Origin of the sequence: Streptomyces sp. NRRL S-340 (assembly GCF_000720185.1) — a bacterium.
In the GTDB taxonomy this organism is placed as follows: Bacteria; Actinomycetota; Actinomycetes; order Streptomycetales; family Streptomycetaceae; genus Streptomyces.
In genome coordinates this window covers 1-228,673 of sequence record NZ_JOIY01000002.1, presented here as the reverse complement: position 1 = coordinate 228,673, position 228,673 = coordinate 1, and the positions used below count along the sequence as shown (strand labels likewise).

Below are 228,673 nucleotides of genomic sequence, written 5' to 3'. Positions count from 1 at the left end.
CCCCCGGGAGTGGAGGGGGGTGGAGGGGGGTGGGATCAGACCGGCGGGGGGACGAAGACTCCGCGGTCGGGATCGTTGAACGACTCCTTGGCGACGAGTTCGTTCATGGGGTTGGCGGTGCCCCACTGGTCGGTGACCTCGGGCCGGGAGAAGTCGTAGACGTGCGGGTGCCAGGTGTCCTCGTCCAGGCACTCCAGCTCGGTGGTGTACTCGACGGTGTTGCCGTGCGGGTCGAGGAAGTAGGTGAAGGTGTTGTCGCCCGCCATGTGCCGGCCGGGGCCCCAGATCTTCCTGAACCCGGCGCGGGTCACGCGGCCGGAGCCGCGCATGTACTCGTCGATGCCGCGCATCTCGAAGGAGACATGGTGCAGCGAGGTGTGCGGACCCTTGGCCAGCGCCATCGAGTGGTGCTGGCTGGAGATCCGCATGAAGTGCATGACCTCGCCCATGTGCGGGGAGCTGAGGGTGTCGGAGAGGCGGAAGCCGAGGTGCCGCTCGTACCACTGCCGGGTCCGGCCCAGATCGGGGGAGTTGAGCACCACATGGCTCAGCTTGACCGGGATCGACTCCCTCTCCTCGATCTTGCGGTGCCGCCGCACCCCGACGTCCGCGGAGACCTCGATGGTGCGGCCGTCGACATCGAAGAAGCGGAAGCCGTAGCCGCCGCCGGGGGTGCCCACCTTGCCCGGCTGTGAGATCAACCGGACGCCTCCGGCGAGGAGCCGCTCGGCGAGGGTGTCCACGTCGGCGGCGGACGCGGCGCCGTAGGAGACCAGGTCGAGGCGCTTCTCCTCGGCCTTGCGCAGCCGGACGACGTACTGCTCCGGGGAGCCTTCGGCGGCCAGGAAGGAGATCCCGGAGTCCTCGGCGACCTTGGTCAGGCCCCAGACGCCCGCGTAGAAGTCGAGCTGCTTGTCGTAATCGGGCACGGCGAGATCGACGTGCCGCAGATGGGTGAGAAGACGCATGGGGTCATTCCTTGCAGAGGAGGGCGGAGGCGTTGCCGCCGCGTACGGCGTGGAAGTCGGCGTCGGGCAGACCGGCGGCGCGCAGCGCGCCGACGGGGTCCTCGGTGCCCATGTCGAAGGGGAAGTCGGAGCCGAGCAGCACCCGGCCCGCGCCCGCTGCCCGTACCAGCTCCCGCAGCGCGTGCGGGTCGTGGACGAGGGAGTCGAAGTACAGCCGCTCCAGATAGCTGCCGGGCGGGTGCGCGCAGCCGGCGCCCGCGTCGGGCCGGACGGACCAGGCGTGGTCGCAGCGGCCGATGTGGGTGGGCAGGTAGCCGCCCCCGTGCGCGGCGATCAGGGTCAGGTCCGGGTGCCGGTCCAGGACGCCGGAGAAGATCAGGTGGGAGAGGGCGACGGCGTTCTCCACCGGCTGGCCGACGGTGTTGGACAGGTACCAGCGGTCCAGCCGTTCGTCGAGCGTGCAGCCGAAGGGGTGCAGGAAGACGATCGCCCCGGTCTCCTCGGCCCGGGTCCAGAAGGGCTCGTAGGCCGGGTCGGAGAGTTCTCGCCCCGGTGCGTGGCTGGAGATCTCGACGCCCAGCAGGCCCTGGCCCAGCGCGTGATCGAGGGCGCGCACCGTGTGATCAGGATGCTGCAACGGCACCAGGCCGAGGCCCCGCAGCCGGCCGGGTGCGGCCGAACAGTGCGCGGCGGTCGCCTCGTTGGCGAGCCGGTACACCTTCTCCGCCGTCCCCTCGCCTGCCCAGTAGTGGTAGTGCGAGGGGGAGGGGCTGACCAGTTGCACGTCCACGCCCTGGGCGTCCATCGCGGCCAGCCGCACGGCGGGGTCGGTCAGTCGGGGAAGGCGTTCGCGCACCATGGGCCCGCTGACGGCCAGGGCCGCGGGACCGTTGCGCCGGGCGTCCAGTGCCTTCGCCTGCGCCAGCCCCGGCAGACCGGACACCAGGGCCTCCACCTCGGGCAGCAGCACATGGGCGTGGACGTCCACGGTGGGGGCCGTGCTCACGGCAGTTCCCGCAGCATCGTCATCATGCGGCCCATCAGGCCGGGCACGTCCGCGTCCCGGACGCCGTCCAACTGCCACTGCCCGATCTGCACGGACGCCTCCACGACCGGACGGACGCGGGCCACGCGCCGCTCGTAGTACGCCCGGAAGAGGGCGTCGTCCCAGGTGTCCGAGGCGGTCAGCAGGCGGGCGAGGACAAGTGCGTCCTCCAGGGACAGGGCCGCGCCCTGTGCCAGTGTGGGCGGGCAGCAGTGCGCGGCGTCGCCGATCAGCACGACCCGGCCGCGGTGCCAGGACCCCTCGACCAGCAGCCGGTCGAACCAGGTGTAGTTGACCTTCGCCGGGTCGGTGATGTGCTCGGTGATCTCCGGCCAGTGGCCCCCGTAGGCGCCGGCGAGGCGGCGCATCTCCTCGGCGTACGTCTTCGGCGGGATGGACGCACGGTCGCGGTTGGCCTCGACGACGTAGGCGTACAGGGTGGTGTCGCTGGTGGGGCAGTACCCGGCGATGTAGGCCGGGCCGCCGTAGGCGAGGTCGGTGCGGACCACGCCGGTCGGACGCGGGGCGGAGGCACGCCAGATGGCCATGCCGGTCGGCTCCGGCTTGTCGCCGATGCCGATCGCCGCCCGGGTCGAGGACCCGAGGCCGTCGGCGGCGATGACCAGGTCGTACCGGCCCTCGCTGCCGTCGGAGAACCGTATGGAGACCCCGTCCGCGTCCTGGCCGAGGATCTCGGCGGTCGTGCCGAGCCGCACGGTGGCGCCGCTGCCCCGTACGGCGTCGATCAGGATCTGCTGGAGCCTCGGGCGCTGCATGCCGACGGTGGCGGGCAGATCGTCGCCGCCGGTGCGCAGGTCCCGCGCGACGTGCAGGACGGTGCCGTCGGGGGCGGTGATGCCGACGGAGCCGAAACCGAAGCCGGACGCCTTCACCTGTTCCCAGACGCCGAGTTCGCGCAGGACACGCAGGGCGTTGCCCTGGAGGGTGATGCCGGAGCCGGCGGTGGCGTTCCAGTCGTCCTTCGCCTCGATCAGGTCCACCGTGAGGCCGGCGCGGCGCAGCAGGACCGTCGCGGCGTTGCCTGCGGCGCCACCACCGATCACCAGGACCGTGCGGGCTGTGCTCATGTGGGAACTCCTCTGTTCCGTGCGTTACTTGACGGCGATCGGGTTGACGGGGGAGCCGACCGCGCCGGTGATGCGGAGGGGCGCGGCGGTCAGCCAGAACTCGTACGTGCCGTCGCGGACACAGTCCTCGGCGAGCGCCTCCAGGTCCCACATCTCGCCGATCAGCAGCCCGATGTTCGGGATGGCGACCTGGTGCAGCGGCTGGAAGGCGTGCTCGAACTCGTTCGGGCGGACCTCGAAGCCCCAGGTGTCCGTGGCGATCGCGGCGATCTCGGTCGAGTGCAGCCAGCCGGCCGTGGTGAACGACAGACCGGGCGCCGGGCCGCCGGCGTAGTCCCCCCAGCCCTCGCGGCGTGCACGGGCCAGCTGCCCGGTGCGCACCAGCACGATGTCACCCCGGCCGACGGCCACCGCGTGCGCCTCGGCCGTCGCCGTCAGATGCTCCTCGGTGATCGCGAAACCGTCCGGCAGCTCCCCGTCGTCGCCGGCCACGCGGCCCACGTCCAGCAGCACACCCCGGCCCGCGACGTACGGCGCCATGTGCTCGATGCCGGTGACGAGGTCGCCGTCGGAGGTGACGACCCTCTCGGCGTCCCGCCCGTTCCACGCCTTGCCGTGGTCGAAGATGTGGCCGAGCCCGTCCCACTGGGTCGAGCACTGCAGCGGCATCGCGATCACGTCGTCCGCGCCGCCGAGGCCGTGCGGGAAGCCCTGGACGCCGAGGGCGGCGTCGGTGCCGGTGTCCAGCATCGTGTGCACCGGGTTGGTGCGCCGCCGCCAGCCCTTCTGCGGGCCGTTCATGTCGAACGCCTGGGACAGCGAGAAGCTGACGCCCCGCCGCACCAGGGCCGCGCCCGCGCGGCGCTTGTCCGCGCTCAGGAAGTTGAGGGTGCCGAGCCGGTCGTCCTCGCCCCAGCGGCCCCAGTTGGAGCACGCCTTGGCGGCCTCGGCGATCGCGCCCTCGGGGTCGTGGCGGTTCACGCGGCGCCCTCCGCGACACAACGGGTGCGCTGGATTCCGAGTCCGCTGACCGTGCCCTCCATGACATCGCCGTCGCGCAGCAGCCGGCCCCAGTGCATGCCGTTGCCGGCCGGGCTGCCGGTGAGCACCAGATCGCCGGGGAGCAGACGGGCGGTCCGCGAGGCGTACGCCACCATGCGCGCCACCTTGAAGATCATGTCCTTGGTGGACTCGTCCTGCATGGTCTCGCCGTTGAGCTTGAGCCGGACGCGGAGGTCGTCGGGGTCCGCGACCGACTCGGACGGGACGATCCAGGGGCCGAGCGGGGTGAACCCGGGCGCGTTCTTGCTGCGCAGCCAGTCGGTGCCGATCTGCGGCATGTCCCGGCGGAAGACGGTGGCCCGGTCGGTCAGGTCGTTGGCGATGGTGTAGCCGGCGATGTACTCCGGCGCTTCCTCCACCGGCACACGGTGGGCCGGTCTGCCGATGACGGCCGCCAGCTCCAGTTCCCAGTCGGGCTGTTCGGCCCAGGCCGGCAGGACGACGTCGTCGTACGGACCGGTGATCGCGCTCGGCAGGCCGATGAAGACGTACGGCAGGTCCTCCGCCGCCCGCCGGTCCATGAGCGCCGCCGCCTCCGCGCGCCGCTCGTCCTCCGGCCGCTCGTCACCGGGCGCACGGTGGGCGACGTGCAGATCGACCACGTGCTGCCGGTAGTTCGCGCCCGACTGGAACACCTGCCGGGGCGTCACAGGCGCGTGCACGCGCAGGTCCGCGACGGCCGTGCGAGCGAGTCCGGTGCCGGCCGCGAGTGCGCGCAGCCGCGGCAGGGCCGTCTCCCAGCGGTCCAGGACGTCCAGGGCGGTCAGCCGTTCGTCGCCGAAGGCGTCCCGCAGATCGAGGGCCTGGCCGTCGGGGGTGACGAGGGCGGGGAACTCGGGCCCGTCCGGGGCCGAGAGGGTGGCGAGGGCGAACGGCCCGGCGAAGAGCGCGGACGAGGGTTCGGGTTTCACGGACGTGTCCTCCTGATTGCGGTGGGACTAATCTGGACCCCCACCGGCGATCAGGGAAATAGATTCTGTGGATGGCTGGCATCCATGGCATCAATCGTCCCCGCTCATCGCTCCACCGCAAGGGACCGATCCGTGAACCTGGCCCGCCTCGATCTCAACCTCGTCGTCGCCCTGCGCGCCCTGCTGGAAGAGCGCAACGTCACCCGGGCCGGGCAGCGCGTCGGTCTCAGCCAGCCCGCCATGAGCGCGGCCCTCGCCCGCCTGCGCCGCCACTTCGACGACGACCTGCTCGCCCGCGTCGGCGGCCACTACGAGCTGACCGCACTCGGACAGGTCCTCCTGGACCGCACCTCCACCGCCTACGACGTGCTGGAACGCCTCTTCTCCAGCCAGGCCGACTTCGACCCGGCCCGGGAGAGCCGCGAGTTCAGGCTGGTGGCCTCCGACTACGCCGTCGCCGTCTTCGGTACCGAACTCGCCCGGGTGGTGCACGAGGAGGCTCCCGGCATCCGGCTCCGCTTCACCCAGACCCCGCCGACCGTCGTGGACGGCACGGCGACCCTGCTGAGCGCCACGGACGGCCTGCTCATGCCGCACGGCGTGATCAGCGGTTTCCCCGCCACCGACCTCTACGACGACCGCTGGGTGGTCCTCGTGTCGCGGGACCACCCCGGTGCCGGGGACCGGCTCACCCGGCGTGACCTGGCCCGGCTGCCGTGGGTGACCTACCAGCGCACCTACGACGCCCCCGCCGTACGGCAGTTGGGCATGCTCGGCATCGAGCCGCGCGTCGAGGTCTCCGTCGACAACTTCCAGCTCCTGCCCCTGATGATCGCCGGCACCCGGCGCATCGGCCTGATCCAGGCGCGGCTGGCACGCGTGCTGGCGCCCGTCGCCGCCGTCCGGGTGGTGGAGCCGCCCTACGAGGCCGTGCCGCTGCGCGAAGCCCTGTGGTGGCACCCGGTCCACACCCATGACGCGGCCCACATCTGGCTGCGCGAGACGGCGGCACGGGTCGGGGCCGGACTGCCCCGCGGGGACGGGGACCGTGGGTGAGGCAGGTGGAGGCGCGGGCCCGGTGCGACCACCGCCCTCGGCGGCGGCAGCGGCACCGTCGGCCCGTCAGGCGCCCTCCGCGGAAACCGGCCCGGGATACGGCGCCGCGTCCCCCGAGTCCGCCGGTGTCCGGTTGTCGCCCATCCGCGGTAAATGCCTGGACTGAGGGTCTTCCCCGGCGGGACACTGCCGACTTCCGAACCTCCGGGAGTGTGATGGGGAACACAGAAGAGCGAGGACCGGCTCCGGGCAGGAGTGCCGTCCTGCTGGCGGCGCGGTACTACGGCCGGGAACTGCTGCGACTGCACCGGCCGGCCCTGCCCGCGCTGCTGCTGCCGGCCGCGGGCAACATCGGCATCCGTTACGTCGCCCCCCTGCTGATCGCCAAACTGGCAGGACAGGCCGCCGGCCACAGCGGTCTCACGCTCGCCTCGGCGCTGCCGTACGTGCTGGGCTTCGGTGTGACGCTGCTGCTCGCCGAGGCGGTGTGGCGGGTCGGCCAGCACTGCCTGAACCGGGTGGACGCCCTCGGCTCGGAACACCTGTACGTCAGGGGCATGGACGAACTCCTCGCCCAGGACGCGGCGTTCTTCCACGACAACTTCGCCGGCTCCCTGACCAAGCGGGTGCTGAGCTTCGGCAGACGCTTCGAGGACTTCGTCGACACGGTGACGTACCGGGTCGTGGGCAGCCTCGTCCCCCTGGTGTTCGGTGCCGTGGTGCTGTGGAGCTACGAACCGATGCTCGTCGTCGGTCTCCTGGTGATGATCGCGCTGACCGTGGTGGCCGCGGCACCCCTGATCCGTCGCCGGCAAAGGCTCGTCGACGAGCGCGAGGCGGCGATCGCCCGGGTCTCCGGCCACGTCGCCGACAGCCTCATGAACATGGAGACCGTCCGGGCGTTCGCGGCCGAGCGGCGGGAGGCCGCGGAACACCGCGCCCGGGTCGCGGAGTCCCGGCGGCTGACGCTGAGGTCGTGGGACTACGGCAATCTGCGCGTGGACGTCCTGATCGCCCCCATGTCCGTGCTGACCAACGTGCTGGGACTGCTGGTCGCGGTCGCCTTAGGCGGTCCGGGCCAGGGAGTGGAGGAGGTCGTCGTCGCGTTCACCTACTACTCCAACGCGACCCAGATCATGTTCGAGTTCAACCAGATCTACCGGCGCCTGGAAAGCTCGATGACCGAGGCCGCGCAGTTCACCGAGCTGCTGCTGGACCCGCCCACCGTGCTCGACCCGACGGAACCCGAACCGCTCGCGCGGCGGGACACCGGCATCCGCTTCGAGGCGGTCACCTTCGCCCACGCGGGTGCCGAGCCGATCTTCCGGGGACTGACCCTGGAGGTGCCCGCAGGCGCACGGATCGGTCTGGTCGGCAGGTCCGGCGGCGGCAAGACCACGCTCACCCGGCTCCTGCTGCGGATGTCCGACATCGACGGCGGACGCATCCTGATCGGCGGTCAGGACATCAGCCGGCTGCGCCAGAGCGACCTGCGCTCACTGATCGCCTACGTCCCGCAGGAACCCGCCCTGTTCCACCGCAGCCTGCGGGACAACATCGCCTTCGCCCGGCCCGGCGCCACCGACGAGGAGATCCACGCGGCGGCCGAGGCCGCGCACGTCACGGAGTTCGCCTGCGGGCTCCCCGACGGCTTCGCCACCATGGTGGGGGAGCGGGGGGTGAAACTCTCGGGCGGCCAGCGCCAGCGTGTCGCCCTCGCCCGGGCCATCCTGCGAGACGCCCCGGTCCTGCTGCTCGACGAGGCGACCAGCGCGCTGGACTCGGAGAGCGAACTCCTCGTCCAGGACGCCCTGTGGCGGCTGATGGACGGGCGTACGGCCCTCGTGGTCGCCCACCGTCTGAGCACCGTCGCCGGCATGGACCGTCTCGTCGTCCTCGACCGGGGCGACGTCGTCGAGCAGGGCACCCACGAGCAACTGCTGGCGGCGGACGGGGCCTACGCCGGACTCTGGCAGCACCAGTCGGGCGGCTTCCTCGGCGAGAGCGCCGGGCCGGCCCTCGAAAGCCCGGCCCCGGGAGCGGGCCCCGGTGTGCTGCCGGGACCGGCCGACCCGGCACCGGACGGGGGCCGCGGAACGCCGTCACCCGCGCGCACGGGCACCGGGCCCGCCTGAGCGCACCGGTTCCCGGACGCTCCGGAGGGCGGGCGCCGTCGTCGTCCTGGTGGCCCTCGTCGTCCGGGCCGTCCTGGAACCCAGCCGGCCCGGGGGCGGCGAGGGGCGGCGGCTGACGCGCCGCCCCGGCCGCTCCCGGGGCCGTGTCTCAGGCGTCGATGATGACGGGGATGATGAGGGGCTTGCGGCGGTAGGTGCGGAACGCCCAGTTCGCCACGGCGCGGGCGATGAGCTGTTCGAGCTGTCGGGCGTCCCCGACGCCCTCCTCGGCCGCGGTGGCCAGGGTCTTCTCGATGACCGGGACGACCGGCTCGAAGGTGGCCTCGTCGTGGACGAAACCGCGGGCCAGGAAGTCGGGGGCCTCGGCGAGGGCACCGGTGTCCGCGTCGACGATCGCCACCACCGTGACCACGCCCTCGGCGGCGAGGGTGAGGCGGTCCTTGAGGGAGGCCTCGGTGGCGCCGCCGACCTCCATGCCGTCCACGTAGACGTTGCCGGCCGGGACCTTGCCGGTGATGGACGCGCGTCCGTCGACGAGGTCGACGACGACGCCGTCCTCGGCGATCACGACCCGGTCCGGGTCGACGCCGGTACGGATGGCGAGGTCGCCGTTGGCCCGCAGGTGGCGCCATTCGCCGTGCACGGGCATGACGTTGCGCGGCTTGACGATGTTGTAGCAGTAGACGAGTTCGCCGGCGCTGGCGTGCCCGGAGACGTGCACCTTGGCGTTGCCCTTGTGGACCACGTGGGCGCCCCACCGGGTGAGTCCGTTGATCACCCGGTAGATGGCGTTCTCGTTGCCGGGGATGAGGGAGCTGGCGAGCAGGACGGTGTCGCCCTTGCCGATGCGGATCATGTGGTCGCGGTTGGCCATCCGGGACAGCGCGGCCATCGGTTCGCCCTGGGAGCCGGTGCACACCAGGGTGACCTTGTGGTCCGGGAGCTTCTCCAGCTCCTTGGTGCTCACCACCAGACCGGAGGGGACCTTCAGGTAGCCCAGTTCACGGGCGATGCCCATGTTGCGGACCATCGACCGGCCGACGAAGGCGACCTTGCGGCCGTGCTGGTGGGCGGCGTCCAGGACCTGCTGGATGCGGTGGACGTGGCTGGCGAAGCTGGACACGATGACCCGGCGCGGCGCGGTGCGCATCACCTGCTCGATCGCCGGGTTCAGCTCACGCTCGGACGTGGTGAAGCCGGGCACTTCGGCGTTGGTGGAGTCGGTCAGGAACAGGTCCACGCCCTCCTCGCCGAGGCGGGCGAAGGCGCGCAGGTCGGTGATGCGGTCGTCCAGAGGGAACTGGTCCATCTTGAAGTCGCCGGTGTGCAGCACCGTCCCGGCGCCGGTCCGGATCGCGACCGCGAGGCTGTCGGGGATGGAGTGGTTGACCGCCACGAACTCGCAGTCGAAGGGCCCGAAGCCGCGCCGGTCGCCCTCCCGCACCCGCACCGGGCGCGGTCGGATGCCGTGTTCCTTGAGCTTGGCCTCCAGGAACGCCAGGGTCAGCTTGGAGCCGACGACCGGGATGTCGGACCGCTCCCGCAGCAGGTAGGGCACGCCGCCGATGTGGTCCTCGTGACCGTGGGTGAGCACCACGGCGACGACATCGTCCAGCCGGTCCCGGATGGAGGTGAAGTCCGGCAGGATGACGTCCACACCGGGCTGGGTCTCCTCGGGGAACAGCACGCCGCAGTCCACGATGAGCAGCTTGCCCGCGTACTCGAAGACGGTCATGTTGCGGCCGATCTCACCGAGGCCGCCCAGGGCGATGACCCTCAGCCCTCCGTCGGGAAGGGGCGGGGCGGCTTTGAGGTCGGGGTGGGGATGACTCATACCCTGACGGTACCCGCAGAGGGGGGCGGGGTGATCCATCGCCTGTGTGATCCGCTGTCCGCGTGGTCTCTTTTCCGGGGTGCCGCCTCCTTCGCGGACCACGCTCCCCGGCAACGGGGGGTGCCGCGTCCGCCGGCCCCCGGCTCCGGGACCGTCCGGGTACGGCGGCCCCGGTCGCCTTCGTCCGCGCGGTGCCCGGCGAGGGGCGCCCTGGCCGGCCCGGCGGCACGCCGGACACCGGCGCCGGTCTGGTTTACTCTCCCGATGAGCTCACGCACGTCCCCGGTCAGCCCGCCGGTCACTATACGCAGGGCCGTCGCGGGGGACGCCAGACGGCTCACGCGCATCGTGCGCGGCTCGGGTGCCTACCGGGGTGAGTACGCGGCGGCAGTCGCGGGCTACCGGGTGGGCCCCGACTACATCGAGGCCCACCGGGCCTTCGCAGCGGTCGGCGCCGACGGGCCCGGAGGCCGGGTCCTCGGGTTCTACTCGCTCGTCCTCGCTCCGCCGGAACTCGATCTGCTCTTCGTCGCCGACGACGCGCAAGGACGGGGAATCGGGCGACTGCTCGTCGCGCACATGCAGGGCGAGGCCCGTGCCGCCGGGATCGACCGGGTCAAGGTCGTGTCCCACCTGCCCGCCGCGGACTTCTACCACCGCGTCGGCGCCGTGCGGACCGGGACCGCGCTCGCGAACCCGCCCGCCGTGCCCTGGGACCGTCCCGAATTCGAGTTCCGCATCCCTCCGCGATGAACGACGACCGTCCGTGACGGGTGCCGCCGGGGCGGTGTCCGGGGGTCAGTCCGCCCGCCCCGGCCCCGGGATCCCGGGGCGGTCACGACGGCGGGCAGCCGTTCGGCCTCGCGGATGAGGCCGGCCGAGGGTCCTGAGCGGACGAGGCGCCGGTCCCTCCTCGCCGATCCTGGTGAGGCGCGGTCGCTGCCGGGCGCTCAGGGCGGCGGCGCCGAGGGCCTGCACGGCCTCCCAGGCGCCGGCGGCGTCCTCTCCGGTCTCGGCGGCGCGGAGGGCGGCCTCGGCGAGCCGGCCGAGGCCGACGGCGCCGGTGACGGCGAGCAGGGCGAGGACCGCGGCGGGAGCCTTCTCGGGGGCGGTGAGGAGTTGTGCCAGGCGGGGGACCAGGGGCCGGGCGGACGCATCGAGGAGGGCCGCCGCACCCCCCAGCGCACGCACCGCCGGCGTACGGGGAGGCCCCGCCCCGCTCTCGGCCAGGGGCGCCTTCCTCGTGACGGGGGGCGCGGTGTGCGCCCTCCCGGCCGCGGCGCCGGTACACCGGCGGGCCGGCCCGCGGCCGGAGGATGTGAACCGCCCGGACCGCGCAGCGCACCCCTTCATCGGCCCTGTGACCAGCAGATCCACCGACCTATTACAATCTTCAATATCCAAGGTGAAAGGGGCGGACGTGTCCGCACAAGAGGCGGCGTTCGGGACCCTGCTGCGAAAGATGCGTCAGACCAAGTCGCTGACCATCGAAGCGCTGGCGGAGGCCTCCGGCGTCAGTGTGCGCGGCATCGGGGACCTGGAACGCGGACGGCGGGCCGCGCCGCAACGGCGGACGGTGGCCGCGCTCGCGGACGGACTCGGCCTCCACGACATCGAGCGGGAACGGCTGCTGGCCGCAGCCCGTAACGGACGTGCTCCCGGGTACAGCCCCGTCGGTGTCCGTTCCTTCCCGCGCGGCATCGACGACTTCGTCGGCCGCGCCGGCGAACTGGCACGCCTGGAGGCACTCGCCGGACCGGCCGAGGACCAGGGCGCCGCGGACCGCGACGCCGGCCGGGGAGCCGGGGCCGCGCACACCCGGTCCGTCGTCGTCGCCGTCCACGGGGCGCCCGGCACGGGCAAGACGACCCTCGCCCTGCGCGCCGCCCGCCGGCTGGCCGACCGGTTCCCAGACGGTCAGCTCATGGTGGACCTGCGGGGGACCGACGACACCCCGCCCGCCCCCTCCGAGCTGATGCTCCAGGTGCTCAAGGCGCTCGGGGTGCCCGACCGGGACCTGGCCAAGGCCGGCCCCCAGGCCCACCCCGCCGTCTACCGGCAGGTCCTCGCCGACCGCCGCTGCCTGCTCGTCCTCGACAACGCCCGCGACGAGGCGCAGGTACGCCCCCTGCTGCCGGGCTCCGGCGGGACACTGGTCCTGGTGACCAGCCGCCGCATGCTCACCGGTCTGGACGACGTGGTCCGGCTGCCGCTCGGGACGCTCGAGCCCGCCGAGTCGGCCGCCTTCCTGACCGCGCTCGTCGGCGCCGAGCGGGCGAGCGCCGAACCGGACGCCCTGGCAGAGGTCGCCCGGCTCTGCGAACACCTGCCGCTGGCCCTTCGGGTGGCGGGCAACTGGCTGGCGACACGCACCGGTTGGAGCGTACGCCGGCTCGCGGACCGGCTGGCGCGCGAGGAGCGGCGGCTGGACGCGCTGGCCGCGGGGGACGTACGGGTGGCGAGCGCCTTCGACCTGTCGTACCGGCAGCTCACCCCCGCCGCCGCCCGGCTGTTCCGGCGCCTGTCCCTGGTCCCCGGCCCGGACGTCGGCGCCGCCGGCGCCGCCCGGCTCACCGGCCAGGACCTCTACGACACCGAGGACACCCTGGAGGAACTGGTCGAGGCGGGCCTCCTCGGCATCACCGGGCACCGCTACCGGCTCCACGACCTGCTCTGCCTGTACGGCCGCGACCGCCTCACCGCGGAGGAGAGCCCCGAGGACGCCGAGCGGGCCCGCCGGGCGATGTTCCGCTGGCTGCTGGAGACGGCCGTCGTCGCCGGCCGGTGGTACGAACCCGACCACGGCGCCCCGCCTCCCACCTGGCGGGGCACGGTGGACCTGTCCAGCGCCGACAAGGCCCGCGAGTGGCTCCAGGCCGAAGCGCCGAACTGGCTGGCGGCCCTGCGCGCGGCGGCGCAGGACGGCGACCACGCCACCGTCGTCGAGGTGGCCGAGTCCCTGCACTGGTTCTCCGACCAGTGGATCTTCTGGGGGCACTGGCCGGAGGTCTACGGGACCGCCGTGCGCTCCGCCGAGGCGCTCGGTGACCCCCTCGTCGAAGCGACCCAGCTCAACTACTACGCCTGGGCCCTCCTGCTGTGCGAGGGCAGACCCGCGGACAGCCTCCGGTACTGCGCCCGCGCGCTGGACGCGGCCCGGCGGGCCGGTGACCCCGCCCAGCAGGCATGGGCCCACCAGTACGCCGGCTGGGCCCACCGCCTCATGGGCGAGAACGACAAGGTCGCCGGGCACAACGCCCGGGCCGTCGCCCACTTCGACGCCGCCGGGGACGTGCACGGCATGCTCCAGGCCCTGCTCGGCCGTGCGTCGGTACTGCGGGCGACCGAGCGCCACGAGGAGGCGATCAAGGCCAGCCGGCAGGTCCTGGCCCGGCTGGACGCGGCCGGCGAGCGCGTCGAACCCCACATCGCCGCCTTCGCACGCGTCAACGCGCTGGCCGGGCTGGGCATCAGTCACAGCCGCCTGGGGCGCTGGGACGAAGCGGTGGAGAACCTGCGGGAATCGGTCGAACTCTGTCACGCGGACGGCAACACCGCCCTGGAGAGCCGCTACCTCGTCATGCTCGGCGACGCCCTCCTCGCCGCAGGCAGGACCGCCGAGGCGCACGAGGCTTTCGAGCGGTGCGTCGCGCTCGGCGCGGGCGCCGACCCGGAGCGGGTCGCCGTGGCCCGCTCCCGGCTCGCCGACCCCGACCTGTGGCACCCCATCTGAACCGACTCCGGCACACGCCCCGGACGACCGCACACCCCGGTGCCCGCCGGGACATCGCTCCCCGGGGAGACGCGGTCCTCACGATACGTGTGCCGCGGCGACCGTTTCCTTCCGTGCGCGCACAGCGCTGTTCCCTGCGCGCACGGACGCGCACCGGCACGGCGGGAACGGGGTGTGCCCTTGTGTCCGGTGCCGCGTTTTCTGCCTGGAGAGTGCCTGGTCAGGGGCCTGCCGGGCTGGTTGATTTCTCCTGTCGGAGAAAAAAAGAGGAGGAGAACCAGGTGGAGCTTGCCCCGTCGACGGACGCGGTGCCCGGCCGGGACCGGCTCGACCGCTGGCGGGCCGCGCTGGGCTCGGCCCTGCTCCCCGTGGCCGTGACACCCCGCGGCAGCCGCCCCCTCACCGGCCGGATCACCAGCGGCCGCCTCGGCCGCCTGCGCTTTTGCACCCTGGAGTCCGACGCCCAGCGGATCAGCCGGACGGCGGCGCACCAGCGGACGGCGGACGAGGCCACCGTGGGGGTCCTCGTCCTGACCGCGGGTACGGCGACCCTGCTCCAGGACGGCCGGCACGCCGTCGCGGGCGCCGGGGACCTCCTGGTCCACGACACCTCACGGCCGTACACCCTGGACTTCCCCGCGCGGTTCGCCTGCCACATCCTCCACCTGCCCCGCCGGGAACTGAACGTCTCGGACGGGGAACTGCGCGGGCTCGCGGTGACGGCCGTCGCGCCCACCGACGGGATCGGTGCCGTCCTCAGCCCCTTCCTCACCCGGCTGCTCGGCTCGGCCCACTCCTACGCACCGGCCGTCGGGGCGCGGCTCGCGGCCACCGTCGTGGACCTCTTCGGCACCCTCGCCGCCGAACGCCGCCCCTTCGGCGGCGCCGGAACCGGACGCGAGGAGCTGGTGCTGCGCATCCGCCACCACATCGACCGTCATCTGGAGGATCCCGGTCTGACGCCGGAGACCGTGGCCGCCGCCCACCACATCTCCGTGCGGTACCTGCACCGGCTGTTCGAGGACGAGAGGGTCACCGTGGCCCGGCTCATCCAGCGGCGCCGGTTGCAGGAGTGCGCGCGCGAACTGGCACGCGGCGGGCGGGCCGCGCCCGCCGTCGCCGCGGTCGCGCACCGCTGGGGTTTCGTGAACCCCGCCCACTTCAGCCGGGTCTTCCGCGGGATGTACGGGCACACGCCCAGCGAATGGCGCCGGCTCGCGACCTCGGGCACGCCCCCGCAGGACCCGTACGGCCGGGACGGCGACCAGGCCCGGGAAGCCGCGGCCGAACGGCTGCCGCACCCCGCCGAGCTGGTGCCGCACCCCGAGCTGGTGCCGCACCCCGAGGGAGTTCCGTACGCCGAGCGGGCACCGTACGCCGAGGGAGTGCCGCGCCCCGAGCGGGCGCCGCGCGCCGAGCGGGTGCCGCGCGCCGACGTGGGGCCGCGTGCCCGGCGGACGGTCCAGGGCGGCGACGGCCGGGGGGCTTCCCGTGCGGCCTGAATCCGTCACCGTGCGGCCTGAACCCGGCCCAGGGGCGTCCGAGCCCGTCACCGTTCGGCCCGAGTCCGTCGCCACGCCGCCCCGACCCGTCGCCGTAGGGCCCGAACCGGTCACCGTGCCGCCTGAGTCCCTCACCCCACCGTCCCGCCCCTTCACGGCAGGGCGGCCCGGGCCCGTCGCCGTGCCGCCCGGGCAGGTCGCCGTACGTCCCGAGCCCGCCGGGACCGGCCCCGCGCCCCGACGCGGCCCCGCGCCGTCCTCGCGGGGATCCGGCGCATCCGGCGAGCAGGGCACGCACGGCGAGCCCGACGCACCCGGCGAGCGCGGAGCACGCGGCGAGCGCGATGCCGCCGGCCCGCCCGGAGGCTCGGGTCCCCGGGAGGACCGCGTCGCGCTCGCCGGCCGTGGTCCGGAGCAGGAGCTGCTGCGCCGGGTGCTGCGCGAGGCACGGTCGGGGAGCGGGGGCACGGGGACCCTGCTGCAGGGCGAGGCCGGGATCGGCAAGACGGCCCTGCTGGACTGGGCGCACGCCGAAGCACGCGCCCTGGGGTTCACCGTGCTGCGCGCGGTGGGCTCCGAGGCCGAGGCCGGGGTGACGTTCGGCGCGCTGCACCAGTTGCTCTGGCCCCTCACGGACCGTATGCGGGCGCTGCCGGAACCGCAGCGCCGGGCGCTGGCCTTCGCCCTCGGCGAGGGCGCGGAACCGGCGCGGGGCGGTTTCCTGGTGGGCGCCGCGGTACTGGCCCTGCTCGCCGGGGAGGCGCGCATGCGCCCCGTCCTGGTCCTCGTGGACGACCTGCAGTGGGTGGACTCCTCCAGCGCGGCCGTCTTCGCCTTCCTGCAGCGCAGGACCGGTGAGGTGCCGCTGGCCTTCGTCGGCGCCGGCCGCCCCGAGGGGCCGGCGGCCGAGGGCAGGCCCGGCACGGTGGTCGGTCTGACCGCGCTGGGCGGCGAGGACGCCCGCACGCTGCTGCGGGCCCGGCACCCGCACCTGTCGGTCACCACGGCCGACCGCATCCTGCGGGAAGCGGCGGGCAACCCGCTGGCCCTGGTCGAGCTGCCCGTGCACCTCCATCCCGACCAGGCACGCGGCGTGATGCCCCTGCCGAGGCGGTTCCCGCTCGGCGGGCGGCTGGAGCGGCTGTTCGCACCCCGGCTGGACCGCTTGTCCGGCGAGGCCGCCCGCGTACTGCTGCACGCCGCTCTCGGCGGCACGGCGGCGATGTGGGCGATACCGGCCTGGCCGGCCGGGCTCGCCCCGGACCGGGCCGACGAGGTGCTCGACGAGATCGAGTCGAGCGGCCTGGCACGCCTGGAGCCGGACGGCCGGCTCACCTTCCGGCACCCGCTGGTGCGCGGTGCCGTCGTCGCCCGCGCCTCGGGCCCGCAACGGCGGGCCGCGCACCGCGCGCTCGCCGCCGCGCTGCCCTACGACGACCCCCGCCGGCTGGGGCACGAGGCCGACGCCACCCTGCTGCCCGACGACGACCTGGCCGGACGGCTCCAGGAGGCCGGCCGCCGCCTGGCGCTGCGCGGCGGCGACGCCGAAGGCGCGCTGCTGCTGCACCGCGCGGCCGTCCTGAGCACCGACGCCCAGGCCCGCGCCCGCCGCCTGACCTGGGCGGCGGCCATGGCGGCCCGCGGCGGGCGGCTCCCGTACGCCGCCAAGCTCGTGGAGGAGCTGCGCCGCGCGCCGGTACCCGCCGACAGCGCGCCGCTGCACGCCTACGCCGTCGTCTACGTCGACCAGAGCCACCACGTCGACTTCGCGTCGTCGTTCACCCTGCTTCCGCAGGCGCTCGACGCCCTGGCCCGGACGGGAGCCGGGGCCGGCCCCTTCGACGACCTCGCCGAACAGGTCTACTTCAAACTGCTGCTGGCGTCCGTCTACACCGGCGACCCCCGCGGCTGGGCCGTGCTGCGTGCCCACCGGCACCAGGTCTCGCCGCTGGCCGACCTGTGCCGCCGGGCCTGGTCCGACCCCGCCCGCACCGCCCACGGCGCGGGCGCCGAACTGCGCGCCACGGCCCGCACCATGAGCCAGGAGCAGCAGGCCGGAGCCGCCTGGCTGCTGCTGTGGACCGCCACCGCCCTCGACATGGCCGACGCGTCCCTGTGGCGCCGGTTCCTGGGCCAGCACGCCTACGCCACCCAGGGCAGCATCGCCAAGGCCGGCGTCCACCAGGACTACCTGCGGGGCGAGTGGGACCGGGCCGAGGTGTGCCTGCGCGAGGCCGAGGCGGCCGACGCCCTCGGGTACCACTGCAACGCCCTGCTCTTCCGCAACCACTACGCCAGTTTCCTGGCCGGCCGTGGCGACGAGGAGGGGCTGCTCGCGGTGGAGGAAGCCATCCGGCCGCCGGCCGCCCGGGCGCGTATGACGTTCGTGGAGGACCACCTCACGCACCTGCGCGCCCTGGCCGCCCTCGCGCACGGCCGGGACGAGGAGGCGTACTCCGCCCTGGCCGCTCTGACCCCGCCCGGCGTGCTGCCGGCCGCCCTGCCCTGGTTCCACCTGCCGTTCTTCGACTTCGTGGAGGCGGCCCTGCGCACCGGGCGGACGGCCGAGGCGCGGGCGCACGTGGCGGCGGGCGGCGCGGCACGGATGGAGGACATCTCCCCGCACCACGCGTTCCTGCTGGCCGCCGCCCGCGCCCTCGCCGCCGCCGACGAGGACGCCGACGCGCTCTACGAGGCCGCCTACGCCGTACCGGGTGCCGAGCAGTGGGCCTTCGAACTGGCCAGGCTGCGGCTGGCGCACGGCGCGTGGCTGCGCGACCGCAGGCGCCCGCGCGCGGGGGAGGTGCTGGAACAGGCGCTGGACACCTTCCGCGCGCTGGGCGCCCGGCCCTGGGCCGAGCGGACCGAACGGGAACTGCGGGCCGCCCGCACCCGGACCGAGGGCCCGGCCTCGCTCACCGCGCAGGAGCTGCGGATCGCCCGGCTCGCCGCGGACGGGCTGACCAACAAGGAGATCGGCACCCGGCTGGGCCTGTCCCCGCGGACCGTCGGCGGCCACCTGGCGAAGACCTTCCCCAAACTCGGCATCGCCTCGCGTGCCGCGCTCGCCCGGGCCCTGGAGGGGACGGGCGCGTGAACGCGCGCGGGGCGCACAGCCCGCGCTGACCGACGGGGGCGGCGCCGGTGAGGGGTGCGTCCGCGGGTCGGGACGGCTTCGCACGCTTCCGCGGCCAGGTCTTGTGTACGGGGGCGGCGCCGGTGAGTGGTGTGTCTGTGGTGGGGACGGCTTCGCAGCTCTTGCGTACCGGGACGGGACCGTCGAGTCGCGCCTGCGCTCCGGGGCCCGAGGGCCCCACCGGTCCCCTCGCGTCCCTCACCCTCCGGCGCACGGCGGCACACCCGGCGCGGTGATCGACCGAGCCTCCCCCACTCCTCGCGGGTCAAATGACCTACCGCCCTCGCGGCGCCGGCGCACAGGCTGGAGAGACGCACATGCACACGTGTCCGTCCCGCCGCCGGGACCGGGCCGAGAGGGGGAGTCACCATGCACGACGAGGTCAGTACGGCATCCGTGCCGCCGGCCGACCGTGCCGGACACTGGGAGAGCGCGGTCCGCCGCCGGCTGGCCCCCGTCGACGTGACGCCACGACAGGGGCCCGCGGGCTTCCGCGGCACGCTCACCACCGGCGACGTGGGCTGGCTGCGGCTGCTGTCGATGCGGGCCGCGCCGCTGCGGCTGAGCCGTACCGCCCGGCTGGTGTCGGCCGCCCGGGACGACCGGCTGGTCCTGCTCCTCCAGGAGGAGGGCACCGCCGCCGTACGGCAGGACGGACGTGAGGCGGTCGTCGGCGCCGGACAACTGGCACTCCTGGACCTGCGCCGGCCCTTCTGCCTCGACCAGCACACGCCGTTCCACCTGTACGCGCTGCGGATCCCCGAGCACGCCCTGGGTCCCTCCGCGGCACGCGCCCGGCAGGTCACGGGCCGAGCCATCCCCGCGACCGAGGGCGTGGCGGCGCTGCTGCAGCCCTTCGCCGCGGAGCTGGCCTCCGGCGCGGCGGCGTTCGCGGGCCACGTCAGGGACCGGCTCGCCGGCAGTCTCACGGACCTGCTGGCCACCCTCGTCGACGAGCAGGCCCGCCGGCCGGGCGGGGCGGCGCCGGTCACCCCCCGCGCGCGGACCGTCGGCGACATCCGCGCCCACATCGACGCCCATCTGCGCGATCCGAAGCTCTCCCCGGCGCTCGTCGCCAAGGCCCACGGCATCTCGCTGCGCTACCTGCACGTGCTGTTCGAGAGCGAGGACACCACCGTGCACCGGCTCATCCAGCGCAGGCGGATCGAGGAGTGCGCCCGCGAGCTGCTGCGTCCCGGAAACGAGGGCCGCACCCTCGCCGCCGTGGCCCGCGGCTGGGGATTTCGCAACGCGGCGCACTTCAGCCGCGCCTTCAAGTCCGTCCACGGCTGCTCGCCCAGCCGGTGGCGGGCGTCCGCCCCTCCGTCCGGTGCCCGCCCGGGGCCCACCAGGTGAGACGGCAACTGTGGTGCCCGATCCACAACTGCTAGGTTCATGCCGTTTCCGAAGCGGTGACATCCGGCCATGACAGGCGCGCCGGGCGGGTCGCCGGAGGTGGAGATGGACAAGGGCATGTTCGGCGGGCTGCTGCGCGAGGCACGGCAGCGATCCCTGCTCACCCTGGAGAGCCTCGCCGAGGCCTCCGGAGTCAGCGTCCGCGCGATCAGCGACATGGAGCGCGGACGGAGCCTGCCGCGCCAGGCCACCCTGGGCGATCTGCTGGACGCCCTGGAGCTGGAGGAGGACGAGCGGCGCCGTCTGGTGCGCGCGTCCGCCCGGCGCACCCGGCGGGTCCCGCGGCAACTGCCGCCGGACCTCACGGCCTTCCGCGGGCGCGCTCAGGCGCTGGCGGCCGTCCACGGGCTCACCGCGCGGGTGGCCGGACAGGGCGGCCACGTCGTCATCTCCGCGATCGGCGGCATGGCCGGAGTCGGCAAGACGGCGCTGGCCGTGCACTGGGCGCACCAGGTGGCGGACCGCTTCCCCGACGGCCAGCTGTACGTGAACCTGCGTGGTTTCGAGGCCGAGGCCCGCCCCCTGGACCCCGGGGAGGCGCTCGGCGGGTTCCTGCGGGCGCTGGAGGTGCCCAGCGGCGACATCCCGGCCGGCGTGCAGGAGCGCAGCGCCCTGTTCCGGGAACGGAGCGCGTCGCGGCGGTTGATCGTCGTCCTGGACAACGCGCGGGACGCCGACCAGGTCAGGCCGCTGCTGCCGGCCGCCCCGGGCTGCCTGACGATCATCACCTCCCGCAACCGGCTGTCCGGCCTCGCGGCGACGGAGGGGGCCTCGCTGGTCAGCCTGGACGTGTGGAGCCGTGAGGAGGCCATCGCGGCGCTCGCCGCCCGGATCGGAGAGGAGCGGTGCGCGGCGGAGCCGGCGGCCGCCGCCGAACTGGTCGCACTGTGCGGCTGCCTGCCGCTGGCGGTCGCCGTCGTCGGGGCGCAGCTGAACGCGGCGCCCGCGATGCCGCTGCGGACAGGCGTGCGGGAGCTGAGCGAGACGCGTTGGCGGCTGGACGCGCTGTCGGCCGCCGACGGGCGGGTCGACGTACGCGCCGTCTTCTCGTGGTCCTACCGGGCGCTCACACCCGCGACGGCACGCTTCTTCCGGTACCTCGCCGTCCACCCCGGTCCGGCGGTGTCCGCCGAGGCCGCCGCCTCGCTCGGTGGTGTCGAGACGGTCCAGGCCCGCCGTCATCTGCGCGAACTGACCGCGGCCAGCCTCCTCACCCGGGACACGGAGGGCCGCTACGTCCTGCACGACCTGGTACGGGCCTACGGCGCCGAACTCCTCGAACAGGAGAAGGAGGACCGTCTCGGAGCCGAGATGCGCCTGCTGGACTACCTGCGCCACAACGCCCGCGCCGCCAACCGGTTCGTCTGGCGCTTCCCGTCCGTCCCGGCCGGCGACCCGGCGCCCGGCGTGGCACGGGTCACGATCGACGACCGCGAGGAAGCACTGGAGTGGTACCGCCAGGAGGAGGCCACCGCCGCCGCCGCGCTGCGCACCCTGCACGACGCGCGGCTGCTGCGCCACCGCATCGACCTCACGCTGGAATGGGTGGCCTACAACTCGGTCACCGGGCGCTGGGCCGAGGAGATCTCCGCCTCGCGCATCGGGCTCGACGCGGCCCTCGCCCTCGACGACCCGGTGGCCGTCGCGCGGACCGCCGCCCACCTGTCGCGGGCGCTCGTCGAGACGGGGGGCATCGACGAGGCCGACGACCTGCTCGGCCTGATCATGCGCCAGATGCACCGGCTGCCCCCGCAGGAGCAGCTCCAGGCGGAGCGGCACGCCAGCCGGATCCGTCATCACCAGCAACGCCACGCGGAGGGGCTGCGGCACGCGCGCAACAGCCTGGCGCTCGCCCGGGCCCTCGCCGAGCCGTACGAGATCGCGCGGGCCCTCGCCATCGTCGCCTACTTCCTCTCCGTCCACGGTGACCCGAAGGAAGCCGTCGCCACCTGCGAGGAGGTGATCCCCCTGCTGCGCGAGACGGGGAACCGCCACGACGAGGCGGCGACCCGCAGGCACATGGGCTACGCCTGGCAGCGCGCGGGCGACCTCACCGCCGCGGTCGAGCACTACCGCGCGGCGCTGCGGCTCTACCAGGAGGTCCTGGACGACTACAACGTGGCCGACGTACTCGACCACCTCGCGGCCGCCCAGCTGGAACAGGGTGACACCGATCAGGCCCGGGTCAACTGGACCCGGTCGGCCGACCTGTTCGACGCCCTGCGCGTCGCCCGCGCCGGACAGATCCGGGCCAGGGCGGAAGCCCTGCCCCGGCCGGAAACCCGGCCGGCGGGGTGAGGGCGCCCGCGGCGCACGGCCTGCGGCCGGTACCGCGCCGCCCGGCCCCCACCAACTGCCGCGCGGTACCGCCGTGCTGCGCCACCCGGTCTCCGGTGGCCGCGGCGCGATGCGGTAAGGCACCGCACCGCGCCGCCCGGCGTCCTCCGGCCGGGGCCGGCACCGCGCCGCCGAGCCCCCTGTGACCCTGGCCGGCACCGCCCAGTAGAGTGCGCCCCTGCCCCCCGAGTGCGCCCCGGCGAAGCATCCCCGCACGCCGAAGTGCCCGCGTCCGCCGCCCGACCCCGAGGTACCAGCACGTGAAGCCCGCCCGACCAGGACGACCGACCCCCGCCGCCGGCCGCGAAGGCACCCAGGGCGCCGTGCCCCTGGGTGTCGTGCCGGGGCTGCCGGACGAGGCGTACGAGCACGACGGACAGCTCACCAAGCGGCACGTCCGGGCCGCCACCCTCGCCGCGCTCGCCCCCCGCCCCGGCGAACTGCTGTGGGACGTCGGCGGCGGATCGGGCTCCATCGCCGTCGAATGGCTGCGCGCCCACCCCGCCTGCCGGGCGGTCACCGTCGAACGGGACCCGGTGCGGGCCGCGCGCATCACCCGCAACGCCGAACGGCTCGCAGTGCCCCGCCTGCGCGTGGTCACCGGGACGGCCCCCCGGGCACTGGCCGAACTGCCGCCCCCCGACGCGGTGTTCGTCGGCGGCGGACTCACCGCCCCCGGCCTCCTCGACGCCTGCTGGACGGCGCTGCCCGTCGGCGGACGGCTGGTCGCCAACACGGTGACCCTGGAGTCCGAGGCGCTGCTCGCCGACGCCTACCGGCGCCACGGCGGCGAGCTGGTGCGGCTCGCGGTGGCGCACGCCGTGCCGGTGGGCGGCTTCACCGGGTGGCGGCAGGCGATGCCGGTGACCCAGTGGGCCGTGCGCAAGACCGTCGAAGAACCCACAGGAGCAGACAGATGACCGTGTACTTCATCGGCGCGGGCCCCGGCGCCGCGGACCTCATCACGGTGCGCGGCGCCCGCACCCTCGCCGCCTGCCGGGTCTGCCTGTACGCGGGCAGCCTCGTCCCCCGCGAACTCCTCGCCGAATGCCCGCCGGGAGCCCGTCTGGTCGACACCGCGCAGCTCGACCTGGACCGGATCACCGCCGAGCTGGTGCGCGCCCACGAGGAGGGCCACGACGTGGCCCGGCTGCACTCCGGCGACCCGTCCGTCTTCAGCGCCGTCGCCGAGCAGATGCGGCGGCTCGACGCGGCCGGGGTGCCCTACGAGATCGTCCCCGGCGTGCCCGCCTTCGCCGCCGCCGCGGCCGCCCTGAAGCGGGAACTGACCGTGCCGACCGTCGGCCAGACCGTCATCCTGACCCGGATCGCCCAGCGCGCCACCCCCATGCCGCCGGGGGAGGACCTGGCCACACTGGGCCGCAGCGGCGCCCTCATCGTGCTGCACCTGGCCACCCGGTACGTCGACCGTGTCGTGAGCGAACTGCTCCCGCACTACGGCGCCGACTGCCCCGCCGCGGTCGTCGCCTACGCCTCACGCCCCGACGAACTGGTCCTGCGGGGCACCCTCGACGACATCGCCCAGCAGGTGAAGGCCGCCGGGGTGCTGCGCACCGCCGTGATCATCGTGGGCCGCACACTGGGCGCGGAGCAGTTCGGCGACAGCCACCTGTACTCGCCCGAGCGGGAGCGGCACGTGTGCTGACCGGGCCCCGCGGTGGACCTCACGCCCCGTTTGTTAGGCTCCCCTTGCCTCCCGCGGGGGAAGTCCGGTGAGAGTCCGGCGCTGACCCGCAACGGTGTGCGCGAGGGCCTGACGGCCCCTCGCGCGAGCCCGATCGCCCGTGGGTGGTGCGACCCGTTGACTGCTCGCCGCGGACTGCGAGAGGGGACCGCGCGGCCCCGGCGGGCCGTACGGGCTGATCTCCTGCTTCCCGTCCGGCAGGCGGCCCAGCCGAAGGACGGCCCCCTCGTGCGCCGAAGGACGACCCCCAGCCGGACACCCCTGCCCCCGCTCGCCGCCGGCCTGGGACTGCTGCTCCTCGTCTCGCTCCTGTGCGGGGTCGGGCTCGGCGCCGCCCCCGTCGCCTGGCCGGACGTCCTCCGCCACCTGGGGGCAGGGCTCACCGGCGGCACCGTGACCGCCCGCGACGCCGCCGCGTACACCATCGTCTGGGAGATCCGCCTGCCGCGGGTCGCGCTCGGCGCCGTCGTCGGAGCCGGGCTCGCGACCGTCGGCGTCGCCGTCCAGGCCATGGTGCGCAACGCGCTGGCCGACCCGTTCGTCCTGGGCATCTCCTCGGGAGCGGCGGTCGGCGCCAACGCCGTCATCCTCATGGGGGCGTTCGCCGGTCTCGGCGTGTGGGCGCTGTCGGTGTCCGCGTTCACCTCGGGCCTGGCGGCCATGGTCCTCGTCTACGCCGTCGCCCGCTCGCCGCGCGGCCTGTCCCCGCTGCGGCTCGTCCTGACCGGAACCGCCCTGGCGTACGGTTTCGAGGCGCTCACCACCGTCATGGTGTTCGGCGCGGCCCGGGGCGAGGCGGCCCGGTCGGCGATGATGTGGCTGCTGGGCAGCCTGGGCGGCGCGACCTGGGCCCAGGTGCCGCTCGCCGCGGGCACCGTGGCGGCCGGCTGGGTGTGGCTGCGCCGGCGCGCCGAGGCGCTCAACGCCCTGGCCATGGGCGACGAGACCGCCGCGGCGCTCGGGGTGCCGCCCGCCCGGCTGCGCCGGGAGGTCTTCGTCGTCACCGCGGCAGTCACCGGGACCGTGGTCGCCGTCAGCGGCGCCATCGGGTTCGTCGGCCTGATGGTGCCGCACGTCGTGCGGATGGCGGTCGGTGCCGACCACCGCAGGGTCCTCGCCGTGGCACCGCTCGCCGGGGCCGTCCTGCTGGTCTGGGCCGACGTGGTGTCCCGGCTGCTGCTCGCCCCCGCCGAACTGCCCATCGGGGTCGTCACGGCGGTGGTCGGCGTGCCCGTGTTCCTGCTGTTGATGCGGCGCGGCGGCTACGCGTTCGCAGGCCGCTGAGATGCGCGTCGACATCGAGGACGTGACGGTCGAGGCGGCCGGCCGCAGACTGGTCGAGGACGTCCGGCTCACCGTGGAGCCGGGGGCGTTCGTCGGACTCGTCGGCCCCAACGGCAGCGGCAAGTCGACCCTGCTGCGCTGCGTCTACCGGGCGCTGCGCCCGGCCGCGGGCACGGTCCGGCTCGACGGCGAGGACCTGCACGCCAGGGACGCGCGCGGCGCCGCACGGGTGCTGGCCGCCCTGCCGCAGGAGTCGTCGGCCGGGTTCGACTACACGGTGGCCGAGACCGTCGCCATGGGCCGCACACCGCACCGCGGCCGGACGGCCGCCGCGGACCGGGAGATCTGCGAACGGGCCATGGCGCGCACCGGCGTCGCCCACCTCGCCGACCGCGGCCTGCTCACCCTGTCCGGCGGCGAGAAGCAGCGGGTCCTCATGGCCCGCGCCCTCGCCCAGCAGCCCCGGGTGCTGGTCCTGGACGAGCCCACCAACCACCTCGACATCGCCCACCAGCTGGACGTGCTGGCCCTGGTCCGCGACAGCGGCCCGACCGTGCTGGCCGCGCTGCACGACCTCAACCTCGCCGCCGCCCACTGCGACCTGCTCTACGTGATCCACGCCGGGCGGATCGCGGCCTGCGGGCCGCCGCACGACGTCCTGCGCCCGGAGCTGCTCGCCGAGGTGTTCGGGGTGCGCGCCCACCGGGTGCGGCACCCGGAGACCGGCGCGGTCCGGCTGCTGTTCGACCTGCTCCCGCCCACCACGTAAGGACACGCCCCCATGCGCCTCGCGCCCGCCGCCGCCCTCTGCCTGGCCGCCGCGCTGACCGCCGCCCTCACCGGTTGCGGAGCCCGCGTCGAGCCGGCCGGCGACGCCGCCTCCGCCACCGAGGTCACCCTCACCAACTGCGGCCGGAAGGTCACCTACGACAAGGTCCCCGAGCGCGTCGTCACCAACGACGTCGGCATCACCGAGCTGATGTTCGCCCTCGGCCTGGAGGACCGCATGGCGGGCTACGCCATGCCCGACGACAAGGGCGACCTGACCGGCGTGCCGTGGAAGGACGCCTACCGCAAGGTGAGACGGCTCTCCAAGGACCAGCTCACCCGGGAGAACGTCCTCGACGCCCGCGCCGACCTCGTCCTCGCCGGCTGGGGCTACGGCTTCCGCGAGGACGGCGGCCTCACCCCCGACGCGCTCGAGAAGCTGGGGATTTCCTCGTACGTCCTGACCGAGTCCTGCCGCAACGGCCGCACCACGACCTCCCGCGGCATCATGCCACCGCTCGACGCCCTGTACGCCGACCTCACCAACCTCGGCCGCCTCTTCGGCGTCGAGGAGCGCGCGGCGAAGCTGATCGCCGGCTTCCGCGAACAGGTCGCCGGCGTCCGGGCACGGGCCCCCAGGGGCGCCGGCCGCCCCAGGGTGTTCCTCTACGACAGCGGCCGGGACCAGCCCTTCACCTCCGGCCGCTACGCCGCGCCGCAGCAGATCATCACCGAGGCGGGCGGCGTCAACGTGATGGAGGACGCCGCGGACTCCTGGACCACGGTCGGCTGGGAGAGCGTCGTCGCACGCGATCCCGACGTCATCGTCGTCTGCGACTACGGCGACGTCGGCGCCGAGCAGAAGAAGCGGTTCCTGCTCTCCTACGCCCCGCTGCGTGACGTCTCCGCCGTGAGGCACCGCAGGATCTTCGTCCTCGACTACGCCGACCTGGTGGAGAGCCCGCGCAACCCGGCGGCGATCGCCCGGCTCGGTGCCTATCTGCGGACGGTGGCGGGGAAGCGGTGAGACGGCGGGGCGGTCACGGCGCGCCGCCACCGGGCCACCGGACGGCGGGGCGGTCCCGCCGTGGGGCACCGCGGCGGGACCGCCGGACGCGGGCACGGCTCCACCGGAGCGTGCCGGCGGTTCACCGGGAGGCGCCGCCGGGGCCGCCGACCGCGCTGCGGCCCACGATCCCGCCCGCCCGGTCGATGCAGATGACGTCGACCGCGACCGGCGCCCCGCGCAGCACGGCCAGCGCCTCGTCGCGGGCCGCCCCGGCGACGAGGTCGCCGAGCGGAACCCCGCGCGCCAGGCACGACTGGAGCGCGGCCAGACCGGTGTTGGCCGCCGCGACCTCCGCCGCCAGTGCCTCGTCGGCGCCGCCGCGCCGGGCCAGGGCGGCCAGGAACCCCTTGTCCACCTGGGACCGCGCGGAATGCAGGTCGAGATGGCCGGCCGCCAGTTTGGACAGTTTGGCGAAGCCGCCGCAGACGGTGAGCCGGGGGACCGGGTGACGGCGTACGTACTTGAGCACCGCGCCCGCGAAGTCGCCCATGTCGAGGAGTGCGTCCTCGGGGAGGCGGTACTCTGCGACGACCGTGTTCTCCGAGGTCGATCCGGTGCACCCGGCGACGTGCTCGCGCCCCGCCGCCCGCGCCACGTCCACACCCCGGCGGATGGAGTCGATCCAGGCCGAGCACGAGTACGGCACGACGATGCCCGTCGTGCCGAGGACGGACAGACCGCCGATGATGCCGAGCCGCGGGTTCCACGTGGAGCGGGCGATCTCCTCGCCGTCGTCCACGGAGACGGTGATCTCGACGTCCCCGCCGCCCCCGTGCCGGGCGGCGACCTCGGCGACATGATCACGCATCATCCGGCGCGGGACGGGATTGACGGCGGGCTCACCCACCGGCAGCGGCAGGCCGGGCCGGGTGACGGTGCCGACCCCGGGGCCGGCCCTGAACACCACCCCCGAACCGGCGGGCAGCGTCCGGACCGTGGCACGCACCAGCGCCCCGTGCGTGACGTCCGGATCGTCCCCGGCGTCCTTGACCACCCCCGCCATGGCGTACGCGCCGGTCAGCTCCTCCACCGCCAGCGCGAACGACGGCGTCTGCCCCTTGGGCAGGGTGACGGTCACCGGATCGGGGAACTCGCCGGTCAGCAGCGCGGTGTACGCGGCGGTCGTGGCCGCCGTCGCACAGGCACCCGTGGTCCAGCCGGGGCGCAGCCCGCTGTGCTCCAGCTGCCCGCGCCGTCCGCCCTTGACGGCCGGCGCCGGTGCGCCGCCCTGCGCCGGCGGCACCTCCCGGCCGTCCGTGTCCGCGGTGCTCCCGCCGCTCGCCCTGCCCACGTCGTCTTCCTCACTGCTCACTGCTACTCATGAACGGACCGGATCCCATGCACGTCCTGATCCTCGGCGGCACCACCGAGGCCCGCCGGCTCGCGGAACTGCTCCACGGCACGCCCGGAGTGAGAGCGACCAGCTCCCTCGCCGGACGGGTCGCCGGACCCCGGCTGCCGCCGGGGGAGGTCCGCGTCGGCGGCTTCGGCGGGACGGAGGGACTGACGGCGTGGCTGCGCGAGCACGCGGTCGACGCGCTCATCGACGCCACCCACCCCTTCGCCGGGACGATCAGTTTCCACGCGGCCAGGGCCGCGGCCACCGCCCATGTTCCCCTGCTCGCCCTGCGCCGCCCCGGCTGGGTCCCCGTCCCGGGCGACCGGTGGCACGAGGCGGCCTCGCTGGAGGAGGCGGCCCGGCTGCTGCCGGGGCTCGGGCGGCGGGTCTTCCTCACCACCGGGCGGACCGGTCTGGCCGCCTTCGCCGGCCTGGACGGCCTGTGGTTCCTCGTACGGTCCGTCGACGCGCCCGAGCCGCCGCACCCGGCGGCCATGGAGGTGCTGCTCGACCGTGGTCCCTTCGGCCTGGACGGGGAACGCGAACTGCTGCGCCGCCACCGGATCGACGTCGTCGTCACCAAGGACAGCGGGGGAGCGGCCACCGCGCCCAAGCTGACGGCGGCCCGGGAGGCCGGACTGCCGGTGGTCATGGTCCGGCGCCCGCCCGTGCCCGAGGGCGTCCCGTCCGTGGCCACCCCGCAGGAGGCGGCCCACTGGCTCGCCGGGCGGCTTCCCGGCCGGCCCGCGCCCGGGTCCACCGGCTGAACCCGCCGCCTCCGGCACGGACGCGGGGCCGTGGGGCCGTGGGCGGGACCCCGTCCCGCCCACGGCGTGCGCCGCCCGGCCCCGAGCCCCGTTCACGCCTCCGGGTACCGGCGGGGTGTCCAGACGATCTCCTGGCCGTCGCCGCGCCGGACCACCTGGGTCTGGGACGAGCCGACCAGCAGGATCGTGCGCATGTCGACCTCGGCCGGGTCCAGGCCGGCGAGCCGCACGATCCGCACCCGCTCGCCGGGGCCGCCCACGTCCCGTGCCACCACCACGGGCGTGTCCGGGGCCCGGTGCTCCAGCAGCACGTCCCGGGCCTTGGCCACCTGCCAGGTGCGGCTGCGCGAGCCCGGGTTGTACAGGGCCAGCACCAGGTCCGCCGAGGCCGCCGCGCGCAGCCGTGCCGCGATGACCTCCCAGGGCTTGAGCCGGTCGGAGAGGGAGAGCGTGGCGTAGTCGTGGCCGAGAGGGGCGCCGGCCCGGGCGGCGGCGGCGTTGGCGGCGGTCACGCCCGGCAGCACCCGCACCGCCACATCGGCGTAAGCGGGCTGCGAGGCGGCCTCCAGGACGGCGGTGGCCATCGCGAAGACCCCGGGGTCGCCGCCGGACACGACGGCCACCCGGCGACCGCGCCGGGCCAGTTGCAGGGCGAACTCCGCGCGCTCGGCCTCCACCCGGTTGTCCGAACCGTGCCGGAGCTGACCGGGGCGCACCGGCACCCGGTCCAGGTAGGTGGTGTAGCCGACCAGGTCGTCGGCCGCGGCCAGCGCGCCCCGCGTCTCGGGGGTCAGCCACTGCGGACCGGCCGGACCCGTGCCGACCACGACGACCTCGCCCCGCTCCCGCGCCGGGCGTCCGGCGTCGACGCGGCTGGGCAGCACGGCCACCGAGAAGTACGGCACGGACCCGGCGTCCACGTCCGCCAGCGCGCCGACCCGCTCCCCGGGCATCGTGGCCCGCTCGACGTACCGGGCCTCCGCCAGCCGGCCCGAAGCCTCCAGGGCGCCGCGCACCTTGGGGAACGTACGGCCCAGCTTCATGACGACCGCCGAGTCCGTCGCCGCCAGCCGCGCCGTCAGTTCTTCCTCGGGCAGGGTGCCGGGAAGGACGGTCAGCACCTCCTCGCCCTCGACGAGCGGGGCGCCCAGGCGGGCCGCGGCGGCCGACACGGACGTGACCCCGGGGATCACCTCCGTCTCGTAGCGGTCGGCGAGCCGCTTGTGCAGGTGCATGTAGGAGCCGTAGAAGAGCGGGTCGCCCTCGGCGAGGACGGCGACGCTGCGGCCGGCGTCGAGATGCGCGGCCAGCCGCGCCGACGCCTGCTCGTAGAACTCCTCCAGAGCACCCCGGTACCCGCCGGGGTGGTCGGTGGTCTCCGTGGTGACCGGGTAGACCAGCGCCTCCTCGACGTGGTCGGCGCGGATGTGCCGGGCCGCGATCGAGCGGGCGATGGACCGCCCGTGGCGTGCGCTGTGGTACGCGACCACGTCCGCCCCGGCGATGACCTCCACCGCCCGGAGGGTCATCAGGGACGGGTCACCGGGGCCGAGCCCCACGCCGTACAGCCGCCCGCTCATTCCGCCTCACTCGCGATCGCGTTGAGCGCGGCGGCGGCCAGGGCGCTGCCGCCCCGCCGTCCGCGCACCACCAGGTGCTCCAGCCCCGACGGGTGAGCGGCCAGCGCGTCCTTGGACTCGGCGGCCCCCACGAACCCGACGGGCACACCGAGGACGGCGGCGGGCCGGCCCGCGCCCTCCTCGATCATCTCCAGGAGACGGAACAGGGCGGTGGGCGCGTTGCCGACGGCGACCACGGAACCCTCCAGCCGGTCCCGCCACAGCTCCATGGCGGCGGCGCTGCGCGTGGTGCCCAGCTTCGCCGCCAGAGCGGGGACGGCCGGGTCGGAGAGGGTGCACAGCACCTCGTTGCCGGCGGGCAGCCGCTTGCGGGTGACACCGCTGGCCACCATCTGCACGTCGCACAGGACGGGCGCCCCGCCCCGCAGGGCCTCGCGCGCACGGGCCACCACGGCGGGCGTGTACACGAGGTCGCGGACGAGGTCGACCATCCCGCAGGCGTGGATCATCCGGACCGCCACCTGGCTGACGTCGGCGGGCAGACCCGCGAGGTCCGCCTCCGCGCGGATGGTGGCGAAGGACTGGCGGTAGATCGCCGCGCCGTCCTTCTCGTAGTCGTAGGGCGTCACGGTGTTCTCGCTGCTCTCGGGGGTCGTACGGATCATGAGGTGAACGCCGCCAGGGCGGCGGTGAGTCGGGAGGGGTCGTCGAGGAGGACGGTACGGGCGTGCGGCGACGGTGAGGAGGAGACGAGCGAGAGCCGGTAGCCGCCGCCCCCGGCCGCGACCAGGTCGACGTGGTCGCCGGCGGGCCGTCCGCAACGGCGGTCGCAGCCGGACCAGTACAGGGGCAGGCCGCGCGGGCCGAGCGCGCCGAGGGCGGCGGTCGCGTCCGCCCGCACGTCGGCGTGCGACTTGGCGCAGCCGGGCCGCCCGACGCAGGCGCCCACCCGGGGCCAGGCCGAACCGGGGCCGGTGACCAGTCCGGTGGCGGCGAGCGCGTCCCGTGCCGCGTGCCGCGCCGCGTCCTGCGGTACGGGGACGACGACCCCGCGCCACGGCGTCAGGCGCAGTTCCCCGCCGGTGCGGGCGGCCGTCCGGGTCAGCTCGCGCCACTGCGGCGGCGTCAGCCGGCCGAGCGGGACGTGCACCGACAGGGCGCGGCCGACGGGCCCGGGCGGCGGACCCGCGCTGTGCCCGGTCGTGCGCGGCTGCGGCGCGCACGCCAGGCCCTCGGCGGCCAGACGGGCGGCGACCAGACGCAGCAGGGAGCCGGCGGGCAGCGGCACGTCACTCACCCGCCAGGCCCGCGTGCCCTGCTCCCGCGCCGCCGCCACGACCGTCTCGGCGGCCGCCACCATCGCCCGGGGCACGTCCCCGGCGGACAGGCCCAGCGCCTCGCCCGCCGTTCCGAGGGCGAGCTGCGCGCCCTCGCCGGCCAGGGCCCGTACCGTCACGTCGGCGCCGAGCGAGGCCACGTCGCCGCGGCCGTCGTCGAGGGCGAACAGGAACCGCCCCGACAGCGCCCGCGCCGGCTCACTGGCACACAGCAGCGCGTCGAGGCCGGACAGCCACGGGCGCACGTCCCGCAGGCCGTTCGCGTCCAGACCGGACAGCGGGGAGGCGACGACGTTGCGCACCCGCTCGTGGCCGCGCGAGGGGAGCAGGCCCGCCTCGTCCAGCAGTCCGGCCAGGGCCGGGCCGTCCTCCTCGCGTAGGGCACGCAGTTGCACGTTGCCGCGTGAGGTCAGGTGGAGGTCGCCGTCGCCCAGGCGGCCCGCCGCCTCGGCCAGCGCGTCGGCCTGCCGCACGCTCAGCACACCGCCGGGGATCCGCACACGGGCCACCGCGCCGTCGTCCGCCGCGTGCAGCCGCAGCGTTCCCGGGCACGCGTCGTCACGGTCCCGCCCGGCCGGTGCGGGCCGGGACGGCGGGGGGAGGGCAGCCGAGGACATGGCGGCGAGCATACCTACCATCACATCGCACACATGTCCTGCCCTGCTGCGACGGCCCCTACTATGCTTCTCGGCGGATCATCCGGTCCGTCACCGCCACGACGGCGACAGGGGAGGAAGCCCGGTGCGAATCCGGCGCGGTCCCGCCACTGTGAGCCCGGTTCCCGAAGGAACCGGGTGAGTCAGGAACTCCCTTTCTCCGGCTCTCGGCCCGGCCGAGCAGCGGAGACCCCCATCTGGACACCACCCGGGGCGTGGACACCCCGAGGAAGGCAGGACGCCGTATGTCGCACCCAGCCGGAGACCGGCCGCCGTCCCCGCGGATCCTGCTCCTGTCGACCTCCGACACCGACCTGCTCAGCGCGCGGGCCGCGGGAGGCCCCGTCACGTACCGCTTCGCCAACCCGTCCCGCCTGGCCCTGGCCGACCTCCCGGCCCTCATGGCGCAGGCCGACCTCTTCGTCGTACGCCTGCTCGGCGGCGTCCGCGCCTGGCAGGAGGGCCTGGACCTGCTGCTCGCCGACGGGCGCCCGGTCGTCGTCCTCACCGGCGAACAGGCGCCCGACGCCCAGCTGATGGCCGCCTCCAACGTCCCCGTCGGCATCGCCGCCGAGGCCCACGCCTACCTCGCCCACGGCGGCCCCGCCAACCTGGAGCACCTCGCCCGCTTCCTCTCCGACACCGTCCTGCTCACCGGTCACGGGTTCGACGCGCCCGCGCCCGCCCCGACCTGGGGACCGCTGCCCCGTGAGAGCAGTCCGCCCGCGGACGGCCCCACCGTCGCCGTGCTCTACTACCGCGCCCACCACATGAGCGGCAACACCGCGTTCGTGCACGCGCTGTGCGACGCCGTCGAACAGGCGGGCGGGCGGCCCCTGCCGCTGTACGTCGCCTCCCTGCGCGCCCCGGAACCGGAACTGATCGAGGAACTGCGCGCCGCCGACGCCGTCGTCACCACCGTGCTGGCCGCCGGCGGCACCAGGCCCGCCACCGCCTCCGCGGGCGGCGACGACGAGTCCTGGGACGCGGGCGCGCCCGCCGCCCTGGACGTACCGGTCCTGCAGGCCCTGTGCCTGACCGGCGCACGTTCCGCCTGGGAGGAGAACGACGAGGGCGTCTCCCCGCTGGACGCGGCCGGCCAGATCGCCGTCCCCGAGTTCGACGGCCGGCTGATCACCGTCCCCTTCTCCTTCAAGGAGATCGACGCCGACGGCCTGCCCTCCTACGTCGCCGATCCCGAGCGCGCCGCCCGCGTCGCCGGGATCGCCGTACGCCACGCCCGGCTGCGTCACATCCCGCCCGCCGGCAAGCGCCTCGCCCTGGTCCTGTCCGCCTACCCCACCAAGCACTCCCGCATCGGCAACGCGGTCGGCCTGGACACCCCCGCCAGCGCGGTGGCCCTCCTGCGCCGCCTGCGCGCGGACGGCTACGACCTCGGGGACGGCGACGTCCCCGGGCTGGCCTCCGGCGACGGCGACGAACTGATCCGCGCGCTCATCGAGGCGGGCGGCCACGACCAGGACTGGCTCACCGAGGAACAACTGGCCCGCAACCCGGTGCGCATCCCGGCCGCCGACTACCGCCGCTGGTACGCCACCCTCCCCGGCGAACTGCGCACCGCCGTGGAGGAGCACTGGGGCCCGGCACCCGGCGAGATGTTCGTCGACCGCAGCCGCAACCCCGAGGGCGACATCGTCCTCGCGGCCCTGCGCTTCGGCAACGTGCTGATCCTCATCCAGCCGCCGCGCGGCTTCGGCGAGAACCCCGTCGCCATCTACCACGACCCGGACCTGCCGCCCTCCCACCACTACCTCGCCGCCTACCGCTGGATCGCCGCCGCCCGGGACGAGGGCGGCTTCGGCGCCGACGCGATGATCCACCTCGGCAAGCACGGCAACCTGGAGTGGCTGCCCGGCAAGAACGCCGGACTGTCGGCGTCCTGCGGACCCGACGCGGCCCTCGGCGACCTCCCCCTCATCTATCCCTTCCTGGTCAACGACCCCGGCGAGGGCACCCAGGCCAAGCGCCGCGCCCACGCCACCCTCGTCGACCACCTGGTCCCGCCGATGGCCCGCGCCGACTCCTACGGCGACATCGCCCGCCTGGAACAACTCCTCGACGAACACGCCCAGATCGCCGCCATGGACCCGGCCAAACTCCCGGCGATCCGCGCCCAGATCTGGACGCTCATCCAGGCCGCCCGGCTCGACCACGACCTCGGCCTCCAGGACCGCCCGGACGACGACGGCTTCGACGACTTCCTGCTGCACGTCGACGGCTGGCTCTGCGAGGTCAAGGACGCCCAGATCCGCGACGGCCTGCACGTGCTGGGCGCGGCCCCGCAGGGCGCCCAGCGGGTCGACCTCGTCCTCGCCGTGCTGCGCGCCCGGCAGATCTGGGGCGGCACCACCAGTCTGCCCGGACTGCGCGAGGCCCTGGGCCTGGACGAGTCCGCTCCCACCCGCACGGGCGCGGACGCGGCGGAGGAACAGGCCCGCGCCCTGGTCCAGGCGATGGAGGACGCCGGCTGGGACCCCTCGGCCGTCCCCGCCTCCCATGGCGAACAGGTCCGGGCCGTCCTGGAGTTCGCCGCCCGCGAGGTCGTGCCCCGCCTCGCCGGGACCACCGCCGAGATCGACCACGTCCTGCACGCGCTGGCCGGCGGCGCCGTCCCGGCGGGCCCCTCCGGGTCCCCGCTGCGCGGTCTGGTCAACGTCCTGCCGACCGGCCGCAACTTCTACTCCGTCGACCCGAGGGCCATCCCCTCCCGCCTCGCCTGGGAGACCGGCCAGGCCCTCGCCGACTCCCTCCTGGAGCGCTACCGCACCGACAACGGCGAGTGGCCCGCCTCGGTCGGACTGTCCCTGTGGGGCACCAGCGCCATGCGCACCGCGGGCGACGACGTGGCCGAGGCGCTGGCCCTGCTGGGCGTCCGGCCGGTCTGGGACGACGCCTCCCGCCGCGTCACGGGGCTGGAACCCGTCCCAGCCGAGGAACTGGGCCGTCCCCGCATCGACGTCACCCTGCGCATCTCGGGCTTCTTCCGCGACGCCTTCCCGCACACCGTCGCCCTCCTCGACGACGCCGTACGGCTGGCCGCGAGCCTGGACGAACCGGAGGGGACCAACCACGTCCGGGCGCACGTCCAGGCCGACCTGGCGGCCCACGGCGACGAACGCCGCGCCACCACCCGCATCTTCGGCTCCCGGCCCGGCACCTACGGAGCCGGCCTGCTCCAGCTCATCGACTCACGCGACTGGCGCACGGACGCCGACCTGGCCGAGGTCTACACGGTCTGGGGCGGCTACGCCTACGGCCGAGGCCTGGAGGGCCGCCCGGCCCGCGAGGAGATGGAGACGGCCTACCGGCGCATCACGGTGGCGGCGAAGAACACCGACACCCGTGAGCACGACATCGCCGACTCCGACGACTACTTCCAGTACCACGGCGGCATGGTCGCCGCCGTCCGCGCCCTGCGCGGCACCGCCCCCGAGGCGTACATCGGCGACTCCACCCGCCCCGAGACGGTCCGCACCCGCACCCTGACCGAGGAGACCTCCCGGGTCTTCCGGGCCCGCGTCGTCAACCCCAAGTGGATCGAGGCGATGCGCCGCCACGGCTACAAGGGCGCCTTCGAACTCGCCGCCACGGTGGACTACCTGTTCGGCTACGACGCCACGACCGGCGTGATCGCCGACTGGATGTACGACCGGCTCACCGAGGCGTACGTCCTGGACCCGGTCAACCGCGAGTTCCTGAGCCAGGCCAACCCCTGGGCGCTGCACGGCATCGCCGAACGGCTGCTGGAGGCCGAGTCACGGGGGATGTGGGCGAAGCCCGACCCGGCCGTGCTGGAGCAGCTGCGGCAGGTGTACCTGGAGACGGAGGGACACCTGGAGGGCGAGGACTGACCCCGGCCCGCGACTGCGGTGGGGCGGCCCGATGGCGTGCCCCCGCCCCACCGCGCTCGGGTCCGCGCCGGTGACCGTGCTCCTCCGGGGCCCGGCACGCACCCCCGGGTGCCCGGCCTGGTCGAGGACCGCTCCGGATGTCCCCCGGGGCCACCGGGCCCACGGAACCGACGATCGCCGTCGGCAGGCCGTACGGCATGATCTGTGCGGTGAAAGTGCAGTGGGACCGGGGGAGTTGAGCGAATTGCGTGATCACGTGCCGTTGCCCGCCGGGCTGTCGCTGCGCACCTGGGTGCCCTCCGACGCCCGGGCCGTGCTGCGGGCGTTCGGGGAACCCCTGATGGAGCGGCAGTGCGACGCACCGGTCGCCACGCTCGCGGACGCCGAGCGGTGGATCGAACGGCGGCGCGGCCAGTGGCGCGCTCGGACCGCCTACGCCTTCGCCGTGACCGACGGCGCCGACCGGGCGCTGGGCGGTGTGGCGGTCGGGCGTCCGGACCCGGTCACGGCACCGGGTGGATCTCCTACTGGACCACCTGCGCGGCCCGCGGCCGGGGCGTGGCGACCCACGGCTGCCGGGGGCTCGCACAGTGGTGCTTCGCCGAACTCGGCCTGTTCCGCCTGGAACTGGGGCACCGCACCGACAACCCCGCCTCCTGCCGGGTGGCGTGCGCGGCGGGGTTCACCGCCGAGGGCCTGCAACGGCAGAAACTCGCCTGGGACGGCGTCCGGTACGACGTCGAGACGCACGCCCGGCTCGCGACCGACCCGTACCCGGCGTAGCCGCGAACGGCTCAGCCCGCGCCCGGCGCGGTGGGAGCCCTGCGCCGGAGCGCCCCGGGCACGTGGGCGGGCGGGATGGGGAGGAGCGAGGGCACAGGACGTGGACGGTGCGGCGCCCGGCATGCTCGTGTGAGCCCTGTACGCGCCCCCCGTCCGCGCGGCAAGAATGCGCCGTGCCGGACGGGCGGACGACCGAGGGCCCGGCCGCCCGGCACCCCACTTCCAGGAAGGCAGGTCGGCCGCGGTGCTCTTGCGTCTGCCCACATCCGTGTCCCAAGCGCGGCACTGCGTGGCCGAGGGGGCCGTCCCGGTAGGCGGGGCGACCTTGGTGTGGGCCACCTGGCAACGGGACGGGTTCCCCGAACAGGCCATGTCCCTGCGGGAGTTGCCCGAGGCCAACGTCATCGGCCCGGAGGCACTGGGTGCCGCGGTGGTGCTGCACCGGATCGACGAACGGGTCCCGCAGGTGCTGCGCCGGGCCGCAGCCGGCGTCGGCACCGGGGCCGTGCGCCGCACGGCCACCGTCGGCGGCAACCTCGTGGGCAGTTCGCTGCGCTGCCTGCTGCCCGCCGCCCTCGTCCTGCGGGCCCGTGCCACGGTGCTGGACGCGGAAGGCGTCCGGGAGGCCGGCCTGGCCGAGGTCACGGCCAAGGGGCCCCTCCTCCTCAGCCTCCACTGGCGTACCCCGCTCGCCGGCGCGTACCGCAAACTGCCGGGCGAGGCGGGCGGCCCGCCGCCCCTGGTCGTCGCGTCGGCCCTGCACGCCGAGGCGGGGGGAGGCCGCAGCCTTCACGTCGCCGTCCGCGACGGCTACGACGTACGCGACGACAGCGTCGTGTGCGACGGCGGCGCCGCACCCGCGCTCGACGCCCTGCGGACGACCGCCGCCTTCGGGGACCTGCCCGCCGCCGCCTGGGAGGCGGTCCGCGGCCAGACCACGGACCTCCTCGCCGCAGCCGAGGGCGCGTGACCGGAGGGGCCGACGGGCGCTGTGTGACTGACGGCCGGTGTGACCGACGGGGTGTGCCCCCGGATCCGCACCGGCCGCGCGCCCCCGCGTCCGGCGGCACCCCGCCGCCGGACGCGGGGGCGCGGGGCGCTACCGTCCCGGGGGACCTGTACCGACTCGTCCCCCGGTGGGCGAAGGAGACCGATACGCATGACGGCGGACGCGATGACCGGCATGTCGCTGCCGGCGGGGCACCTGGCGGAGCCGACGGTGGGCGGACTGCTCACCTCGTGGCAGCCGGACGTGCCCGCCCTGGTCCTGGTGGCCGTCCTCGGCGGGCTCTACGGGTGGGGCGTGCTGCGGCTGCGCCGGCGGGGCGGGTCCTGGCCGGTGGCCCGGCTCGCCGCGTTCGTGCTGCTGGGGCTCGGCTCGCTGGTGGTGGCGACGATGTCGGCGCTGGCCGTCTACGACCACGTCCTGTTCTGGCCGGCCGCCGTGCAGAACGTCCTGCTGGACCTGCTCGCGCCGCTCGGTCTCGCCCTCGGTGACCCGCTGCGGCTCGCCGTCGAGGCACTGCCCGAGCCGCGGGCGGCCCGGGTCCGGCGGGCCGTCACCGGCCGGGTCGTGCGCGTGCTGACCTTTCCGCTGGTCAGCACGGCGCTGGTGCTCACCACCGAACTGGTCGTCTACTTCACGCCGTACTTCGCCACCGCACTGCGGGTGGGCTGGCTGCACCAGCTGATGTACCTGCACCTGCTGGCGGCCGGGTGCCTGTTCGTCGTCCCGGTGCTGACCCGGGAGCAGACCCTGCCCGCCTGGTGCACGCACCCGGTCCGTGCCGCGCTCGTCTTCCTGGACGGCCTCGTCGACGCGGTGCCGGGCGTCGTGGTCATGACCCACGGCACGCTGATCGCCGGCGCCTGGTACCTCCACCACGCTCCCGCCTGGGCCCCCGACGTCCGCCACGACCAGCAGGTCGGCGGCGGGGCCATGCTCAGCATCGCGGAACTGGTCGCGCTGCCCTTCCTGCTGGCCGTCCTCGCGCAGTGGGCCCGCGCCGAACGCATCCAGAACGCGGCCCTCGACCGGCGCCTGGACCAGGAGCGGGGCACGGCGGTCGCGACGGCGGGCGTCTCGGCAGCCGGCTCGGCGGACGGTGCCCCGGCACCGCGACCGGCCGCACCGCCCGCGCCCGAGCGGGTGCGCCCCTGGTGGGAGACCGAGCACAACGAGGTGGCCGACCGGATCCGCCGCCAGCACGGCGACCGCTGAGCCGGTACGGCTCCCTCCGCGACGCCGCCGCGGCCGTGAACGACGGACCGCGCGGTCGCCGACCGCCGCGGCGCCGCCGTACGACCCGACCACCGCGGTGACCCCGCTCACGAACCCCTGAAGCTGCCGGATCCCGCGGCGGGGGGCGCCGCGCGCCGAGGGCGGTGAGGGCGCTGAGCGCGGTGCACGAGGGGGGCGACGATCTCCACCTCCGTCCCGGCGGCACCCCTCTCGGCGTCCGCTTCCCCCTCTCGGCGTCCGTCCCCCCTCTCGACGTGCGCCTCTCCTCCCCGTCCGTCCCCCCTCTCGGCGTCCGTCCCCCCTCTCGGTGTGCGCCTCCTCCTCCCGGTCCGTCCCCCGCCTCTCCTCGTCCGTCGCCCGCACAGGCCGTCGTCCTCGTGCCGTTCCCGCCTCGCGCCGTTCCCGCCCCGCCCCTCACCCGATCGGCCCAGCGTCGGCCGGTCGGCCGCGTCGCCGGTGTGCCCGGCTCGCCGGACCGGTGCGGTGGCGCAGCGCGCCGGGCCGGCGCGCGGCGCCGGGTGCGTGCCGGGGGGCGTGCGCCTTGCCCGCGCAGGGCCGTGAAGGCGTCCGGCGGCCCCGGTCCGGCGCGCGCCGGAAAAAGCACCCTTGCACACTGCAAGGGCGGGTACCCGGGGGAGCGTCGGCGGCACGGGCCCGCCACCCCGGCAGCGCCGGCGACCGGCCACGGAGCCGGCAGGCCCGGGTCGCCGGTACGCCCCCGCACGGTCCAGGAAGGCGGTTGCCGCTGATGAGTCGTACACCCCCGCTCGACGCCCCCGCGGTGGACGTCACCGCCCTGGAGGCGGCGCTGCGCGAGTCCGTGGACGCCGAGGTCCGGTTCGACGCCGGGAGCAGAGGCGCGTACGTCACGGACGGCTCCAACTACCGCCAGGTGCCGCTCGGCGTGGTCGTGCCCCGCACCGTGGAGGCGGGCGCGGAGGCGGTCGCGGTGTGCGCCCGGTTCGGCGCCCCGGTCCTCTCCCGCGGCGGCGGCACCAGCCTGGCCGGGCAGTCCACGAACACCGCCGTCGTCATCGACTGGACCAAGTACTGCCACGCGCTGATCTCCGTCGACCCCGACGCCCGCACCTGCGTGGTCGAACCCGGCATCGTCCTGGACGAGCTGAACCGGCGCCTTTCCGACCACCGTCTCCAGTTCGGCCCCAAGCCCTCCACCCACAGCCACTGCGCGCTCGGCGGCATGATCGGCAACAACTCGTGCGGCGCGTCCGCGCAGGCGTACGGGAAGACCGTCGACAACGTGCGCCGGCTGGAGATCCTCACCTACGACGGCCTGCGGACGTGGGTGGGTCCCACCTCCGAGGCCGAGCGGGCGCGGATCGCCGCCGAGGGCGGCCGCAAGGCCGAGATCTACGCCGGCCTCGACCGCATCGCCACCGAGTACCTGGCCGACATCCGGCGCGGCTACCCGAAGATCCCGCGCCGGGTCTCCGGCTACAACCTCGACTCGCTGCTGCCCGAGAACGGCTTCGACGTCGCCCGCGCGCTGGTGGGCAGCGAGGGCACCCTGGTGACGGTCCTGCGGGCCGAACTGGAACTCGTGCCGGTGCCGCCGTACCAGTCGATCCTGGTCCTCGGCTACGAGGACATCTGCCAGGCCGGGGACGACGTCTCCCGGGTGCTCGAACACTGCTCGCCCAGCCAGCTGGAGGCACTGGACGGACGGATGGCGCAGCTGATGCGCGAGGAGGGCGCCTACCTCGACTCCCTGCGCGTCCTGCCGAAGGGCGACAGCTGGCTGCTGGTGCAGTTCGGCGGGGACAGCCAGGAGGCCGTCGACGAGCAGGCGCACGCCCTGCTGCGCGCCCTCGGCCGCAGCGAGAAGGACCCGGACGTGGCCTTCTCCGACGATCCGGAGCGCGAGCAGGAGATGCTCAAGGCCCGCGAGGCGGGGCTCGGCGTGACCGCGCGGCCCCCGGACGACCGGGAGACCTGGGAGGGCTGGGAGGACTCCGCCGTGCCGCCCGAGCGCCTCGGCGACTACCTGCGCGACCTGAAGAAGCTGTTCGAGGAGTTCGACTACGACCACCCCTCGCTGTACGGGCACTTCGGGCAGGGCTGTGTGCACACCCGGATCCCCTTCGGGCTGAAGACGGCCGAGGGCGTCGCCGACTTCCGGCGCTTCCTGGAGCGCGCCGCCGACCTCGTCTCCTCCTACGGCGGCTCGCTGTCGGGCGAGCACGGCGACGGCCAGTCCCGGGGCGAGCTGCTGGTACGGATGTTCGGGCCGCGCCTGGTGACCGCGTTCGGCGAGCTGAAGAGGCTGTTCGACCCGGGCAACCGGATGAACCCGGGCAAGATCGTCGACCCGAACCCGGTCGACGGCCAGCTCCGCCTCGGCGCCGACTGGCGGCCCGCCACACCCGAGACGCACTTCGGGTACCCGGAGGACGACCACTCCTTCACCCGCGCGGTGATGCGCTGCGTCGGCATCGGCAACTGCCGCAGCCACGAGGGCGGCGTGATGTGCCCCTCCTACCGCGCCACCTGGGAGGAGGAGCACTCCACCCGGGGCCGGGCCCGGCTGCTGTTCGAGATGCTCGACGGCCACGCGGACTCCACGGTCACCGACGGCTGGCGCTCCACCGAGGTCAAGGACGCGCTCGACCTCTGCCTGGCCTGCAAGGGCTGCAAGTCGGACTGCCCGGTCAACGTCGACATGGCCACCTACAAGGCCGAGTTCCTCTCGCACCACTACGAGGGCAGGCTGCGCCCGCCCGCCCACTACTCCATGGGCTGGCTGCCGCTGTGGGCCCGCCTCTCCCGCCTCGCCCCCTCCCTGGTCAACACCCTCCTGCACGCCCCCGGCCTGTCCCGGGCGGGCAAGGCGCTGGCCGGGGTGGCCGAGGAGCGGCAGGCCCCCGTGTTCGCCCGGCAGTCCTTCCTCGAGTGGTGGCGGGACCAGGACGCCGAGGAACCCGACCCCGCCGACCCGCGGACCGTCGTGCTGTGGCCCGACACCTTCAGCACCTACTTCCACCCCTCCATCGCGATCTCGGCCGTACGGGTCCTGCGCGACGCGGGCTTCGAGGTCGCCGTCCCCACCGAACCGGTGTGCTGCGGCCTGACCTGGATCTCCACCGGGCAGCTCGACACCGCCAAGAAGGTGCTGCGCCGCTCCCTCGACGTGCTGCGCCCCTACCTGGACGCGAGCACGCCGATCATCGGCCTGGAACCCTCCTGCACGGCCGTCTTCCGCTCCGACGCGACCGAGCTGATGCCCGCCGACCTGGACGTCAAGCGGCTCGCCGGGCAGGTGCGCACCTTCGCCGAGCATCTGGTGCACCACGCGCCCGACGGCTGGCAGCCGCCGAAGCTGGCCCGGCAGGCCACCGTGCAGACCCACTGCCACCAGCACGCGATCATGAAGTTCGACGCGGACCGGGAACTGATGCGCCGCGCCCACCTCGACGCCGACGTCCTGGACGAGGGCTGCTGCGGCCTGGCCGGCAACTTCGGTTTCGAACGCGGCCACCACGAGGTCTCCATGGCCGTCGCGGAACAGGGCGTCCTGCCCGCCGTCCGCGGGGCCGCCCCCGACAGCCTGGTCCTCGCCGACGGCTTCAGCTGCCGCACCCAGATCGAACAGGGCGGCACCGGCCGCCGCGCCCTGCACCTGGCCGAGGTGCTTGCCCTCGGCCTGGACGGGAACCTGCCCCAGGAGCAGCCCGAACGGCTGGCCACCCGGCCCGCCGAACCGTCCCGCGCGGCCCGGTGGGCGGCCACCGCGGGCGCCGCGGCGCTGACCGCGGCGGCCGTCACCGCGGCCGGCCGGACAGCCGTCCGCTCCCTGCGCCGCCCCTGACCGGGCGCGCCCTGACCGAGCCCTGAGAACGCACTCTCCGGAAAGGTTTTCCGCACATGTCGAAGAAAGTCTCCGACCACCTCCTCGAGCGTCTGCGCGACTGGGGTGTGGAGTATGTCTTCGCCTACCCCGGCGACGGCATCAACGGGCTGCTCGCCGCCTGGGGCCGGGCCGACGACAACCCCCGGTTCATCCAGGCCCGGCACGAGGAGATGGCCGCGTTCGAGGCCGTCGGCTACGCCAAGTTCTCCGGCAAGGTCGGCGTGTGCGCGGCCACCTCCGGCCCCGGCGCCATCCACCTGCTCAACGGCCTCTACGACGCCAAGCTCGACCACGTCCCGGTCGTCGCGATCGTCGGCCAGACCAACCGCAGCGCCATGGGCGGCTCCTACCAGCAGGAGGTCGACCTGCTGAGCCTGTACAAGGACGTCGCCTCCGACTTCTGCGAGATGGTCACCGTCCCCGAGCAGCTGCCCAACGTGCTGGACCGGGCGATGCGCACCGCCATGGCCCGCCGCTCGGTGTGCGCCGTGATCATCCCCGCCGACGTGCAGGAACTCGACTACTCGCCGCCCGAGCACGCCTTCAAGATGGTCCCCTCCAGCCTCGGCATGCCGCACTACGCGCCGGTCCCCTCCGACGAGGACCTCACCCGCGCGGCCGAGGTGATCAACGCGGGCGAGAAGGTCGCGATCCTCGTCGGGCAGGGCGCGCGCGGAGCCCGGCAGGAGGTCATGGCGGTGGCCGACCGGCTCAACGCCGGCGTCGCCAAGGCGCTGCTCGGCAAGGACGTGCTGGACGACGAGCTGCCCTACGTCACCGGGTCGATCGGCCTGCTCGGCACCAGGCCGTCGTACGAGATGATGGAGAACTGCGACACGCTGCTCGTCATCGGCTCCTCCTTCCCGTACACCCAGTTCATGCCGGAGTTCGGGCAGGCGCGGGCCGTGCAGATCGACATCGACCCGCACATGGTCGGCCTGCGCTACCCGTTCGAGGTGAACCTCGTGGGCGACGCCCGCGAGACGCTGACCCGGCTGCTGCCGCTGCTCAAGACGAACAAGAACAAGAGCTGGCGCAAGACCATCGAGAAGGACGTCGCGCGGTGGTGGGAGGTGATGCAGCGGCGGGCCGCCGTCGACGCCGAACCCATCAACCCCGAGTACGTCGCGCACGCCCTGAGCGACCTCCTGCCCGACGACGTCATCCTCGCCTCCGACTCCGGCTCCGCCGCCAACTGGTACGCCCGCCACCTCAAGCTGCGCGGCGCCATGCGCGGCTCGCTCTCCGGCACGCTCGCCACGATGGGCCCCGGAGTGCCGTACGTCATCGGCGCCAAGTTCGCGCACGGCGACCGCCCGGCGATCGCCCTGGTCGGCGACGGTGCCATGCAGATGAACGGCATGGCCGAGCTGATCACCATCGCCAAGTACTGGCAGGAGTGGCAGGACCCGCGCCTGATCATCGCCGTCCTCAACAACCAGGACCTCAACCAGGTCACCTGGGAGATGCGCGCCATGGCCGGCGCCCCCCAGTTCCTGCCCTCCCAGTCGATCCCCGACGTCGCCTACGCCGACTTCGCCCGCTCACTGGGCCTGAACGGCATGCGCATCGAGGAACCGGACGGCGTCCGCGGCGCCTGGGAGACGGCGCTCAGCAGCGACAAGCCCTGCGTGCTGGACTTCGTCACCGACCCGGCCGTGCCGCCCATCCCGCCGCACGCCACCCTCGACCAGATCGAGGCCGCCGCGACCTCCGTCCTCAAGGGCGACAGCGACCGCGCCGGCATGGTCCGCCAGGGCTTCAAGGCCAAGGTGCAGGAGTTCCTGCCCGGCGGCCGGCACCGCTCGGACCGGCCGGGCGCCGAGGAGGGCCGGTGAGGCAGGGTCCGGTGACGGCGGGGGCGGGCGCCGCGGTGCCCGCCCCCGCCGCACAGCCCTCCGCGACACACGGTGAGGCCCCGCGGACATGAGCACCACATCCTTCCCCCCGCACGCGCTGCACGACTACGCGCTGCTCGCCGACGGCGAGCGCGGCGCCCTCATCGGCCAGGACGGCGCGGTCAACTGGCTGTGCGCGCCCACCTGGCACGACGACGCCGTCTTCGCCTCCCTCATCGGCGGCCGGGGCGTCTACGCCGTCACCCCGCGCGGCCGGTACGTCCCCGGCGGCTACTACGAGGAGGGCACCCTGATCCGGCGCAGCCGCTGGATCACCACCGACGGGGTGATCGAGTGCCGCGAGGCGCTCGCCTTCCCCGGCGAGCGGGACCGCCTCGTCCTGCTGCGCCGCCTGATGGCCGTCGACGGCACCGCGCACGTGCGCGTCGTCCTGGACGCGCACGCCGACTACGGCCGCGCCCCGTCCGCCGTCCCGCACCGGGACGACGACGGCGTCTGGCACGTCAACTCCGGCCGCCACCGGCTGCGCTGGCAGGGCGCCCCGGCGGCGACCGTCCGCGCCGAGGGCCTGACCGCCGACCTGGTCCTGGCACCCGGCGAGCACCACGACCTGGTCCTCGAGTGCTCCGACGCGCCGCTGCCCCGCACCCCGCCCCGGGCCGGCCACGCCTGGGCCGCCACCGAACAGGCCTGGCGGGGCAGCGTGCCCGCCCTGGACCGGACCGTCGCCCCGGGCGACGCCCGCCGCGCCTACGCCGTGCTGCGCGGGCTGACCACGCACGGCGGCGGCATGGTCGCCGCGGCCACCACCAGCCTGCCCGAACGCGCCGAGGCGGGCCGCAACTACGACTACCGGTACGTGTGGATCCGCGACCAGAGCCTGGCCGGGCAGGCGGCTGCCGCCGCGGACGCCCCCGAACTCCTGGACGCCGCCGTCCGCTTCGTGCGCGAACGGCTGCTGGACGACGGCCCCGGCCTCGCCCCCGCCTACACCGTGCACGGCCGGCCGGTCCCCGGCCAGCGCGAGCTGGACCTGCCCGGCTACCCCGGCGGCTCCAGCCGGATCGGCAACCACGTCGAGAAGCAGTTCCAGCTCGACTGCTTCGGCGAGGCGCTGCTGCTGTTCGCCGCCGCCGAACGCGCCGGCCGCCTCGACACCGACGGACAGCGGGCCGCCGAGGTCGCGGTCCGGGCGATCGCCGAACGCTGGCGGGAACCCGACGCCGGCATCTGGGAACTGGACCCCGAGCACTGGACCCACAGCCGGCTCACCTGCGTCGCCGGACTGCGCGCCCTGGCCGCGGCGGCACCGCGCACCGCGGCAACCGGCACCTGCGACCGGCTCGCCGACACCCTGCTCGCCCACACCGCCGCCACCAGCGTGCACCCCGACGGCCACTGGCAGCGCACCCCCGACGACCCCAAGGCCGACGCCGCGCTGCTGCTGCCCCCGCTGCGCGGCGCCCTGCCCGCCGACGACCCCCGCACCCGCGCCACCCTCGCCGCCTGCCGCGACCAGCTCGCCCAGGACCACTACATGTACCGCTTCCGGCACGACGACCGGCCCCTGGAGGAGGCCGAGGGAGCCTTCCTGCTGTGCGGGTTCGCCATGGCGCTCGCCGAGCACCAGCAGGGCAACGAGACCGACGCCTACCGCTGGTTCGAACGCAACCGCGGCGCCTGCGGATCGTCGGGACTGTACGCGGAGGAGTTCGACGTCGCCCAGCGGCAGCTGCGCGGCAATCTCCCCCAGGCCTTCGTCCACGCCCTGCTGCTGGAGGCCGCCGCCCGCCTCCCCAAGGAACCGAGTTCACCGGCACACACCGCCGGGTAAGGAGCCCACCCATGCCCCAGACCGTCGTCATCACCGGTGCCAGCGCCGGCATCGGCCGCGCCACCGCCCGCCTGTACGGCAGGCGCGGTGCCAACGTCGTGCTGCTGGCCCGCGGCCGGGCCGGCCTGGACGCCGCCGCCCAGGAGATCGAGGCGCTCGGCGGCCGGCCCCTCGTCCAGGTCACCGACACCTCCGACGCCGGGCAGGTCGAAGCCGCCGCCGACGCCGCCGAGGAGGCCTTCGGCCCCATCGACGTATGGATCAACTGCGCGTTCAGCAGCGTCTTCGCCCCGTTCGACGAGATCACCGCCGAGGAGTACGAGCGGGTGACCCGGGTGACGTACCTGGGCTTCGTCAACGGCACCCGGGCCGCGCTGAAACGGATGCTGCCCCGCGACCGCGGCACCATCGTGCAGGTCGGCTCCGCGCTCGGGGAGCGGGCCATCCCGCTGCAGTCGGCGTACTGCGGCGCCAAACACGCCATCAACGGCTTCACCTCCTCGCTGCGCACCGAACTCCTGCACCGCGGCAGCAAGGTCCGGGTGACCGTCGCCCAGATGCCGGCCGTCAACACCCCGCAGTTCTCCTGGGTCCGCTCCCGGCTGCCCAAGCACCCCATGCCGGTGCCGCCGATCTACCAGCCGGAGGTCGCCGCCCGCGGGGTCGTGCACGCCGCCGACCACCCCGGCCGCAAGCAGTACTACATCGGCGCCAGCACCGTGGCGACCGTCTGGGCCAACCGGCTCGCCCCCGCCCTCCTCGACCGCTACCTGGCCCGCACCGGCTTCGACTCCCAGCAGACCGACCAGGTGCCGCCGACCGGCGAGAGCAACCTCTTCGAACCGCTGGACCGGCCCGGGGGCGACGACCGCGGCGCCCACGGCGCCTTCGACGACTCGGCGCACAGCCGCTCCCTGGAAGCCGCCCTGGCCCGCCACCCCGCCGCCGTCGCCTCCGTGATCGCCGTCGGCGCCGTCGGTGCCGTGGCCGCGAGGGCGGCGCTGGGCAGGGGCGCCCGCTCCGCCGCCGCGTGAGGAGACCGCGATGACCCTGACCGAACGCCCGCACCGCCTCCTCGACGAGGCGACCGACATCGTGGCCATCGTGGGCGGGGTGACCCGCGACCGGGCCCGTGCCGTGCTGCACGCGATGGCAGCGCACACCCGCATCAAGGAGCAGCACGTGGCCGAACTCGTCGTCGAATGGGCGACGTCGGGACGGCTGCCGGCCGACCTGCTGCGCGAGCTGAGACACCAGCTCGACACCGGGCGCGGCGCCCCGGCCCCCGGAGCGGCCCGCTGACAGGAGGGCGGGGCGCGAGGGGACGGGACCTTGGGGCAATCCCTGCCGGGCGCCGTTGTCCTCTGCAATGATGCTCCGCGCCTGATCGTTTCCGCCCGTCCGGGCGGAGCGGCGGAAGGGGGACACCATGGCACAGCGTGACACCGACCGGGGACGGGCCCGATCCGGTGGCCGCTTCGGGCAGGCCGCGCTCGACCGTGAGGCCGAGGAGCTGAGCGTGGCCGTGATGGCCGCGTCCCGGCTGTTCGTGGCGATCTCCGCCCGCGCCCTGGCGTCCACCGCGGACTCGCTGACCCTGCCCCAGCTGCGGGCGCTGGTGGTGCTGGACACCTGCGGACCGGTCAAGCTGGTCGTGCTCGCCGCCACCCTCGGCGTCAACCCGTCCACCGCGCTGCGCATGGTGGAACGCCTGGAGGCGCTCGACCTCGTCGACCGCAGGACCAACCCGGCCAACCGGCGCGAGGTCGTGCTGAGCCTGACCGGCGGCGGCCACGAACTGGTCACCCGGGTCCTCGCCCAGCGCCGCGCCGAGATCCGCCGCCTGGTGCAGCGGCTGCCCGCCCAGGAACGCGCCGCGCTGATCCCCGCCCTGCACGCCCTGACGGCGGCGGCGGGGGAGACGGCGGTGGACGCCAAGGACGACGCGCGCAGGGACCGCGGCATCGTGGACGACACCCTGGACCCGGCCGCCCCGCCGGACACGTGAGCCCGGCTCACCGACGCGGACGTCCCGCGCTCCCGGCCGAGCCAGTCCCCTCCCGCGACCGCACGGCAACCGCCGCCGCTGCCGTGGAGTCCGGTCACCCGGTACCCGGCGCTACCCCCGGACGGGTCACCACAACGAGCCGACCCGGTGGAGCACCCGCTGCAATGGACGGGTGACCGCGCCCCCGGACGACTGCCTCGCGCGCAACGAATGGATCTGCGGTGCCTACCTGAGCACCCGGCGGCACGTGCTGCTCGACGCCGTGCTCCAGCACCTGCGCCTGACCGCCCTGGCCGTGCTCGTCGGGCTCGTCGTCGCTCTCCCGCTGGCCGTGCTCGCCCGCCGCCTGCGCTGGACGGCGGCCCCCGTGCTGGCCCTGACCACCGTCCTCTACACCATCCCCTCACTGGCCATGTTCTCCCTGCTCCTGCCCCTGTACGGCCTGTCGGCCGCCCTCGTCGTCGCGGGCCTGGCGCTGTACTCGCTCACCGTGCTCGTCCGCAACCTCCTCGCCGGACTGCGCGCGGTGCCCGAGGAGATCCGGCAGGCGGCCCGCGGCATGGGGTACGGTCCCGTCCGGCTGCTGCTCGCCGTCGAACTGCCGCTCGCCCTGCCCGCCGCGATGGCCGGGCTGCGCATCGCCACCGTGTCGGCGGTCTCCCTGGTCACCGTGGGCGCGATCGTCGGCTTCGGCGGCCTCGGCAACCTCATCTACGCCGGCATGAACACCTACTTCAGGGCCCAGGTGCTCACCGCCTCCGTGCTGTGCGTGGTGATCGCCGTCGCCGCCGACCTGCTCCTGCTCGGCGTCCAGCGGGCAATCACCCCCTGGACCCGGGCGGCGCGCCCGTGACCCGCGCGGCGGGGGAGGGGGCACCGCCCCCATGAGCACCCTCACCGACGCCTGGAGATGGCTCACCGACCCCGCGCACTGGACGGGCGAGGACGGCATCGCGCACCGCCTGCTCCAGCACCTGCTGCTCACCGTCGTCTGTCTGGCCGTCAGCTGCCTGATCGCCCTGCCGGTCGCGCTCGTCCTCGGCCACCTCGGCAAGGGCGGCGCCCTCGCCGTCAACATCTCCAACGCCGGCCGCGCCGTGCCCACCTTCGCCGTCCTCGTCCTGCTGCTGCTCACCCCGGTCGGCCGGTGGGGCGAGGGACCCACGGTCGTGGCCCTCGTCCTGTTCGCGGTGCCACCGCTGCTGACCAATGCCTACGTCGGCATGCGGGAGGTGGACCGCGACGTCGTGCGGGCGGCGCGCGGCATGGGGATGACCGGCGGCCAGACCCTGCTGCGCGTCGAACTGCCCCTGGCGCTCCCGATGGTCCTGAACGGGGTGCGCATCGCCGCCGTGCAACTCGTCGCCACGGCCACCATCGCCGCCCTGGCCGGCGGCGGCGGCCTCGGCCGGATCATCACGGCCGGCTTCAACCTGGCCGACACACCGCAGGTGGTGGCGGGCGCCGCCCTCGTCGCCGCGTTCGCCCTGGCCGTCGAGGCCGCCTTCGAGGCCGCCGGGCGGCTGGCTCCCCGACGCGGCCGGGGCGGCACCCGGTGACAGCCCCCGCCGTACGCCCGTCGGCCCTGCTGCTCCTGCTGCTCCTGCTCGGCCCGCTCGCCGCCTGCGCCACCGGCCCGTCCCTGGAGGACCGCGGCCGGGTCACCGCACCGCCCGGCGACAGCAGGCACCTGACCGTCGGGTCCGCCGGCTTCACCGAGAGCGACCTGCTCGCGCAGATGTACGCCCTGCTCCTGGACCAGGCCGGGTACACGACGTCCCTGATCACCGTCGCCAACCGCGAGCTGTACGAACCATCCCTGGAGTCCGGCCGGATCGACGTCGTCCCCGAGTACGCGGCCACCTTCGCGGACTGGCTGAACGCCAGGACCCACGGCGCCGACGCGCCCCCGGCCGGCTCGCCCGACCTCGCCGCCACCATGAAGGCCCTGCGCGCGCTGGCCGCCCCCCGCGGCCTGGCCGTCCTCGGCCCCGGCCGGGCCGTCGACCAGAACGCCTTCGCGGTGAGCCGCGCCTACGCCCGCGCGCACGGCCTGAAGACCCTCGGCGACCTCGGCGCCTCGGGCCTGAAGGTGCGGCTCGCCGCGGGCGACGAGTGCGTGCGGCGGCCGTACTGCGCACCGGGCCTGAAGAAGACGTACGGCATCGACGTCACCGGCGTCGACCCCAAGGGCGTCGGCACCGTCCCCGCGAAACAGGCGGTGGCGAGCGGACGCGACCAACTGGTGCTGACCACGACCACGGACGCCACCCTGGACGCCTTCGGTCTCGTCCTCCTCGCCGACGACAAGCACCTGCAGAACGCCGACTACGTCGTCCCCGTCGTGAACCGCGCCCGCGCCGGGGGCCGGGCGGTGACCGAGGTGCTCGGCAGGCTCAACGCCGTCCTCACCACCGCCGACCTCGCCGCGCTGAACCAGCGGGTCGACGGCTGGCGCCGCCTGTCCTCCGACGTGGCCCGCGCCTACCTGAAGGAGAAGGGCCTGCTGAAGTGACCCGCGCGGACGTCTTCGACGCGCCCGGCGTGACCGGTGCGCGCAGCCGCCCCGGCTCGCCGCCCGGCGCGCGGGTCAGGCGTCCGCCACCGAGTCGAAGCCGACCTGCCCGCGCGGCACCCCGCGCGCGTCCGCGTCCACCGAACGGCGCAGCGCCTCGTGCAGCTTCGCCGGAGTCAGCACGCCGAGGAAACGCGCACCGTCCAGCACGGCGACCCAGCCCGCGTCGTGCTGGAGCATCACCCCGAAGGCCTGTTTCAGCGGGGCGCCCACCGGCACCCACGCGTTCATCCGGTGCGCCAGGTCACCGACCGCGCCGCCCGCGCCCAGCGCCTCCAGACCCACCCAGCCGTGCAGGTCTCCGAAGGTGTCGAGGACCACCGCCCAGCGGGCGCCCGCGGCCCGCAGCCGCCCGGCCGCGCGCTCGGCCGGCTCGTCGAGCCGGGCGATCGGCGGCTGCTCCAGATCGCCTTGTTCGACCGCCGTCACCGACATCCTCTTCAGACCGCGGTCGGCGCCCACGAACGAGGCGACGTACCCGTTCGCCGGAGTGCCCAGCACCGCGGCGGGCGTGTCGAACTGCTCGATGCGCCCCTGCCCGTACACGGCAATGCGGTCGCCGAGCCGCACCGCCTCCTCGATGTCGTGCGTGACCAGGAGCACCGTCTTGCGCACCGCGGCCTGCATGCGCAGGAACTCGTCCTGCAACTGCTCGCGCACCACCGGGTCCACCGCCCCGAACGGCTCGTCCATCAGCAGCACCGGCGGGTCCGCGGCCAGCGCCCGCGCCACCCCGACCCGCTGGCGCTGCCCGCCCGAGAGCTGCTCCGGGTAGCGCGGCCCGTACGTAGCCGGGTCCAGTCCCACCAGCTCCAGCAGCTCGGCGGCCCGCGCCCGCGCCCTCGCCCGCTTCCAGCCCAGCAGCGCGGGCACGGTCGCGGTGTTGTCGAGGACCGTGCGGTGCGGGAAGAGACCGACCTGCTGGATGACGTAGCCGATCCGGCGGCGCAGCCGTACCGGGTCGACGGCGGCGACGTCCTCGCCGTCCACGAGGACGCGGCCCGAGGTCGGTTCGACGAGCCGGTTGACCATCATCATGGTGGTGGTCTTGCCGCACCCGGACGGCCCGACCAGGGTGACGAGTTCGCCCTCGGCCACCTCCAGGTCGAGGCCGTCCACGGCCGTGGTCCCGTCCGGGTACCGCTTGGTGACCTGCTCGAACCGGATCATGCTTTCACGCTAGCCGCGTCCTTCACTCGCTGCTCACCAGTACCACCTCCAGGGTGCGCGGTCCGTGCACCCCCTCCACCCGGTCCAGCTCGATGTCGCTGGTCGCGGAGGGACCGGAGATCCAGGTCAGCGGGCGCCGCGGATCCAGGCGGGCCAGGGCCTCGGGCACCGAGGAGACCACCTGGCCCGGAACGCGGACGACGCAGACGTGGTGGTCGGGGACGAGTGTGATCCGGCGGCGGCCCTGGTCGGCAGAGCCGTCCAGGACGATGGTGCCGGTCTCCGCGACGGCGACCGCGCAGCCGGTGACCACACTGTCCACGCGGTCCAGCTCGTGCGGCGAGCTGTCCGGCCGGTCCTCGACCCGACTCACCCGTGCCTGCGCCGTCCACGACTCCTCCAGGCCGGGCGGCACCAGGACGGTCGCCGAGCCCCGCTCGGCGAGCAGCCGGGCGATCAGGGCCGGCAGCCCGGCCGCGTCGGTGCGGTGCACCAGCGCCCGGTAGTCGGCCAGGTTCGCGGCCAGCAGCTCGACCGTCGCCGGGACGTCCAGGTCGCCGTGCCGGCGCAGATAGTCCCGGACGACCGCCTGCTCGTAGGGCGTGTCGTCGGGCGCTACGTCCGCCAGCGCGCGCCGCACCCGGCCCAGGATCCGTTCCCTGCTGCTCACTTCGTGCCCTCCTCGCCGCCGTGCGTACGCTGCCACCAGTCCCGGAACGGCTCCGCGGGCAGCGCCGGCAGGTCCCGGGTCCCCGTCCAGGCCCGGCCCGGACCGGGCAGGGTGCGGGGGTGGAGACGCCGGGTGCGCGACGCCAGCCGCTGGCCGCCGCGCAGCAGGGCCGGGTGGGTGAGGGCGAGGCGGGCCGCGCGCATCGCCGCCCGCTCGGCCCGGTGTCCCCGGGCGGGTCTGAGCACCACCTTGTTGCCCTCGCGGGTCGCCCCGCCGCCCTGTGCGACCCGTTCCCGCAGGTGCACCAGGACCTCGGGGATGTCGATGGCGACCGGGCACACCTCGTAACAGGCGCCGCACAGCGAGGACGCGTACGGCAGGGAGGCGTCGATCGCGCTGCCGGTGCCGCGCAGCTGCGGGCTGAGGATGGCGCCGATCGGTCCCGGGTAGACCGAGCCGTACGCGTGCCCGCCGGCCCGCTCGTAGACCGGGCACACGTTCAGGCAGGCCGAGCAGCGGATGCAGCGCAGGGCCTGCCGGCCGACCTCGTCGGCGAGGGTGTCGGTGCGCCCGTTGTCGAGCAGCACGAGGTGGAAGGTGCTCGGGCCGTCCCCGTCGGTGGTGCCGGTCCAGGTGGACGTGTACGGGTTCATCCGCTCGGCGGTGGAGGAGCGGGGCAGGGTCTGCAGGAAGACCTCCAGGTCCTGCCAGGTCGGCACGATCTTCTCGATGCCGACGACCGAGATCAGCGTCTCGGGCAGCGTCAGGCACATGCGTCCGTTGCCCTCGGACTCCACGACCACCAGCGTGCCGGTCTCGGCCACCACGAAGTTGGCGCCGGAGATGCCGACCTTGGCGCGCAGGAACTTCTCCCGCAGGTGCAGCCGGGCCGCCTCGGCGAGTTCGGCCGGCGTGTCGGTCAGGCCCTCGGGGGCCGGGCGTCCCCACTCCTTCATCTCGGAGCGGAAGATGTCGCGGATCTCCCCGCGGTTGCGGTGGATCGCGGGCACCAGGATGTGGGACGGCCGGTCCTTGCCCAACTGCACGATCAGCTCGGCGAGATCGGTCTCGTAGGCGCGGATGCCCTCCGCCTCCAGCGCCTCGTTGAGCCCGATCTCCTGGGTGGCCATCGACTTGACCTTGACGACCTCGCTCTCGCCGGTCGCCCGGACCAGGCCGGCGACGATCCGGTTCGCCTCGGCCGCGTCGACCGCCCAGTGGACGGTGCCGCCGGCCGCGGTGACCGCCTCCTCCACCTGTACCAGGTAGCGGTCCAGGTGGCGCAGCGTGTGGTCCTTGATGCGCCGTCCCGCCTCGCGCAGCCGCGCCCAGTCGGAGACCTCGGCCACCGCCTTGGCCCGCTTGGCGCGGATGGTGTGCGTGGCGTGGCGCAGGTTGCCGCGCAGCGTCGCGTCGCGCACGGCCTCGTGCGCGGCCGCCGGGAACGCCGGCATGCCGACGAACGTACCGCTCATGCCAGGGGCTCCTCTTCCGTGCTCGCCAGGATCTCCGCGATGTGCACCGGCCGCATCCGGCTGCGCAGCCGGGTCATCGTCCCGCCGATGTGCATCAGACAGGAGTTGTCGGCCGCGCACAGCACCTCGGCGCCGGTCGACTCGGCGCCGCGCACCTTGTCGGCGCCCATCGCCGCGGAGACGTCGGAGTTCTTCACCGCGAAGGTGCCGCCGAAGCCGCAGCACTCCTCGGCACCGGGCAGCTCCACCAGCTCCAGCCCCTTCACGGCCTCCAGCAGCCGCCGGGGACGGTCACCCAGACCCAGCGCGCGCAGCCCGTGGCAGGTCGGGTGGTAGGTGACCGTGTGCGGGTAGTACGCCCCCACGTCCGTCACGCCCAGCACGTCGACCAGGAACTCGGTCAGCTCGTACGTCTTGGGCACCACGGGTGCCAGCGCCCGGGCCAGCGAGTCCCCCCGCCCCTCCGCCCGCGCCCGTTCGCCCATGCGCGGATACAGCTCGCGCACCATCGCCCCGCAGGACCCGGACGGTGTGACGATCGCGTCGTAGTCCCGGAAGACATCGGAGAACTGCCGGGCCAGCGGCTCCGCCTCGTGCCGGTACCCGGTGTTGTAGTGGGCCTGCCCGCAACACGTCTGCCCCAGCGGGAAGTCCACCCGGACGCCCAGTCTGGTCAGCAGTTTCACCACCGCGCGGCCGGTGTCCGGATAGAGCGTGTCATTGACGCAGGTCAGGAACAGGGCGACACGCATCGCGGCTCCTTGTCGTCGGTCATCGGACGGGTGAAGCGTAGTCAGGCGGGCAGCGGGGCGGGAGACCCGGGACCGCTCCGGGCGTGGCGGTGCGGGCGCCCCGCTCCCGGCGGCGCGGCGGGCTGCCCCGCTCCCGGCCCGGCCCTGGCCGGGTGACCTCACGGTGCGGTGCCGAGCCGGGCCCCGGCCGCCCGCCACGCCGCCGCGTCGCCGCGCGGCTCGTACCGCGTCAGCGACCGGGTGCGGGCCAGCAGGCGCCGCATCCCCGCCCGGTCACCGACGAGCCCGTGCGCCCGGGCCTGCACCAGCACGTTGCCGAAGGCGGCGGCTTCGGTGGGCCCGGCCACCACCGGCAGCCCGCACGCGTCGGCGGTCAGCTGGCACAGCAGCGCGTTGCGGGTGCCGCCGCCGACGATGTGCACCACGTCGACGGCACGGCCGGCCAGGCGCTGCGCCTGCTCGACCGCCCCGCGGTGGGCGAGCGCGAGGGAGTCGAGGATGCACCGGGTGGTCTCGGCGGGCGTGCCGGGCACCGGCTGCCCCGACGCCCGGCACGCCTCGGCGATCCGCTCCGGCATCCGCCCGGGCGCCAGGAACGCCGCGTCCCCCGCGTCCACCACCGACCGCAGCCCGGGCACGCCCGCCGCCTGCCGCAGCAGCCCGCCCAGATCCGGCTCGCCCCAGGCCCGCACGCACTCCTGGAGCAGCCACAGGCCCATGATGTTGCGCAGATAGCGGACGGTGCCGTCGAGCCCGAGTTCGTTGGTGAAGTTCGCGGCGCGGCTCTCCTCGGTGAGGACCGGCGCGTCCAGCTCCAGACCCGCCAGCGACCAGGTTCCCGTGCAGATGTACGCGAACCGTTCGCCGGTGGCGGGCACCGCGGCCACCGCCGACGCCGTGTCGTGCGAGGCGACCGTGGTGACCGGCACCGGGCCGGTGAGCCCGGTCTCCTCCAGCACCCCGGGCCGCAGCAGCCCCGCCGGATCGCCCGGCAGGCGCAACGGCGCGAACAGGCCCAGGTCGATGCCGAGCCGGCCGGCGACCTCGTGCGACCACCGCCGGGTGCGCGGGTCGACGAGCTGCGTGGTGGAGGCGTTGGTCAGCTCGGTGCCCTCCTCACCCGTCAGCCAGTACGTCAGCAGGTCGGGGACGAGCAGCAGCCGCCGGGCCGCCGCCGCTCGCGCGCTCGAACGGGCCGCCGCCAACTGGTAGACGGTGTTGAACGGGGCGTACTGGATCCCGGTCGCCGCGTACAGCTCGGCGGCCGGCAGCGTCTCCCACACCCTCCGCGCGACACCCTCGGTGCGCGCGTCGCGGTAGTGCACCGGATTGCCGAGCAGCGCGCCGTCGGCGTCCAGCAGCCCGTAGTCCACGGCCCAGCTGTCGATGCCGACGGAATCCACCGCGCCGGCCGCCCGCAGCCCGTCCAGCACGCCCGCGTACAGGCCGAGCACGTCCCAGTGCAGGCCTTCGGGCAGCCGCACCGGCCGGTTGGGGAACCGGTGCGCCTCGGTCAGCTCCAGCATGTCCGGGCCGACGCGGCCGAGCATGACGCGCCCGCTGGACGCGCCGAGGTCGACCGCGGCGTACGTCCGCGTGTCCGTGCTCACCGCAGGAAGGCGGCGGCTACGCCGGCGTCGACCGGGACGTGCAGCCCGGTGGTGTGGGTGAGTTCGCCGCCGGTCAGCGCGAAGACCGCGTTCGCCACGTGCTCGGGCAGCACCTCGCGCTTGAGCAGGGTGCGCTGGGCGTAGAACTCGCCGAGCCTGTCCTCCGGGACTCCGTAGACGGCGGCGCGCCGGGCGCCCCAGCCGCCCGCGAAGATGCCGGAGCCGCGGACGACGCCGTCGGGGTTGACCCCGTTGACGCGGATGCCGTGCTCGCCCAGTTCGGCGGCGAGCAGACGGACCTGGTGGGCCTGGTCGGCCTTGGTGGCGGAGTAGGCGATGTTGTTGGGCCCGGCGAAGACCGCGTTCTTGGAGGCGATGTAGACGATGTCGCCGCCCAGCCGCTGCGCGATCATCACCCGGGCCGCCTCGCGGGAGACGAGGAAGGAGCCGCGCGCCATGATGTCGTGCTGGAGGTCCCAGTCCGCGGCGGAGGTCTCCAGCAGCGGCTTGGAGACCGAGATGCCGGCGTTGTTGACCACGAGGTCGACACCGCCGAAGGCGAGGACGGCGGCCCGGAAGGCGGCGGTGATCTGTGCCTCGTCGGTGACGTCGACGGTGACCGCGACGGCCCTGTCGTCGCCGCCCAGCTCCCCGGCGACGGTGGCGGCGTTCTCGGCGTTCAGGTCGGCGACGACGACGCAGGCGCCCTCGGCGGCGAGCCGGTGGGCGACGGCCCGGCCGATCCCGCTGCCCGCGCCGGTGACGAACGCGACGCGGGCGGCCAGGGCCTTCGGCTGCGGCATCCGCCGGAGCTTGGCCTCCTCCAGCGCCCAGTACTCGATGCGGAACTTCTCCGCTTCCTCGATCGGGGCGTAGGCGGAGACGGCCTCGGCACCGCGCATCACGTTGATCGCGTTGACGTAGAACTCGCCGGCCACGCGGGCGGTCTGCTTGTCCTTGCCGAAGGAGAACATGCCTACGCCCGGGACCAGGACGATCGCCGGGTCGGCGCCGCGCATGGCGGGGGAGCCGGGTCCGGCGTGGCGCTCGTAGTAGGCGGCGTACTCCTCCCGGTAGGCGGTGTGCAGTTGCGTCAGCCGGGCGACCGCCTCGTCGAGGGGGGCGGTGGCGGGCAGGTCGAGGACCAGCGGACGCACCTTGGTGCGCAGGAAGTGGTCCGGGCAGGAGGTGCCGAGCGCGGCGAGCCTGGGGTGCTCGGCGCGGGCGAGGAAGTCGAGTACGGCGTCGCAGTCGGTGAAGTGCCCGACCTGCGGCCGGTCCTGCGAGGCGAGGGCGCGCACGTGCGGTGCGAGGGCGGCGGCGCGTTCGTGGCGCTCCGCCCGCGGCAGCGCCTGGTGGCCCGCGGTCACCGGCCCGAACGGCTCGGGCCGGCCGCGCTCGTCCAGGAAGGCCTGGGCGGTGCGGATGATGTACAGGGAGTTCCGCTCGCACTCCTCGGAGGTGTCGCCCCAGGCGGTGATGCCGTGCCCGCCGAGGATGCAGCCGACGGCCTGCGGGTTGGCCGCCCTGACGGCGGCGATGTCCAGTCCCAGCTGGAACCCGGGCCGCCGCCAGGGCACCCACACCACGCGGTCGCCGAAGCACTCGGCGGTCAGTTCCTCCCCGTCGGCGGCGCAGGCCAGCGCGATGCCGGAGTCGGGATGCAGGTGGTCCACGTGCGGCGCGTCGACCAGTGCGTGCATCGCGGTGTCGATGGAGGGGGCGGCGCCGCCCTTGCCGTGCAGGCAGTAGTCGAACGCGGCGACCATCTCGTCCTCGCGCTCGACGCCCGGGTAGACGCCGGTGAGCGCCCGCAGCCGGTCCAGCCGGAGCACGGCGAGCCCGCCCTCGGTGAGGGTGCCGAGGTCACCGCCGGACCCCTTCACCCACATCAGCTCCACGTCACCCCCGGTCACCGGGTCGGTGGCGGTGCCCTTCGCGGACGCGTTGCCGCCGGCGTAGTTGGTGTTGCGGGGATCGGCGCCCAGCCGGTGGGAACGGTCGAGGAGGGCGGCGGCTTCGGGGTGGACTGCCATGTCATCGGTCCTTTCGAACGGGGGGAGTGAAGCGCCCCGGAAAGGGGCGCGGGGGACTGCGCGGTCAGCCACGAGCGACCCGCGCCCGGCAGCCGGCCGGAACCCGGCGCCCGCCGCACCGCGACCCGGCCCGCACGGCAGTGCTCACGCACCCCACCCCGCCTGCTGCCCGCCCACCCGTTCGGCGGCGATCTTCTCCGCCCATCCGGACCGCCGGTAGGCGTCCAGCGGCTCGGGATCCAGTCCCATCTCCTCGCGCACGTCACGGAGCAGGGGCCGCACATCGGTGTTGTACGCGTCCATGAGGACGGCGTTGGCCTCCAGCACGTCCCCCGCGGCCTGGGCGGCGGACAGGGCCGCACGGTCGACCAGGAGCGCCTTCGCCGTGGCCTCCTGGACGTTCATCACGGACCGGATGATCGCCGGGATCTTCGCCTCGATGTTGTGGCACTGGTCGAGCATGAAGGCGACCCCGGGCACCAGCCCGCCGCCGCGGACGACCTCGTACATGATCCGAAAGAGCTGGAAGGGGTCGGCGGCGCCGGCCATGAGGTCGTCGTCGGCGTAGAAGCGCGAGTTGAAGTCGAACCCGCCGAGCCTGCCCTCGCGCAGCAGCGTCGCCACGATGAACTCGATGTTGGTGCCCGGCGCGTGGTGCCCGGTGTCGACGACGACCTGAGCCCTGGGCCCGAGCTTGAGGCAGTGGGCGTAGGCGGTGCCCCAGTCAGGGACGTCGGTGCTGTAGAAGGCGGGCTCGAAGAGCTTGTACTCCAGCAGCATCCGCTGGTCCTCGCCGAGCCGTTCGTAGACCTCGGCGAGTCCCTCGGCGAGCCGGTCCTGCCGGCCGCGGATGTCGTCCTGGCCCGGGTAGTTGGTGCCGTCGGCGAACCACAGCTTGAGGTCGCGCGACCCGGTCGCGTCCATGATGCCGACGCACTCCAGCAGGTGGCCGACGGCCTTGCGGCGCACCGCCGCGTCCGGGTGGCAGATGCTGCCCAGCCGGTAGTCGTCGTCCTGGAAGGTGTTGGAGTTCACCGCGCCCAGCCGCACACCGCGCTGCTCGGCGTGCGCGGCGAGCGCCGCGTAGTCCTCGACCCGGTCCCAGGGGATGTGCAGGGCCACGGACGGGGCGACGCCGGTGAACTCGTGCACCTTTGCCGCGTCGTCGAGTTTCTCGAACGGGTCGCGCGGCACGCCGGCTTGGGCGAACACCTTGAAGCGCGTCCCCGAGTTCCCGTACGCCCACGACGGTGTCTCGACGGCCTGGGTCTTGAGCGCGGCCTTCACCGCGGCGAGCTCGGTCACTTCAGGGCTCCTGTGACGTCGGTCGGAAAGTCTCCTGGACGACTTCCGTGTGAAACGATTCAGAACGGGAAGCTAGGGGCCTCCGGCGGAGGTGTCAACCCTCCCCGCGCGGGCCGTTGACCGTGATGCTGCCGTGACCTTCAGGCGTCGGGAGATTTTCGACCCCTACCCATTGACGTGACGTGGGCTACATGCCTAACGTCCCGGCAACCCAGTTGAAACCTTTCACGGCGTGATGCGGCTCTTCGGCCCGCGCCGTCGAGGAGCCCCCAATGACCCACCCGTCCCACACGGGTCCGGCCCCGGTGCTGGCGCTGAAGGACGTCTCGAAGTCCTTCGGCGCGGTGCGCGCACTCAGGAACGTGTCCCTGCAACTGTTCCCCGGGGAGGTGCACGCCCTCGCCGGGGAGAACGGTGCCGGCAAGTCGACCCTCATCAAGACCCTCGCCGGGGTGCACCGGCCGGACGCCGGCCAGGTGCTGCTCGACGGCGCGCCCGTCACCTTCCAGGGCCCCGGCGACGCCCGTGACGCCGGCATCGCCGTCATCTACCAGGAACCGACCCTCTTCCCCGACCTGTCGATCGCCGAGAACATCTTCATGGGCCGCCGGCCCCGGCGCTCGCTGGGCCGCATCGACCACAAGGCCACCCGCGCGGCCACCGCCGCCCTGATGCGCCGCCTGGGCGTCGACCTCGACCCCGACCGCCCCGCCCGCGGCCTGTCCATCGCCGACCAGCAGATCGTCGAGATCGCCAAGGCGCTCTCCTTCGACGCCCGCGTCCTGATCATGGACGAGCCGACCGCCGCGCTGACCGGCAGCGAGGTCGCCCGCCTCTTCGGCGTCGTGCGCACCCTGCGCGACCAGGGCGCCGCCGTCCTGTTCATCTCGCACCGCCTGGAGGAGATCTTCGAGATCTGCCGAAGGGTGACCACCCTGCGCGACGGCGCCTGGGTCGCCAGTGAACCGCTGACGGGCATGAGCGAGGACGACCTGGTGCGCCGCATGGTCGGCCGCGACCTCGACGAGCTGTACCCCAAGCAGGACGTCACCCCGGGCGAGGTCGCCCTCAGCGTGCGCCGGCTCACCCGCGAGGGCGTCTTCACCGACATCTCCTTCGAGGTGCGGCGCGGCGAGATCGTCGGGCTCGCCGGACTGGTCGGCGCCGGCCGCACCGAGGTCGCCCGCGCCGTGTTCGGCGTCGACCGCTGGGACGCGGGCGAGGTCGAGGTCGACGGCCGCGCCCTCACCAACGGCGCTCCCTCCACAGCGATGGCCGCCGGACTCGCCCTCGTCCCCGAGGACCGGCGTGCGCAGGGCCTCGTGATGGACATGTCCATCGAACGCAACATCGGCCTGACCGGACTGCGCACCACCGCCAGGGCCGGTCTGGTGGACCGCGGCGCCGAGCGCAGCCGCTCCCTGGACTGGGCGGTCCGCCTCCAGGTCAAGTACGCCCGGATCGCCGACGCCGTCTCCACCCTCTCCGGCGGCAACCAGCAGAAGGTCGTGCTGGCCAAGTGGCTCGCCACCGACCCCAAGGTGCTCATCGTCGACGAACCCACCCGGGGCATCGACGTCGGCACCAAGGCCGAGGTGCACCGGCTGCTGAGCCGGCTGGCCGCCGACGGCGTCGCCGTGCTGATGATCTCCTCCGACCTGCCCGAGATCCTCGGCATGGCCGACCGCGTGCTCGTGATGCACGAGGGCCGGCTGACCGCCGAGATCCCCCGCTCCGACGCCACCGAGGAAACCGTGATGGCCGCAGCCACGGGGAGGGCCGCGTGACCGTGACCGCTCCCGAGCCCGCCCCCACCGCCGAGGCGGCCAGGTCCGGCGGCACCCGCCTGGCCGACCGCGTGTTCAAGATGCGCGAACTCGCCATCCTGGCCGTCTTCCTGGTGATGATCGCCGTCACCCAGGCCGGCAACAGCGAGTTCCTCTCCCAGCAGGGCATCAAGGACCTGCTGCTCAACGCGACCATCCTGGTGCTGGTCGCCACCGGCCAGTCGCTGGTCGTCATCACCCGCAACGTCGACCTGTCGGTCGGCTCCACGCTCGGCATCACCGCGTTCGCCGCCGGCACGTACCTGCACGGCGGCGGGAACCCGCTGGTGGCCGTCGTCCTCGCGGTGCTCCTCGGCGTGGGCTGCGGTCTGCTCAACGGCCTGCTCGTCAGCCTGGGCCAGGTGCCCGCCCTCGTCGTCACCCTCGGGATGCTGTACATCATCCGCGGTGCCGACTCCATCTGGGTGGGCTCCCGCCAGATCACCGCGGCCGACCTGCCCGGCGGCTTCGTCGACTTCGGCTCGGGCGGTGTGTGGGCGGTCCCCTACCTCGCGCTGATCGCCCTGGTTCTCCTGGCCGGCACCGCCTACTACCTCAAGCACTTCGGCAGCGGCCGCGAGCTGTACGCGCTCGGCTCCAACCCGGAGGCGGCACGGCTGGCCGGCATTCCGGTGCGCAGGCGGATCCTGGCCGCCTACACCTTCTGCGGCGCTCTCGCCGGCCTGGCGGGCGCCCTGTACCTCGCCCGGTTCGGCAACGTCGACTCCGGCACCGGCAACGGCTACGAACTCACCGTCGTCAGCGCGGTCGTGGTCGGCGGCGTCGTCTTCACCGGCGGATCGGGCAGCGTCTACGGCGCGGCCCTCGGCGCCCTGCTGCTGACCTCCGTCAACAGCGTGCTGCCCGCCCTCGGCGTCAGCTCCGTGTGGGTGCTCGCGATCAACGGCATCCTGCTCCTGCTCGCCATCGCGGTCGACCGGATCGTCGCGCTGCGCGTGGCCTCGGCCCTGAAGAAGAGGAACGCCCGCCATGGCTGACTTCTCCGCGTCCTCACTGACCCGTGCCGTGCGCTGGGACACCGTCGTCGGCGCCCTGCTCGTCGTGGTCCTGCTGTTCTCCTTCGGCTTCGTCGACGGCTTCGGCAACGCCCTCAACCTGTCCTTCCTCATCGGCAACACCCTGCCGATCGCGCTGATCGCGCTGCCGATGACCCTGCTGGTCGTCTCCGGCGAGATCGACCTGTCGGTCGCCTCCACCGCCGGTCTGTCCGGCGCGGTGATGGGCGCCCTGTGGAACCAGGGCCTGCCGATCGAGACGATCATCCCGCTGTGCCTGGTGCTCGGCGCGGTGTGCGGCCTGGTCAACGGCCTGCTGGTGACCCGGCTCGGGCTGCCCTCCCTCGCCGTGACCATCGGCACGCTGGCCGCCTACCGGGGCATCGCGCAGATCGTGCTCGGCTCCGACGCGGTCACCGACTTCCCCTCGCAGTACCTGGACTTCGCGGCCGGACGCCTGGGCGGCAGCTTCCTCCCGCAGGCCTTCCTGCCCTTCCTCGTCCTGCTGGCCGTCGCCGTCCTCACCCTGCACGCGACCCCGTTCGGCCGGTCGCTGTTCGCCATCGGCGCCGGCGAGGAGGCCGCCCGGTTCGCCGGCATCCGGGTCAAGCGGCACAGGCTGATCCTGTTCACCGCCACCGGTCTCATGTCCGCCCTGACCGGCGTCTTCTGGGCCTTGCACTACGCCAGCGCCCGCTACGACAACGCCACCGGTCTCGAACTCTCCGTCGTCGCCGCCGTGCTGCTCGGCGGCATCGACTTCGACGGCGGCAAGGGCACCCTCGGCGGCGCCGTCGCCGGTGTCTTCCTGCTCGGCGCGCTGCAGAACGTGATGAGCCTGCTGAACGTCTCCGCCCAGTCCCAGATCGTCGTCACCGGCGTCCTGCTGGTCGTCTCCGTGCTCGGCCCCCGGGTCGCCCGCCAGATCGCCCTCGCCCGAGCCGGGCGCCGTGCGGCGGAGCCGGGACCGCAGGCGCCCACCGCGGCCCCGTGACCGGCGCCACCACGACCTCGTCGAGCCCGTCCTCCCGTACCCGTAAGGAACCCTCATGCGCAGAGCCTCGATCCGCCGCACCGGCGCCGCCCTGGCCGCCGTCACCTCGCTCGCCCTCGCCCTGACCGCCTGCGGCGGCACCACCAAGAACGACGTGGGCAAGGACAGCGGCGCGGCAGCCGCCCCGGCCGGCAAGGCGGACCCGAACGCCGCCACCAAGAAGGGCCTGACCGTCGGCTTCCTGCCCAAGCAGGTCAACAACCCCTACTTCACCACCGCCGACGACGGCGGCAGGAAGGCCCTGGAGGAACTGGGCGAGAAGTACAAGGAGGTGGGCCCCTCCAGCGCCACCGACACCTCCGGCCAGGTCTCCTACGTCAACACCCTCACGCAGCAGCAGGTCGACGCGATGGCCGTGTCCGCCCAGGACCCCGGCGCCCTGTGCACCGCGCTCAAGCAGGCCATGAGCAACAAGATCAAGGTCGTCACCTACGACTCGGACACCAGGCCCGAGTGCCGCAACGCCTTCATCTCCCAGGCATCCGCCGACGACCTCGGCCGCACCGAGGTCCAGCTGCTCGCCCGGCAGATCGGCTACAAGGGCCGGATCGCGGTCCTGTCCGCCGCCCAGACCGCCACGAACCAGAACGCCTGGATCGACATCATGAAGGAGGAGCTGAAGGACCCCAAGTACAAGGACATCGAGCTGGTCAAGACCGCCTACGGCAACGACGACGCCCAGGCCTCCTTCCAGCAGACCCAGGGACTGCTCCAGGAGTACCCGGACCTGAAGGGGATCATCTCCCCGACCACCGTCGGCATCAAGGCCGCCGCCCAGTACCTGTCCGGCTCCAAGTACAAGGGCAAGGTCAAGCTGACCGGCCTCGGCACACCGGACGACATGCGCAAGTACGTCAAGAACGGCACCGTCGAGGCCTTCGAGCTGTGGGACCCGGCAAAGCTGGGCGAGCTGGCCGCGCGCACCGCCGTCGCCCTGGCCTCCGGGCAGATCACCGGCAAGGAGGGCGAGACCTTCAAGGCCGGCGGCATGGGCTCGTACACCATCGGCAAGGACGGCGTGATCAACCTCGGCAAGCCGACCGTCTTCGACGCCAAGAACATCGACCAGTACGACTTCTGACCCCCGGGCGGTACTTCATGCAGCGCGTCTGTTTCCTCCTCGAGGTCCGCGAGGACCGGATCGCCGAGTACCGCGCCCGCCACGCGGCCGTGTGGCCCGAGATGCGCGACGCGCTCTCGGCCACCGGCTGGCACAACTACTCGCTCTTCCTGCGCGAGGACGGCCTCCTCGTCGGCTACCTGGAGACCGAGGACTTCGAGGCGGCCAGGGCCGCCATGGAGGCCACCGACGTCAACACCCGCTGGCAGGCCGAGATGGCGCCGTTCTTCGTCTCCCCGGACGGCACCCGGCCCGACGAGGCCATGAAGCCCCTCACCGAGGTCTTCCACCTCGCCTGACCCCCGGAGCAGCGCATGAAACCACCGGTCACCCCACGCGGCCGCAGCCGGCTGCACGCTCCGTTCACCCGGCGCGAGGACGCCGGGGCACCGGCCGGAACCACCGGCGGCCCCCGCCGGGCCGCCGTCACCCGCCCCGGCCCGGCCCTCGGCCCGCTGGGAACCGACCGCTCCCTGACGAACCGGGAGAGCCGGTGGACCGGCTGCGCCGGGCTCGCGCACGCCGTCGTCCACCACGTCCCCGGCCGCCCCGGGCCCTGCCCCGCCCACTGGGCGGACGCCTGCCGCACCGCGCGCGGCCGCGCCGTCCACCACCGGCAGGGGCCCGGCGGCAGCACGCCGCCGTCGCCGCACGTCGCCGGCTTCGCGCTGCCCGCCTGATCCGCTCGGGCGCGCGGGGATGACGGTAACCTGATGGCCCGCCCGCCGCCCACATCCCTCATGGAGGTCCCGCTCCGATGTCCCAGTCGGTGGGTATCAAGGACGTCGCCCGTGCCGCCGGTGTCTCCGTGGGCACCGTCTCGAACGTCATCAACCGCCCCGAGACCGTCGCCACCGAGACCCGCGCCCGGGTGCTCTCGGCCATCGACCGGCTCGGCTACGTCCGCAGCGAGTCCGCGCGCCAACTGCGCGCGGGCCGCAGCCGGATCATGGGCCTGCTCGTGCTCGACATGGGCAACCCGTTCTTCGTCGACGTCGCCCGCGGCGCGGAGAGGGCCGCCCGCGACGCCGGGCTGGGCGTGATGGTCTGCAACAGCGCCCAGAGCATCGGCGAGGAGGCCGAGTACCTGGCGCTCTTCGCCGAACAGCGGGTCCGCGGCGTGCTGCTCACCCCCACCGACGCCACCGGCCGCAACATCGCGGCCTTCCGCCGCCACAACATCCCCTTCGTACTGGTCGACCGGGTCGCCGAGGGAGCCACCGAGTGCTCGGTCTCCGTCGACGACGTGACGGGCGGCGCCCTGGCCGTACGGCACCTCGTGGACGCCGGACACCGCTCCATCGCCTACGTCAGCGGGCCGCCCGGCCTCAACCAGGTCCGCGACCGCCGCACCGGCGCCCTGAACGCGCTCGCGGAGGCGGGACTCGGCCCCGGCGTGCTGCGCGAACTGCCCACCGAGCGCCTCGACGTCGCCGCCGGCCGGGACGCCGGCGCCCGGCTGCTCGGCCTCGCCGACCGGCCCACCGCCGTGTTCTGCGCCAACGACCTGCTCGCCCTGGGCGTCCTGCAGGCCATGTACGCGGCCGGCGTGGGCGTCCCCGACGACCTCGCCATCGTCGGCTACGACGACATCGAGTTCGCCGCCGCCGCGGCCGTCCCGCTCACCTCGGTCCGCCAGCCCGCCGTCACCCTGGGGGCCCTGGCGGCCGGGCTGCTGCTGGAGGAGACGGAGACCCGGGGCGGCCCCGAGGCGCACGAGCACCGGCGGGTGGTGCTCCAGCCCGAACTGGTGGTCCGCAGCTCCACCCTCCCCGGTCGCTGACCGGCCGTTCAGCACGTTTCCCCCTCCCACCGGCCCGGGGGCGCGGCGGCATGTGCTCCACTGGGACGCGGCCGTAGCACCTCCGTCCTGGGAGAACCGTTGACCGTCAGCTACCACCAGCCCGGCGTCGTCCTCACCGACCGCTTCTTCACCGTGCCGCTCGACCACGACGACCCGGCGGGGGAGACGATCCAGCTCTACGCGCGTGCGGTGGCCGCCCGCGACAAGGCCGACCGCGACCTGCCGTGGCTGCTCTACCTCCAGGGCGGCCCCGGCTTCGGGGCGAACCGGTTCATCGGCAGGCAGGCCTGGCTCGGCCGGGCCCTTCAGGAGTACCGCGTCCTCCTCCTCGACCAGCGCGGCACCGGCCGCTCCACCCCCGCCAACCGCCAGACCCTCCCGCTGCGCGGCGGCCCGGCGGCACAGGCCGACTACCTCACCCGCTTCCGCGCCGACTCCATCGTCCGCGACTGCGAGGCGATCCGCCCAGAGGTCACCGGCGGCGCACCCTGGACCGTCCTGGGCCAGAGCTTCGGCGGCTTCTGCACCGTCCACTACCTCTCCACCCACCCCGAAGGCCTCGACACCGCCCTGATCACCGGCGGCCTGCCCGCCCTGGACGCACACGCCGACGACGTCTACCGCGCCGCCTACCCGCGCATGGAGCGCAAGGTCGCCGCGCACTACGCCCGCTACCCGCAGGACGTCGCCCGCGCCCGCGAGATCGCCGAGCACCTCCTCACCCACGACGTGGTGCTCCCCGGCGGACACCGGCTGACCGCCGAGGCCTTCCAGTCCCTGGGCATCATGCTCGGCGGCGCGGACGGCAGCCACCGCCTCCACTTCCTCCTGGAGCAGGCGTTCGTACCCACCCCTGGCGGACCGGCCCTCTCCGACGCCTTCCAGGAGGAGGTCCGCGGCGCGCTGTCCTACGCCGCCCACCCGCTCTACGCCCTCGTCCACGAGGCCATCTACGCCCAGGACAGCCGGCCCACCGCCTGGTCGGCCGAGCGGGTGCGCGCCGAGTTCCCCCAGTTCGACGCGGCCAAGGCGCTCGCCGGGGACGGGCCGCTGCTGTTCACCGGCGAGACCGTGCACCCCTGGACGTTCGACTGCGACCCCGCGCTGCGCCCGCTGCGCGAGTGCGCCGACCTGCTCGCCGCCCGCACCGACTGGCGGCCCCTGTACGACCCGGCCCGGCTCGCCGCCAACGAGGTCCCGGTCGCCGCCGCCGTCTACCACGACGACATGTACGTCGACACCGGCCATGCCCTGGCCACCGCCCGCGCCGTGCGCGGCCTGCGCACCTGGGTCACCGACGAGTTCGAGCACGACGGGGTGCGGGCCGGCGGCCCCCGCGTCCTCGACCGGCTCCTCGCCCTCGCCCGCGACGACGCCTGACACCGGCCCGCCCCCGGGCGGGCCGGTGCCGCGAGGGGAACGCCGGGCGGAACGGGGTGCCGCGACGGGAACGCCGGGTGCCGAGGGGGCCGGCCGGCCCGGACCCCTCGGCACTGCGGGTCAGGGCTTGACGAGGACTTTGAGTGCCTTGCGGTCGGCCATGTCCTGGTAGCCGGCCGGGACGCCGTCGAGGCCGGTCGTGGCGTCGAAGACCCTCCCGGGCCGGATCGTGCCGTCGAGGATGTCGGGCATGAGTTCCTCCATGTAGGCGCGCACGGGCGCGGGGCCTCCGGCGAGGCGGACGTTGTGGCGGAAGAGGCTGCCGAAGCCGACGGGCGCGTCCTCGTACTGGGGGACGCCGACGCGGCTGATCACGCCGCCGGGGCGGACGACACCGAGAGACTGCTCGTAGGCGGGCATGTTGCCGACGCATTCGAGGACCACGTGCGTGCCGTGCCCGCCGGTCAGCTCGCGGACGGTCTCGATGCCTTCCTCGCCGCGGGCGGAGACCACGTCGGTGGCGCCGAACTCGCGGCCGAGGTCGGTGCGCGCCTGGTGGCGGCCCATGAGGATGATCTGCTCCGCCCCGAGCCGCTTGGCGGAGAGGACCGCGAGCAGGCCGACGGCGCCGTCGCCGATCACGGTGACGCGGGTGCGCTCGTCGACACCGCCCGCCACGGCGGCGTGGTGGCCGGTGCCGAAGACGTCCGAGAGGGTCAGCAGGGACGGGATGAGGGCGGAGTCCGCCGCGACGGGCAGCTTGACCAGGGTGCCGTCGGCCAGCGGGACGCGGACGGCCTCGGCCTGGCCGCCTTCTTCCGGCTCGCCGTCCCAGAAGCCGGCCTGCGGATGGGAGCAGGAGGTGTGCAGGCCCTCGCGGCAGAACTCGCAGGTGTTGTCGGAGATCGCGAACGGGGCGACGACGAGGTCGCCGCGCTCGACGGTGGTGACCTCCGATCCGGTGTCCTCGACGATGCCGATGAACTCGTGGCCCATGCGGGCCGGGCCGTCCTCGGGCTTCATCGAGCCGTAGGGCCACAGGTCGCTGCCGCAGATGCACGACGCGGTGATGCGGACCAGGGCGTCGGTGGGCAGCCTGACGGCGGAGTCGGGGACGTTCTCGACGCGGACGTCGCCGGCGCCGTACATGAGGGTTGCGCGCATGAGGTGCTCTCCAGTGCGGTCAATCGTGTGTTTCGAAGGTGCCGGCCTGCGGTTCATGTGTTCCGAAGGCGCCGGCCGGTGGTTCATGGGCGAGTGCGCGCCCCGGCCGTTCTCAACCCTGACGGGCACGGTCGGCGGGCGCACCCGGAAGCTCCCCCGAGCCGGACGCCGTGCCGCGGCGGCGGTCGAGGGCGAGGACGGTGGCGGGGATCAGGGTCAGGGCGGCGACGGCGGTGCCGACGACGGCGGGACCGGTGGGGCCCAGGCCGGAGCCGAGGGCCCGGCCCGCGATCCCGGAGCCGGCCGCGGTGCCGAGGTTGAACGCCGAGACGGTCAGGGCGGAGGCCAGGGTGGGCGCCCTGCCGGCGTACCGGACGGCCAGGGCCATCAGGACCGGGTTGGCGCCCAGGCCGAAGAAGCCGAGCAGGGCGACCAGGACGACCGTGACGGGGGCGGAGCCGGCCAGCAGGACGATCGCGAGCAGCAGGAGGGTGGCGCCCGCGGCGGCGGTGACGGTCACGGTGTGGGGGCGGCGGTCGCCCAGACGGCCGCCGGTGACCGAACCGACCAGGGCGCCGAGGCCGAAGCCCACCAGGACCAGCGGAACGAGACCGGCGGCCAGACCGGTGCGGACGGTCAGCAGCGGCGCGATGTAGGAGTACGCGGCCAGGACGCCTCCCGTGGTGGTGGCGCAGGCCGCCAGGACCAGCCACAGACGGCCGGAGCGCAGCGCGGTCAGCTCGGAGCGGACCGGTCCCCGCCGCTGGGCCGGGCCCTGGTGCGGGACGGTGCGGGCGATCAGCGGGACGGCCGCGGCGGCCAGGACCGCCAGGGCCCAGAACGGTCCGCGCCAGCCCGTCAGCCGGCCGGCGAACGCGCCCAGCGGTACACCGACGACGTTCGCGAGCATGGCGCCGGCCCCGACGAGACCGAGGGCACGGGCGCGTGCCCCCGGGCCCGCGGCCCGGGTGGCCGCCACGTTGGCCACGGCCCAGAAGGCACCGGTGGCGATCGCGGTCAGGAAGCGGGCCGCGAGCAGCAGGGTGAAACCGGAGCCGACGGCGACGGCGACGTGACCCGCGGCGAACACGCCCAGGGCGAGCATCAGGGTCAGTCGTGGGGGCAGCCGCAGCGTGAGCAGCGCCGTCAACGGCGCGCCGACGATCATCCCGAGGGCGAACACGGTGATCAGAAGACCGGTCCGGGCGACGCCGGCCCGCAGGTCTCCCGCCATCTCGGGCAGCAGGCCGGCCACGACGAACTCGGTGGTGCCCATCAGGAACGTGCCCAGCGCGAGCACGTGCACGACGAGCGGAAGCCGGGTGCGCGCTGCCTGCTGAGGCCGGCCGGCCCGTGCTTCGGCGGGGGCGTGGAGGGTTCCTCCTCGCGTACTCAAGGTTCATCTCCGTGGGGGGGGGATCGGGATACGTGTCCCAGGAGACCCGCTTCGGCGCAGGCGGAGAAGGTCGTGTCCATGGGGGGTACAGGCTCGACCTCCCTCGGCGCCGCCCGCTGGCTACCGTGGAGTGCATGGACGACCGAAGCGATCACCGTGCGGAGATCCGGGACTTCCTCGTCGGCCGGCGCGCGAGGATCACCCCGGAACAGGCGGGACTGCCCACCAGCGGCCGCCGCCGGGTCCCGGGGCTGCGGCGTGAGGAGGTCGCCGTGCTGGCCGGGGTGAGCACCGAGTGGTACACGCGGCTGGAGAAGGGCCACATCAGCGGAGTCTCCGAGGACGTGCTGGCCGCGGTCGCCCAGGCCCTGCACCTGGACGAGGACGAACGCACCTACCTGTTCGACCTGGCCCGCGCCGCCCGCCCCGCACGCCGCACGCCGTCCCGCCGCAGGGACGTCGAGGTCCCGCCCCGCACCCAGTGGCTGCTGGACACCATCGCGATGTCCGCCGCCTTCGTACGCAACGGCCGCCTGGACGTCGTCGCCACCAACCCGCTGGCCCGGGCCCTGCACGCGCCGATGTTCGACAGCCCCGCCACCGACGGGCGCGGCCGCGCCAACTTCGCCCGCTACCACTTCCTCGACGCCGGCTCACGGGACTTCTTCGCCGACTGGGAGAGCGGCGCGGCCGCCACCGTCGCGCTGCTGCGTGCCGAGGCCGGGCGCGAACCGCACGACCGGGCCCTGCGCGAGCTGATCGGGGAGCTGTCCACGCTCAGCCCCGACTTCCGCACCCTGTGGGCCGCGCACGACGTCCGCATCCGCCACGAGGGCACCAAGCGGCTGCGGCACCCCGAGGCCGGCCTCCTGGAGCTGACCTACCAGTCCCTGGACCTGCCCGTCTCCCACCGGGCCGTGCACGACCTGAGTCTCTACACCGCCGAACCCGGCAGCACCTCCGAAGAACGCCTCGGACTCCTCGCCTCCCTCGCGGCCACCGCCGCCCGGCCGGCGGAGTCCGGCCGGCTTCGCTGAGCAGCCGTCCACGGGCGCCCGCGACCCGGCCCGCGTCCGCCCCGGGCCGGTCCGCACCGACCGCCGTAATTCACTTGCCCCGGCCCCGGGCGGACGCTGCACTGTGGGCAGACACCGCACGTCGTGGCGTCGGCGACCCGGGGAGGCAGCGGCAACGATGGACATCCGTCCCACGACCGACAAGGATCTCGGTGTCTTCGTCGACACCGTCCACGCCGCGTTCGGGCGCTTCCCCGAAACCCCCGTCGAGGGCGGCGGACTGTGGTGGTCGGCGCTGGAGCCGGACCGCTGCCTGCTCGCGCTGACGGCGGACGGGCGGCCCGTCGGCACCGCCGCCGCGCACTCCTTCGAGCTGACCCTGCCCGGTGGGGCCCTCGTCCCGGCCGCCGGCGTGACCGCCGTCGGTGTCCTGCCTTCGCACCGGCGCCAGGGCGTGCTCAGCGCGCTGATGCGGCATCAGCTCGCCGAGCTGCGGGCCCGCGGGGAGTTCCTTTCCGTGCTGCTCGCCTCCGAGGCACCGATCTACGGCAGGTTCGGCTACGGACCGGCGACCTACACGGCGCGGCTGACGGTGCCGCGCCACGGGGCCGCCCTCGCCGTCCCCCGGGCGCGCGCGGTGGCCGGCGCACCACCGGCCGGCCCGGACCACGGCTCGGTCGAGATCCTGCGGCGCGCCGAGTGCGGAGCGATCCTGGAGGAGGTCTACGACCGCTACCGCCGCGCCCAGCCCGGCGCGCTGTCCCGGCCGCACCGCTGGTGGGTCCTGCGCGCGGGGCAGCCCCCGGTCTCGCCGGCGCCGCGCCACGTCGCCGTCCACCGGGACGCGGGCGGCGTCCCGGACGGGTACGCCAGCTACTCGGTCGAGTCCGGCACCCTGACGGTCGACGAGACCATCGCCGCCGACGACGCCGTCTTCACGTCCCTGGCCCGGTTCGCACTCGGACACGACCTGGTCTCCCAGGTCGTGTTCAGGCACGTCCCGCCCGGTCACCCGCTGCGCTGGCGGTTCGCGGACTTCCGCGCCGGCGAGGTGAGCGGCGACACCGACTGGCTCTGGGTGCGGCTGCTGGACGTGCCGCGCGCGCTGACCGCGCGCGGCTGGTTCACGGACGGCGAACTCGTCCTCGGCCTCCACGACCCGTTCCTCGGCGAACACGACCGCTACCTGCTGACCGTCCGGGACGGCAGGGCCGACTGCGTCCCGACGGACCGCGAGCCCGACCTGTCCCTGGACATCGGCGACCTGGGCGCCGTCTACCTCGGCGGCACGGCCCCGAGCACGCTCGTGCGTGCCGGACACGTCCGGGCCCACCACCCGGGCGCGGCCACCCTCGCCGACGCCCTCTTCCGCGCCGAGCGCGCCCCGCACTGCCTGCACTGGTTCTGACCGCGCTCGCGGACTCCGGACGGTCCCGCCCGCCGGACGGGCCCCGCCAGGCCCGCGTTTTCCTGACCGCGAGCGCGGAGACGTCGGCCGGCCCGGTCGGCGGGGAACCTGCGGTGACCTCCGAACCGTCCGGCCGGTGACGCCCTCCTCGGCCTAGGATGATCGACCGGAGGCCGCGGGACACCGCGCCGACGGACAGGGCGCAGGGGCGAGCCGGCCGCGGACAGGACGTCCGGGCCCGGGACGCGCGACGGGGAACGGGAATGGGACATGGTTGACGGCACGACCGGCACGACCGGCGCGACCGGCACGGCGGCCGGTGAGGAAGCCCTGGCGCGGCGGTTCGAGGAGCACCGGGGCCGGCTGCGCGCGGTCGCCTACCGGATGCTCGGCTCGCTGGCGGAGGCCGAGGACGCCGTCCAGGAGACCTGGCTCAAGCTCACCCGCACCGACACCGCCGGCATCGGGAACCTGGCGGCCTGGCTGACCACGGTGACCGGCCGGGTCTGCCTGGACCTGCTGCGCACGCGCGGCGCGCGGCGCGAGGAACCCATCGACGAGACGTTCGTCCCCGACCCGCTCGTGCGGCCCCTGACGACGGCCGACCCGGAACAGGAGGCGCTGCGGGGCGACTCGGTGGGGCTCGCCCTGCTCGTCGTGCTGGAGACCCTGGAGCCCGACGAGCGGCTCGCGTTCGTGCTGCACGACCTGTTCGCCGTGCCGTTCGACGACATCGCGCCGGTGGTGGACCGCACCGCGGCCGCGACCAGGCAGCTGGCCAGCCGGGCCCGCCGCCGGGTCCAGGGCGCCACCCCCTCCGCGGAGACCGACCTCAAACGGCAGCGAGAGGTGCTGGAGGCGTTCCTCGCCGCCTCGCGCGGCGGTGACTTCGAGGCACTGGTCGCCGTGCTGCACCCCGATGCGGTGCTGCGCGTCGACGCCGGCGCCCTGGTCCGCGGCGCCGCCGGGTCCAAGGTGGTCCACGGCGCGCGCACGGTGGCGGCGCAGGCGCTCACCTTCTCCCGCTACGCGCCGACCGCGCGCCTGGTGCTGGTCAACGGCGCGGTCGGGCTGGCCAACACCCCCGAGGACGGCCCGCACTCGGTCATGGGTGTCACCGTCGCGGAGGGCCGGATCACCCACCTCTACATCCTGTCCGACCCCGGCCGGCTGGCACACCTCGGTCTGCGCGAGGCCATGGCGGACTGAACTGGGGCCGCCGCAAACCCGGTTGCGCGGCCGGGGCGGCGCTGACATGGTCATCGCCATGCCTGTCTTCCCGGCCCACGACGGAACCCGCCTCGCCTGCCACGAGAGCGGTGAGGGCGCGCCGTTGATCTGCCTGCCCGGCGGGCCGATGCGCGCCTCGGCCTACCTCGGGGACCTCGGCGGGCTGTCCGCCCACCGCCGGCTGGTCCGCCTCGACCTGCGCGGCACCGGCGCCTCGCAGCCGCCCCGGGACCCGGCGACGTACCGCTGCGACCGGCTCGTCGGCGACATCGAGGCGCTGCGCGAGCACCTGGGCCTGGAGCGGGTGGACCTGCTCGCGCACTGCGCGGGCGCGAACCTGGCGGCGCTCTACGCGAGCCGCTTCCCCGAGCGGGTGGGACGGCTCGCGCTGATCACACCGAGCGTCGTGGCGGTCGGCATCACCGTCACGGCGGACGTCCGGCTCGCGACCGCACGCCTGCGCGCGGACGAACCGTGGTACCCGCAGGCGTACGCCGCCCTGGAGGACGTCGTGGCGGGCCGTGCCACGGACGTGCGCTGGGAGGCGATCGCCCCCTTCCTGCACGGCCGCTGGGACGACGCCGCGCGGGCGCTGGAGGCCGCGGACGCCGAGGAGAAGAACCCCGAGGCCGCCGCGGTGTACGGGGCCGAGGGCGCGTACGGCACGGAGGCCACCCGGGCGGCGCTCGGCCGGCTGTCCGCACCCGTGCTGGTGCTCGCGGGCGAGTGCGACCTGAACTCACCGCCGCCCGCGATGGCGGAGTACGCCGGGCTGTTCCCGCACGGCGACCTCGCCGTCCTGCCGGGCGCGGGGCACTTCCCGTGGCTCGACGACCCGGCCCGGTTCGTGGCGGCCACCGCCGGGTTCCTGCGCTGACCCGGCGGTCCGGGGCCTGCCGCGCGGGTCGGTAGGGTGGGGACATGCCAGATCAGACAGCCGAACGGCGCGAGCCGAACGCGCGGCCCGGACTGCGCGGTGACTGCGCGAACTGCTTCGGGCTGTGCTGCGTCGCCCTGCCCTTCACGGCCTCCGCGGACTTCGCGCGTGACAAGCCCGCGGGCAGGCCGTGCCCGAACCTGCGCGAGGACCACCGCTGCGGCATCCACGCCCGGCTGCGGGACGAGGGCTACTCCGGCTGCACGGTCTACGACTGCTTCGGCGCGGGTCAGAAGGTCTCCCAGGTCACCTTCGGCGGCCGCGACTGGCGTGGCGCGGACGCCGGCGCGCTGCGGCAGATGTCCGACGTGTTCCCGGTCGTACGGCAGCTGCACGAACTGCTCTGGTACCTGACCGAGGCGCTCACCCTGCCCGCCGCCCGGCCCGTCCACGCCGATGTGCGCCGGGCTCTGGAGCGGACCGAGCAGCTCACCCTGCTGTCGCCCGAGGGCCTGGCCGAGCTGGACGTCGCCGCCCACCGGCAGGAGGTCAACGTGCTGCTGCTGCGCACCAGCGAACTGGTCCGGGTCGCGGTGCGCGGCAGCAAGAAGGACCGGCGGGGCGCGGACCTGATGGGTGCCCGGCTCAGGGGCGCCGACCTGCGCGGGGCCAGCTTGCGCGGTGCCTACCTGATCGCGGCCGACCTCACCGGCGCGGACCTGCGCGGCGCCGATCTGATCGGGGCCGACCTGCGGGACGCCGACCTCACGGACGCCGACCTGACGGGCGCGTTCTTCCTGACCCAGCCGCAGGTCGCAGCGGCCCGGGGAAGCGCGGGCACCCGGCTGCCCGGGTCAGTCACCCGCCCCGCGCACTGGGCAGCGCGGGGCTGAGCCGCCCTCGTCGGGCACCGGCACGGTCCCGGTCCGGGCGGGCGCCGTGCGCCGCTCCAGGCGCAGTCGCAGCCCCTGCGGCATGAGGGTGAGCCGTTCGGTCACCTTCAGCCGGTGGTCGGGCCGCGCCCGCAGGTCGTAGCGGCGCAGCAGCAGACCGAGGACCAAGGTCGCCTCGTGCAGGGCGAACTGGCGGCCGATGCACGCCCGCGCTCCGGTGCCGAACGGTTTGAAGACGTGCGGCGGACGGCTCCGTACGGCTGCCGCGTCGAACCGGTCCGGGTCGAACCGCTCCGCGTCCGCGCCCCACACCTCGGGGTCGCGGTGCAGCATCGGTGTCAGCACCAGCGTCCACGCCCCCTGCCGCATGGGGTGTTCCCCGGCGAGCACCGTGTCCCGCAGGGCCTCGCGGGCGAAGGCGGGCGCGGTCGGCCACAGCCGCAGCGACTCGTCCAGCACCCGGCGCACGTACCGCAGCTTGGCGACCTGCTCGTAGCCGGGTGCCGCCGCCTCGCCCCACACCCGGTCCACCTCGGCCCGGGCGCGGGCGGCGACCTCGGGGTGCCGGGCCAGGTAGTACAGCGCGAAGGACAGCGCGCCCGAGGTGGTCTCGTGACCCGCGACCAGGAAGGTGATCACCTGGCGGCGTACGTTCTGGGCCGACAGGTGTTCGCCGGTCGCGGGGTGGGCGGTCTCCAGCATCCGGTCGAGCAGGTCCCCGCTCCCGGCGGCGCCGCCCGAGCGCCGGGCGCGCACGAGGTCGTCGACGGTGCGGTTGAGGTAGGCGATGTCGGCCGCGTTGCGGCGGGTCGCGCCGCGCAGCAGGTAGGGGGCGAGCGGGGCCGGGACGGTGTTGAGGCGCTGCGCGTAGGAGAGCGTGCCGACCATGGCGGTGACGAACGGGTGCGGGCGCGGGCGTTCGAAGGAACCGAAGTCGTGGCCGAAGCCGGTGCGGGCGATCGTCTCCAGGGTCAGCTTGGTCATGTCACCGGGCACGTCCACGGTGCGGCCCGCGGCCTCGGCGCGGTCCCAGTGGTCGGTGAGCCGCCCGGCCACGTCCAGCATCATCAGGTGGTAGCCCGCCATCGCCTCGCGGCTGAAGCCGGGGGCCAGGACGTCGTGCGCCAGCTGCCAGTTCGGCTCGTGGTTGTAAGCGGTGAACAGCCCGTCCCCGGCGACCGGCCGCAGGTTGGCCACGCCCAGGCCGACATGTTTGGCGAAGCGGGACTCGTCGGCGAGGTCGGCGACCAGGCGCGCGCCCCAGACGAAGACGAACTCCCTGCCGAACACCTTGCGGCGGAAGATCGGACCGAGCGAGCGGGCGGAGCGCATCGAGTCCTGCACCGGGGTGCTCCGGTCGACGCCCAGGACATCGCCGAGGAAGGGGACCCGGCGCGGTGGGTGGGGCAGCCGGTGCAGCTCGGGCCAGCCCAGCTCCGCGCTGCGGAATCCTTTCGGCAGTCCGGTTCCGGTCGTTGTCTCCGTCATGCCGCGCGCTCCCGGGTCTCCCTGGGTCCACCGGACCGCCGAGCGGGCGCCGTACCGGTCCGGCGGCACGTGTTGGATGTGGGTTCAATAGCGGTTCCAGTCTGGTCCCGTTGTTGAACCGGCGTCAAGTAGAGTGCGGGGATGGCCGCGAACCAGGGGCAGCAGCGCACGCGCCGCCGGCTCAGCACCGGGGAACGCAGGGAACAACTGCTCTCCGTCGGGGCCCGGCTGTTCTCGGAGAGCCCCTACGACGACGTGTGGATCGAGCAGGTGGCCGAGATCGCCGGCGTCTCGCGCGGACTGCTGTACCACTACTTCCCGACCAAACGGGACTTCTTCGCGGCGGTCGTGGAGCGCGAGAGCGCCCGCATGCTGCGGATGACCGCGGCCGTCCCCGGGGTGCCGCTGCGCGAGCAGCTCACGGCCGGCCTGGACGCCTATCTGGAGTACGTCAGCGCCCACGCGCACGGCTACCGGGCCTTCCACCGCGCCGACGCGGCGGGCGACCAGGCCGTGCGCCGGGTCTACCGGCGGGCCCTGGCCGCGCAGGAGCGGCAGATCCTGGCGGCGCTCGACGCCGACCCCGAGTTCGGACCGCTCGCCCGCCGCGCCGACGTGCGGCTCGCGGTCCGGGGCTGGCTGGCCTTCACCACCGCCGTCTGCCTGGAGTGGCTGCGCGGTTCCGAGCTGACACGCGCGCAGGTGCGGGAGCTGTGCGCGCGGGCGCTGCTGGGTGTCCTGACGCCGTAGGTTCCGGCTGTGGGTGGCCCCAGGGGCCGGCGGTGGTCCGCGCCCCTCGTGGCCTCCCGCGTGCCTCCGTACGCTCCCCGCGGGCTCCCGGCCCGCCGCCCGGCCCGGTTGGCGTGCGCTCCGGTCTCCGGTAAGTTAGGCAAGCCTTACCTAATGGACTGGCGAGGAGGTTCCTGATGGGCGGCGGTCACACATGGACGGCGGTGCCCGGGGCGGCGCAGCGGGCGCGGACGGTGCTGGCGCTCGCCTGGTCCTGCGCGGCGACCGCGCAGGGCGGCCGGGAGGAGTTCACCGGCGCGCACACCGTGACCGCGGACGGCCGGGTGCTCCTGCGGCCGCCCGCGGACAGCGCGCACGCCGCCGCCCTGTGCGCACCGCGCGGGGAACTGCCCGCCGTGCTGGAGTTCGCCGACCCCGCGCCCGTCCCCGTGCGCGACCGGATCCGCGCCCGGCTGTGGCTCGCCGGACGCCTCACCCGCACCGGCGGCCACCTGGAGTTCCGGCCGGGGCGCGTGGTGCTGCGCCAGGCGTCGGGCTCCGTCGTCGTCGACCCGGACGAGTTCGCCGCCGCCGTGCCCGACCCGCTGGCCCCCGCCGAGGCCCGCCTGCTCACCCACCTCGCCGACGCCCACCCCGACGCGGTGCAACGGCTCACCCGGCTGGTCGCATCCGACGCCCTGCACGGCGCGGTGCGGGTCCGGCCGCTCGCCGTGGACCGGCACGGCCTCACCCTGCGCATCGAACGGGCGTGGGCCCACGGCGACGTACGGCTGCCCTTCCACACGCCCGCCGACGACGTCACCCAGCTCTCCGAACGCATGCGCGCACTGCTCGCCCAGGCGAACGCCGCCTCCTGCCCCCGCGCCCTACAGCGGCAGCGCGCAGACGGCGACGGGTGACGCGAACGGCTCACCCGCCCGGCGGAGCGCGCCACTCGCCCGGTCCACGTGGAAGACGCTGACCGTGCCCGACTTCTGGTTCGCGGCGAACAGCAGCCGCCCGTCGGGGGAGAGGGCGATCTGGCGCGGGAAGTCACCCGCTACCGGCACCGTGTCCAGCAGCCGCAGCCGGGCGCCGTCCGCCTCCACGGCGTACCGGGCGAGAGTGTTGTCACCCCGGTTGGCGAGGTAGGCGAACCGGCCGTCCGCCGTGACCGCGAACTGCGCCGGATAGTTCGTGCCCGCCCCCGAGCCGGTGGGCTGCTCCTTCCCGACGGTCAGCCGGCCGGTCGGCGGGTCGTAGGCGCAGACCGCCACGCTGTCGTCGACCTCGTTGGCCAGGTAGGCGTACCGGCCGCCCGGGTGGAAGGCCAGGTGGCGCGGCCCGGCGCCGGGCCGGGTACGGGCCCGGGAGACCTCGGTGAGCCTGCCCGCCCGTGGGTCCAGGCGATAGGTGTACACCGTGTCCGTACCGAGGTCGACGGCGAGCACATGGCCGCCGTCCGGGCTGGTGACGACCTGGTGCGCGTGCGGTCCCTGCTGCCCGGGTCCGGGCGGCGGACTGGTGTGCGTCACCAGGTCGGTGCGCTCGCCGAGCGCGCCCGAGGCGTCGATCGGGTGCACGGCCACGCTGCCGGACTGGTAGTTGGCGCTCAGCAGCCAGCGCCCTGACGGGTGCACGGACAGATGGCAGGGGCCTGCCCCGCCGGTGTCGCGGGAGCCGAGCGGTCGGCGGTCGGCGAGCCGCACGGCGCTCACCCGGCCCTCCTGGCGCTCCTCGACCGCGTACAGGGTGCGGCCGTCGGGGTGCACGGCCAGGTACGAGGGGTCCGCCACGCCGGTCAGCGTGCCCCGGCCCGCCACGGCGCCCGAGACCGGGTCGTACACCGCGAGGCCGATGCCCGTGCCGCCGCCCTCGGCGGAGGTGTACGTGCCGAGGTAGAGCGGCCGGGGCCGGGACGACGCGCCCGCGCCCTCCCGGCCGCCCGCGGCCGCCACCGGCGCGGGCGGTCCCGACGAAGCGGAAGCCGGAGGGGGTGACGGCAGGGAGGCGGGGGCCGGGACGGCCGCCACCGCGGCGGCTCCCGTGACGGCCCCGACGAACCGCCGCCTGCTCCACCTGCCGCCCGGTGCGCCGCCCGAAGCTCGCCCACCACTGTCCATGCCGGCACCCCAGATCGTCGTCGGGTCCGATTCGGTCGTCACGACGGTCCGATTCGGTCGTCACGATCACCTTGGCCCGGACCGCCCGCGGCGGGCAAGAGGGGGCGACGGCCGGTGCGCCTGCCGCCACGGCCGTCCGCCGTCGGGCGCGGTGCCCTCACAGAGAATGCCGTGCGGCGTCCTCGTGGTTGCGGCGGCTGCGCACCGGGGCCCCCAGCCGGTCGCCGATCCGGGTCAGGCGCGACCGGCGTTCGCGCTGCGCGCGCGTGTGCCGGTCCAGCTCCTCCAGGAGCCGCTTGGAGCGGTGCTCGGTGTCCATCTCGTCGATGATGCGGTCGACCTCGGTGAGCACCGCGCCCTGCAGCTGCCAGTGGCCCGCGTCCCGCTGCACCTCCGCCAGCAACTGCTGCGCCAGCTTGTCGCGGGTGGCCGAGGCCTGCCGCAGCTCGGCCGCCAGCCGGGACTCGGCCGACTCGGCGCTCACACTGACGTCGGTGGTCACCAGCACCGCGTAACTGACCACCGCGTCGGAGATCTCGCACAGCAACTGCTGCACCAGCGCTCCCGTCTGCGGTGAGAACAGCGGCTCCGGCTCCCGCGCCTTGGTCAGATCGGTGAAGGTGCGCGCCAGCACCCGCAGGACCACCGTGCAGATCTCCAGCGTGTCCAGACCGGTGCGCAGCACCACCCGGTGCAGCAGGCCCTCGCGGACGCGCGGGTTCAGCCGCAGGCTGTCCTCGGCCTGTCGCAGGGCCGCGTCCACGTCCGTGATGTCGTGGTCCAGCCGGCGCGCCTCGTGCAGCCGGGCCGCGGCGCGCTCCACCGGCGTGCCGTCGGCCACCTCCTCGCCCATGTGCAGCATCAGCTGCCGCATCCGGCGCGCCAGCCCCTCGATCGACTCGCCCGCGTGCTCGGTCCACACCGGGGGCGCGAGCAGCAGGTTGCAGCCCATGCCGACCACGGCGCCGATCAGGGTCTCCACGATCCGCGCCCAGGCGGTGCTGCCGACGGTGGTGACGCCGAGGACCAGCATCGCGCTGATCGCCACCTCGGCCACGAACTCGTCGACCCGCACCAGGTGGCCCACGCCGAGACCGGCCAGGATCACCAGGGCCAGACTCCACCAGGTCAGCCCCACCAGCAGGGAGAAGAGGATGGCGACGACCACGCCCGCCACCACCGCGTTCACCCGGCGCACGCTGGTCTTCAGCGTCGCGAACAGGGTCACCTGGACGACCAGCAGGGCCGTCAGGGGAGCGGTGAGCGGGGCGGGCTCCGGGCTCAGCCACTTCGCGATCACATACGCGATCGTCGCCGCGACCGTCGAACGCAGCGCCTGGACGACCACCGGGTCCCGGTGCCGCTTGACCAGCCGGACAAGGGACGACATCGACTCACTTACCTCGTGCATCCCTTGCGCTCTTCCCCGTTCACACGTGCATCGAACCCGGTCACGTCCGGTCGAAATAGCTCCGGACCGGTCACGCGCGAGCCGTGCGGGGCGTCGGCGTCGGGTGTCAGGCGTACAGCTTGTCCAGGAACGCGGTCAGGTTGGCGGTCGTCCGGGCGATCTGCTCCTGGAGGGTCAGGCTCTCCTCGAAGCGGGTCCCGGACGCGGGGACCTTCTTGCCGCGCACGTACAGGGAGCAGGCCAGGTCGGTGCACATGTACAGACCGACGGAGTTGCCCTCGCGTCCGGCCGTGCCCGTCTTGCGGGCCGTCATCAGGGAGACCCCGCCGCCGGGGTGCGTGGTCAGACACAGCGAGCACATGCTGCGGTGCAGGAAGCCGCGCTGGGAGGAGGGGAAGCGCAGGGCTATGCCCACCGGCCGGCCCTCCCGCTCGGTGACCAGATAGCTGCGGTCGGGCGCGCCGGGGTCGCGCCAGCCCAGGAAGTCGAGATCGCCCCAGGGGCGCTCCGTGAGGTCGCGGGGGACGGCCAGGCGCTTGGCCTCGCCCTTCGAGCAGTTCACGAAGGAGGCGCGGATCTCCTGTTCGGACAGTGGTCTCATGAAAGGCTCCGGGTGGATCACGGCGACCAGGACCCCGGGGGCCCGGTTGCCTAAAAGTGTTAGTTTCATGGCTAGGGTAAGCAGGTTCCGGGAGGGGATCCAATGGATTTCGGCGACGTACGGTCACCGCGGGCCAGGGCGGCGCTCGCCCACGTGACGGCACGCTCCAGGGGACCGGCCCTCGACGCAGGCCTGCGCATCACCCTCAACTTCCATCCCGACCGGCTCTGCGGGGGAGTGCCCGTCCTGCGGGCCCTGGCCCGTGACGGCGCGTACCACTCCCAGTTCGTCACCGGCACCAGCAACGGCGGACTCACCGCCCACCCCGGCGGCGACCGCTGGCGCTGGGAGAGCCGCATCTTCGGCGGCGCCTACGACGACGCCCCCGCGGCCGACCGGCCCGTCTACGGCGCGCTGGACTTCCGCCGGCAGGTGGTGGGCGCCGCCCCGAGATTCGGTTCCGCGCACTTCCGGCTCACGGCGGCCGCCCTCGCCCGCGCCACGTTCTGCTACCCCGACAGCGCGGCCGGGCCCACCGACTTCGGCACCGCCTCCGCCATGGCGCTGATCGCCCTCGCCGAGGCCGACGAGCGCGACGCGCTCGACGACTACATCGAGGCCCAGGTGCACGGCGGCGTCGACCTCGCCCGGGACGTCGAGGCGCTGGTCCTGGACGCGAGCCACCGCGGCACGCCCGTCGAGGCCGACGCCCGGGAGCTGCCGTGCCGCCTGGAGTGGCACCCGGGCTACCGTCTCACCGTCGGCGAACTGCGCCGCCACGGCGACTTCCGGGGCGAGGAGTACACCGCGCTGGGGGCGCGCCTCGCGCAGGACGGGCTCCTGGACCCGCGGATCATCGGCGACGCGGCCCGCACCGGCCGCCACGGGACGCAGGACCTGAAGATGGTGTGGCACGTCCTCGCCCGCCACGGAGCCCCCGAGGGCGCGGGGACGGCACGCGTCCCGCGCGGCCCCCGCTCGGGGGCAGCGTCCGGCGTCCCGGCCCCGGCGGTGCCCGGTCCGGCCCTGCCCGGTCCCGCCGCACCGGGCCCCGCCGCGGCCGGTCCCACCGCTCCCGAGCTGTCCACGCCTTAATTTATTGCCTGACCTAAGTGGGTGCGGAAGTCGCGCCCGGACGGGCGGCAGAGGTATGTTGCAGGTCGGACAGGGCGGGGCGGATCGCCGGGTGTCGGACGAGGGAGCCACATGGCGGGGCGGAACGGGCGCACGGTGCGCGATCTCAGGCGGGCCAACCGCACGGCCGTGCTGCAGCGGCTGTACTTCGACGGCCCCCTCAGCCGCTTCGAACTCGGTCCGGCGACCGGCCTCAGCTCGGGCTCGGTCAGCAACGTCGTCGCCGACCTGGTCGCCGACGGCCTGGTGGAGGAGGCCGGCAGCGTCGACTCCGACGGCGGCCGCCCGCGCACCCTGCTGCGGGTGGTCCCGGGCAGCGGGCACATGATCGGTGTGGACGTCGGCGAGACCCGCGTCCGCGTCGAACTGTTCGACCTGACCCTGACCGAACTGGCCCGCACCGAGCGGCCGCTCGCCGCCCAGCGCTACGACGTCGAGGTGATCACCGGTCACATCCGGGACGGCGTCGCGGAGGTCCTGGAGGCGACCGGACTCCTCCCGGAACGCCTTCTCGGCGTCGGTATCGGCGTCCCCGGCATCGTCGAGCACACCCCGGACCGCGGCGCCGTCGTGCACGGCCAGACCATCGGCTGGGACGCGGTGCCCCTGGAGACGCTGCTGCGCACCGCCTGCGGACTGCCCGACAGCGTGCCCTGCCTCATCGACAACGGCGCCAAGACCCTGGGGCAGGCCGAGATGTGGTTCGGCGCCGGGCGCGGCGCGGGCAACGCGGTCGTGGTGCTCTTCGGTTCCGGCGTCGGCGCCTGCCTGGTCACACCCGAGGTGGAGCGGGGACGCGCCGTCGAATGGGGGCACCTGACGGTACGCGTACGGGGGCGCCGCTGCCGGTGCGGCGCGCTCGGCTGCCTGGAGGCGTACGCGGGCGCGGAGTCGCTGCTGGCCCGCTGGCGCGAGGAGGGCGGGCAGCCGCCGCGCGGCACCGACGAGGAGACCGCGCTGACCGCGATGCTGGCCGCCGCCTACCCCGCGGACGGCGCCGCCGCCGACCCGGTCGCGCTCGCCGTCCTGGAGGAGACCGCCGAGTACCTCGGCGCGGGCCTGTCCGACCTCATCAACCTCTTCCAGCCGGAGCGCATCCTCATCGGCGGCTGGGCGGGCCTCCAGCTCGGCGCCCGCTTCCTGCCCGCCGTGCGCCGCCACGCCACGGCGTACGCGCTGCGTCACCCGGCCGAGAAGGTGACCGTCGAACTGGGCCGCCTCGGCCCCGACGCGGTCACCGTCGGCGCCGCGATCCTGCCGCTCGCCGGCTTCTTCGCCCGCGGTGGCCGCCGTGCCGAACCGGTGCCCGAGGCACGGCCCCCGGCCTGGCAGGCGGCCCTGGAGGAGCGCAGGTCCTAGCGGCCCGGGGGGAGGGGCGCAGGTCCCGCCGGCCCTGGAGGAGCGCGGGTCGTGGCGGGAGGGGCGGCCCGGCGGCCGTCGTCGCGGGCGCCGCACTGCACCCGGGCGGGATCGGGGGCCGGTCGGCTCACCGGGTCACGGCTTGCGGGCCACGCCGCCGTAGATGTCCGTCGGCTCCGGCGTGCTGCCGGGCTCCGGGCGCCACAGCGGGCAGGAGACGATGCCCGGCTCCAGCAGTTCCAGGCCCTCGTAGTACGCGGCCAACTGCTCCGGGCTGCGCAGCACGTACGGGACCGCGCCGGTGTCGTCGTAGCCCTGCTGGGCCTCCTTGAGCGCCTGGTCGGTGTCGGTGCTGTCGTAGTGGACGAAGCAGCTGCCGGAGGGCAGGGCGGCCTGGAGGCGGCGGACGATCGACTTCGCCTCCTCGTGGTCCTGGACGTGGCCCAGGATGCCCATGAGCATGAGGGCGACCGGCCGGCCGAAGTCCAGGGTCCTCGCGGCCCGTTCGAGGATCCGCTCGGGCTCGTGCAGGTCGGCGTCGATGTACTCGGTGACGCCCTCGGGGGTGCTGGTGAGCAGCGCCTGGGCGTGGCGGAGCACCAGCGGATCGTTGTCGACGTAGACGATGCGCGCCTCGGGGGCGATGCGCTGGGCGACCTGGTGGGTGTTGTCGTAGGTGGGCAGTCCGGTGCCGATGTCGAGGAACTGGCGGATGCCGAGTCCGGCCGTCACGTGGGTCACGGCGCGGATCAGGTACTGGCGGGAGGCGCGCGCCATCGTCTCGATGGTGGGCGCGTGCTCCCGGTAGGCGTCGCCCGCGATCCGGTCCACCTCGTAGTTGTCCTTCCCGCCCATCCAGTAGTTCCAGATGCGGGCCGAGTGGGGCACCGAGGTGTCGATCTTCGACAACGCGTCCTGGTCGGGGGTGGGCCGGCCGTCCGTCATAGAGGTCTCCTGCCGTGCGTCGCGCGGGGGGTTCAAAATACCGCCGACTTCCGTGCGCGCGCCCGCAGTTCGCGCCGTGCGACGGGCGCGGGCACGGCACCGGGCGCCGGTGCGCACGCGGGGCGTCCCGGGGCCGGGCCGCGCGCAGGCGCCCCGTGCGGCACATCACGCAGACGGGACCGCCCGCACGGCGGGAGGCGGCGTGCGGGCGGTCCCGGGGGTCGGGCCGGTCTGCGGCCCGGGTCCGGTCCGGCCGGGACCCGGACCGCCGCGGCCCGGGTCCGGTGGCGCCGGCCGGCGTGCCGGGGCGGTGCGGTGCGGACCGAGACCCGGTCAGTCGACCAGGAAGTCCGCCAGGCCGGCCTTGGCACCCTGGAGGAAGGTGAGCATCTCCTCCCGGGTGTAGATCAGCGCGGGCCCCCCGGGGTCGGTGGACTGGCGCACGGCGACCCGGCCGTCGGGCAGGCGTTTGGCCTCGACGCAGGAGCCGCCGTTGGTGCCGCTCCAGGGCTTGTGCCAGCCCTCGGTGCCCAATTCGCCCGCGGGCATGCCGTTGCGGACCGGTCCCTCGGGCGCCGGGCCTTCGGGGTTCCGTGACGCGGTGGGTGCCATGGGATCACAACTCCTTACGCAGTTCGGCCAAGATCTCCTCGGTCCGTGCGACCGGCTCCGCCTGGACCGCCATCCGGTCCAGTACTTCGAGATACGCGCCGACGTCCGGCCGCCGGTCGTAGTAGACGGAGCCCGTGAGGTTCTCGGCGTAGACGATGTCGGGCAGTTCGGAGAAACCGAAGCGGAAGTGGTGGAAGGGACCGTAGGCGCCCGGGTGGGCCCCCACGGAGTAACGCATGATCTGGATACTCACCTTGGGCCTGCGCACGGCCTCCAGCAGCCGGTCCACCTGGGCGCGCATCACCTCGGCGCCGCCGACGGGACGGCGCAGCACGGTCTCGTCCAGGATGGCCCACACGGCCGGGGCGTCCGGCTTGGCGAGCAGGTCCTGCCGTCTCAGGCGCAGGTCCACGCGGCGGGCGAGTTCCTCCTCGGACTCGTTGGGGAAACCGACGCGCAGCAGCGCGACGGCGTAGTCGAACGTCTGCAACAGGCCCGGAACGTAGTGCGGTTCGTACAGGCGGATGACGCTGGCCTCGCTCTCCAGGCTCACGTAGGCCTTGAACCACTCGGGCAGCACGTCGCGGTACGTGTACCACCATCCGGGCTGGTTGGCCTCCCGGGCCATGGCGGCGAAGTCGTCGATCTCCGGGGCCGGGACGCCGTAGGTGCGCAGCAACTCCTTGACGTACGGGATGCGGAGGCCGACCTCGGCCTTCTCCATGCGGCGGACGGTCAGCGGGGTCACCTCGATGGCCCGCGCGGCGTCCTCGAAGGACACCCCGGCCCGCTCCCGTAACTGCCGCAGGCGCTTGCCGAGAACCATCCGCAGGACAGTGGGTGCGCTGCCGCCGGAGCGGTTCTCACTCACCTCTGACCTCCCGGAGCGGCTGTCACAGCGTGCAGTGTGCCACGCTCCGGGCGACCCCGACAGGGTGATGCCGAGCTGGCTGAAATTATCAGAACGCAGGTTGCGAGCCGAGTGTGTGCCACATCATAGTGATCCGGGAAGCCCTCATCCGGAAGGCCTTCATCACGGCCAACTCCGGGCGCGGGCATGGGAACTGATGTTCCGACAGGTGCGGTACGGCTCTGCGGCCGTACGGGACTGCGAGGCGAGAGCTGGATGACCACCGTGACCGACGGACAGTCGGAGAGCCGCGACAGAACCTCGGTCGGGGCGGGTGGTGCGCACCGGCCCGGCCGCGGCGACGGCCATTGCCTGACACCGTGTCAGGAGCGGCGATGACCGGCTCCCGGGTCCCGCAGCGGGCTCCTTCGTCCGCCCCGGCACGCCACGAGGAGGACGCCGCGGCGTCCCTGGGCGAGGACGTCCCGCCGGGCGGCCCGCCCGGGCACGGCGGTGAGCCGGCCCGCCTGTGCTCCACGGTGCCCGCCGACCCCTCCTGGGCCTCGGCTGTCCGGCGCATGGTGACCCAGCACCTCGCCCGGCTGCGGCTGTCGGCCGACCAGTGCGACAGCGCGGTCCTGGCCACGGACGAGCTGTTCGCCAATGCCGTCCGGCACGCGAGCCGCGGCCCGCGCGACACCGTCACCCTCACCGTCGAGCGCACCGCGCGCACCCTGCGGGTGACGGTGGCCGACCGTTCGCCGCTGCTGCCCAGGCGCCGGGCGGCGGACGCCGCCGCCGAGTCGGGCCGCGGACTGGCCATCGTGGCCGCGCTCGCCGACGACTGGGGCCTCGCGCCGCCCGAACCCGGCACCCCCGGCAAGAGAGTCTGGTTCACCCTGAGCCTGCGAGGTGCCGCGTCATGACGGACAGCCCCCTGCGCACCGCGGGAGTGGACACCGTGGCCCGTCCCGGTCCGGCCCCCGGCGATCCGGGGAACGCCGGCGGCCCGGCGGCCGGTGAGCGGTGCCCGGGCCCGGCGGGTGACGCGTCGGCCGGCACGGCGTACGGCACGCAGCGCAACGCCCCGGGGGGCGAGGGGCTGCGGCAGGCGCTGACGGCCCTGTACGCCAGGCGCGCGGCCTCGGCGCGCGCCGTCCCGGCCGCCGGGCGTGGCCCCGGGACGGGCGACGCGCCCGCGGAGCGGCCGGAGCACGGCCGCACCGACCGCCGGCGGACCGGCAACGGGCAGGCGGAACACGGGACGCCGGCCGCCCGCACCGGAGGCGGGACACCGGACGGACACCTGTGGCGGGCCCTGTCGGCGATGTACGCGGCCGGCGGCGTCCCGGCCGGCACCGCCGAGAACGCCTCGCTGGCGGACGAACTGCTGCGCCGGGCCGACCAGGACCGCAGGCTGACCCGGGAGGCGGGCGCCGCGCCCACGCCGGAACGCCGGCACAAGGTCGCCCGCTGCCACCGCGACAACGCCGACGCGCTGGAGGAGATCGTGCGCCGCCACGGCTGGCCGGCCGCCGACACCGTGGGCATGCGGGCGTCGACCGCCGCGCTGATGATCCTGCTGCACGCTCCCGGGCTGGACCTGCGGCTGCGCTGCCGGGACCTGATCGCCCAGGCCACGGCGGACGGCCGCTGCCCGGCCGTCCACTTCGCCTACATCGCCGACCACTGCGCCGTCGATCTGGGCGAACCCCAGTTCTACGGAACCCGGATCGACCCCGCGACGCTGCGCCCGTATCCCGTCCGCCTGCCCGGGAGCCTCGACGAGCGCCGCCAGGACGTGGGGCTCGGCCCGATGGAGGAACAGATGAGGGCGCTGCGGCTGCCCGGCTGAGGGACCTGGGCACCGAAGGTTTCGCAGGTCACCGGGGAGGTACCCGCGCGTCGGCCGCACGCCGTGCGGCCGGCCGCAGTGCCACGCGCCGACCCGCGAAGGAGTACATCGTGACCGGACACCGCTCGCCCGTTCCGCGGGACATGCCGGACCAGCAGGCGGACGTGGACGAGGACCCCTGGGAGACGGCGCGGTCCTCCGCGTCCGAACCGGCCCGCGAGGAGCGGCCCGCCCACGGGACCGCCCGCGACGACGTCCCGGGCGCCGACGAGGAACACCCCGCACCGGACGAACCGTCCGCCTGACGCCCTCCGCCGGCCCCGCCTTCCACGGGCGCCTGTCCTACCCCGGTCGGTACCCCGTCGTCCCGGGGCGGGGCGAGCGCGACCCTCGGGGAGAGCCGATGAGCCGGCGGGCCGGTGGCTGACGAGCGGGCGGGTGCCCCCTCGCCGTCCCGCGCCCGCGCGGGTGCCCACCCACGCCTGCGCCCGCCCGCCGGACTCGCACCGCGCCCGCCCCGTTCACCCCGGCCCGGCGACCGGCTCATCCCACCTTGCGGCCGCGCAGCGGCTCCGTGTCCGCGCCCTCGCCGCGCCGCAGGCCCCGCAGGAACTCCTCCATGACCTCGGTCGCCGTGTGCTGCGGGCGCCAGCCGAGTTCCGTGCGGGCCCGGGTGCAGTCCATCAGGGGCAGCCGCAGCACCGCGTCGAACAGGTGCGGGGAGGCCGGCAGCAGATGCAGGCCCCAGGCCGCCGCGATCGCGGAGCGCGCGGCGGTGCGCGGCAGCCGCAGGGGCCGGGTGCCGAGCAGCTCGCCGAGCACCCGCGCGTCCAGCGGCGGGTCGGCGGCCAGATTGAAGGCACCGCGCACCTCGTGGCGCAGCGCCAGCAGGTAGGCGCGGGCGGCGTCGTCCGTGTGCAGGACCTGGGCGCGCAGGCCGGGGATGTCGGGCAGGAACGGCAGCAGCTCGGGCCGCGCCATCGGCCCCGGAAGGAACCGGCCGCCGAAGATGCGCCGCTGCTCGCTCGCGGACTCGGCCTTGAAGAGGAAGCCCGGCCGCATCCGGACCACCCGGACGCCGGGGTGGTCCCGTTCGAACGTGTCCAGGGCCCGTTCCAGGTACGCCTTCTCCCGGGTGTACGCGGCGTCCGGCCAGCCGTGGGTCGGCCACGACTCGTCGACGGCGCGGTCCTTGGGCCCCGGTGAGTACGCCCCGACCGAGGAGGCGTGCACCAGCACCGGTACCTCGGCGGCGGCCACGGCCTCCTGGACACGGATGCCGCCGAGGACGTTCGTGCGCCAGGTCGTCGCCGGATCGTGCGTCGGCTGGAACGCCCACGCCAGGTGCACCACCGCGTCCGCGCCCTCGAACTGCGCGGCCAGGGGCGCCTGCTCCGAGGCGATGTCGACCCGCGCCCACTCCGTCCTGGGCGGCGACCACCGCGGGATCCGGCGGGCCAGGCCCCGTACCGAGGCCACCTCCGGATCCTCGGAGAGCAGACGGACGACGCTCGTCCCGACATTGCCGGTGGCGCCCGTGACGACGATCCTGCTGCCCGACACGCTGCTCACGTTCGGCTCCTTCCGGGGACGGTCGAGTGCGGGGCCCGAGTACCCGCTCCCCGCGGGTCGACCCGGCATGACCCCGCGGGTAATCGACCCGGCCAGGGCGCGCCGCGACGATGGGGAACGACATCACCGCACGACGTCACCGAACGCCACCACCCGCCCCCGCAACCGCTTCTCCGGGAGGTCCGCCATGCCGTACTTCACCAGCCCCGCCGACGGCACCCGCCTGCACTTCGTCGACTACGGGCCGGCCGACGGCCCCGTGGCCGTCTTCGTGAACGGCGCCTATTTCGGCACCGGGATGTGGGAGTTCCAGATGCTGCCGCTGGCGCGCCGGGGCGTGCGCTGCGTCGGCCTGGACCGGCGCGGCCACGGCCGCTCGGACGACGTCTGGGGCGGGTTCGACCTGGACACCCTCGCCGACGATCTGCACGGCCTGCTCGACCGTCTGGACCTGCGGGCGGCGACGCTCGTCGGGCACTCCCTGGGCAGCGCGGAGATCGTGCGCTGCCTGACGCGGCACGGCACCGATCGGGTCGCCCGGGCCGCCTTCGTCGCCGGCATCGCACCGGGCGTCGTCCGCTCGGCCGGTCACCCCGACGGCTGGGACCCGGAGGTCATGCGGGCCTCCCACGAGGTCTTCCGCAGGGACCGGGCGGCGTTCTACGAGGAGGGGGCGGCCCCCTACTTCGCCCTCGGCCGGCCCGGCAACGAGGTGTCGCCGCAGTACGTCCGCCACGTCGTCGACCAGGCCCTGGTGTGCACGGCCCACGCGGCGGACGCCGTCAACGAGCTGGTCGCCACGGTGGACGTCGCCGCGGAGACGGCGAGGCTCGACCTGCCGGTCCTCGTCGTGCACGGCAGTCAGGACACGTCCGCCCCGCTCTCCGCCACGGGCCGCCGGACCGCCGCCCTGGTGACCGGCAGCACCCTGAAGGTGTACGACGGCGGCGGCCACGGCCTGTACGTCACGCACGCCGACCGCCTCACCGAGGACCTGTACTCCTTCATGACCGGTACGACGGGTACGACCGGCAGGACGGACGGGACGGAGACGGCCACCGGCGCGGAGACGGCGAGCACGACGGACCCGGCGAGTGCGACGGACCCGGCGAAGACCGGGGCAGTCGCGGTGGGCGTGGCGGGCGCTCCCCGGACGGCCTGACGGCGCCGGCCGGACGGTGACGGCCCGGCGGTGACGGCCCGGCGGTGGCCCGCCGGGCCGCCGTCACGGCGCGTGCGCGCTCAGGAGCGTCCGGCGAACGCGTCGACCCCCGTCAGCCGGGCCGACAGCGCCCACAGACGGGCCGCCTGCTCCGGGTCGGTCGCCCAGGGCTTGACGCCGCTGGGGTGGGCCCCCTCGTCCGGGACCGGCTCGGCGATGTCGCAGTCCTCCAGGTAGACGCCGCCGAGGCCGTCCAGCTGGGGGGAGGCCGCCGCCCAGACCTGGGTGGCCGCGCCCTGCTGGGGACTCTTGAAGCCCTCCGGGTTCAGCGGGACGCCCCGCTCGTCCACCCAGCCGCGCTCGAACATCTCCTGGTGGGACAGATGGCGCTGCAAGGGGGTGATGATGGCGCCGGGGTGCAGGGCGAAGGCGCGGACACCGGCGTCCCGGGCGAGCCGGTCGAGGTGGACGGCGAACAGGACGTTCGCGGTCTTGGCCTGGCCGTAGGCCATCCACTTGTCGTAGCCGCCGCGCCAGTGGACGTCGTCCCAGCGGATCCCGGAGAAGTGGTGGCCGCGGGAGGAGACCGAGACGACACGGCCGCCGCCCGCCTCGATCGCCGGCCACAGACGGTTGACCAGGGCGAAGTGACCGAGGTGGTTCGTCGCGAACTGGGCCTCCCAGCCGGGCCCGACCCGGGTCTCGGGGCACGCCATGATCCCGGCGCTGTCGATGACGAGGTCGACCGCGCGGCCGGAGGCCAGGAACCGCTCGGCGAACGCGCGGACACTGTCCAGGTCGCCCAGGTCGAGGGTGTCCGTCTCGGCACCCTCGATCCCGTGCAGCGCCTCCTGCGCGGCGGTGGGACGGCGGGCGGGGACGAGAACGCGGGCGCCCGCCTTCGTCAGTGCCCGGGTGGTCTCCAGACCGATGCCGGAGTAGCCGCCGGTGACGAGCGCCAGCTTGCCGGTGAGGTCGATGCCGCGCAGGACGTCGTCGGCGGTGCTGGCCGCCCCGAAGCCGGAGCCGATCTTGTGCTGTGGCGTAGTGCTCATGCGCGGAACGCTACGGATTGGAGTGCTCTCGAAGTCAAGGGCGCACCCGGCGAGCCGCGGCCGGCGGGGGCGGGCAGGGGAAAGCCCCGGCCGGACGGGGGAATCACGGCCGGGGCGGACCTGGTGTGGGCACGCATGGCGGTCGCCTCTCGGCGAGACGCTCCACAGGGCTTCAGCCGAACGATCGTCCCTGTGGGCAATAGGTGAGGCCCGGGGACACTGTCCCATCCGCACCCACGTGGGGTTCAACGGCGCAGGGGCGCCCGGTGTTCCTGGCTCTGCCGCATTTTGGGGTGATCCGGCTCACTCCGCGGCGGTACGCGACGCCGGGCCGGACAACGGTCCCGGTGCCGGGCCCGTTGCCGGGTCGGATGCCGGGCGCGATGCCCGCTCGGGTGCCGAGCCCGGTCCCGGGTCCGCCGGAGACGCGTCCCGCGCCGACGCGGGTTCCGCCTCCGCGTCCCGCGCCGGCCCGGCTTCCCCCTCCCGGCCCCGCGCCCGGCCGGGTGCCGCGCCGGACGCGGCGCCCGGGACGGTCTCCGCCCACAGGCTCTCCGCCTGCAGCAGCAGCGACCCCAGCACCGTGACCGGGGCCGCCGCCCGGCCCGCGTGCTCCCGCAGCCCGTCCTGCAGCCGCCGGTGCAGCTCCCCCCGCTTCGCCTCCGGCTCCCCGCCGCCGCTCTCGTCGGCGGTGTCCGCGCCGAGCAGCCGGCCGCTCTCCGCGTGACACGCCCGCGCGATCAGTTCCAGCAGGTCGGCGTAGGTCCGCAGCACCGCCGAATCCGGCCGCTCCGGAGCGCGGTCCTGGTCGGCCGCGACCGCGAGCGTACGGGTGAGCGCCCGTACGTGCCCGGTGACCCGGCTCCAGCGCTCGTCCTCCGTCTCGGGCGGCACGGGCGACGGCGGCCGGCGCAGCGCACGCAGCGGACCGGCGGTCAGGCGCAGGCTCTCCCGGCTCCAGCGCCGGGCCGAGTGCAGCGTCTCCAGGCGGCGTTCGAGCCGGGCCGAGCCACGGGACCACTCGGCCGCCGTCCCGCCGTCCCAGTCACCGCCGCGCAGACCGCCCGCGACCGCGCACAGCACGTCGCCCGCCTCCCGCGCGACCGCCGCGAGGTTCTCCCGCACGTCCCGCAGGTGGATGGGCGGCAGGACGAAGGCGTTGACGGCCAGGCCGATCACCGCGCCGAGCGCCGTCTGCCACAGCCGGTGCCCCACCGAGGCGACGGAGACACTGCCCGTCGCCAGGGTGAACACGGCGGTGGTGGCACCGTAGATCCCCTGGTCGCCGAAGCGTGACCAGTTGGCCAGCAGCATCAGCACCGGCAGCGACAGCGCGAGCGCGGACAGGGTGCCACCGGTGACCGCCTGCGCGCCCGAGGCGAGCAGGGTCCCCGCGCCGATCGCCGCGCACTGCTGCCCCGCCCGCAGCAGCGAGCTGTACACCGTGGCCTGCACCATGACCAGCGCCACCCACGGTGCCATCAGGGCCATCGGGTCGCCCAGCCAGACCTTGGCCACCACCCAGGCCAGCAGCGCCGCCGCGGCGGCCTTGAGCGACTGCACGACCAGGTCGCGTTCCCGGCCGGGGCCGCGCACCACGGCCCGCAGGGAGCGGCCGACGCGGCGCGCCTCCTCGCCGACGGCGCGGCAGCAGCGGGCGCCGAGCCGCCCGCCGGGGGCACGGGCCGCGCGCCGCGCGCCGCGGCGCGGGGAGTGGCGGTCCGGCGGGGGAGTGGGTGCTGGGTTTTCCGGTACGCCCGTCATCGTGCCCGGGTATCCGCGCGGCGCGGTGTCTCATGCGGGGCGTGCGTCACATTCCCGGGCGGCGGCCCGCCGTGCCGTCGGGGCACGTCAGGCCAGCGGGCTGTCGGCGAGGGAGGCGAGCAGGTGCGCGGGGTCGTCGTAGACGGCCTGCGCACCGGCCTGCTCCAGATCGGCGCGCGGGATGCCGCCGCACAGCACGCCCACGCAGCGCACCCCGGCCCGGCTGCCGGCCCGCATGTCCCAGACGGTGTCGCCCACGAACACCGCGCGCTCCGCGGGCACACCGGCGAGTTCCAGGGCGTGCTGCACCGGTTCGGGCGCCGGTTTGCCCGCCTCGACGTCGTCGGCGCTCGCGGTGGCCGTGATGGCCTCGTCCGCGTCGATCGCCCGGCGCAGCGCGCCCAGTTCCGCACCGCTCGCCGAGGTGGCGAGGACCACCGTCCAGCCGGCCTTGTGCAGGTGGCGCAGGAGCCGGCCGGCGTCCTCGAGGGCCGGCAGCCGGTCGAAGTACTGGGCGTAGAGCGTGCTGTGGGCGTCGCTCAGGGCCGCGTCCTGCTCCTCGTCGCGGTCGTCGCCGAGCAGATGGGCGATCAGGTCGGTGGAGCCCAGGCCGACGGAGCGGTGGATGGCGTGCATGGGGACCCGGTGGCCCGCCTGCCGGAACGCCTCCCACCAGGTGGTGACGTGGAGGTGGTTGGTGTCGACGAGCGTTCCGTCGACATCGAAGACGGCGGCACGGTCCATCCGGTGTGTTCCCTTCTGGTGGAGAGGTCTCCTGGGAGATCTCCCGAGAGTCGGTGGTGCCGGCGGAGCCCGCGGGTCGGCGGGCCGGCGGCACCGGTGCGGGTACCACGTCAGCCGTCCCTCACTCCGGTCGGCGTCCGCCGCTCCCGGGCCCAGGCCAGCAGCTCGTCCAGGGACCAGGTGGTCACCACGCGTCCGGGCGGCACCCCGCACTCCTCGGCCCGCGCGCAGCCGTGGATCTGCCAGTCCAGTTGTCCGGGCGCGTGCGCGTCGGTGTCGACGGAGAACAGCGTTCCCGCCTCCACCGCGCGGCGCAGCAGCCGGCGTGGCGGGTCCAGCCGCTCCGGGCGGCTGTTGATCTCCACGGCGGTGCCGGTCTCGGCGCACGCGGCGAACACCTCGTCCGCGTCGAACTCCGACTCGGGCCGCCCCCGCCCCGTCACCAGCCGTCCGGTGCAGTGCCCCAGGACGTCGGAGTGCGGGTCGCGTACGGCGGCCACCATGCGGCGGGTCATCGCACGGGCGTCCATCCGTAGCTTGGAGTGCACCGAGACGACCACCACGTCCAGCCGTTCGAGCAGTTCCGGTTCCTGGTCGAGGGAGCCGTCGTCGAGGATGTCGCACTCGATGCCGGTGAGCAGCCGGAAGGGCGCCCAGGTCTCGTTCAGCCGGGCCACCACGTCGAGCTGCTCGCGCAGCCGGTCGGGCGACAGCCCGCGGGCCACCGTCAGCCGCGGCGAGTGGTCGGTCAGCACCGCCCACTCGTGTCCGAGGGCCGCGGCGGCCCGGCCCATCTCCTCGATGGGGCTGCCCCCGTCGGACCAGTCGGAGTGCAGGTGGCAGTCGCCCCGCAGCAGTGCCCGCAGCCGTTCGCCGCCCTCCGTGAGCGGCCGGTCCGCCTCGCCCTCCAGTTTCCGCAGATAGCCGGGCACCTCCCCGGTCAGCGCTTCGCGCACCACCTGGGCGGTCTTCGGGCCGACCCCCTTGAGCGACTCCAGCGACCCGTCCGAGGCCCGCCGCGCCACCTCCCCGGCGGGCAGCGAGGCCACCACCCGCGACGCCGTGCGGAAAGCGCGCACGCGGTAGGTCGGCTCCCGGGACCGCTCCAGCAGGAAGGCGATCCGGTCCAGCGCCTCGACGGGGTCCATCGCCACCTCCACCCCCAGGGTTGCCCGCCCCGGCCGCACCCGCACCCGCACCGGCACCGGCGGCCCCCTCCCGTTTGCCCCGGACGTCCCCGGGTACTGCGATGCCCCGTCCGCACGACGATCCCGTGCACGACGAAACCGCCCGTACGGCGTCCGGGTCCGTACGGCGATCCCGTACCGCAGGAGGTCTCATGTCCGCAGCTTCGTCGCAGGCCGCCCGGGTGGCCGTCGTCACCGGCGCCGACTCCGGCATCGGCCGCGCCACCGCCGTCCGTCTGGCCGAGGCGGGGCTGGACATCGGCATCACCTGGCACAGCGACGAGAAGGGGGCCGAGGAGACCGCCGAGGAGGTCCGCGCGCACGGGCGCCGGGCCGCCGTGGCCCGGATGGACCTCACCCGGCTGCCCGCCGCCGCGGACGCCCTGGACGAACTCGCCGGCGCGCTCGGCGACCGGATCGACGTACTGGTCAACAACGCGGGCACCGGCACCGCCACGCCCTTCGTCGACCTGCGTCTGGAGGACGTGCGCGAGGTGCTGGACGTGGACCTCGTCGGCCCGTTCCTGTGCGGGCAGAAGGCGGCCCGGCGGATGATCCGGCAGGGCGACGGCGGCCGCATCGTCAACGTGACCTCGGTGCACGAGCACCAGCCCCGGGTGGGCGCCGCCCCGTACTGCGCGGCCAAGGGCGGCCTCGGACTGCTCACCCAGGTGATGGCCCTGGAACTGGCCGAGCACGGCATCACCGTGAACGCGGTGGCGCCCGGTGAGATCGCCACGCCCATGACCGGCCAGGAGGACACGGACGTACGGACCGAGCACCGCCCGGGCGTGCCGCTCGGCCGCCCGGGCGACGCCCGTGAGGTCGCCGCCGTGATCGCGTTCCTCGCCGGTCCCGACGCCTCCTACGTCACCGGGGCGTCCTGGAGCGTGGACGGCGGGATGCTGCGCATGGGCCCGATGGCCGGCTCCCACCTGACCGGCGACGACTGGCGGCGCCCCTGAGACGGCCCGGGGCCGCCGCCGGCACCCGGCACGGCCCGGGCTCCGCCCGCACCCGGCACGATCTACGCTTGAAGACATGACCGAGAGCGCGAGTCCCTACATCTCCCGACCGCGGATCATGGTGCTCGGAGTCCAGCGGGCCGACCCGCCGTTCCGCATCATGGAGATCGACGGCGAGGTGATCGGCGAGGCGAAGAGCGTCACCGACGTCCTCCAGGCCGCGGCCGCGTTCGGCATCACCGTCCACGACCTGGACGACCCGGACGTGGTCCGCTGGGTGGGCGGCGACAAGTTCACCTGGCACTGACGAGGCCGCCCGGCGCCGGCCGCGCGCCTCCCGCCGCCCACCGCGTCCGGCCGCGCCGGACTCAGCCCACCGTCCACTTCTGGTTGGCGCCGCCCGTGCAGGTCCAGATCTGCAGGCGGGTGCCGTCGGCGGAGGAGTTGTTCGTGACGTCGAGGCACTTGTCGGCCTGCGGGTTGACGATGTCGTGGGCCGCCGAGACCGCCCACTTCTGGTTCGGGCCGCCGGTGCAGTCCCACAGCTGGACGGTGGCGCCGTCCGCGGTGCCGTTGCCCGTGACGTCGAGGCACTTGCCGAGGGCGCGCAGGCTGCCGTCGGAGCCCACCGTCCACTGCTGGGCGGCGGTGCCGTTGCAGCCGTAGAGCTGGACCGGGGTGCCGTTGGCGGAGTTGGCCCCGGCGACGTCCACGCACTTGCCGGCGAGCCCGCGGATGGCGCCGCCGGCGGACGTGCCGCCCGTGGTGACCGAGACGGAGTCCACGACGAGTTGCTGCGGGAAGCCGGTGGAGCCGTCCGGGTCGCCCGGCCAGTAGCCGCCCACCGCCAGGTTCAGGATGAGGAAGAACGGCTTGTCGAACACCCAGGTCTTCCCGCCCAGGTCGGCGGGTGTGCGCCGCTGGTAGACGGTGCCGTCGACCGACCAGGTGATCGAGCCGGGCGCCCAGTCCACGGCGAAGGTGTGGAAGGCGTCGGCGAAGGCCTGGCCGCCCGGCAGGGTGTAGGCGGCGCCTATGCCGCCCGAACCGGAGTAGCCGGGGCCGTGGATGGTCCCGTGCACGGTCGAGGGCTCGTACCCGACGTTCTCCATGACGTCGATCTCGCCCGAGTCCGGCCAGTTCACCGGGGTGCCGAGCATCCAGAACGCCGGCCACATGCCCTGCCCGCGCGGAATCTTCATCCGCGCCTCGACGTGCCCGTACTGCGCGGTGAACTTCCCCGAGGTGTTCAGCCGTGCCGAGGTGTACTGGCACGTTCCGTACCAGCACTGGTAGTTGGCCGGGTTCTCGCGCCGGGCGGTGATGACCAGGTGGCCCTGGCCGTCCAGGGCGGCGTTGCGCGTACCCGCCGTGTAGTACTGCCGTTCGTGGTTGTTGACGTTGTCACCGGTCTCCGTCTGCCACTTGGCGGGGTCGACGGCGGCGCCCGCGGGTCCGTCGAAGGTGTCGGAGAACGCGGTCACGGCGGCGGTCGAGGCGGCGGTGGCGGCCCCGGAGCGGGCCGAGGCGCCCGCCGCCTGCGCCCGCGCGGGGCCGACGGCGGCGGCGCCGGCGAGCACGGTGGACAGGGCGGCGAGGAGGCATCTGCGGAGCAGGCGTGGGGAGGTCACGGAACTCCCTTCCGTGCGGCGGCCCGTGCGCGGGCGCGCGGCAGTCGTGGGGGGACAAGGAGAGGGGGTGCCCCTTGATTCAAGTGGTGAATTAAGGGGGCGTCAATACTCCGTGCCGGAGTGGTCGGTACCTGGGGCGGAGCCCGCGCCGGGTCCTGCTGGCACCCGCACCCCGTCTCAGCCGTGTCGCGTGCCACCCGTGTCGCGTGTCACCCGTGTCGCCTGCGCGCGTGCACGGCCCGGCCCATGCGCCGCCCGAGCAGGAGGTGACCGGCCAGCGCACCGGTCGTGTTGAGGATGACGTCGTCGATGTCGAACGCCCGCCCGGTGATCAGCGCCCCCTGCGCGAACTCCACCAGGAGCATGACGAGCGCGGTGAGCAGCAGCACGCGCAACAGCCCGCGCGCCCGCGGCGCGACCACCGGTACCAGCACGCCGAACGGCACCCCGAGCAGCAGGTTCCCGCCGATCTGCTGGACCGCGTCCCGCAGCCCCGGCTCGTTCAGGTAGGCCCGCAGCGACCGGCCCGGGTGCAGGTTCGTGTGCACGAAGGACACCGACGAGGGCGACGGCTGGAGCGTCAGCCGGGCCAGGACCACGGCGAACGCCACCATGAACACGAAGGCGCACGCCATCGCGGGAAGGCGCAGCGGCCACGGCAGGGGCCTGCGGCCGTGCGGCTCGTCCCGCGCGTCCTGCGCCTTCGCGCTCTGAGCCTCCCCGCCTCGCGCGGCGGGCCGGGACCCGGCCGAGCGGGAACGGAACACGGTGAGCGGGTGGAAGGCGATCCTGCTCATGTCATCCTCCGTACGCCAAGTCGGCCTGCTGCTGGGCCGGTTACCCGCGAACGGCCCCGGGATGCAGGACCGGGCGGGCCGGCCGGGCCACCGGTTTCCGTTGCTGCTGTCGGGGCATCCGGGCACCGGACCCGCGCGCCGCCGCGCGCCCCGCGGCCGGGGCGGTGCTTGGATGCCGGGGAAACGGCGTCAGGGAACGTGACAGCACAGCGCAACAGCGCACGGCAAGGCAGAGCACGGCAAGGCAGCACACGGCAGCGGAACCAGCCCGGGGAGGTGCCGGTTGAACCCGCGTACGACACTCCTCGCGGTGGGCGAGGTGCTGGCCTGGTGGGCCGCGCTCGTCGTGCTGTGGCTCATGCTCATCAGCACCGTCTACACCCTGGAGTGGGTGGTCGGCGCCTGCGCCGCGGGCGTCGGCGCGCTGGTCGCACGGGCCGGACGGCGGGCGGTGAGCCGCAGGTGAACGGCTGGCTCGTCGCGGCGGCGGCCGTCCTGGCCGTCGGCCTCGGCACGACCCTGTGGGGCGTCGCCACCGGCCCGCTGGGACGCCGCGTCGTCGCGCAGAACCTCTCCACCGCCCTGGTCTGTCCCGGCCTGCTCCTGCTCTCCCAGGGCTACGGGCGCACCTCCTACGTCGACCTCGCCCTGCTCCTGGCCCTGCTGGGCCCCGTCGGCACCCTGGTCTTCGCCCGGCTGCTCGCCGACGAACTCGCCGAGGACCCCCCGCAGGCCTGGGCGGCGACCTGGGCCTGTGCCGGCGCCGGCGCGGCCGTCGTGCTGGTGCTGTGCGTGGTCGCCGGACCCGGCCGGGCCATGGTGAAGCTCCTGATCGTCGGGGCGCTGCTGGTCGGCGGGAACCTCCTCGCCTCGCGGGCCCTGTCCGGCGGTTTCCCGGGGGTGAGCCGTGGCTGACGCGCTCGTCGTCGTGGCCCTGCTCGCCGTCGCCGGCTGCGCCACCGCCGCCGTCGCCAACCGCGACCCCGCGCGCCAGGCGCTCGTCCTGTCCGTCCTCGGCACCGCCCTCGCCGTGCTCTTCACGGTCCTGCAGGCACCCGACGTCGGTCTGTCCCAGCTCGCCGTGGGCTCCGCCCTCACCCCGCTGCTCATCATGCTCTCGGTCCGCAAGGTCCGGCGGCGTTCCGCCCACGGCAAGAACGGCAGGCAGTGACCCCGCGCGCCCGCCTGTGGCTGGTGTTCCTCGGCGGCGGCGCTCTGGCCGCGCTGCTCGTCGCGGCCTGTCTGCGGCTGCCCGCGTTCGGCGGCCCGCGGCACCCCTACGGCGACCGTGCGGTCGGCGCCTCCCTGTCCCGGCACATCGCGAACACCATCGCCTCCGTCAACTTCGACCAGCGGGCCTTCGACACCATGGGCGAGATGACGATCCTCTTCGCGGCCGTCCTCGGCTGCGTCGTCCTGCTGCGCCAGGCCCGCGACGAACACCGCGATCCGCCCCTGCCCTCCGAGGTCGCCGCCCCCGTACGCCGCTGGGCCCTGGCCGTGCTGCCCGTCGCGCTGGTCACCGGCCTCTACGTCGTCGCCCACGGCCAGCTCAGCCCCGGCGGCGGCTTCCAGGGCGGGGTCGTCGCCGCGACCGCCCTGCACCTGATGTACCTGGGCGCCGACTACGCCGCCCTCGAACGCGTACGCCCCGTCGACGCGTACGAGATCGGCGACGCGCTGTCGGCCTCCGCCTACCTGGTCCTCGGCTTCGCCGGAGTCCTCACGGGCACCGCGTTCCTCGCCAACACCCTGCTGCCGTACGGGACGTTCAACACGCTGTCCTCCGGTGGCACCGTCCCGCTGCTGAACGCGGCCATCGGCATGGAGGTCGCCTGCGCCGTCGTCGTGCTGCTCGCCCGCTTCCTGGACCAGGCCGTCGAGATCGAGGAGGAGAAGGGGGAGTGAGCGCGCCGTGAGCGACGTCATGCACGTCCTTCCGTACCTGGTGGCCGCCTACGTGTTCCTGGTCGGCTGCTACGGGCTGGCCACCAGCCGGAACCTGATCCACGCCGTGGGCTGCCTGGCCGTGTGCCAGTCGGCGACGTACATCCTGCTGCTGGCGGTCGGGTACCGCGACGGCGGCACCGCGCCCGTCTTCTCCGACATCGCGCCCGGCTCGCGGCCCGTGGTGGACCCCCTGGTGCAGGCGCTCACGCTGACCGACATCGTCGTCGGCGCCACGGTCACCGCGCTGCTGCTCGCGCTGACGGTGCAGATCTCCAAGCGGCACGGCACGGTGGACCCCGACGAGCTGAGGGAGCTGCGCGGCTGATGCTCCGTCTGCTGCCGCTGCTGCCCGCCGTCCCGCTGCTGGGCGCGGCCCTCCTCGTCGCCGGCGGGCGCCGTCTGCCCCGCCCCGCCGCCGAGGCGTTCGCCTCCCTGGTCTGCGCCGGCACCGCCGCGCTGGCGATCTGGCTGCTCGCCGGCTCCTCGCCGCCGCTCACGGAGTGGGTGGGCGGCTGGTTCCCGGTGGGCGGCGAGAGCGTCGGCATCGTCGTGACCGGGGACGGCGCGAGCCTCGGCATGGCGGCACTCGTCTCGCTGCTCACGCTCGCCGCGCTGGCGTACTCCTGGCACTACTTCGACGAGCCGCCGCGCGGTCACGCCGGTTCCTTCCCCGCGCTGATGCTGCTCTTCCAGGGCGGCATGTGCGGGTTCGCGATCGCCGCCGACCTGTTCAACGCCTTCGTGTTCTTCGAGCTGATGAGCGTCGTCGCGTACGCGCTGACCGGATACCGCATCGACGAGGCCAAGGCCGTGCAGGGCGGCCTCACCTTCGGCGTCGTCAACTCGCTCGGCGCCTACTTCATGCTCATGGGCATCGCCCTGCTCTACGCCCGCACCGGCGAACTGGCCATGGCGAAGATCGGACGGGGACTGGACGCCGCCGCCGGGCACCACGGCCCCGACGCGCTGGCCCTGGCCGGTTTCGTGCTGTTCCTGACCGGCCTGCTGGTGAAGGCCGCCGCCGTGCCCTTCCAGTTCTGGCTGCCGGACGCGCACGCCGTCGCGCCCACCCCCGTGTGCATGCTGCTGTCGGGGGTGATGGTGGAACTCGGCGTCTACGGCGTCTGGCGGGTGTACGGCACCGTCTTCTCCGGGCCGGGCGGCGTCCCCGCCGCCGACGCGACGCGGGCGCTGGTGGTGCTCGGCGTGCTGACCGCGGCCGTCGGCTCGGTCATGTGCTGGTACCAGCGGCACATCAAGCGACTGCTCGCCTTCTCCACCATCTCCCACACCGGCCTGTTCCTGATCGGCATCGGCGTACTGAAGGCCGGGGCGGACGACGGCACCGCGCTGTACGTCCTCGCCCACGGCGGTGTGAAGGCCGCACTGTTCGCCTGCGCGGGCATCCTGCTCGACCGCTACGGCAGCGTCGACGAGTTCTACCTGCACGGCCGCGCCCGGCGCCTGCGCGGTGTCGGGATCATGTTCGCCGTGGGGGCGCTGGCCCTGGCCGGGCTGCCGCCGTTCGGCACCGGCCTCGGCAAGGCGGTGAGCGAGGAGGCCGTCGGCGGCCCGCTCACCGTGCTCTACGTCGCGGCCTCCGCCCTCACCGGGGGAGCGGTGCTGCGCGTCGCCGTCCGGGTCTTCCTCGGGCTCGGACCCCGGCCCGAGGGGCGGGACGGCGGTGAACGCGACGAGGACGAGACGTCCGGCTCCGGTGAGGAGCCGGAGACCAGGCAGCGGCTGGACGAGGTCCCGATGACCATGCGCACGGTCCCGGCCGTGCTGCTCGCCGCGGCGCTCGCCGTCGGCGCGGTCCCCGGCTTCGCCGGCCGGGTGGGGCACGCCGTCGACGAGGCCGGGACCTGGGGGGTGTTCTCCTCGGTGCGGTGGACGGCGAGCGGTGTCCTGCTGGACCTGCTGTCCACCCTGCTGGCGGTCGCGCTCGCCGCGGTGGCCGTGGCCCGCCCGGGGCTGCTGGCCGCACCGGACTGGGCGCTGCCGCTGCGGCGCCTGCAGTCGGGGCACGTCGGCGACTACGTGGCCTGGCTGCTGGTCGGGGCCGCGCTGCTCGGTGCGCTGGCCCTGCCCGGCGTCCTGGGGTGACCCCTCCCGCCCGGTCAGTAGCATGAGCCCCGGCAGTCCGGAATGATCATGCGAGGAGCGGATCGTGCGAGACATCGCGGTGTTCAGCGGCAGTGCCCATCCCGACCTGGCGGCGGAGGTCTGCGCGCACCTGGGTGTGCCGCTCAGCCCCACCCGGGTCAGCCGGTTCGCCAACGACTGCCTGGAGGTGCAGTTGCAGGCCAACTGCCGGGAACGGGACGTGTTCCTGATCCAGCCCCTGGTCAAACCGGTGCAGGAGCACCTGGTGGAGCTGCTGCTGATGTGCGACGCGGCGCGCGGCGCCTCCGCCGGGCGCATCACCGTCGTCATGCCGCACTACTCCTACGCCCGCTCCGACAAGAAGGACGCCCCGCGCATCTCCCTGGGCGGGCGGCTGGTGGCCGATCTGCTGGTCGCGGCGGGCGCGAGCCGGGTCCTGGCGATGACGCTGCACGCGCCGCAGGTGCACGGCTTCTTCACGGTGCCGGTCGACCACCTGCACGCCCTGCGCGAACTGGCCGCGCACTTCAGGCAGTACGACCTGACCCGCACCACGGTCGTCTCGCCCGACCTCGGCAACGCCAAGGAGGCCGCCGCCTTCGCCCGGATGATCGGTGCCCAGGTGGCCGCGGGCGCCAAGCAGCGCTACGCCGACGACCGGGTGACGATCAGCTCGGTCATCGGCGATGTCGCCGGGCGGGACGTGATCGTGCTGGACGACGAGATCGCCAAGGGCAGCACGGTGCTGGAACTCCTGGACCGGCTGCGCGAGTCGGGGCCGCGCTCGATCCGGATCGCCTGCACGCACGGCCTGTTCGCGGCCGGCGCCCTGAAACGGCTCACCGAGCAGAGCGACGTGCTGGAGATCGTGTGCACCAACACCGTCCCGGTGCCGCTGGAGGACCACGCGGAGTACCGGGCCCACGGGGACAAGCTGCGGGTGCTGTCCATCGCCCCCGCGCTCGCCGAGGCGGTGCGCCGGATCCACAACGGGGAGTCGGTCAGCGCGCTCTTCGACGCGCCGCGGGACGAGTAGAGCGGGCCTGCGGCCGGGCGGGGGCGGCGTCCACGGCGGCGTCCAGGGTCGGCCGCGGGGGCAGGTGCCGGGACAGGCCGGTGACGGCGAGCACCCGCAGGGTCAGCGGGTGCGTGCACACCAGCAGCAGTTCCCCGCCCTGGCCGAGGACGCGGATCCGGGCCCGGTGCAGCAGGCGCAGCCCGGAGCAGTCGAAGAACTCCACTGCGCTCAGGTCGATCACCACCCGCGCCCCCGGCCGGGCGGTGACCCGGTCCAGGCGCGGCAGGATCCGCATGGCGGAGGCGATGTCGATCTCCCCGTGGAGCTCCAGCACGGTGTACCCGCGGTGCCTGCGGAGGCGCAGCTGCCGGGCGGGTGGCGCGGGTGCGGGTGCGTTCGCCACGACGACTTCGCCTCCAACCGGTGGGTTCGCTGCGGCGGGGGCGCGCTCAGGGAGCGCACTGCCCGCCCTCGTCCTGCAAGTTACCCTCGTTGGAGTGAATTCCAGCATGTTCGATTGACATATGTCTGTGAATTGCCGTTGGCCTCCCGGCGGGGCTCCGCCTCACTCGGCGGCGAACACCCGCACCCCGCCCACGTACGTCTCCCGCACCTTCGTGTCCGCGATCTCCTCCGGCGCACCGGCGAACGGGTCACGGTCCAGCACCACCAGGTCCGCGAGCGCCCCCTCGCGCACCTCGCCCGTGTCGTCCAGGTGGTTCACCCGGGCCGAGCCCGCCGTGTAGGCCCTGACCGCCTCCGCCAGGCCGATGCGCTCGGCGGGCAGGAACACCGGCGCCCGGCTGCCGGGCTCCCGCCGGTTGACCGCCACGTGGATGCCCTGGAGCGGGTCGGGGCTGCTGACCGGCCAGTCACTGCCCGCGGCCAGCGCCGCCCCGGCCCGCAGCAGCGCCCCGAACGGGTACTGCCACGCGGCCCGTTCGGCGCCGAGGAAGGGGATCGTCAGCTCGTCCATCTGCGGTTCGTGCGCGGCCCACAGTGGCTGGATGTTGGCCGTCGCGCCCAGCCGGGCGAACCGGGGGACGTCGTCGGGGTGCACCACCTGAAGGTGCGCCAGGTGCGGGCGGGTGTCGCTCGGCCCGTTCGCCGCGCGCGCGGCCTCCACGGCGTCCAGCGCGTCCCGCACCGCCCCGTCGCCCAGCGCGTGGAAGTGGCACTGGAAACCGAGGGCGTCCAGCGCGGTGACGTACTCCGCAAGGCGGCCGGGGTCGATGAACCGGGTGCCCCGGTTGGCGGTGGCGCAGCCGCAGCGGTCCAGGTACGGCTCCAGGAGCGCCGCCGTCCCGTTCTCCGCGACCCCGTCCAGCATCAGCTTCACACTCCCGGCCCGGAACCGGCCGTGGCTCAGCGCGGCCCGCTTCTCGACCAGTTCGGGGATCTGCTCGGGACCGCGCCCCCGGTCCCACCACAGGGCGCCGCGCACACGCGCGGTGAGCGAGCCGTCCCGGGCGGCGGTCAGGTACGCCTGGGAGGGGTCCTCCATGCCCAGGAAGTCCCCGACGAGCGCGTCCTGCCAGGCGGTGATGCCGAGCGCGTGCAGACGGCGCTGCGCGTGCAGCAGGGCGGCCAGCCGGTCGGCGGGGCCGGCGGGCGGCACGTGGCGGCCGACCAGCTGCATCGCGCCCTCCTGGAGCGTGCCGCTCGGCTCGCCCCGGGCGTCGCGCTCGATCCGCCCGTCCGCCGGGTCCGGCGTGCCGCGGGTGAGCCCGGCCAGGGCGAGGGCACGGCTGTTGACCCAGGCGCCGTGGTGGTCGCGGTTGGGCAGGTAGACCGGCCGGTCGGGCACCACGGCGTCCAGCAGCTCCTTGGCCGGCGTGCCGCCCTCGAAGGCCTCCATCGACCAGCCGCCGCCCAGGATCCACTCCCGCTCCGGGTGGGCCTCGGCGTAGGCGCGCACGCGGGCCACGGTCTCCTCGGCGGTCAGTGCCCCCGTCAGGTCGCACTGGGCCAGTTCCCTCCCGGCCGGCACCGGATGGACGTGGGCGTCCTGGAAACCGGGCAGCAGCAGCCGCCCGGCCAGCTCGACGACCTCGGTGCGCGGCCCGGCCAGCTCCCGAACCTCGTCGTGCCCGACGGCGGTGATGCGGTCGCCGGTGACGGCCACCGCGCTCGCGGTGCGGCCGGCCGGGGTGAGGACGGGACCACCGGTGAAGAGGAGATCTGCGTGCATGGGTGCCTTTCCTTGAGCGCGGCCCGTAGGGAGGAGCCCTGCCGGCCCCGGTGCACGCACATGAAACTGCCGGCCCTCACGACAGGTCAACGGTGTTGTCATAAGGTGCCTCCCGAGCCCGCCCCGAAGGCACCGGAGGCCCCGGAGGCGGAGAAGGCACAGCGCACAGCACCACCGGAAGGCAGCGGAGGTCCCGATGAGCGAACGCGTCGTCCCGCCCGCCGCACGCCGGCGCAGACGCCCCACCAAGCAGGGTGTCGTCCTGTCCGAGGAACTCATCGTCGCCACCGCGCTGCGGCTGATCGAGGAACACGGCGCCGACGCCCTGTCGGTGCGCCGCCTCGGCCGCGCCCTGGGCGCGGACCCCAGCTCGCTGTACCGCTACTTCCGCCACACCGACGACCTGATGCTCGCCATCGCCGACGAACTCATCGGCCGCTCGCTGCGCGCCTGGCGTCCCACCGGCGAGTGGCGTCACGACCTGCGGGAACTCGGGCTGCGCATGCACGCCGGGGCCCTCGCCCACCCCCGGGCCGCCGTCCTCGGCTCCTACCGGGTCACCGGCCGGGTCCACGAGATCCGGACCGTGGAGTCCATCCTCGGCGTGCTGCGCGGCGCGGGCTTCCCCGACGAGGAGGCCGTCCGCGTCTACCACGCCTACGTCGACCAGGCGCTGGCCTTCGGCGCGCTGGACTCCGCGAGCAGCGCACTGCCCCGGGCCGCGCGCGAGGCGGAGGACACCGTGTGGCGGGCCACGTACGCCCGCCTGCCCGCCGGCACGCACCCGCACATCGCCGCCACCGCCCGCCACCTGGTCACCGACATGGGCCGCAGCGCGTACCCGGCCGCGCTGGACCTCCTGCTGGACGCGGCGGCGGCGCGCCTGGAGGAGATCCGCGCCGCAGGAGACGACTGAGCCCCCTGCGGGTCCGGGAGCGGGGCCCGGACCCGCAGGGGGCGGCAGGCGGGGGCGGCGGGCGAGACGGCGGGGCGCGGTGTCCCCGCCGTCCGCGTCGGACCCGGGTGTTCGGGTCAGCCACTGCCGCCCGGGCCCCGGTCCCGGCCGCTCGGGTCAGTCGCGGCCGTCCGCGCTCTTGGCGGGCCAGACCCCGGTCGAGCGTGCGATGGCCGCCGCGCCCGCGCGGTCCACCGCGCTGCGCACCACGGCGAACAGCGCGCCCTGCACGGCGGCGGCGAGCAGGATCTCGCCCCAGCGGCGGTCCTCGTCGAGCGCGTCCGGGGCGTCGTCCTCGTGCCGGAAGGCCTTCCACGTCGTGCGGAACGCCTTTCCGGCCAGCGCGCCGCCGGCCCAGCCGAGCACGAAACCGACGGGCTGGTAGACGAGCGGGAGCTTGTTCTTCTTCTTGGCCACCTGGGTCCTCCTTCGCAGGGACAGCGGATACGGCGGGTGCGGCAGGCAGTGCGGTCAAGGGGGGCAGGGCGGGTACGGCGGGTGGGACGCCCGCGGACGCCGCCGTCGTCGTCGCCGGGGTGTCAGGGCCTGCCCCGGGGCGGCACCCGTTCGGCGTCGCGCACAGGTCCCGGCGGAGTCCCCTCGCCGAAGGGCCGGCCGCCGAGTTCCTCGCGCCGGTGCGGCGTCAGCCAGCCGGACAGGTCCGGCCCGAGGGGCACGATGCCGGTGGGATTGATGCCGGTGTGCACCTGGTAGTAGTGCCGCTTGATGTGGTCGAAGTCGACGGTGTCCCCGAAGCCCGGCGTCTGGAAGAGGTCGCGGGCGTACGCCCACAGCACCGGGTTCTCCGTCAGCTTCCAGCGGTTGCACTTGAAGTGCCCGTGGTACACGGCGTCGAAGCGCACCAGCGTGGTGAACAGCCGGATGTCCGCCTCGGTGATCGTGTCGCCGACGAGGTAGCGCTGCCGCTCCAGCCGCTGAGCCAGCGCTTCCAGCCGGCGGAACACGCCCTCGCACGCGGTCTCGTACTCCTGCTGGCCGGTGGCGAAACCCGCCCGGTAGACGCCGTTGTTGACGTCCTCGTAGACCTGCGCCGCCACCGTGTCGATCTCGTCGCGCAGCGCCCGCGGATACAGGTCGGGCGCCCCGGGCCGGTGCAGCGCCGTCCACTCGGTGGCGAGGTCGAGGGTGATCTGCTGGTAGTCGTTGGTGACCAGCTCGCCGCTGGACACGTCGACGACCGCCGGGACGCTCACCCCGCCGGGGTAGCCGGTCTCCCGCCGGTCGTAGGCCTCGCTGAGGTAGCGGATGCCGAGCACCGGGTCCCGGCCGCCGGGGTCCAGGGTGAACCGCCAGCTGCGGTCGTCCTGGACCGGGTCGACCACGGCCAGCGACAGCGCGTCCTCCAGCCCGAGCAGTCGCCGTGACACCAGGGCCCGGCTCGCCCAGGGACACGCCCGGCTGACCACCAGCCGGTACCGCCCGGCCGCCACCGGGTGGCCGTCCCGTCCGTCCGCGGTGATCCGGTCGGCGAAATGGCTCTTCGAACGTTTGAATGACTTGTGGCCGTAGGAGCGGTTGCCGTCGTCCCGGTCGTCCCCGTCGTCCATGCCCGTTCCTCCCTGCCGTCGCGGCACACCGGTCAGGTGCGCTGGTGAACGCGTTCCCCGAAATCGGCCGGCGGCACGGTGTGATCCGCACCGACCGGGGCAGTCGGCGAACGTGGACGGGACACCCGACGAGCCGGCCGAGACGCCCGGCGCAGCCAGCAGAGTTGACACCGCCGAGACCGCCGACCCGGGCGGAAGTGCCGATACCGCCGACAGGGCCCAGCACGCCGAGGGGGCCGGGGCCTCCGGGACCTTCGAGGCGACTGGGACCACCGGGACCACCGGGATCCCCGAGGCCACCGGGACCACCGGGACCTCTGGGACTTCAGGGACTTCCGAGGCGACCGGCGCTGCCGGGACCTCCGAGGAGACCGGCGCCGCAGGGCCGGACCCGGGACCGGCCGCCGACCGGAAGACCCGGGTCACCGTCCTGGTGGCGCTCGCGGCCAATCTGGTCATCGCGGTCGCCAAGGCCGTGGGCGGTCTCGTCGCGCACTCGCCGGCCCTGCTGTCCGAGGCGGCCCACTCCGTCGCCGACAGCCTCAACGAGATCTTCCTGCTGGCCGCGCTGCGTCGCAGCCGCCGCCCCGCCGACCGGCGCCACCCCTTCGGCTACGGCAAGGAGCGGTTCTTCTGGTCGCTCCTCGCGGCCGTCGGCATCTTCGTCATGGGCGGCTGCTTCTCCTTCTTCCAGGGCGTCGAGGCCCTGCGCAACGGCGCGGAGGAGGACTTCACCGGCTACGTGGTCGGTCTCGTCGTCCTCGGTGTCTCGCTGCTGGCCGAGGGGACCTCGCTGCTGCGGGCCGTGCACCAGGTGTGCGGGCAGGGCGGCGCGGGCGGCCTGCGCGACCCCGCGCTGCGCACGGTCGTCGCCGAGGACGGCACCGCGGTGCTCGGTGTCACGCTCGCCCTCGCCGGCATGGCGCTGCACATGGCCACCGGGCAGGTCGTGTGGGAGGCGTCGGCCTCCCTCGCCATCGGCGCGCTGCTCGTCTACGTCGCCTACCGGCTGGGCCGCGACGCGCGCGACCAGCTGATCGGGGAGGCCGCGGACCCCGAACTCAGCGGCAGGATCCGCAGTCTGCTGCGGGCGCAGCCCGAGATCGACAGCGTGGAGGCGCTGCTCACCATGAAACTGGGCCTCGACTCCGTCCTGGTGGCCGCCCGGGTCGACCTGGCGCCGGGCATGGACAGCGAACGGGTCGAGGAGGTCGCGGTACGCATCAAGGAGTCGATCGCCCGCACCGTCCCCGTCGCGGACCAGATCTTCCTCGACGTGACCGACCGCCCGGCGGAGGAGGCACGGAAAAGCCCCGCCGCGACGGGGGAACGCGGCGGGGCCTGAGAGACGGGTGCCCGCCGCACGGCCGGTCCATGCCTGCCGGACCGGCATCCGCCCGGAACGGACGTACGCCTCCCACGGCCGCCCCGCCGGTTCCCCCGCCGTCCCGGACGGTCCCCGGCTGTCCCGGGCGGTCCCGGGCGGTCCCGGGCCGGGCTCAGTGGCCGCCGGTCGCCTCCAGCACGAAGACCGGGATCTCCCGCGAGGTCTTCTCCTGGTACTCGGCGTACGGCGGGAACGCGGCGACGGCCCGTTCCCACCACTCGGCCTTCTCCTCGCCGGTGACCTCACGGGCCGTCATGTCCTGCTTCACCGGGCCGTCCTGCAGCTCGACCCGCGGGTCGGCCAGCAGGTTGAAGTACCAGAACGGGTGCTTGGGCGCGCCGCCCTGCGAGGCCACCACGGCGTAACGTCCCTCGTGCTCCACCCGCATGAGCGGCGTCTTGCGGATCCGGCCACTGCGCGCACCGCGCGTGGTCAGCACGATGACGGGCAGCCCCGTCTCCCTCAGCGTGGTCCCCTCGGTACCGCCGGACTTCTCGTACAACTCCACCTGTTCCCGCACCCACGCGGCGGGGCTGGGCTCGTACTCGCCCTCCAGAGGCATGACGTCCGTCCTCTCCTGATCCGTCGGTCCTGATCCGCCGGCCGGTGATCCGCTGGTTCTGATCCGTCGGTCCTGATCCGTCTCCGGCAGGTCTCCGGCCGTCCACCGCGCTGCAACACCGGTGCACGGACGATTCATCCCTACCGCGTTCCCTCTCGCTCATGCCCGTCCCGTGCCGTCGTCTTCGGGGGCGGCGCGGAGATCCGGCCGACGGTGAGGGCGCCGTGGCGTTCGGCGGGATCCGGCAGGTGCCGGGGCCCGCCGGACGGCCGTATCGCGCCAGGTTCCGCGCCGCACCTCAGCGAGCGGGACGGCCGGGTCCCACGCCGCCACGTCCCCGCGGCCGGTTCGGTCACCGCGCGGGCCCTCGGTCCGGCCCGCCACCCCGGGCGCCCGCCGGCCAGGCCGTCCGCCCCGCCCGTGCCGGGATCACGGCGCCCGGCCGCTGCCGGCGCAGCGGCCCGGAGACGGCGGCGGACAGCGGCGGCGACCCGGTGCCGGGGACATGGCCGGATCGTGCGCCCGGGGCCGCCTCGGGGACAATCGGACTACGAAGCGGAAGAGGCGCTTCCCGGCCAGATCCGGCAGATCGCCGATGTGGCCGAACTTCGCGTCGCCCTATAGATGCCCCAGGCATCTAATGAAGATCGGCACGACGCACCCTTCGTCTGCGAGGTCTTCCATGCCGGACCCGACCATCGAAACCCCCCGCACCGTCGAGACCCCCCACTCCGCCGGGACCGCCCACGCCGTGGCCTTCCCGCAGGACCGCACCTGCCCCTACCACCCGCCCACCGGCTACGACCCCCTGCGCGAGACCCGCCCGCTCGCCCGCATCACCCTCTACGACGGCCGCCCGGCCTGGCTCGTCACCGGGCACGCCCTCGCCCGCGAACTGCTCGCCGACCCGCGCCTGTCCAGCGACCGCACGCGCGACGGATTCCCGGTGACCACCGCCCGTCTCGCGGGGGTGCGCGACCGCAGGACCGCCCTCCTCGGGGTCGACGACCCCGAGCACCGCACGCAGCGGCGCATGCTGATCCCGAGCTTCACCCTCAAGCGCGCCACCAGCATGCGGCCCCGGATCCAGGGGATCGTCGACGGCCTGCTCGACCGGATGACCGACCAGGGGCCGCCCGCCGAACTCGTGCGGGACTTCGCCCTCCCGGTGCCCTCCATGGTGATCTGCGAACTGCTCGGCGTCCCCTACGCCGACCACGAGTTCTTCGAGGAGCAGTCCCGCCGGCTGCTGCGCGGCCCGGACGTGGCCGACGTGCTGGACGCGCGCGACCGGCTGGAGGCGTACCTGGGCGACCTCGTCGACCGCAAGCGCAAGGAACCGGGCGACGGAGTCCTGGACGACCTGGTCCAGCAGCGGCTCGGCGAGGGCGAACTGGACCGCGCCGAGGTCGTCTCCCTGGCGATCATCCTGCTCATCGCGGGCCACGAGACCACCGCCAACATGATCTCGCTGGGCACCTACACCCTCCTGCAGCACCCCGACCGGCTGGCCGAGCTGCGCGCCGACCCCGCGCTGCTGCCCGTCGCGGTCGAGGAGCTGATGCGGATGCTCTCCATCGCCGACGGACTGCTGCGCCAGGCGGACCAGGACATCGAGGTGGCGGGCACCACCATCAGGGCGGGGGACGGCGTGATCTTCTCGACGTCCGTCATCAACCGCGACCGGACCCTCTACGAGGCCCCGGACGAGCTGGACTTCCACCGGCCCACCCGCCACCACGTCGCCTTCGGCTTCGGCATCCACCAGTGCCTCGGCCAGAACCTCGCCCGCACCGAACTGGAGATCGCCCTCGGCTCCCTGTTCGCCCGGCTGCCCGGACTCCGGCTGGCCGCCCCGCCGCAGGAGATCCCCTTCAAACCCGGCGACACGATCCAAGGAATGCTGGAACTCCCCGTGACCTGGTAAGAGGCTGCTCCCATGCGCATCGACATCGACAAGGACCGCTGTATCGGCGCCGGCCAGTGCGCCCTGGCCGCCCCGGGTGTGTTCACCCAGGACGACGACGGCTTCAGCACCCTGCTGCCCGGCCGGGAGGACGGCGGCGGCGACCCCATGGTCAGGGAGGCCGCGCGGGCCTGCCCCGTCGCAGCGATCACGGTGACCGAGAAGGACGGCGCCCAGTCCCTGGGGTGAGGGGGACGGCGGGGCCGGGGGAGCCGGACCGGGGCAGGCCGCGGCCCGCCCCGGCCGCGCGGCGGTAGGGTGCCGCGGGTGACCGAACCGGCCGGGGAAACACCCGCGAAACCCTTCCTCTACGTCGTCGTCTGCGCCGCCGGTGTCGCCGCGGGCGTCGGCACCCTGGTCGCCGCCGCCCAGGCGCGCGGCTGGGCGGTGGGCGTGATCGCGACGCCCACCGCCATGGGCGGCTTCTTCGACAGCGAGGACGTCCGGGAGCGCACCGGCCGCCCCGTCCGCTCCCGGTGGCGCACCCCGGCCGACCCGCGCCCCTTCCCGCCGCCGGACGCCGTGGCCGTCGCGCCCGCCACCTTCAACACGGTCAACAAGTGGGCGGCGGGCATCGCCGACACCCTCGCCGTGGCCACCCTGTGCGAGGCCCACGGCCTCGGCGTCCCGGTCGCCGCCCTGCCCTGCGTGGCCGACGCGCTGGCCGTCCACCCCGCCTACCGTGACAGTCTGGCCCGCCTGCGCGGCATGGGCGTGCGCATCGGCGACCGGTACACCGGCGCACCCCGCGAGGACGGCACCCGGCCGGACTTCCCCTGGGAACAGGCCCTCGACCTGCTCGACGCGGACCGGCCGCGGCCCTGACCCCCCGCGCCCCCGGCCCGGCCCATCACGTCCGCCGCCCGCGTCCGGCATCCGGTCCGGCCGACCGTCATGATCGAACGCGGCCTACGCTCTCCCTGGCAACCACCCCGAAGACGGGAGCAGCAACGATGCAGTACGTGAAGCTCGGTTCGACGGGCCTGGACGTGTCGCGGATCTGTCTGGGCTGCATGACGTACGGCGTGCCCGAGCGCGGCACGCACGAGTGGACCCTCGACGAGGAGACGTCCCGGCCGCTGATCCGGCAGGCGCTGGAGGCCGGGATCACCTTCTTCGACACGGCCAACGTCTACTCCGACGGCACCAGCGAGGAGATCGTCGGCCGGGCGCTGCGGGACTTCGCCCGCCGCGACGACATCGTGCTCGCCACCAAGGTGCACGGCCGGATGCGGCCCGGCCCCAACGGCGCCGGCCTGTCCCGCAAGGCGATCATGACGGAGATCGACCACAGCCTGCGCCGCCTCGGCACCGACTACGTCGACCTCTACCAGATCCACCGCTGGGACCCGTACACGCCGGTCGAGGAGACGATGGAGGCGCTGCACGACCTGGTCAGGGCGGGCAAGGTGCGCTACATCGGGGCGAGTTCGATGTACGCCTGGCAGTTCTCCAAGGCCCAGTACACCGCGCAGGCGCACGGCTGGACCCGCTTCGTCTCCATGCAGAACCACTACAACCTCCTCTACCGCGAGGAGGAGCGCGAGATGCTGCCGCTCTGCGCGGACCAGGGCGTCGGCGTCCTGCCCTGGAGCCCGCTCGCCCGCGGCCGCCTCACCCGGGACTGGGGTGTCGAGACCGGGCGCAGCGCCACCGACAACTTCGGCAGCACCCTCTACCCGGAGGGTGACCGGGCCATCGTGGAGGCCGTCACCCGCATCGCAGCCGAGCGCGGTGTCCCGCGTGCCCAGGTGGCCCTCGCCTGGCTGCTCCACCAGGACACGGTGACGGCGCCGATCGTCGGCGCGGCCCGGCCCGGGCACCTGGAGGACGCGGTCGCCGCGGTCGGACTCGAACTGAGCGACAAGGAACTCGACGAGCTGGCGCGCCCCTACACGCCGCACGAGGTCAGCGGCCACTGAGCGGCGCCGCCCGGCGAATTCAGCGGTGACGGGGCGGCCGGCCCGGGTGCGGGGGTTCGCCGTGCGACGGCTTGGAGGGCGGCGGTCCGGGGCGGCCCGGTCCGAGGTGGTCCGGCTCGTCGTGCGGCCGTCCCTCGTGCGGCGGCGGAGGCGGCGGCAGCGTCGTGAGGTCCGGTGCGGCTTCCGGCCACACCAGCAGCACCGGGCACGGGGCGTGGTCGACGACGAACCGCACGGCGGGCCCCAGGCTGCGCGGCCCGAGCCGGTCGCGGTCGCCGTCCCGGGCCAGCACCAGCAGGTCGGCGTCCCCGGCGGCGGCCACCACCTCGCGCTCGGCCCGCCCCGCCCGCTCCAGCAGGGTGCACGGCCGCCCCAGCCGGGCCGCCGCCGCCTCCAGCAGCCCGGCCGCCGACGCCCCGCCGAGGTCGGCCAGCCGGTCCCCCGGATCCCGCTCCGGATGCCCCCGGCCGAGCAGTCCGGCGAACGCGCCGTGCGCCACGGCCGGGACCTCGGCCCCGCTGACGTGCAGCAGCACCACCTCGGACGTGTCCGGAGCATGGCCGCGCACGGCGTCCACGCAGGCGGGCCAGGTGCCCTCGACGAGCCAGGCGATCACACGCATACGACGGCCTCCTCAGCCGCTCGGGTGTCTCACAGGATCTGCAGTGCCCCCCACAGTGCCACCACCGCGGGCACCAGCGTGGCCGGAACGGCCAGCACGCCCAGCCGGGTGAACTCCTTCAGGTCCACCTCGTGTTCGTGCTGGTGCACGATCCGCCGCCACAGCAGGGTCGCCAGCGAACCGGCGTACGTCAGGTTGGGACCGAGGTTGACGCCGAGGAGCACGGCGAGGACCGCGCCCGGCCCGGCCGGGGCGGTCAGCGGCAGCAGGACCAGGACCGCCGGGAGGTTGTTGATCAGGTTGGCCAGGAGCCCCGCGAGCGCGGCGATCCCGAGCAGCGCGGGCAGTCCCGTGCCGGCGGGCAGCAGGTGCCCGAGCGCGTCGGCGAGCCCGTTGTCGACCACCGCACGGACCACGATCCCGAGCGCCAGCACGAACGCCAGGAAGGCCGGTGCCGCCGCCCGCACCACGGTCAGCGGCGTGGCCCGGCGCCGCACCAGCGCCCGCCCGGCCAGCACCAGCGCCCCGGCCAGTGCCGCCCACGCCGGTTCGACGCCGAACGTGGACGTCACCACGAACCCGGCCAGCGTGCAGGCCACGGTGACCAGCGCGAACACCGGGAACGCCGGGGCCTCGCCGGTGTCCGGGGCGGGCGCCGAGGCCGCCAGGTCACGGGCGAAGAACCCGCGGAAGACCACGTACTCGGCGGCGATCGCCACCAGCCACGGCAGCGCCATCAGCACGGCGAACCGGGTGAAGCTCAGCCCGCTCGCCGCGAACGCCAGCAGGTTGGTCAGATTGGAGACCGGCAGCAGCAGCGAGGCCGTGTTGGACAGGTGGGTGCAGGCGTACACGTGTGGTTTCGGCCTCACGCCCGTGCGCGCCGCGGTGGCGAACACGACCGGGGTCAGCAGCACGATCGTGGCGTCCAGGCTGAGCACGGCCGTGATCGCCGACGCCAGCGCGAACACCGCCGTCAGCAGCCGCACCGGACGGCCCCGCGCCCGGCGGGCCATCCACGCCCCGCACGCCTGGAACAGCCCCTCGACGTCGCAGAAGTGGGCGAGGACCAGCACCGCGGCCAGGAACCCGACCACCGGACCCAGTTGCTGCGCCTCCGCGCGCGCATGGCCGAGCGAGATCGCCCCGGTGGCGACGGCGACGCAGGCCGCGGGGACGGCGAGCGCCGCCTCCGGCCATCCGAAGGGCCGCACGACGGCCCAGGCGAGGACGGCGACGAGCAGGACGACGGACAGTGTCTCTGCGAACGCGGTGTTCAGGGTTCGGTCCTCCGGACGCGGTCAGCGGTGCTCGCACATCAAAGCAAACCCGCCTGTCAGCTCCGCGCGCACGTGCGCGGTCCCGGGCGGGCCGGGGACCGCGGGCGGCGGCTCAGGGGCCGGTGCCGGGGCTGAGGACCGTCAGGAACACCGAGGACGAGTTCCCGCCCACCGGTACCTGGCCGGCCGTCCACCGCACCGTGAGGTGGTCGCGCTCGTCGGGCGGGGTGACGATCAGCGCCGCGGGCGACGCGGTCTTCGCCTCGCTCACCTCGGGGTTGGAGAACGTCAGGCCGGCCCACGCGCTCTGCCCGGGGCGCAGCGTCACGGTGGCGGGTGAACCCGTCTGCCGCCGGGGGTCCGGGCCCAGCTGCCGGCCGGCGGCGTCCACGAAGGCGGCGCCCGGATAGCCGTGCACCGTGCAGGTGCGGCCGGAGGTGTTGGTGAGCACGACGGGGAAGTTCTCCTGTCCGGCGCCCGGGTCGTTGCGGCCCACCGCCGCCCTCAGCTCGGAGGTGTGACAGCGGGTGCTCCGCGCCGTCGTGCCCGTCCCGGTCCCCTCGCGCGTGCCCGTGCCGCGGCCCGGGACGGTGGTGGCGGGGGAGGAGCCCGGCCGGGTGGCGGCGCTGCTGCCCGGGGCGGAGGCGGCGGTGCCGGGCGGGTCGCTCGTGACGGGTGCCGCGCCGGCCGTGCTGCCGCCGGTCGCGGGCGCGGCGGGGCCCGGTACCTTCTGCGGACCGGCCGACGTGCCGTCCGCGCTGCCGCAGGCAGTCAGCAGGCCCAGCACGGCCACCGAACCCGCGAGCAGGGCACCGCGGCGGTGGGCAGGGGACGTGTGCGCCATGTTCCACGCTCCTCGTCTTCGTCGCACGCGCTCGGGGCGTGCGTCCGGCGCCTGGTGCGCCGACATGAGGTCCGATGCGCGGACCGGGCGGAAAGTTCGCGGTTCCGGGGAATTCCTCCCGAAGCGTTCTTCCCGTTCCCGGCCCGCGCCACGTTCACTCGTACGGGGTCAGGTGACCCGCAGGGAGCGGAGTATGCGGTCGGTCGCGTCGTCGCCGTCGCGCTGCCGGATCTGCACGTACACCCGGGGCGGGCGGGCGGAGCCGGCCGGGGCCAGTGCCGCCTCGGTGAGCCGGCTCCCGCCGGGGCAGTCGCTCCAGGTGCGCATCCGGCCGTGCCACCGGTCACCCGTGTAGGCACGGCTCCCGTCGTAGTGGCAGCCCGGATGGTCCACGGCGTCCACCCGGGCGGTGACGTCGCCCGGCCCGCTCAGCCCGACGAACACGCCGCGCACCCCGGTGCCGAGATCCTGCCACCGCGCCAGGTCGTCGGCCACGGCGAGCCCCGGCTCGTGCCCGGCGGGCAGCCCCAGCGACCGCGGGTCCCAGCCGGAGTCCCGCAGCTGCCGCCCCCAGCCGTCCGGCACCCGCAGCTCGATGCGGCCGGTGGCGTCAGCCACCCGCACCCCGGACGGGGCCGGCGGCCGCAGCACCAGCGCCAGGGCGACACCCGCGGCGGCGAGGACAGCCACGGCGGCCGCCGCCGTCACGGCCGCCCGCCGCCCGCGCCACGCAAGGCGCCCGCGCGGCCGGGCGGCCGACGGCTCTGCCCGCTCCGCTTCCTTCGCCCCGGCAGCCCCGTCCGCCGCCCCGGCCGTCGTCGCAGCCGCCCGCTCCAGTTCCCGGGCGAACGCCTCGGCGCTCGGCCAGCGCCGCTCACGGTCCGCTTCCAGCGCGCGCAGGAGCGTGCGCGCCACGCCCGGATCCAGACCGGGGCGCAGCCGCCGCGGCGGCACGATCCTGCCCGGCGCGCCGGGAACCGCGCCCGTGACCAGCTCGTAGCCGACCGCGCCCAGACTGTAGACGTCGGCCCGCGCGTCGATGCCCGCGCCCGGCTCCGCCTGCTCGGGCGGCCGGTACCCGGCCGAACCGGCGGCCAGGGTCAGTCCCGAGGCCTCGGCCAGGCTCTTGGCGAGCCCCAGGTCGGCGAGCAGCACCCGCCGGGTGCCGTCCGGCGCGGTGCGCAGCAGCACGTTGCTCGGCTTGATGTCCCGGTGCACGATGCCCGCCTCGTGCAGGGCCTGCGCGCCCCGGGCGGCCAGCGCGGTCAGCCGCAGTGCCTCGGCGAGCGGCAGCGGACCCGCGGCGAGCAGGTCCGCGAGGGTGCCGGCGTCGGCGTACTCCATGACGAAGTACGGTCTGCCGTCGGGCAGTTCTCCGATGTCGTGGACCTGTACCACGCGCGGCGAGGCCGCCTTGCGCAGCAGCCGGGCCTCGGACAGGAACCGTTCCCGCACGTCCAGGCGGTGCGACCAGTTCTCGGCGAGGACCTTGACGGCGACCGGGGCGTCCAGTTCGTCGTCGTGGGCCAGCCACACCGTGCCGAAGGCGCCCGTACCCAGGCGCCGTTCGAGCCGGTAGCGGCCGATCCGTCCGACGGAGTGCATGGCACTATCATGCCTGCTGCGAGATCGACTCCGAGGAGGTCCGTCGTGCCCGATGCGGCGCCGACCGAAGAACTCGCCCGGCGTGCCGCGGCCGGCGACGGCGGGGCGCTGGAGGAACTGCTGCGGGAGATCCGCCCGGAAGTGGTGCGGCGCTGCGGGCGTTTCCTGCCCTGCCGGGAGGACGCGGAGGAGGCCGCGCAGGACGTGCTGCTCCAGCTCGCCCGGCGGATCACCACCTTCGAGGGCCGCAGCCGGTTCAGCACCTGGCTCTACACGGTCGTCGCCAACTGCTGCCGCCAGAAGTACCGCGAACTCAGGCGCCGCGCCGCCGAGCAGCCCGCCGCGATCGAACCGGCCCAGCACGTCGACCCGCGCACCACCAGTGTCATCGCGGGCTCCCGGATCGACCTGCTGGAGGCGCTGGAACGGCTGGAGCGGGAGCACCCCCATCTGGTGGCGCCGCTGGTGTACCGGGACATCTGCCGCCTGGAGTACGCCGAGGCCGCCGAACGGGCGGGGATCCCGCTGGGCACGCTGAAGTCGCGGCTGCACGCGGCGCGCCGCCAGGTCAGGCCCTGGCTGTCGGGCGACGTGCCGGACACGCCCTGACCCAGCACCGGCCACCCGCAGCCGCCACCCCGCACCGGCCACCCACGGCCGCACCCCCCCCACGGCCGTCTCCGGCCGCGCGGGCCGTCGCCGGTCTCGCTGGGCACCCGCGGTACCCGGTCACGTCCGCCGCCACGGTGGCCGGCCGCGTCCCACCGCGTCCCTCGGCCGCCGTCGCCCCCGGCCCACTCGTCACTCGTCGTCGAGCAGGCTCAGCTCGGCCCAGATCGTCTTGCCCTCGCTGGTGTGCCTGCTTCCCCAGCCCCGGGTGAGCTGGGCGACCAGCAGCAGTCCGCGTCCCCCCTCGTCCCACGTCTTGGCCCGGCGCAGGTGCGGGGCGGTGCTGCTGGTGTCGGAGACCTCGCAGATCAGGTGCGTGTCGTCATGGATGAGGCGCAGTCTGATCGGCGGGGTGCCGTACCGGATGGCGTTGGTGACCAGTTCGCTCACCACCAGCTCCGCGGTGAACGCCGCCACGCTCAGCCCCCAGACCTCCAGCTGGTCGAGGACCTTCTTGCGGACCGGCGCCACCAGCGACGGGTCCGCCGGGACGTCCCAGGTGGCCACCTGGGACGGGGGCAGTCCCCGCGTGCGGGCGAGCAGCAGGGCCACGTCGTCCGACGGGCTGCCCGCGGGCAGCAGCGCGTGCAGCACGCGGTCGCAGGTCTCCTCCAGGGAGTCCCCCCGCTCGGCCAGCGTCTCGCGCAGCAGCCGGTGACCGTCCTCCACGTCCCGCTCACGGCTCTCCACCAGTCCGTCGGTGAAGAACGCCAGCACGCTGCCCTCGGCCAGATCCAGCTCGGCCGACTCGAACGGCAGCCCGCCCAGGCCCAGCGGGGGGCCGGGCGGCAGCTCGATCCCGCGGGGCGGGCCGTCCGGCGGCACCAGCACCGGGGCGGGATGCCCCGCGCGGGCCAGCGTGCAGCGCCGCGAGACCGGGTCGTACACCGCGTACAGGCAGGTCGCGCCGACCTCGCCGAGGCGCCCCCGCTCCTCGCCGCCCGCCTCCGCGGACATCCGCGCGACCACGTCGTCGAGGTGGGTCAGCAGCTCGTCGGGGGCCAGGTCGATGTCCGCGAGGGTGCGCACGGCGGTGCGCAGCCGCCCCATGGTGGCCGAGGCGCCCACCCCGTGCCCGATGACGTCCCCGACGACCAGGGCGACGCGCATCCCGGACAGCGGGATCACGTCGAACCAGTCGCCGCCGACACCGGCCCGGGCCGCCGGGAGGTAGCGGGAGGCCGCCGTCACGGCGGCCGTGCGCGCCAGGGTGCGCGGCAGCAGACTGCGCTGCAGGGCGAGGGCCGTCTCGCGTTCGCGGGAGTAGCGGCGGGCGTTGTCGATGCAGACGGCGGCCCGTGCCGTGACGTCCTCGGCCAGCAGCACGTCGTCGGGCAGGAACCGGGCGGTCTGCGCGAACCGGGTGAAGACGGCGACCCCGAGCGTCATGCCCCGGGCACGGATCGGCACCGACATCGTGGAGTGGACGCCGAGCCGGCCGACGCGCCGGCTGCGCACCGGGTTCCAGGCCAGCCACTTCTCCAGGTCGCCCGAGTTCTCCGACACCACGATCGCGTGCCCCGACAGCAGGGAGGCACCCTGCGGCGAGGCGGCCGGGTAGACCTCGCTCTGCCCGATGGGGGTCACCGCCTCGGGCTCGCCGGGTGTGACCGAGCGGTGCGCGACGCGCCGCAGCGCGACCGGCACGCTCAGCGTGCCGATGGGCAGTTCACCGCCGTGCCCGGGCGGATCCACCAGGTCGACGCTGACGAAGTCGGCGAGCGCGGGGACGCAGACGTCGGCGAGTTCCTGCGCCGTCCGGGTGACGTCGAGGGTCGTGCCGATGCGCACGCTGGCCTCGTTCACCAGCTGCAGCCGCTCGCGGGCCCGGTACTGCTCGGTGAAGTCGTGGGCGGCGACGCACACGCCACGCACCCGGCCGGAGGGGTCGGTGACGGGGGACATGCGGGCCATCCAGGCGCCCACCCGCCCGTCGCCGCCGGCCGGGGCGTACGTCCGCACGTCGCGCCCGCGGCCGGTGTCGAGCACCTGGAGCATGTGCCGTTCGACGTCCTCGCTCTGCGGCCCGCCGCCGATCTCGGACAGCCGCAGTCCCCGCAGCCGCTCCCCGTGGACGCCGAGCACCTCGGCCATGGCGTCGTTGACCGCGCGCAGCCGCAGCCGCTCGTCGTAGATCGCGACGGCGCACGGGGACTGGACGAGCTCCACCCGGGCCAGCGGGTCGTCCGGTGCCTCGCCGCCGCCCTCCAGCGGGGTGACCACCAGCCAGTCGCCGCCGTCGCGCGCGTGCCGGTGGTGGGCCAGCACCCAGACGGACACGGCGTGTCCCTCGCGGTGGCGCAGGTGGAGCGTGCCGTTCCAGCGCCGTCCCGCGGGCAGGGCGGTCGGCACGCCGTCCGCGAGCAGGTTCGCGGCAGGCCTGGCCAGGACCTCGTCCGGGGCCCAGCCGAGCAGCCGGCGCGCGCCCTCGTTCCACTCGACGAGGTCGCCGTGCTCGTCGACGACGGCCCGCGCCGTGGCGGCGTCGTCGAACGGATAGACCGGACTCATCCTCGTCACTCCATCGCGCACACTCACAGTGATCAGGTGTGTCACTCGCGTTCCAGCGTAGTGCGTACCGGCTCCGTGCGGTCGGCCGCCCCCGGCAAGGACCGGGGAAGGATCCGGGAAGACGGGACCGGTGGGCGCGGGACGGCCGCCCCGGTCAGCCGTCCTCCTCGCCGGGCCGGTGACGATGTGCGCGCCGCGGACCCGGTCGCCCTCGGGGGTGAGGTCCATGACCATCACCGCGAAGGGCGCCCCGCCCCGGAACAGGACGGCCGCGTCGTCGCCGTCGACGCGGCGGTGACTCACGCGCGGGCCGCGGGGCCCGAGCCGGGCGGCGCGGGCGTGAGCGGCCTGGCGGCCTCGTCCCGCCCGTGCACCGGGCGCACCCCGGCGGCCCACCGCCGCAGCGGGTCCGGTGCGGGTGAGCGGCGGGCGGGCGCGGAGGGGTGCTCGGACCTGCGTGGGCCCCGGGGCGCGGTCGTCACTGTGAGGCCGGGCGGGGCCCCGGGCGGGACACGACGGCGGGGAATGTGAGGCACATCTCAAGGGGGCGCAGCGGCCCGCCGACTGGCGCGCTCCGGCCGCGGTACCGCCCGAAAGCCCCGTGACCTGGGGCTATTTACGCGCCAGTACCATCGCGGTACCGTATGGCCCATGCCAGCGCTCAATGTGGAGTTCAGCGACCGCGAGCTAGAGGACCTGCGGCAGATCGCCAAGGAACGCGGTACGTCGATGAAGGCGCTCGTGCGCGAGGCCGCCGCGGCCGACATAGCACGGCACCGCGCCCTGCAGGAGGGCGCCGAGGCCTTCCGCCGGTTCTTCTCCGCCCACGCCGAGGAATTCGCCGCCGCCTTCCCCGAGGACGAGCGGCCCGGCAGGAGCCAGGGACGGGCCGCCTGACCGATGACCCCCGTCCTCCACATCGACGTGCCCTGGCTGCTCCAGCGCCACGAGGAAGTGCTGCCGGACCAGCCCACCGTCAACGACTTCTCCGCCCTCGTGGCCGCCGTCGCCCGCCACCGCGTGGATCCGCCGCGCCTCGGCGTCGACTCCGACCCCGCCTGGCGGGCCGCCGCACTGCTGCACACCCTCGCGGTGCTCAAACCGCTGCCGTCGGCCAACGCCCGTTTCGCCTGCGCGACCGCCGTGGCCTACATGTACGTCAGCGGCGTCGGCATCGACCCGCCCTACGGCGCACTCGTCGACCTCGCCCGCGACCTGATGTCCGGCAAGACCGACGTCTACGGCGCCGCCGACCGGCTGCGCTCCTGGGAGATCTGACCCCGCCGCCCGCTCACCGGACGTCCTCCACCAGGTCGGCGGGACCGACGGAGCCCGGCGTGGCGTGTCCCGACAGGGCGAGGGTCAGGTCGAACTCGGCGAGCAGGCAGCGGATCACGTGCTCCACGCCGGCCCGGCCGTCCAGGCCGAGCCCGTAGACGTACGGCCGGCCCAGCAGCACCGCCCGCGCGCCGAGCGCGAGCGCCTTGAAGACGTCGTCGCCGGTGCGCACACCGCTGTCGAACAGGACCGTCAGCCGGTCGCCTACCGCCTCGGCCACCCGGGGCAGCGCGTCGGCGGCGGCGACCGAACCGGCCACCTGGCGCCCGCCGTGGTTGGACACCACCACGCCGTCCATCCCGGCCTCGGCGGCCAGGCGGGCGTCGTCCGGGTGCAGGACGCCCTTCAGGACGATCGGGCCGTCCCAGTTCTCCCGCAGGAACGCCAGGTCGGGCCACGTCTTGCCGGGGTCGGCGAACATGCCGACGAACCGCAGCACCGCCGCGTCGAGGTCCTCGTGGACCGGCCTGGCCAGACCGGACAGGAAGGCCGGGTCGGTGAAGTAGTTCGCGGTGCCCACCCCGCGCAGGAACGGCAGGTACGCCTGGTCGAGGTCGCGGGGGCGCCACGCCAGCAGCGGGGTGTCGAGGGTGACGACGAGGACGCTGAAGCCGCAGGCCTTCGCGCGCCGCAGGAAACTGCGGGTCACCTCGCGGTCCTTGGCCCAGTACAGCTGGAACCAGCGCTCGGCGTCGCCCATCGCCTGTGCGACCTCCTCCATGGGTGTGCTGGAGGCCGACGACAGGACGAACGGCACGCCCTGCGCCGCGGCCGCCAGGGCCGCGGCCGTCTCCGCGTCCGGGTGCATGATCGACAGCACCCCGACCGGTGCCAGCGCCACCGGCGCGGGCAGTGCGCGGCCCAGCACCTGAACCGACAGATCGCGCTCGCCCACGTCGCGCAGCATGCGGGGCACGATCCGGCGCCGCTCCAGGGCCGCCCGGTTGGCGCGCGCCGTGCTGCCGTCGCCCGCGCTGCCCGCCACATAGCCCACCGGGCCCGGACCGAGCCGCCGCTCCGTCAGGGCCTCCAGACGGCTCAGATCGGTGGGCAGCCGAGGCACCGCGCCCGTCATGCCGTTCAGATAGATCTCGTACTGGAGATCCGCCCAGTGCTTCGCCATCCGCGCGTCCCGCCTTCCTCGCCGCCCCACCGCGTGCACCCGCCGACCATACTGGCGAGTAGGGACGGGGTCGACCACGGGACGCGGTCCCCGCCGCGGGGACGGCGCCGGGCGCGCGGGTGAGCGCAGGGTGAACGGACGCGGTCACCGACGGGGTCACCCGGAATGTTTCCGGACGATTGCGCAGCGGGGGTGATCAGGCCATCCGGCCGGACCCGGTGATCGTCACCCCCGTGGTACGGGGGTCGTCCGGCCGGGACTTGGTGACTTCGCGCCACTGATTCAATACGCAAGGTTACCGAAACCGGTGGGTCCGATGTGAGTTTCGGCGGCGGACTCGGCAGACTCCCGCTCGCCGGTCCGGCACCGACCGTGTCGCGGCCGGCACCACCTTCGACCTCCTGCGGAAGGAAGCACACAATGCGGAACACCGCGCGCTGGGCCGTGACCCTCGGCCTGACGGCCACCGCCGTCTGCGGACCCCTCACCGGGGCCGCCCTCGCCACCCCGTCCACCGCCCCCGCCTCCCTCTACGCCCCCTCGGCCCTGGTGCTGACCGTGGGCCACGGCGACAGCGCCGCCACCGCCGTGCCGGAGCGCGCCGTCACCCTCACCTGCGCCCCGACGGCCTCCGGGACGCACCCGGCCGCCCCCGACGCCTGCGCCGAGCTGCGTGCGGCAGGAGGCGACATGGAGGCCCTGACGGGCAGCGGCGACGTGCTGTGCACCAGGGAGTACAACCCGGTGGTCGTCACCGCCGACGGCGTCTGGCAGGGCCGGCGCGTCTCCTTCCGGCACACCTTCGCCAACGAGTGCGCGAAGAACGCCTCGCTCACGAGCGTCTTCGCCTTCTGAGACCGGGATCGCGCGGCCCCCGCGCAGTACGAGGGTCCCGTGACTGGGGAGTGCGGGCCCGGCACGGGGACCGGGGCGATCCCGCCCAGGGGCCGGCGGGCGGAGTGGGGCCTCCCGCCGGCCCCTGCATCGCGGTGGGTCATCCGGACCCGTCCGGCGCGGCGCGGCCACGGCCTCCGGCCGCCCCGCCGGACGGGTCCGGAACCCGCTTGCGGTGACTGGTGTCGCACCACGGATAGCGGCGGCTGCGGCGGCAGGTGCACAGGGCGACCCGGAACCGGTCGGACACCACGGTGGTGCCGTCCTCCAGTTCCACCTCGACCGGGCCCTCCACGAGGATCGGGCCCTGCCGCTGCATCGTCACCCGGCGGGGCCGGCCGGGAGCCGGGACGCCGCCCGGCGCCTCGTCACACGGGTCGTTCGGCACGGATGACCACCAGCTCTTCCCTCTCGTCGGCGGGCCCCAGCAGACCGTGGGCGCGCAGCCAGTCCTGGCGCCTGCGCAGCACCGGTCCCAGGCCGATCCAGCGGCGGCGCACCACGGCCGCCTTGAGACCGGCCGTACGCAGCAGATCCAGGCTGCGGCCGGGATCACTGAGCGCGGACTGCACCATGAGCAGCACGCCCTCGGGCCGCAGCAGCGCGGGCGCGTCCCGGCAGATCCGGTCCAGCACCAGGCGCCCGTCGCGTCCGGCGTCCCAGGCGCGGGACCTGCCCCGCGGGGCGTGCCCGGCCTGCGGGGCAGGCACGTAGGGCGGATTGGCCAGGATGAGGTCGAAGGTCCGCTCGCGCACCGGACCGAACAGGTTCCCGCGCAGGGCGCGGACCGGCAGGCGGTTCAGCCGGGCGTTCAGGCGGGTGGTCCACACCGCCCGCCGTGACACGTCGACCGCGGTCACCCGGGCGCCGCGCCGGGCCGCCGCCAGCGCCAGGGCACCGCTGCCGGTGCCCACGTCGAGCACGGTGGCCGCCGGCCTCAGCGCCTCGCCGGCCAGGGCCTCGGCCAGCAGCGCGGTGTCGTCCTGGGGGGCGTACACGCCCGGTAGCAGAAGTCGGCTCACGCCACGCGAGTACCCTGTCGCCCCCTGAATAGTGCCGTCGGCCGGTCTGCCGGCTAAGAGCTGCGAACAAAAGTGGGCCCCGGCGGGCGGCGCCCGGCACGCGCCCTCGCCGCGTTGCCAAAAGGCCCTGGTAGCTCCGCTGCAAGAACCTTCCGGCGCCTTGCGATCGCACGCACCGGACACCGCCCGCTGACCGGAACCCACTTTTGTTCGCAGCTCTAACGCGGTTCACCGACGAGTACGCCGGGCACCGTGCCGAGCGGCACGCGCAGCGACGAGCGGCCGGCGCGCCAGTCGGCGAGCAGCCGGTCCCCGAGCCGGTCCTCCAGGTGGCCGGTGGCGTCGATGCCGAAGGCCACGTCGGCCGCCAGGTGCGGTTCCTCCTCCAGCAGACCGGCGATGACCTCGTGCCGTACGACCTGCTCGTGCACGGCGTCCGCCTCGACGTGCTCGTCGTAGAAGAACGCGGCGGCGGCCCCGGCGCCCGTGCGGCGCATCGCCTCGGCCAGCCGCCGCGAGCCCGGCGAGGAGGTGATCTCGACGGCGGCGAAGTGGCCCACCAGCGCGCCGCGCAGCTCCCGGTGCAGCCCGAGCAGGGACATCAGGTTCACGGTGGCCAGGGCCTCCGCAGGGGCCGCGTCCAGGTAGCGGCCGTACGTCGTGTCCAGCCCCAGGTCCCGCATCAGGTCCGCGAAGAGCCGGGCGTGCACGCGCTCGGCACGGCCGCCGCCGTACTCGTCGAACTCCACCGCCGCCATCGCCGCCTTGGCCCGGCCCCACAGCCGCGGCAGCACCCAGGCGTGCGGGTCGGCCTCCTTGAGGTGGTAGAGGGAGCGCTGGGCGGCGTACTCGCGCACCTGCCACAGCTCGCCCTCGTCGCGCAGGAAGTGGGAGACCCCGGTGCCGTCCACCGGCTCCACCAGCAGGTCCGCGAGCGCGTCGTCGAGACGGGTGTGCACCGTGGCGTCGGCCCGCAGCGCGCCCAGGAAGCGGCGCTCCAGCGCGGCCCGGACGCCGAGGAGGCCGGGGTCCCACTCCCGCTCGGGCGGGACCCCGGCGAAGCCGCGGTAGTGCAGTTCGTAGCAGAGGTACAGCGCGAGCTGCAGGTCGTCGCCGTACGCCGCCGCGGCCTCCGCGTCCTCGGCGCGGGGCAGCGGGCCCGTGCCCCGCAGGTACTCCCGTACGGCGGCGCTGACGGGTCCGCGGGCGGGGGGCAGGTCGGGTCCGAGGTGAACGTGATCCATGGGGCGCGGGTACCCGGCAGACCCCCGGCCACCCGCTCAGTCCCCGCCGGCCTCGTCCGCGGCGTCCTTCCCGGCCTCCTCCTGGGCCCGGGTGTTGGGGGTGACCGCCTCGCCGGCCTCGCCCCGGTGCCGGCGTTCGCGGCGGTCGCCGACGTCCGTCTCGGCCTTCTCGAACTCGCGCAGGACCTCGCCGAGCGCCGTGTCGGGCTTGTCCTGGTGCTGCTCGCGCTCCTTGTCCGGCATGGCCGGTACCTCCTTCTCGTCGTTTCCGGTCGTGTTCCGTGCCGCCCCCGCCGGGCCGTCGTCCTCCGTCGTGCGGTCCGCCGGGCACACCGTGTGCCCGGGATCCGGACCGCCGGGTCGGCCCCGCGCCGGCCGGCCGCTCAGCTCCGCGCCGTCCCCGCGGCCGTCGCCGCCGCCAGGCGCAGCGGTACGGGGTCCGGCGGCGCGGGGTCCTCGCCGAGCCGGGAGACCCGCTCCCACCAGGACGCCCCGGCCGCGCCCTCCTCGATCTGCCGCAGGAGCACCCCTTCGCGGATGGCCCAGGGGGAGACGGTGACCGTCTTCAGGTCCATCAGTTTCATGGCCGTGTGCCCGACCACGGCGCCGGCCAGACTCTGCGCGGCGCGCGGCGCGGAGATGCCCGGCAGGGCGGCGCGCTCGGCGGCGGGCAGCGCGGCCAGTTCCCCGACCGCCCGGCGCAGTGCCGCCCGGTGAACCCGGCGCTCCACGAACGGCCCGTGCCGGCCGGGCGCGGCCCCGCACAGCCGGCCCAGCTGCTGGAAGGTGCGGGAGGTCGCCACGGCGGTGCGCGGCCCCTCCCAGCGGATCCGGGCCGCCACGTCCCGCAGCTGGTGGCGGACATGGCGCCGCAGCTCCTTGAGCCGCTCGGGGGACGGCGGGTCCTGCTCCGCCAGGAACTCGTGGGTCAGCCGTCCCGCGCCGAGCGGCAGCGACGCCGCGAAGTCGGGCAGCCGGCCGCGGCCGAAGGCCACTTCGAGGGAGCCGCCGCCGATGTCGAGCAGCGCCAGCGGTCCCGAGCGCCAGCCCATCCACCGCCGGGCGCCCAGGAAGGTCAGCTCGGCCTCGACCTCGCCGGGCAGGGTGCACAGCGCGATGCCGGTGCGCGCCCGGACGGTGCGCAGGACGTCCAGCCGGTTCGGGGCGCCGCGCACCACGGCGGTCGCGAAGGCGGGCGGTCCGGCCGCGCCCCACCGGGCCGCCGTCCGGCCGGCCTCCGCGACCGCCTGGACGATGCGTTCCACGGCGTCCTGCGGAATCTCCTGGCCGGGCGCGACCTGCTCCGACAGGCGCAGCCGCCACTTGGCGGTGTGCACCGGCAGCGGCGCCCCGCCCACGGCGTCCGCCACGACCAGCCGTACCGTCTTCGACCCCACGTCCACCACGCTGATTCGCATGGGCCGGTGGGTACCCGGCCCGGTGATCCCCTACGCCTGTCACCGGCGGCCTCGGCGCACGAACAGCGGGACAACGGCCGGTTCACCCCGGGTTGCGCCCCGGTGGCGCGCGCCGAGCCGCGCCTTCGCGGCGGTTCCGTCGGCGCGTGCCCTGCCGGGGAGAACCGTGGCGGCGGGAAGAACCGCGGCGCCGGGGGAGGGGTGCGGTGTCAGGCCAGCTGGCGCCGCACCAGCTCGTGCAGCCGGCCCCCCGTGTCCGCGAGCAGTTCGGCGGGCGTGCCCTCCTGGGCGATCCTGCCCTCCTCCATGACGATCACCCGGTCGGCGTCCAGCACCGTCGAGAGCCGGTGGGCGATGACGACGCGCGTCGCGTTCAGCTTCCGGGTGCTCTCGATCACCGTGCGCTGCGTCTCGTTGTCCAGGGCGCTGGTGGCCTCGTCGAAGAAGAGGATCCGCGGCCTCCTGACCAGGGCCTGCGCGATCATCAGCCGCTGCCGCTGGCCGCCCGAGACGGTCCCGCCGCCCGAGACGATGGTGTGCAGCCCCATCGGCATCCGGCGGATGTCCTCCGCCAGGCCCGCCAGCTCCGCCGCCGCCATCGCCTCCTCGGGCGAGCACGGCTCGGTGCCCCGGATGACGTCCAGGACCGACCCGGTGAACGGCTGCGCGTGCTGCAGCACCACCCCGCACTGCCGGCGCACCGCCGACCGGTCGAGCGCGGCCAGGTCCTGACCGTCGTACAGGACGCTGCCCGACAGCGGCCGGTCGAAGCCGATCAGCAGCCGCAGCAGTGTCGACTTGCCGCAGCCGCTCGGCCCGACGACCGCCACGAACTCGCCCGGCCGCACCCGGAACGACACGTCGTCCAGGACCAGCGGCCCGTCCTCGGCGTACCGGAACGACAGCCGCCGCGCCTCGATCGCCCCCGACAGCGGGCCCGGCCGGGTACTGCCGGTGCGCACCTCCGGCGTGGCCCGCAGCACCGGCCCGATCTCCTCGAACAGCGGGAGCGCGGCCACCGCCGACACGAACGCCCCGGTCAGCTGGGTCACCGAGGTCAGCAGCATCGTCACCGACGTGCTGAACGTCAGGAACGCCGCCGCCGACATCGAGCCGCGCGCCGGTCCCGCCAGCAGCATGAACATCACCAGCGTGCACACCGGCAGGTACACGGCGCCGAGCACGGTGGTGAGGTTCTTGATCCGGCCCACCTTCTGCTGGAGTTCGCGGCTGCGCGCGAACTGCCGCGCCCACGCCGCGTACGCGTAGTTCTCCGCCGCCGCCACCCGCAGCTTGGGCAGCCCGCGCAGCGTCTGGAACGCCTGGTTGTTCAGCTTGTTGCCGAGCACCACGAGCCGCCGCTGCCAGCGCACCTGCCACAGCCCGAGCCCCAGGAACACGGCCGCGATCACCACGAGCATGCCGAGCGCCGCGCACGCCATCGAGGGGCTGTACCAGAACAGCAGCGCCAGGTTCATCGTGCCCACGGTCACCGACTGGGCGACCACCGGGCCGATCCCGGCCAGCAGCCGGCGCATCGCGCTGACGCCCATCGCGGCGCTCGCCAGTTCCCCGGTGGAGCGCGCGGCGAAGAACGCCGTGGGCAGCCTGAGCAGCCGGTCCCACACGGCCGGCTGGAGCGTCGCCTCGATCCGCCCCTCCAGGCGCAGCACGGTCAGGTTCTCCAGCAGCGTGAACGCCGCGGCCACCACGCCGGCGATCATCACCGCCAGACACACCCGGGCGATCGGCCCCTCCTGGGCCCTGGGGACGTACTGCCCGAGCACCTTGCCCGTGGCGATCGGCACCAGCGCCCCGACGGCGACCGTCACCAACCCGCTGACCAGCAGGTTCAACAGGTCTCCCGCGGTGCCGCGCAGGCTGAAGCGGAGCAGCCCGAGCGGGGAGAGGCGACGGTCGGGCAGCGGGCGGTAGAACATCACCGCACGCGGCTCGAACTCCCGGGCGTTGGCCTTCTCGACCGGTGTCCGGCGCCCGGTCGCCGGATGCACCGCGACATAGCCGCCGCGCCGCCACAGCAGCGCGACCGGCGCGCCCGACAGCGCCCGGTGACCCACCAGCGGGCCCGCGTCCTGCCGCCACCAGCGGCCTTCGAGGCGCACGGTGCGGGTGCGCACCCGGGAGGCCAGGGCGACCCGCTCCACCGGATCGAGCCGGTCGCCCTCGGTGCCGGGCCGCGGGGCCGCGGCGAGTGTGATCCCCGCGGCCCGGGCGACCAGCCGGCAGGCCGCGTACGTCGCGTCCGCGTCCGCGGCCGTGGCGCGCCGCGCCGAGGAGGGGCCCAGGGCGGCCAGCAGCGTCCGGTCGGCCTCGGCGCGCACCGCCTCACCGGCCTCGACACCAGCCGCCGTACGCATCTCGTGGCCGCGCTCCAGCTCCTCGATCCAGCGGTCCAGCGCCGTCAGCAGCCGGTACTGCTGGTCCACCACGCTCTGCCAGAGCGCCGGGTCCATCAGCAGGTCGGCCGCGGCCTCGGCGCCGTGGAGCGAGCCGTACCGCACACTGCCCGGCGGCACCTGCATCCAGAACACGTCGTCGTCGGCGGGCGCGGCGCCGCGCTGCCCGGCCGTCGGTGCCTGGAACAGCACGGACAGGCTGCGCCCGATCCCGAGCGCGAGCGCGTACTCCAGGGGGCCGGCGGCCGGCGGCACGTACTGCGGGTTGCCGTACTCGTCGTACGACCAGGTGCGGGTGTCCGCCTGCTGGTACAGCTCGCGCAGCCCGATCCGGTGCACCACGCAGTCGCGCAGCGGGCGCGCCACCAGGGTGTGCCGGGGGCCCGCCACCGGGCCGAGCAGCAGTGAACCCGCCTCCAGCCGCCCCAGGTGGTGCCACTGGCCCTCCTGCTGCGCGTCCACCGCGAACAGGTCCACCGCACCGGCCGCCACCAGCCACAGCACCTGCGGGCCCTCGAGGTCGAGCCGGGACAGCCCCGTGCAGTCCAGCGGCGTGCCCAGGGACGCGAGCGCCCCGACGACCGGGTCGCCTTCGCCGACGGCCGTCATCTCATCGCTCCCCGACCAGCGCGGCGTACGCGCCGCCGCGCGCCACCAGTTCCCCGTGCCGCCCGCGTTCGACGACCGTGCCGTGCTCCAGGACGACGATCTCGTCGCTGTCGCGCACGGTGGACAGCCGGTGGGCGATCACCACACAGGCGCAGCCGCGCCGGCGCAGGTTGTCCATGACGGTCTGCTCGGTCTCCGCGTCCAGCGCGCTCGTCACCTCGTCCAGGACGAGGATGCTCGGCCGGCGCACCAGCGCCCGCGCGATCTCCAGGCGCTGGCGCTGCCCGCCGGAGAAGTTCCGCCCGTCCTGCTCGACACGGCTGTGGATGCCCCCGGGGCGGCGGGCCACCACCTCGTACAGGCAGGCGTCGCGCAGCGCCTCCACCACGGCGTCGTCCGGGATCGAGGGGTCCCACAGGGCCACGTTGTCGCGGACCGTGCCCTCGAAGAGGAACACGTCCTGGTCGACGAAGGACACCGAGGCGGCCAGCGCGCCGCGCGGGATGTCCGCGAGGTGCCGGCCGTCGATGCGGATCACCCCCTCCCACGGCGTGTACAGCCCGGAGATCAGCCGGGACACCGTCGACTTGCCGCTGCCCGAGCCGCCGACCAGCGCCACCTGCTGCCCCGGTCCCACGGTGAGGTCGAAGCCGGTCAGCAGCGGCTTGTCCAGCGGGCTGTAGCCGAAGGAGATGTTCTGGAGTTCGACATGGCCGCGCAGCCGGCGCGTGGAGTCGCCGGTGCCGGGCCGGGAGTACAGCGGGTCGGTGCCGAAGGACTCGACGTCCTTGAGCCGGGCCACGTCGGCCGCGAAGTCCTGGATGCGGCCCGCCACCCCGTTGAGCCGGGTCAGCGGCGCGGTGAAACGGGTCACCAGCGCCTGGAAGGCGACCAGCAGCCCCACCGAGACGTGGCCCTCGACCGCCCGCATCCCGCCGATCCACAGGATCAGCGCGCTGTTCAGCGTGGCCAGCGCCGGAGCGACCACGCCCAGCCAGGCGCTCGGCACCCCGAGCCGCTGCTGCTCCTCCAGCGTGGTGGCGTGCTGTCCGGCCCAGGTGCGGAAGTAGCCGTCCTCACCACCGGTCGCCTTCATCGTCTCGATCAACTGCAGTCCGGTGTAAGCCGTGTTGGTCAGCCGTGCGGTGTCCGCGCGCAGCTTCGCGGTCCGCGTCGCGCGCAGCCGTACGACCACCCGCATCGCCACCACGTTCAGCAGCGCCACGCCGACGCCGACCACGGTCAGCTGCGGGTCGTAGGTGTAGAGCAGCACGGCGTACAGCACGACGACGATCGCGTCGACGCCCGCCGCGGACAGGTCGCGCGCCAGGGTCTCGGCGACGGCGTCGTTGGACTGGAGGCGCTGCACCAGGTCGGCGGGGCTGCGCTGGGCGAAGAACGTCACCGGCAGCCGCAGCAGATGGCGCAGGAAGCGGGCGCTCGACAGGGTGGAGGAGACGATGCGGCCGTGCAGCAGGTTCGTCTGCTGCAGCCAGGTCAGCACGACGGTGAGCAGCACGCACGCACCCATCGACGCGAACAGCACGCCCAGCAGCGAGGTCTGTCCGCCGATCAGGTACGAGTCGATGTAGGTGCGGCTGAGCGCGGGCACCGCCGCGCCGGCCACCACCAGCAGCAGGCTCGCGAGGACCGCCGCGGGCAGCGTGCCCGCGGTGCCGCGCAGCCGGGCCGGGAGCGCGCCCAGCACACCCGGCCTGCGTCCGCCGCGCGTGAAACCCTCGCCCGGCTCCAGCACCAGCACCACACCGGTGAAGCTGCTGTCGAAGTCCTCCATGGGCACGAAACGCCGGCCCTTGCCGGGGTCGTTGACGTACACCCCGCGCCGGCCCAGGCGGCGGCCCATGCCGTCGTAGACGACGTAGTGGTTGAACTCCCAGAACAGGACGGCCGGCGCCGCCACCTCGGCGAGGGCGGCGGTGTCCATCTGCATGCCCTTGGCCGTCAGGCCGTAACTGCGCGCCGCCTTCAGCAGGTTGCTCGCCCGCGAGCCGTCCCGCGAGACGCCGCACGCGATGCGCAGTTCCTCCAGCGGGACGTGGCGGCCGTGGTGGGCGAGGACCATGGCGAGCGAGGCGGCGCCGCACTCCACGGCCTCCATCTGGAGGACGGTGGGTGTACGGACCGTGCGGGTGCGGCCCCGGGGCACCGGGCGCCGGGGCGGGGCGGCGCGTCGCCGCCCGCGGGTCTGCGGTGCGGTGCTCACGGCAGCAGCCAATCGACGGGACGCTGGTCGGCAAGGCGGATCGAGGCCGTGGCCAGGGTCATGGACTCGATCCGGAACGGCGGGCCGTCCGCGGAGGACCAGCGGTACCCGCTCGGTGTGCCGGGTGCGGCGTCGAGCCGTACGCGCACGGCCACCGGCCGGCCTTTCCCGGCCATTTGTGCGCCCAGCCGGGCGTCCCCGAGGAACGCGCCGATCTGCTGGGCGGACTGCGCGGAGCGGTCCACCGACGCCACCCGGCCGCGCAGCACGCCGTACCGCTCGGCGGGCGCGGAGGAGACGGTCAGGTCGACGGGGGCCCCGGCGGGAACGGCGGCGGCGTTCTGAGCGGGCACGTAGACGGTCGCGTACAGCGGGTCGGAGGCGTGAGCCGCCTTCTCGACGGCGGCGACGTCCGTGCCGGGGGAGACGATCTGCCCGAGGGCGGCGGCCAGCGTGGTGATCCGGCCGGCGGCCACGGCCCGTACGAGCGTCGTCGTGCCGGAGCCGGTACGGACCTTGAGCACGGGCGAGCCGGCGGCGAGCCGTTCGCCCTCCTCGGCGAGGACCGCGGTGACCTGTCCGGAGACCGGGCTCTGCAGGACGTAACTGCCCTGCCCGTGGGTGAGGACGGCCTGCGCGGTGACCGTGGAGGCCACCGAACCGGTCACCGCCCACACGCAGGCGGCGGCCGTCGCGACGAGGGTGACGCAGAGCACGAGCCATCCCCGCGGGCGGGCCAGGCGTACCGGAAGGTCGAGTTCCTCGGGCGACTGGAGCTTGGCGAGGGCCTGTTGGCGGAACTGCACGGAACTTCCCTCACCTGTGGCTGAGGCCTGTGCGGGGCGGTCTTTCGGGGTACGGGGCCCGGCGGGGCCGGGGCGGGCGGGCATCCGGGCGTCCCGGAGCCGGCGTACGGCTCCGGGACGCCTCGGGGCGCGATGCGCTCAGAGACCGGCGACCAGGTTGGTGACCGGGGCGGTGTTCAGGCCGGTCACACCCTCGACGGTGCCGACGGCCGTGTCGACCAGGCCGGACACCGGGGCGACGCCGTCCACCAGGCCCGTGACGGTGCCGACGGCGTTCAGCGACAGACCGCCGGAGACGTTGTCGAGGTCGGCGTCGGAGATCTCGGCGGTCTCGACCTGGGGGGTGGAGTTCATGGTGGAACTTCCCTTCGTATGGGGTTTCTCAACGGGGAGCGGCCCCCTCTGGGGGGCAGAGGGAAGGCCGCGGGCGGGGCAGCCGGCCGTCGCTGTCGCAAGCGTCCGGCGGGCCCCGCGGTGCGATGGATCAAAGCACGGCACGAACCGGCTCCTCCACTCAAGCAGGCCTCTCACCAGGGAACTTCCCGCTCCAGGAGGCTCATCCGTGCATGCCCGGGCACGAGTTGTCGGCCACTTCTTCACAAGGCGCACGGCATCGGCTCGCCACGGCTCTTGCCGGGGCGCCGCGGAATCCGGCACTCCGCGCCAAACGCGCCGCCGGGGGCGCGCGGTTGTGCAGATCCGCGCCGTCCGGTGACCCCGCTGGGCAGCCGCTGTGCAGATTTGCTGAAGCAGGGGTTCCGCTTCCCGGCCGCGACGGTTCGCCGACTGTGCGTGACCGGCCGGTGGCGGACTGTTTGCGGCCGAGGATGAACGGCGGGCCCGCGCGCGGGTGCGCGGCGCACCACGGACGGGGAGCGGCGGGCGGCGGCCCCCCCCGCGCGGGTGGTGCCCGGTGCCGGCCGCCGTGTCAGCCGTCGCCCCGGGCGCGCAGCAGCAGGACCGCCACGTCGTCGATCCGCTCCCGCGCCGCCGCGCTGTGCTCCACCAGCAGGTCGGCCAGCCGGCCCAGCGGCACGTCCCCGGCCTCGCCGAGCTGCTGCCCCAGGCCGGCGAGCGCCTCCTCGATGTCGGTGCCGGGCGACTCGACGAGCCCGTCGGTGTAGAGGACCAGCACCGAGCCGGGGGCCAGGCCCACCCGCGTCGTCGGATACGTCGCCGCCGGGTCGATGCCCAGCAGCGGGCCCCCGGCCAGGTCGAGCACGCGCACCCGCCCGTCCGGGCGGCGCAGCAGCGGCGGCGGGTGCCCGGCCCGGGACATCACGGCACAGCCCTCGGCCGGGTCGAGCCGCAGGTACAGACAGCTGGCGAACAGCTCGACGCCCAGCTCCATCAACAGCCGGTTGGTGCTCGCCATGACCTCCTGCGGCTCCTGGCCGACCGTGGTGTACGCGCGGACCGCCGTACGCAACTGGCCCATCAGGCCGGCGGCGGTGACGTTGTGCCCCTGCACGTCCCCGATCACGGCCGCGGCCAGCGGGCGGGTGGGCACGAGGTCGTAGAAGTCGCCGCCGATGTCCATGCCCTGCGTGGCCGGAAGATAGCGCGCGGCCGTCTCGAAGCCCGGCAGCCGGGGCAGTGAGCGCGGCAGCAGCGCCTGCTGCAGGCCGTGGGCCAGCCGGTGCTTGGTGTCGTAGAGCCGGGCCCGTTCCAGCGCCTGCGCGATCAGGCCGCCCAGGCTCGTCAGGACGGCCCGCTCGTCCGCCGGGAAGGGGTGCGGACGGGCGTAGGAGAGGACGCAGGTGCCCACCGGCCGGCCCGACGCGATGAGCGGCAGGTACGCCCAGGCCGCGAAGCCGTCGCGCACCGCCTGCCGTACCGGGTACAGCCGCTCCAGCTGCTGCCGGGACTCGAAGAAGGCGGGCGCTCCGGTGGACAGCACCCGCGTGCTCGGGGTCGGCGCGCCGAGCGGCGTGCCGTGGAACTCCTCGACGGCCCGCGGGTCGGGGTATCCGCGGTGGCCGAGCACGTGCAGCCGCCCCGACTGGGAGCCGAGGATCATCAGGGCCCGGCTGCCGACGGCCGGCACGATCTCGTCCGCGACCAGCCGCACCACGTCCTGCACGCCCACCGCCTCGGTCAGCGCCCCGGCCAGCCCCAGCACCCGCGAGATGGTCACCAGGCCGGCCGGTGACGACGTTCCCCCGGGGTGCGGCGCCGCCCGTCCCAGCTCGGCGACCGCGCGGGCCCGGCTGATCCGCAGGCTCAGCCCGGTGGTGCTCGGGTACATCCGGAAGGACAGCCACTCGCCGGGCGGGCGCAGCGCCACGAAGGACGTGACGTGCTGGCTGAGCAGGGCGGCCCGGTAGCGGTCCTCGTACATCGGGTCGTTCAGCCACGGCACGGACGCCCACAGCCGGGTGCCCAGCAGTTCCGCGGCGGGCAGTCCGAGCAGGGCGGCCGCGGCCGCGTTGGCGAAGGAGACCCGGCCGTGCAGGTCGAGGGAGGCGAGCCCGTACGGCAGCCGGGCCGCCATGCGGGCGGCCTCGGCCGAGCCGAGCGTGCCGGCGACGCCGCCGGCCGGCGGCGCGGCTAGCAGGTCGGGCTCCGGGAGCACCGGGCGGCGCTCGGCCGCGGCCCGCTCCAGCCGCACCGCCAGCCGGCCGCAGGCCGCGGTCAGGTGCTCGCGCTCCCAGTCGGACAGCACCGGCGGGTGGGCGTCCGGCCAGGTCACGAAGACGGCCCCGTACACGGTGGCACCGGTGGCCAGCGGCAGCGCGGCGAGCGCGAAGGGGTACGGCAGCACGACGGCGATGCGCGGGTAGCGGCGGGCCATCTCCTCCTCGCCGCCGACCCATATCAGCCGCCGTTCCCGTACGGCCTGGGCGACCGGGATGGGGGCGCTCAGCCCGACCCGCTCCCAGGGCGCGGCGAACGCCCGGGGCATGCCCGCCATCACCGCCATCTCCAGGACCGGCTGGTCCGGCGCCAGCAGGTACACCGCGCCCGAGTGCGCGTGGACCTCGTCCAGCATGGCGGCGAGCGCCAGGGACAGCAGCGGGCGGCCGACGGGCCCGGGGGCGGTCGTCGGGGGCTGTCCGGACCTCGGCCGCTCCGACACGCCGACCACCTCCTCGCAGGGCCGCGCCACGGCTTCCGGGACCCGGGCTCGCCCTCGGCGGCCCGCCCCGCAGGGTGAGCGGCGGGGCGGCCCGCGCGGTGGGTGCGGCGCCTGCGGGCTCCCACGGGTGCCCCGGGCGGGCGCCTCGTGTACCCCGTCGGGCGTTGCCCATGCCCGGACGGGCGGGGCGTGTTGCGGTGGACGGCCGCCGCCCGTGCGCCCCCGCGCCTCCCCTTGGCCGATTCTCCGCGCTACGGGGCCGTACACGCACCCAAGAATGGGGCACGCGCACACCACCATCACAGAACCGGCGCGGGGACCGGCACGGTACCGGCGCGCGGGGCGAACCGAAGGGGCGGCAGTGATCCGGATACTTCTGGTGCACGACGCGTGTCTGGTGCGATCGGTCATGGCGGAGTGGCTGCGCCGGGAGCCCGACCTGGGGGTGCACGACACGCCGTGGCGCGGTGCGCCGGGGCAGGTGCGGAGGGTACGGCCGGACGTGTGCGCCGTCGACCTCGACCACCCGAGGGCGCGCAAGCAGGTCCCGCTGGACGAGCTGTGTCCGCGCGAACCGGGCCGGCGGGCGCCCCGCTTACTGGTGCTGGCCACGGCGGACCGGCCGGGACTGTTACGCCAGGCCATCGAGGCCGGGGTGCTCGGGTACGTCGACAAGAAGGGGTCGCCGGAGCGTCTGGTGCGCGGCATACGCCGTGTCGCCGAGGGGGAACGTTTCGTCGACGAGTCCCTGGGCCTCGGTTTCCTCAAGGCCGCCGAGATGCCGCTGACCCGGCGCGAACTGAGCGTGCTGTCACTGGCCGCCGAGGGCGCCTCCGTCGCCGAGATCGCCGGGAGCCTGCACCTGTCCCACGGAACCGTGCGCAACTACATGGCGGCCATCACCCGCAAGACCGGGGCCCGCAACCGGATCGACGCCATCCGCATCTCTCAGGGGGAGGGGTGGCTGTGAACCGGGCGGTGCCCAGCCGCCGAACAGCTCCCGGTAGAGCCCGCAGCCCCGCAGCAGTTCCTCGTGCGTCCCGTACGCGGTGTCCCGGCCGTCCATGACCAGGACGCGGTCGGCCCGGCGGGCGGAGGTGAGCCGGTGCGCCACCACCACCAGGGTTCCGCCGGGCCGGGCGGCGAAGGCGCGCTCCGCGCGGGCCTCGGCGTCCGGGTCCAGGTGACAGGTCGCCTCGTCGAGCAGGGCGAGCGGGGCGTGCGACAGGTACGCCCGGGTCAGCGCGATCAGCTGGCGCTCGCCCGCCGACAGCGCCGCCGGGTCCACCGGTGCGCCGGGGCCGCCGAGGCGGTGCAGCAGCGGAGCGAGTCCGACCGCTTCCGCCGCGGCGAGCAGTTCGTGCGGCGGCACCGGGTCGGGGCGCAGATGGGTGAGGTTCTCGCCGAGGGTCCCGGTGTGGACGTACGCCTCCTGCGGGATCAGGACCCGGCACGCGGCCGCACCGGGCCCCGGAACCGGCCGCCCGCACACCCTGATCTCTCCGGCCGCCGGTTCGAGCAGCCCCGCCACCAGCGCGGTGAGCGTCGACTTGCCGATCCCGCTCGGCCCGACGACGGCCAGGTGGCCGCCGCGCGGGACGACGAGGTCGAGATCCCGGACCACGGGTTCGCTGTGCGGACCGTAGGCGAAGGTGACGCCGGACAGGGCGAGGGCGGGGGCCGCGTCGGCAGCGGATGCGGGAGGGGGAGCGGGCGCGGCCCGGAAAGGGGGCGCGGCCTGGGTGGCGGGCGTGGACGGGGGCGTGGGCCGGGGGGCGGGTGCGGTGTCCCGGCCGGTCCGCAGGTCCTCGTCGCCGGCCGGGGCGATGCGGCGCAGCACCACCGTCAGGCGGGCGCCGCCGGCCCCCAGGCCGTGGATCAGGTTCTGCAGGGCCGGCAGGAGCGACTGGGTGACATAGGCGAGGGCGCCCACCAGCGCGCCGGGCGACACGTCGTGGTCCAGCAGCCACGGCGCGGCCACCAGCAGCAGGACGACCGGCGCGTGACCGCCCACGGCCAGGGCCGCCACCCGCAGGACACCCCAGCGGGCCAGCGCGCCCGCGGCCCGCCGCTCGGCCTCCACGCACTGCGCGACACCGGCCGCGACCCGCGCCTCGGCGCCGAAGGCCGTCACGTCCCGCAGGCCCGGGCCCACCCGGCCCAGCCGCTCCGCGAGGGCCTCGTCCGCGGCCAGGTACGCCTCCTGGCGCCGGGCCAGCGGCCGCAGCGTCACCGCGAACAGGGTGATCGCGGCGACCAGCGGCGCGACGACCACGAGCGCGAGCGGCGGGGCCAGCGAGAACAGGCCGATCAGAGCGCCGGCCGCGGCGACCACGAAGGACCGGGAGACCAGCACCAGCCCGGCGAAGGTGTCGCGGGCGATCTCCACCTGCTGGGTGAGCCGGGAGAGCGCGCCGTCGTCCGCCTCGCGCACCCCGCGCGCCACGACCCGCTCCACGAGCCGGTCCCGCAGCGGCTCGACCAGCGCGGCGACCGACCGGTACACCCGCCCGGTCCCGACGGCGCCCAGGAGGACTCCCGTCCCGGCGACCCCCAGCCAGGCCAGCCCGGCCGCTGCGCGTCCCGCCAGGAACCCCGAGTCCAGGGACCGCGCCAGGGCGTAACCGAGCAGGAACGTCTGCCCCGTCTCCAGCACGGACCACCCGCCCAGCCGCACCAGGACCCGCCACCGGGCACGCAGGAACCTCAGCCCCCGCCGCCCCGCACCGGGCGCGCCCCGCGGCCGTCCCGCACCGGGCGCCGGGTCCGCCTGCCGGCCCGCGCCGGGTGCCCCGTCCCTCCGCCGTCCCGCACCGGGTGCGTCCGCCACCCCGCCCGTCCCGCCCGCCCCATCTGCCCGCGCACCGCGCGTCCCCGTCCCGTGTCCGACGGCCGCCGCACCCTCCGCGCGCCCCTGCGCGGCGGGGCCGGGCGGCCGGACAGGGCCGGGCGCGGCCGGTGGCCGTCCTCGGTGGTCCCCGGCCGCGCCGGCGGTCCGCCCCTCGCCGGGCCCGTGCGTCCCGCTCCCGCTCGCCGCCGCCCGGCGCCGGTCCTCGCTCACGGCCGTGCCCCCTCCGCGGGACGGCCCGGGTCACCCGCCGGGCGCACGGCGCCCGCACCCGGACCAGGTCCCTCTCCTATTGCGCTGCCGTCCCCGTGGCCCTCGCCCGGAGCGGCCTCGCCCCCGCGGCCGTCCCCGCTCTCCTCCCCGAACACCTGGCGGTAACCCGCCTGCCGCCACAGCGAGGCGTGGGTGCCGACCGCTCGTACGCGGCCCCCGTCCAGCCAGGCGACCATGTCGGCGCGGGCCGCGGTCGCCGCGCGGTGGGCCACGACGACGCGGGTGGCGCGGGCGCCACCCTGGGCGAGGGCGTGGGTGATCCGGTGTTCCGTGACCGTGTCCAGGCTCGAGAGGGCGTCGTCGAGGACGAGCAGCCGGCCGCCGTGGGCGAACGCGCGCGCGAGCCCGAGCCGCTGGGACTCGCCGCCCGAGCGGGGCGCGGCGGCCAGCGGGGTCGCGTAGCCGTCGGGCAGCCGGCGCACGAAGTCGTCGGCGCGGGCCGTGCGGGCCGCCTCCCGGACGCGGTCGGGGCAGGGCGCGGCCGGGCCGAGGCCGATGGCGTCCTCGACGGTCGCCCCGATCAGGACGGGCCGCTCGAAGGCGTGACCGATCGCGCCGCGCAGTGCGTCGTGGGTCAGCTCGCGCAGCGGCACCCCGTCCAGCAGCACCTCTCCGGCGTCCGGGTCGCACAGGCGGCCGGCGACGGCCGCGAGCAGGGACTTGCCGGAACCGGAGCGTCCGACCACGGCCAGTGTCGTGCCGCCGGGCACGGTGAGGTCGACGCCGTGCAGCACCGTACGGCCACCGCGCCGCGCCGTGACGCCGCGCAGCTCAAGGCGCCCCCGCCCCGGCGGCAGCCGCAGGCCGCCGTGAGCCGGGGCCGGCTCGGCCAGGACCTCGGCGAGGCGTCCGGCCGCCGCGCGCGCTCGCACCAGGGCCGAGAGCTGCCCGACCAGCGCGCCGACCCCGCCGGCGAGGACCGCGTAGCGGGAGGCGGCCAGTACGTCGCCGACGGTCAGCCGGTGCCGGGCGAGCAGCATCCCGGCGACGGCGACGACCACCAGGTGCAGCAGCGGGGCCACGGCGACGGCCCGGGCGGCCGCCCGGGCCTGCGCGCGCCACATCCGGTGCCCCGCCCGGGACAGTTCGGGCAGCGGGCGCAGGATCCGTGCCGTCTCCCGGTCCGCCGTACCGGCCGCCCGGATCGTGCGGGCGCCGCCCACGGCCTCCGCGAGCGCCGAGGCGATCCGCCCCTGGGTCTCCTGGTAACGGGCGACGCACTGGGAGGCGTCCCGGGCGAACGCCCGCAGCAGCAGCGCGAGCAGGGGCGCCCCGGCCAGGAAGGCGACCGCGAGCCACACGTCGAGCAGCCCGAGTGCCACGACCGCGCCGGCCGGCCCGGCCACCGCCGCGACGGACGCGGCCACCGCGGCGGGCGCGCTGCCCGCCTGGGCGGCACTGCCCACCAGCCGGGCGACGAGTTCCCCCGGTCCGAAACGGGCCGTGGCACGCGGGCCGAGAGCCAGGACGTGCCCGGTCAGCCGCAGCCGCAGCCACGCGGTGGCACGGGCGCCGGTGGTGGTGTCGAGCACGGTCTCGGCCATGTCCAGGGCGGTGAGCAGCGCGAGCAGCGCGACCGAGTACCCGACCCAGCGGCCGGCCGGCGCCCGGTTCAGCAGCAGGTCGAGGGTGCGGCCCAGCACGGCGGGCAGCAGCAGCCCGGCACCGGTCGCCGCCGTGCTCACCAGGCACAGGGCCGCGCAGCGCACCGCCCCGTGCCGCACGGCGGCGCGCAGGAGCGAGCGGGCGGTCACCGGCGGGGTGCCGCGGGCCTGGTCGGAGAGGGTCGTCATACGGCTGCCGCCTCGCATCCTGTGCCGTGGTCTCGCGTCCGCGCGCGGAACGGGCCCCGGGCGGCCGCTCCCCGCGAGGGAGGCGGCCGCCCGGAGCCGTGGAACGGACGGTGCGGGTCAGAGGCAGAGCAGGACGCTCACCGCGCTGACACACGACAGCAGGCTGGCCGTGCTGGCGCCGCCGCCACCGCCGTGGTTCTCGTCGGACTCCATCGTCTGCAGGTCGAGCAGTGCCATGCCGTGTCCTTTCGGTCGGCCCCGGACGGTGCCGGGACTCAGGTCGTCTCCCACGTCGGGGACGGGGGTTGTGTCACGACTCCGCGGGTCGCGGAGCCGCGTCTGGGTGGGCCGCCGGGGCGGCGGCGGGGGGCGGCAGGAAGGGCAGCGCCGCGCCGGTCGCGCCGTCCAGCGCCGCCGCGAGGGCGAGCAGGCATCCGGCCGTACCGGTGGCGAGATCCATGGACAGTCGCATCATCTGGTGGCCGGGGAAGGCCAGTTGGCCCTCGTACGCCATCGCGTACCAGCCGAGCGCGCCGACCTGGCCGGCCAGTTTCTGAGGGGTCGCCCCGGGTGCCGTGCTGCGGCTGAGGTGCAGGATCATTCCGGCGCGGCCCTGGAAGAGGCCCGGCTGTGCGTAGAAGCGGGAGGTGGCGGCGGTGAGGACGGCGTCGCGGGCCCGGGCGAACTCCTCGTCGGGCGCGTGGGCGAGGTAGTCGTCCAGGACCATGCCGATCCCCGCGCTGCCGTCGCCCAGGTAGGGCAGGGTCCGCCAGCCCTCGTCGACCTCCAGGCCGCCGCCGCTCGGCTGGACGGCGCACTGCTCCAGGTCGCGGCGGAGCGCGGCGGCGGCGGCGTCCAGCAGCGCGCGTTCGCCGGTCCACTCGTACTGCCGCAGCAGGAACAGCGCCACTCCGCTCGCGCCGCGCAGCAGCCCGGCCCGCCTCCGGGGGGCGTCGGGGAGGGGCTCGGCGAGCCGGGCGGTGAGCAGGTGCGCCGCCTCGGCGGCCCGCTCGCGCAGCTCGCTCTCGCCCGTCGCACGGGCCAGCGACCCGAGGACCAGACCCAGCCCGGCGAGCCCGCCGCGCAGGTCGGAGGAGAGTTTCTGCCAGCGCTCCTTCAGGACGCTGTCGACCAGGTCCAGGGCGCGCTGCCGGTGGCCGAGCAGGTCGAGGACGTGGGCCACGCCCGCGAGACCGTCGTACAGGCCGAACGGCGTGCCCGGCGGCGCGCCCGCGGTGCGCGCGAGCAGCCAGCGTTCGCCTTCCTCGTACCGCCCGGCCCCCGAGGCGCGCAGCGCGTACAGGACACCGGCCGCGCCGTGCGCGAGGCCGAGGCCGCCGCCGTCGGTGAACTGCGCGATGTCGCCGGGGAAGAGCCGGTCGGCGCGGTCCGGCGTCGCCGAGGCCAGCAGCGCCTTGGTCATCGAGTCCCGGCTCGCCGGCCAGTCGGCCGGGTCCGGGTAGGCGGGGCCGCCGCGCCCGGTGAAGAGGGTGCCGTGGCCCGGGGCGGGCGTTCCGCCCCGCGGGCCGGCGTCGCGGGTGATCTCCGCGACGGCCTCGTCGAGGAACTCCCGGGGAACGCCGGGGAACTGCTCGGCGATCACCTCGGCCAGGTGGGCCGCCTTGCCCCGGTCGATCACGAAGAGCGTGGTCACCGGCAGGAACAGGGCGAGCCGCAGGCAGGCCAGGGCGTAGCGGTCCACGTCGGGGCCGGTGCGGTCGGGCGGCGCGAAGAAGCCGGGATGGGCGACGACCTGCCGGCCGCCCTCCTCGGCCGGCGCGGCGGCCTCGAAGTCCAGCAGGTGCACCGACTCGTCGTCCGGCCCGACGACGATGTTGAACACGTGCAGGTCGTTGAAGACGATCCCGCGGGCGTGCACCGCGGCCACCGCCCGCTCCACCGCCCGGTGCACGCGCAGCGCCCACGCCGTGTACGCGGCGACGGCCCGCGGGTCCGGGTCCGGGGTGAGCAGCGGGTGGCGGTCGCCGAAGTAGGAGTTGAGCGGCCGTCCCTCGACGAAGTCCATGACGAGGAAGCGGTGGTCGCCGAGGGTGAACCAGTCCCGCACCTCCGGCACGACCCCGGTCCCGGCGAGCCGTTCCAGGGCCGCTCTCTCGCGTTCCAGGCGGGTGACCGCGTCGGCGCCGTCCGCGGCCAGCCCCGCGTGCGGCCGGCCCTCCTTGAGCACCACCCGCCGGCCGTCGCGCGTGTCGGTGCCCGCGTAGACGCCGCCGCCGTTGGAGAAGTGCAGCGCCTTCTCGATGCGGTACGGCAGCTCGCCGACCGTGGTGGTGTTGCGCGCCGCCAGGTGCGGCTCCAGGAACGGGGGCAGCGTCACCCAGTCGGGCACCTGGAACGACGGCGCCCGCCGGTCCGGCACCAGGCGTCCCTCGCCGTCGCGCACCGCCGGCACCAGCGAGCCGCGCTCGTCGACGACGAAGGCGCGCGCGAACGCGCCGTAGCGGACGTAGAGCGGGCCCTTCCCCCAGCGCAGATCGGTCAGGATGTACGGCCCCTCGAAGCCCTCCAGCAGCCCGCCCAGCTCGCGCAGCACCTGGTGCAGCTGCTCCTCGCCGTCCGGGTAGACGGTGACGAACTTGCCGCTGGTGTCGCGGGCGGCGTACTTCGTGTTCCGCAGGTGCAGCAGGTGCGGGCCGGGAACGAACTTGAAGGGGATCCGGCGCGGCACGCAGTAGTCCCAGACGATCGCGGCGATCTCGTCCGCGTTGTCCCGGGTGGCCGAGGCGTGGATCTTCCAGCCCTGGGCCGGGCCCGCGGCCGCGGCGCCGTCCGCGCCGAGCGGGGTCAGCGTCAGCCAGTCGCCGGTGCGGGTCGCGTCCCACCCCTGCGGCACGGCGCGCCGGGCCGTCCCGAACAGCTGCGCGGCGGAGCGCCCGCCCTGGGACAGCCGGTCGGGTGTCTCGTAGAAGTGCGGATCGGCGAGCGCGTACACCTCGTAGCGCTGGTCCATGTCCGTCCCCCCTCCCTGGTCGGCACCGAGCCTTCCAGCCGGGCGGGGACCGCCGACAGTCACGTCTGTCACGAGACCACCGTGCGGAACGCACGCGTCAACAACCGTTCGAAGAGACCGCACAGACCTGTTCGAAAGATCCGGACGGCCTGCCGGGCCGCGGTGTTCGCACGGGTCCCGGGCGGCCGGCCGCGGGGGCGCGAAACCGTCCGGGGGCGCGCGAACCGTCACAGGGGCTGCGCGAACGGCTCATACGCGCTGTAATGGCCAACGTGGTCAGTGAGGGAGCTACGGCACGCAGATCGAGGACGCTGCAGGCCGAACTCGCCCTGAGCACCCTCACCGAGGACCGCGCCGCGCCCGACCGGCCGCGCCGCGTCCTGGAACAGGCCCTCGTCTTCACCCCGGCCGCGTTCGCCGGTGTCTACGTCCCCGGCGGTCCCGCGGGCGAGGCGCTCTGCCTGGCGGAGTCGGCGGGCGTGCCGCGGACGCTGTACGGGCTGCGCGACACCTACTCCCTGGCCGGGAACTCGCCAGCGGCCGAGGCCTGGCGCACCGGGCGGGCCGTGTGGCTGGGCCCCGACGAGGTGGCCGGCCACGCCGACTCCCGCCGGATGCCCGCCGGCGACGTGTCCCTGGCGGCGCTGCCGTTCGGCGGCGCCCGGGGCGGCTGCCTGCTCGCCGTCACCGACGCCCCCGGCGGCTTCGGCAGCGAGGACCGGGCCTGCCTGGAACTGGTCGCCGAGGCCTCGGCGTGTCCCGCGCCCGCCGCCTCGGCGCCCGGCGGGGAACTGCCGCCGGGCGCCTTCGCGCTCGCCATGGACAGCGGGCGCGTCGAGGCCGGCGACGACGTCCTCGCCCTGTTCGGCATCGACCCGGCAGGCTTCGACGGCAAGGTGGAGACCCTGCTCGCGCTGACCGTGCCCGAGGACCTGCCGTCCCTGATGTCCGTGGTCGAGGCCGACCACATGTCCATCGGCGAGCGCGAGCTGGAGTTCCGCGTCCTGCGGCCGACCGGGCGGCCCAGCTGGCTGCGGCTGCGCGGGCGCCTGCTGCCCGGCGGGGACGGCCGCCCGGCGCGCCTGGAGGGCACCGTCGCCGACGCCTCCGCCCTGCGCCCGGGCGTCACCGACGTCACCCGCGTCCAGCGGCTCGCCTCCGCCCTCGCGACCGCGGGCACCGTCCGGGACGTCAGCCACGCCGTGGTCGCCGCGCTGCGCGCACCCCTGCGGGCCGACCGGATCGCCTTGGCCGAACTGGAGAACGACCGGCTCGTCGTCACCGTGCTCGACCCGCCCGAGCCGGAGTCGTGGCCCGAACTGTGGCGCCTGGAGTGGCGCACCGAGTGGCCGGACGCGCCGGTACGGGCCATGCCCACCCTGGCCGCCGCCCTGCGCGAGGGCCGGGCCCGGATCTGGCCCGCCGGCACCCCCCTGGAACCCGCGCTCGCCGAGGTCGGCCCCGGCGGTCTCGCGGTGCTGCCGCTGTCCGCCGCCGGCCGCACGGCGGGCGCCTGCCTGATCGGCTGGGACAGCCCCCACGACTTCGGACCCGACGAGCGCGCCCTGCTCACCGCCTCGGCAGGACTGGCCGGGCAGGCACTCATGCGCGCCCACGCCTTCGACGCCGAACACGAACTCGTCGGCATGCTCCAGCGCACCCTGCTGCCCCGCAGGCTGCCCCGGCTCCCCGGCGCCGAGGCCGTCGCCCGCTACCTGCCCGCCACCGCGGGACTGGAGGTCGGCGGCGACTGGTACGACGTGATCCCCCTGCCCGACAACCACGTGGCCCTCGTGATCGGCGACGTCCAGGGCCACAGCACCGGCGCGGCCACCCTCATGGGGCAGATGCGCACCGCGCTGCGCGCCTACGCCGTCGAGGGCCACCCCCCGGACGTCGTCGTCTCCCATGCCAACCGGCTGCTGCTCGACATGGAGACCGACCTGTTCGCCACCTGCGCCTACGTCGACCTGGACCTGGAGGCCGGCACCGCCTGGTGCGTACGCGCCGGGCACCTGCCCCCGGTGCTGCGCCACCCGGACGGCACAGCGGAGATCACCGAGGTGGAAGGCGGTCCCCCGCTGGGCGTGCTGTCCCAGGCCGACTTCCCGATGACTCCGCTGCGGCTGCGGCCGGGGACCGTGCTCGCCCTGACCACCGACGGACTCGTGGAGTCGCCCGAGGCCGACATCGACACCGGCATGGACCGCCTCGCCCGCCGCCTGGCCGCCGTCGACCCGGGCCGTCTCGGCCCGGTCGCCGACGCGCTCCTGACCGGCGCCCGCCGCGAAGACGACATCGCCCTGCTGCTGGTGCGCTACGACGGCCTGGCGGTACGCCCGCTGAGGGAGAGCTGGACGGTGTGGCGGGTGCCCGAGGCGGTCCGGCACGCCCGCCGTTTCACCCGGCGCACCCTGCACTCCTGGGGCGTGAGCGAGGACGCCGACACCGCCCTCCTGGTCGTCTCCGAACTGGTCACCAACGCGCTCGTGCACACCGAGGGCCCGGTGCGCCTGGACCTGACCCTCGTCCACCACCGGCTGCGCATCGCCGTCGCCGACGCCTCCCCCCGTACGCCGGTCAAGCCGACGAACATCGGGTGGGAGGCCACCGGCGGACGCGGGATCCTCCTCGTCGAGGCCGTCTCGACGGCCTGGGGCGCGCTGCCCGTCAGCGGCGGCAAGCAGGTCTGGAGCGAACTGCTCCTGGGGCGGTGAGCGCACCGCCCGGCCGCCGACCCGCCACACGGGTGCGCCGCGCCGCCGGCACGGCAGGTCTGAGCCGCGCGCACGGTCGCCGTGCTTAGGGTCCTGGGCTGTGTCACACACCTTCGAAGAGCTCGTGGCGAAGCAGCGCGCCGCCGACGAGGCGCACACCCGGGTCGAACAGCTCCGGGCGGCCTACGGGCCGCCCGCACAGGAGCGGTGGACCGGGATGCAGAGCGAGACGTACGAGACCGCCCTGCGCGCCTGGCGCGACCTGGCCCGGGACCTGCAGACCGCCCTGAACGAGTACGCGAACCACGAGGCAAGGCCCCGCGCCGAGATCGAGGCCGAGGTGGAACGGGCGGCCCGCCCGGCGGGGCAGGACGGCACCTGAGCGTCGCCGCTCCGGGGCCGGGCGGCGGCCCCGGAACCCGCGACGGCGCAGGGCCGGGAGCGGGTCTCGGCACCCGCGACAGCGCCGGGACGGCCGTGACGGCGCCGGGCCGTCTGTGACGGCCCCGGGGACGGACGTACGGGGCGGTACGCGGGACCGGTGACGTATTCGCCGGGGGTGCGGGTACCCGCGCGCCATGGACACCTCCCGTTACGAAGCAGCTTCCGGTGCCGGGTCGGTCTTCGGGATCGTCGTCATCGTCGTGGGCGCCCTCGTCATCGTCGGCGCGCTGATCTGGGCCGTCCGGCTCGGCATCCGGGTCAAGCAGCGCGAGCCGAGAACCCCGCGGGCCGGTGAGCACCCGACGCTCCCGGACTCCGGGCCGGTCCACGAGACCCGGCAGCGACGCGAGCCCGACGAGGTGCCGCGCGCCGAGGAGACCGGCCGCCGCCTCACCCCGCACGAACTCGGCTCGTCCGGCAGCCGGCGCAGCGAGGACCAGTCCCGTCCGCGCTGGGACCCCGGTTCCGGCGGCTCCTTCGGCAGCGGCGGCGCCGGCGGCCGATGACCGCCGGGTTCCCGGCCGGCGGTTTGCGCCCGGGCCGCGCGGGGACCCGACCCGCCAGGACCGAGAAGACCGAGAAGGCCGCACCGGGCACCGCGGCCTGCGGCCGGGAACCGAAGCCCGGTGCGCCACCACCCGCCGACGCAGAAGGAAGATGAGGACCCGTGCTCGCGCACACCATGGAGAAACCGGCCGTCCAGCCCGCCGAGTCGGGCTGGGCCAGGGCCCGACGGCTCAGGGACAGGCACGTGCGCACGTGTCTGCCGGCGGTCGAGGACCGTGGCGGAACGCAGCGGGAGCGCGGGCGCGGCGACGGCGGCGAGTGGAACATCGTCCGGGGCGAGGACTGACCGGCCGACGCCCGGCCGGAAGAGTTTCCGGGAGCGCCCGTACCGGCAGGCGGGGGGGTCCGGCGTACAGACGCCGGACCCCCCCAACCTGTGTGCCGGCTCAGCCGTGCGTCTTGGCCAGGAGTTCGAGGACCTCGGCCGTGGTGCCCGTCTCGCCCAGCCGCGGGAAGATCCGCTGCACGCTGGAGCGGTGCGCCTCCGCGTCAAGGTCCGCCATGGCGTCCGTCGCCAGGGTGACGTGGTAGCCGTGCTCGTGGGCGGCGCGCGCGGTGGACTCCACACCGATGCTGGTGGCGATGCCGGTCAGCACGATCTGCGTCACCCCGCGGCGGCGCAGCTGCACATCGAGGTCCGTGCCGTGGAAGGCGCCCCAGTTGTGCTTGGTGACGGTGATGTCACCGGGGTGGCCGGCCAGTTCGGGCACGATCACGTCCCAGCCCTCGGGACGGCTGCCGCCGCCCGCGGCGGCCTCCGTACGACCGGGCACGGCGTCCGCGAAGTCGGCGGCGAAGGACACCCGGACGAGGACGACGGGCAGGTCACGGGCGCGGAACGCCTCGGCCAGCTCGACGCTGCGGGCGACCACCTCGGGACCCGTGTGGGGCACGGTCGGCGCGGCGGCGATGCCCGCCTGGAGGTCGATCACCACGAGGGCGGTACGGGGGTCGAGGGCGGTGAGTGCCATGGGACACGGGCCTTTCCGGGCTTTCGGAACTGTCAGGGCTTCGGGGATGGTCAGGGCTTCGGGGACGGTCAGGGCTTTCGGGGGGTCAGGCGGGACAGCGACCGGTCCGGCACGCTGCTCACCAGGAGCAGCACCGATCCGGCGACCATGAACAGGGCCAGGCCGTGCAGCCCGCCCGTGTCGGCGCGGCGCGGGAAGTACCCCGCGGTGGCCGCGGAGGCGGCCAGCGCGCCGAGGTACATGAAGGTGCGCAGCAGCCCGGCGGCGGAGGCGATCCGCGCGGGATCGGCCTGCCGGTAGAGCGCGTTCTGGTTGGCGAGGCCGATCAGGCCCTGGGGTATGCCCATCAACACCCCGGCGAGCAGCAGCAGCCACAGCGGGCTGCGGGCGCCGGTGAGCAGCAGGACGGCACAGGCGGCGACCTGCACGGCCGCGCCGACGACGAGCTTGGCGCGGACGGCCTCGCGGCGACCGGTCAGGGTGGAGACGACGAGCGCGGTACCGGACAGCGGCAGCAGCACCAGCCCGGCCGTGGAGGCGCCGAGTCCGCGTCCTTCCTCCAGCCACTGCGTGTAGCCGTACATGAAGGCGTACGTGGTGGTGTAACCGAGCAACTGGCGCACGTACGTGGCCAGCAGCGGCACGTTGCCGCCCAGCACCCGCAGGTCGACGAAGGGCTCGGCGGCCCGCAGCTCCCGCACCGCGAAGGCGGCGCCGGCCGCGACGGCGAGCACCGGCAGGTACCAGCGGTCCGCCCGCGGCTGCATCAGGAACAGCATCAGCGACACGAGCGTGCCGGCGAACAGGACCATGCCGGGCAGGTCGACGTCCCGCCGCGGCCGCCCGCCGTGCGTGTTCCGCGGGACGCTCGCCCCCGGCGCCCGGCTCGCCTCCCGCGTCCCGCCGGTCTCCGCCTGCCGGGCCGGCCCGGGTTCGCCGGGCAGGCGCAGGGCGCCGAGGACCAGGCAGGCCGCGGACAGCGGCACGTTGACGGTGAACACGGCCCGCCAGCCGCCGGCTCCGATGAGCAGACCGCCGAGGGCCGGGTCGATCACGGCCACCGTCTGGTTGGCGACGGCGAGCGCGGTCAGGACGCCCGCCGGGCTGTCCCGCCCGGTGCGCTCGGCCTCGCGACGGGTGAGCTGCATGGACGCCGGATACGCCGCGGAGGTGCCGAGACCGAGCAGCACCCGCGCCCCGACGAGCGCGCCGAGCGACGGCGCGAGCGCTCCCAGCAGGCCCGCGACCCCGACCAGGGCCGTACCGGCGAGGTAGAGGCGGCGGGGGCCGTACGTGTCCACCAGCCGGCCGATGACGGGCTGTCCGACGGCGGTCGCCAGATACAGCGCGGAGACCAGCCAGACGGTCTGCGCCGGGGGCGCCCCGAATGCGGTGCCGATCGGGACGAGGGCCACCGCGATCATCGACGAGTTGACCGGGTTCAGCACCGAACCCAGGATCATCGGGGCGATCAGCCGGCGGTCGAAGGCATCGGGGGCCGCGCCCACCGCCGCTCGGGCGCCGCCCGGCCGGCGGACGAGCCTGGACCTCACGACCGCGTCAGCCGTTCCATCAGCGTGAACGCCTCGACGAGGGTCTGCCGCTCGGACTCGGTGAACCGGTCCTCCAGCGCACGGGTGAGCCACTCCTCGCGGATCTGCCGGTCGCCCTCGATGCGCTCACGGCCGCCCTCCGTGAGGGTGACGAGCTGGCGGCGGCCGTCGTCGGGGTCGGGGCGGCGCCGGATGAGCCCGCGCTGCTCCAGAGCGGCCAGCGTCGTGGCCATCGACTGCGGCCGGACCCCCTCGGCGGAGGCGAGGGCGCTCGCCGTGGCGGCGCCGTGCTTGCCGACCAGGGTGAGCGCCGACACCTGGGACGGCGTCAGGTCCTCGTCCTGCGCGACCTCACGGATCCGCCGCCGCAGCCGGCTGAACACCACCCGCAGATCGCGTGCGGCCCGCGCGGCGGAGGCGGAGACACCCTCGGGCACTTCTTCGCTGCGCTGCTGCTCCATGCCGTCACCGTAGATCCGACAGGTGAAACTGTCCAGTCTGGACTGAACAGTTTCGCCTGCCGATCGGGCGGAGCAGCGCGGGCGGCCGGGGGCGGGGGCCGGGCCGCGCGCAGTACGCTGACGAGGTGCGTCTGCTGCTGATGTCGGACACCCACCTCCCCAAGCGCGCCCGGGAGCTGCCCGGCGAGCTGCTCGCCGAACTCCCGCGCGCCGACGTCGTCCTGCACGCCGGGGACTGGGTCGACATCGCCACCCTCGACCTGCTGGAGAGCCGCAGCCGCCGGCTGATCGGCGTGTACGGCAACAACGACGGCCCCGGCCTGCGCGCCAGGCTCCCCGAGGTGGCCCGCGCCGAGCTGGGCGGGCTGCGGTTCGGCGCCGTCCACGAGACCGGGCCCGCCCAGGGCCGCGAGGCCCGCTGCGCCGCCCGCTTCCCCGATCTGGACGTGCTGGTCTTCGGGCACAGCCACATCCCGTGGGACACCACGGCGCCCACCGGGCTGCGGCTGCTCAATCCGGGGTCCCCGACCGACCGGCGCCGCCAGCCCCACTGCACCTACATGACCGCGACGGTCGCCGACGGCCGCCTCGCCCAGGTCGAGCTGCACCGCCTGCCGCCGCGCCGGACCGGGTGACCGGGACGGCCGCGCGGGACGGCGAAGGCGCCGGGCCCGACGGCGGCAGCCGGGGTCGCCGACGGCGGTGACGGGGTGGCCCGTGCCGTCGCCGAACAGGCCCGCCGGCAGGAGGCGCTGGGCGACCGAGGTGTCCTGGTACCCGTCCAGGAGGACCACCCGGAACTCGTCGGGCAGCACCCGGCCGACCTCCGGGAGGCGGGCGAGCCGCGCGGCGAGGGCGATCTGGTCCGGACCGGGTGACACGGCCCGCCCGAACGGCCCGCGCCGGGCTCCGGCCTGAGCGGAACGGCCCGGTCCGGGTGGTACTGGTGACCCCATGTCCGACATTCCGCCCGCACCTCTGCGCCGAGCCGTGCGGCCCGCCCGCCGGACGGGCTCACCGCGCACCGTCCTCCTCGTCATGTGCGCCGGCTACTTCCTGGTGCTGCTCGACGTCACCGTCGTCAACGTGGCGCTGCCCCGGATCGGCGCGGCCCTGGGCACCGGCGTCGCCGGGCTCCAGTGGGTGGTGGACGGGTACGCGCTCGCGCTCGCCTGCCTGATGCTCACCAGCGGCACCGCGGGCGACCGCTACGGGCACCGGCGGGTCGTCCTCGCCGGGTTCGCCGTCTTCGGGGCCGGTTCACTGGCCTGCGGCCTCGCCCCCGACGTGCCGGTGCTCGTCGTGGCCCGGATCGTGCAGGGCGTGGGCGCCGCACTGCTGCTGCCCGGCACGCTGGCCGTCGTCGGCCGTGCCTTCCCCGAGGACGCCGCCCGCGCGCGGGCGATCGGACTGTGGGCGGGCGTCGGCAGCCTCGCCCTGCCCGCCGGGCCGCTGCTCGGCGGGGTGCTCGTCGACGGCCTCGGCTGGCGCGCCGTCTTCCTGGTCAACGTGCCGATCGTGCTCGTGGCCCTGGTCCGGTCCGCCGCGGTCCTGGACGAGAGCCGCGAGAGCGCGGCCCCGCCGCTCGACCTGCCCGGCATGCTGCTCGGCGGGCTGCTGCTGTGCGCGACGACGTACGCCTTCATCCAGGGCGGCCGCTCGGGCCCCGGCGCGCCGCGGGTTGTCGCGGCCGCGGTGACCGCCCTGCTCGCCCTGGCCGCCCTGGGCGTCGCCGAGACCCGGCGCGGCGAGAACGCCATGCTCCCGACCGCCCTGCTGCGGCGGCCCGCCTTCGCCGCGGCGAACACCGCCGCCGGAATCATGAACCTGGGCACACTCGGCACCCTGTTCGTGCTGACGCTCTTCCTCCAGACCGTCCAGGGCCGCTCCGCCCTCCAGGCCGGGCTGGTCCTGCTCCCGCTGTTCGCGCCGCTCGCGGTGATCGCCCCCTTCGGCGGACGGATCACCAGCCGGACGGGAGCACGGCTGCCCGCGGCGGCCGGTCTGCTCTGCGCCGCCGCGGGGCTCGCGCTGCTGGCCCGCGCCGCACCGCACTCGTCCTTCCCGGTGCTGCTGCCGGCGCTGCTGCTGTGGGGCGTGGGCCTGGGCGTACTGACCCCGGCCGTCGTGGCGGCGGCCGTCGCCGCCGTGCCGGGGGAGCGCTCCGGACTCGCCTCGGCCGTCAACAACACGGCCCGTCAGACCGGGGGCGCGATCGGTATCGCGGTGGCCGGGGCGGTCGCCGGACAGCCCGACGACCCGGACCGTTTCCTGTCCGGCCTCCACGCGGTGGCGCTCGGTTCGGCGTGCCTGTACGCGGCGGCCGTCATCCTGGTGCTGGCCCTGCTGCCCAGGGCGGCACGCAGGAGGGCGGCCCCTTGACAGGGGCCGCCCCGAGGTCACACTTCCCTTTCTCGTTTCCGACTTCTCGGCGAGATCCGGGCCGCTCCGTGCGCGAAAGCGGCCCGGCAGCTGCGAGTACGCGCTGTCACGGACCTCCTTCCAGAGGGGTGTGTGCAGCACATGTGCCACAGAGGCGTGCACGCCTCATCCGTTGTGAGCCGCCTACCCCGTTCGTCAGGGATGAACCCCGCTATCCAAAAAATTCTGCAGATGCCGTGAATGCGTGAATGACGGAGAAGAGGAGGCCGTGCGTCGGGTGTGGGTTGTGCGCGCGCTCGGTCAGCGGCCGCGCCCGCGCCGCAGCCGTCGTACGCCCAGGACGAGCAGCGCCACGGCCACGGCCGCCCCGGCGGCGACCGGAGCGGCACGCCTGGCGACCGGCAGGGCCGCGACGCGCAGCAGGTCGACCGGCTCGTCGCCCGCCGCGGCCCGCGCGGCGGCGGCCGGCTGGACGCCGTTGCCGGGGGCGGTGCCCCCGCCGCTGCCCGGGCCCGGGGCCGGGCCGGGACCGGGACTGGCGGCAGTGGCGGGAGTGGCGGGAGTGACGGGAGTGGGGCCGGGCAGGGTCCCGGCGCCCGCTGTCTCCTGCGGCGCCGCGGCGGCCAGCCGTCCCGCCAGGCAGTCGGCGAACTGGCCCACGAGCCGGTCACCCACCTCCGCGAGCACCCCGCGCCCGAACTGCGCGGGCCGCCCGGTCACGGTCAGCTCCGTCCGCACGGAGACCTCCGTGACGCCGTCGTGCTCGCGCAGCGTGCCCGTGACCGTGGCCCGCGCCGTTCCCTGCCCCCGTGTCTCCCGGCCGCCGGCGACCAGCACCAGGCGGTGGGCCCTCTCGTCCTGCTCCTCGAAGACCGCCGTCCCCTTGTACGTCACCGTGACCGGCCCCAGCCGCACCTTGACCGAGCCGGTGACGGTCCTGCCGTCGTACGCCTCCACCACCGCCCCCGGCAGGCACGGGGCGACCCGCTCGATGTCGAGGAGCGCCCGCCAGGCGTCGTCGACGGGGACGGGCACGGTGAACCCGTGGTGCAGTTCCATGTCTTCCTCCTCGCGTGCGGGTCCTGCGGGGCGCCTTCGGGCTCAGGCGGAACCGTTCGTGTGGATGGCTCCCGCCGTCGCGGTCAGCGGGGCCCCGGTGCCGCCCCAGCGCAGCGAGATGATCTCGGCCGCGACGGACACCGCCACCTCCTCGGGCGTACGGGCCCCGAGGTCGAGGCCGACCGGGGAGCGCAACCGGGACAGCTCGGCCTCGGTCACACCGGCCTCCAGCAGACGCTGCACCCGGTCGTGGTGGGTACGGCGGCTGCCCATGGCGCCGATGTAGGCGGCGGGCCGGCGCAGTGCCTCCTCCAGCAGCGGCACGTCGAACTTCGGGTCGTGCGTCAGGACGCAGATCACCGTGCGTTCGTCGGTGCCGGTCGCGTGCAGGTAGCGGTGCGGCCAGTCCGCGACCACCTCGACGGCGTCGGGGAACCGCTTCGGCGTGGCGAAGACCGGGCGGGCGTCGCACACCGTGACCCGGTAGCCGAGGAAGGCACCGATCCGGGCGACCGCGGCCGCGTAGTCGATCGCGCCGAAGACCAGCATCCGCGGGGGCGGCGCGAAGGAGTGCAGGAACACCGAGACCGCGTCCTCGCGGCGCTCGCCGCGCGGGCCGTAGTGGCGCGTCCCCGTGGCACCGAGGGCGAGTTCGCCGCGGGCGTCGGCGGTGACCGCCACGTCCAGACCGGGCTCGCCCAGCGTCCCCGCCACCGTGTCCGGCCACACGGCGAGGGTCGCCCCGCGCGGCGCGGGCCCGTCGGTCACGGTCGCCATGGTCACCGGCTCGCCGGAGGCGACCGACGCCGCCACGGCGCCGAAGGCCGGGTCCGACTCGACCGTCACGGGCCTGACCAGCACACCGATCTCACCCCCGCAGGTGAGCCCGACCGCGAACGCGTCCTCGTCGCTGTAACCGAACGTCGCCAGGCGCGCCTCACCGCTCGCCACGACCTCCTGGGCCAGGTCGAAGACCGCGCCCTCCACACAGCCGCCGGACACGCTGCCCACCACCTCGTCGTCCGGTCCCACGGCCATCGCCGCACCCGGGTCACGCGGTGCGCTGCGGCTCACCGTCACCACGGTGGCGAGCCCGAACGGCACGCGCGCCGCGTACCACCGTTCGAGCACCGGAAAGATGTCACGCACGCTTCCGTTCCTCCCTGTACCGGCGTTCCCCGCCGCCCTCCGGCCCCCGCGCGGGACTGTCCGGCGGCCGGCCCGGCGCGGGACGTGCCGCACGGCCCACGGTGTCCGCAGCGGGATGTTCCGCACGGCCCACGGCGTCCGCAGCGATCCGTGCACCAAAGGATCGCCGGCCGCCCGGCGGTGCCTGCGGGGCCGCCGGCGGGCAGGCACCGTCCGTGCCGTCCGGCCGCCCGCCCACCGTCGCGTCCGCGCCGCCCGTATCCGTCCCGCCCGCGTCCGCGCCGCGCACCACCGCGGCCAGCCGTTCCAGGGCGGCCAGGCTGTGGCCCTCGACGAAGGCGTCCACGCTCGGCAGCGCCGCCGCCATGCCGGCGGCCAGGGGCGCGTAACCGGGCCGGGCCTTGCGCGGGTTGGCCCACACCACCCGGTGGGCCAGCCGGTGCAGGCGGCACATCTGGTCGGCGAGCACATGCGGATCGCCCCGCTCCCAGCCGTCGGACAGGAGCACCACGACCGCCCCGCGGGCCATGCCGCGCCGGCCGAAGCGGTCCAGGAACTCCCGCAGCAGCTCGCCGAGCCGCGTGCCGCCGCGCCAGTCGGGCACCGCCTCGGCGACCGCCGCCATGGCCAGGTCCGGGTCGCGGTGGGACAGCTCCCGGGTCACCCTGGTCAGCCGGGTGCCGACGGTGAACACCTCCGTGCGCCGGCCCCGGACCGCCGCGTGCGCGAACCGCAGCAGCGCGTCCGCGTACGGCGCCATCGAGCCGCTGACGTCGACGAGCAGCACCACCCGCCGGGGCTGCTGCACCCGGGCGTACCGCCGCAGCAGAGCGGGCTCGCCGCCGCGCCGCAGCATCTCCCGCACGGTGCGGTGCGGATCGACCGCCCCGTGCCGGGCCGGCCGCCGCCGGGCGGTGCGCCGTGACCGGCCGCGCAGCGCGAACGCCGCCAGCAGCCGGCGCACCTGTGCGCGTTCGGCGGCGTCGAGCCCGGCGAAGTCACGGTGGCGCAGCACCTCCGCCGGACTGGCGAGCGAGGCGACGGGCGGTCCGTGCCGCCGCTCGTCCGTGGCGTCCTCGCGCCGCCCGGCGGGCGCCTGCCGCACCACGGGGCGGAGCCGGGGCGGCGGAGCGGTCCGTACGGGCTCGCGCGGCGGCTGCCCGGGGGCGGCGCCGAAGTACGCGCCGAACACCCGCTCGTACCGCTCCAGGTCGTCCAGGTCCCCGCACAGCGTCAGCCGGCCCGCCCAGTAGACGTCCGCCCGCACCCCCGGGCGCAGCGCGTCCACCGCCCGCAGGAAGGCGTGGACCCGTTCGCTGCTCACCGCCACCCCGGCCGCGCGCAGCGCCCGCGCGAAGCCGAGCAGCACCGCGTCCGCGCGCGGCGCCCCGGTCCCCTCGCCGGCGCGGTCACCACCGCGGGGACGGCCCTCCCCACCGGACCGGCTTCCGCCGCCCGGGCCGGCTCCGCCCGTCCCCGCGCCCCTTCCGTTCCCCGTCACGCCGGCCCCGCTCCCCGGGGCGCCAGGATCGCCGCGAAGTCCAGGCCGCGCGCGCGGGCCATGTCCTCGCGGTACTTCAGGACCGAACCCAGCGTGGCCACCGCCAGTTCCGCGTCGACCTCGTCCGCGCCCAGCACGTCCAGGGCACGCGCCCAGTCGAGGGTCTCCGCGACGCCCGGAGGCTTGAGCAGGTCCTCGGCGCGCAGCGCCTGCACCAGGGCGGTCACCTGCTCCGCAAGGCGCGCCGACACCCCGGGCAGCCGGCGGCGCACGATGGCCAGTTCACGGGCGAAGCCGGGATGGTCGAACCAGTGGTACAGGCAGCGCCGCTTGAGCGCGTCGTGCACCTCACGGGTGCGGTTGGACGTCAGGACCACCACCGGCGGCACCTCCGCCCGCAGCGTGCCCAGCTCGGGAATCGTCACCTGGAACTCCGACAGCACCTCCAGCAGGAACGCCTCGAACTCGTCGTCGGCCCGGTCGATCTCGTCGACCAGCAGCACCGACGGCTGGGTCTGCAGCGCCCGCAGCAGCGGCCGGGCGACCAGGAACCGCCGGTCGTACAGCTCGCGCTCCAGCCGGTCGGCGTCCCTGACACCGGCGGCCTCGGCCGCCCGCAGGTGCAGCAGCTGCCGGGGGAAGTCCCAGTCGTACAGGGCCTGCGAGGCGTCGATGCCCTCGTGGCACTGCAACCGGATCAGCGGCGCGTGGAGCGCTTCGGCGAGGGCGCCGGCGAGCGCGGTCTTGCCGACGCCCGCGTCCCCCTCGCAGAAGACCGGCCGGTGCAGGCGCAGCGCCAGGAAGCAGGCCACGGCGAGCCCGTCGTCGACGAGGTAGCCGGTCTGCTCCAGGCGGGCGCGCGCCTGCTCGGGGCTGTCGATGGGGGCGATCGGCGCTCACCTCGTCCCGGTGGCGGCCAGGACCGCCCGCTCGGTGAGGACCCGGGCCAGGTGCGCCCGGTACTCGGGTGAGGCGGAGGCGTCCCGTGAGGGCCGGGTGCCGTCGGCCGCCGACCGGGCCGCCCGCGCCACCGCGCCGGCGTCCCCGGCGCCGGCCAGCGCCTCCTCGGTGGCCGCGGCCCGCAGCGGGGTCGCGCCCATGTTGGTCAGGGCGATCCGTGCCTCGGCGATGTGGCCGCCGTCGCGGCGGACGAGCGCGGCCACGCCGACCATCGCCCAGGACTGGGCGACCCGGTGGAACTTCTCGTACCGGAAGCCCCAGCCCTCGCGCCCGGGCACCCGCACCTCGGCCAGCACCTCGTCGGGCGCGAGGGCGGTCTGCAGGTAGTCGGCGAAGAAGTCGCGCGCCGGGATCGTGCGCCGGCCGTCCGGCCGCACGGCGACGAGTTCGGCGTCCAGCGCCAGGGCCACCGCCGGCAGGTCGCCTGCCGGGTCGGCGTGGGCGAGGGAGCCGCCGAGGGTGCCCCGGTGGCGTACGGCGGGGTCGGCGACCGTCTCGGTGGCCTCGGCCAGCAGCCCGGCGTACCGGCGCACCAGCGGGTCGTGGATGACGTCGTGATGGGTGGTCAGCGCGCCGATGACGAGCGTGCCGCCCTCCTCGCGGACCCCGCGCAGTCCCGGGATCCGTCCGACGTCGACGACCAGTTCGGGGAAGGCCAGGCGCAGCCTGAGCAGCGGCAGCAGGCTCTGCCCGCCCGCCAGGACCTTGGCGTCCTCGCCCGCGTCGGAGAGGACGCGCACGGCCTCGTCGAGCGTGGCGGGCCGGACGTAGTCGAAAGCGGGGGGAATCATGCCGAGGCCTCCTCGTCCGCCGTCCCGGACGGCCGCGCGCCCCGGACCGCCTCCCAGACCCTCTCCGGTGTGCAGGGCATCGGCACGTCGTGCACGCCCAGCGGGCGCAGCGCGTCCACGATCGCGTTGACGACGGCCGGGGTGGACGCGATCGTGCCCGCCTCGCCGACGCCCTTGACGCCCAGCGGGTTGGAGGCCGCGGGCGTCTCGGTGCGGTCGGTCACGAAGTCGGGCAGGTCCGCCGCCGAGGGGATCAGGTAGTCGGCCATGGTGCCGGAGACCAGGTTGCCCTCGGTGTCGTACACCGCCTCCTCGTACAGCGCCTGCGCGATGCCCTGGGCGAGACCGCCGTGCACCTGCCCCTCGACGATCACCGGGTTGATCACCCGGCCGACGTCGTCGACGCAGACGTAGGACCGGATGCGGGTCCGCCCCGTCTCGGTGTCGACCTCGACCGCGCACAGGTGGGTGCCGTGCGGGTAGGAGAAGTTCTCCGGGTCCAGCACGTGTTCGGCGTTCAGGGTGGGTTCCATGCCTTCGGGCACGTCGTGCGAGGTGAACGTCTCGAAGGCGACCTCCTGGATGGTCCGGCGGGCGTCCGGTGAGCCCTTCACCGAGAACACGCCGCCCTTGAACTCCAGGTCGTCCTCGCTGGCCTCCAGCAGGTGGGCGGCGACCCTGCGCGCCTTCTCCACCACCTTCTCGGCCGCCCGGTGCACCGCCGACCCGCCCACGACCAGCGACCGCGAGCCGTAGGTGTCCATGCCCTGCGGGGCCACCAGCGTGTCGCCGTGCACCACCTCGACGTCCTCGAACGGCACGCCCAGCACGTCCGCGGCGATCTGGCTCCAGCAGGTCACGTGCCCCTGCCCGTGCGGGCTGGTCCCGGTGACCACCTCGACCTTGCCGGTGGGCAGCATCCGGATGCTCGCGGCCTCCCAGCCACCTGCCGAGTACCTCAGGTCGCGCAGGACCCGGCTCGGCGCCAGTCCGCACATCTCGGTGTACGTGGACACGCCGATGCCCAGGCGTACGGTGTCGCCGCGCCCGTTGCGCCCGGCCTGCTCGGCGCGCAGTTCCTCGTACCCGAACAGGGCGAGCGCCTTCTCGGTCGCCGCCTCGTAGTCGCCGCTGTCGTAGGTCAGGCCCGCGATCGAGGTGTACGGGAACTCCTCGTGCCGGATCCAGTTGCGCCGCCGCACCTCGATCGGGTCCAGGCCGACCTCGGCGGCGAGTTCGTCCATCGCCCGCTCGATGGCGTACGTGGCCTCCGGACGTCCGGCGCCGCGGTAGGCGTCGGTCGGGGTGCGGGTGGTGAACACGCCCGTGCAGTCGAACTCGTAGGAATCCATCTTGTAGATCGCCGGGTACATGAACGCGCCCAGGATGGGGATGCCGGGGGTGACCAGCATCAGGTAGGCGCCCATGTCGGCGAGGAGGCGGACCTTGAGGCCGAGCAGCTTTCCCTCACGGGTCGCTGCGATCTCGACGTCCTGGATCATGCCGCGGCCGTGGTGGGTGGCCAGGTAGCCCTCGGAGCGCGACTCGGTCCACTTCACCGGCCGGCCGAGCTCGCGGGCGACGGCCAGCGCGACGGCCTCCTCGCCGTACACCTGGAGCTTGGAGCCGAAGCCGCCGCCCACGTCCGGGGCGACCACCCGCAGTTTGTGCTCGGGGACGCCGGTGACCACGGAGAGCATGATGCGCAGGATGTGCGGGATCTGGGTCGCGGAGTACACCGTGTACTCGCCGGTGGCGGCGAGCGGGGTGACGACGACGGCGCGCGGTTCCATGGCGTTGGGGATCAGTCGCTGCTGCCGGTAGCGGCGTTTGAGGACCACCTCCGCGCGCTCGCGGACCGCCTCGAAGTCGTCGCCGGCGCGCAGCGGCCAGTCGTAGGCGCGGTTGGTGCCCTTGTCCGCGTGGACCAGCGGGGAGCCTTCGGCGAGCGCGGCCTCCAGGTCCAGGACGGGCGGCAGCGGCTCGTAGTCGACCTCGATCGCCTCCAGCGCGTCGGCGGCGGCGTACCGGTCGCGGGCCACCACGACCGCCACCGGGTCACCGGCGTGCCGGACCTCGTCCAGGGCGAGCGGCGGGTGGTCGGGCAGCACCATGTCCTCGGTGACCGGCCAGGCGCAGGGCAGCGAGCCCAGGCCGTCGGCGAGGTCGCGGCCGGTGAACACGGCGACCACGCCGGGGCGTTCGAGGGCGGCCGAGACGTCGACGCGTGCGATGCGCGCGTGGGCCATGGGGCTGCGCAGGAACGCCAGGTGCAGCAGCCCGGTGACGGAGATGTTGTCGGTCCAGGTGGTCTGGCCCGTGATCAGCCGCGCGTCCTCCTTGCGCAGCCGGGCCCGGCCGACCTCCCTCTCGACGGCCTGGCCGGTCATGCCGTCACCTCCTGCGCGCGGGCGGGGCCGGCGTCCCCGGCCTCGGCCGCGGCGAGCACCGCGCGGACGATGTTCTGGTAACCGGTGCACCGGCACAGGTTGCCCTCCAGCGCCTTGCGCACCTGCTCGCCCGTCGGGTGCGGGTTCTCGCGCAGCAGATCACGCGCCGCCATGATCATTCCCGGGGTGCAGTAGCCGCACTGGAGGGCGTGCCGCTCGTGGAAGGCGCGCTGCAACGGCGTCCACTCGCCGTCCTTCGCCAGCCCCTGGACGGTGGTGACCTCGCCGCCGTCCGCCTGGACGGCCAGCACCGTGCAGCTCTTCACGCTCATACCGTCCAGCTCCACCGTGCAGGCACCGCAGTTCGAGGTGTCGCAGCCGATCGGCGTACCGGTCAGGCCGAGCCGGTCACGCAGGTAATGGACCAGCAGCAGACGGGGTTCGACCTCGTCCTCGTACGTCGTGCCGTCCACCGTGACCGAGATGTGGGTCATGGGCCCTCCAGAGACCGAATGGGCGTACGTGAGGGAAATCAGCGACCAGCGTGATGTACGTCACTCTATGGCCGGGCTCCGGGCAGGGCGAGTGGTGCGACGCGGTTCACCGGACACCGCGACGGCGCCCGGGTCCGCGGCAAGGCCTCCGAAGCCGCTGCCGCCGCGCGCCCGTCTCTGCCGCACCGCCTGGCTCACCGGCATCCGCTCGGCGACGCCGTCGGCGAACCTCGCGCCGCGCCCCACGGCCTTCGCGCCCCGGCCCTGGAGACCGTCCTCGTCCCGGCCCCCGGAACCGACCGAGGCGCCCTGCACCTCGCGCTCACCCGGCCCGCAGAGCAGATCCCGTTGGTCGGGCTGCGCCACGGCCCCGGCAGAGCCGCCGGCCACCAGGGCCTCGACAAGAGCATGTCGAGCACCGGCGCCGGCTTCCGCGGCCTGACCCCGCTGGTGCTCGTGGCGGCACCGCGCCGCGCCCGCACGCTCGTGCACGAACCCGTGCACCGCGCCCGCGCTCGTGCACGAACCCGTGCACCGCTTCCGCACCGAGGCACCCGCGGACACCCTCGGCGCCCTCCTGCCGGCACCGGCCGCACTGCGCCCGGTGCCGCGCACCACCCGCACCCACGGCCCGCTCCGCGCCCTGGAGGGCGAGGCGCCCGCCGCCCGGGTGCACACGCCGGAGCAGCGGCTGACCGGCCTGACCCGAGGCGAAGGCGAACCGGAGAGCGCCTTCGACCACGACGCGCCGGTGCGCGGGGACACCGTTCGCGAGGGCCGCGCACCGGCCACAACCCCCCGGACCGCAAGGAGCGCCTGCTGAACCTGGCCCGCCGCGTCGGCGGCCGGGACCGCAGCTGACCCGCTCGGCCGGCCGGGCGCCGGGCGGCGATGCGGCCTTGCGGCGGACACCGGGCGGCGGACCGCCCTTGCGCAGAGACACGGGGCAGCCCTCGCGCGCGGACACGGGGGGCCTGCCCTTGCGCGAGGTACGGGAGTGGAGGGTCCGCCGTCGCGTGGGGACACGGAGCGGCGGGCCCGCCCGTGCGGCGGACACGGGACGGCGGCCCGCTCTTGCGCCGGGCGAGGGGCGGTTGACCCTGCCCCCACGTCAGGCTTCAGTCTGTACGCCGACGAAAGGGCAGGTGAATGAGCTACTCCGTGGGCCAGGTGTCGGCGTTCGCCGGGGTGACGGTGCGCACGCTGCACCACTACGACCGGGCGGGGCTGCTGTCGCCGGGCGGCCGCAGCCACGCCGGGTACCGGCTGTACGACGACGCAGACCTGGCACGACTCCAGCAGATCCTCTTCTACCGGGAACTCGGCTTCTCCCTCGACGAGATCGCCGACATCCTCAAGGACCCGCAGGCCAACGCGCTGGAACACCTGCGGGCACGGCAGCGCGCGCTGGGCGAGGAGATCGCCCGGCTGCGGCGGCTGGCCGAGGTGGCCGAGCGCGCCATCGAGGTCCAGCAGACCGGCGTGTCCCTCACCCCCGAGGAACGCTTCGACGTCTTCGGCGAGATCACCTTCGACCTCAGCTACGCCACCGAGGCCCGGCTGAAGTGGGCCGGCTCGGACGGACAGCGGGAGTCGATGGCCCGGGCCGCCGCGCACAGCAAGGAGGACTGGCGGCAGCTCATGCGCGAGGCCGCCGCCTGGCGCGCGGAACTGCTCGCCGCCTTCGACGACGGCGAGAGCGCCGACGGGGAACGGACCATGGACCTCGCCGAGGAGCACCGCCTGCACATCTCCCGCTGGTTCACCTCGTGTCCGCCCGCCATGCACCGGCGCATCGCGGACGACATCGTCGCCGACCCGCGCGCCTTCGCGCTCGTCGTCCCGCCCTCCCAGCAGCGTCCCGGCCTCGCCGCCTACCTGGGCAAGGCCGTGCACGCCAACGCGGCCCGCCGCACCGGACCCGGGGAGAACCGATGAGGATCCTGATCGCCGCGGCCGGATCGAGGGGCGACGTCGACCCCTACACGGGCCTGGGCGCCGGACTGCGCCGGGCCGGGCACGAGGTCGCCCTGGCCGCGCCGGACGCGTTCGCACCGCTGGTCCGCCGCGCCGGCCTGGAGTTCCGCGGCCTGCCCGCCCGGCCCGAGGCCCGGGGCGACGTCGCCGGCCGGCGGGGACTGATGCGCAGCGCCGCCGCGTTCGTCACCGGGCTCGCGCGGGGCTTCGCCGACGTGCTGGACGACGACACCGACCTGCTGGTGCTGTCCACCACCACCGCCCCGCTCGGCCGGCACCTCGCGGAAGCCGCGGGCATCCCGAGCCTCGACACGCACCTCCAGCCCACCACGCCGACCGGCGACTTCCCGCCCGTCGTCGGCGGCACCCGCTCCCTGGGGCGCCTCGGCAACCGCGCCGCGGGACGCCTCGGGCTGCGGATGGCCGACCGCCTCTACACCGAGGCGGTCGCCGGGCTGCGACGTGACCTCGGCCTGCCCCCGCTCCGCCCCGCCGCCGCGCGCCGCCGTCAGGAGGCCGCGGGCCGTCCGGTCCTGCACGGCTTCAGCGAGCACGTCGTACCCCGCCCGGCCGACTGGCGCGCGGGCCTGGAGGTCGTCGGCAACTGGTGGCCGTACGCCGACCCGGAGGCGCGGCTGCCCGCGGAGCTGGAGGACTTCCTCACGGCCGGGCCGCGACCGGTGTTCGTCGGGTTCGGCTCCATGGCGGGCGGTGACGGCCGGCGGCTGACCGAGCTGACCGTACGAGCGCTGCGCCGAGCGGGGCTGCGCGGCGTCCTCCAGTCCGGCAGCGCGGGGCTCGACGCCGCCGGGGACGACGTCCTGACCGTCGGGGAGGTGCCGCACGCCCTGCTCTTCCCGCGCGTCGCCGCCGTCGTGCACCACGCGGGCGCGGGCACCTCGGCGGCGGCACTGCGCGCCGGGGTGCCCTCCGTGCCCGTGCCGGTGGCGGCCGACCAGCCCTTCTGGGCCGCCCGGCTGGCCGCGCTCGGCGCCGCCACCCGGCCCGTGCCGTACGCGGCGCTGACCGCCGAACGGCTGGCCGGCGCCCTCGACCGCGCCGTAGGGGACCCGGGGCACGCGCGCGCCGCGGCCACCGCCGCCCGCCACCTCGCGGCCGAGGACGCGGTGTCCCGCACCCTCCGGACGATCGAACACCTGGCCGACCGTGCGGGGCGGTGACCAGGCGGCACCGCGCCACGGCGCACGGGCTGCCGCCTGTGCCGGTCCGGCGGCCGGACGCTGCCCGCCCGTGCCCCCGGCGGCCGCCGCCCGTCCCGGCGTGCGCGGCGACGCCGCCGGCCGTCGGGTGGGCCGCGTCAGTGTGCCGGCCGGTCGTCGGGCGGGGCCGCGTCAGCGTGCCAGCCGGTCGACCGCCTCCAGGACCGGGCCGACGCCGTCCTCCGCGCGGATCCGGGCGCCCAGGCGCTCCGCCCGCCGCCGGTGCGCGGTCTCCCGGGTGGCCCGGGTGAGGGCCGCCGCGAGGCCGTCCGCGGTGACGCCGCGCAGCGGTACCGCGCACGGGGCCACCCCGAGGGAGACGAGGCGCTCGGCCCAGAAGCCCTCGTCGAACTGGACCGGCAGCGGCACCGCCGGAACCCCGGCGCGCAGCCCGGCCGCGGTCGTGCCCGCTCCCGCGTGGTGCACCACGGCAGCCGTCCGCGGGAACAGCGCCGCGTGCGGCACCTCACCGATCGTCAGCATGTCCTCGCCCGCCGCCGCGAGCCCGCCCCAGCCCCGCTGCACCACCCCGCGCAGCCCGGCCAGGCGCAGCGCCCGCACGATGGTCCCGCTGAGCCGGGCGGGGTCGGGCACGGTGGCGCTGCCCAGCCCGACGAAGACCGGCGGCGGCCCCGCGTCCAGGAACTCCCGCACCCGCGCCGGAAGCCGGTCGTCGCGGTCGTACGGCCACCAGTAGCCGCACACCCGCAGCCCGGGCCGCCAGTCACGCGGCCGGGGCACCACCAGCGGGCTGAACCCGTGGAACACCGGCAGCCGCAGCCCCGCCCGGATCCGGCGGGTGGTGCCGAGACGGGCGGGCGGCAGCCCCAGGCGGGCCCGGACGGTCGGCACGGCCGCCGAGAAGACCCGCTCCATCGCGAGGTTCACCCCGTGGCCCGCGAGGCGGTTCGCCGCCGCCCCCCAGTGGCCGCCGCCGAGCAGCGGCGGCGCGAACTCGCGGGTCGGGGAGAGCGGTTGCAGGTGCGTGCCCATGCTGGGCAGGCCCAGCGCCTCGGCGATGGCGTGCCCGACCGGCCCCAGCGAGCCCGACAGCAGCAGGACGTCGCTCTTCTCGGCCGCTGCGACCAGGTCGTCCGTCATCCGGGCGAGCGCCGCCCGGACCAGACCCACGGCCCGCAGCATCTTGCCCGCGTCCGTCGCACTGCGGTGCAGCCCCCGCCCGCGCGTGGACTCCAGTTCGGCCCGCGGGTCCACCGGAAGCGGGTGGAAACCGAGGCCCGAGCCGGCGACCAGCGGCTCGAAGCACGCGTGGGTGACCACGGTGACCGCGTGGCCCGCGCGAGCCAGGCCGTGTCCCAGCCCGGTGAAGGGGGCCACGTCTCCCCGGGAACCCGCCGTCATGATCGTTACGCGCACGTCGGCCAGTATGGCCGTGCCGCCGCCCGCCACCGGCGAACGACCCGTCCATGTCGGCGCGCCCACCCGCGCAGCCGCAGGGGGACCGCCGGCGCGCACGGGCGCCCGGCCGTCCCCGTCAGGCCCCGGGCCGCCGGGCGGCCCGGAGCCCGGACGAGCGCTCAGAGCCCGAGTTGCCGGGCGGCGGCGTCCACGGTCTGCTCCAGGAGCGTCGCGATGGTCATCGGGCCGACCCCGCCAGGCACCGGCGTGATCAGCGAGGCACGCTCCACCGCGGAGTCGAAGTCCACGTCCCCGACGTTGCCCGCGTTGTAGCCCGCGTCGATCACCACCGCGCCCGGCTTGACGTCCTCGCCGCGCACCAGCCGCGGCCTGCCCACCGCCGCCACGACGATGTCCGCCTCACGCACCACCGACGGCAGTTCCCGGGTCCGCGAGTGGCAGTACGTCACCGTCGCGTCCCGGGCCAGCAGCAGCATGCCCACCGGCTTGCCGAGGATCGCGCTGCGCCCGACCACCACCGCCCGCTTCCCGGCCGGGTCCACCTCGTAGGCGTCCAGCAGCCGCAGGATCCCGCCGGGAGTGCAGGAGACGAACCCGGGCAGCCCGAAGCTCATCGTGGCGAACGAGGCGAAGGTGACGCCGTCGACGTCCTTCTCGGGCGCGATGGCCTCGAACGCGGCCCGCTCGTCGATGTGGTCGCCGACGGGGTGCTGCAGCAGGATGCCGTGCACCGACGGGTCCGCGGACAGCGACCTCAGCGTGCCGACCAGCTCGTCGGTGCCGGTCGTCGCGGGCAGCTCCACGTGCCGGGAGGCGATGCCCGCCGTACGGCACCGGTTCTGCTTCATCCGGACGTAGGTGACGGAGGCGGGGTCCTCGCCCACCAGCACCGTCGCCAGACACGGCGGGGTGCCCGTGCGGGCGGTGATCTCGGCGGCCTTCCGCGCGGTCTCGCCGACGATGCGCCGGGCGAGCGCGGTGCCGTCCATGAGGCGGGCCTGGGACATGTCCACTCCTGAGCGTGCGACGGATCGCCCAGGCGCGCGGCTGTGACTTCGGCTGGGGCCGCTCCCCGGTGGTGCTCCACCTCAGCGCCAGTCACGGCCCGGCCCCACCCTATGCCAGGAGGGACCGGGAGATGCCGGGGGAGGCAGGCCGGGGACGCGCCGCCGACCGCGCCCGGGGAGGACCCTCACCGGCGGCGGCCGTGGCGGGCGCCCGGGGTGCGCGCCACCGGCGTACGGGCACGGTGCCGGGCCGCGCGCAGCAGCGACCGCAGCAGGACCGCCGGCAGGGACCTGGCCGCCGTGCCGGCCGGCCCGGCCCGGCGCAGCAGCGGGGAGCGAGCCTGCCCCAGCCCGGCCCGGGCCGAAAAGGACCAGGTCAGCCGGGAGCTGACCTGGAACCTCGCGGTCCTCCTCGTCACTCGTCCCATGCCTGGATCATGATCTGGTCGGTGATCTTGCCGTCGCGCAGCGAGACCATGGACTCGGCGAGCACCCGGACGCCGTCCGGATACGCGCAGGACTCGGCGTACGCCGCGCGGTCGCCCTGGACGACGCACTGCTCCAGCCGGTGCGTCATGTCGCGGCCGTAGACGTCCTCCAGCATCGAGCCGATCTCCGCACGTCCTCTGAGGACCTTGGGGTGGCTCGGCTGGGAGTCGCGGTCCACGATGCGGATCTCGGCGTCGTCCGCGTAGAGCGACAGCAGAGTGGACGCCGTGTGCTCCTCGATGCCCCGGCGCAGCGCACCGGTGTCGAAGACGGGACCTGCCGTGGTCGCCATGGTGGCCTCCTAGGAGGAGCCCCGGGGCCCCGGGGCCCCGAACAGCGGCCCTTCACGGGCCTCTCCTTCGAGCGTCCTCCGGCCCGCCGCCCCCGGCAAGCGCGGCCGCCCACGCGATGCCCGTCACCCCGCCCGCCCCGGCATCACCGCGCGCGGACGGCCGCTCGCCCTGACGGGTGAGCGGCGGCCGGGGCCCGTGTCCGGCCGGGGCCCGGCGGCGTTGCTGAGGGCATGATCTCCACTCGACGTATCGTCGCCGTCGCCTCCCTCGCCGTCTCGGTCGCGGGACTCGCCGCCCTGCCCGCGAACGCGGCCGACTCGGCCGTCCCGGTGATCGGCCGGGCGGTCCCCACCGGCCTGCTCGACTCCCTCGGCCGTACCGGCATCCCCGCCGGCCGGCAGGACGAGGTGCCCCCGGTCTCCGAGCAGCTGTCCTCGCTCCACCACGTCCAGGACCTCAACCAGCTCAGCCGGCTGAACGCGGTCACCGGGCTCGTCTCCCCGCTGTTCGGACTGGTCCCCGCGGTCCAGTACTGAGCCGCGCGTCCGGTGTGCGGCGACCGGGTGGCGGCGGCACCGGACCGTGTGCCGCCGCCACCCGCTCACGGCGTAGGGTCGCAGCGACGGACAACGGCCGACGGAAGGGACCACCACCATGGCGCAGGAAGTGCGCGGCGTGATCGCACCCGGGAAGAACGAACCCGTACGGGTCGAGACGATCGTCGTGCCGGACCCGGGGCCCCAGGAGGCCGTCGTACGGGTCCAGGCCTGCGGCGTGTGCCACACCGACCTGCACTACAAACAGGGCGGCATCAACGACGAGTTCCCCTTCCTGCTCGGCCACGAGGCCGCGGGCATCGTCGAGTCGGTGGGCGAGGGCGTCACGGATGTCGCACCCGGCGACTTCGTCGTCCTCAACTGGCGTGCCGTGTGCGGCGCCTGCCGCGCCTGTCTGCGCGGGCGGCCCTGGTACTGCTTCGACACCCACAACGCGCGGCAGCGGATGACCCTCACCGACGGCACCGAACTCTCCCCGGCCCTCGGCATCGGCGCCTTCGCGGAGAAGACGCTGGTGGCGGCAGGACAGTGCACCAAGGTGGACCCGGCCGTCTCCCCGGCGGTGGCCGGACTGCTCGGCTGCGGGGTGATGGCCGGCATCGGCGCCGCCATCAACACCGGCGACGTCGGCCGCGGCGACTCGGTGGCCGTGATCGGCTGCGGCGGCGTCGGGGACGCGGCCGTCGCCGGGGCGCGCCTGGCGGGCGCCGCGAAGGTGATCGCCGTCGACATCGACGACCGCAAGCTGGAGACCGCCCGCGCCATGGGCGCCACGCACACCGTCAACTCCAAGGACCACGACCCGGTCGCCGCCATCCGTGACCTCACCGGCGGTTTCGGCGCCGACGTCGTCATCGAGGCGGTCGGCCGCCCGGAGACCTACCGGCAGGCGTTCTACGCCCGCGACCTGGCCGGCACCGTCGTCCTGGTCGGCGTGCCCACCCCGGAGATGAAGCTGGAGCTGCCGCTGCTCGACGTCTTCGGGCGCGGCGGCGCGCTGAAGTCGAGCTGGTACGGCGACTGCCTGCCCTCCCGAGACTTCCCGATGCTCATCGACCTGCACCTGCAAGGGCGCCTGCCGCTGGACAAGTTCGTGTCCGAGACCATCCGGCTCGACGAGGTGGAGCAGGCGTTCGAGCGGATGCACCGCGGCGACGTGCTGCGCTCGGTGGTGGTGTTCTGATGGCGGCCCGTGTCGAACGCCTCGTCACCAGCGGGCAGTTCACCCTCGACGGCGGTACCTGGGACGTCGAGAACAACGTGTGGATCGTCGGCGACGACCACGAGGCGATCGTCATCGACGCCGCCCACGACGCCGAGGCCATCGCCGCCGCCCTCGGCGAGCGCCGGCTCACCGCCATCGTCTGCACCCACGCCCACAACGACCACGTGAACGCCGCCCCGGCCCTGGCGGACCTCACCGGCGCGATGATCTGGCTGCACCGCGACGACCTGCCGCTGTGGAAGATGACCCACCCCGGCCGGGAGCCCGACCAGCACCTGCTCGACGGGCAGGTCATCGAGACGGCCGGAGCCGACCTGAAGGTCCTGCACACGCCCGGCCACGCGCCGGGCGCGGTCTGCCTCCACGACCCGGGCCTCGGCGTCGTCTTCACCGGCGACACCCTCTTCCAGGGCGGCCCGGGCGCCACCGGCCGGTCCTACTCCCACTTCCCGACGATCATCGACTCCATCCGCGACCGCCTCCTCACGCTGCCGCCCGGGACGAAGGTCCTCACCGGCCACGGCGAGGCCACCACCATCGGCGCGGAGGCCCCGCACCTGCAGGAGTGGATCGACCGCGGACACTGACACACCCGGCACCGCCCCCGGGTGAACCCGCGCCGAAAGGCGACAGGAGATGTCCGGCTTCCACGCGACCCTCGACGAGCACACCGCACACGAGAGTCACGAGAACCACAGGAGGCCGGACATGTCACGTCCACTGGAGGGCAGGGTCGCGCTCGTCGCGGGCGCCACCCGGGGAGCGGGCCGCGGCATCGCGGTGGAACTCGGCGCCGCCGGGGCCACCGTCTACGTCAGCGGGCGCACCACCCGCGCCCGCCGCTCGGAGTACGACCGCCCCGAGACCGTCGAGGACACCGCCGACCTGGTCACCGAGGCCGGTGGGCACGGCATCGCCGTCCCCACCGACCACCTGGACCCCGGCCGGGTGCGCGCCCTCGTCGACCGCATCGCCCGCGAACAGGGCCGCCTCGACGTCCTCGTCAACGACATCTGGGGCGGCGAGAAACTCTTCGAGTGGGACACCCCCGTGTGGGAGCACGACCTGGACAACGGCCTCAGACTGCTCCGGCTCGCCGTGGAGACGCACGCCGTCACCAGCCACCACGCCCTGCCGCTGCTGCTGCGCCGGCCCGGCGGCCTCGTCGTCGAGATGACCGACGGCACCGCCGATTACAACCGGGACACCTACCGGGTCAACTTCTTCTACGACCTCGCCAAGGCGTCCGTCCTGCGGATGGCCTTCGCCCTCGGTCACGAACTCGGTCCGCGCGGCGCCACCGCGCTCGCGCTGACGCCCGGCTGGATGCGCTCGGAACTGATGCTCGACCAGTTCAAGGTGTCCGAGGAGAACTGGCGCGACGCCCTGGAGCACGTGCCGCACTTCGCCATCTCCGAGACGCCGCGTTACGTGGGCCGCGCCGTCGCCGCCCTCGCCGCCGATCCCGGTGTGGCCCGCTGGAACGGACGGTCCCTGTCCAGCGGGGGCCTGGCCCGGGAGTACGGCTTCACCGACCTGGACGGCAGCCGTCCCGACGCCTGGCGCTACCTCGCGGAGGTCCAGGACGCGGGCAGACCGGCGGACACGACGGGCTACCGCTGACCTGCGGCGGGCCGCCCCGTCACCGGTCGCCGGCCGTCGCCGGCGGCCGCGCCGCGGTCACCGGCCAGCGGGCCGGGTGACCCGGCGGCAGCGCGAGATCGGCCCGTACGGCCGCGTAGTACTCCTGGCGCGCGGCCCGCTGGCGCTCCAGCAGTTCCTGCCACGCCTCGGGTTCGCGCCGCTCCTCGCGCAGGAACCGTTCCATCTCCATCACCACCAGGACCCACCCCCGGGCCTTCTCCACGACCTGCGGGCTGCCCAGCATGATCAGTGCCTCACCGGCGGGGTCGCGCGCCAGGACGGCCTCCGTCAGCAGCGGCTCGGCGTCGCAGAGGGGAAGCGGATGCGGGTGCGGGTCGTTGCCGAGGTGGGAGGCCACCCGGTAGGTCAGCGTGACCGACGTCTTCAGCGACCGGGCGTAGTCCGAGTACACCGCCAGGCGCCGCTCCTCCCAGCGCGTCGCGCGCTCCCGTTCGGACCGGACGCGGTCGCTGCGCACGACCGCCAGGTACGAGCCGAGCGCGCCGATCACGACGCCTATGAGTGCGGGGAGTTGCTGCATGAACGCCGACATGCGGTGCACGCTATCTGCCGGGCCGGACGTGAGCGCAGTAGGTTCTGGCCCATGACGGACACGAGGCGTTTCGAGGGACACGGGGTGCTCGTCACCGGTGCGGCGCGCGGCATCGGCGCCGCCGTCGCACGGCGGCTGGCCGAGGAGGGGGCGCGGGTCCTGGTCACCGACGCGGACGGGGCCGGGGCGGAGAGGACCGCGGCGGCCCTGGGCGAACGGGGGCTCACCGTCCGGGCGTCGGCGTGCGACGTGACGGACCGGGCCGCGGTGGAGGCGGCCGTGGCCCACGCGGTGGACGCGTTCGGAACGCTCGACGTCCTCGTCACCTGCGCGGCCCGCTGCACGCCCGACACCCCGCTCTTCGAGGACGGCACGGACGAGGCGTGGGAGCGCGACCTCGACGTGACCCTGACCGGCGTCCACCGCTGCTGGCGCGCCGCGCTGCCCCACCTGGCCGCCTCCGGCCGGGGCGCGATCGTGGGCATCGGCTCGGTCAACGGCCTCCAGGACTTCGGCAATCACGCCTACAGCGCGGCCAAGGCGGGCCTGGTCTCGCTCACCCGCACCCTCGCCGGGCACGCCGCCGGGCGCGGGGTCCGCGTCAACCTGGTGGTGCCCGGCACCGTCCGCACCTCGGCCTGGGAGGGCCGGGAGGACGACCTGGAGCAGGTCCGCGGCCTGTACCCGCTGGGCCGGGTCGGTGAACCGGAGGACATCGCCGCCGCCGTCGCCTTCCTCGCCTCGCGCGACGCGGCCTGGATCACCGGCACCGCCCTGACCGTCGACGGCGGCCTCACCGCGGTCAACACCGGCTTCCACACGGCGCTGCACGCACCCCGCCGCACCGGCTGAGTCCCGGCCGAGTGTCACCGTTCCGTCTCGAAGTGAGCCGCTTTACAACCGGAACGTCCGCCCGGCGGTCTAGTTGTCCGACACCACGGACACCTGAACCAACCGAGGGGGAAGCCCGCCATGAGGCACATGGCCAGACGAGGAGCCGTCGTGCTCGGCGTCACCGGACTGGTGGCGCCGCTCGCGCTCGCGCTCGGCACGGCTCCGGCACAGGCGGCGACGAGCTGCACGACGTCGACCGGGCCCTACCAGAAGAAGGTCGAGAAGTTCCTCGGCCGTCCCGTCGACGGGCGGCAGTCGGCCGCCGACTGCAAGGCGATCAAGGCCTTCCAGAGCAAGCACGGCATCACGCCCACCATCGGGTACGCGGGCCCTGTCACGTGGGGCGTGATGGATCTCATGAACAAGCAGAAGGCCGTCGGGAAGAACCCCAACAAGGACGGCCGGTGCCCGACCGACAAGGGCCGCATAGCCTGCGTGAACCTCACGCTCCAGCTCAGCTGGATCCAGGACGGCAAGCGGCTCGTGTACGGTCCCGTGCCGGTGCGCACCGGGCGCGACAAGTACGAGACCCGCACCGGCCTGAAGAAGATCTACTGGCGGCACATCGACCACGTCTCGACGCTGTACCACGTGAAGATGCCCTACAGCCAGTTCTTCGACGGCGGCCAGGCGTTCCACTCCGTGGGCGTGAGCATGTGGAACCCGCCGGGCTCGCACGGCTGCGTCAACATGACGTCGAAGGACGCCAAGAAGTACTGGTCGCTGCTGCGCAAGGGCGACGACGTCTTCGTCTACGGCCGCAAGCCCGGCACCTGAGAAACGCAGGGGACGGGCGGGCCGGCTCCGGTCGACGTGATGAGCAACACGGTCCGGTATGTCCGAATCGGTCCTGCTTACTCACAACGCCTTCACCTCCGGCGGCATATGCTTCACAGCATGTCCACCACTGTTGAAGCCGCCTCCGAGCGATCGGCCGCGGAGGTCAACGAGGAGATCCGTGCCCTGTGGCGCCGGTCGGGCGGGACACTGACCACCGAGCAGCGCGAGGAGTACCAGCGCCTCGTGATGGAGTGGGCCATGGCCGCTCCGGACTCGGACCAGGCGGCCTGACCCGCCGCCCGTCCCGGTCGGTGCCCTCGGGCCCGCCGGGCACCGGCCCCTCCGCGGTCCTCCGTGACCTGCCCCTCCGTCCCTCCCCGCCCCGGCCGTCCGTGCCGGGGCGCCTCTGTCTCACCACCCGGCCTAGGATGCCGCGCATGGACGAGAACCTGGTGGCGCGGCTCGGGGCCGGCAAGTACGTGCTGATCACCAGCTACCGCCGGAACGGAACGCCCGTGGCCACCCCGGTGTGGGTCGTGCGGGACGGGGCCGCGCTCGGCGTGTGGACGGCCGCCGGCTCCTGGAAGGTCAAGCGGATCCGCAACCGCGCCGACGTGCTGGTCGGGCCGTGCGACGTGCGCGGCAACCCGACCGGTGACCAGGTGCCGGCGACCGCCGAGATCTGCGACCGGGCCACCACCGCGCGCTACCGGGGCCTCATCGCCCGCAAGTACGGCCTGATCGGCCGGCTCACCCTGTTCGGCAGCCGGCTGCGCCGGGGCGAGCGGGGGACCGTCGGGATCCGGGTGACCCCCACGCGCTGACCCGCGCGCGGGAGCCACCCGGTGGTGGACCCGGCGGTCCCCCGGAGACGCCGGGGAGCGCCCTACGAGGCGTCGAGGACCGTGCCCGTCAGCACCGGGGCGCCCTCGTGCACCTCCCCGGCGTCGTCGGTCAGCTGGAAGCGGACCTTCTCGGGCTGCTCCTTCACCTGGTCCCCGACCGTGGGCATGCTCACCTCGGCGCTTTGTTCGCCCGCCGGTACGGCGACCCACAGGTACAGATTCTCCAGGGCGGACAGCGGACGCTCCGGATCGGCCGCCTCACCCGTGGTCTCCTCCAGCCACTTGGGGTCGACGTCCTTGGTGGACAGTTCCGGGCCGTCCGTCACGGGGCGGACGACGAACACGGCCCCGATGTCGGAGTCGGCCACCGCGGACAGGTTCACCCGCCACCGCAGCGGCTCGCCCTCGGTGACCCGGTCGGCCACCGGCGTCACCGTGACCGTCGGCTGCGGGTCGTCGTTCTCGACCGTCACCCCGCCCCGGTGGGCACCGACCACCGCGCCGCGCACCGCCTTGACGACGATGTCGTTCGGCAGGTCCTGGCCGTAGCGGGTGTTGCCCCGCACCCGGACCGGTACGTCGATGTCGTGGCCGCCGGGCCGCACCGTCACCAGCCGGTCCGTCGCCTTGTACGTCACCGGGTCGATGACGTACACCCGGACCTGCCCGCTGCCGTGCCCGGACACGCGCACCGGCACCCGGTAGGTGCGCACGCCCGAGTCGCCCTCCTTGACGGCGAGCCGGCCGATGTCGACGCGGGGCAGCGTGGCCGGGCGGACCGGTGCCGTGCCCGGCCGCCAGGCCCACGCGTCCATGAGCCAGGCCTGCCCCGCACGGGTGCGCGGGGTCAGTTCCAGCGTCGTGATCCGCCGCAGGTCCAGCTTGCCCCGGACGGCCGCGGTCAGCGGGACACGCACCTCGCGCGCCCAGAAGGAGGCCGTGCGGTCGGTGCCGGGCAGACCGTCGACGCGGACCCGGCCGAGCGCCGCCCGGTGCCCGGAGGCGTCGGTCACGGCCACGTCCAGCTGGGTGCCGGTGGTGTTCGGCGGCACGAACACGCGCAGCGCGAGCTGCTCGGCGTCCTTCAGCGACACGGGTGAGCCGGGCCGGATCCGCACGGCCGAACCGGCGGCGGACCAGCGCAGCGCCACCGCGCGGCGACCGCTCTCGCGCTCGGTCTCCCACTGCGCGAAGTGCGGGGAGCCACCGGGCGTGTTCTCGGGGAGACAGGCGGCGGACGGGGAGGGGTCCACCGCGGAGCACAGCCGGCCGGCGCCGGTCACCGTGACCGGGCCGTCGGGCAGCACACCGCCGGCGCGGCGGGCGCCCACGGCGTGCGTGAGCACTCGCGCCGGGTCGGCGGAGGGCGCCCGGACGCCGGTGCCGTCCAGCAGCGGACGCACCCGGTCGTCCCCGGCGACGAACAGCCGGGCCACCGCGGCGATGTAGGTCGCGCCGGCCCGGTGCTGCTGGTCCGCGGTCAGGCGGGTGGCGGTACCGGGGGAGCAGACCGCGTCACGCTGGTCGGGATCGTCGTAGAAGTCGTCCTCGGCGGGCGCCTGCGCCTTGCCCGGGGTCCACTCGGTGTTGAAGAAGTTGTGGTCGGCGCCGACCACGTACACGGCGCTGTGCAGGGCGGTGCCGCGGCTGACACCGCGGGTGCCGTCGACGTACACCTCGCCCTGCAGGTCGGAGACGTCACCGTCGCAACCGGGCAGGATCGTCGTGGACGGGACGTCGGCGACCGGATTCTGGCCGAAGACCGTCGGGCCGATCAGCACGGTGCCGCTGATGTGCCACCGGGTCCTGCCGTGGTAGCCGTCCTGGTCGGCGGGCGGCGGGTACAGGCTGTCCATCGCGGCGCGGTTGACGCCCTCGCCGCCGCGCGAGTGCCCGACGAGCAGTACGCGCGACAGGTCGGCACGCGGCCCACGGCGTACGGCGTCCGGGGCCGAGGCCGGCTGAGCGGCCCACTCCGCCCAGCGCGCCAGGTGCTGCCGGACCAGCGAGGAACGGGCCTGGGCGCCACCGTCCTCGGCCGCCCAGTCCTGCCCGTTGATGCCGTTGGCCGAGATCGACACGGTGACATAGCCCTGGGAGGCCAGCAGCTTCTGGTCCTGGAGATAGCCGCGGTGGCTCGGGATGGGCAGCATGCCGGCCGGGCAGGGCCACTCACCGCCGACCTCGTCGCTGTGCGGCTTGTAGCACGGCGCGTGACGGCCGTGCAGGAACAGCGCCAGCGGGCGGCGGCCGGTGGCCCCCTGGGGCGAGACCACCACGGCCCGCATCTCCACGGGGGCGGCGAAGCCGGGCAGCCGGACCGGCTTGAGCTGGTACTCACCGCTCGTGGTGCGGTACGGCCCCGGCTTGCCCGGGTCCACCTTGCCGGCGGGGAGCGGGGCGGGGGGCCGCGCCGCGGTCAGGGCGCCGCGCCCGGGCGCGTGCGCGGCGCCCGAGGAGCCCTGGGCGTCCAGCCTGCGTCCGGCCGCGCGTACCTGAAGGTCCTTCAGGCCTCGGGCCGGCACGTCGTCCAGGCCGAGACGGAACGTACGGCCGTCGCCGCCGGGCCGCGGGTGGCCGAGCAGCCGGTCGCCCGCGTAGAACTCGACGCGCGCGTCCCCCATGGGCACCGCGCTCTCCGAGTGCCACTCCAACTGCCGTGCCGCGCCGGAGCCGGTGACGCGCCATCCGGGCGGGAGCCCGGTGTCGCTGTCACCGGCGGCCGTGAACGGCCGTGCGGCGGACGGCTGCCGGGCCGGTGCCGCTCCGGCCGCCGCGGGCGCGGCCCCCGCCATGGCGAGCAACGCCACGGCGGTGATTCCTATTCGCCGGGCACGGATCAATGGTCCCCTCCTCGGAACACGGACTTCCTCCGGTACATGAACTCGGGCGCCCCGTCGGTCCCGGGCGCCACTGGTGTCCCGGAGGACGGCGCCGGCCGGCTGTGGGTTGCCTGTGCGGCGCGGCCGGGCCGGCGGCAGCGACGTGATCACGCCAGTCGGGGCTCCGCGCGGTGACGTCCGCGCCAGCCGGTCGTTCCTGAGAGGGGACGGAAGAGCGGAGCCGGGACGGGGCTGATGCCGTGAAGGAACTGGCGGGCCGGGCGGCGGGGAAGAGGTGCGCGGAGCGCGGCCGGGCGGCGGGGGAGTGGCTGTCCGCCCGCGCGGGCCGCTGCCTGGCCGGTTCGCTGGCGCTGTACGTGCTCACCGCCCTCGCGCGTCCGGCCGAGCCGCTGGACCTGAGCGTCTACCGGCGGCTCGCACCGTACGTGCTCTCGGGCGGGCTCTACGACCACGTGGTGCGCACCGGACCGCCCATCCCGGAACTGCCCTTCACCTACCCGCCGTTCGCCGCGCTGGTCCTGCTGCCGCTGGCGCACCTGCCCTGGACGGCGGCGATCGTGCTCTGGCGGGCTGCGTCCCTGGCCGCCGTGCCCGTCATCACGGCGGGCGCCCTGCGCCTGCTGTTCCCGCGCCCCGGGGGCCGTGTCCGCGAGCGCGCACTGCTGTGGGCGGCCGCCGCACCCTGGCTGGAACCGGTGCGCCACACCCTGGACCAGGGCCAGATCAACCTGCTGCTGGGCGCGGTCGTCGTCGGCGGACTCGTGCACTGCCGCCGAACGGCGGTCCGGGGAGGCGCCGTCGCCCTGGCGGCGTCGCTCAAACTGACCCCGGCCGTCGGCGGCCTGTACCTGCTGGCGACCCGGCAGTGGCGGGCCGCCGCGTGGGCGGTCGCCACCGGGGCCGCGGCCGCCGCGCTCGCCTGGTGCCTCGCCCCGGGCGAGTCGGTGCGCTACTGGTCGACGCTCGTGACGGACACCCGGCGCGTCGGACCGGTGTGGTCGGTGCGCAACCAGTCCCTGCGGGGCGCGCTCACCAGGCTGCTCGGACCGGACGTGACCGCTTCGGCGCTGTGGTGGGCGGCGCTCGCCCTCGTCAGTCTGGCCGCGGCCGGCGCCCTGCGCGCCGCCCTGCGGCGGGACGATCCGCTCGGCGTCCTCGTCACGGTGGAGCTGTACGGGCTGCTGGTGTGTCCCGTCTCCTGGAGCCACCACTGGATCTGGTGCCTGCCCGCCATGATCTGGCTGGCGCACGGACCGCACCGCAGACGCACGCTGAGCCGGCTCGCGCTCGTCCTGTGGGCGGCCGCCACCGGCGCTCGCCTGGTACCGCGCCTGACCGGCGTCGAGGACCGGCTGGCCCTGCCCGGCCCGTACCCCTGGCCGCTGGCCTGGCCCGGATGCGTCTACGTCGTCTGCGCGCTGCTCACGCTCCTCGCGCTCGCCCGCGCGGCCCGGGTCACCGGACCCCCAAAGCGGCCCGAGCCCGTCCGTGCCGGCGGGCGGCCCCCGGCCCGGGCCGACGGCTCACCGCTGCCCTGACGGGGGCGGGAGGGAAGCCGCTGCCCTGACTGGGGGCGGAGGGCGGGAGGGGGGAGGTGCGGCAGGGCGCGGCGGGGCCGCAGGCGCGGAGGAGGCGCCGGGTCTGCGGCGGCGGTCAGCTCCAGGCCCGGAACGGCTCGTCCAGCAGCTGGAACACCGGCTCGCCGCGGACCGGATCCTGCGCGGTGGTCAGCCGGACCCGGTCGCCGCCGTGGATGCCGATGAGCGGGCCCATGACCCTGCCGCGCACGACGAACCCCTCACTCATCTCTATCAGCGACACATTGCGCGCGGCGGGTGTGTTGCGGTGCACCACCGTGGCGTGCCGTACCGTCCCGGTGCCCGCACTGCGCTCGGTGCGCAGGTCGCTGCCCCGGCACACCGGACACAGCAGCCGCTGGTACATGGCCGTGCCGCACCAGGTGCAGCGCTGGAAGCAGAGCGCTTCCCGGTCCCCGCCCCCCGGTTCCAGGAGGCCGGTCGCGGAACCGGCTGCCGGACGCGTCGCGTTTCCTGAAGCGTGGTACACGCTGGTCAACTCCCTGCACTGGGCCGGAATCCGGCGCGCGCGGGGAACCCGTGCACGCCCGTGCGCGGTCCGCGGTGCCACCGTGCACGGCGACAGGTTATGGCACTCAGTGCCAGACGTAAAGGCACTGCGTACCATCATCTCGTGCCGGTCCGGCCCGGGGGGTCTTCGGCGAACGCCGTCTCGATCTCCCGCACCACCTGCCACAGGGGAGCCCCCCGCCGTGCCGCGACGACGACCACCTCCCCTTCCCGCGCCGCCCGCCCGTCGGCCCCGGCCGAGACCCCGTCCCCGTCCGTCTCCTCGCCCTGCGCCCCTCCCGGGCCGGCGGCCGGGGCGGGGCCGCCGGGTGCGGCGGGCGGCGCCGGGGTGAAGGAGGCGGGCCCGAACACCTCCCGCACATGGTCCAGTGCCCGGTCCACCGCCGCGCGCGCGTCACCGCGTCCGTCCGCACGCAGCCAGGAGCGCAGGGCGTTGTTGTGCGCGGCGACCACCGCCGCGGCGATCACGTCCGCCCGCAGCGTCCCGTCGTCCCGCCCGGCGAACCGGCCGCGCAGATACCCGGCGAGGGCCCGCTCGTAGCGCCACACCACCGACAGTTCGTAGGCCCGCAACCCGGGCACCTGCTTGGTCAGCCGGTACCGCTGGACCGAGAAGAGGGGGTTCTCCGCGTACATCAGCAGCACCAGCCGGGCCGCGTCGCAGACCCGGCGGACCGGGTCGCCGTGCTGGTCCGGGGCGGCGAGGAAGGCGGTCATGTCGGCCAGGCACCGCTCGTGGTCGGGGAAGACCACGTCCTCCTTGGACGGGAAGTAGCGGAAGAAGGACCGGCGCCCGACCCCGGCGAGGGCCACGATGTCGTCGACGGTGGTCTGCTCGTACCCCCGCTCCAGGAACAGGTGGAACGCCGCCGCCACCAGGGCGTCCCGCATGGGCGTCCTGGCGCCCGCCGCCGAGGCCTTCTCGCCGCGGCCGGCCGCCGCGCTCCTGGAGGTCATGGAGGGGAACGTAGCACCCGCGACCGGCGGAAAGGCACTCGGTGCAGTGACGGGAGGGAACTGAGTACCCTTCTGCTGCTCCCGTCTGCCCGTCTGCCCGTCTGCCCGTCTGCCCGTCTGCCCGTCTGCCCGTCTGCCCGTCTGCCCGTCTGCCCGTCTGCCCGTCTGCCCGTCCGTCCGCCCGTCCGTCCGCGCGCGTTGCGCCCGGGCGCGCGGACCGGGGCTGTGCTGAGCTGGTGTCCTCGCGGGCGAGGACGGACGCGCGGTAGGCGGTGGCTGCGCGGGGAAGGGGTGAGGGATGAAGGGATTGGACGCGTTCACCGGCCGGCTGGACCCCGACATGTACGTGGTGACGGCCGCCGCGGACGGAGACCGGGCGGGCTGCCTGGTCGGCTTCGCCTCGCAGTGTTCCATCGCCCCGCCCCGGTTCGTGGTGTGGCTGTCCAAGGAGAACCGGACCTTCCGGGTGGCGCAGCGGGCGGACCGGCTCGCCGTGCACGTGCTGACCCGCGAACAGCACCCGCTGGCCGAGCTGTTCGGCGGGAGCACGGGCGACGACGGCGTGGACAAGTTCGCCCACGTCCGCTGCACGGTGCGGCCGGACGGCGCCGTCGTTCTGGACGAGGCGCCCGCCTGGTTCGTCGGACGAGTCCTCCTGCGCGCCGACGGGGGAGACCACGTGGGCTTCGTGCTCGACCCGGTGGACTCCGGCGGCCGGGGCGGCCCGGGCGGCGGGCCGCTGCTGCGCCTGTCGGACGCGCTGGACATCTCCCCGGGCCACCCGGCCGACTGAGCCCCGGCGGACGACCCGCCACCGCGCCGAAGGGGCCGTCAGCGGATGCCTGGAGTCGCCAGCGGACGCTCGGAGCCGTCAGCCGTCAGCCGTCAGCCGTCGGCGCACGCCTGCGCCGAACGGCCCGCGAAAGCAGGCGCCTGCGCCTGCGCCTGCGCCGGGTCCGCGGAAGCGGCGGTGGCGGTCACGCCGGATCTCCCGGCGCGCGGATGTCCAGGACGCAGACGTCGTCGCGCCGTTCGGTCTCCAGCATCTCGGTCAGCAGCGGCACGAGGGAGCCGGGCCCGTCGCAGGGGAGGGTGCCTGCGGTACGGGCGAGGCGCTCCAGGCCCCGGTGGATGTCCTCGCCGGGCCGCTCGACGAGGCCGTCGGTGTAGAACAGCAGCCGGTCGCCGGGCTCCAGCACGATCTCGGCCTCCTCGTACACCGGTGATTCCGTGGCGCCGAGCAGCACCCCGAACGGACGCTGCAGGTAACGCGGTTCGCCACCGCGCAGCAGCAGCGGCGGCAGATGGCCCGCCTGTGCCCACACGAGCCGGCGATCGGCCGCCCGGTAGCGCGCCAGGACGACGGTGGCGGTGCCCTTGGTGTCCCGGGAGTGCAGCAGCAGCGTGTTGAGGCGTTCCAGCGCACCGGTCAGGGACGATCCGGTGAAGATCATGCCCTTGGCGGTGAACCGGAGCTGCGCCATGGTGGCCACCGCGTCGATGCCGTGCCCGGCGACGTCACCGACCACGAACAGCGCGTCACCGTCCGGCAGTTCGATCGCGCTGAACCAGTCGCCGCCGACATGGGTCCCCGACTCGGCGGGCAGGTAGGCGACGTCGACCCGCAGCCCGGCCAGGCGCACCGGGCGGCGCGGCAGCGGCAGCAGCGCGTGCTGCAGCCGTCCCGCCAGCGTCCGCTCGGCGCGCAGGACACCGTCCTGGGCGAGCATCGTCCGCTCGCTCTCCACCAGGGCCAGCTCCGCGCTGCGCTGCGCGGTGAGGTCCTGGAGGAAACCGTGGACCTCGACCGGCGCGCCTCTCGTGTCCAGGACGGCCTCGGCCACCGCCCGCACATGCCGTGGTCCGGCCGTCGCCACGGTCCGGAACGTCACGTCGAACGGGGTGCCCCGGGCGACCAGTTCGCGCACGGCCTGCCCGAGCACGGGCCTGTCCTCGGGCAGGGCGAGGTCCGCCAGCCGCTCCAGCGGGACGGGTCCGAGCCCCGGGTCGCGGTCGCACAGCTGGTAGGCCTGGGGGGACCAGGCCGCCTCGTGGGTGACCAGGTTCCAGGTGGCCCAGCCCAGGCGGCCGAGGCGCTGCAGATCGGCGAGACGCTGTTCCTGCCGGTTCGAGGTGTCGTGCCGCAGCCAGGACACCACCAGGCCGTCGCCCAGCCGGGCGGCCCGCACCGCGTACGTGGACGGCCCCTGACCGAGCGGCCCCGCCTCCTGCTGCGCGAACGGTTCGCTCTCGTACGGCTCCCCGGTCTCCAGCACGCTCAGCCAGCCGCGTCGCAGCGGCTCCTCCGCGGCGGCCGGCCAGCACTCCAGGAGCCGCCGCCCGACCAGATCGCTCCGGTCGAGGCCGAGGACGCCGGCGCTCTGCATGGTGGCGGCGTCGACGCGGTAGTCCTCGACGTCGCCCGCGGGCGAGCGCAGCGGGGTGAGCAGCAGCGTCGCGCCGGGCAGCGCCTCCAGCAGGGCGCGCACCGCTTCGGGCGCCCGGTCCGGCGCCGGCTGCGGCCGGGGGGTGACAGCGCGCAGCCGGGCCGCGCAGAGCCAGGAGACGTCGTGCAGGAGTTCGCGGTCGTGCCGGGTGAACGGGCCCGGCCGGGCGCGCAGGACGCCGATGGCGGCGTCCGCGGGGCCCGCGCCGGTCACCGGCAGCCAGGCGCGGGAGGGCCAGCGCCCGGCGGGTTCACCGGTCAGCGGGTGCCGCTTGCCGTCCTCGTCGGTGTTCTCCAGCCAGCGGGGTTCCCGGGCCGTGAGGGCGTCCAGTGCCGCGCTCCGGCTTCCCGGGGGCACGTGCCGCCAGGAGGGGTCGGCCGGGGTCCCGTCGGAGCCGGCGTACCCGGCCAGCGTGAGCCCGCCCGCAGGCAGCGGCCGGTAGATCAGCACGGCGTCGGCGCCGACGGGAGCCGCGAGGTGTTCCAGCAGGCACACGGCGAGGTCCTGCGGGGACTCCACCTGGACGAGGGCCCGGCCGAGCGCGGCGAGGACGGTGACGCCGTCCGCCTCGCCGGCGCCCGTGGCGTGGCTCAGCGGGGGCACCAGCGTGCCCAGGGTGATCCGGCACTCCTCCACCAGCGTGCGGCGCGCTGCCTTGGCGCGGCGCACCAGATCCTCGTGCGCGGCCTGGGGGGAACAGCCGGTCAGTGCCATCAGGGCGCCCTTGGCCCGCTCGACGACGGCCGCGTCCTCCGCCGCCTCCTGCCGCCGGGCGGGCTCGCCCTGCCGCCGGGACGCACCACCGGCCGGCGCCGCCGTGCCGGGTACGGCGCCGGGGTCCCTGGGGCAAACGGAATCGCCGGTCACGCGACGAGCATCGCACATGTGGCCCAGTCCGATCCCGGTCCGATCAAGAACTTGACGGACTTCCCGGCATCCGCCGCCGTGCCGCTCCGGCCCTCGGAGCTGCGAACAGAAGGAGGCCCCGGCGGACGGTGTCCGGCACGCGCCGTCGCCGCGTTGCCAAAAGGTCCTGGCAGCTCCGCCACCAGGACCTTCCGGCGCCTTGCGACCGCACGCACCGGACACCGTCCGCCCACCGGGACCCACTTTCGTCCGCGGCTCTCAGCGGCCCGTGCCACGCTCCATCAGGGCCTCGGTCACGGCCCGCACGCTGCGCGCGATGTGCTGGAGCTGGAGCACCTCCGCGGCGTACAGCTTGATCGTGTGTTCGATGACCGACTCGGGCAGTCCCAGCCGGGGCAGGTCGGCGCGCGCGGTCTGCAGGGCGGTGCGGGCCACCCGGACCTCCTGCTGGACCTGGATCTGCGCGTGCCGGGCGAGCAGCACGGGGTGGCGCAGCAGCACGGGGTAACTGGCGTAGCGGGAGGGCACCAGTTCGCGCAGCCACCTGGCCGCCGAACGCTCCCAGTCGTAGCTGCCGGGGGGCTTGACCTGGCAGGGCCAGTCCGGGCTGACGCGCGTGGTCGTCACAGGCATGGATCATCGCTTCCGGGTGTGCGGCGTCGTGGAGGGCGGGCGACGGAGGAGCCGCCGGGCCGCGATCCGTGAAGCAGTATTTATATATGCCATCCGCTTGGCAAGACGTATGAAAACATTCATGTCCGGATTGCGCTGCCTGGTCCGCTTGCGTTCCGACCACTTCGTGCGGGTGCCGCGCAGGTGGCCGCCGGGTCACTCCTTGAGGAAGAACTGGTGCTGGTCGGCGATCTGCTCGTACTCCTCCAGGCGGGCCTGGGTCCGCTCCGGGTCGGCGTCCGTCATGGCCTGCAGCAGGGCGGCGCAGACGATGCCGGGCGCGGCGTAGGAGTCGAAGACCAGCCGGGAGCCGGTGCCGGTGGCGAAGGTGACGTCGGCCTCGTCGGCGACCGGGCCGAGCGCCAGGTCGGTGATCAGGGCGACCTTGAGCCCGGCGCTGCGGGCGACCCGGACGGCGGTCAGGGTCTCCTGCGCGTGCCGGGGCATGGAGAAGGCCAGCACCCAGGTACCGCCGGCCTCACGGGACTGCAGGAGGGCGTCGTAGGCGACGCTGCCGCCGAGGGTCACCAGTCGTACGTCGGGGTGGATGCGCCGGGCCGCGTAGGCGAAGTACTCGGCGAGCGAGACCGAGATGCGCAGTCCGAGCACGGTCAGCGGCGCCGAGCGCGACAGCTCGCGCCCGACCTCGATCACCTGTCCGGGGTCGGCGAGGTCCCGGCGCAGGTTCTCCAGGTTCTCGATCTCGGCGTCGACCGCGGCCTGGAGTTCGTTGCCCCGGTCCTCCTCGACCGTGCCGGGGCCGCCCGCGAGGGTCCTGAGTGCGATGGACTGGAGCTTCTCCCGCAGCGCCGGGTAGCCGCTGAAGCCGACCGCGCCGGCGAACCGCGTCACCGAGGGCTGGCTGACCCCCACCCGGCCGGCCAGTTCGGTGATCGGCAGGAACGCCGCCTCCGCGAGGTTCTCGATCAGGTACTGGGCGATGCGGCGCTGCCCGGGAGACAGCTGGGGCCGGTCGAAGAGCGTCCTGAGCTGCGAGGCCGGAGCGGCCTCGGTCCCCGTGGCCGGCCTGCCCGAGGTGATGGCGGACGCCTGGGCGCGAGCCTGCTGCGGCGATGGCACCGAGGCGCCTGCTTTGTCTCCCACAGCGTTTCAACATAGCTCACTCACTGTCATGAGCAGGGTGTGCGGGAGAGGATCCGGACACGGCGCGACCCGCGCCCGGCGGCGGGGCGGAGGGCGGCGGCAGGAGCGGGGAGCGGACGGGCGGGACGGTCGCCGGGACGATCAGGTCCGCGCGGTGCCGGGTCCCCGCCACCAGGTCCGCGTTGCGCTGATCGGTGCCCAGAGCCCAGGCGACGGCCTGGTCGTGGCCCTTGCCGAACTCCTCGTGCCGGGCGACGAGACGGCGCACGCGCTCCGGTTCGGCCAGGTCGCAGAACCACACCTCGTCCAGGTGCGGGCGTACCCGCGCCCAGGCGCCGGTGTCCAGCAGCAGGTAGTTGCCCTCCGTCACGACCAGCCGGGCCGACGGCGGCACCGGGACCGCGCCCGCCAGCGGCTGTTCGAGGACACGTTCGAAGCCGGGGGCGTAGACCGTCTCCTCGCTGCCGGCCGCGTACTCCTCGCGCAGCCGGCGCAGCAGGGCCGCGTACCCCGCCGCGTCGAATGTGTCCGGCGCGCCCTTGCGGGCGCGGCGGCCGAGGCGGTCGAGTTCGGCGTCGGCGAGGTGGAAGCCGTCCATCGGGACGTGGGCGACCCACGGGTCGCCTGCGCCGTTCAGGGCCCGCACCAGGTGCTCGGCCAGCGTGGACTTGCCGGCGCCGGGGCTGCCCGCGATGCCGAGGATCGCGCGGTGTCCGTCGCGGGCCAGGGCCCGGGCACGGTCGAGGAGGTCGTCGAAGGTCGGCGGCACACGCGCCAGTGTGCCACCCGGCCGACGGCGCCGGCCGGGTGGCCGGAAGGACTCCGCCGCCCCGGCCCGGACGGGCGCGGGGAGGGAAAGGCGTACGGAGATCCGGCGAAGTACGCCCGATGTGGCGTGCGCCACCCCCTCAACGCCCCGTCGTGGGGAAGGGTGCCTGTATGACACAGCTCGGTCTGCCCGAAGAAATCCTGGCCTGCCTCTTCGATCTCGACGGGGTCGTCACCAAGACGGCGGTGGTGCACGCGGCCGCCTGGAAGGAGACGTTCGACGCGTTCCTGCGCGAGCGGGACGGCGCCGGCTACCGTCCGTTCGACGCGGTCGCAGACTACGACGAGTACGTCGACGGGCGGCCCCGCGCCGACGGGGTGCGCACCTTCCTCGCCTCGCGGGGCATCGAACTGCCCGAGGGCACCCCGGACGACCCGCCGGACGCGCCGACGGTCAACGGGGTGGGCAACCGCAAGAATGAACTCGTCCTGGAGAAAATCCGTACAGACGGCGTGGAAGCCTACGACGGCACCCTGCGCTACATCGCGGCGGTCCGGGCGGCGGGCCTGAAGACCGCGATCGTGTCCTCCAGCGCCAACACCCTCGACGTGCTGCGCTCCATCGACGCCGAGCAGTTGTTCGACGTGCGCGTGGACGGCGTGGTCGCCCGCGAGCGCGGGCTGCCCGGCAAACCGCGCCCGGACACCTTCCTCGCCGCCGCCCGCGACCTCGGGGTGGAACCCGGGCGGGCCACCGTCTTCGAGGACGCCCTGGCCGGCATGGACGCGGGCCGCTCGGGCCGTTTCGGCTACGTCGTCGGCGTCGACCGCGTCGGGCAGCAGGACGCCCTGTACGCGCACGGGGCCGACGTCGTCGTCAAGGACCTCGCCGAACTCCTCACCGGGACCGGCCCCGGACCCAGCCGACAGGGAGGCGCCGCGTGATCACCCACCGTTCCTACGCCGTCGAGCCGTGGACCGTGCGCGAGACGGAGCTGAGCCTGGACGTGCTCGCCCAGAGCGAGTCGGTCTTCGCGCTCTCCAACGGCCACGTCGGCTGGCGCGGCAACCTCGACGAGGGGGAACCGCACGGCCTGCCCGGTTCCTACCTCAACGGCGTGTACGAGGTGCACCCGCTGCCGTACGCGGAGGCGGGCTACGGATACCCCGAGTCCGGACAGACCGTCATCAACATCACCAACGGCAAGGTGCTGCGGCTGCTCGTCGACGACGAACCGTTCGACCTGCGCTACGGCAGGCTCGTCTCCCACGAGCGCGTACTGGACCTGCGCCGGGGCGTGATGGAGCGGACCTGCGAGTGGATCTCGCCGGCCGGCACCCGGGTCCGCGTGCGCGCCACCCGGATGGTCTCCCTCACCCAGCGCTCCATCGGTGCCGTCGCCTACGAGGTGGAACCGGTCGAGTGCCAGGCACGTGTCGTCATCCAGTCGGAACTCGTCGCCAACGAGCAGCTGCCGCAGGCGAACGGCGACCCGCGCGCGGCGATGGCGCTGCAGGCCCCGCTGGAACCGGAGGAGGACTTCGCCTCCGGCCACCGGCTGCGCCTGGTGCACCGCACCCGGCGCAGCGGTCTGCGCGTGGCCGTCGCCGCCGACCACGTCGTGACGGGCCCCGAGCGGACCACCACCAGCAGCGAGAGCCACCCGGACCTGGCCCGGCTGACGGTCGCCGCCGTCCTGGAGGCGGGGCAGAAGCTGCGCGTGGAGAAGCTCGTCGCGCACGGCTGGTCAGGGGCCCGCTCGCTGCCCGCGATGAGCGACCAGGTCGACGCCGCCCTGGCGGCCGCGGCGCACGGCGGCTGGTCGGGCCTGGTCCGCGAGCAGCGGTCCTACCTCGACGACTTCTGGGCCCGCGCCGACGTGGAGGTGGACGGCGACGAGGAGATCCAGCAGGCCGTCCGCTTCGCGCTGTTCCACGTGCTGCAGGCCGGGGCCCGCGCCGAGGAGCGGGCCATCCCGGCCAAGGGGCTGACCGGCTCGGGCTACGACGGGCACGCCTTCTGGGACACCGAGATGTTCGTGCTGCCCGTGCTGACCTACACCTCGCCCGACGCGGTCGCCGAGGCGCTGCGCTGGCGGCAGAACACCCTGCCCGCGGCCCGCGAGCGGGCGGCCCAGCTGGGGCTCGGCGGTGCCGCGTTCCCGTGGCGGACCATCGAGGGCCAGGAGGGTTCGGCGTACTGGCCCGCCGGTACGGCCGCCTTCCACGTCAACGCCGACATCGCGCACGCGGTGGTGCGGTACGTGGCGGCCACCGGCGACGAGGACTTCGAACGCGACACCGGGATGGAACTGCTGGTGGAGACGGCCCGGCTGTGGCGTTCGCTCGGCCACCACGACCACCGCGGCACCTTCCACATCGACGGCGTCACCGGCCCCGACGAGTACAGCGCCATCGCCGACGACAACACGTACACCAACCTGATGGCCCGTGCGAACCTGCTGGCCGCCGCCGACGTCGTGGAACGCCATCCCAAGGAGGCGGAACTGCTCGGCGCCGACGACGAGGAGAGCGCCGCGTGGCGGGACGCCGCCGAGGCCATGAACATCCCGTACAACGGCGACCTGCGCGTGCACGAGCAGCACGCGGGCTTCACCCGCTACCAGCGCTGGGACTTCGCCGGCACCCGGGCCGACCAGTACCCGCTGCTGCTGCACTTCCCCTACTTCGACCTGTACCGCAAGCAGGTGGTCAAGCAGGCCGACCTGGTGCTGGCGATGTACACCTGCGGCGCCGAGTTCGACGAGGAGCACATCGCCCGCAACTTCGCCTACTACGAACCGCTGACCGTGCGGGACTCCTCGCTCTCGGCGTGCGTCCAGGCGGTCATCGCCGCGCAGGCGGGCCATCTGCGGCTGGCCTACGACTACGCGGCCGAGGCGGCCCTGATGGACCTGGAGGACCTGGAGCACAACACCCGCGACGGACTGCACATCGCCTCGCTGGCCGGTACGTGGATGGCGCTGGTGGCGGGCTTCGGCGGCACCCGCAGGTCCGGCGACACCCTGGAGTTCGCGCCGCGCCTGCCCGAGAAGTTCAGCCGTCTGGCCTTCACCCTCCAGTTCCGCGGCCGGCGGCTGCGCGTGGAGATCACCCAGCAGAGCGCCACGTACACCCTGGCGTCCGGGCCCGCCCTGACGGTCGGTCACCACGGTGAGGAGGTCCCGCTGCGGCCCGGCACGCCCGAGGTCCGCCCGGTGCCGCCGCCGCGGCACCTGCCGGCCCCGGAGCAGCCCCCGCACCGCAGGCCGGGTGTGCGCTGACCCGGTCCGCTCCTCCCGCCGGGCTCAGGGCATCCGCAGGACGGCGTCCGACAGGAGGTGGAGCAGGTCGCCGGTGGCGTCGGCGGCGCCCAGCACCGGAAGGACGCCGAGGGCGAGCACGGCGGCGGCCACCGGCCGCAGGGGCGGCAGCGGAGCCGACCGCAGGGCCGCGACCCGGCGGGTGACGGCACGGTCGGTGAGGGGCAGTGTGCCGGCCGGTCCGAGAGCGGGCCCGGCGGTGAGAGCCGCCCGGGCCAGCGCCCGCGCGGCCGCCGTGCGGTCGCCGACCGCCGCCGCGGCCCGCTCGTCCGCCCAGCGCTCGACGAGGAAGGCGACGGTGGGACGCACCCCGAACAGCAGCGGGTCGGCCGCCACGGCCAGCGTCGCGGCGGTCACCACGAGCGCGTGCCGGTGGGTGAGGTGGGCGCGTTCGTGGGCGAGCAGCACCCGGCGCTCCTGCGGCCGCAGCGCGCCGAGCAGCGCGGCCGTCACCAGGATCCGGCCGGGGGAGCCGGGGATGGCGAACGCGCGCGGCACCGGCGAGGCGGCGACGATCAGTTCGGTGTCGCCCGGATGCGCCGCGCACAGCCGCCGCAGCGCCCGCCGGGTGCCGCAGACGGCGCGCACGGCCCGCCACAGCCGGTGGGCGACGGCCCCGAGGGCCACCGCGGCCAGCACCCCGACCGCCTCCGGCACCGGCTCCGGCAGACGCCGGCCGCCTGCCGGGGCCGCGAGGAGGGCGGCGGGCGCGTCGTCGGCGAGGGTGAGGGCGAGCAGGGTGAGCGACCACACGGTGGCACAGGCCGTCACGACGGCGGCGGCCGTCAGCACGCGCGCGGCGAGCGCGGGCGCCACCCGGCGGCCGACGGCGGGGCTGATCGCGGAGAGCAGCAGGGAGAGCACCAGAGGGGTGTAGACGTCGATCCTCACGCCGCCCCTCCCGCGAGCAGCTCGCGCAGGGCCCGTTCCTCCTCGGCGCTCAGCCCGGTCACGAACTGCTGCAGCGCGGCGATCGGATCGGGGCCGCGGTCCAGCGCCTCGTGCATGGCCTGGGCGGTCAGCTCGGCGGCGTTCTTCGCGGGCCGGTAGGCGCCCCTTCGTCCGTCCACCTCCCGCAGCACCAGGCCCTTGTCGTAGAGCCGTTTGAGGATGGTGTGCACGGTGTTGTAGGCCAGGTCGCCACCGAGTTCCAGCTGGATCTCGGCCGGGGTCAGGGGGCGTTCCGTGGACCACAGCGCGGCGAGGACCTCGCTCTCCAACTCGCCCGGACTGCGCCGTTCCGTCCTGCCGTGAGGCCCTCTGCCAGCCATGCCCTCAACCTTACAGCGCGTAGGGATGCCCCGTGTCCGGCGGTGTCCCGCCCGGCGGAACGCCCCGAGACGGGGTAACTTGTCCGTGATCCGCCGCTCGTGCCTCTCTCCTGTCCCGGCCGCCGGTGCGTTCCTGCCGGTGACGTCCCGTGGGTCCGCCGGATTTTCCGCGATGTTTCCCCCGCGGTTCCCCGGCGCCCTGCCCGATTCCCGCACCGCTCCCGCACACTGTGAAGTCAGAAACCCTACAGTGCGTAGGGACGAGGGGTGGAGATGGCCGACCGCACGCACGCCGTACTCGCCGGCATCGGGCGACCCGCACCGGCGCCCGGCCCCGGCAGGGCGGGGCGCCGCACCGGCGCTCTGCCGGTCGCGGCCGTGGCCGCCGCGTTCACCCTGGCGCAAGTCCTCCTCGTACACCCCGGCATGGGCCTCGGCTGGGACGAGACCGTCTACGTCAGCCAGGTCAGCCCGCACGCCCCCGCCGCCTTCTTCAGCGCCCCCCGCGCCCGCGGCGTCCCGCTCCTGGTCGCCCCCGTCGCCTCCTGGTCGTCCTCCACGGCACTGCTGCGGATCTGCCTCGCCCTGCTGTCGGGCCTCGCGCTGTACCTGGCCCTGCGGGTGTGGCGCCGGCTCTTCCCCGCCCGCGTCCTCGCCCTCGCGGGCGCCCTGTACGCCTCCTTGTGGGTCACCCTCTTCTACGGCCCGCAGGCCATGCCCAACTACTGGGTGGCCGTCGGCGCGCTCGCCTGCGCGGGCTGCTTCGTGCGCGCCCGCGCGGATCCCCGCGACCGCGCCGCCCACGCCGGACTGGCGGGCACCGCCGCCCTGATGGCCCTGATGCGCCCGGTGGACGCGGTCTGGATCGCGCTCCCGCTGCTCGTCCTCGCCGTCCCCGGACGCCGCTGGAGACCGTTCGCCGCACTCCTGGCCGGTCTGGCCGCCGGCTGCGGCGAATGGGCCGCCGAGGCCTACGCCGGCCACGGCGGCCCGCTGCGGCGGCTCGCCGACGCCTCCGCCATCCAGGACGGCCTCGGCCTGCACTTCGCCGTCACCGACCAACTGCGCAGCCTGGGCGGGCGGACCCTGTGCCGCCCGTGCACCGGGGCGCTGCCCGCCCCCCTGGTCACCGCATGGTGGTACGTCCTGCCCGTGCTCGCCCTGCTGGGCCTGCTCCTCGCCCGCCGCGCCCGGCGCGCCGCCCCCACCCGGACCGCGCTCGTCTGCGCCGCCGCGGCGGCCTTCCCGTACCTGTTCCTGATCGGCTACGCCGCCCCCCGCTTCCTCCTGCCCGCCTACGCCCTGCTCGCCGTCCCCGCCGCCGACGCCGTCCTCCACCTCGTCATCACCCCCCGGGGCACCTGGCGGCCGGCCGCCCTGAGCCTCGCCGTCCTCGCGCTCGCCGTGCACCTGGCGGTCCAGTACGCCGTCCTCGACCGCACCGTCACCCGCACCACCGCCGACCGCCGCGCCTGGCACCGCACCGCCGGGGCGCTGCACGCCCTCGGGGTGCGCCCGCCCTGCCTGCTGACCGGTCAGGACGCCATCCCCGTCGCGTTCTACGCCGGCTGCGGCTCCGCCGCGACGGACGGCCACAACGCCAACTCCACCCGCGCCGCCATCGAGGAGACCGCACGACGGATCCCGGTCGCCACACTCACCCCGGCGGGCGGCACCCCGCCCGCGTACGCCCGCGGCTGGCCGGCCCACCGACTCGGCGGCCTCCTCCTGTACGTCGCGCCGACGGCGCAGAAGGGCCCCGCCACATGACCTCACCGCTGCTCACCCGCCCCGCCGCACTGCGCCGCCGTACCTGGTGGCACACCGGCGTCATGCTCGCGGTGCTGCTGTGCGCCGTGTACCTCGGGCAGCGGCACTGGCCCGTCCTCGAGTCCGGTGCCGACCGGCTCGCCGTCGCCGACCAGGGATGGCTGCTGGTGGGTGCGAGCGCCGCCCTGGCCACCTGGGGGTGCGCGGCCCTGGCACAGCAGGGAGCCGTGGCCGAACGGCTGCCCCGGGCCCGGCTGCTGGCCGCGCAGTTCGCCGCCTCGGCCGCCAACCACGTGCTGCCCGCGGGACTGGGCGCGGGGGCGGTCAACCTGCGGTTCCTGATGCGCTGCGGGCTGCCCGCCTCGCGCTCGGCGAGCGCCCTCGCGGTCAAGGCCGCGGCCGGTGCCCTGGCCCGCGCGGCGCTGATCGCCGTGCTCGCCGCTGCCTGCCCCGGCGTCCTGCGGTTCCCGCACGTCCCGGTCACCGCGGTGGCCGGGGCCCTGGCCGCCGTCGTCCTGGTGACGGTGGTGCTGCGCGGCCCGCTCAGGTCCCGGTGCGCACGCGCCGTCGCGACGCTGGGGACGGACGTCCGGGCCGTGCACCGCCGGCCGCAGCGGGCCGCCGCCCTGTGGGGAGGCTCGCTCGCCTTCGCGGCGGCGCACTGCCTGGTCCTCGTCTCCGTCGTGCAGGCCGTCGGGCTGCCCCTGCCGCCGGTCCGGGTGGCGCTCCTCTATCTCGCCGCCAGCAGTGCCGCCGCCCTGCTGCCCACGCCCGGCGGGCTCGGCTCCCTGGACGCGGCGCTCGCCTTCGCCCTGACCACTTCCGGCGCACCGGCCGCCACCGCGGCCTCCGCCGTCCTCGGCTACCGCCTGCTGACGGTCTGGCTGCCGCTGGTGCCGGGCCTGCTGGTGCTGGGCGTCCTGATCCGCCGCAGGGCGGTGTGAGACAGGGGTGTGCAGTCCGCCGGGCTGAGCGGGGCGGGCGGAGGCGGACGAGGGCGGTCCCGGGACGGAGCGGTGCGGTCCGGGGCGTCAGGCCGAGCGGGACCGTTCCGGCCGGCCCGGAGGGTCCTGGCCCGGTCCGGCGGAAGGGGCCTGGTCCGGCGGCAGGGCGGCGTCCGCCGGGCCGGGCGCGTGACTCGTCAGCGCGGTGACGAACCGCGGCGGCAGCCACTTGACGGCCGCGCACAGGCACACCCCGAACCAGCCCGCGGCGAACAGCCAGCCGCCGACGACGTCGGTGAACCAGTGCACCCCGAGGTACACCCGGGTCAGCCCCACCAGCGCGCCCCAGCAGCCCGTCACCAGGCACAGCGCCGCCCGGCCGCGCGGAGCGCGCAGGACCACCGCGAGGATCACCACCGCGGCGGTCACCGCCGACGTGGTCGTGTGACCGGACGGGAACGACCAGCCCGTGGCGTGCGTCGCCCAGTCCTGCCGCGGCGGACGCGGGCGGGTGATCAGCTCCATCACCCCCTGGCGCGCCGCCTGCCCCAGGGCCAGGCAGGCCACGCACACGGCCGCCGCGGCCGTACGCTGCCGTGCCGTGCGGCCGAGGACCGCCCCGGCCAGCGCGACCAGCAGGTACGGCACGGCACCCGTCCCCGTGGCGGTCAGCGCCCGGGCCACGGCCACCGCCACCTCGGGACGGTGGCCGGCCGACCAGGACAGCAGCGTCCGGTCCACCCGCAACGGAGCGCCGTGCCCGCCCACGACGACCAGGGCGATCACGGTGAAGGCGGCCCAGGCGCCCAGCGCCGTACTGCCCGCCAGATCGGCCGTGTCCCGGCGCCTCATGAGACGAGCAGCGGGCGCAGCCGGGTCGCCGCGATCCGCCGGGCCAGGCCTTCGGGACTGCGCAGCACCACCCGCATCACCGCGAAGGCCACCAGCGCGCCGGCCACGAGCCCCACCGCCACGTCGTGCGGGTAGTGCGCGCCGACCCAGACCCGGGAGACCGCCATCGCCACGGCGGCGACGGCGGCGATCGCCCCGAGGCGCCGCGACACGAAGAAGAGGGCCACCGCCGCGGCCGCGGCGATCGCCGCGTGATTGCTCGGGAAGGACCAGTCGGTGCGCGCCGGGCAGGCCTCCAGGGTCACCGCGTGCAGGGTCCGGCAGGGCCGCACCTCGTGCACGGCCGCCTTCACCAGCGAGTTCACGAGGTAGGCGAGGACCACGGCCACCGGCACCGCCAGCGCGGTCACGGCCGCCGCCGCGTCCACCCGCCGCGCCCGCCACCAGCCCGCGAGCATCAGCACGGCGAACAGGGCCAGGCCGTATGCCGACCACGCCGACACCGTGTCGTCGAACCAGGCCGGGGACCGGCGGGCGAGGTCCACCACGTCCGTGTAGAGGGACCCGTCGACCGACGCGCCCGACAGGGCGAGCATCATCCGCGTGCCTCCTTCGCCTTCGCGGCGCGCCGGGAGCGCAGCACCTCTGCGGCGAGCGGGATCAGCGACACGACCACGATGAGCGCGATCACCGGCAGCAGGTACTTGTCGACGTCCGGCACCGAGGAGCCGAGCGCGTACCCCGCGAGGGTCAGGCCCATGCTCCACACGAGGCCGCCCGCCACCTGCCAGAGGGTGAACGTCCGCACCGGCACGCCCAGCGCGCCCGCCATCGGGTTGAGCACGGTCCGTACCACCGGCACGAAGCGGGCCAGCACGATCGCCTTGGCGAACCCGTACCGCTCCAGGAGTTCCTCGGCGCGCCGCGCGCCCTCGTGCAGCCGCGGCGAGCGGCTGCGGGCCAGCAGGGCGCCCCCGGCCTTGCGGCCCAGCAGGTATCCGCACTGGGACCCGGCGAGCGCGCCCACGGCGGCGGCGAGCAGCAGCGGCGCCAGCGACAGCCGCACCCCCCGGTCGGCCGAGCCCGTGCACAGCAGTCCCGCGGTGAACAGCAGCGAGTCGCCCGGCAGGAAGAAGCCGACGAGCAGTCCCGTCTCGGCGAACAGCACCACGCCGACGCCCAGCACGCCGAAGGCGGCCAGCAGCGACTGGGCGTCCAGCACATTGACCGCGAGCTGTGAGGACAGGAGCGAGGGTGTGATCATCGGCGCGGGCTCTTTCCGTCGGGGGAGGGCGGGGGACGCGCGGAACGACAGTCCGGAGTGACTACATCCCTGTAGACCGTCTACTGCACTGTAGACGAAAACGACTCGTGCGGTGTTCCCGTGATCGGCCCAACGGGTGAACCGGCGGGTGAATCGGTGCGGGCGGCGGCGCGGGCCGCGTCGTCGGGACCGGTCCGTGCGCCGGACCGCTGCGGGTTTTGCCCGCGCATTGCCGCTTCGTGACCGATCGACTACATGCGTGTAGTCATGATGGGTGCCGAAGTAAGGCATGCCTTCTCTAAGTCGGTCCCAGCGAGGCCGGGGCGGTGTGCCGGGAGGGCCGCACGGCATGTGGGACGACGCGTTTCCGAGTTTCCTGATCGGGCTGCGGGAAGGACTCGAAGGCGGGCTGATCGTCTCCATCCTGGTGGCGACCCTGGTCAGGGCGGGGGCCAGGTCCCGGCTGCCGCAGGTGTGGACCGGCGTCCTGGCGGCCGTCGCGCTGGCGCTCAGCTTCGGCGCGGTCCTCACCTTCACCGCGGCCTCCCTCTCGGCGACGGCGCAGGAGGCGTTCGGCGGCGCGCTCAGCGTGGTCGCCGTGGCGTTCGTCACCGCCATGGTCTTCTGGATGCGCCGCTCGGCCCGCAGCCTCTCCGGCGAGATCAGGCAGAAGGTGACCGGCGCGCTCGCCATGGGCGCGGGCATGCTGATCCTGACCTCCTTCCTCGCCGTGGGCCGCGAGGGCCTGGAGACCGCCCTGTTCCTGTGGACCACCGCCCGGGCGGCCGGGGAGTCCGCAGGCCCGCTGGCCGGCGCAGGGTTCGGGCTGGTCCTGGCCGCCGGGCTGTGCTGGGGTCTGTACCGGCGGGTCCTGAAGATCAACCTCACCAAGTTCTTCACCGCCACCGGAGCCGTGCTCATCGTGATCGCGGCGGGCGTCCTCGGCTACGGCCTGCGCGACCTCCAGGAAGGAGGCGTCCTGCCCGGGGGCACGGCCTACGCCGTCGACCTCAGCGGCAGCGTCGACGCCGGCTCCTGGTACAGCACCCTGGTCCAGGGTGTCCTCAACCTGACCCCGGCGATGACGTGGGTCCAGGTCGTCGCCTACGCCGGCTACCTCGCCGTGGTGATGACCCTGTTCGTGCGCGGCGTCCGGGCGGGGGGCGCGAGCGCGGGTGCGAGCAGTGCCGCGCCCGCCCCGAAGCCTGTCGCGACGGCCGCCGCGGCAGGCTCGGCCGAGCCCGCCGCCCCGTCCGGGTCCGGTGCCCCGTTCGGGGCCGGTACTCCCTCCGGGTCCGGTACGCCGTCCGAGGCCGGTGCCCGCTCCGAGTCCCCTGCCGCGCCGCCCACCGGTTCCGGGCCCTGTCCGGAGCCGTCCGCCGCGCCGGACCCGCGTCCGGCGCGGGCCGCCGAGCCGCAGTCCCCGTCGGCCGACTCCGCCGCCCCGGGCCCCGCCGAGCCGGCGCCGCTGCCGGAGCCCGCCGCCGAGGCCGGTCCTCTGTCCGAGGCCGGGCCCACGCCCGCCCCCGAGCCCACGGCGGCCCGCGAGCCCAGGCCCGGCTCCGACCCAACGCCCGGCTCCGACCCAACGCCCGGCGCCGACTCCAGCTCCGGCGCCGGCGCGCCCGCCACCCCGGGTGCCGACGCGCCCGTCGCGCACGGCGCGGGTGGCCGGACCCGTCGCCGGCGTCCCGCCTGGGTCGTTCCCGTCGCCGTCGTGGCCGTGCCCGCGGTGGTGGCCGGGCTCGTCGTCGCCCTCGGCCGGTCCGAGCCCGCCGGTGCCCAGACCGTCGCCGTGTCCGAGAAGGACTGCGGCAAGGGTTTCACCGCGCCCCGGACGGGCCGGCAGACCTTCCGGATGCACAACACCGGCTCGAAGACCTCCGAGGTCTATCTGATCGACCCGGCGAGCAACGCGGTCTACGGCGAGATCGAGGGCCTGGCCCCCGGCACCACCCGCGACCTCGTCGCCACCGTCGCGGGCGGCAGCTACGCCTGGCGCTGCGTACCGACCGGCGGCAAGGCGGTCACCTCCGAAACCGTGCGGGTGAGCGGCGGTGCGGGGGCGAGGGCGGTCGTCCCCGTCTCCGCGCAGGACCTGGCCGGACCGCTCGCGCAGTACCGGCGGTACGTCGGCAAGGGCCTGGCCGCCCTGGTCGCCCAGACCGCCAGGCTCGACGACGACATCCAGGGCGGTCACCTCGGCGCGGCCCGCGCCGACTGGCTCACCGCCCACCGCACCTACTCCTCCCTGGGCGCCGCCTACGGCACCTTCGAGGACTTCGACAAGAAGATCGACGGAAGGCCGGACGGGCTCCCGGACGGCGTCGAGGACAAGGACTTCACCGGGTTCCACCGCATCGAGTACGGCCTGTGGCACGGACAGGACGCCGACCGGCTCAAGGCGCCGGCCCGGCGGCTCGCCGCCGACGCGGCCGGTCTGCGCGAGGCCTTCCCCCGCCAGGAGTTCGACCCGGGCGACCTGCCGCTGCGCGCCCACGAGATCCTGGAGAACACCCTCCAGTTCGAGCTGACCGGCGACGCCGACCAGGGCAGCGGCACCGAGCTGGCCACGGCCGACGCGAACCTCGACGGCACCCGCGAGCTGCTCACCGTACTGAAACCGCTGCTGACCAGCCGCGCCCCACACCTGCTGCCCACCGTGGACAGCGACGTCGCCCGGCTGCGCGCACTGCTCGACGCGGCCCGCCACGGCACCGCCTGGACACCGGTCGACCGGCTCGACGCGCACACCCGGGCCCGCCTGGACGGCGCCACCGGACAGCTCCTGGAAGACCTCGCCCCCGTGCCGGACCTGCTGGAGATCAGGAAGTCCGCCTGATGTCCGCACCCCGCGCGGACCGCGCGGCAGCCCCCGTCAGCCCCGCCACCACCGCCGACCCCGAAGGGAACCCCTCCATGCCGTCCGCCGCCACGCCCGCCCCCTCGGGCGGCTGCCCCGCCGGTCACGGCCGCCGGACCTTCGTCCGTACGGCCCTCGGGGCCGGGGCCGCAGGCGCGGTCCTGGCCGGCGGAGGACTCGCGCTGGGCCGGACCGGCACCGCCGAGGCGCACGCCGCCGACTCCTCCGAGCCGACGGAGATCCCCTTCCACGGCGTCCACCAGGCGGGCGTCGTCACCCCGGCCCAGGCCGCCGCCGCGTTCGTCTCCTTCGACGTCATCGCCGACGGCCGCCGGGAACTGGCCGACCTGCTGAGGACGCTCACCGAGCGGGCCCGCCTCCTCACCGCCGGCGGCACCCCCGCCGACCTGGGTGTCGGCGCCCCGCCGTCCGACAGCGGCATCCTCGGCCCGGAGGTCCCCGCCGACGCCCTCACCGTCACCGTGGGCGTCGGCGCCTCCCTCTTCGACGACCGCTACGGCCTCGCCGGGGCCAGGCCGCGCCGGCTCACCCCGATGCGCACCTTCCCCAACGACAGCCTCCGGGCCGCCGAGTGCCACGGGGACCTGTCCCTGCAGATCTGCGCGAACCGCCGGGACACCGTGCTGCACGCCCTGCGCGACATCGCCCGGCACACCCGCGGCGCCCTGCAGGTCAAGTGGCGCATCGACGGATTCCAGAACACCCCGCGCCCCACCGGAACACAGCGCAACCTGCTCGGCTTCAAGGACGGCATCGCCAACCCGGACGTCACCTCCGCGCGGGAGACCGACCGCCTGATCTGGGTGGGCGCGGGCCAGGGCGAGCCCGCCTGGGCGACCGGGGGCAGCTACCAGGTCATCCGGATCATCCGCATGCTGGTGGAGTTCTGGGACCGGGTCTCCCTGACCGAGCAGGAGAAGATGTTCGGCCGCCGCAAGGACACCGGCGCCCCGCTGGACGGCGTCCGGGAGACCGACGTCCCCCAGTACGCCAAGGACCCGCACGGCACCGCGATCCCGCTGGACTCCCACATCCGGCTCGCCAACCCGCGCACCGCCGCCACCGACGCCTCCCGTCTGCTGCGCCGCGGCTACAACTACGACCGGGGCGTCGACAACGTCGGCAACCTCGACATGGGCCTCGTCTTCTGCTGCTACCAGCAGGACGTCGTCCGCCAGTTCGAGGCGACCCAGACCCGGCTGATCGACGAGCCGCTCGTCGACTACATCTCGCCGACCGGCGGCGGTTACTTCTTCGTCCTGCCCGGAGTGCGGGACTCCGCCGACTGGCTCGGCCGCGGCCTGCTGGCGGCCTGAAACGGCCGGTCACGGCGCCTGAGCGGCACGACCGTGTCGTGGCGCACCGCGGCCAGGGGCGCGGCGGACTCTCCCCTCCCATGGTCAAGATCCATCACGGGCTTTACTGCACATCATTCGCAGATGGGTGAATGACAAGAAGCCGCCCGGTGCGGCCTCGGGCACCCTCCACCGAAGGAAAGCTCCCCATGACGGCCGCCCCTGGTCCCACTCCGCTCCTCCCCGCCAGGGCCGAGGCCCAGCGCTCGGCCTGGCACCGCGTCCGCACCTCCATGACGCGGCAGGAGTGGACCAGGGCCGGCGCGATGGCCGCGTTCGTGCTCGCCCCGCACGTCCCTGACCGGGGGAATCCGCGGCCCGGGGGATTGGAGCGCCCGCGGCGGGAAACGCGGAGCACGACACCGCGACCGCAAGCCGCCGCGAGGGAGGCACCCGTGAGCACCGATCCGATGGCCGACGACGCCTACCAGCCCACCGGGAACAACGAGGAGCAGGAGGACGCCGCGCCGCTGGACATGCAGGACGCGATCGGCGAGCGGACCTACGACGACACCCTCGACGAGGGCTACTCACCGCCCGAGAAGCCGCTCGGCGTCGACAAGTACGGCACCACGGCCGCCGAACAGCACGAGGGCGAGAGCCTCGACCAGCGGCTGGCCCAGGAGCAGCCCGACACGGGCGAGCCGGAGGGCGACGGCACGGGCGACCTCCCCGGCGGCGAGGGCGAGCCGGTCGACCCCGAGGCGGGGGACGAGCGCGCCGGGCGCCTGGTCGCCCCGGACGAGGGCGCGCACGCCGACACCACCAAGGAGGAGGTCGCCTTCGACGCAGGCATCGACGGGGGAGCCGCGGGCGCCGAGGAGGCCGCCGTGCACGTCGTCGAGGACAACAGCACCCTGCCCGGCGAGGACACCGGGCGCTGACGGCACCGCCGCTTACGGCTCCGGCACCGGCCTACGGCTCGGGCACCGGCCTACGGCTCCGGCACCGCCGCGTACGGCTCGGGCACCGGCCTACGGCTCCGGCACCGCCGCGTACGGCTCGGGCACCGGCCTACGGCTCCGGCACCGCCGGGCTGTACTACCGCCGCAGACGGGTCCGCTCCGTCCTGCCGGGGCGGGCGCGGCCCCGCTGCGGTTCTCGCCGGCCCGGCGGCCCCCCGGCCGCGCAACGGTTCTCCCGCCCCGCCCGGGCGGGCCCGCGGACTCGCGGTAGGCGACTCGCGGTAGGCGCGCGGCGGAAGGCACCCGGCACGGACGGGGACCGCAGCCCACGGCTCCGGTCCCCGTCACGCCGGCGGACCCCGCGGTCCGCCCTCAGCTAGGGCAGCAGTTTGTCCAGGGCGGCAGGCCCCTCGGTCTCGATCTTGCGCTTGGCCCACTCCAGGTTGCGCGGGGTGATGTCACGCCCCGCGGCCAGCACGACGTCCTCGGGCGAGACGTCGGTGCCGGTACGGGCGTGGAGCACGCTGTCCGGCGTGCAGCGGTTGCCTGGCGAACGGGACGCTTCGGGCGAACGGGATGCGTCGGGCTCTGACATCGACATGTGTCCTCCTCGGGTCCGGCCGGGTACCCGCCCGGGTCCGGACTGCGCCGCCCGTGCCGCGGGACCGGGACCTCCTCCTACGATTGCCCGCCGCGCCGCACCCTGCATCCGGAAGGGCCGCCGCACCGTGCGGGCCGGCCCCGGCCCGCTTCAGGAGTACCGGACCGTCCCGTCCGGAAACCTCCGTTCTACCGGCCCGCTCCGTAAGCTGGAAGGACCCGGCCAAGGCGCCGGGGCGGCAGACGCGGGGGCCGCGCGACCCGGCAGGGAGGCCGCAGCGATGACCGACAGCTCAGGCCCGCCGCCGGCGGGCGCACGCCGGTACGTGCCGATCGCCGACCACGGTCTGATCGGCGACCTGCGCACGGTCGCCCTGGTCGGCACCGACGGCACCATCGACTGGTACTGCTGCCCCGCCTTCGACGCCCCTAGCGTCTTCGCCGCCGTGCTGGACGCCGAGCGGGGCGGCTGCTTCGAACTCGCCGCGGCCCAGGGAGCACGCACCAAGCAGTTCTACTTCCCCGACACCAATGTGCTGATCACCCGGTTCTTCACCGAGGACGGCGTCGGGGAGGTGCAGGACTTCATGCCGGTCTCGGGCGACCTGGGCGAGGCCGAACGTCACCGGCTGATCCGGCGCGTGGTGTGCGTGCGGGGCACCGTCCCGTTCCGCGTGCGCGTGGCCCCGCGCTTCGGCTACGGCGCCGACCCGCACACGGTGCGCACGGAGGGCTGCATGACCCTGTTCGAGTCCGCGGGCCTGGCCCTCGCCCTCACGGCCACCGTGCCGCTGGAGACCGAGGGACCCGACGTCCGGGCCGACTTCAAGCTCACCGAGGGCGAGTCCGCCGTCTTCGCCCTCGACCAGGTCGGCGGCGAGGTGGCCCCGCGCCGGTGCGCGCGGACCGAGGCGGAGGAGCAGTTCGCGGCCACCGTGGCGTACTGGCGGCGCTGGATCGCGCAGTCCCGCTACCGGGGCCGCTGGCGGGAGATGGTGCACCGCTCCGCCCTCACCCTCAAACTCCTCACCTACGCCCCCACCGGCGCCATCGTCGCCGCGCCCACCACCAGCCTGCCCGAGCGCGTCGGCGGCGAGCGCAACTGGGACTACCGCTACGTCTGGGTGCGCGACGCCGCCTTCGCCGTCTACGCCCTGCTGCGCCTCGGCTTCAGCGGCGAGGCCGCGGCCTTCATGCGGTTCGTCACCCGGCACATCAGCCCGGGCGACGGCAGGGCGACCGGCCCGCTGCAGATCATGTACGGCATCGACGGCCGCACCGACCTCCCCGAGCGCGAGCTGCCCCACCTGGAGGGGCACCAGGGCTCCGCCCCGGTCCGGGTCGGCAACGCCGCCGCCGACCAGCTCCAGCTCGACATCTACGGCGCCCTGATCGACTCCATCTACCTCTACGACAAGTGGGCCGAGCCGATCTCCAGCGCCCAGTGGGACGACGTGTGCGCGCTGGTCGACTGGGTCTGCGAGCACTGGGACCAGCCCGACGAAGGCGTGTGGGAGACCCGCGGTGGGCGCCGGAACTTCCTGTACTCGCGCCTGATGTGCTGGGTGGCCGTCGAACGCGCGATCCGGCTGGCCAACCGCCGCGGCCTGCCCGCCGACCTGGCCCGCTGGCAGCGCGGCCGGGACGCGATCTACCGCCGCATCATGGACCGCGGCTGGTCGCGGCGGCGGCAGGCGTTCGTCCAGTACGAGGGCGGCGACGTGCTGGACGCCGCCGTCCTGATGATGCCGCTCGCCAAGTTCATCGCCCCCACCGACCCCAAGTGGCTGGCCACCCTCGACGCGCTCACCGAGGACCTGGTCTCCGACTCCCTCGTCTACCGCTACGACCCGCGCACCAGCCCCGACGGGGTGAGCGGCGACGAGGGCACCTTCTCGATCTGCTCCTTCTGGTACGTCGAGGCACTGACCCGCGCCGGGCGCCTGGACGAGGCCCGCCTCGCGTTCGAGAAGATGCTCACCTACGCCAACCACCTGGGCCTGTACGCGGAGGAGATCGGCCGCACCGGCGAACAGCAGGGCAACTTCCCGCAGGCCTTCACCCACCTGTCCCTGATCAGCGCCGCCTACAACCTGGACCGTGCCCTCGGCTGACCCCGGGAGCCGTCCGCCGGCCCCGGGGCCCGCCCGGCGGTCAGCCGATGTGGTACGAGTCGCCGTACACCTTCCAGTCCAGCGGCGTCTTCAGGTCCAGGTTGCCCTTGCGCAGGAAGACCCGCTGCGCGGTGTCGACCCTGCTGGTGTCGCTGTGCGCCTCCTCCTGCTTCATGGCCCACACCCGCGCGTCCAGGAACGCGTTCAGGTACGCCGTCTCGTCGCCGCCCTGCGCCGGCGGCTCGGCGCTGCGCAGCGCCCGCTTGCGGATGTTGCGGAAGCTGGTGGAGTCGTCGCCGTCGCCGTGCATGACGATGGCGTCGTAGTAGGCGAACTGGCCGAGCGCGCGCAGCCCGTCGGTCTTGCCCTGGGAGACCGCCGGGTTGAAGTACACCCGGTCCCGCTCGTCGTTCTGGGCCTGCTGGAAGGCGCTGTCCTTGGCCGCGGTGCGCCAGGCCGAGACGAACGCCGAGCCGAGGCCGGAGTGCGAGTCGCTGCCGTTGACCTTGCGCAGCGCGGGCAGGTACTTGGCCAGGACGTTGCCCGGCTTGCGGTCGGTGTAGAGCTGGACCAGGTCGAGCATGTCGCCGGTGCCGGAGCAGAAGCCGATGATGCCGGCGGTGTAGCCGCGGCCGTCGCCGATGTCCTCGATGTACTTGTACTGCGCCTTCCAGTCGAGCGAGGAGTTCTCCGCGCTCGACACCAGCTTCATGGCGATCTCCTTCTTCGCCGGGTCGTCCAGGCCGGGCGCCGCCGCCGGGGCGGCCACCGCCCGCGGAACGGCGCCGAGCAGCGGGACGGCGACCGCGCCGGCGCCGAGGAGGGCGAGGACGGTACGGCGGGAGGCACCGGCCGGGCGGGCCGTGTCGGGGTTCGGATGCACGTTGGGCTCCAAGGGGGAGTGGGGGGTGCGGAGTCGGCCCGGAGGACCAACTGATAGGAAGGTTTCCTACCAGAGGCTCGAACAGGTGGGCACCCGTCGTGCACGAATTCGTAGGAACGAACGAGGGGAGCAGGGAGGGAACACGAGAGGGCGGACGCCGGGTTCAGGACAGGGACTGCTCCGCCCAGATCACCTTCCCGGTGGGCGTGTAGCGGGTGCCCCAGCGGTCCGCGAGCTGCGCCACCAGGAACAGACCCCGGCCGCCCTCGTCGGTGGAGGCCGCGTACCGCAGGTGCGGCGAGGTGCTGCTGCTGTCGAAGACCTCGCAGATCAGGGCGGTGTCGCGCAGCATCCGCACCCGGATGGGCGTGCTGCCGTAGCGGATGGCGTTGGTCACCAGCTCACTGAGGATCAGCTCCGTGGTGAAGGCCGCCTCCTCCAGCCCCCACCGCGCGAGGCAGCGGCTCACCGAGGCCCGTACGTCGCCGACGGCCGCCGGGTCCGCGGGCACCTCCCACTCGGCCGTCCGGTCGGCGCCCAGCGCCCGCGTCCGGGCGACGAGCAGCGCGATGTCGTCGCCCGGCCGGAACGGCAGCCGCGAGTCCAGCACGGCGCGGCACGTCTCCTCGGGCGACGGGCCCGCCGAGGAGAGCGCGCCGCGCAGTTCCTCCAGGCCCACGTCGATGTCGAGCGCCCGGTCCTCGACGAGCCCGTCGGTGTACAGCACCAGACGGCTGCCCTCGGCGAGTTCCAGCTCGGCCGTCTCGAACGGCAGACCGCCCAGCCCGAGCGGGGGCCCGGCGGGCACGTCGGCGAACGTCACCTCGCCGCCGGGGGCGATCACGGCCGGCGGCGGGTGGCCGGCGCGGGCGATCGAGCAGCGCCGGGAGACGGGATCGTAGACCGCGTAGAGGCAGGTCGCGCCGATCACGGGCGCGCCGGCACCGTCGGTGGCCCCGGTCCTCTCGTCCTGGTCGATCCGGTCCACCATCTCGTCCAGCAGACCCAGCAGTTCGTCCGGCGGCAGGTCCAGGGCGGAGAAGTTGTGCACGGCCGTGCGCAGCCGGCCCATCGTGGCCGCCGCGTGCAGCCCGTGACCGACCACGTCCCCGACGACCAGCGCCACCCGCGCCCCGGACAGCGGCAGCACGTCGAACCAGTCCCCGCCCACCCCCGCCTGCGCGGGCAGGTAGCGGTAGGCGATCTCGAGGGCACCCTGCTCGGGCAGGCTGCGCGGCAGCAGACTGCGCTGGAGGGTGACCGCCATGCCGTGCTCGCGCGTGTAGCGCCGGGCGTTGTCGATGGAGACCGCGGCCCGCGCCACCAGCTCCTCGGCCAGGGCCAGTTCCTCGGCGTCGAACGGTTCGTCCTCCTGCGAGCGCCAGAAGTCGACGACACCGAGGATCACGTTGCCCGCCCGCACCGGGACGGTGATCAGCGAGTGGATGCCGTGCCGGGCCATCTGTCCGGTGCCGTCCGCCTCCTGCGCCGGCCCGCCGGGGGCGGCCTCGACACGCGGTTCCAGGACCGGCCGGCGGGTGCCGAGGCTGCGCGCCTGCGGGGAGGACGGCGCCAAGCGGATCTGTGAGCCCACCGGGAGCAGCGGCGCGTCGTCGCGGATGCCGCCGGCCGCCGCACGGCGCAGCGCGGCACCCTGCTCCGGCTCCTCGCCGCGCAGCACGGCGTCGTACAGGTCCACCGTGGCGAAGTCCGCGAAGCGGGGTACGGCCACCCGCACCAGTTCCTCCGCGGTCCGGGTCACGTCCAGGGTGGTGCCCACGCCCACCCCGGCGTCGTAGAGCAGGCTGAGGCGCTCGCGAGCCTCCTCCGCGCGTCCGGACAGCGCGCGCAGCTCCGTGGAGTCGCGCAGGGTGGCCACGCTGCCCGAGGGACCGCCCTCCAGGTCGGTGGCCCGCTGGTTGATCGCCAGCAACCGGTCGCCGACCAGGTGCACCTCGTCGGTGGCGATCCGCCCGGAGGCGAGCAGTGCCGCCGTGCCCGGATCCAGCCCCAGGCCGAGCACCCGGCGGCCCTCGGCGTCCTCGGGCAGGCCGAGCAGGCGGTGCGCCTCGTCGTTGGCCAGGAGCAGCCGGCCGTCGTCGCCGACGATGATCACGCCCTCCCTCACCGAGTGGAGCACCGCGTCGTGGTGCTCGTACATCCGGGTCATCTCGCCCGGCCCCAGGCCGTGCGTCTGACGCAGCAGCCGCCTGCTGACCAGGGCGGTCCCCGCGGTGGCCAGGGCGAGGCCGACGGCAGCCGCGCCCAGCACGACGGGCAGCTGCCGGTCCGCGAGACCCCCCGCGTTGCGCGTGGTGATGCCGGCCGCCACCAGCCCCACCACCGTGCCGTCGGGTGCCTTGACCGGCACCACCGCCTGCACCAGGCGCCCGATGGTCCCGTTGATCTCCTCCACCACGGGTCTGCCGTGCACCGCGGGGGCGATGGTGCCCACGAACTTCTTGCCGATCCGGTCCGGCACGGGGTGGGTGTAGCGGATCCCGGCGGTGTTCATCACGACGATGAAGTCGACGTGCGCCGCCGCGCGGGACGCCTCGGCGCGTGGTTGCAGCACGGCCGTCGGATCGGGCCCGGTGAGTGCCGCGGCGGTCCCCGGCGCGTTGGCGAACGTCTCGGCGACCGCCAGCGACCGGTCGCGGGCCTCCTGCGTGCTGTCGTGCTGTACCTGCAGCACCAGGGCGACGACCGCGGCCAGGACCAGCAGCAGCACCACGACGACCTGGAGCACGAACACCTGTCCGGCGACGGTGCGGCCGCGCAGGGCCGCCCACCGCCGCGCGAACCAGCCGCCCGCGGCCCGGTTCCGCTCGGCGCGCTCACGCGCTCGACGAGCGGAACCGGGCGCCGGCTGAAGACGCTGACCGCCAGAACGGCGGGTCGACCGGGTACCGGCTCGACCCGGGAGTCGGACCATGTGCCATGTCTACACTGCCGGGCCCCTCGTGGCGAGGCCCGTCACACCTGTGCGCCGGGCCGCTGCACCGGCGGCGGCAGGACCCCTTTCCCACGGCCGCACACCCGCCGAGCGGCTACCGCTCCGGGCGCGGGCGCAGGCGCGGGACGGCGCACGGCGAACACCGGGGCGGTGGCGTCCGCCGTCCGGCCATCCGGGCGTCCGTCCAGGCCATCCGGGCGTCCGGGCCGGCGGCGCCGCCCGGAGGGGGAGTGCGGCCGTCGGCGTCCCCCCTGCGGCGGCATCCGGGGGGACGCGCGGCCCGCCCCACCGGCCCCACGGTCCCACCGGTCCCGTCGGGGCCACCGGCAGCCCCCGGCGTCGCAGCCGGGGCCGGTTCGTGCGCGGGCTCCGGAGGCCCGCCCGTTCGCCGAACGCGGTCCGGGGGCCGACGGCACGTCCGGGCCACCCGGCCCGACGCCGGGCGGCGTCGGCCCGGTGGCGGGCGCGCCGGCGTCCGGCGCGCGAGGGCGGCGCCCGCAGGAGAGGCCGCGGATCCGGGTACGGCCGTCCGGGTGGCGCGGCCGTACCGCCGTCAGGTCTTGTGGGGGCCCTGCCCGCGGATGTTCTGGGCGACGTCGCGGAGCTTGACGTTGTGGTGCTGGGAGATGCGGCGCAGCACCGCGAAGGCGTCCTCCTCGCTGAGCCGGTGCCGCTCGCGCAGCATGCCCATCGCCTCGCCGATCGCGTGCCGGGTCTCCAGCGCGTGTTCCAGCTGGTCGACGGTGCTGGCACCGGCCAGGGCGACGGCGGCGTGCGAGGCGAGCAGCCAGCCGGCCGTCTCGCTGTCCTGGCTGAAGGCACCAGGACGGCTGGAGTAGCAGTCCAGCGCGCCGAAGTCCTGGTCGTCGGTGTACAGCAGGAAGCCCATCATGCTGCCGATGCCGAGGTCCCGGGCCGCCGGGGCGTACCGCGGCCACTCGGGCTGCGGCCGGGTCAGGTCGGTGATGCGGAACACCCGGTCGCCGTTGACCCGGCGGGCGGCGTCGAAGCAGGGGCCCTCGCCCAGCTCGCCCTGGAGGCGGTCGGACTCCTCGACCATGCCGGCGGTCACGGCCAGACTCACGGCGCGTCCCTTGCGCACGGCCAGGATCCCCGCGGCCTCGCACCCGTCGATGAGTTCCACCGCCGCGGACGCGATCTCCTCCAGCGTCGCCGCCGGTGACGGCTGGGCCAGCAGACGCCGGGCGAGATCGGCCATCTTCTCGGCGAAGTCGCGCCAGTCCATCCCGCACACCACCCTTCCTCCGGCCACGTGTGCCGCTCCGGGGGTGTCGTCGCCCGCGGACTGCGGTGCTCGCAGCGTACCCCCCGACCGCTGTGGCACCGGGTAAGGCGATCATGGCATGCCGGTGCCCCGGCCGGGGGCCGGGGCACCGGGTGGACGGGGCAGGAGCGGCAGGCCGCGGCCGGGGTCAGGACCCCCAGGTGCCCTGACCGACGGCGCAGCGCCAGCCGGAACCGTGCAGGGTGAACTTCAGCTTGTAGTTGCGGGTGTTGAGCAGGTGGGTGCGGACCTTGAAGCCGAGGCTCGCCCTTCCCTTGAAGGTCCGGGTGGAGACGGACACGGTCTTCGACGTCTTGTGGCTGATCCGGCCGCCCTTGGCCGTCGCCGAGCCGAACCGGAGGTTCCTGACGTCGGTGACGGTGAAGGTGACGTTCTTGTAGCTCCGGCTGGTCTTGCTCCTGATGCCGAAGTACAGGCCGCCGCCCGTCACCCAGCCGTTGTGGTCCACGTAGAACCGGGTCGGGTAGACGATGTCGAGCGGGCAGCCCGCACTCTTCTGGGTGACGGTCGCCGCCGAGGCGGCACCCGCCAGTCCCAACTGGGCGGTGGTGAGGACGCCGGTGGCCACCAGGGCCGCGACGGCCGTGCGTGTGCGGTTCATTGCGGTGTTACCTCTTCCCCCTGCGGCCCTCGCGGGCCGGTACGACATGACCCGCGAAGTTCCGCCGAGGCGGCCCGCCGGTCAGTGACGCCGTATTTCGTAACACGGACGAGAGCCGCGAAAGCAACTACTGTGACGGCAGTGCCACTTGGTGACCAAACCGGAACATTTGCGGGGCAACCCGGACGGTGCCCCGGAGGTCGGGACGGGTGGGCCATGAGCGGACGGGGCACCGCGGCGGCAGGTGGACGGCGCGCCCGGGCGGCGGGCGCGAGAGGGCAACGCCCCGGGGGCGCAGTGCGCAGGAGGTGACGCGACGGGGCGGCGGGTGACAGGGGGCGCGGCAGGGCCGCGGTGCGCGGAAAGGTGAGGCGCCGCAGCCGTACGCGCAGGGCGATGACGCGCCGGGACCGGGGGGCACGAGCGGACGGCGCGCCGGGCCGCGGGTCGGCCAACCTCCTCCCGGATGTCGGCCACTTCTTCACTCGCCACCCCTGACACCCCCACCGCGGTGGGCAGGAAGGGGGCGGCGGCCGTGCCGCTTCCGGTCCGACCGTGACGCGTGAGAGCTTCACCCGCACAAGAAGGAGCACAGATGGCCGAGTTGACACGCCGCAGACTCCTGGGTTCGGCCGCCGGCGCGCTGGGCGGCGCCGCGGCGCTCTCCCTCCTCCCGCCGAGCGTCCAGAAGGCCGTCGCCGCCGAGCCGCCCCGGCACAGCTCGCTGCGTGACATCGAGCACGTCGTCCTGCTGATGCAGGAGAACCGGTCCTTCGACCACTACTTCGGAACCCTCAAGGGAGTCCGCGGCTTCGCCGACCCCGACGCCCTCACGCTCGACGGCGGACGGTCGGTCTTCTACCAGCCGGACGCCGAGAACCCCAGGGGCTACCTGCTCCCCTTCCACCTCGACACCCGCACCTCCAGCGCCCAGGCCATCCCTTCCACGAGCCACGCCTGGTCGGTGCAGCACGAGGCGTGCAACGGCGGCAGAATGGACCGCTGGCTGCCCGCGCACCGCAAGGCGGACGGCGCCAACGGCCCCTACGTCATGGGCTATTACACGCGCGAGGACATACCGTTCCAGTTCGCGCTCGCCGAGACCTTCACCCTCTGCGACAACTACTTCAGCTCGGTCCTCGGACCGACCTGGCCGAACCGGCTGATGTGGATGACCGGGACGATCGACCCGGGCGGCACCCGCGGCGGCCCGGTCACGAACAACACCGCTCCCGAGCCCTACCGCTGGACGACGTACGCCGAGCGGTTGCAGGCCGCCGGGGTGAGCTGGAAGGTGTACCAGCAGGACGACGACTACGGCTGCAACCTGCTGGAGCAGTTCGCCGCCTTCAAGGACGCCCAGCCGGGCTCGGAGCTGTACGAGCGCGGGGTGCGCCCGCAGCCGGAGGGCACCTTCGAGGACGACGCGCGGGGCGACCGGCTGCCCGCCGTCTCGTGGATCCTGCCGACCAGCCACCAGTCCGAGCACCCCGACCACCTGCCGGCCGCCGGCGCCGACTTCGTCGCCTCCAAGATCGAGGCCGTCGCCGCCGACCCGAAGGTGTGGCGCAAGACCGCCTTCATCCTCAACTACGACGAGAACGACGGCCTGTTCGACCACGTGCCGCCGCCGACCCCGCCCGCGGGCACCCCCGACGAGTTCATCAGGGGCCTGCCGATCGGCGGCGGCTTCCGCGTCCCGGCCATCGTCGTCTCGCCCTGGACGGTGGGCGGGTGGGTGGCCACGGAGGCCTTCGACCACACCTCGGCCCTCCGGTTCCTGGAGCGCTTCACCGGCGTGGAGGAGCCCAACATCGGCGCGTGGCGGCGCGAGACGTTCGGCGACTTCACCTCCCCCTTCCGGTTCTCCCACAGCAGGCCGCGCCCGCCCCGGCTGCCGGACGACACGGCGGAGCAACTGGAGAAGGCGAAGCAGGAGGTGGCGACGCTGCCGAAGCCGGCGCTGCCCGGCGCCGAGCAGACCTTCCCGCACCAGGAGCGGGGCCACCGGCCGCACCTGTGAGCCGGGGACCGTCCCGGACCCGCGCGCCGACGGGTCCGGGACGGTCGGCGCCCGGCGGGACGCGGCGGTGCACGGCGGTGCGAAGGCCGGCCCGGGGGGCCGGTCCGCCGCCCCGCGGTGACCGGGCGGTGGCTCAGAACTTCGGCGCGGGCGCCTGGCTCTCCACCATCCGTGCCGCTTCCTCAGCGGTCGCCACGGAGGGCGGGGAGCCCGCCAGCGGCCTGCGCGCGGTCTCCTTCATGCACGCCACGGAGACCACGCCGACCAGTGCGGCCGCCATGGCGTAGTACGCGGGCATGAGTTCGCTGCCGGTGGCCGAGATCAGCGCGGTGATCACCAGCGGGGTCGTTCCGCCGAAGAGCGAGGTGGCGAGGTTGTACCCGATGGACAGGGAGCCGTAGCGCACCTCGGTCGGGAACAGGGCGGGCAGCGCCGCGGACATCGTCCCGAGCATGCACACCAGGGACAGCCCCAGCATCAGCATCCCCGCGGCCACCGCGACCGCACCGCCCTGGCCGACCAGCAGGAAGGCGGGCACCGACAGCAGCAGGAAGCCCAGCATGCCGGTCATCAGGACGGGCTTGCGGCCGATCCGGTCGGACAGCCTGCCGACCTGGTTGATCAGCAGCATCAGGACCACCATGGTGCCGATCAGGATCAGCAGGCCGTTCGTCTCGCTGTAGCCCAGCTCGTCGGACAGATAGGTGGGCATGTACGACAGGAGCATGTAGTCGGTGATGTTGTACGCGCCGACCAGGCAGACGCACAGCACCAGGGACGGCCAGTACTGGCGGAAGATCTTCGCGATGTCCCCCTTGGCGGTCGTCTCCACCGCGGACGCCGCCTCGGACGCCCGGTGCACCGAGGCGTCCTCCAGCTTCTGGAAGGCGGGCGTCTCGTCCAGCCGCAGCCGCAGGTACAGACCGACCAGTCCGATGGGCCCGGCCACCAGGAACGGCACGCGCCACCCCCAGGACTCCATCCCGCCGCTGCCGAGGACCGTGGTCAGCAGTGTCACCAGCCCCGCCGCGCCGACGTACCCGGCGAGCGTGCCCAGCTCCAGGAAGCTCCCGAAGAAGCCCCGGCGCCGGTCGGGCGCGTACTCGGCGATGAACGTGGAGGCACCGCCGTACTCACCGCCCGTGGAGAAGCCCTGCACCAGCCGGAAGAAGATCAGCAGGGCCGGGGCCCAGAAACCGATGGCGGAGTACGACGGGATCAGACCGATCGCGAACGTCCCGATCGCCATCATGATCATGGTCATCGCCAGGACGGTCTTGCGGCCGATCTTGTCGCCCATCGGTCCGAACACCATGCCGCCGAGCGGACGCACCAGGAAGGACACGGCGAACGTCGCGAACGACGCCAGCAGCTCGACCGTGCCGTTCCCGGACGGGAAGAAGACGTGTCCGATGGTGACGGCCAGATAGCTGTAGATGCCGAAGTCGAACCACTCCATGGCGTTGCCCAGCGAGGCGGCCTTCACCGCGCGCCGTACGGCACGCTCGTCGGTGACGGTGATGTCGGTCCGGCGCAACGGAGGGTTCCTGCGGCGCTCAGCCGCGCGGAACAGCGCGCGGTGGCGTCTGACGGCACCCCGATCGGCGTCGTTCTCCCGAAGACCGTCTCCGTTGCCCGCCATGAGGGCTCCTCTCTGCCGACGCACAGACATCCAGGAGACCGCCTGCTCACACGTGGCGAGCGCAAACGGGCCGTCGGCACAGAGCGAGATTCGCCACGTCGGCGGAACCGGCACCCGGGTCACCGGTCACCCTTCTTCCTGCGGGCCGCGGGGCGGGCCGGTCCGCCGGGCGACGCCGTTCGTCGCGGCGGCACCGGCCGGGCGGGCGGTCACGGCGCCAGGCGGTCCCGTACCCAGGCGAGCAGGCCCGGCATCGTGGCCTCGATCATGGCCAGCACCTCTTCGAAGCCCTCCGGGCCGCCGTAGTACGGGTCGGGGACGTCGAGACCCGCGCCGGCGTCCGCCTCCGGGTCGAACGAGCGCAGCATGCGGACCAGGGACGGGTCCTCGACGAGACGGCGCAGCGCTTTCTCGTGACCTAGGTCCATGGCCAGGAACAGGTCGGCGTCCAGATGCTCGGCACCGACCTGCGCGGCCACGTGCTCCACGGGATAGCCGTGCCGGACCAGCACGTCACCGGCCCGCTCGTCGATGGGCTCCCCGGCGTGCCAGGGGCCGATCCCCGCACTGGTGACCCGCACCCGGTCGGCGAGCCCCGCCCGGCGCAGATGCTCGGCGAACACCAGGGCGGCGACCGGCGACCGGCAGATGTTCCCGCTGCAGACGAAACAGATGTGCACGGACACCAGGGTACGGAACGGGGGGCGCGCGCCCCGCCCCGGATGCGCGCGGCCCCGCACGCGGCGGCCCTCGGACGCACGGTCACCGCCCCGCTGCCGGGCCCACGGTCACCGCCCCGCTTCTTCTCCCGCCCCTCCGCCGGCGCCGTCGTGCAGGTGGTACACGTGGAACGCGCGCCCGATGACCGGCTGGGCGACGTTGCGCACGCGCACCCCGCCGCTCGTCATCCCGTTCTCCGTGCCGGCGTGCGCATGTCCGTGCACGGCGAGGTCGGCGCCCGCCGTGTCGACGGCCTCGGCCAGCAGGTAGCTGCCGAGGAACGGGTAGATCTCCAGAGGCTCACCGGCGAGCGTCTCCGGTACGGGGGAGTAGTGCGTGAGCGCGATGCGCGCGTCGCAGCCCTGCTCGGCCAGGTGCTCCAGGGAGGCGCGCAGGCCCTCGGCGCAGCGGCGGCTGCACCGCACGAACTCCTTCATCAGCGGTTCGCCGAACTCGCCCGCGCTGCGGCCGAGGAAGCCGCCGCCGAAGCCCTTGGTCCCCGCGACTCCGACCCGCGCCTCACCGCACCGGATGACGACCCCGCGCCCCTCCAGCACCTGCGCGCCCGCGTCCTCCAGGACGGCGGCGACCTCCTCGGGCCGTTCGTCGTGGTGGTCGTGGTTGCCGAGGACGGCCACGACCGGCACCCCCAGACCCTCGATCTCCCGCGCCACCACCCGTGCCTCCTCCGGTGTGCCGTGCCGGGTGAGGTCGCCCGCCAGCAGCAGGAGGTCGGCGCACTCGGGCAGCGTCTCGAAGGCGGGCCGCAGGGTGCCCTGGGTCTCGGGGGCCATGTGGATGTCCCCGACCGCTGCGATCCGGATCATGCGAGGTCCTCCGCGTGGTCGGGGGAGGAGGCGTCGGTGACGACGACGTCGCAGTGGACGCGGTGGCCGGCGAGTTCGGCGCCGACGAGGCCGCAGATCTCGTCCCGGCAGTGCGCCGACGGGACCGTTCCGGTCAGCAGCACCGCCTCGCCGCGCACTTCGAGCCGGACCCCCAGCTCGCCCAGCGGGCCGCCGGCGATCCGCTCCCTGAGATGGGCCACGCGGTACTCCAGGTTGTCTCCGGAGGCAGGGGGGCCGGATGCCCGCTCTCCGAGGTGGTGGTTCATGACGGCTCCTTCGGCGGGGCGATGACGTTCAGGCGTTCGAGGAGGAAGAAGAAGGAGGCCGGCATGGGGTCGTCCCCGCAGGCACGCCGGACCCGGTCCCAGTCGACCTTCTCGCGCAGGGCGCGGGCGATGGGGAGCACGGCGCCGAAGTCGCAGTGGTGCTCGGAGAACGCGGCGATCAGACTCCACAGCAGGTCGGTCGGGGCCAGGACGGGCATGCGCACGGAGTCGACCGACAGTTCCTCGGCGCGGCCCAGCATCTCCCGGGAGACGGGCTGGTGAGCGAGGACGAAGATGACGTCGATGTCCTGGTCGAAGCACTTGGCCTTGATGAGCCAGTCCTCCGGCGGCTCGTAGACCGTGAGGCCGCTCTCGCGCAGGGTGGCCGCCACCGCCCGGGCGTCGTCGGGCAGGACGCAGAAGTCGGCGTCGTGCTGCAGGTTCTCGCTGCCGCCGTGCGCGTACACCGCCACGCTCCCCGCGAGGGCGAAAGGGTGCCCTTTCCGCTTGAGCAGGGCCCCGACCTGTTTGGTCGCCTCGAGGATCGCCTGGTTGCGGTCCCGGGGCAGTTGCTGCGGCTCCTGGGGCGGGTGCTCCCGCGGCGCCCGGGCTGTGAGGCCCCCTTCGGCCTGGGGCGCGGGGTCCTGCGGAGCCTGGGGTGTCAGGTCCTGTGCGGCCTGCGGAGTCGGAGGCGCCGGCCGCTCGGCTGCGCCCGCCGCCAGGCGAAGACCCGCCGGTCCGCCCCGCCGTGCGGGCGCAGCGCCCCCTCCGTCCCCTGCCATGCCCGCTCCCTCCGTCTTCGTCGCCGAAGCGCCGGACCGCCTCGGCCGCCGGCCTGCCGGGCCGGTCGGGCCGTCGCCGGCGCACCGGACGGTTTCCGCTGTTCTCCGCCCGGACGGGTACCCGCCGTGCCCGCGCCGACACGACGCGGCTCGGATCCGGCCGCCGTGCGGCCCGGTCCCTCCTCTCCCCGGGTGCCGGTCACCGCGGCCGACGGGTTTTCCGCAGGGCTTGACCGGCGCGACGGGGGTACGCGGGGTGACAGCCGGCCGGGGTGGCGGCGACCGCGGAGGGAAGGGGGCGGGGCGGCACGGCACCCGGGGGTTCACCCCGTCGTGGCGGGCCCCGTGCGCCGCCTTCCGGGCCGTGAGAGATTGACAGGGCCGATGTCCGTAAAGGGCTGTTTGCCCATGTTTTTCGATCGCTCGGACCGAACGGCAGGACCGGTGGCAGCCGCAGGCGAGGGGCCCCGTCGGGGCGACCGGCAATCGGACAGTGACGGCCGCCGCACACGCACGTGGTGGCGGCCAGGAGTGGAGGAACGGTACGCATGAGCGAGGCCAACCCCATCAAGCAGGCGGCCCACAAGGTGGCCGACGCGCTCCAGGGCGACGGTGCGGGGCCGGAGGAGGGCATCCCGGGGAAGCCGGGTTCCGAGTCCCCCTCCGTCGCCGAGCCCACACAGCCGCGTGACCCGCTGCCGCCCAAGCCCGACCAGAGCGGACCGGACACCGTCTCGCCCACCGGGCAGCCGACCGGCGCGGACCGGGCCCGTATGGCGCAGAGCGGGAGCTACCTGACCACCGCGCAGGGGGCGCGGCTGTACGACACCGACCACTCGCTCAAGGCGGGGCCGCGCGGTCCCGTACTGCTGCAGGACCATCATCTGCGCGAGAAGGTGATGCACTTCGACCACGAGCGGATCCCGGAGCGCGTGGTCCACGCCCGCGGCGCCGCCGCGCACGGCGTCTTCACCAGCTACGGCACCGCGTCCTCGGTGACCAAGGCCGCCTTCCTCGGCAAGGACGTCGAGACCCCGGTCTTCGTACGGTTCTCCACGGTGCTCGGGTCACGCGGATCCGCCGACACCGTGCGGGACACCCGCGGGTTCGCGACCAAGTTCTACACCAGCGAGGGCGTCTTCGACCTGGTCGGGAACAACATCCCGGTGTTCTTCATCCAGGACGCCATCAAGTTCCCCGACATCGTGCACGCCGCCAAGCCGCACCCCGACCGGGAGATCCCGCAGGCGCAGAGCGCCCACGACACGCACTGGGACTTCGTCACCCTGCACACCGAGGCCACCCACCACGTCCTGTGGAACATGTCGGACCGGGGCATCCCGCGCTCGTTCCGCATGATGGAGGGCTTCGGCATCCACACCTTCCGCCTGGTCGACGCCGAGGGCCGGACCACGCTGGTGAAGTGGCACTGGAAGCCGAAACTGGGCGTCCACTCGCTGGTGTGGGAGGAGGCGCAGATCGTGGGCGGCGTCGACCCCGACTTCCACCGGCGGGACCTGGCCGACGCCATCGAGGCGGGCGCCTACCCCGAGTGGGAGCTGGGCATCCAGACCTTCCCCGACACCCCCGAGCAGACCTTCGAGGGCATCGACCTGCTGGACCCGACGAACATCGTCCCCGAGGAACTCGCCCCCGTGCAGCCCGTCGGACGGCTCGTCCTCAACCGCAACCCGTCGAACTTCTTCGCCGAGACCGAACAGGTCGCCTTCCACCCCGGCCACCTCGTGCCCGGCATCGACATCACCGACGACCCCCTGCTGTCCGGGCGGCTGTTCTCCTACCTGGACACCCAGATCACCCGGCTCGGCGGCCCCAACTTCGCGCAGATCCCGATCAACCGCCCGCACGCCCCCGTCAACGACATGCTGCGCGACGGCTTCCACCAGACGGCCGTGCACCGGGGCGTGGCCCCCTACCGGCCGAACTCCCTCGACGGCGGCTGCCCGTTCACCGCGGGGGCGGACACGGGAGCGTTCATCGAGGCACCCGTGCGCATCCCGGAGGCGAAGAAGGTCCGGGAGGCTCCCGAGACGTTCGCGGACCACTTCAGCCAGCCCCGCCGGTTCTGGCTCAGCATGAGCCCCGTCGAGCGCGAGCACATCATCGGCGCCTACACCTTCGAACTGGGCAAGTGCTACGAGCAGGCCGTCAAGGAGCGAGGTCTGCAGGTGCTGGCCAACATCGACCCCGAGCTGTGCGCCGAGGTCGCCGCCGGGCTCGGCCTGCCCGCGCCGGAGGCGACCGTGCCGCTGGCCGACGTGCAGCCCAGCCCCGCGCTGTCCCAGGTCGGCCACACGTGGCCCACGGACGGCAGGGTGATCGGGATCGTCGCGGGTCCGGACGGCGACCTGGACGGCGTACGGGCCGTGCGGGAGGCCGTGCTCGCCGGCGGCATGGTGCCCCTCGTCGTCGCGCCCGTCGGCGGCACGCTCGGGGACGGCGCCGACCCGCTGTCCGTGCAGCGCACCTACGCCACCGCCCGGTCCGTGGAGTTCGACGCCGTGCTGGTGTCGGGAACGCCTGGCGTGGGCGCCGACGCCTACGGCGCCCGGGACGCGAAGTCCGGCCTGGCCTCCCCGCGGCAGGCGAGCCACGATCCGCGCGTCAGCCTGCTGCTGTCCGAGGCGTTCCGGCACGGCAAGGCGATCGGCGCGTGGAAGGGAGCCGAAGCCGCGCTGGAGGCGGCGGGTGTCCCGGCCGACGCGCCCGGCGTGGTCCTCGGGGACAGCGGCACCGCCACCCTGGAGCAGATCACCCGCCTCCTGGGCGCGCACCGCGTCTGGGAGCGGTTCCCCGCGGAGGCCTGACCCGCCCCCGTCCCGTCGGCTCCCCACCTCCTCCGGGCCGGCCCGCCGCAGCGCTCGCGCTGTGGCCAAGGCCACGCCCCGGAGGAGGTCCGCGCCATAGGCGGGGCGCGGGCCGCGCACTACGGTTCCAGGTAGTCCCTGTGTCCGTGAACCAGTGCGAACGGCCCGGCAGTGCTCGAAGATCTCTCCCCCCTCATCGCGGCGACCGCCCAGTGGCTGACCGCCGCGTACCCGGCATCCGGCGGTGCCCTGGCCTCCGCCCTGTGCGAGGTGCAGGCACGCCAGCCGGTGGCGCTCGCGGCCTGGCTCCGCTATCCGACGCCCATGGACGCGGCGCTGGTCGGCATGGCCGGCCCCGGCGGTTCCGCCCGCCTGGACTGGGTCGCCGGCGCGGACGGCGCCGGGGCCGGGGACCCGGACACGTACGCCTGGCGCACCTGGGTGGACGAGGTCGTGGCGAGCTGGGCGGCCTGTCTGCTCACCGATCCCGCCCTGGCCGGCCGCGCAGTGGCCGCGCTCACCGAGGACGGCCGCACGGCCCGCACTCCGGTCGAGTTCCGGCGCCTGCTCACCCCCGACGAGCGGGACAGCTCGGCGGCGGCCCTGCTGCGCCACCCCGACCTCCTCGCCCCCGTGGCCGCCCTGCACCGCGCCCAGCTCCTGGAGCGCCTGGAACCGGACGAGACCCTGGCGGCCTGACCCTCCGCCGTGCGGCTGCCGCAGGGCGGAGGCGCCGCCGCGCGGTCACCGCCGCCGAGGCCCCGCCCCTGCGAGGCCCTGCTCCGTGACAGCCGAGCCCCCCGCACAGGCCCGTTGTCGGTACCGGACCGTCGTCTCACCGGGATCCCAGCGCCTGGCCCACCGCGTTCCTGGCGGCGGGCAGCGCCGCCGCCCGGTCGGCCGGGACGAGGCCGATCCGCGTACGCCGGTCGAGCAGATCGCTCTCGTCGAGCGCCCCCTCGTGCCGTACGGCCCACACCAGTTCGGCGCGGGTGACGGGGTGCCCCTCCAGCGCGGGTTCGCGCAGCTCCGGATCGGCGGCGCCGAGCGCGTGCACCGCCGGTGCCTCGGTGCCGTAGCGGCGCACCAGACGGCGGGGCGCCGGCAGCGCGGCCAGGGTCCTGGGCGAGGCGGCACCGACCAGGGGCAGCGCGGCCGTCGGGGAGGGCCCCGCGGCCAGGCGGCGCGTGCGCACGGCGGCGTCCACGGCGTCCTCGGCCATCCGGCGGTAGGTGGTGAGCTTGCCGCCGACCACGGTGACCACTCCCTCCGGCGAGGTGAGCACCGCGTGCCTGCGGGAGATGTCGGCGGTGCGGGAAGCCGCGCGGGACGGACCGCCGGACCCGGTGCCGAGGAGCGGTCGCAGGCCCGCGAAGGCCCCCACCACGTCCTCGCGGCGGACCGGCGTCTCCAGGGCGGACCCGAGGACGTCCAGCAGGAAGCCGATGTCCGCCTCGGGCACCTCGGGAACGTCCGGGATCCCGCCGTCGACGGGTTCGTCGGTGAGTCCGACGTACACCCGGCCGTCCCCCTGGGGCAGCACGAGGACGAAACGGTTGGTCTCACCCGGCACGGGGATGTGCAGCCCGGCGGGCAGCGGCCCGAGACGGGCGGCGCGCAGCACGAGGTGGGTGCCGCGTGAGGGCCGGATCCGCACGCCGTCGACCAGACCGCCCGCCCACACCCCGGAGGCGTTGATCACCGAGCGGGCGCGGATCTCCCCTTCCTCCCCGGTGAGTTCGTCGCGTATCCGGGCGCCGGAGGCGGTCAGTTCCAGGGCCCGTACCCGCGTCAGGATCCGCGCTCCGTGGGCCGCGGCCGTCCGCGCGACGGCGGTGACCAGGCGGGCGTCGTCGCTGAGCCGTCCGTCCCACGACAGCAGGCCGCCGCGCAGCCCGGCCCCGCGGAGCGCGGGGGCGAGATGGCGGGTCTCCACGGCGGACGTCCGGCGCGGCGCGGGCAGGGTGGCGCGGGCGGTGCGCGCGGCCAGGCGCAGCCCGTCGCCCGCCCGGAAGCCGGCCCAGGCGAGGGCCGCCTGACTCCGGGAGACCAAGGGGGTCAGCGGCAGGACGAACGGCTGCGCGCCGACCAGATGGGGCGCGGTGCGTTCCATCAGCACCCCGCGTTCCACCGCGCTCTCGTGGGCGACGTCGAGCTGTGCGGAGGCCAGGTAGCGCAGGCCGCCGTGGACGAGCTTGGAACTCCAGCGGGAGGTGCCGAAGGCCAGGTCGTGGGCGTCGACCGCGGCGACGGACAGCCCGCGGGCCGCGGCGTCCAGCGCCACGCCGGCGCCGGTGGCGCCCAGCCCGACCACCAGGACGTCCACGGCGGGACCGCCCACGGTCAGCGCCAGTTCGCGCGAGCGCCGGGCGGCGCTCAGCGACGAGCGGGCAGGGGAGCCGGACGGCCCGGCGCAGTCCGCCGGGCCGGGACGGGAGGGGGCGGGGCTCATGGCGTCAGGGTCCTCTCCAGAAGGGTCCGCAGTTCCCCGAGGAACGCCTGCGCGGTCAGCTCGGGGTCGTCCTCGTCGGCCATCGTGCGCAGCGACAGCGTGAAGGACTGGACGACCAGCAGCAGCGAGCGCGCCTGCCGCGCGGGATGGCCGGGGCGCACCGAGCCGTCGGCGTGGCCCTCGTGCAGGGCGTCGGTGACCAGTTCGAGCAGGGCGTCCTGGCTGGCTCCCCGCCGGTCGAGCACGTAAGGGAGCAGCAGCTCGGGATCCACGTCGACGATCTTCCGGAACAGGGGGTGCGCGCGGAAGGCCGCCACCCCCGCCACCAGGCCGTCCACGATCAGGGTGCGGGTGGCGGTACCGGGCCGCCGCTCGGGCATCGCGCCGGTGGCCACCCCGATCCACTCCCGGGTCATCAGATCGCCCACCAGGGAACGGACGTCCGGCCAGCGCCGGTAGAGCGTCATCCGGGAGACGCCCGCCCGCCGGGCCACGTCCGTCAGGGTCGTACGGCGGACCCCCACGGCCAGGACGCAGTCGCGCACGGCGTCGAGCACGGGATCGCCGGACGGCGAGGCGGAACCCGCCGCTCCGGCGCCCGTGCCCTTCCCGCCGCCCGCTGCGCGGGTGCCGTGCGCGTCGTCCGGGCCGTGCGCGCCGCGTACGGCCTCCGCGCCGCTCGAGGCGTCCCCGCTGCCTTCGCTCCCGCTCCCGCTTCCGCGGTCCGAACCGTTGTGACGAATAGGCGTCATGTGTAACAGTGTAACGCCCCTTCGACGCGACCGGTGAGGAACGACCCATGGACATGCTGTGGAGCGGCTGGGGCGACCCGGCCGAGGCGGCACCGCTGCCCGCCCCGGTGACCGGGCTGCTGCGCGACCTGCTCGGTGTCAGGCCCGCGGGTGCGCCACCGGTCGGCTGGGAAGAACTGCGCGTCCCCGAGTCCCCGCTGACCGCCGCCGCCCGCCGGTCCCTCGAGGAGGCGGTCGGCGGCGAGAAGCACGTCCGGACCGACGCCGACGCGCGAATCCGCCACACCCGCGGCAAGTCCACCCCCGACCTGCTCCGCATACGGGGCGGCGACCTCACCGACCTGCCCGCGGCCGTGGTGCTCCCCGCCGGGCACGACGAGGTGCTCGCCGTGCTGCGCGCCTGCGCCGCCCACGACGTGGCCCTCGTGCCGTTCGGCGGCGGCACGTCCGTCGTCGGCGGCCTCGCTCCCGAGCACCGGACGCCCGGCCGGCGCCCCTTCGTCGCGCTGGACCTGCGCCGCATGGACCGGCTGCTCGCCCTCGACCCGGTCTCGCGGACCGCCACCCTCCAGCCCGGCCTGCGCGCCCCGCACGCCGAAGCGCTGCTCGCCGACCACGGCTTCACCCTCGGTCACTTCCCGCAGTCCTACGAGTGGGCCACCATCGGCGGGTTCGCCGCCGCCCGCTCCAGCGGCCAGGCGTCCGCGGGATACGGCCGCTTCGACGAGATGGTGCTAGGCCTCACGCTCGCAACCCCCGAAGGCACCCTGGAGGCGGGCCGGGCCCCGCGCTCGGCCGCCGGTCCCGACCTTCGCCAGCTCGTCCTCGGTTCCGAGGGGGCGTTCGGCGTCATCACGGCGGTGACCGTGCGGCTGCGCCCGCTGCCGCGGACCCGCGTCTACGAGGGCTGGCGGTTCGCCTCGTTCGAGGAGGGCACGAACGCGGTGCGCCGGCTCGCCCAGGACGGACCGCTGCCGACCGTGCTGCGCCTGTCCGACGAGACGGAGACCCTGATCGGACTGGCCCAGCCCGACGCCATCGGCGCATCGCTCGCCGACGGGTCCGCCGGCTGCCAGGCGATCACCGGCTACGAGGGCACCGCCGAGGACGTCGCCCACCGCAGGGAACGGGCCGCGGCCGTCCTGCGGGCGTGCGGCGGGACCCCCCTCGGCGAGGAACCCGGCGAACGCTGGGCCCACGGCCGCTACTCGGCCCCGTACCTGCGGGACGCGCTCCTGGACGTGGGCGCGTTCGCCGAGACCCTGGAGACCGCCGCCTTCTGGTCGCGCGTGCCCGGCCTGTACGCCGCCGTCCGCGACGCGCTCACCGTCACCCTCACCGAGGCGGGCACTCCGCCGCTCGTCATGTGCCACATCTCGCACGTCTACGAGAACGGCGCCTCCCTGTACTTCACCGTGGTCAGCGCGCAGGGCGAGGATCCCGTGGCGCACTGGGCGCCCGCCAAGCAGGCCGCGAGCGAGGCGGTCCTCGCCGCGGGCGGCACCATCAGCCACCACCACGGCGTGGGGACCGACCACCGCGACGCGTACGTCCGGGAGGCCGGACCGCTCGGTGTGGAGGCACTGCGGGCGGTCAAGCGGCGCCTGGACCCGGCCGGTCTGCTCAACCCAGGCGTGCTGCTGCCCCGGGATCCGGCCGACGGCTGACACCCCGCACTGCCCGGCCACAGGGCGGCCTGCGCCGCACGGCGGGCGGAGTGCGGCGAGCGGTGGGCGGCGCACGGCACGGTGCCGCCCGCCCGAGGCCCGCGCACTCGTCCGCGTCCACCCGCGCCGGACGGGCAGCCGGCCCGGCCGGCATCCAACGGCCCGCCTCCCCCCGTCCCGGTCCGCCGGACGCCCGGCACCCCCGCTCCCGGCCCTCTGCCTCCCGCCCCGCGCCGTCAACCCCCTCGCCGCCCCCTCCGCCCCGCCCCTCACCCCGTCCACGTCCTCACTCCGCCCGGAGGCCCACCGATGCGTCAGTTCACCGCCATCGTCAACCCGACCGCGGGCGGAGCCCTGGGCGCCGCCGCGCTGCTGCAGGTGGGCAGGGAGCTGAGGGAGGCGGGCGCCGGGCTGGAGACCGAGTACAGCCGCAGCCTCGACCACGCCAGGGAACTGGCCCGGCGGGCCGGGGAAGGCGGCCGGGCCGTGCTCGCCGTCGGCGGCGACGGCATCGCGGGCGGCGTCGGCGGCGCCCTCAGCGGCACCGGCACCCTTTTCGGCCTGGTGCCGGCCGGCCGCGGCAACGACTTCGCCCGGGCCCTCGGCCTGCCCGCCGACCCCGCCGCCCTGGCGCGCGTGCTGCTCCACCACGCCCCGCGCCGTGTCGACACCATCGAGGTGGAGTCGGCGGTCCACCCCCGCACCGTCGTCCTCGGCAGCGTGTACGCGGGCGTCGACGCACTCGCCAACCGGCACGCCAACCGGGCCCGGCTGCTGCGTGGTGCCGCCTCGTACTACGCCGGCGGGCTGCGGGCCGTCGCCACCTGGCGCACCGCGACCTACCGCGTCACCGTCGACGGCCAGGAGCACGTCCACCGCGGCTACACCGTGGTGGCCGCCAACTCCGCCTACTACGGCTCCGGCCGGATGATCGCCCCCGCCGCCCGCGTCGACGACGGCCTGCTCGACGTGGTGCTGATCCGCGCCGCCCCGCGCCGGCTCTTCTTCACGCTCATGAACGAGCTGAAGTCGGGCGGCCACGTCCGCCGGCCCGAGGTGCGGATCCTGCGCGGCAGGGAGGTCCGGGTCGAGGCCGACCGCGACATCCCCTACGGCGCCGACGGCGAGGTCGACGCGGCGCTGCCCGTCACGGCCCGCGTCCTGCCGGGCGCCCTCGCCGTGCTGTGCTGACCGCCCCCACCCCCGCCCCGCCGGCCTGTCCAGCCCGCCGACCGGCCGGACCGATCCGGAACGGCCGGCCACCCCGGCCGATCTAGGGCGCGTTTCGAAAGTCCCGCCTGCGCCGCGGCGCCTGGCACGCGCGCTGGCCGCGTTGTCGGGATCGTCCACGTACGCCCGGTACGAGGACGACCCTCCGCCTTGCGATCACACGCACCAGGCACCGCGGGGCCCGCCCTTCGGGCGG

General features: G+C 74.9%; 193 protein-coding genes, 6 pseudogenes and 3 riboswitches. Of the genes and pseudogenes, 101 read left to right on the top strand and 98 right to left on the bottom strand.

The window, feature by feature from the left end:
* Positions 1–35: 35 nt before the first annotated feature.
* From IG64_RS02270 to IG64_RS02250, 5 genes are read right to left on the bottom strand one after another with little or no spacing between them, the layout of a single operon-like run.
* Positions 36–968, bottom strand: a complete 933-nt coding sequence (locus tag IG64_RS02270; RefSeq protein ID WP_037851274.1) for a VOC family protein — start codon at positions 966–968, stop codon at positions 36–38.
* A gap of 4 nt (positions 969–972) precedes the next feature.
* Positions 973–1,974: an amidohydrolase family protein gene (locus tag IG64_RS02265; protein WP_037851272.1), complete on the bottom strand. Its 1,002-nt coding sequence runs from the start codon at positions 1,972–1,974 to the stop codon at positions 973–975.
* Positions 1,971–3,101, bottom strand: coding sequence for an FAD-dependent oxidoreductase (locus IG64_RS02260; protein ID WP_037851271.1), 1,131 nt, complete (start codon positions 3,099–3,101; stop codon positions 1,971–1,973). Before IG64_RS02260 ends, IG64_RS02265 begins: the two co-directional genes overlap by 4 nt.
* Before the next feature lie 24 nt (positions 3,102–3,125).
* Complete coding sequence (locus IG64_RS02255) at positions 3,126–4,082, bottom strand: cyclase family protein (protein ID WP_037851270.1); 957 nt, start codon at positions 4,080–4,082, stop codon at positions 3,126–3,128.
* Positions 4,079–5,074, bottom strand: a complete 996-nt coding sequence (locus tag IG64_RS02250) for a fumarylacetoacetate hydrolase family protein (RefSeq protein WP_037851269.1) — start codon at positions 5,072–5,074, stop codon at positions 4,079–4,081. The genes IG64_RS02255 and IG64_RS02250 overlap by 4 nt, the downstream gene beginning before the upstream one ends.
* A 132-nt stretch (positions 5,075–5,206) precedes the next feature.
* Between IG64_RS02250 and IG64_RS02245 the strand changes: the two genes are divergently transcribed.
* Positions 5,207–6,130: a LysR family transcriptional regulator gene (locus tag IG64_RS02245; protein WP_037851267.1), complete on the top strand. Its 924-nt coding sequence runs from the start codon at positions 5,207–5,209 to the stop codon at positions 6,128–6,130.
* Between the two features lie 215 nt (positions 6,131–6,345).
* Entirely contained in the window at positions 6,346–8,265 is a 1,920-nt protein-coding gene (locus IG64_RS02240; RefSeq protein WP_037851266.1) for an ABC transporter ATP-binding protein, read from the top strand.
* Positions 8,266–8,413: 148 nt separating this feature from the next.
* Here IG64_RS02240 and IG64_RS02235 read toward each other — a convergent pair whose 3' ends face one another.
* Entirely contained in the window at positions 8,414–10,099 is a 1,686-nt protein-coding gene (locus tag IG64_RS02235) for a ribonuclease J (RefSeq protein WP_037851264.1), read from the bottom strand.
* A 264-nt stretch (positions 10,100–10,363) separates the two neighbouring features.
* Here IG64_RS02235 and IG64_RS02230 point away from each other — a divergent pair, with 264 nt between their 5' ends.
* Complete coding sequence (locus IG64_RS02230; protein ID WP_078883724.1) at positions 10,364–10,852, top strand: GNAT family N-acetyltransferase; 489 nt, start codon at positions 10,364–10,366, stop codon at positions 10,850–10,852.
* Positions 10,853–10,897: 45 nt separating this feature from the next.
* Here IG64_RS02230 and IG64_RS42780 read toward each other — a convergent pair whose 3' ends face one another.
* The gene (locus IG64_RS42780) at positions 10,898–11,290 is read right to left on the bottom strand and encodes a hypothetical protein (protein ID WP_037851261.1); all 393 of its coding nucleotides are present in this window, start codon (positions 11,288–11,290) and stop codon (positions 10,898–10,900) included.
* A gap of 229 nt (positions 11,291–11,519) precedes the next feature.
* Here IG64_RS42780 and IG64_RS02220 point away from each other — a divergent pair, with 229 nt between their 5' ends.
* The 10 genes and pseudogenes from IG64_RS02220 to IG64_RS02175 all read left to right on the top strand — a co-directional run bounded on the left by IG64_RS02220 (position 11,520) and on the right by IG64_RS02175 (position 27,007).
* Positions 11,520–13,832, top strand: a complete 2,313-nt coding sequence (locus IG64_RS02220) for an ATP-binding protein (RefSeq protein ID WP_037851259.1) — start codon at positions 11,520–11,522, stop codon at positions 13,830–13,832.
* A gap of 281 nt (positions 13,833–14,113) precedes the next feature.
* The gene (locus IG64_RS02215) at positions 14,114–15,334 is read left to right on the top strand and encodes a helix-turn-helix domain-containing protein (RefSeq protein ID WP_063758748.1); all 1,221 of its coding nucleotides are present in this window, start codon (positions 14,114–14,116) and stop codon (positions 15,332–15,334) included.
* Between the two features lie 115 nt (positions 15,335–15,449).
* Positions 15,450–18,431: a helix-turn-helix transcriptional regulator gene (locus IG64_RS02210; protein ID WP_234438351.1), complete on the top strand. Its 2,982-nt coding sequence runs from the start codon at positions 15,450–15,452 to the stop codon at positions 18,429–18,431.
* Positions 18,432–18,839: 408 nt separating this feature from the next.
* Positions 18,840–19,826, top strand: a complete 987-nt coding sequence (locus IG64_RS02205; protein WP_051812256.1) for a helix-turn-helix domain-containing protein — start codon at positions 18,840–18,842, stop codon at positions 19,824–19,826.
* 69 nt (positions 19,827–19,895) lie between these two features.
* Entirely contained in the window at positions 19,896–22,184 is a 2,289-nt protein-coding gene (locus IG64_RS02200; RefSeq protein WP_234438350.1) for an ATP-binding protein, read from the top strand.
* 359 nt (positions 22,185–22,543) lie between these two features.
* Positions 22,544–23,143: pseudogene (gene cbiT, locus IG64_RS02195) on the top strand (precorrin-6Y C5,15-methyltransferase (decarboxylating) subunit CbiT); the annotation flags it as partial.
* Positions 23,140–23,889, top strand: coding sequence for a precorrin-4 C(11)-methyltransferase (gene cobM, locus IG64_RS02190; RefSeq protein ID WP_037851255.1), 750 nt, complete (start codon positions 23,140–23,142; stop codon positions 23,887–23,889). The pseudogene cbiT and the gene cobM, both read left to right, overlap by 4 nt.
* 56 nt (positions 23,890–23,945) lie before the next feature.
* A riboswitch (cobalamin riboswitch) is annotated at positions 23,946–24,028 on the top strand.
* Positions 24,029–24,156: 128 nt separating this feature from the next.
* Positions 24,157–25,212 (top strand): FecCD family ABC transporter permease, encoded by a 1,056-nt coding sequence (locus IG64_RS02185; RefSeq protein ID WP_037851254.1) that lies wholly within the window; start codon positions 24,157–24,159, stop codon positions 25,210–25,212.
* Between the two features lies 1 nt (position 25,213).
* Positions 25,214–25,981 (top strand): ABC transporter ATP-binding protein, encoded by a 768-nt coding sequence (locus IG64_RS02180; protein ID WP_037851252.1) that lies wholly within the window; start codon positions 25,214–25,216, stop codon positions 25,979–25,981.
* Positions 25,982–25,993: 12 nt separating this feature from the next.
* Positions 25,994–27,007 carry an ABC transporter substrate-binding protein gene (locus tag IG64_RS02175; RefSeq protein ID WP_037851251.1) on the top strand — a complete coding sequence of 338 codons (1,014 nt, stop codon included), beginning with the start codon at positions 25,994–25,996 and terminating at the stop codon, positions 27,005–27,007.
* Positions 27,008–27,128: 121 nt separating this feature from the next.
* Here IG64_RS02175 and IG64_RS02170 read toward each other — a convergent pair whose 3' ends face one another.
* Complete coding sequence (locus IG64_RS02170) at positions 27,129–28,292, bottom strand: cobalt-precorrin-5B (C(1))-methyltransferase (RefSeq protein WP_037851341.1); 1,164 nt, start codon at positions 28,290–28,292, stop codon at positions 27,129–27,131.
* Between the two features lie 95 nt (positions 28,293–28,387).
* Here IG64_RS02170 and IG64_RS02165 point away from each other — a divergent pair, with 95 nt between their 5' ends.
* Positions 28,388–29,155: a cobalt-precorrin-6A reductase gene (locus IG64_RS02165; RefSeq protein WP_037851249.1), complete on the top strand. Its 768-nt coding sequence runs from the start codon at positions 28,388–28,390 to the stop codon at positions 29,153–29,155.
* A 92-nt stretch (positions 29,156–29,247) separates the two neighbouring features.
* Here the strand turns inward: IG64_RS02165 and IG64_RS02160 are convergent, their stop codons facing one another.
* Genes IG64_RS02160 through cobG form a run of 3 tightly spaced genes read right to left on the bottom strand, consistent with a single transcriptional unit; the run spans position 29,248 to position 32,701 of the window.
* Entirely contained in the window at positions 29,248–30,735 is a 1,488-nt protein-coding gene (locus IG64_RS02160) for a precorrin-2 C(20)-methyltransferase (protein WP_037851248.1), read from the bottom strand.
* Positions 30,732–31,400 (bottom strand): precorrin-8X methylmutase, encoded by a 669-nt coding sequence (locus tag IG64_RS02155; protein WP_199811485.1) that lies wholly within the window; start codon positions 31,398–31,400, stop codon positions 30,732–30,734. Before IG64_RS02155 ends, IG64_RS02160 begins: the two co-directional genes overlap by 4 nt.
* Positions 31,397–32,701 carry a precorrin-3B synthase gene (cobG, locus tag IG64_RS02150; protein WP_199811484.1) on the bottom strand — a complete coding sequence of 435 codons (1,305 nt, stop codon included), beginning with the start codon at positions 32,699–32,701 and terminating at the stop codon, positions 31,397–31,399. The genes IG64_RS02155 and cobG overlap by 4 nt, the downstream gene beginning before the upstream one ends.
* Positions 32,702–32,802: 101 nt before the next feature.
* Positions 32,803–32,881, top strand: a riboswitch (cobalamin riboswitch).
* 92 nt (positions 32,882–32,973) lie between these two features.
* Here cobG and cobN point away from each other — a divergent pair.
* From cobN to IG64_RS02085, 13 genes and pseudogenes are all read left to right on the top strand, one after another.
* Positions 32,974–36,600: a cobaltochelatase subunit CobN gene (gene cobN, locus IG64_RS02145; RefSeq protein WP_037851245.1), complete on the top strand. Its 3,627-nt coding sequence runs from the start codon at positions 32,974–32,976 to the stop codon at positions 36,598–36,600.
* Positions 36,601–36,835: 235 nt separating this feature from the next.
* A pseudogene (locus IG64_RS41865) lies at positions 36,836–37,383 on the top strand (GNAT family N-acetyltransferase).
* Positions 37,384–37,627: 244 nt separating this feature from the next.
* Positions 37,628–38,353 carry an FAD binding domain-containing protein gene (locus tag IG64_RS02135; RefSeq protein WP_037851243.1) on the top strand — a complete coding sequence of 242 codons (726 nt, stop codon included), beginning with the start codon at positions 37,628–37,630 and terminating at the stop codon, positions 38,351–38,353.
* Between the two features lie 189 nt (positions 38,354–38,542).
* Positions 38,543–39,604, top strand: a complete 1,062-nt coding sequence (locus IG64_RS02130; RefSeq protein WP_078883721.1) for a cytochrome c oxidase assembly protein — start codon at positions 38,543–38,545, stop codon at positions 39,602–39,604.
* Positions 39,605–40,373: 769 nt separating this feature from the next.
* Positions 40,374–43,451: an FAD-binding and (Fe-S)-binding domain-containing protein gene (locus IG64_RS02125; RefSeq protein ID WP_037851241.1), complete on the top strand. Its 3,078-nt coding sequence runs from the start codon at positions 40,374–40,376 to the stop codon at positions 43,449–43,451.
* Positions 43,452–43,507: 56 nt separating this feature from the next.
* Entirely contained in the window at positions 43,508–45,331 is a 1,824-nt protein-coding gene (locus tag IG64_RS02120; RefSeq protein WP_037851238.1) for a thiamine pyrophosphate-requiring protein, read from the top strand.
* Positions 45,332–45,419: 88 nt separating this feature from the next.
* The gene (locus IG64_RS02115; RefSeq protein WP_037851237.1) at positions 45,420–47,186 is read left to right on the top strand and encodes a glycoside hydrolase family 15 protein; all 1,767 of its coding nucleotides are present in this window, start codon (positions 45,420–45,422) and stop codon (positions 47,184–47,186) included.
* An 11-nt stretch (positions 47,187–47,197) separates the two neighbouring features.
* Positions 47,198–48,220: an SDR family oxidoreductase gene (locus IG64_RS02110; RefSeq protein WP_037851235.1), complete on the top strand. Its 1,023-nt coding sequence runs from the start codon at positions 47,198–47,200 to the stop codon at positions 48,218–48,220.
* Between the two features lie 10 nt (positions 48,221–48,230).
* Positions 48,231–48,488 carry a hypothetical protein gene (locus IG64_RS02105; RefSeq protein WP_037851233.1) on the top strand — a complete coding sequence of 86 codons (258 nt, stop codon included), beginning with the start codon at positions 48,231–48,233 and terminating at the stop codon, positions 48,486–48,488.
* 127 nt (positions 48,489–48,615) lie between these two features.
* Positions 48,616–49,194, top strand: coding sequence for a MarR family winged helix-turn-helix transcriptional regulator (locus IG64_RS02100; protein ID WP_037851231.1), 579 nt, complete (start codon positions 48,616–48,618; stop codon positions 49,192–49,194).
* Positions 49,195–49,366: 172 nt separating this feature from the next.
* Complete coding sequence (locus IG64_RS02095; RefSeq protein ID WP_037851229.1) at positions 49,367–50,047, top strand: ABC transporter permease; 681 nt, start codon at positions 49,367–49,369, stop codon at positions 50,045–50,047.
* Positions 50,048–50,078: 31 nt separating this feature from the next.
* Positions 50,079–50,753 (top strand): ABC transporter permease, encoded by a 675-nt coding sequence (locus IG64_RS02090; RefSeq protein WP_037851227.1) that lies wholly within the window; start codon positions 50,079–50,081, stop codon positions 50,751–50,753.
* Positions 50,750–51,709: an ABC transporter substrate-binding protein gene (locus tag IG64_RS02085; protein WP_199811483.1), complete on the top strand. Its 960-nt coding sequence runs from the start codon at positions 50,750–50,752 to the stop codon at positions 51,707–51,709. Before IG64_RS02090 ends, IG64_RS02085 begins: the two co-directional genes overlap by 4 nt.
* Before the next feature lie 75 nt (positions 51,710–51,784).
* Here the strand turns inward: IG64_RS02085 and IG64_RS02080 are convergent, their stop codons facing one another.
* The 7 genes from IG64_RS02080 to rhaI all read right to left on the bottom strand — a co-directional run bounded on the left by IG64_RS02080 (position 51,785) and on the right by rhaI (position 60,787).
* Positions 51,785–52,939 (bottom strand): ABC transporter ATP-binding protein, encoded by a 1,155-nt coding sequence (locus IG64_RS02080; protein ID WP_037851226.1) that lies wholly within the window; start codon positions 52,937–52,939, stop codon positions 51,785–51,787.
* 22 nt (positions 52,940–52,961) lie between these two features.
* On the bottom strand, positions 52,962–53,609 hold the full coding sequence (locus IG64_RS02075) for a LutC/YkgG family protein (RefSeq protein WP_037851225.1): 648 nt from the start codon (positions 53,607–53,609) through the stop codon (positions 52,962–52,964).
* Complete coding sequence (locus IG64_RS02070) at positions 53,606–55,084, bottom strand: lactate utilization protein B (RefSeq protein WP_037851223.1); 1,479 nt, start codon at positions 55,082–55,084, stop codon at positions 53,606–53,608. Before IG64_RS02070 ends, IG64_RS02075 begins: the two co-directional genes overlap by 4 nt.
* Positions 55,081–55,836, bottom strand: coding sequence for a (Fe-S)-binding protein (locus tag IG64_RS02065; RefSeq protein WP_037851221.1), 756 nt, complete (start codon positions 55,834–55,836; stop codon positions 55,081–55,083). Before IG64_RS02065 ends, IG64_RS02070 begins: the two co-directional genes overlap by 4 nt.
* A 158-nt stretch (positions 55,837–55,994) precedes the next feature.
* A complete protein-coding gene (locus IG64_RS02060; protein ID WP_107474123.1) occupies positions 55,995–57,386 on the bottom strand; it encodes a rhamnulokinase in 1,392 nt (463 codons plus the stop codon).
* 56 nt (positions 57,387–57,442) lie between these two features.
* Complete coding sequence (locus IG64_RS02055; protein WP_037851218.1) at positions 57,443–59,482, bottom strand: bifunctional rhamnulose-1-phosphate aldolase/short-chain dehydrogenase; 2,040 nt, start codon at positions 59,480–59,482, stop codon at positions 57,443–57,445.
* Between the two features lie 144 nt (positions 59,483–59,626).
* The gene (gene rhaI / locus IG64_RS02050; RefSeq protein ID WP_037851217.1) at positions 59,627–60,787 is read right to left on the bottom strand and encodes an L-rhamnose isomerase; all 1,161 of its coding nucleotides are present in this window, start codon (positions 60,785–60,787) and stop codon (positions 59,627–59,629) included.
* 272 nt (positions 60,788–61,059) lie between these two features.
* Here rhaI and IG64_RS02045 point away from each other — a divergent pair, with 272 nt between their 5' ends.
* From IG64_RS02045 to IG64_RS02010, 8 genes are all read left to right on the top strand, one after another.
* Entirely contained in the window at positions 61,060–62,574 is a 1,515-nt protein-coding gene (locus IG64_RS02045; protein WP_037851216.1) for a sugar ABC transporter ATP-binding protein, read from the top strand.
* Positions 62,571–63,611 carry an ABC transporter permease gene (locus IG64_RS02040; protein ID WP_037851215.1) on the top strand — a complete coding sequence of 347 codons (1,041 nt, stop codon included), beginning with the start codon at positions 62,571–62,573 and terminating at the stop codon, positions 63,609–63,611. The genes IG64_RS02045 and IG64_RS02040 overlap by 4 nt, the downstream gene beginning before the upstream one ends.
* On the top strand, positions 63,604–64,623 hold the full coding sequence (locus IG64_RS02035; RefSeq protein WP_037851214.1) for an ABC transporter permease: 1,020 nt from the start codon (positions 63,604–63,606) through the stop codon (positions 64,621–64,623). The genes IG64_RS02040 and IG64_RS02035 overlap by 8 nt, the downstream gene beginning before the upstream one ends.
* A 55-nt stretch (positions 64,624–64,678) precedes the next feature.
* Positions 64,679–65,764, top strand: coding sequence for a rhamnose ABC transporter substrate-binding protein (gene rhaS, locus IG64_RS02030; RefSeq protein ID WP_037851213.1), 1,086 nt, complete (start codon positions 64,679–64,681; stop codon positions 65,762–65,764).
* A 17-nt stretch (positions 65,765–65,781) separates the two neighbouring features.
* Entirely contained in the window at positions 65,782–66,102 is a 321-nt protein-coding gene (locus IG64_RS02025; RefSeq protein ID WP_037851211.1) for an L-rhamnose mutarotase, read from the top strand.
* 15 nt (positions 66,103–66,117) lie between these two features.
* The gene (locus IG64_RS02020; RefSeq protein ID WP_037851208.1) at positions 66,118–66,483 is read left to right on the top strand and encodes a hypothetical protein; all 366 of its coding nucleotides are present in this window, start codon (positions 66,118–66,120) and stop codon (positions 66,481–66,483) included.
* 77 nt (positions 66,484–66,560) lie between these two features.
* On the top strand, positions 66,561–67,586 hold the full coding sequence (locus tag IG64_RS02015) for a LacI family DNA-binding transcriptional regulator (protein WP_037851207.1): 1,026 nt from the start codon (positions 66,561–66,563) through the stop codon (positions 67,584–67,586).
* Between the two features lie 99 nt (positions 67,587–67,685).
* A complete protein-coding gene (locus IG64_RS02010) occupies positions 67,686–68,987 on the top strand; it encodes an alpha/beta fold hydrolase (protein ID WP_037851205.1) in 1,302 nt (433 codons plus the stop codon).
* Between the two features lie 120 nt (positions 68,988–69,107).
* Here IG64_RS02010 and IG64_RS02005 read toward each other — a convergent pair whose 3' ends face one another.
* Together IG64_RS02005 and IG64_RS02000 are read right to left on the bottom strand one after the other, a co-directional pair.
* The gene (locus IG64_RS02005; RefSeq protein ID WP_037851203.1) at positions 69,108–70,151 is read right to left on the bottom strand and encodes a zinc-dependent alcohol dehydrogenase family protein; all 1,044 of its coding nucleotides are present in this window, start codon (positions 70,149–70,151) and stop codon (positions 69,108–69,110) included.
* 112 nt (positions 70,152–70,263) lie between these two features.
* Positions 70,264–71,547 carry an MFS transporter gene (locus IG64_RS02000; RefSeq protein WP_234438348.1) on the bottom strand — a complete coding sequence of 428 codons (1,284 nt, stop codon included), beginning with the start codon at positions 71,545–71,547 and terminating at the stop codon, positions 70,264–70,266.
* A gap of 134 nt (positions 71,548–71,681) precedes the next feature.
* Here IG64_RS02000 and IG64_RS01995 point away from each other — a divergent pair, with 134 nt between their 5' ends.
* The 5 genes from IG64_RS01995 to IG64_RS01975 all read left to right on the top strand — a co-directional run bounded on the left by IG64_RS01995 (position 71,682) and on the right by IG64_RS01975 (position 76,971).
* Positions 71,682–72,584, top strand: coding sequence for a helix-turn-helix domain-containing protein (locus IG64_RS01995; RefSeq protein WP_037851201.1), 903 nt, complete (start codon positions 71,682–71,684; stop codon positions 72,582–72,584).
* 157 nt (positions 72,585–72,741) lie between these two features.
* Positions 72,742–73,971 carry a GNAT family N-acetyltransferase gene (locus IG64_RS01990; RefSeq protein ID WP_037851200.1) on the top strand — a complete coding sequence of 410 codons (1,230 nt, stop codon included), beginning with the start codon at positions 72,742–72,744 and terminating at the stop codon, positions 73,969–73,971.
* A gap of 270 nt (positions 73,972–74,241) precedes the next feature.
* Positions 74,242–75,180, top strand: a complete 939-nt coding sequence (locus IG64_RS01985) for a sigma-70 family RNA polymerase sigma factor (protein WP_051812254.1) — start codon at positions 74,242–74,244, stop codon at positions 75,178–75,180.
* A 58-nt stretch (positions 75,181–75,238) separates the two neighbouring features.
* Complete coding sequence (locus tag IG64_RS01980) at positions 75,239–76,078, top strand: alpha/beta fold hydrolase (RefSeq protein WP_037851330.1); 840 nt, start codon at positions 75,239–75,241, stop codon at positions 76,076–76,078.
* Positions 76,079–76,122: 44 nt separating this feature from the next.
* Positions 76,123–76,971: a pentapeptide repeat-containing protein gene (locus tag IG64_RS01975; protein ID WP_037851199.1), complete on the top strand. Its 849-nt coding sequence runs from the start codon at positions 76,123–76,125 to the stop codon at positions 76,969–76,971.
* Here the strand turns inward: IG64_RS01975 and IG64_RS01970 are convergent.
* Positions 76,933–78,459, bottom strand: a complete 1,527-nt coding sequence (locus IG64_RS01970; RefSeq protein WP_037851198.1) for a cytochrome P450 — start codon at positions 78,457–78,459, stop codon at positions 76,933–76,935. The two genes, IG64_RS01975 and IG64_RS01970, sit on opposite strands and share 39 nt — an antisense overlap.
* 141 nt (positions 78,460–78,600) lie before the next feature.
* Between IG64_RS01970 and IG64_RS01965 the strand changes: the two genes are divergently transcribed.
* Together IG64_RS01965 and IG64_RS01960 are read left to right on the top strand one after the other, a co-directional pair.
* Positions 78,601–79,209 carry a TetR/AcrR family transcriptional regulator gene (locus IG64_RS01965; protein WP_037851197.1) on the top strand — a complete coding sequence of 203 codons (609 nt, stop codon included), beginning with the start codon at positions 78,601–78,603 and terminating at the stop codon, positions 79,207–79,209.
* Positions 79,210–79,385: 176 nt separating this feature from the next.
* Positions 79,386–80,108 (top strand): DUF2470 domain-containing protein, encoded by a 723-nt coding sequence (locus IG64_RS01960; protein ID WP_037851196.1) that lies wholly within the window; start codon positions 79,386–79,388, stop codon positions 80,106–80,108.
* On the opposite strand, the gene IG64_RS01955 is transcribed toward IG64_RS01960, so the two are convergent.
* The 3 genes from IG64_RS01955 to IG64_RS01945 all read right to left on the bottom strand — a co-directional run bounded on the left by IG64_RS01955 (position 80,076) and on the right by IG64_RS01945 (position 83,323).
* Entirely contained in the window at positions 80,076–81,311 is a 1,236-nt protein-coding gene (locus tag IG64_RS01955) for a lactonase family protein (RefSeq protein WP_078883728.1), read from the bottom strand. The two genes, IG64_RS01960 and IG64_RS01955, sit on opposite strands and share 33 nt — an antisense overlap.
* 157 nt (positions 81,312–81,468) lie before the next feature.
* Entirely contained in the window at positions 81,469–82,722 is a 1,254-nt protein-coding gene (locus IG64_RS01950; RefSeq protein WP_037851194.1) for an FUSC family protein, read from the bottom strand.
* A gap of 106 nt (positions 82,723–82,828) precedes the next feature.
* The gene (locus tag IG64_RS01945) at positions 82,829–83,323 is read right to left on the bottom strand and encodes an FBP domain-containing protein (RefSeq protein WP_037851193.1); all 495 of its coding nucleotides are present in this window, start codon (positions 83,321–83,323) and stop codon (positions 82,829–82,831) included.
* A gap of 102 nt (positions 83,324–83,425) precedes the next feature.
* Between IG64_RS01945 and IG64_RS01940 the strand changes: the two genes are divergently transcribed.
* Together IG64_RS01940 and IG64_RS01935 are read left to right on the top strand one after the other, a co-directional pair.
* The gene (locus IG64_RS01940) at positions 83,426–84,418 is read left to right on the top strand and encodes a DUF3626 domain-containing protein (RefSeq protein WP_078883720.1); all 993 of its coding nucleotides are present in this window, start codon (positions 83,426–83,428) and stop codon (positions 84,416–84,418) included.
* Positions 84,419–84,529: 111 nt separating this feature from the next.
* A complete protein-coding gene (locus IG64_RS01935) occupies positions 84,530–85,816 on the top strand; it encodes an ROK family transcriptional regulator (protein WP_037851192.1) in 1,287 nt (428 codons plus the stop codon).
* 135 nt (positions 85,817–85,951) lie between these two features.
* Here the strand turns inward: IG64_RS01935 and IG64_RS01930 are convergent, their stop codons facing one another.
* The 3 genes from IG64_RS01930 to IG64_RS01920 form a co-directional block, all read right to left on the bottom strand.
* Positions 85,952–86,761, bottom strand: coding sequence for an SAM-dependent methyltransferase (locus IG64_RS01930; RefSeq protein WP_037851191.1), 810 nt, complete (start codon positions 86,759–86,761; stop codon positions 85,952–85,954).
* A 333-nt stretch (positions 86,762–87,094) separates the two neighbouring features.
* Positions 87,095–87,373 carry a DUF397 domain-containing protein gene (locus tag IG64_RS01925; protein ID WP_051812252.1) on the bottom strand — a complete coding sequence of 93 codons (279 nt, stop codon included), beginning with the start codon at positions 87,371–87,373 and terminating at the stop codon, positions 87,095–87,097.
* 4 nt (positions 87,374–87,377) lie between these two features.
* Positions 87,378–88,244, bottom strand: a complete 867-nt coding sequence (locus tag IG64_RS01920) for a helix-turn-helix domain-containing protein (RefSeq protein ID WP_234438347.1) — start codon at positions 88,242–88,244, stop codon at positions 87,378–87,380.
* Between the two features lie 374 nt (positions 88,245–88,618).
* Here IG64_RS01920 and IG64_RS01915 point away from each other — a divergent pair, with 374 nt between their 5' ends.
* The 3 genes from IG64_RS01915 to IG64_RS01905 all read left to right on the top strand — a co-directional run bounded on the left by IG64_RS01915 (position 88,619) and on the right by IG64_RS01905 (position 90,383).
* Positions 88,619–89,149 (top strand): ATP-binding protein, encoded by a 531-nt coding sequence (locus tag IG64_RS01915; RefSeq protein WP_051812250.1) that lies wholly within the window; start codon positions 88,619–88,621, stop codon positions 89,147–89,149.
* Complete coding sequence (locus IG64_RS43010; protein ID WP_324609550.1) at positions 89,146–90,078, top strand: DUF6624 domain-containing protein; 933 nt, start codon at positions 89,146–89,148, stop codon at positions 90,076–90,078. The genes IG64_RS01915 and IG64_RS43010 overlap by 4 nt, the downstream gene beginning before the upstream one ends.
* 110 nt (positions 90,079–90,188) lie before the next feature.
* A complete protein-coding gene (locus tag IG64_RS01905; RefSeq protein WP_051812248.1) occupies positions 90,189–90,383 on the top strand; it encodes a hypothetical protein in 195 nt (64 codons plus the stop codon).
* A 238-nt stretch (positions 90,384–90,621) separates the two neighbouring features.
* Here the strand turns inward: IG64_RS01905 and IG64_RS01900 are convergent, their stop codons facing one another.
* Positions 90,622–91,650 carry an SDR family oxidoreductase gene (locus tag IG64_RS01900; RefSeq protein WP_037851190.1) on the bottom strand — a complete coding sequence of 343 codons (1,029 nt, stop codon included), beginning with the start codon at positions 91,648–91,650 and terminating at the stop codon, positions 90,622–90,624.
* A gap of 187 nt (positions 91,651–91,837) precedes the next feature.
* Here IG64_RS01900 and IG64_RS01895 point away from each other — a divergent pair, with 187 nt between their 5' ends.
* Entirely contained in the window at positions 91,838–92,812 is a 975-nt protein-coding gene (locus IG64_RS01895; protein ID WP_078883718.1) for an alpha/beta fold hydrolase, read from the top strand.
* Positions 92,813–92,892: 80 nt separating this feature from the next.
* On the opposite strand, the gene IG64_RS01890 is transcribed toward IG64_RS01895, so the two are convergent.
* From IG64_RS01890 to IG64_RS01875, 4 genes and pseudogenes are all read right to left on the bottom strand, one after another.
* On the bottom strand, positions 92,893–93,867 hold the full coding sequence (locus IG64_RS01890) for an SDR family NAD(P)-dependent oxidoreductase (RefSeq protein WP_037851189.1): 975 nt from the start codon (positions 93,865–93,867) through the stop codon (positions 92,893–92,895).
* A gap of 513 nt (positions 93,868–94,380) precedes the next feature.
* Positions 94,381–95,631: pseudogene (locus IG64_RS01885) on the bottom strand (FUSC family protein); the annotation flags it as partial.
* 87 nt (positions 95,632–95,718) lie between these two features.
* Entirely contained in the window at positions 95,719–96,375 is a 657-nt protein-coding gene (locus IG64_RS01880; RefSeq protein ID WP_037851188.1) for an HAD family hydrolase, read from the bottom strand.
* A 110-nt stretch (positions 96,376–96,485) separates the two neighbouring features.
* Positions 96,486–97,523, bottom strand: coding sequence for a PHP domain-containing protein (locus tag IG64_RS01875; RefSeq protein ID WP_037851186.1), 1,038 nt, complete (start codon positions 97,521–97,523; stop codon positions 96,486–96,488).
* 191 nt (positions 97,524–97,714) lie between these two features.
* Here IG64_RS01875 and IG64_RS01870 point away from each other — a divergent pair, with 191 nt between their 5' ends.
* Positions 97,715–98,527 (top strand): SDR family oxidoreductase, encoded by an 813-nt coding sequence (locus tag IG64_RS01870; protein WP_051812246.1) that lies wholly within the window; start codon positions 97,715–97,717, stop codon positions 98,525–98,527.
* A gap of 76 nt (positions 98,528–98,603) precedes the next feature.
* On the top strand, positions 98,604–98,834 hold the full coding sequence (locus IG64_RS01865; RefSeq protein WP_037851184.1) for a hypothetical protein: 231 nt from the start codon (positions 98,604–98,606) through the stop codon (positions 98,832–98,834).
* A 61-nt stretch (positions 98,835–98,895) separates the two neighbouring features.
* Here the strand turns inward: IG64_RS01865 and IG64_RS01860 are convergent, their stop codons facing one another.
* Both IG64_RS01860 and IG64_RS01855 read right to left on the bottom strand, forming a co-directional pair.
* A complete protein-coding gene (locus tag IG64_RS01860; protein WP_037851182.1) occupies positions 98,896–100,158 on the bottom strand; it encodes a lectin in 1,263 nt (420 codons plus the stop codon).
* A gap of 209 nt (positions 100,159–100,367) precedes the next feature.
* Positions 100,368–100,955 carry a VanZ family protein gene (locus tag IG64_RS01855; RefSeq protein WP_037851180.1) on the bottom strand — a complete coding sequence of 196 codons (588 nt, stop codon included), beginning with the start codon at positions 100,953–100,955 and terminating at the stop codon, positions 100,368–100,370.
* Positions 100,956–101,238: 283 nt separating this feature from the next.
* Here IG64_RS01855 and IG64_RS01850 point away from each other — a divergent pair, with 283 nt between their 5' ends.
* From IG64_RS01850 to IG64_RS01820, 7 genes are all read left to right on the top strand, one after another.
* Positions 101,239–101,421: a hypothetical protein gene (locus IG64_RS01850; protein WP_037851178.1), complete on the top strand. Its 183-nt coding sequence runs from the start codon at positions 101,239–101,241 to the stop codon at positions 101,419–101,421.
* On the top strand, positions 101,418–101,870 hold the full coding sequence (locus tag IG64_RS01845) for an MrpF/PhaF family protein (protein WP_037851176.1): 453 nt from the start codon (positions 101,418–101,420) through the stop codon (positions 101,868–101,870). Before IG64_RS01850 ends, IG64_RS01845 begins: the two co-directional genes overlap by 4 nt.
* The gene (locus IG64_RS01840) at positions 101,863–102,126 is read left to right on the top strand and encodes a Na(+)/H(+) antiporter subunit B (RefSeq protein ID WP_037851174.1); all 264 of its coding nucleotides are present in this window, start codon (positions 101,863–101,865) and stop codon (positions 102,124–102,126) included. The genes IG64_RS01845 and IG64_RS01840 overlap by 8 nt, the downstream gene beginning before the upstream one ends.
* Positions 102,123–102,863 (top strand): MnhB domain-containing protein, encoded by a 741-nt coding sequence (locus IG64_RS01835; protein ID WP_037851173.1) that lies wholly within the window; start codon positions 102,123–102,125, stop codon positions 102,861–102,863. The genes IG64_RS01840 and IG64_RS01835 overlap by 4 nt, the downstream gene beginning before the upstream one ends.
* A gap of 19 nt (positions 102,864–102,882) precedes the next feature.
* A complete protein-coding gene (locus IG64_RS01830) occupies positions 102,883–103,230 on the top strand; it encodes a sodium:proton antiporter (protein ID WP_037851311.1) in 348 nt (115 codons plus the stop codon).
* Positions 103,230–105,011 (top strand): complex I subunit 5 family protein, encoded by a 1,782-nt coding sequence (locus IG64_RS01825; protein ID WP_037851170.1) that lies wholly within the window; start codon positions 103,230–103,232, stop codon positions 105,009–105,011. The genes IG64_RS01830 and IG64_RS01825 overlap by 1 nt, the downstream gene beginning before the upstream one ends.
* 64 nt (positions 105,012–105,075) lie before the next feature.
* On the top strand, positions 105,076–106,047 hold the full coding sequence (locus tag IG64_RS01820) for a ribose-phosphate diphosphokinase (protein ID WP_037851168.1): 972 nt from the start codon (positions 105,076–105,078) through the stop codon (positions 106,045–106,047).
* Here IG64_RS01820 and IG64_RS01815 read toward each other — a convergent pair.
* Together IG64_RS01815 and IG64_RS01810 are read right to left on the bottom strand one after the other, a co-directional pair.
* The gene (locus IG64_RS01815) at positions 106,013–106,432 is read right to left on the bottom strand and encodes an anti-sigma factor antagonist (protein ID WP_037851166.1); all 420 of its coding nucleotides are present in this window, start codon (positions 106,430–106,432) and stop codon (positions 106,013–106,015) included. The genes IG64_RS01820 and IG64_RS01815 overlap by 35 nt on opposite strands.
* A 162-nt stretch (positions 106,433–106,594) precedes the next feature.
* Positions 106,595–108,220: an amidohydrolase gene (locus IG64_RS01810; RefSeq protein ID WP_037851163.1), complete on the bottom strand. Its 1,626-nt coding sequence runs from the start codon at positions 108,218–108,220 to the stop codon at positions 106,595–106,597.
* Positions 108,221–108,416: 196 nt separating this feature from the next.
* On the opposite strand from IG64_RS01810, the gene IG64_RS01805 reads away from it, so the two are divergent.
* Complete coding sequence (locus IG64_RS01805; protein ID WP_037851161.1) at positions 108,417–109,136, top strand: TetR/AcrR family transcriptional regulator; 720 nt, start codon at positions 108,417–108,419, stop codon at positions 109,134–109,136.
* A 156-nt stretch (positions 109,137–109,292) separates the two neighbouring features.
* On the opposite strand, the gene IG64_RS01800 is transcribed toward IG64_RS01805, so the two are convergent.
* Together IG64_RS01800 and IG64_RS01795 are read right to left on the bottom strand one after the other, a co-directional pair.
* A complete protein-coding gene (locus IG64_RS01800) occupies positions 109,293–109,592 on the bottom strand; it encodes a DUF4235 domain-containing protein (protein ID WP_037851159.1) in 300 nt (99 codons plus the stop codon).
* A gap of 122 nt (positions 109,593–109,714) precedes the next feature.
* Positions 109,715–110,743 (bottom strand): glutathione S-transferase family protein, encoded by a 1,029-nt coding sequence (locus IG64_RS01795; protein ID WP_037851157.1) that lies wholly within the window; start codon positions 110,741–110,743, stop codon positions 109,715–109,717.
* Between the two features lie 286 nt (positions 110,744–111,029).
* Here IG64_RS01795 and IG64_RS01790 point away from each other — a divergent pair, with 286 nt between their 5' ends.
* Entirely contained in the window at positions 111,030–112,088 is a 1,059-nt protein-coding gene (locus IG64_RS01790) for a cation diffusion facilitator family transporter (RefSeq protein WP_037851310.1), read from the top strand.
* Between the two features lie 154 nt (positions 112,089–112,242).
* On the opposite strand, the gene IG64_RS01785 is transcribed toward IG64_RS01790, so the two are convergent.
* On the bottom strand, positions 112,243–112,692 hold the full coding sequence (locus IG64_RS01785) for a nitroreductase family deazaflavin-dependent oxidoreductase (protein ID WP_037851155.1): 450 nt from the start codon (positions 112,690–112,692) through the stop codon (positions 112,243–112,245).
* A gap of 682 nt (positions 112,693–113,374) precedes the next feature.
* Here IG64_RS01785 and IG64_RS01780 point away from each other — a divergent pair.
* From IG64_RS01780 to IG64_RS01765, 4 genes are all read left to right on the top strand, one after another.
* Positions 113,375–114,619 carry a cytochrome P450 gene (locus tag IG64_RS01780; protein ID WP_078883716.1) on the top strand — a complete coding sequence of 415 codons (1,245 nt, stop codon included), beginning with the start codon at positions 113,375–113,377 and terminating at the stop codon, positions 114,617–114,619.
* A gap of 12 nt (positions 114,620–114,631) precedes the next feature.
* Complete coding sequence (locus IG64_RS01775) at positions 114,632–114,847, top strand: ferredoxin (RefSeq protein WP_037851153.1); 216 nt, start codon at positions 114,632–114,634, stop codon at positions 114,845–114,847.
* Positions 114,848–114,925: 78 nt separating this feature from the next.
* Complete coding sequence (locus IG64_RS01770) at positions 114,926–115,483, top strand: flavoprotein (RefSeq protein WP_037851152.1); 558 nt, start codon at positions 114,926–114,928, stop codon at positions 115,481–115,483.
* 128 nt (positions 115,484–115,611) lie between these two features.
* On the top strand, positions 115,612–116,580 hold the full coding sequence (locus IG64_RS01765; RefSeq protein WP_037851150.1) for an aldo/keto reductase: 969 nt from the start codon (positions 115,612–115,614) through the stop codon (positions 116,578–116,580).
* 136 nt (positions 116,581–116,716) lie between these two features.
* On the opposite strand, the pseudogene IG64_RS01760 reads toward IG64_RS01765, so the two are convergent.
* From IG64_RS01760 to IG64_RS01745, 4 genes and pseudogenes are all read right to left on the bottom strand, one after another.
* Positions 116,717–117,202 (bottom strand): annotated as a pseudogene (locus IG64_RS01760) (universal stress protein); the annotation flags it as partial.
* A gap of 29 nt (positions 117,203–117,231) precedes the next feature.
* Positions 117,232–118,482 carry an SLC13 family permease gene (locus IG64_RS01755; protein ID WP_107474122.1) on the bottom strand — a complete coding sequence of 417 codons (1,251 nt, stop codon included), beginning with the start codon at positions 118,480–118,482 and terminating at the stop codon, positions 117,232–117,234.
* Between the two features lie 112 nt (positions 118,483–118,594).
* The gene (locus tag IG64_RS01750) at positions 118,595–119,326 is read right to left on the bottom strand and encodes a DUF4232 domain-containing protein (RefSeq protein ID WP_037851148.1); all 732 of its coding nucleotides are present in this window, start codon (positions 119,324–119,326) and stop codon (positions 118,595–118,597) included.
* A gap of 168 nt (positions 119,327–119,494) precedes the next feature.
* Entirely contained in the window at positions 119,495–120,931 is a 1,437-nt protein-coding gene (locus tag IG64_RS01745) for a serine/threonine-protein kinase (RefSeq protein WP_037851146.1), read from the bottom strand.
* 45 nt (positions 120,932–120,976) lie between these two features.
* Here IG64_RS01745 and IG64_RS01740 point away from each other — a divergent pair, with 45 nt between their 5' ends.
* Positions 120,977–121,540 (top strand): RNA polymerase sigma factor, encoded by a 564-nt coding sequence (locus tag IG64_RS01740; RefSeq protein ID WP_037851144.1) that lies wholly within the window; start codon positions 120,977–120,979, stop codon positions 121,538–121,540.
* A 192-nt stretch (positions 121,541–121,732) separates the two neighbouring features.
* Here IG64_RS01740 and IG64_RS01735 read toward each other — a convergent pair whose 3' ends face one another.
* Positions 121,733–124,111, bottom strand: coding sequence for a SpoIIE family protein phosphatase (locus tag IG64_RS01735; protein WP_037851143.1), 2,379 nt, complete (start codon positions 124,109–124,111; stop codon positions 121,733–121,735).
* A gap of 651 nt (positions 124,112–124,762) precedes the next feature.
* Between IG64_RS01735 and IG64_RS01730 the strand changes: the two genes are divergently transcribed.
* Complete coding sequence (locus tag IG64_RS01730; RefSeq protein ID WP_037851141.1) at positions 124,763–125,008, top strand: hypothetical protein; 246 nt, start codon at positions 124,763–124,765, stop codon at positions 125,006–125,008.
* Between the two features lie 3 nt (positions 125,009–125,011).
* A complete protein-coding gene (locus IG64_RS01725; RefSeq protein ID WP_037851140.1) occupies positions 125,012–125,389 on the top strand; it encodes a toxin Doc in 378 nt (125 codons plus the stop codon).
* Positions 125,390–125,402: 13 nt separating this feature from the next.
* On the opposite strand, the gene IG64_RS01720 is transcribed toward IG64_RS01725, so the two are convergent.
* On the bottom strand, positions 125,403–126,572 hold the full coding sequence (locus IG64_RS01720; protein ID WP_037851139.1) for a lactate 2-monooxygenase: 1,170 nt from the start codon (positions 126,570–126,572) through the stop codon (positions 125,403–125,405).
* Between the two features lie 420 nt (positions 126,573–126,992).
* Between IG64_RS01720 and IG64_RS01715 the strand changes: the two genes are divergently transcribed.
* Positions 126,993–127,427, top strand: a complete 435-nt coding sequence (locus tag IG64_RS01715) for a protease inhibitor (RefSeq protein ID WP_037851137.1) — start codon at positions 126,993–126,995, stop codon at positions 127,425–127,427.
* 139 nt (positions 127,428–127,566) lie between these two features.
* Here IG64_RS01715 and IG64_RS01710 read toward each other — a convergent pair whose 3' ends face one another.
* From IG64_RS01710 to IG64_RS01665, 10 genes are all read right to left on the bottom strand, one after another.
* Entirely contained in the window at positions 127,567–127,854 is a 288-nt protein-coding gene (locus IG64_RS01710; protein ID WP_420709868.1) for a CDGSH iron-sulfur domain-containing protein, read from the bottom strand.
* Positions 127,835–128,464 carry a HemK2/MTQ2 family protein methyltransferase gene (locus IG64_RS01705; RefSeq protein ID WP_037851136.1) on the bottom strand — a complete coding sequence of 210 codons (630 nt, stop codon included), beginning with the start codon at positions 128,462–128,464 and terminating at the stop codon, positions 127,835–127,837. The genes IG64_RS01710 and IG64_RS01705 overlap by 20 nt, the downstream gene beginning before the upstream one ends.
* Positions 128,465–128,706: 242 nt before the next feature.
* On the bottom strand, positions 128,707–129,732 hold the full coding sequence (locus IG64_RS01700; protein WP_037851134.1) for an iron-containing redox enzyme family protein: 1,026 nt from the start codon (positions 129,730–129,732) through the stop codon (positions 128,707–128,709).
* A 36-nt stretch (positions 129,733–129,768) separates the two neighbouring features.
* Entirely contained in the window at positions 129,769–129,975 is a 207-nt protein-coding gene (locus IG64_RS01695) for a hypothetical protein (protein ID WP_037851302.1), read from the bottom strand.
* Positions 129,976–130,115: 140 nt separating this feature from the next.
* On the bottom strand, positions 130,116–131,150 hold the full coding sequence (locus IG64_RS01690) for a hypothetical protein (protein ID WP_037851132.1): 1,035 nt from the start codon (positions 131,148–131,150) through the stop codon (positions 130,116–130,118).
* 209 nt (positions 131,151–131,359) lie between these two features.
* Positions 131,360–134,176 (bottom strand): NHLP bacteriocin export ABC transporter permease/ATPase subunit, encoded by a 2,817-nt coding sequence (locus IG64_RS01685; protein ID WP_037851130.1) that lies wholly within the window; start codon positions 134,174–134,176, stop codon positions 131,360–131,362.
* Between the two features lies 1 nt (position 134,177).
* Positions 134,178–136,400, bottom strand: coding sequence for an NHLP family bacteriocin export ABC transporter peptidase/permease/ATPase subunit (locus tag IG64_RS01680; RefSeq protein WP_037851129.1), 2,223 nt, complete (start codon positions 136,398–136,400; stop codon positions 134,178–134,180).
* On the bottom strand, positions 136,397–137,206 hold the full coding sequence (locus IG64_RS01675; protein WP_037851127.1) for a DUF2118 domain-containing protein: 810 nt from the start codon (positions 137,204–137,206) through the stop codon (positions 136,397–136,399). Before IG64_RS01675 ends, IG64_RS01680 begins: the two co-directional genes overlap by 4 nt.
* 138 nt (positions 137,207–137,344) lie before the next feature.
* Positions 137,345–137,560, bottom strand: a complete 216-nt coding sequence (locus tag IG64_RS01670) for a hypothetical protein (protein ID WP_037851125.1) — start codon at positions 137,558–137,560, stop codon at positions 137,345–137,347.
* A 574-nt stretch (positions 137,561–138,134) separates the two neighbouring features.
* Complete coding sequence (locus IG64_RS01665; protein ID WP_037851300.1) at positions 138,135–140,294, bottom strand: PP2C family protein-serine/threonine phosphatase; 2,160 nt, start codon at positions 140,292–140,294, stop codon at positions 138,135–138,137.
* Between IG64_RS01665 and IG64_RS43005 the strand changes: the two are divergent.
* Positions 140,197–141,171, top strand: a pseudogene (locus IG64_RS43005) (LuxR C-terminal-related transcriptional regulator); the annotation flags it as partial. The gene IG64_RS01665 and the pseudogene IG64_RS43005 sit on opposite strands and share 98 nt — an antisense overlap.
* Here IG64_RS43005 and IG64_RS43000 read toward each other — a convergent pair.
* The 4 genes from IG64_RS43000 to lanKC all read right to left on the bottom strand — a co-directional run bounded on the left by IG64_RS43000 (position 141,097) and on the right by lanKC (position 148,170).
* Positions 141,097–142,995, bottom strand: coding sequence for an ATP-binding cassette domain-containing protein (locus tag IG64_RS43000; RefSeq protein ID WP_037851297.1), 1,899 nt, complete (start codon positions 142,993–142,995; stop codon positions 141,097–141,099). The pseudogene IG64_RS43005 and the gene IG64_RS43000 sit on opposite strands and share 75 nt — an antisense overlap.
* A gap of 347 nt (positions 142,996–143,342) precedes the next feature.
* Complete coding sequence (locus IG64_RS01655) at positions 143,343–145,199, bottom strand: ABC transporter transmembrane domain-containing protein (protein WP_078883714.1); 1,857 nt, start codon at positions 145,197–145,199, stop codon at positions 143,343–143,345.
* Between the two features lie 117 nt (positions 145,200–145,316).
* Positions 145,317–145,436: a SapB/AmfS family lanthipeptide gene (locus IG64_RS01650; protein ID WP_018569989.1), complete on the bottom strand. Its 120-nt coding sequence runs from the start codon at positions 145,434–145,436 to the stop codon at positions 145,317–145,319.
* A 73-nt stretch (positions 145,437–145,509) separates the two neighbouring features.
* Complete coding sequence (gene lanKC, locus IG64_RS01645) at positions 145,510–148,170, bottom strand: class III lanthionine synthetase LanKC (RefSeq protein WP_037851123.1); 2,661 nt, start codon at positions 148,168–148,170, stop codon at positions 145,510–145,512.
* Between the two features lie 263 nt (positions 148,171–148,433).
* Between lanKC and IG64_RS01640 the strand changes: the two genes are divergently transcribed.
* The 4 genes from IG64_RS01640 to IG64_RS01625 all read left to right on the top strand — a co-directional run bounded on the left by IG64_RS01640 (position 148,434) and on the right by IG64_RS01625 (position 152,184).
* A complete protein-coding gene (locus IG64_RS01640; RefSeq protein ID WP_037851122.1) occupies positions 148,434–150,887 on the top strand; it encodes a SpoIIE family protein phosphatase in 2,454 nt (817 codons plus the stop codon).
* A 100-nt stretch (positions 150,888–150,987) separates the two neighbouring features.
* The gene (locus IG64_RS01635; protein WP_037851121.1) at positions 150,988–151,269 is read left to right on the top strand and encodes a hypothetical protein; all 282 of its coding nucleotides are present in this window, start codon (positions 150,988–150,990) and stop codon (positions 151,267–151,269) included.
* 196 nt (positions 151,270–151,465) lie between these two features.
* Entirely contained in the window at positions 151,466–151,837 is a 372-nt protein-coding gene (locus tag IG64_RS01630; RefSeq protein WP_037851120.1) for a DUF6479 family protein, read from the top strand.
* A gap of 161 nt (positions 151,838–151,998) precedes the next feature.
* On the top strand, positions 151,999–152,184 hold the full coding sequence (locus IG64_RS01625) for a hypothetical protein (RefSeq protein ID WP_037851118.1): 186 nt from the start codon (positions 151,999–152,001) through the stop codon (positions 152,182–152,184).
* A 100-nt stretch (positions 152,185–152,284) separates the two neighbouring features.
* Here IG64_RS01625 and IG64_RS01620 read toward each other — a convergent pair whose 3' ends face one another.
* The 3 genes from IG64_RS01620 to IG64_RS01610 form a co-directional block, all read right to left on the bottom strand.
* Entirely contained in the window at positions 152,285–152,869 is a 585-nt protein-coding gene (locus IG64_RS01620) for a hydrolase (RefSeq protein WP_037851117.1), read from the bottom strand.
* 68 nt (positions 152,870–152,937) lie between these two features.
* The gene (locus IG64_RS01615; protein WP_037851115.1) at positions 152,938–154,422 is read right to left on the bottom strand and encodes an MFS transporter; all 1,485 of its coding nucleotides are present in this window, start codon (positions 154,420–154,422) and stop codon (positions 152,938–152,940) included.
* Complete coding sequence (locus tag IG64_RS01610; RefSeq protein WP_051812242.1) at positions 154,419–154,883, bottom strand: MarR family winged helix-turn-helix transcriptional regulator; 465 nt, start codon at positions 154,881–154,883, stop codon at positions 154,419–154,421. The genes IG64_RS01615 and IG64_RS01610 overlap by 4 nt, the downstream gene beginning before the upstream one ends.
* 125 nt (positions 154,884–155,008) lie before the next feature.
* On the opposite strand from IG64_RS01610, the gene IG64_RS01605 reads away from it, so the two are divergent.
* From IG64_RS01605 to IG64_RS01600, 3 genes are all read left to right on the top strand, one after another.
* A complete protein-coding gene (locus tag IG64_RS01605) occupies positions 155,009–155,518 on the top strand; it encodes a metallophosphoesterase family protein (protein WP_037851114.1) in 510 nt (169 codons plus the stop codon).
* A gap of 75 nt (positions 155,519–155,593) precedes the next feature.
* The gene (locus IG64_RS43170) at positions 155,594–155,761 is read left to right on the top strand and encodes a hypothetical protein (protein ID WP_158771442.1); all 168 of its coding nucleotides are present in this window, start codon (positions 155,594–155,596) and stop codon (positions 155,759–155,761) included.
* A gap of 76 nt (positions 155,762–155,837) precedes the next feature.
* On the top strand, positions 155,838–157,265 hold the full coding sequence (locus IG64_RS01600; protein WP_234438346.1) for an MFS transporter: 1,428 nt from the start codon (positions 155,838–155,840) through the stop codon (positions 157,263–157,265).
* Positions 157,266–157,565: 300 nt separating this feature from the next.
* Here IG64_RS01600 and IG64_RS01595 read toward each other — a convergent pair whose 3' ends face one another.
* The 7 genes and pseudogenes from IG64_RS01595 to IG64_RS01565 form a co-directional block, all read right to left on the bottom strand.
* A complete protein-coding gene (locus IG64_RS01595; RefSeq protein ID WP_037851113.1) occupies positions 157,566–158,324 on the bottom strand; it encodes an SRPBCC family protein in 759 nt (252 codons plus the stop codon).
* A gap of 42 nt (positions 158,325–158,366) precedes the next feature.
* A complete protein-coding gene (locus IG64_RS01590) occupies positions 158,367–159,473 on the bottom strand; it encodes an XdhC family protein (protein ID WP_037851112.1) in 1,107 nt (368 codons plus the stop codon).
* A 274-nt stretch (positions 159,474–159,747) separates the two neighbouring features.
* Positions 159,748–160,842 (bottom strand): annotated as a pseudogene (locus IG64_RS01585) (vWA domain-containing protein); the annotation flags it as partial.
* A gap of 128 nt (positions 160,843–160,970) precedes the next feature.
* On the bottom strand, positions 160,971–161,864 hold the full coding sequence (locus IG64_RS01580; protein WP_037851109.1) for an AAA family ATPase: 894 nt from the start codon (positions 161,862–161,864) through the stop codon (positions 160,971–160,973).
* 6 nt (positions 161,865–161,870) lie between these two features.
* Entirely contained in the window at positions 161,871–162,725 is an 855-nt protein-coding gene (locus tag IG64_RS01575) for an FAD binding domain-containing protein (protein WP_037851107.1), read from the bottom strand.
* On the bottom strand, positions 162,722–165,115 hold the full coding sequence (locus IG64_RS01570; protein WP_037851105.1) for a xanthine dehydrogenase family protein molybdopterin-binding subunit: 2,394 nt from the start codon (positions 165,113–165,115) through the stop codon (positions 162,722–162,724). The genes IG64_RS01575 and IG64_RS01570 overlap by 4 nt, the downstream gene beginning before the upstream one ends.
* On the bottom strand, positions 165,112–165,609 hold the full coding sequence (locus IG64_RS01565) for a (2Fe-2S)-binding protein (RefSeq protein WP_037851102.1): 498 nt from the start codon (positions 165,607–165,609) through the stop codon (positions 165,112–165,114). The genes IG64_RS01570 and IG64_RS01565 overlap by 4 nt, the downstream gene beginning before the upstream one ends.
* Before the next feature lie 517 nt (positions 165,610–166,126).
* On the opposite strand from IG64_RS01565, the gene IG64_RS43165 reads away from it, so the two are divergent.
* From IG64_RS43165 to IG64_RS01545, 3 genes are all read left to right on the top strand, one after another.
* A complete protein-coding gene (locus IG64_RS43165; protein WP_037851096.1) occupies positions 166,127–166,432 on the top strand; it encodes a hypothetical protein in 306 nt (101 codons plus the stop codon).
* A gap of 326 nt (positions 166,433–166,758) precedes the next feature.
* Entirely contained in the window at positions 166,759–167,547 is a 789-nt protein-coding gene (locus tag IG64_RS01550; protein WP_037851094.1) for a MerR family transcriptional regulator, read from the top strand.
* On the top strand, positions 167,544–168,767 hold the full coding sequence (locus tag IG64_RS01545; RefSeq protein WP_037851092.1) for a glycosyltransferase: 1,224 nt from the start codon (positions 167,544–167,546) through the stop codon (positions 168,765–168,767). Before IG64_RS01550 ends, IG64_RS01545 begins: the two co-directional genes overlap by 4 nt.
* Positions 168,768–168,938: 171 nt before the next feature.
* Here IG64_RS01545 and IG64_RS01540 read toward each other — a convergent pair whose 3' ends face one another.
* The 4 genes from IG64_RS01540 to IG64_RS01525 form a co-directional block, all read right to left on the bottom strand.
* Positions 168,939–170,168 (bottom strand): glycosyltransferase, encoded by a 1,230-nt coding sequence (locus tag IG64_RS01540; RefSeq protein ID WP_037851289.1) that lies wholly within the window; start codon positions 170,166–170,168, stop codon positions 168,939–168,941.
* A 176-nt stretch (positions 170,169–170,344) separates the two neighbouring features.
* Entirely contained in the window at positions 170,345–171,193 is an 849-nt protein-coding gene (locus tag IG64_RS01535; protein WP_037851090.1) for a bifunctional 5,10-methylenetetrahydrofolate dehydrogenase/5,10-methenyltetrahydrofolate cyclohydrolase, read from the bottom strand.
* Between the two features lie 19 nt (positions 171,194–171,212).
* A riboswitch (ZMP/ZTP riboswitch) is annotated at positions 171,213–171,298 on the bottom strand.
* Between the two features lie 80 nt (positions 171,299–171,378).
* On the bottom strand, positions 171,379–171,621 hold the full coding sequence (locus IG64_RS01530; RefSeq protein WP_158771440.1) for a hypothetical protein: 243 nt from the start codon (positions 171,619–171,621) through the stop codon (positions 171,379–171,381).
* Complete coding sequence (locus IG64_RS01525; RefSeq protein ID WP_037851085.1) at positions 171,609–171,974, bottom strand: nuclear transport factor 2 family protein; 366 nt, start codon at positions 171,972–171,974, stop codon at positions 171,609–171,611. The genes IG64_RS01530 and IG64_RS01525 overlap by 13 nt, the downstream gene beginning before the upstream one ends.
* A gap of 231 nt (positions 171,975–172,205) precedes the next feature.
* Here IG64_RS01525 and IG64_RS01520 point away from each other — a divergent pair, with 231 nt between their 5' ends.
* The 4 genes from IG64_RS01520 to IG64_RS01505 all read left to right on the top strand — a co-directional run bounded on the left by IG64_RS01520 (position 172,206) and on the right by IG64_RS01505 (position 175,380).
* The gene (locus tag IG64_RS01520; RefSeq protein WP_037851082.1) at positions 172,206–172,511 is read left to right on the top strand and encodes a hypothetical protein; all 306 of its coding nucleotides are present in this window, start codon (positions 172,206–172,208) and stop codon (positions 172,509–172,511) included.
* Between the two features lie 118 nt (positions 172,512–172,629).
* Positions 172,630–173,715 carry an S-(hydroxymethyl)mycothiol dehydrogenase gene (locus tag IG64_RS01515; RefSeq protein WP_037851080.1) on the top strand — a complete coding sequence of 362 codons (1,086 nt, stop codon included), beginning with the start codon at positions 172,630–172,632 and terminating at the stop codon, positions 173,713–173,715.
* Positions 173,715–174,344 (top strand): MBL fold metallo-hydrolase, encoded by a 630-nt coding sequence (locus IG64_RS01510; RefSeq protein ID WP_037851078.1) that lies wholly within the window; start codon positions 173,715–173,717, stop codon positions 174,342–174,344. The genes IG64_RS01515 and IG64_RS01510 overlap by 1 nt, the downstream gene beginning before the upstream one ends.
* 121 nt (positions 174,345–174,465) lie before the next feature.
* Positions 174,466–175,380 carry an SDR family oxidoreductase gene (locus tag IG64_RS01505; protein WP_037851287.1) on the top strand — a complete coding sequence of 305 codons (915 nt, stop codon included), beginning with the start codon at positions 174,466–174,468 and terminating at the stop codon, positions 175,378–175,380.
* A gap of 19 nt (positions 175,381–175,399) precedes the next feature.
* On the opposite strand, the gene IG64_RS01500 is transcribed toward IG64_RS01505, so the two are convergent.
* Entirely contained in the window at positions 175,400–175,954 is a 555-nt protein-coding gene (locus IG64_RS01500; RefSeq protein WP_037851076.1) for a hypothetical protein, read from the bottom strand.
* 51 nt (positions 175,955–176,005) lie between these two features.
* Between IG64_RS01500 and IG64_RS01495 the strand changes: the two genes are divergently transcribed.
* The 4 genes from IG64_RS01495 to IG64_RS01480 all read left to right on the top strand — a co-directional run bounded on the left by IG64_RS01495 (position 176,006) and on the right by IG64_RS01480 (position 178,452).
* Complete coding sequence (locus IG64_RS01495; RefSeq protein ID WP_037851074.1) at positions 176,006–176,806, top strand: SDR family NAD(P)-dependent oxidoreductase; 801 nt, start codon at positions 176,006–176,008, stop codon at positions 176,804–176,806.
* Positions 176,807–176,926: 120 nt separating this feature from the next.
* Positions 176,927–177,625 carry a L,D-transpeptidase family protein gene (locus IG64_RS01490; protein ID WP_037851072.1) on the top strand — a complete coding sequence of 233 codons (699 nt, stop codon included), beginning with the start codon at positions 176,927–176,929 and terminating at the stop codon, positions 177,623–177,625.
* 108 nt (positions 177,626–177,733) lie between these two features.
* Positions 177,734–177,919 carry a hypothetical protein gene (locus IG64_RS01485; protein ID WP_037851071.1) on the top strand — a complete coding sequence of 62 codons (186 nt, stop codon included), beginning with the start codon at positions 177,734–177,736 and terminating at the stop codon, positions 177,917–177,919.
* A 146-nt stretch (positions 177,920–178,065) separates the two neighbouring features.
* Positions 178,066–178,452: a PPOX class F420-dependent oxidoreductase gene (locus IG64_RS01480; RefSeq protein WP_037851069.1), complete on the top strand. Its 387-nt coding sequence runs from the start codon at positions 178,066–178,068 to the stop codon at positions 178,450–178,452.
* 62 nt (positions 178,453–178,514) lie between these two features.
* Here IG64_RS01480 and IG64_RS01475 read toward each other — a convergent pair whose 3' ends face one another.
* Positions 178,515–181,316 (bottom strand): hypothetical protein, encoded by a 2,802-nt coding sequence (locus IG64_RS01475; protein ID WP_037851067.1) that lies wholly within the window; start codon positions 181,314–181,316, stop codon positions 178,515–178,517.
* Positions 181,317–181,555: 239 nt separating this feature from the next.
* Here IG64_RS01475 and IG64_RS01470 point away from each other — a divergent pair, with 239 nt between their 5' ends.
* Complete coding sequence (locus IG64_RS01470; RefSeq protein ID WP_234438344.1) at positions 181,556–182,854, top strand: glycosyltransferase 87 family protein; 1,299 nt, start codon at positions 181,556–181,558, stop codon at positions 182,852–182,854.
* Between the two features lie 115 nt (positions 182,855–182,969).
* On the opposite strand, the gene IG64_RS01465 is transcribed toward IG64_RS01470, so the two are convergent.
* Together IG64_RS01465 and IG64_RS01460 are read right to left on the bottom strand one after the other, a co-directional pair.
* A complete protein-coding gene (locus IG64_RS01465; RefSeq protein WP_037851065.1) occupies positions 182,970–183,383 on the bottom strand; it encodes a Zn-ribbon domain-containing OB-fold protein in 414 nt (137 codons plus the stop codon).
* Positions 183,384–183,520: 137 nt separating this feature from the next.
* Complete coding sequence (locus tag IG64_RS01460) at positions 183,521–184,381, bottom strand: TetR family transcriptional regulator (RefSeq protein ID WP_051812238.1); 861 nt, start codon at positions 184,379–184,381, stop codon at positions 183,521–183,523.
* Between the two features lie 298 nt (positions 184,382–184,679).
* Here IG64_RS01460 and IG64_RS01455 point away from each other — a divergent pair, with 298 nt between their 5' ends.
* The gene (locus IG64_RS01455; RefSeq protein WP_037851061.1) at positions 184,680–185,174 is read left to right on the top strand and encodes a flavin reductase family protein; all 495 of its coding nucleotides are present in this window, start codon (positions 184,680–184,682) and stop codon (positions 185,172–185,174) included.
* A gap of 184 nt (positions 185,175–185,358) precedes the next feature.
* Here IG64_RS01455 and IG64_RS01450 read toward each other — a convergent pair whose 3' ends face one another.
* From IG64_RS01450 to IG64_RS01435, 4 genes are all read right to left on the bottom strand, one after another.
* Complete coding sequence (locus IG64_RS01450; RefSeq protein WP_078883713.1) at positions 185,359–187,713, bottom strand: SpoIIE family protein phosphatase; 2,355 nt, start codon at positions 187,711–187,713, stop codon at positions 185,359–185,361.
* A 240-nt stretch (positions 187,714–187,953) separates the two neighbouring features.
* Positions 187,954–188,328 carry a hypothetical protein gene (locus IG64_RS01445; protein WP_037851056.1) on the bottom strand — a complete coding sequence of 125 codons (375 nt, stop codon included), beginning with the start codon at positions 188,326–188,328 and terminating at the stop codon, positions 187,954–187,956.
* A gap of 195 nt (positions 188,329–188,523) precedes the next feature.
* A complete protein-coding gene (locus IG64_RS01440) occupies positions 188,524–189,447 on the bottom strand; it encodes a MurR/RpiR family transcriptional regulator (RefSeq protein WP_037851054.1) in 924 nt (307 codons plus the stop codon).
* A gap of 40 nt (positions 189,448–189,487) precedes the next feature.
* Positions 189,488–190,240, bottom strand: coding sequence for a nucleoside/nucleotide kinase family protein (locus tag IG64_RS01435; RefSeq protein WP_078883711.1), 753 nt, complete (start codon positions 190,238–190,240; stop codon positions 189,488–189,490).
* A 170-nt stretch (positions 190,241–190,410) separates the two neighbouring features.
* Here IG64_RS01435 and IG64_RS01430 point away from each other — a divergent pair, with 170 nt between their 5' ends.
* Positions 190,411–191,184: a beta-phosphoglucomutase family hydrolase gene (locus IG64_RS01430; protein ID WP_037851051.1), complete on the top strand. Its 774-nt coding sequence runs from the start codon at positions 190,411–190,413 to the stop codon at positions 191,182–191,184.
* The gene (locus IG64_RS01425) at positions 191,181–193,523 is read left to right on the top strand and encodes a glycoside hydrolase family 65 protein (protein WP_037851044.1); all 2,343 of its coding nucleotides are present in this window, start codon (positions 191,181–191,183) and stop codon (positions 193,521–193,523) included. The genes IG64_RS01430 and IG64_RS01425 overlap by 4 nt, the downstream gene beginning before the upstream one ends.
* A 24-nt stretch (positions 193,524–193,547) precedes the next feature.
* Here the strand turns inward: IG64_RS01425 and IG64_RS01420 are convergent, their stop codons facing one another.
* Both IG64_RS01420 and IG64_RS01415 read right to left on the bottom strand, forming a co-directional pair.
* Complete coding sequence (locus IG64_RS01420; protein WP_037851042.1) at positions 193,548–194,453, bottom strand: M48 family metalloprotease; 906 nt, start codon at positions 194,451–194,453, stop codon at positions 193,548–193,550.
* Positions 194,450–194,833 (bottom strand): BlaI/MecI/CopY family transcriptional regulator, encoded by a 384-nt coding sequence (locus IG64_RS01415; RefSeq protein WP_037851039.1) that lies wholly within the window; start codon positions 194,831–194,833, stop codon positions 194,450–194,452. Before IG64_RS01415 ends, IG64_RS01420 begins: the two co-directional genes overlap by 4 nt.
* A 273-nt stretch (positions 194,834–195,106) precedes the next feature.
* Here IG64_RS01415 and IG64_RS01410 point away from each other — a divergent pair, with 273 nt between their 5' ends.
* Positions 195,107–196,603, top strand: a complete 1,497-nt coding sequence (locus tag IG64_RS01410; protein WP_037851282.1) for a hypothetical protein — start codon at positions 195,107–195,109, stop codon at positions 196,601–196,603.
* Entirely contained in the window at positions 196,600–197,547 is a 948-nt protein-coding gene (locus IG64_RS01405; protein ID WP_037851037.1) for a lysylphosphatidylglycerol synthase domain-containing protein, read from the top strand. The genes IG64_RS01410 and IG64_RS01405 overlap by 4 nt, the downstream gene beginning before the upstream one ends.
* Positions 197,548–197,634: 87 nt before the next feature.
* Here IG64_RS01405 and IG64_RS01400 read toward each other — a convergent pair whose 3' ends face one another.
* Genes IG64_RS01400 through IG64_RS01390 form a run of 3 tightly spaced genes read right to left on the bottom strand, consistent with a single transcriptional unit; the run spans position 197,635 to position 199,663 of the window.
* Entirely contained in the window at positions 197,635–198,399 is a 765-nt protein-coding gene (locus IG64_RS01400; RefSeq protein ID WP_037851035.1) for a phosphatase PAP2 family protein, read from the bottom strand.
* Positions 198,396–198,998, bottom strand: a complete 603-nt coding sequence (locus IG64_RS01395; protein ID WP_037851033.1) for a phosphatase PAP2 family protein — start codon at positions 198,996–198,998, stop codon at positions 198,396–198,398. The genes IG64_RS01400 and IG64_RS01395 overlap by 4 nt, the downstream gene beginning before the upstream one ends.
* Positions 198,995–199,663 (bottom strand): DedA family protein, encoded by a 669-nt coding sequence (locus tag IG64_RS01390; protein ID WP_037851031.1) that lies wholly within the window; start codon positions 199,661–199,663, stop codon positions 198,995–198,997. The genes IG64_RS01395 and IG64_RS01390 overlap by 4 nt, the downstream gene beginning before the upstream one ends.
* A 349-nt stretch (positions 199,664–200,012) precedes the next feature.
* Here IG64_RS01390 and efeU point away from each other — a divergent pair, with 349 nt between their 5' ends.
* The 3 genes from efeU to IG64_RS01375 all read left to right on the top strand — a co-directional run bounded on the left by efeU (position 200,013) and on the right by IG64_RS01375 (position 204,786).
* Positions 200,013–202,505: an iron uptake transporter permease EfeU gene (efeU, locus tag IG64_RS41855; RefSeq protein WP_037851022.1), complete on the top strand. Its 2,493-nt coding sequence runs from the start codon at positions 200,013–200,015 to the stop codon at positions 202,503–202,505.
* A gap of 77 nt (positions 202,506–202,582) precedes the next feature.
* Positions 202,583–203,863, top strand: a complete 1,281-nt coding sequence (efeB, locus tag IG64_RS01380; protein WP_037851280.1) for an iron uptake transporter deferrochelatase/peroxidase subunit — start codon at positions 202,583–202,585, stop codon at positions 203,861–203,863.
* Between the two features lie 434 nt (positions 203,864–204,297).
* Positions 204,298–204,786: a DUF5709 domain-containing protein gene (locus IG64_RS01375; protein WP_037851021.1), complete on the top strand. Its 489-nt coding sequence runs from the start codon at positions 204,298–204,300 to the stop codon at positions 204,784–204,786.
* Between the two features lie 397 nt (positions 204,787–205,183).
* On the opposite strand, the gene IG64_RS01370 is transcribed toward IG64_RS01375, so the two are convergent.
* Positions 205,184–205,408, bottom strand: coding sequence for a hypothetical protein (locus IG64_RS01370; RefSeq protein WP_037851017.1), 225 nt, complete (start codon positions 205,406–205,408; stop codon positions 205,184–205,186).
* Between the two features lie 280 nt (positions 205,409–205,688).
* Here IG64_RS01370 and IG64_RS01365 point away from each other — a divergent pair, with 280 nt between their 5' ends.
* Positions 205,689–207,521: a glycoside hydrolase family 15 protein gene (locus tag IG64_RS01365; RefSeq protein ID WP_051812236.1), complete on the top strand. Its 1,833-nt coding sequence runs from the start codon at positions 205,689–205,691 to the stop codon at positions 207,519–207,521.
* A gap of 40 nt (positions 207,522–207,561) precedes the next feature.
* On the opposite strand, the gene IG64_RS01360 is transcribed toward IG64_RS01365, so the two are convergent.
* The 4 genes from IG64_RS01360 to IG64_RS01345 form a co-directional block, all read right to left on the bottom strand.
* Positions 207,562–208,404, bottom strand: a complete 843-nt coding sequence (locus tag IG64_RS01360; protein WP_037851014.1) for a chitosanase — start codon at positions 208,402–208,404, stop codon at positions 207,562–207,564.
* A 163-nt stretch (positions 208,405–208,567) separates the two neighbouring features.
* Positions 208,568–211,339, bottom strand: coding sequence for a SpoIIE family protein phosphatase (locus IG64_RS01355; RefSeq protein WP_078883710.1), 2,772 nt, complete (start codon positions 211,337–211,339; stop codon positions 208,568–208,570).
* 574 nt (positions 211,340–211,913) lie between these two features.
* The gene (locus tag IG64_RS01350; protein ID WP_037851010.1) at positions 211,914–212,606 is read right to left on the bottom strand and encodes a GAF and ANTAR domain-containing protein; all 693 of its coding nucleotides are present in this window, start codon (positions 212,604–212,606) and stop codon (positions 211,914–211,916) included.
* A 187-nt stretch (positions 212,607–212,793) separates the two neighbouring features.
* Positions 212,794–213,267, bottom strand: coding sequence for a hypothetical protein (locus tag IG64_RS01345; protein WP_037851007.1), 474 nt, complete (start codon positions 213,265–213,267; stop codon positions 212,794–212,796).
* Between the two features lie 595 nt (positions 213,268–213,862).
* On the opposite strand from IG64_RS01345, the gene IG64_RS01340 reads away from it, so the two are divergent.
* Positions 213,863–215,290, top strand: coding sequence for an alkaline phosphatase family protein (locus tag IG64_RS01340; RefSeq protein ID WP_037851006.1), 1,428 nt, complete (start codon positions 213,863–213,865; stop codon positions 215,288–215,290).
* 133 nt (positions 215,291–215,423) lie between these two features.
* Here the strand turns inward: IG64_RS01340 and proP are convergent, their stop codons facing one another.
* The 5 genes from proP to IG64_RS01315 form a co-directional block, all read right to left on the bottom strand.
* Positions 215,424–216,932 carry a glycine betaine/L-proline transporter ProP gene (proP, locus tag IG64_RS01335; RefSeq protein ID WP_037851004.1) on the bottom strand — a complete coding sequence of 503 codons (1,509 nt, stop codon included), beginning with the start codon at positions 216,930–216,932 and terminating at the stop codon, positions 215,424–215,426.
* Between the two features lie 209 nt (positions 216,933–217,141).
* The gene (locus IG64_RS01330) at positions 217,142–217,612 is read right to left on the bottom strand and encodes a low molecular weight protein-tyrosine-phosphatase (protein ID WP_037851277.1); all 471 of its coding nucleotides are present in this window, start codon (positions 217,610–217,612) and stop codon (positions 217,142–217,144) included.
* A gap of 108 nt (positions 217,613–217,720) precedes the next feature.
* The gene (locus IG64_RS01325; protein ID WP_037851003.1) at positions 217,721–218,479 is read right to left on the bottom strand and encodes a metallophosphoesterase family protein; all 759 of its coding nucleotides are present in this window, start codon (positions 218,477–218,479) and stop codon (positions 217,721–217,723) included.
* Positions 218,476–218,766 (bottom strand): hypothetical protein, encoded by a 291-nt coding sequence (locus IG64_RS01320; protein ID WP_037851001.1) that lies wholly within the window; start codon positions 218,764–218,766, stop codon positions 218,476–218,478. Before IG64_RS01320 ends, IG64_RS01325 begins: the two co-directional genes overlap by 4 nt.
* Positions 218,763–219,548, bottom strand: a complete 786-nt coding sequence (locus tag IG64_RS01315; RefSeq protein WP_037851000.1) for a nucleotidyltransferase family protein — start codon at positions 219,546–219,548, stop codon at positions 218,763–218,765. Before IG64_RS01315 ends, IG64_RS01320 begins: the two co-directional genes overlap by 4 nt.
* Before the next feature lie 548 nt (positions 219,549–220,096).
* Between IG64_RS01315 and IG64_RS01310 the strand changes: the two genes are divergently transcribed.
* Both IG64_RS01310 and IG64_RS01305 read left to right on the top strand, forming a co-directional pair.
* The gene (locus IG64_RS01310; protein WP_037850999.1) at positions 220,097–222,376 is read left to right on the top strand and encodes a catalase; all 2,280 of its coding nucleotides are present in this window, start codon (positions 220,097–220,099) and stop codon (positions 222,374–222,376) included.
* A gap of 171 nt (positions 222,377–222,547) precedes the next feature.
* Positions 222,548–223,075 carry a hypothetical protein gene (locus tag IG64_RS01305; RefSeq protein ID WP_037850998.1) on the top strand — a complete coding sequence of 176 codons (528 nt, stop codon included), beginning with the start codon at positions 222,548–222,550 and terminating at the stop codon, positions 223,073–223,075.
* A gap of 136 nt (positions 223,076–223,211) precedes the next feature.
* Here IG64_RS01305 and IG64_RS01300 read toward each other — a convergent pair whose 3' ends face one another.
* Together IG64_RS01300 and IG64_RS01295 are read right to left on the bottom strand one after the other, a co-directional pair.
* Positions 223,212–224,828: a glycerol-3-phosphate dehydrogenase/oxidase gene (locus IG64_RS01300; protein WP_078883708.1), complete on the bottom strand. Its 1,617-nt coding sequence runs from the start codon at positions 224,826–224,828 to the stop codon at positions 223,212–223,214.
* Positions 224,825–225,385, bottom strand: a complete 561-nt coding sequence (locus tag IG64_RS01295) for a TetR/AcrR family transcriptional regulator (protein ID WP_037850997.1) — start codon at positions 225,383–225,385, stop codon at positions 224,825–224,827. The genes IG64_RS01300 and IG64_RS01295 overlap by 4 nt, the downstream gene beginning before the upstream one ends.
* A gap of 242 nt (positions 225,386–225,627) precedes the next feature.
* Here IG64_RS01295 and IG64_RS01290 point away from each other — a divergent pair, with 242 nt between their 5' ends.
* Positions 225,628–227,247 (top strand): FAD-binding oxidoreductase, encoded by a 1,620-nt coding sequence (locus tag IG64_RS01290; protein WP_037850995.1) that lies wholly within the window; start codon positions 225,628–225,630, stop codon positions 227,245–227,247.
* Between the two features lie 309 nt (positions 227,248–227,556).
* A complete protein-coding gene (locus IG64_RS01285; protein ID WP_037850994.1) occupies positions 227,557–228,438 on the top strand; it encodes a YegS/Rv2252/BmrU family lipid kinase in 882 nt (293 codons plus the stop codon).
* The last annotated feature ends 235 nt before the right edge of the window (positions 228,439–228,673 follow it).

What these genes read in the sequence shown, in the direction of transcription:
- IG64_RS02270 (WP_037851274.1), bottom strand. Translation starts at nt 968, where the DNA reads ATGCGTCTTCTCACCCATCTGCGGCACGTCGATCTCGCCGTGCCCGAT.
- IG64_RS02260 (WP_037851271.1), bottom strand. Translation starts at nt 3,101, where the DNA reads ATGAGCACAGCCCGCACGGTCCTGGTGATCGGTGGTGGCGCCGCAGGC.
- IG64_RS02240 (WP_037851266.1), top strand. Translation starts at nt 6,346, where the DNA reads ATGGGGAACACAGAAGAGCGAGGACCGGCTCCGGGCAGGAGTGCCGTC.
- IG64_RS02235 (WP_037851264.1), bottom strand. Translation starts at nt 10,099, where the DNA reads ATGAGTCATCCCCACCCCGACCTCAAAGCCGCCCCGCCCCTTCCCGAC.
- IG64_RS02230 (WP_078883724.1), top strand. Translation starts at nt 10,364, where the DNA reads ATGAGCTCACGCACGTCCCCGGTCAGCCCGCCGGTCACTATACGCAGG.
- IG64_RS02205 (WP_051812256.1), top strand. Translation starts at nt 18,840, where the DNA reads ATGCACGACGAGGTCAGTACGGCATCCGTGCCGCCGGCCGACCGTGCC.
- IG64_RS02200 (WP_234438350.1), top strand. Translation starts at nt 19,896, where the DNA reads ATGACAGGCGCGCCGGGCGGGTCGCCGGAGGTGGAGATGGACAAGGGC.
- cobM (WP_037851255.1), top strand. Translation starts at nt 23,140, where the DNA reads ATGACCGTGTACTTCATCGGCGCGGGCCCCGGCGCCGCGGACCTCATC.
- IG64_RS02180 (WP_037851252.1), top strand. Translation starts at nt 25,214, where the DNA reads ATGCGCGTCGACATCGAGGACGTGACGGTCGAGGCGGCCGGCCGCAGA.
- IG64_RS02175 (WP_037851251.1), top strand. Translation starts at nt 25,994, where the DNA reads ATGCGCCTCGCGCCCGCCGCCGCCCTCTGCCTGGCCGCCGCGCTGACC.
- IG64_RS02165 (WP_037851249.1), top strand. Translation starts at nt 28,388, where the DNA reads ATGCACGTCCTGATCCTCGGCGGCACCACCGAGGCCCGCCGGCTCGCG.
- IG64_RS02160 (WP_037851248.1), bottom strand. Translation starts at nt 30,735, where the DNA reads ATGAGCGGGCGGCTGTACGGCGTGGGGCTCGGCCCCGGTGACCCGTCC.
- IG64_RS02155 (WP_199811485.1), bottom strand. Translation starts at nt 31,400, where the DNA reads ATGATCCGTACGACCCCCGAGAGCAGCGAGAACACCGTGACGCCCTAC.
- cobG (WP_199811484.1), bottom strand. Translation starts at nt 32,701, where the DNA reads ATGCTCGCCGCCATGTCCTCGGCTGCCCTCCCCCCGCCGTCCCGGCCC.
- cobN (WP_037851245.1), top strand. Translation starts at nt 32,974, where the DNA reads ATGTCGCACCCAGCCGGAGACCGGCCGCCGTCCCCGCGGATCCTGCTC.
- IG64_RS02130 (WP_078883721.1), top strand. Translation starts at nt 38,543, where the DNA reads ATGACGGCGGACGCGATGACCGGCATGTCGCTGCCGGCGGGGCACCTG.
- IG64_RS02125 (WP_037851241.1), top strand. Translation starts at nt 40,374, where the DNA reads ATGAGTCGTACACCCCCGCTCGACGCCCCCGCGGTGGACGTCACCGCC.
- IG64_RS02120 (WP_037851238.1), top strand. Translation starts at nt 43,508, where the DNA reads ATGTCGAAGAAAGTCTCCGACCACCTCCTCGAGCGTCTGCGCGACTGG.
- IG64_RS02115 (WP_037851237.1), top strand. Translation starts at nt 45,420, where the DNA reads ATGAGCACCACATCCTTCCCCCCGCACGCGCTGCACGACTACGCGCTG.
- IG64_RS02110 (WP_037851235.1), top strand. Translation starts at nt 47,198, where the DNA reads ATGCCCCAGACCGTCGTCATCACCGGTGCCAGCGCCGGCATCGGCCGC.
- IG64_RS02105 (WP_037851233.1), top strand. Translation starts at nt 48,231, where the DNA reads ATGACCCTGACCGAACGCCCGCACCGCCTCCTCGACGAGGCGACCGAC.
- IG64_RS02100 (WP_037851231.1), top strand. Translation starts at nt 48,616, where the DNA reads ATGGCACAGCGTGACACCGACCGGGGACGGGCCCGATCCGGTGGCCGC.
- IG64_RS02090 (WP_037851227.1), top strand. Translation starts at nt 50,079, where the DNA reads ATGAGCACCCTCACCGACGCCTGGAGATGGCTCACCGACCCCGCGCAC.
- IG64_RS02080 (WP_037851226.1), bottom strand. Translation starts at nt 52,939, where the DNA reads ATGATCCGGTTCGAGCAGGTCACCAAGCGGTACCCGGACGGGACCACG.
- IG64_RS02070 (WP_037851223.1), bottom strand. Translation starts at nt 55,084, where the DNA reads ATGAGCGGTACGTTCGTCGGCATGCCGGCGTTCCCGGCGGCCGCGCAC.
- IG64_RS02065 (WP_037851221.1), bottom strand. Translation starts at nt 55,836, where the DNA reads ATGCGTGTCGCCCTGTTCCTGACCTGCGTCAATGACACGCTCTATCCG.
- IG64_RS02060 (WP_107474123.1), bottom strand. Translation starts at nt 57,386, where the DNA reads ATGCTCGGCCGCGTCGGCCCGGACATGCTGGAGCTGACCGAGGCGCAC.
- IG64_RS02055 (WP_037851218.1), bottom strand. Translation starts at nt 59,482, where the DNA reads ATGGCAGTCCACCCCGAAGCCGCCGCCCTCCTCGACCGTTCCCACCGG.
- IG64_RS02045 (WP_037851216.1), top strand. Translation starts at nt 61,060, where the DNA reads ATGACCCACCCGTCCCACACGGGTCCGGCCCCGGTGCTGGCGCTGAAG.
- IG64_RS02035 (WP_037851214.1), top strand. Translation starts at nt 63,604, where the DNA reads ATGGCTGACTTCTCCGCGTCCTCACTGACCCGTGCCGTGCGCTGGGAC.
- rhaS (WP_037851213.1), top strand. Translation starts at nt 64,679, where the DNA reads ATGCGCAGAGCCTCGATCCGCCGCACCGGCGCCGCCCTGGCCGCCGTC.
- IG64_RS02025 (WP_037851211.1), top strand. Translation starts at nt 65,782, where the DNA reads ATGCAGCGCGTCTGTTTCCTCCTCGAGGTCCGCGAGGACCGGATCGCC.
- IG64_RS02020 (WP_037851208.1), top strand. Translation starts at nt 66,118, where the DNA reads ATGAAACCACCGGTCACCCCACGCGGCCGCAGCCGGCTGCACGCTCCG.
- IG64_RS02015 (WP_037851207.1), top strand. Translation starts at nt 66,561, where the DNA reads ATGTCCCAGTCGGTGGGTATCAAGGACGTCGCCCGTGCCGCCGGTGTC.
- IG64_RS02005 (WP_037851203.1), bottom strand. Translation starts at nt 70,151, where the DNA reads ATGCGCGCAACCCTCATGTACGGCGCCGGCGACGTCCGCGTCGAGAAC.
- IG64_RS01995 (WP_037851201.1), top strand. Translation starts at nt 71,682, where the DNA reads ATGGACGACCGAAGCGATCACCGTGCGGAGATCCGGGACTTCCTCGTC.
- IG64_RS01990 (WP_037851200.1), top strand. Translation starts at nt 72,742, where the DNA reads ATGGACATCCGTCCCACGACCGACAAGGATCTCGGTGTCTTCGTCGAC.
- IG64_RS01985 (WP_051812254.1), top strand. Translation starts at nt 74,242, where the DNA reads ATGGTTGACGGCACGACCGGCACGACCGGCGCGACCGGCACGGCGGCC.
- IG64_RS01980 (WP_037851330.1), top strand. Translation starts at nt 75,239, where the DNA reads ATGCCTGTCTTCCCGGCCCACGACGGAACCCGCCTCGCCTGCCACGAG.
- IG64_RS01975 (WP_037851199.1), top strand. Translation starts at nt 76,123, where the DNA reads ATGCCAGATCAGACAGCCGAACGGCGCGAGCCGAACGCGCGGCCCGGA.
- IG64_RS01970 (WP_037851198.1), bottom strand. Translation starts at nt 78,459, where the DNA reads ATGACGGAGACAACGACCGGAACCGGACTGCCGAAAGGATTCCGCAGC.
- IG64_RS01965 (WP_037851197.1), top strand. Translation starts at nt 78,601, where the DNA reads ATGGCCGCGAACCAGGGGCAGCAGCGCACGCGCCGCCGGCTCAGCACC.
- IG64_RS01960 (WP_037851196.1), top strand. Translation starts at nt 79,386, where the DNA reads ATGGGCGGCGGTCACACATGGACGGCGGTGCCCGGGGCGGCGCAGCGG.
- IG64_RS01955 (WP_078883728.1), bottom strand. Translation starts at nt 81,311, where the DNA reads ATGGACAGTGGTGGGCGAGCTTCGGGCGGCGCACCGGGCGGCAGGTGG.
- IG64_RS01950 (WP_037851194.1), bottom strand. Translation starts at nt 82,722, where the DNA reads ATGCACGAGGTAAGTGAGTCGATGTCGTCCCTTGTCCGGCTGGTCAAG.
- IG64_RS01945 (WP_037851193.1), bottom strand. Translation starts at nt 83,323, where the DNA reads ATGAGACCACTGTCCGAACAGGAGATCCGCGCCTCCTTCGTGAACTGC.
- IG64_RS01940 (WP_078883720.1), top strand. Translation starts at nt 83,426, where the DNA reads ATGGATTTCGGCGACGTACGGTCACCGCGGGCCAGGGCGGCGCTCGCC.
- IG64_RS01935 (WP_037851192.1), top strand. Translation starts at nt 84,530, where the DNA reads ATGGCGGGGCGGAACGGGCGCACGGTGCGCGATCTCAGGCGGGCCAAC.
- IG64_RS01930 (WP_037851191.1), bottom strand. Translation starts at nt 86,761, where the DNA reads ATGACGGACGGCCGGCCCACCCCCGACCAGGACGCGTTGTCGAAGATC.
- IG64_RS01925 (WP_051812252.1), bottom strand. Translation starts at nt 87,373, where the DNA reads ATGGCACCCACCGCGTCACGGAACCCCGAAGGCCCGGCGCCCGAGGGA.
- IG64_RS01915 (WP_051812250.1), top strand. Translation starts at nt 88,619, where the DNA reads ATGACCGGCTCCCGGGTCCCGCAGCGGGCTCCTTCGTCCGCCCCGGCA.
- IG64_RS43010 (WP_324609550.1), top strand. Translation starts at nt 89,146, where the DNA reads ATGACGGACAGCCCCCTGCGCACCGCGGGAGTGGACACCGTGGCCCGT.
- IG64_RS01895 (WP_078883718.1), top strand. Translation starts at nt 91,838, where the DNA reads ATGCCGTACTTCACCAGCCCCGCCGACGGCACCCGCCTGCACTTCGTC.
- IG64_RS01890 (WP_037851189.1), bottom strand. Translation starts at nt 93,867, where the DNA reads ATGAGCACTACGCCACAGCACAAGATCGGCTCCGGCTTCGGGGCGGCC.
- IG64_RS01880 (WP_037851188.1), bottom strand. Translation starts at nt 96,375, where the DNA reads ATGGACCGTGCCGCCGTCTTCGATGTCGACGGAACGCTCGTCGACACC.
- IG64_RS01875 (WP_037851186.1), bottom strand. Translation starts at nt 97,523, where the DNA reads ATGGACCCCGTCGAGGCGCTGGACCGGATCGCCTTCCTGCTGGAGCGG.
- IG64_RS01870 (WP_051812246.1), top strand. Translation starts at nt 97,715, where the DNA reads ATGTCCGCAGCTTCGTCGCAGGCCGCCCGGGTGGCCGTCGTCACCGGC.
- IG64_RS01865 (WP_037851184.1), top strand. Translation starts at nt 98,604, where the DNA reads ATGACCGAGAGCGCGAGTCCCTACATCTCCCGACCGCGGATCATGGTG.
- IG64_RS01855 (WP_037851180.1), bottom strand. Translation starts at nt 100,955, where the DNA reads ATGAGCAGGATCGCCTTCCACCCGCTCACCGTGTTCCGTTCCCGCTCG.
- IG64_RS01830 (WP_037851311.1), top strand. Translation starts at nt 102,883, where the DNA reads ATGCACGTCCTTCCGTACCTGGTGGCCGCCTACGTGTTCCTGGTCGGC.
- IG64_RS01825 (WP_037851170.1), top strand. Translation starts at nt 103,230, where the DNA reads ATGCTCCGTCTGCTGCCGCTGCTGCCCGCCGTCCCGCTGCTGGGCGCG.
- IG64_RS01810 (WP_037851163.1), bottom strand. Translation starts at nt 108,220, where the DNA reads ATGCACGCAGATCTCCTCTTCACCGGTGGTCCCGTCCTCACCCCGGCC.
- IG64_RS01805 (WP_037851161.1), top strand. Translation starts at nt 108,417, where the DNA reads ATGAGCGAACGCGTCGTCCCGCCCGCCGCACGCCGGCGCAGACGCCCC.
- IG64_RS01795 (WP_037851157.1), bottom strand. Translation starts at nt 110,743, where the DNA reads ATGGACGACGGGGACGACCGGGACGACGGCAACCGCTCCTACGGCCAC.
- IG64_RS01785 (WP_037851155.1), bottom strand. Translation starts at nt 112,692, where the DNA reads ATGCCTCTGGAGGGCGAGTACGAGCCCAGCCCCGCCGCGTGGGTGCGG.
- IG64_RS01780 (WP_078883716.1), top strand. Translation starts at nt 113,375, where the DNA reads ATGCCGGACCCGACCATCGAAACCCCCCGCACCGTCGAGACCCCCCAC.
- IG64_RS01775 (WP_037851153.1), top strand. Translation starts at nt 114,632, where the DNA reads ATGCGCATCGACATCGACAAGGACCGCTGTATCGGCGCCGGCCAGTGC.
- IG64_RS01765 (WP_037851150.1), top strand. Translation starts at nt 115,612, where the DNA reads ATGCAGTACGTGAAGCTCGGTTCGACGGGCCTGGACGTGTCGCGGATC.
- IG64_RS01750 (WP_037851148.1), bottom strand. Translation starts at nt 119,326, where the DNA reads ATGGCGCACACGTCCCCTGCCCACCGCCGCGGTGCCCTGCTCGCGGGT.
- IG64_RS01745 (WP_037851146.1), bottom strand. Translation starts at nt 120,931, where the DNA reads ATGCACTCCGTCGGACGGATCGGCCGCTACCGGCTCGAACGGCGCCTG.
- IG64_RS01735 (WP_037851143.1), bottom strand. Translation starts at nt 124,111, where the DNA reads ATGAGTCCGGTCTATCCGTTCGACGACGCCGCCACGGCGCGGGCCGTC.
- IG64_RS01730 (WP_037851141.1), top strand. Translation starts at nt 124,763, where the DNA reads ATGCCAGCGCTCAATGTGGAGTTCAGCGACCGCGAGCTAGAGGACCTG.
- IG64_RS01725 (WP_037851140.1), top strand. Translation starts at nt 125,012, where the DNA reads ATGACCCCCGTCCTCCACATCGACGTGCCCTGGCTGCTCCAGCGCCAC.
- IG64_RS01720 (WP_037851139.1), bottom strand. Translation starts at nt 126,572, where the DNA reads ATGGCGAAGCACTGGGCGGATCTCCAGTACGAGATCTATCTGAACGGC.
- IG64_RS01715 (WP_037851137.1), top strand. Translation starts at nt 126,993, where the DNA reads ATGCGGAACACCGCGCGCTGGGCCGTGACCCTCGGCCTGACGGCCACC.
- IG64_RS01700 (WP_037851134.1), bottom strand. Translation starts at nt 129,732, where the DNA reads ATGGATCACGTTCACCTCGGACCCGACCTGCCCCCCGCCCGCGGACCC.
- IG64_RS01695 (WP_037851302.1), bottom strand. Translation starts at nt 129,975, where the DNA reads ATGCCGGACAAGGAGCGCGAGCAGCACCAGGACAAGCCCGACACGGCG.
- IG64_RS01690 (WP_037851132.1), bottom strand. Translation starts at nt 131,150, where the DNA reads ATGCGAATCAGCGTGGTGGACGTGGGGTCGAAGACGGTACGGCTGGTC.
- IG64_RS01685 (WP_037851130.1), bottom strand. Translation starts at nt 134,176, where the DNA reads ATGACGGCCGTCGGCGAAGGCGACCCGGTCGTCGGGGCGCTCGCGTCC.
- IG64_RS01670 (WP_037851125.1), bottom strand. Translation starts at nt 137,560, where the DNA reads ATGAACTCCACCCCCCAGGTCGAGACCGCCGAGATCTCCGACGCCGAC.
- IG64_RS01655 (WP_078883714.1), bottom strand. Translation starts at nt 145,199, where the DNA reads ATGACGACCCTCTCCGACCAGGCCCGCGGCACCCCGCCGGTGACCGCC.
- IG64_RS01650 (WP_018569989.1), bottom strand. Translation starts at nt 145,436, where the DNA reads ATGGCACTGCTCGACCTGCAGACGATGGAGTCCGACGAGAACCACGGC.
- lanKC (WP_037851123.1), bottom strand. Translation starts at nt 148,170, where the DNA reads ATGGACCAGCGCTACGAGGTGTACGCGCTCGCCGATCCGCACTTCTAC.
- IG64_RS01640 (WP_037851122.1), top strand. Translation starts at nt 148,434, where the DNA reads ATGGCCAACGTGGTCAGTGAGGGAGCTACGGCACGCAGATCGAGGACG.
- IG64_RS01630 (WP_037851120.1), top strand. Translation starts at nt 151,466, where the DNA reads ATGGACACCTCCCGTTACGAAGCAGCTTCCGGTGCCGGGTCGGTCTTC.
- IG64_RS01620 (WP_037851117.1), bottom strand. Translation starts at nt 152,869, where the DNA reads ATGGCACTCACCGCCCTCGACCCCCGTACCGCCCTCGTGGTGATCGAC.
- IG64_RS01610 (WP_051812242.1), bottom strand. Translation starts at nt 154,883, where the DNA reads ATGGAGCAGCAGCGCAGCGAAGAAGTGCCCGAGGGTGTCTCCGCCTCC.
- IG64_RS01600 (WP_234438346.1), top strand. Translation starts at nt 155,838, where the DNA reads ATGTCCGACATTCCGCCCGCACCTCTGCGCCGAGCCGTGCGGCCCGCC.
- IG64_RS01595 (WP_037851113.1), bottom strand. Translation starts at nt 158,324, where the DNA reads ATGGAACTGCACCACGGGTTCACCGTGCCCGTCCCCGTCGACGACGCC.
- IG64_RS01575 (WP_037851107.1), bottom strand. Translation starts at nt 162,725, where the DNA reads ATGATTCCCCCCGCTTTCGACTACGTCCGGCCCGCCACGCTCGACGAG.
- IG64_RS01570 (WP_037851105.1), bottom strand. Translation starts at nt 165,115, where the DNA reads ATGACCGGCCAGGCCGTCGAGAGGGAGGTCGGCCGGGCCCGGCTGCGC.
- IG64_RS01565 (WP_037851102.1), bottom strand. Translation starts at nt 165,609, where the DNA reads ATGACCCACATCTCGGTCACGGTGGACGGCACGACGTACGAGGACGAG.
- IG64_RS01550 (WP_037851094.1), top strand. Translation starts at nt 166,759, where the DNA reads ATGAGCTACTCCGTGGGCCAGGTGTCGGCGTTCGCCGGGGTGACGGTG.
- IG64_RS01545 (WP_037851092.1), top strand. Translation starts at nt 167,544, where the DNA reads ATGAGGATCCTGATCGCCGCGGCCGGATCGAGGGGCGACGTCGACCCC.
- IG64_RS01540 (WP_037851289.1), bottom strand. Translation starts at nt 170,168, where the DNA reads ATGACGGCGGGTTCCCGGGGAGACGTGGCCCCCTTCACCGGGCTGGGA.
- IG64_RS01535 (WP_037851090.1), bottom strand. Translation starts at nt 171,193, where the DNA reads ATGTCCCAGGCCCGCCTCATGGACGGCACCGCGCTCGCCCGGCGCATC.
- IG64_RS01530 (WP_158771440.1), bottom strand. Translation starts at nt 171,621, where the DNA reads ATGGGACGAGTGACGAGGAGGACCGCGAGGTTCCAGGTCAGCTCCCGG.
- IG64_RS01525 (WP_037851085.1), bottom strand. Translation starts at nt 171,974, where the DNA reads ATGGCGACCACGGCAGGTCCCGTCTTCGACACCGGTGCGCTGCGCCGG.
- IG64_RS01520 (WP_037851082.1), top strand. Translation starts at nt 172,206, where the DNA reads ATGATCTCCACTCGACGTATCGTCGCCGTCGCCTCCCTCGCCGTCTCG.
- IG64_RS01515 (WP_037851080.1), top strand. Translation starts at nt 172,630, where the DNA reads ATGGCGCAGGAAGTGCGCGGCGTGATCGCACCCGGGAAGAACGAACCC.
- IG64_RS01510 (WP_037851078.1), top strand. Translation starts at nt 173,715, where the DNA reads ATGGCGGCCCGTGTCGAACGCCTCGTCACCAGCGGGCAGTTCACCCTC.
- IG64_RS01505 (WP_037851287.1), top strand. Translation starts at nt 174,466, where the DNA reads ATGTCACGTCCACTGGAGGGCAGGGTCGCGCTCGTCGCGGGCGCCACC.
- IG64_RS01500 (WP_037851076.1), bottom strand. Translation starts at nt 175,954, where the DNA reads ATGTCGGCGTTCATGCAGCAACTCCCCGCACTCATAGGCGTCGTGATC.
- IG64_RS01495 (WP_037851074.1), top strand. Translation starts at nt 176,006, where the DNA reads ATGACGGACACGAGGCGTTTCGAGGGACACGGGGTGCTCGTCACCGGT.
- IG64_RS01490 (WP_037851072.1), top strand. Translation starts at nt 176,927, where the DNA reads ATGAGGCACATGGCCAGACGAGGAGCCGTCGTGCTCGGCGTCACCGGA.
- IG64_RS01485 (WP_037851071.1), top strand. Translation starts at nt 177,734, where the DNA reads ATGCTTCACAGCATGTCCACCACTGTTGAAGCCGCCTCCGAGCGATCG.
- IG64_RS01480 (WP_037851069.1), top strand. Translation starts at nt 178,066, where the DNA reads ATGGACGAGAACCTGGTGGCGCGGCTCGGGGCCGGCAAGTACGTGCTG.
- IG64_RS01460 (WP_051812238.1), bottom strand. Translation starts at nt 184,381, where the DNA reads ATGACCTCCAGGAGCGCGGCGGCCGGCCGCGGCGAGAAGGCCTCGGCG.
- IG64_RS01455 (WP_037851061.1), top strand. Translation starts at nt 184,680, where the DNA reads ATGAAGGGATTGGACGCGTTCACCGGCCGGCTGGACCCCGACATGTAC.
- IG64_RS01450 (WP_078883713.1), bottom strand. Translation starts at nt 187,713, where the DNA reads ATGTGCGATGCTCGTCGCGTGACCGGCGATTCCGTTTGCCCCAGGGAC.
- IG64_RS01445 (WP_037851056.1), bottom strand. Translation starts at nt 188,328, where the DNA reads ATGCCTGTGACGACCACGCGCGTCAGCCCGGACTGGCCCTGCCAGGTC.
- IG64_RS01430 (WP_037851051.1), top strand. Translation starts at nt 190,411, where the DNA reads ATGACACAGCTCGGTCTGCCCGAAGAAATCCTGGCCTGCCTCTTCGAT.
- IG64_RS01415 (WP_037851039.1), bottom strand. Translation starts at nt 194,833, where the DNA reads ATGGCTGGCAGAGGGCCTCACGGCAGGACGGAACGGCGCAGTCCGGGC.
- IG64_RS01410 (WP_037851282.1), top strand. Translation starts at nt 195,107, where the DNA reads ATGGCCGACCGCACGCACGCCGTACTCGCCGGCATCGGGCGACCCGCA.
- IG64_RS01405 (WP_037851037.1), top strand. Translation starts at nt 196,600, where the DNA reads ATGACCTCACCGCTGCTCACCCGCCCCGCCGCACTGCGCCGCCGTACC.
- IG64_RS01400 (WP_037851035.1), bottom strand. Translation starts at nt 198,399, where the DNA reads ATGAGGCGCCGGGACACGGCCGATCTGGCGGGCAGTACGGCGCTGGGC.
- IG64_RS01395 (WP_037851033.1), bottom strand. Translation starts at nt 198,998, where the DNA reads ATGATGCTCGCCCTGTCGGGCGCGTCGGTCGACGGGTCCCTCTACACG.
- IG64_RS01390 (WP_037851031.1), bottom strand. Translation starts at nt 199,663, where the DNA reads ATGATCACACCCTCGCTCCTGTCCTCACAGCTCGCGGTCAATGTGCTG.
- efeU (WP_037851022.1), top strand. Translation starts at nt 200,013, where the DNA reads ATGTGGGACGACGCGTTTCCGAGTTTCCTGATCGGGCTGCGGGAAGGA.
- efeB (WP_037851280.1), top strand. Translation starts at nt 202,583, where the DNA reads ATGCCGTCCGCCGCCACGCCCGCCCCCTCGGGCGGCTGCCCCGCCGGT.
- IG64_RS01370 (WP_037851017.1), bottom strand. Translation starts at nt 205,408, where the DNA reads ATGTCGATGTCAGAGCCCGACGCATCCCGTTCGCCCGAAGCGTCCCGT.
- IG64_RS01365 (WP_051812236.1), top strand. Translation starts at nt 205,689, where the DNA reads ATGACCGACAGCTCAGGCCCGCCGCCGGCGGGCGCACGCCGGTACGTG.
- IG64_RS01355 (WP_078883710.1), bottom strand. Translation starts at nt 211,339, where the DNA reads ATGGTCCGACTCCCGGGTCGAGCCGGTACCCGGTCGACCCGCCGTTCT.
- IG64_RS01350 (WP_037851010.1), bottom strand. Translation starts at nt 212,606, where the DNA reads ATGGACTGGCGCGACTTCGCCGAGAAGATGGCCGATCTCGCCCGGCGT.
- IG64_RS01345 (WP_037851007.1), bottom strand. Translation starts at nt 213,267, where the DNA reads ATGAACCGCACACGCACGGCCGTCGCGGCCCTGGTGGCCACCGGCGTC.
- IG64_RS01340 (WP_037851006.1), top strand. Translation starts at nt 213,863, where the DNA reads ATGGCCGAGTTGACACGCCGCAGACTCCTGGGTTCGGCCGCCGGCGCG.
- proP (WP_037851004.1), bottom strand. Translation starts at nt 216,932, where the DNA reads ATGGCGGGCAACGGAGACGGTCTTCGGGAGAACGACGCCGATCGGGGT.
- IG64_RS01325 (WP_037851003.1), bottom strand. Translation starts at nt 218,479, where the DNA reads ATGATCCGGATCGCAGCGGTCGGGGACATCCACATGGCCCCCGAGACC.
- IG64_RS01320 (WP_037851001.1), bottom strand. Translation starts at nt 218,766, where the DNA reads ATGAACCACCACCTCGGAGAGCGGGCATCCGGCCCCCCTGCCTCCGGA.
- IG64_RS01315 (WP_037851000.1), bottom strand. Translation starts at nt 219,548, where the DNA reads ATGGCAGGGGACGGAGGGGGCGCTGCGCCCGCACGGCGGGGCGGACCG.
- IG64_RS01310 (WP_037850999.1), top strand. Translation starts at nt 220,097, where the DNA reads ATGAGCGAGGCCAACCCCATCAAGCAGGCGGCCCACAAGGTGGCCGAC.
- IG64_RS01300 (WP_078883708.1), bottom strand. Translation starts at nt 224,828, where the DNA reads ATGAGCCCCGCCCCCTCCCGTCCCGGCCCGGCGGACTGCGCCGGGCCG.
- IG64_RS01290 (WP_037850995.1), top strand. Translation starts at nt 225,628, where the DNA reads ATGGACATGCTGTGGAGCGGCTGGGGCGACCCGGCCGAGGCGGCACCG.
- IG64_RS01285 (WP_037850994.1), top strand. Translation starts at nt 227,557, where the DNA reads ATGCGTCAGTTCACCGCCATCGTCAACCCGACCGCGGGCGGAGCCCTG.